We start from the raw sequence: 228,771 nt of genomic DNA on the forward strand, positions 1-228,771 counted from the left end.
AGCAGGACCAGAGCGAGCGCGAAGCCCGTCAGGTTCTGCGCGTACACCGCTACCGCAACGAAGACGAGGAACAGCATGCTGTTCAGCATGGCTCAAGCTCCTCGTCGCGACGGATTGACGTCATGTCGGCGCGCGCCGGTCAAGCGTGAATCTTTTGTGGATGCGCGGCTTCATCGGCTCTGTGCGACGGCCTTTCTACGCATGGCAACGCCAAGGGCGGCGACGGACAGCGCCAGCGGAATGAAGGACACCCACAGCACGGTGTTCCAGCCGAAAGCCGACAGCAGGCCCCCGGATGAAAAGGAGCCGATTGCCATCAGGCCGAAGACGATGAAGTCGTTCAGGGACTGGACGCGTGTCTTCTCCTCGGGCCGATGGCATTCCAGCACCAGCGCGGATGCGCCCAGAAACCCGAAGTTCCACCCCACGCCGAGCAGGACCAGTGACCACCAGAAGTGCATGACGTCGATACCTCCCAGGCCCACCGCAGCCGCCACGCCAATCAACACGAGGCCCATGGTGGCGACCCGTCCTGCACCGAAGCGGGAGATCAGTCTGCCGGTGAAGAAACTTGGCGCGTACATGGCAATGACGTGCCACTGCAGTCCCAGGTTGGCGGACTCCTGGGAGTGGCCGCAGATGTGCATTGCCAGCGGTGCGGCCGTCATGAGGAAGTTCATGAGCATGTATGAGACCGCGCCGGCGATCACTGCGGCGATGAACCGCGGTTGCAGCGCAATCTCGGAAAGCGGGCGTCCGCCCGCGACCTCAGCGGCAGTGGGGGCGGGCAATCTGACGCCGAGAAGAATGAACGCGGAAATCGCTGCAACCGCCGCTTGCGCCAGAAACGTGGCGGCAAACATGTGCGGCGGCCACAGATTCATCGTCCAGGTGACGAGTTGTGGCCCGACGACCCCGGCGGCGACGCCACCCGCCATGACCAGGGATAGCGCGCGCGCCCGTCGCTTGGGCTCCACGCCGTCCGCGGCGGCGAAGCGGAAGGACAGGACCACTGCCGCATAGACACCGCCGAAGAACGTGGCCAGGCTGAACAGCCAGAAACTTCCGATCATGACCGCCAGCATCGCCAGCAGGCCGGTGAGCACCCCAGCGCCGGTGCCCAGCAGAAATGCCGCACGCCGCCCGTGGCGCCTGGCGACGGCGCCCATCGGCAGCGTGCATGTCGCCATGCCGACGACAAAAATGGAAATCGGCAGGGTCGCGAGCATGGGCGTCGGGGCAAGCATGTTGCCAACGATGGAGCCGGTTGCATAAACGACCACCGAATTCGCGCCCGCCAGGGCCTGGGCGGTGGTCAGTCGCCAGATATTGCCTTGTTGAACGCCCTCGGGCAGAACGGCGGGGCGATCGTGCCCTGGGGAGGCGCTACGTTGTGTCATTGCGGTGAAAGGCGTGGGACGGGATAGGTGAGCTGGCATTACAACGCAAAGTTACGTAGGCGATCTATCGACAGATTGCCAAGTTATATAGAATCGGCGACATATGAATGCGCTCATGCAGTGGAAAGCCATTACGGCCCCCGCGGACGTCCGGCCGCCGGCGCCTATGACCATGCGGGTGCAGTCCATTGGCGCGCGGGATTACTTCGCCGCGCATACGCATGAATGGCACCAGGTCGTATATGCCGTCTCTGGCGTCCTCATGGTCACGGCAGACGACCGTTCTTTCGCCATCTCCCCAAACCAGGCCGCCTGGATTCCGTCTGGGACAGTTCATAGCGTCGGTTCTTTTCTCGGCGCCGAGTACCGCAGCCTGTGGCTTGCCGACCATCCCGGGGGCACGCTTTCCGAGGGCGGGGTGGCGGTCTTTGGCGTGTCTGCGTTGTTGAAAGCGTTGATCGTTGAGGCGGCGGCAATTCAAGGGCGCTCGGACGAAGACGAATACTTCGGTCGGGTGTATCGGTTGGTGCTTGACCAACTGTGCCGTGCCATCCCGATTTCATTGGTGCTGGCGTGGCCGACGAGCGGCCCGCTATTGACCATTTGCGAAGCCTTGTACAACCGGCCGGCCGATCAAAGGAGCCCGGACGATTGGGGCAGGGAGTTGGGGATGTCCGGGCGGACGCTGGCCAGAAAATTCCTTGCGGAAACCGGGTTGACGCTGCGCGACTGGCGGCGCCGGCTGAAGTTGTTCAGAGCCATCGAGCTATTGGAAAGTGGTCTCGACGTAACGGGGACTGCTTTGGAACTCGGCTATGGTTCCACGTCGTCGTTCATCTTTGCGTTCCGCACGGAGATGAAGTGCAGCCCGATGGCGTACATGCGAGCGCGGGCGCCATACCGTGAAGTTGCGCCCACATCCGCTCAGAAGGTGGAAGTCAGTGAGCAGCGCGACAACGAGGCGCCTCGCTCGTAGCCGGGGAATTAGGGTTATTCCGGGATTCTTTATGCTTAAACTTTTGTGAAGAATGGGCGGCGGATGCAGGGCCGCCGCTGCGATGAGGCATGAGGGCGGCTCACCGTGGTGCGGCACGAGACGCACCGTGCTCGACATTGCGGGGTGACGCCCCATCTGGAGAATCGCATGCTGCTGCGTAGACGTTGTCTGGCCGTGATGATGCTGGCGCTGACTGGCTGGACGACGGGTAGCCATGCGCAGACGCCGTCTCAGGCCTGGCCCACCAAACCCGTGCGCCTGGTCGTGGGACTGGCGCCGGGCGGGCTGGTCGATGTGCTGGCGCGCACCGTGCAGCCGCACTTGGCCGAGGCCTTCAAGCAGACCGTCATCGTGGAGAACCGTGGCGGTGCGGGCGGCAACGTGGCGGGCGCCGAGGTGGCGCGCAACGGAAAGGACAACCATACCTTCCTGCTCAATCCCTCGACGACCGAGTCGGTCAACCCGCTGATGTTCGCCAACATGCCGTTCGATCCGCAGCAGGATTTGCGGCCGGTTGGCTTGCTGGCCAACAGCCAATTGTTCCTGTTTGTCCGGTCCTCGCTCGGCGTCAATACGCTCGAGGAGTTCGTGGAATACGCGCGCAAGCGGCCCGATCCGCTCAATTACGGTTCGGCCGGCAACGGCACGACGCCGCATCTGGCCGGCGAACTGCTCAAGCAGGCGACGGGCATGCAAGCTACCCATGCGCCGTATCGCGGCGTGGCGCCGGCGATACAAGACCTGGCAGCGGGCCAGATCGACTTCGCGTTTGGCCCTGCGACGGTCTTTCCCATGGTGCAAGCGGGCAAGCTGAAAGTGCTGGCGGTGGCAAGCCGGCAGCGCGCTGCCGTGGCGCCCGACATTCGAACGTTCTCCGAGGTCGGCATCGACGGTGTGTTCGCGGACAGCCTGTTCGGCGTGTATGCCGCCTCGGGCACCCGAGATGATGTGGTCGAGCGCATGAACGCCGAACTCAACAAAGTGCTTGCGCGGCCGGACATCCAGAAGCGCTTTCTGGATGCGGGCGCCGAAGCAATACCGCTGAGCGCGGCCGATTATGCCGCGCGCGTGCAGGAAGAGAAGAAGCTGTTCGCGCCGTTGATGAAATCGTTGGGGTTGAAGGAACAGTAGATCGCACTGGCCCAACCGATCCGTGAGTCACAGCGTTGCGCGGATTTTCGCCAAGCGGGTTGCGGCCATCGCCGACATACCGGGTCAGTAGGCGGCACGGTAGATGTCGAGCGCCTGGGCCTTATCGATAGGCACCGGATTATTCATCAGCAGGCGCTGTTGCGCCATCGCGGCACTCGCCAGCGTGGGCAGGTCGGATTCCACGATGCCGACGGCGCGAAGACCCCGCGGCAGCTCGGCCTGGCGGATGAGGTCTTCCAGAAAGGAGATAAAGGTGGTCGCGCCGCGCGCGGCATCCGCGGCCGGCGGCAGGCCCACCGCTGTACCCAGTTCGGCGTATAGGGGCGCTGCGGCCAGCGCATTGAAACGCAGCACGGCGGGAAGGACCAACGCGTTCGACAGGCCGTGTGGCACATGGAATATGCCGCCGACCGGGTAGGCGAGCGCGTGCACGCCTCCGACGGGGGCGTTGGCGAATGCCTGGCCGGCCAGCATGGCGCCCAGCAGCATGTTGGAGCGCGCCTGCAGGTTGGCACCGTCGCGGCAAACCGTAATTAGGTTGGCAGTGAGCAGCTGCAACGCCAGGATGGCGAGGTGATCGGACAGCGGATTTTTCAGGCGTTTGCTGGTGTAGGCTTCGATGGCATGCACCATGGCGTCGACGCCTGTGGCGGCCGTGGCCGCCGGCGGCAAGCCGACCGTCAGTTCGGCGTCCAGAAAAGCCGCGTCGGCATAGAGCTGCGGCGCGACCACGCCGCTCTTGGTGGTGGCGCCGGTGGTCACGATCGAGATGGGCGTGACCTCCGAGCCCGTGCCGGCCGTGGTCGGCACCTGAATCAGCGGCAATCGCTGGCCTTGCACCTGGTTGACGCCATACATGGCATGCAGCGGCTGATCGCTATTGCACAACAAGGCCACCAGCTTGGCCACGTCCATGGACGAACCGCCGCCAAAACCGATGACCACATCCGCGTCGAACGCGCGGGCGCGTTCGGCTGCTGCTTGGACCACGGCTTCGGGCGGGTCGGCGACCACGTCGTCGATAACCAACGTCTGCCAGCCGCTGGCCGCCAGACTGGTCAGCGCCGGTTGCAGCGCGCCGCTGCGATTGAGAAAGTTGTCGGAGACCAACACCGCACGTGCGCCCGCATGGCGCTCGCGCAGCAGGGCGCCCAGGCGGCGAGCCAGGCCGGGTTCGACGAGAATGTGGGGGACGGTCTGGAAGGAGAAGGCGGACATGGGATCAGGAGAACTCGTTGATGATGGTTTGCGCTACGTCTTCCAGCGATGATCGCGTCGCCATGGCGCGGCTCTGGATACGACGGTGCGCTTCGTTTTCGGTAATGCCTTCACGCGCGATCAATAGCGTCTTGGCCGTGGCAACCTTGCTGACGGCGGCATAACGCCCTTCGAGTTTGCGCATATGGGCCATTGTGGCGGCCTGCTGGCGCCAGGCGGTGCGCGCCAGCAGTAGCTGGGTCAACAGGCCAAAGGGGCGGATCGGCCGTTCGATGACACCGGTGCAGCCGCTATGCAGAACCAGTTGCAGCGTGGCCGGATTCTCGTATTCGACGATGCCGACCAGCGGCGGGCTCAGCGCGTTCAGGCCGTCGGCCAGCTTCTGAATGGCTTCGCGATAGTCTTCTTCGATGGGTAGAACGACTACGTCGGCATCGGAGCAGAGCGTATCGGGCAGCGGCCATTGCTGGGTCGGCACACAGCCGATGCGCTTCAGATGCGACATCAACAGGCGAGATTCGGCGTCCTGCGGGTGCAGGACCAGCACGCGCAGGCCGTTGAGTTCGCGGAGCGCCGTGGTGCTGCGACCCGGCCGGTTCAGGTAGGCAGTCACGGCAGGGTCAGGGCCTGGGGATCCAGCGCATGGTCCACGAGGTACGGCACCGGCCGCACCGCGGCACGCGCGGCGTAGATAATCTGGAACTGCCGTTGGGCATCAATGCGGGCGATGCGCGGCCAGAGCGAAGTGTGTTGCGTGTCGCCGTCGATGGTGACGAGACCTTGGGGCGCCTGGAATTGGGCACCGTCCAGAGCCCTTACCAGATCGGGCACGGCAAGACCGCCCGCGCGGCGCGCGGCGTCGGCGACGAGATGGACCTGGGAATAGGCGGCTTCGGCGCCCGCCGTGATCGGGCTGTCTTCGCCGAAGCGCGCATGGTAGGCCTGGGCGAACCGGCGGCTGGGCGCGGTGTCCAGCGAAGCGAAGTACGGCGCGGCCGTGATGTGGCCTTCGGCCTGTTCGGCAGTGAGCGCCGCCACGTCGGTCTCGTTGGTGGCGAGGCTGACGATGGGCATGCGCGCCGGATCCAACTCCAGCTCGCGGTAGGCCCGATACAGCTTGACGATGTCCCGTCCGACCATGGTCGAGTAGATCGCGTCCGGACGCAACGCCACGGCGCGCTTGAGGACTTCGGCAAGGTGTTCCTGCGGTGCGTTCAGCGGCAGGTAGACCTCGTCGACCACTTCGCCGCCCGCCTGCTCGTATAGCTCGCGCATGATGCGATTCGACTCGCGCGGGTAGACGTACTGGCCGCCGATGAACAGGACCCGATTGCCAAAGTGACGGATCACGTAGCTGGCCAGCTGCACTGAGTTCTGATTGGGAACGGAGCCGCCATAGAAGCAATAGGGCGAATACTCGAATCCCTCGTAGAGCGTGGCGTAGAACAGCAGGGCGCGGCGGCTTTCCACGACCGGCAGCACGGCCTTGCGGGTGCTGGACATATGGGTGCCGAAGATCAGCGGCACGCGTTCGCGATCGCAGAGCCGTTCGGCGGCCTCGCGATAGTCGGCCGGCTGGGCGCCCACGCGGGCGCTGACTGGGACGAGCGGCGCGCCATCAATGCCGCCGGCGGCATTGACCTCGTCGATAGCCAGCAGCGTGGCGTTTTCCTGGGTGATCTCGGTCGCCGCTGTCAGGCTCTCGTGCGAGAACAGCAGGCCGACGCGATGGCCGGTGGTGGTCGTCACAGCGACGTCCAGTCGAGCGAGCGCTCGAAAGCATGGGCCGCACGATACAGCGTCGCTTCGTCGAAATGACGGCCCACCAGCATCATGCCGACCGCCAAGCCGTCTCGCAGGGCGCAGGGCACGGAAATGGCCGGATGGCCGGTGACGTCAAAGGGCGCGGTGTTGGCGTTCATTTCAAGGGCGCGGGTCACAAAGAGGTCCGGCGCCGCGCCGGCATCGATGAGGCGCGGTGCGCGCATGGGCACCGTCGGCATCAACAGCATGTCGACACGATCCAGAGCCTGATCATAGGCCTGGCGCAGGCGGCGCGCGAGGTTTTGCGCCTTGCCATAGTACTGGCCACCGTAGCGTGCGTAGAAGTATTCGCCGGCCAGGAGGCAGGTCTTGACGTCATGCGGGAAGTCGTCGGCATGATCTTGCCAGTGGCGTTGCGCCTGCATCAGGCCGGTGACATACAGGCCTTTCCAGTTGCTACCGTAGTTGAAACCCTTCATTTGTTGGGTCGTGCCTTCGACCGCGATGGGGGTCCAGATGGCATGGCCCTTGCGGTGTAGCGGCACCGACAGCTCGATCACTTCAGCCCCAAGCGCGGCCAGCTTGGCGGCGGCTTGGCGCACTGCATCGTCAACCACGGTTTCGCTGTTGTGCCACCCAAAGCCTTCGGGCACCACGCCGACGCGCAAGCCCTTGAGGGCGAGCCCCAACGCCTCGCAATACGACCCGCGCTCGGCCGGCAGGTTCTGCTGGCGCGGATCCAGCCCGTCGCTGCCGGCGATGGCGTCGAGCAGCAGGGCATTGTCGGCCACCGTTGCCGTCATGATGCCGGCGTGATCCAGCGTCATTTCGATCGGCATGATGCCGGTATAGGGAATGAGGCCATGTGTGGGCTTCATCCCATAGATGCCGGAGTAGGCGGCTGGAATACGCACCGAACCGCCCTGGTCCGTGCCGATGGCCATGTCGGCTTCGCCGGCGCCGACCAGCGCCGCCGCGCCGGACGACGATCCGCCCGCCGAATGCTCGGGCATGCGCGGGTTGCGCACCGGGCCGGTTGCATTGGTATGGCTGCTGCCCGATACGCAGAAATATTCGCAATGGGCTTTGCCGACGATGCGGCCGCCAGCGTCCAGAATGCGGGTGGCAACCGTGGCGTCCTGGTCGGGCACATAACCGCGCAAGGTAGCCGCGCCATTCATCATGGGCACGCCGGCCAGGCAGACATTGTCTTTGAGCACCACCCGCTTGCCGGCCAGCGGACCGCCGGGGCGGCCGTCGATCTCGGTACGCACATACCAGGCATTGAGCGGATTGTCCTCGGGCTGGACGCCCGGTGTGCGCGGATAGCGCACCACCGGCGGCTGATCGATCAGGGCATCCACCTGGTCGTACTCGGCGAAGGTGGCCTCCAGGATGCGTTCGTAGGCACGCAACGTGGCATCGTCCAGATTCAGGCCAATGCGACGCGCGGCCTGGTCCAGTGCTTCCAGAGTGGGACGGGGAAGGGACATCTCGGATTCCGGTTCAGGATTGCAGACCGCCGTAACGCCGGGCGATCTCTTGGGGAGTAGTGGTGGCGGTGGGAATGTCGGCGATCAGCTCGCCCTTTTCCAGCACCAGGATGCGGTCGGAAAGCGCGCACAGGAAATCGATGTCCTGTTCGACCAGCAGGATGGCGATGCCATGCGAGGCGCGCAGGGTCTGCAACGCCTCGACGATTTCGTCGCAGATCGAAGGCTGGATGCCTTCGGTGGGTTCGTCCAGCAGCATCAGCCTGGGTTCGCCGCACAGGCAGCGGGCCAGCGCCAGCAATTGCTGTTCGCCGCCCGACAGGCTGCCACCGGGACGATCAAGCAGACGTTGCAGACGCGGAAACACCTTCAGCACCGTGGCGATCATGGCTTCGGCGCCGCGCAGGTTTTTCACGCAACCCATGCGCAAATTTTCGGCGACGCTCAGTGCCGGGAAGATCTGCCTCCCCTGCGGCACGAACCCGAGGCCCTGGCGGGCGCGGGCATGCGGAGCAAGCGTGCCGATCTTTCGGTCGGCCAGCGTCAGGTCGCCGCCGGTAAGGGGCAGCTCGCCCATCAACGTGCGCAACAACGTTGTCTTGCCCATGCCGTTGCGGCCCAGAATGCCGGTGAATTCGCCGGCGGCCATGCCGAAGCTCACGCCATGCAACACCGGGATGCGGCCGTAGCCGGCTTTCAGGTCATGCGCCTGGAGCATGTTTTTCTCCTTGCTTGCCCAGATAGGCGGCACGCACTTCGGCATGCGCCATGATGTCGTCGAAGCTGCCTTCGGCCAGCACTTCGCCTTGGTTGAAGACGGTGATGCGGCCCGCGATCAGGCGGATGAAGGCCATGTCGTGCTCGACCACGACCACGGTGCTGTGGCGGTTGATGGCGGCTATCAGGTCGGCGGTCTTGCGTGTCTCTTGGTGCGTCATGCCGGCTGCCGGTTCATCCAGCAGCACCAGCTCGGGCCGCGACGCCAGGATCATGCCCAGTTCCACCCATTGGCGTTGGCCGTGAGCGAGCGCATTGACTGGCGTGCGGGCCAGCGCATCCAGGCCGATTTCGGCCAGCACTTGCGCCGCAATGGCGTCCGGCTCGCCGTCGGCGCGCCGCGCCGCGGCCAGCCGCAGGTTCTCGCGCACGTCCAGCCCTTCGAAGACGCTGGGCACCTGAGTCTTGATGCCGATGCCCAGGCGCGCCACCTCGTGCGTGGCCAGACCGCGCAGGGGTTGGCCCTTGAAGCGGATGTCGCCGCGGCTCGGCTGCAACTGGCCGGATAGCATCTTGAAGAAGGTGCTTTTGCCGGCGCCGTTCGGGCCGATCAGGCAGCGCACTTCGCCGCGCTCCAGTCGGAAATCGACATTTCGCACAGCGTGCACGCCGCCAAAACTCACACCCAGGGCCTGGGTTTCCAACAGCGGTGTGCTCATGCTTGCTCCTTGGCCGGGCGCACTGCGCGGCGGCAAGCGTCGAGCACCGTCGGGGCCAGGCCGCGCGGGATCAACAGAACGAAGAAAATCAGGATGAGGCCAAGAACCAGGCCGGTGTCCACGGTGTGCTGCGCACCCAGTTCCGTGACCATGGCTTGCAGCGCCACGCAGGCGATGATGGGGCCGATCAGCGTGCCGCGGCCCCCGACGATCACCCAAATGATGATTTGCGCCGACTGCGACAGACCGAACACGCCGGGGCTGACGAAGGCGCCCCAGTTGGCGTACAGCATGCCGGCCAGGCCGGCCAGCGCGCCGCCCAGCGTGAACGCGGCCAACTTGTACAGGCTGGCGTTGTAGCCCAGCAGCAGGGCGCGCTGTTCGTTTTCACGTACCGCGGCAACCACGCGACCAAAGCGCGAGGCCATGATTGCGCGCAGGCCAAAGTATGCCCCGATGAGGGTAAGGGCGGCCAGTGTGAACGTGCCTTCGGGCGAAAGGGGCTCTGTCGCGCCCGGGAGCGTCAGCGGCGGGATCGACGGAATGCCATTGAATCCGCCCAGCAGCGCTTCGCCGATGCGATAGCTGTCGCCTGAGGTCGAATTCATCAGGTTGAACAGGATCAAGGTCACGGCCAGCGTGATGACGCCAAGATAAACGTCGCTGATCTTGCCGTAGAACATGAAGTAGCCGAGCAGGGCGGCAAAAGCCGCCGGCACGGCGACGGCCAAGGCCATCGCGACCAGGTCCGGTCCGAAGTTGAAGGCGCCGATCGCCCAGGCATAAGCGCCCAGACCAAAGAAGGCGGCCTGCCCGAAACACAGGATGCCGCCGTGACCCCAGACAAAGGCCAGGCTCAGCGCAAGCAAGGCCATGACGAGGTAGACCGTCATGGACAAGAGGCTGAACATGTCGACGACGGTGGGCAACATGATCGCGGCCGCGACGGCCACCACGCCCAGCGCCAGAGAAATCACAGGTACACGCATCAGATCGCTCGCTTGAAAAATCGCCCGGTAATGCCTTGCGGCAAAAGACGGATCAGCACGATGGCGGCCAGCAGCAAGGCCACCTGGCCGTAAACCGGCGTGGCAAGAAATGTCACTCCTTGGCTGATGGCGCCGAAGAAGCCCGACGCGCTGACCGTGCCGGCGATGACGGCGCCCCCGCCGCTGATGACCGTGATGAAGGCCTTGGCGATGTAGGCCGCGCCGATGGTCGGGATGACGCCCGTGAGCGGGGCGAGCACGGCGCCGGCCAGACCGGACAAGGCGGCGCCCAGACCGAAGGTCATCTTGTAGACGCCATTGGGGTTCATGCCCAGCGCGTTGGCCATCGCGGCGTTCTGCATGCAGGCCCGGGCCCGCAGGCCGAAATCGGTAAAACGCAGCAGGCACCACAACGCGAGCATCACGCCGGCGGCCAGCGCGATCAGAAACAAGGTATACCCGCTGGCTTGGCGCGCGCCGATGGCAATGCCGCCCAGAGGCGACGAAATGCCGACGGTGGTGTTTCCGAAGACCATGGTGGCCAGCCCGATGACGGCAAGGGACAAGCCCCAGGTCGCGAGCATGGTGTCGATCATGCGGCCATACAGATGACGCACCAGCAGGTGTTCCACAAGCACGCCGAAGATGCCAACGATCAACGGCGCGAGCACCAGCATGGAGATCCAGATCGGCACGCCCCATTGATTGGTGGCAAGGATGGCGACATAGCCGCCCAACATCATGAATTCGCCGTGGGCGAGATTGATGATCTTCATCATCCCGAACACCACCGCCAACCCGACGCTCAACAGCGCCAGGATGGCGATCGCACCCAGGATATCGATGGCATAAATGGCAACGAGATCCATGGAACGCTCAGAACTTGATGGCGTATTGACGGTTGTCCGCCGGGTTCTTGATCAGGTCGCAGACCGCGGCGGTGTCGCCGGGCTTCTGCTGCGGGAAGCTCTCGATCAGATTGAGCTTGCGGTCACGGACTTCCGCGATGTGCACGTCCAGCGTGCAGTGGTGCGTGGCGGGGTCCAGCGACACGCGGCCGCTCGGCGCATCGATGGCGATGCCCGATTCCAGCGCTTCGATGACCTTGATGCGGTCGATCGAGCCGGCCTTGCGCACGCCTTCGGCCCACAGCATGAAGCCCTGATAAGCACCCATGGCCAGTTCGGTGATGTAGGGATAGTCGGCGCCGTAACGGGCATGGAAGCGCTTGACGAAGTCGGCGTTGGCGGCGCCAGGCAGCTCCTGCAGGTAGTTCTGGCAAACGAGGAAGCCGTTGCATTCTTCGGGCGACAGCACGATGTGTTCATTGCCACCGGCAAAGGTGGTCGAGGCGAGCGGGATTTTTCCTGTCATGCCGGTGGCCTTCCATTGGCGATAGAAGGACATGTGCGCGCCGCCCACCAGACCCGACCAGACGAAGTCCGGCGAGGCAGCCTGGATCTTGGAAATGGCAGCGCCGAAATCGGTCACGTCCAGCGGGAAGAATTCCGTGGCGACGGTCTGGCCGCCGACATCGGCTGCGTACTTGCGCACCCAGTTGGACACGATCTGGCCGTAGTTGTAGTCGGCCGCCACGATGTACACCTTCTTGCCCCATTGCTTGACGGCGTACGGTGCGAGCTTCTGCACTGTCTGCGCTGGCGTCACGCCGGCCGCGAAGTAATTGCGGTCGCAGACGCCGCCTTCATACTGATTGTTGTAGAAGTACAGCGTGCGATAGCGGTTGAGCACCGGCCGCACGACCTCACGCGAAGCCGAGGTAATACCGGCGTGGACCACGGCGGCCTTGTCGCGCAGCGCGGCCTGCTGCGCGAATTGCGCATAAAGTTGCATATTCGATTGCGCGTCGTAGGCGATGAAGTTGATCTGCTTGTCCAGCAGACCGCCCTTGGCGTTGATTTCCTCGGCCGCGAACCGCAGCGCGTCCATCACCGGCTTGCCGTAGATGTCCAGGCCTCCCGACAGATCGTAAATGGCGGCGACATTGATTTTCTCCTCGCCAGCCGCAAAGGCGCGCGAGCCGGTGAGTCCCATCAGGGTGGCGGAGGCGGCGGTGGCAGCGGTGGACGAGAGGAACTGACGGCGGTTCATGCTCATGTTGATGGCCCCTTGAGCGCTTGCGGCGCGTGCGGTCTGGCGCCCCGCGCGAAGTGCAGGGACGTGCAGAGGCCGACGCCGAAAGTCGCGTAGACGTGTGTAGGTGTGTGGGTATGCCGAGAACCCGGCAGGATGTCGACGCCGTTGTCGACGAGAAATACTGAGCGGCCTTGCTGGCAGTTGCGCCTTTGGAACTAACCGGACCGACCTTCAATGCTTGAAGGCAGGGCAAATTCTAGGGGAAGGGCAAGGGCCAGGCTAGCCCCGGGATTTCCCTAGGGCTGGCGCCGAGAACGCCCCGGGCCGCGTCACCACCCTCGACATTGGCGATACCGGCCCGCAATGTCGCTGTCCTTAAAAGTCCCGCACCTCATCCACCGCACGATCCAGCGCATCGCGATCCAGCACGGCCGCGTCTTCACCCGCGTCCTCGATGAGCTTGGCCTGGACGGCGTCCAGGATGCCCATCAGCGCCACGTAGATCTGATCGCGTTCCACCGTTTCGATGAAGCCGGTGCGCCGGTCGAGCGCGTTGAAGCCTTCGGTATATGTCCGAACGATCTCGGACAGGGTCGCCATCAGCGCTTGCGCATCCGCGGCGTGGGTCGCAGCGGCCTTCAGGGCGTCGGCGCGGATCTTGCGGTACAACGCGGCGGCTTTCTTGGCCTGGGCGGCCGTGATGTGCTCGCTGCCGTCCCATTCGCGAAACGGATTGTCCAGGTTCGCGGCCAGCCATTCGGGCTTGCGGGGCTTGCTGACTTCCAGATCCAGACCCGCCGCTGCGGCTTTCTTGTAGTCCTTCTTGGCCTGCGCCAGGATCTCAGCGGGCATGCTCGTGAGCCAGAGCGATTGCAGCTTGGGCCAGGCGTCCGGCCCGGGCAGGCGGCTCTCGGGAGGCGGGAACACGTCGTTGATCAGGATCATCGCCAGCTCGCGCAGGGCCGCCAGATGCTCGATGCCGGTGGCCACGCCTGGGGCGCCCCACACATACAGCGAGTGCAGGTGCGGAAAGATACGCGCGACCTCGGCACAGTCCAGCGTCTTCATGCCGCGCAGCGAGATCGCGCCAAGGCGCGTCAATCCGGCGCCGGACCAGATGGCGTTTTCGCGTTCCAGCCGCAACCACATGCCGTCGTCTTCGGTGTGCACGACCAGGTCGGGATGCACCTCACCGCGCAGCGACAGCGTGTTCAGCCCGTCATTCAAATAGAGTTCGCGCACGCCGGTCACGTCAATCGCGACCCGCCCGAACGAGGTGCCGCGCAGGTCGACGACCGGCTCGCCGAAACTGGCGTATTCCAGTTCGCTGAGAATCGGCTTCGTGCGGGCCCATTCGATCAGCCCGGGCACGGGCGCATCCACGTGCAGCTTGATCAGCAAGGGCATGTCGTCGAACGTCGCGAGCGACGGCGCGGCGAGCAGCGCCGCGCTGTCCAGGCCGCGCATGGCGCGCGTGATCGTGCGGCCCGGTTGCTCCAGCACTACGGCGTTATCGGGCGTATCCGCGTGGGCGGCCGCTTTGAATCGCGCACGGACGCCGGCGTCGATCGCGTTCCAGCGGCGCTGGTTGTAGAGCATGTCGCCACTGGACCAGCCGCCGGAATACGAGCGTGACTCCTCGGTCACGAGCGGATCGCGCCAGCCCACGTGCTTGGCATGCGCGGGCACCGGCCCGCTGATCCACGTATGGTCCACGCGGTCGCGCCAGAAGTAGAAGTCGAAGTGCGCCGGCCGCATCGCGGCGATGTCGGCGTCGCCGGGCAACGCGCTGCCCACCCAGTCCAGGCTCAGCACCGCGATCTCGGCGTCCGCGCCGTCACCCTTCACGTGCGTGATCTGCGAGGCGGTGTAGGCCTGCAGGCGGCGGTTGAACGTGACGTAGATATCGCCGGGCGTGTAAGACATGCGGGGGGCTTCCGATAGGCATTCAAAGAATGCGCAGTATACGGTTGCGATCTGTCCCCGTGGATCGCGCACCTTGGCCCCTGTCGCGCAGGTGCCGCCATCGCAGGCTCGGGGGAACACCTGCCTTTCGCCGCAGGTTAAAAGCATATGTCTGAATCGTATTTGGACTCCTGAGGCCGGGGTGTCCATACTGAGCGGTTTTGGCCGCCGCCGTCGGCCAGCCTTCCTTCATTGCATCGGACGCATCATGAGCACCCTGTCACCCGAAGTACAAGCCGCCCAGGCCTTGGGCCGTGAAGCCGGTGTCGGCACCCCCAACGTGCTGACCACCCCGCTGGATCAAGTGCGCCGGCAGGCGCGCGGCTATCAGATCTGGTTGGCTGGGGAAGTGCCCGAGGTCGGGCGGGTGGTGGAGCATCGGCTGGATCATCTGCCGGTGCCGGCGACGTTGCGGCTTTACTATCCCGCCGGCGCGGAGGGCAAGGCGCTGCCGCTGTATCTGCATCTGCACGGCGGCGGGTTCGCGCACGGGGATCTGGAAACATTGGATCGCTGGAAACGCGAGATTGCCAATGAGGCCGGCATCGTGACGGGCGGGTTGGAGTATGCGCTGGCGCCCGAAGCACGATACCCGGTGGCGGTGGAGCAGGTGTTGGGGGCGGTGCGCTGGCTGCATGGCAATGCGGCATCGCTGGGCCTGGATGCCGGACGCTTGAGTCTGGGCGGAGAGTCCGCTGGCGGCAATCTGACGCTGGCGGCGGCGCAACGGCTGCGGGATGCGGGCGAGCCGCTGCTGCGCGCGATTGCGCTGATCTACGGCATGCTGTCGGCGCGCCGTGATACGCCTGCGCAGCAGGAACTGGGCGATGGCCGCTTTGGGTTGTCGACCGACAAGCTGGATTGGTTCTGGCGCCAGTATGTGGCCGATGAAGCGCAATTGCAGGACCCTGGCGTTGCGCCGCTATTGGGCAGCGTGCAGGGTCTGCCCCCTGCTATTCTGCAAGCCGCCGAACTCGATCCCTTGCTGGACGACACCAAGGACCTGGCGCAGGCGTTGCGCGAGGCGGGCGCGCAGCCGTGGCAGAAAATCTACCCCGGCGTGCCGCACAGCTTCATCAGCATGACCCGCATCCTGCCTCAAGCGCAGGAGGCCCGTTCGGATCTGGTGCGGCAGTTGCGTCTGCTGCTGGCCTGAGCGCCTTGGTTGACCGATCCTGATGCCAAGACCACGGCGTCGCGGCATCAGGCCGGAGAGGGCGGCGTTTGAATCGGGGCGAGGTCCCGCTTAACTCCGAACGGGCTTGTTTCCGTGAGACACGCTGGGCGTATCGCGAAACAGCGACATGTGCGTGTGGGTCGCCACCCACGGATCGCCAACGTTTTCACGCGCGAACGACACGGTGGCGCGGCCCAGGCGGTCGAAGGTCTTGCCGTCCGGGTGATAGCCGATCGAATCCCACACTGCCGCACCGACGGCAAACAGGCGGTCCGGCGACACAAAGGTCTGCACGTCGTCCAGACGCCACAGGAACTTGTCGATGCTGAACCACACGTTGCGCCACTGGTTTTTCTCGGCATGATCGCGGCCATGCACGAAGTTGGTGTACGTGCCGAACGCGACAAAGTCTTCCGCGAACAAATGGCGCGCCGCTGCGTAATCCACGGCTTGGACATGGTCGGACAGTTCCTTGAACCAGGCGCGCACCGCGTCGGCGTCAGCCGGATCGACAGGGGTCAGAGCTTTAACAGACATGGTTTCTCCATGAAAAATTACGAGGAAATCGGGGCGGCGCCGGGAAACCAGCAAGCCACTTTGTGTTCGCCCGCCATGGTCATCAGCGGCGGCGCTTCCTGCCGGCAACGTTCAACCGCCAGGGGACAACGCGGGTGATACCGGCAGCCTGATGGCGGGGACATCGGGCTGGGCGGTTCACCTAGCGCCACCGGAAACGTCCGACGGCCATCGCGATGGCGTTCCGGTTCGGGTACGGCAGCCAGCAAACCGCGCGTATAGGGATGTAGCGGCCGGTCATAGACATCGTCTCGCCGACCGGTCTCGACGATCTGGCCGGCATACATGATGGCGATGCGATGCGAGATATGCCGCACCACGGCCAGGTCGTGCGCGATCAACAGGAAGGATAGTCCCAGCTCCTGCTGCAAGTCCTGGAACAGATTGATGATCTGCGCCCGCACCGACACGTCCAGCGCCGACACGGGTTCATCGGCCACGATCAGCTCGGGCTGGATCGCCAGCGCGCGGGCAATGCCGACGCGCTGACGTTGACCGCCGGAGAACGCATGGGGATAGCGCTTGGCCGTATCGGCCGGCAGACCGACCTGCGTGATCAACTGGGCTACGCGCGCTTCGAGCGCACGCCGTCCGGCTGACCAGCCATGCACGATCAAGGGTTCGGCGATCGCATCAAACACGGTGTGACGAGGATTCAGGCTGGTGGTCGGGTCCTGGAACACGAGCTGCATGTGCCGCCGCAGCTCGCGCAATTGCGCGGCGCCAGCGGTGCTGATGTCTTTCCCCTGAAACCGGATGGACCCCGACGTCAACGGCGTGCGGCGCAGGACCGCGCGGCCCAAGGTGGTCTTGCCCGAACCGGATTCGCCTACCAGGCCCAAGGTTTCACCGCGCGCCAGTTCCAGCGACACCCCATCGACCGCGCGCGCGGTCATGGGCCGGCTGAACCAGCCCGCCGAGCGCACCGGGTAATGCACTCGCAAATCCTCTACCTGCAACAGGGGCGCCGTCATGCCAGCTCCTTCCAGACCGGTGCAAACGGCCGCACACAGGCAGCCAGACGTCCTGGCGACAGCGTTTGCAAAGGCGGCCGCGCGGCGCAGGCCGCATCGGCGCCCGGGCAACGGGGCGCGAAGTCGCAATAGCTGCGGCGCACGCGCGGATCGGGCGGCACGCCGTCGATCGCCGTCATGCGGGGCTGGTTATCCGACAGCCGCGGCGTCGCGCGCAGCAGACCCGCCGTATAGGGATGGGCGGGCTGCTCGAACAAGGCATCGGCATCGCCCACCTCCACCAGACGGCCGGCATACATTACGGCTACGCGGTCGGCTACTTGCGCCACCACGCCCAGATCGTGCGTCACCAGCAGCACCGCCAGTTTCAGGCGGGCTTTCAGCTCGGCCAACAGCTCCAGGATCTGCGCCTGGATCGTGACATCCAACGCGGTGGTCGGCTCGTCGGCAATCAGGATCTGCGGATCGCAGGCCAGCGCCATGGCGATCAGGATGCGTTGCCGCTGGCCGCCAGAAAACTCGTGGGGCAGGCGCCCCAGGCGCTCGGCCGGTTTGGGGATGCCGACCTGCTCCAGCAGACCGATGATGCGCGCACGACGCGCTGCGGCATTCAGCGCAGTGTGGCGCTCCAGCACTTCATCGATCTGTGTGCCGATGGTCAGGAGCGGATTCAGCGCGCTCATGGGATCTTGAAACACCATGGCGATGCGCCGGCCGCGGATGTCTTCCAGTGCGCGCTCCGGCAGGGTCAGGAGATCCTGGCCGTCAAACACCACGCTGCCGCCGGCCACCCGGCCGGGCAGGGTGGTCAGGCCCATCAACGCCAAGGCGCAGGCGCTCTTGCCGGACCCGCTTTCGCCGACCAAAGCCAGCGTTTCGCCGGCATGCAGTTCAAAGGACACGCGATCGACCGCATTCACACTGCCCTGGCGGGTCAGAAATTCAACGCTCAGGTCACGCACGCTCAACAGAGGCTGCGTTGTCATCGCCCCTCCTTGGCCAGCAGTTTGCGGGCAAAGTCTTTTTCGCGTTCCCGCGGGTCCAGCGCCAGGCGCAGGCGGCTGGCCGCCAGGTTGACGCCCAACACGGTCAGCGCGATGGATAGACCCGGAAAGGTCGCCAGCCACCACGCGCTGGTCAGATAGTTGCGGCCGTTGGCCACGTCCAGGCCCCAGGATACGCCCGGCGGTTGCACGCCAACACCCAGAAACGACAGGGCCGCCTCGGCCAGCACGACACGCGCGAACTCCAGCACCATCAAGGTGATCAGCGGCGCGGCCAGATTGGGCAGGACATGGCGCAGCAGGATGCGCGCCGGCCGCGCGCCAGCCATTTCGGCGCTTTCGATATAGGGCAGCTGGCGCACCGACAGGACCACGCTGCGGATCTGGCGCGCGTAGACCATCCAGCCGTTCAGGGCCAGGGCCAGAATCACCGTTCCCGGGCCGGGACCCAGAATCACGAGGATCACCAAAGACAGCAGCAAGCCGGGGAAGGCCACGTGGATATCGACCCAGCGCATCAGCACGGCGTCCACCCGCCCGCCGGCAAAACCGGCAATCAGCCCCACCAGCACGCCCACGCCGGCCGAGATCGCCACCACGGCGGCGCCGATGAATATCGACAGCCGCGCGCCGTGCAGCACCCGGCTCAGCACATCGCGGCCCAGATTGTCCGTGCCCAGCAGATTCGCCAGGCTGCCGCGTTCTTCCCAGGCCGGCGGACGCAGGCGTGCCGACAGCTTGATCGTGGCGGGGTCATAAGGCGCCAGCCACGGCAGGATGATGGCAACGGCCGCCAGTGCCAGCAACAGCACCACGGCCAGAATCCAGCCGCGCTGGCGATCCGACAAGGCACGCCAGCCACGTGCCGCCGGTGCGGACACCGGCACTTCCCACACAGGCGCGCTCATACCGCGATTCTCCGGTCCAGCACCCGGTACACGATGTCCAGGCAGAAATTCAGAATCACGATCAGGAAGGCGATGAAGAAGACCACGGCCTGCAGCAGCACCAGATCCTGGCGCTCGATGGCCTGCACCGCCGTCTGGCCCAGCCCTGGCCAGGCGAACACGGTTTCGACCACGACGGTATGGCCGGCCAGCATGGCGGCAAATTCCCAGCCCAGCAGCGCGACCGTCGGCACGGCGGCATTGCGCAAGGCATGCACCAGCACGACGCGCCGCGAGCGCAATCCCTTGGCGCGCGCCGTGCGCACGTATTGCGAATTGAGTTCATCGATCAGCGCCGAGCGCAACATCATGGCGATGCGGCCCAAGGCCGGCAGCGCCAGCGTCACGATCGGCAGCACGGCGCTGGCCGCGGTGTCCGAACCGGATGAGGGCAGCCAGTTCAAGGTCACGGCAAACAGCAGGATCAGCAGCAAGCCCAGCCAGAACTGCGGCAGGGACAGACCGCTCAGGCTCAGGAATACCGAAATGCGGTCCGCCCATTGCCCGGGCTTCAGGGCGGCGGCAATGGCCAGCGGCACGCCCAGCAGCACGGCGACGGTCAGCGCGCCCAGGCACAAGGTGAGGGTGCCCGACAGGCGTTCCAGCACGATGTCCACGGCCGGCCGGTGTTGCCAAAGCGAGTCGCCGAACTGAAAGCTGGCGATGTCGCGCAGATAGTGCAGGTACTGCAGCCAGATCGGCCCATCCATGCCCAACGCGCGCGCCAGCACGGCGCGGTCTTCGGCCGAGGCATCGACCGGCAGCATCGCCTGCACCGGGTCGCCGATAAGCCGCGTGACGACGAACACGATCGTCGTCACGCCCAACACGACCAGCAAGCCTTGCAGAAAGCGGCCCAGCAAAAAGCGCGGCAAGCCGCGCCCGCCCTGATCAGTCGGTGACACGGAAGTCCTTGAGCGGAATCAGGCCATCGACGCGCGGCGAGAAATCCACGCGCTTGGACAAGCCGAAAATCTCGCCGCCATCGAGCAGGAAGACGAGATAGGCCTGATCGCGGCCGATCTGCAGGGCCTTGGAATACAAGGCCTGACGCTTGGCGGGATCGGCTTCCTGGCGCGCGTCTTCGATCAGCTTTTTCAGCTCGGCGTTGTCGTTGGCGGCTGCGACGCCGCCTTCGGCGTAATAGGCGCTGAGCGTGCGATCCGCGTCCAGCAGCTGGTTCGAATGGCTGCTGCTGATCTGCGCTTCGGTCGGCACGCGGTTCTTGTTCAGCGCGTCCAGGTATTCGGCCCAGGCCAGCACCCGGAAGTTGACCTTCAGGCCCGCGGCCTCCCAGTAGGCGGCAATGGTTTCCGCCAGTTCCTTGTCTTTCAGCCAACGGCCCGAGGGGGCGTAGAGGTCGATGCTTTTGCCATGGGCGCCGGCGGCCTTCAGCAGCTCGGTCGCGCGCTTGGGATCGTACGGATAGGGCTTGATGGAGGCGTCATAGCCAAACCAGCCCGGCGCCAGCAGTTGGCCGTGCGACACAGACGCGTAGCCGCCATAGAGGTCGTTGGCCAGCGCTTCCTTGTCCACCGCGTAGTTCAAGGCCTGGCGCACGCGCACGTCGGCCGTCAGGCCTTTCAGAGCGTTGAGCGACACAAAGGGCAGGTCGGTGCCCTTGAGCGTTACGGCCTTTGCCACGCGCTTGGTGTCTTCCGGCAGCAGATTGGTGATGAAGTCGAAGTCGCCGGCGCGCAGGCCAGACAGGCGCGTGCCGGGTTCGGCGACGAAGCGATAGGTGGCGCGGTCGACATTGCCGACGGCCTTGGGGTTCCAGTAATTCGGGTTCTTGGTGAGGACGATGCGATTGCCCTTGGACCATTCCGTCAGCACATAGGGGCCGCTGCCCACCGGCTTCTGGCTCAGGCTGCCATCGGCAGCCGCGGCCGGCGACACGATGGTCAGCCAGGACAGACGCGCGGGCAGCGCCGGATCGGCGCCGTTGGTGTGCACCTTGACGGTCACGGCGTCCACGGCCTCGGCCTGCTTGATGCCAAGAAAGAACGGACGCTGGCGCGATGCGGTCTTGGGGTCGACGATGCGGTTGATGCTGGCGGCCACGGCAGCGGCATCCAGGGGCTTGCCGTCGCTGAACTTGAGGTCCGGACGCAGCGTGACCTCCCAGGCCGTCGCGTCGATCTGACGCGGCAGGGCCGTCGCCAATTGCGGCACCAGCTCGCCCGCGGGCGTGCGGGTCAGCAGGGTTTCGAAGATGTTGCGCGACACGGCGCGCTCGGAGCCATCCTGCGCCGTCTGCGGATCCAGCGTCGAGGGCTCGGTGCCCAGCGCCAACGTGATATCAGCCGCCTGGGCGGCGCTCAGCACCGACGCAGACAGCAGCAAACCCAATAACTGGTTAAGGCGCATGGCGCACTCCGGATCCATCGTAAATAAGGAAAACGAAGTTTGCCGTCAGAAAATCAAACGTGCCGTTCTAAGGATATGTCGCGGAATTACTTGACTGTCGCGGGGCGGGTTGCGGTACTACGCCGCCCCGGACAGCAACACGGGCAGTTCCCAGGCCCGATGCTGCACCGGCTCGCCCAGATACTTTTCCACCTGCACCAGGGCGGTCTGGGCGCTGGGGCCCTGCGTCAGCCGCGAGGTTCCGATGTCCGCGGTCAGTGCGTTCGGATTGCCATGCCGGTCCATAGGGCCGTCGGGATCCGACCAGGCACCGGTCGCCATGATCACCACGCCGCGCGACAGCCCGTCGTCCAGCACCGCACCCGCCAGACAGGCGCCACGGTCGTTGAACACCCGCAGCACATCGCCTTCGCTGATGCCGCGCTCGGCCGCATCCAGCGGGTTGATCGCAATGGGCTCATGGCCGGACACCTTGCCGGCGCGCGACAGGCTGGCGGGATCCAGTTGGCTGTGCAGCCGCGTGCGCGGTTGATTGGTCAGCAGATGCAGCGGCCATTGCTCGGCGGCCGGCGCGCCCAGCCATTCGGTCGGCGGCAGCCAGGCCGGATACCCGGGGCAATCGTCATAGCCATAACCGGCCACCGCTTCGGAATACAGCTCGATCCGCCCGGACTTTGTGTACAGCGGGTTGGCGGCTGGGTCCTGCCGAAAGCGCTCAAACAGCACGTAGGGCGTTTCGGGCGGCGGCACTTCGGCATGCCCGCGCGCCCAGAAGGTGTCAAAGTCAGGCAGTTCCACGCCCCGCGCCTGGCATCCCGCCCGCATGCCGTCATAGACATGCCGGCACCAGCCGGGCACATCGCGCCCCGCGGTGAATGCCTCGCCAAAGCCGGCGCGGCGCGCGAGTTCCGCGAAGATGTCGAAATCGTTTCGTGCCTCGCCTTGCGGCTCCACGGCGCGATGCATGGCGAACACGTAAGGATCGCGCGACGACCCGCCCACATCTTCGCGCTCGAGCGCCGTCGTGGCGGGCAGCACGATATCGGCGCGCCGTGCCAACGGTGTCCAGAGGGACTCGTGCACGATCACCGTCTCGGGATTGTTCCAGGCCTGCCGTAAGCGATTCTGGTCCTGATGGTGATGGAAGGGATTGCCGCCGGCCCAGAAGATCAGCTTCACGTCCGGGTACACATGGCGCCCACCGTTGAATTCGTATTCCGTGCCCGGCGCCAGCAGCATGTCCGCGATGCGCGCGACAGGAATCGCCAAACCCGACGGGTTCTTGGGCACGGGAATCTCCGGCCCCGGCACCTGGCGGCGCGGCTGGCCGACGCCGTTCAACGAGGCATGGCCAAAGGCAAAGCCGCCGCCGGGCAGGCCGATCTGGCCGAGCATGGCCGCCAGTCCGATCAATGCCCAATACGGCTGCTCGCCATGCTGCGCACGCTGCAAGGCCCACGCAGCCGTCAACAGGCTGCGCTGCTCTGCGGCCTCGCGTGCCAGCGCCGCAATGCGCGCCGCGGGAATGCCGGTGATGGCCGCGGCCCACGCCGCGTCCTTGGGCTGGCCATCAGTATCGCCGCGCAAGTACGCGGCCCAGCGCTCGAACCCGGTGCAATGGCTGGCTAGAAATGCCGCGTCGTGAAGGTCCTGGGTCAGCAGGGTATGCGCCATGCCTAGCATCAACGCCGTGTCGGTGTTGGGCCGTATCGGCAGCCACTCGGCCGCCATTTCGGCGGGAATGTCGGCCCGGGTGGGGCTGACCACCACCAGCTTGATGCCGCGCCGCTGGGCCTCGCCCAACCATCCCGGCAGGTTGTGCAGACCTGCGCCGCCTGACGTCACCTGGCTGTTCTTGACCGGAATGCCGCCAAACGCGATCAGCACCCGGGTGTGTTCCAGCACGCTGTCCCAATCGGTCACATCGCCGCTGACGGGAGAGGTGGTGCCGATGACATACGGCAGCAGAAACTGCGCAGCGCCCCAGCTGTAATTACCGATCTGATCGACGCAGCCGCCGCCCAGGAACAGGAACCGCCGGATCAGGCTGCGCGCATGATGGACCCGCCCGGCCGAGGACCAGCCATACGAGCCGCCAAATATTCCGGCAGCGCCATGCTTGGCGCGCACGCGCGTCAGCTCGCCCGACACGAGATCCAGCGCGCGGTCCCAGGAAATTTCGATGTAGTCGTCGCCCTCGCGGTCGCGGCGGCCTTCAAGCCAGCCGCGCCGCACCGCGGGACGGCGCACGCGCAGTGGCGAATGCACTATCTCTGGTATGGAATCCAGCATGGGCGAGGGCGCCGGATCCGGCTCAAAAGGCTCGCAGCCGACCAGGCGGCCGGCTTCGGTGATTGCCGTGAAGGCGCCCCAATGCGCGAGCGAGGGGTGACGCGTACGTGCCATGCGGAAAACTCAGAGTGCGGTTCGATCCTGGATCAGCCTGACCCGGAATCCGGCGCCATGGCTGATGGCTTGATCGTCGAAATCATACTGCGGCGGGTGCAGGCCCGATGCATCACCTTCGCGGGCATCGCCCGGCAGTGACTTAGAATGGCCGGTCAGGACCGGCCATTTCCGTGCCGATCAGCAGACCGTTCAACAACCGTATGGCAACGACATTCCAGCTGGATACGCTCAAGATTCAAATGAACGAGGCGGCGCTCCAGCGGTTGGATCTGCATCAGCGCATCCAGCGGGCGCTGCGCGCGCTGATCCTGGACGGCGCGCTGGGACCGCGGGTCAAGCTGCCCGCGACGCGCAGCTTGGCCAAGTCGCTGGGCGTGTCGCGCGACACCGTCGAAAACGCCTACGTGCAATTGCATCGCGATGGCTACATCGTGCGTCGCGAGGGCTCGGGCAGCTATGTGTCCGAGACGGTGGGAATCGAACTGCGGGGCGCGACGCGCAAGCGGGCAAGGCTGGAGCGCAAGCCCGGCGCGGCGCAGCCGGGTGCGGGTCTGAGCCGGCGCGGGCGGGCGATCCTGGATAGCGGCGGCGTGTCAGACCAGCAGGTCATCAAGGCGTTCGCCACCGGCCTGCCCGAGACGCGCACGTTTCCCACTGGCGTCTGGGAACGCCTGCAGCGCCAAGTCATGAAGGACAGCCGCAACCACGTGCTGCTGCATGGCGAACCGCAAGGCGCTGAACCGCTGCGCCGCGCCATCGCTGCCTATCTGAATCTGGAGCGTGGCGCCAAGGTCGTGCCCGAGCAGGTCCTGGTGCTCAGCAGCACCCGGCAAGCGCTCTTCCTGTGCGCGCACCTGCTGGCCGACGCCGACAAGCCCATCCTGATGGAGAACCCCGGTTACTTCGGCGCCCGCAAGTCGTTCGAGGCCGCCGAAACGCGGGTCGTGCCGATAGACGTCGACGCGCAGGGCATACGCATGGACCTCCTGCGCGCGGACCGCAGCGGCGCCAATTGCGTGTATGTGACGCCGTCGCACCAGTATCCGACGGGCGTGACGTTGTCGCTGGAACGCAGGCTGGAGCTGATCGGTTGGGCCGCGGACCATGGCAAGTGGATCATCGAGGACGACTACGACAGCGAATTCCATTACGACGGTTTGCCGACTGCTTGCGTGCAGGGTCTGGACCGGCATCAGCGCACCTTGTACCTGGGTACATTCAGCAAGACGCTGTTTCCCGGCCTGAGGATGGGATACATGGCGCTGCCGCCGGAACTGGTCGACGCCTTTTCACGGGCGCGCAGCATCATGGACGGACACACGCCGCAGATACTGCAATTGACACTGGCCCGCTTCATGGAAGACGGTCATTACCATTCGCACGTGCGGGCGATGCGCAAGCTGTACGCGGGGCGCCGCGAGGTTCTGCTGGCGTCGCTGGTCAAGCGGCTGGGCCACGTCGTGCAGGCCGTGCGTCCCCCCGGCGGCCTGCAGATCCCGTGCCTGCTCGAGCCGGGCTGGTCCGAGGAAAGGACCCTGCTTCTGGCGGAGCGCGCCGGCCTGCGCCTGCCCGGCCTCAGCCGGCTGTATGCCGGCCCGTACAAGCAGCCGGGCTGGCTGTTGGGCTATGCGTCGTTGACGGCCTACGAGATCGAGGACGCCGTGCTGCGTCTGGAGAACGCGCTGTCAAGGGCTTGACCGGCCTTGATTGGGCAGCATGGAGTGCCGTCCCTGAGGGCCGCCGTGCATCAGCAGATGCGCGGTCAAGCCGGCCACCAGGCCCCAGAATGCGCCGCCCACGCCTAGCATCGTGACGTTCGCGGCGGTGGCCAGAAAGGTGATGAGCGCCGTCTCACGCGTGCGCGCGTCGGCCATGGCGTTGGCCAGGCTGCCGCCAATCGCGCCAAGCAAGGCAAGGCCGGCCAGCGTGGTGATGAATGCCTTGGGCAGCACCATGAACAGTGTCGCCAACGTAACGCCGAAGGTGCCGACCAGAATGTAGAACGCACCGCAGGCCAGACCCGCGATGTAACGCTTGGCGGGATCTTCATGGGCGTCCTTGCCGGTGCAGATGGCGGCGGTGATCGCCGCGACATTGAATGCGTGCGCGCCGAAAGGCGCCATGACGAGCGAGCCCAGTCCCGTCACGGTCAGGATCGGATTCGCGCTGGTCCGGTAGCCATCGTTGCGCAGCACCAGCATGCCGGGCATGTATTGACCCGTGAGCGTGATGATGAAAAGGGGCAGCGCAACGCCCAGCGCGGCCTGCAGCGAGAAGCCGGGCGTTTCGAACACGGGCGCCGCCAGGCGCAGATGGACCGCCGAGAAGTCGATCCGGCCCTGCGCGATGAGCAATGCGAGGCCGATGGCCAGGATGCCGATCACGGCGAAGCGCGAGGAGAAGCGCTTGAGCAGCGCGTAGGACACCACCAGCACGATCACCAGCAGGGGGTCGGCGCTGGCGCCGCCAAAGGCATTGACGCCAAACTGCAGCAGGATGCCCGCCAGCAGTCCGGCGGCAATGCCAGCCGGGATCCTGCGCACAAGCTTTTCGAATGCACCCGACAGTCCCAGCACGATGAAACCCAGCGCCGACAACATGTACGCGCCGATGACTTCCTGATAAGGCGTGAAAGGCATGACCGTGGCAAGGAACGCGGCGCCGGGCGTGGACCACGCCGTAATGATGGGCGCCTTGTAGCGCCAGCTGAGCAGCACGCCGGTCACGCCCACCCCGATGGATACCGCCCATACCCAGGAGGTGGTCTGCGCCGGCGTCAAGCGGGCCAGCTCTGCCGCCTGAAACACCAGGACAAAGGTGCCGCCATAGTTCACCAACACCGATATCAGGGCCGCGACGGTCGGGGATAGGAAGTCGGCGAGTCGGATACCCGCCCGAGGTGCTGTCATGAATCACTCCGCATTCAAGGGGCGCCCGGCCGCGGGCCGGACTTGAACGGGGAGTCTATGGGGGGCGCGGCAGGTTGATACCTGCCACATCCCGCCGGGCGGGCAGACCGCTTCTGAAGTGGAACCTTTCTTAAAGCTCGTCCAGGCGTGTCAACGTCAACGCCGCGTGCTCACGCAACGCCGTCTGCGCGTCCTCGGGCATGTCCCGCCAGCGTTGGTACACCATGGCCAGGCGCCGGTTGTCCTTGAGCTGCGGTTGATGGCGAGCAAAGAAATCCCAGTACAGCGCGTTGAACGGACAGGCGCGATCGCCTGTCTTCTGTTTCCTGTCGTACGAGCATCCACGGCAGTAATCGCTCATTCGGTCGATGTACGACGCACTGCCGGCATAGGGTTTCGTGCCCAGCAGACCACCGTCGGCAAACTGGCTCATGCCAACCGTGTTGGGCAGTTCGACCCATTCGAACGCATCGATGTACACGCCCAGATACCAACGGTGCACTTCGGCAGGGTCCAGACCGGCCAGCAGCGCGAAGTTGCCGATGACCATCAGGCGTTGGATATGGTGCGCGTAGGCGTTGTCCAGCGAATTGCCGATGGCGTCGCGCATGCAGCGCATGGTGGTCTTTCCGGTCCAGAACCACGTCGGCAGCGGGCGTGTGTGCGCCAAGGCGTTGCGCGTCTCGTAACCCGGCATGTGCGCCCAGTACACGCCACGCACATATTCGCGCCATCCCAGGATCTGCCGGATGAAGCCCTCGACCGCTGCCAAGGGCGCGCGCCCCGTTTCGTAGGCGGCCTGCGCCTGCCGCACCAGCTCGTCTGGGTGCAGCATCTTGGTGTTCAGGGCGAATGACAACTGCGAGTGAAACAGGCGCGGATTGCCCGCGCTCATGGTGTCTTCGTAAGCCCCGAAGTTGGGCAAGGTGTGCTGGATGAAATGATCCAGCCACGCTAACGCCTGCGTGCGATTCAACGGCCAGCGGAAGTGATCGGCTTGCGGATTTCCAAAGCTTCGCACGCCTGCCTGACACACCGTTTCCCACAACGCGCGATGGTCATGCTCGGGCCGCGCGTCCGGCGGCAGCGGCGGCGTTCCAGGCCAGGACTTGCGGTTGTCGTGGTCAAAGTTCCATCGGCCGCCCGCGGGCGCGCCCGATTCGTCCACGAGTACGCCATGGCGCTGGCGCATATGACGGTAAAACGTCTCCATGAGCCAGTTCTTGCGTGGGGCGAAGAACTTGGCCACCTCGTCACGCGTCGTGTAGAAGTGCTCGCTGTCGGCTTCCCGGACAGAGAATGCTTGCGACGCACTCCAGGCGCCAAGGACTTCGCTGACGCGCCACTCATCGGGCTGCTGGTAGTCCAGTTCTCGGGCGCCATAGTGGGCCATCAACGCTGCCAGATTCTGGGTGATGTTCTGCCGGTTGCTGGCATTGTCGATGGCGACATACCGCACGCGATGTCCCGCCTCGCGCAGATGCCGCGCGAAATCGCGCATGGCGGCGAATATCGCCAGGATTTTTTGCGCGTGGTGCAGCACGTAGTCCGTCTCTTGACGCACTTCCATCAGCACATACACGACGTTCGGGTCGGTCCGGGCGAACCAGCTGTGCAACGGGTTCAACTGGTCGCCGAGAATCAGGCGCAGGGTGTGCGCCCTCGCGCGCTCGGATGTCATGGCGCGCGGCTTTGCATCAGGAGGCCGGTTCCAGTGGCGGCTGTTCGCGTTCCTGGCTGACCCAGATGAATGCGTCGGTGTCCAGGCCCAACGCCTTGGCGCGGCGCAGGATGTCGTCGCGCGTATCGCGGCCAAGCGTCTTGTCACGCGCGAGAATCCAGGCGTAGCTGCGATCCGGGCCGACGACCAGGGCCCAGCGATAATCCGGATCCAATGCGGCCACATGGTAGCCGCCATAGAAGGGGCCGAAGAACGACACTTTCAGCGATGCCACCGATGGGTCACCCGTGAAGCGGGCTCGCCCCTGCGCCGAACGCCAATCGCCTTGCGAACCCTTGGCCGGGTCGAACCCGCGGTTGATGACGCGCACGGTGCCGTCGTCTTGCAGCGTGTAGTGGGCGGTGACGTCTGTCATGCCGCGTTCGAAGCTGTGGTCCAGCCGCGCGATTTCGAACCAGCGTCCTTCATAACGATGCACGTCGAAGGAGCCAACGGGTGTCACGCCTTTGGGCGGCGTCGTCGCGGCACAGCCATACAACGTCAAACCCAACAGTCCCAAGGCCAGCCACGGGGCGACGCGCCGCAACGGGTGGATGAAACGACGACCGGCTTCTGCATGGCGCATGAAAAACCTCCGCTGAATTTGAATCTCGGAAATTATATTTGCGGGGGTCTGCGCCCTTGGTTCCAGTTCGGAAAGAAAGGAAACAATTCATGGGCTTCAGGCCGGCTTCAGGTCCCGAGCTTGGGCCGGCGCCGATTCAGGCGGGCCGGCGCTACATCACCTTTACCGCGCGGCCGATGAACTGGATCGGCCCGGTCGGCTTGCCGGTGGGCGACCCGGTGGCCGGTTCCAGCGTCAGCTCAAACAACTGATTCGGTTCCAGCGGCGGCAGCTTGTCCAGCGGGATGCGCACCGGCTCGCCCGGTTTGATCAGGCCCAGCGAGACCGGACCGGCCCAGCCGTCGGCCTTGGTCCAGAATTCCAGCGCACGATCAGCCGGCACCTGCATGGCCGCGATCGGCACCAGTTGCACTTCGCGCTGACCGGCACTGGCCTGCACGACCCAGCCCGGCGTCTGTGATTGGGGCGCGACCAGCACCACCATGTACTGCACGGGACCCGGCGCGGGCGCGGGCCGCAGCGCCAGCGTGCCGGCCAGCACCAGGGCAGCAGCCAGGCCGCTGGCGGCCGCACCGCGCCAGAAGAACAGGCTGTCCCACCAACCCGGGCGCGCCGGCTGCGCGGCTTGCGGGGCCGCGCGTTGGCGATCCAGCGTAACCGCAATGCGAGGCCACAGGCCCGGGGAGGGCTCGATCGGCACGGCCAGGCTGCTGAGCGGCAGCAGGCGTTCTTCCCAGCGGTCGACGGCGGCGCGCAGCGCGGCATCGTGCGGCAGGCGGGCGTTGACGTCGCGCCGGCGCGCAGCGGACAAGGTGCCCAGCACGTATTCGCCGGCCAGTTCATCCAGGTTGTCGGGGGAAGGGGACGGGGCGCTCATGCCAGGCATTCCTTCAGCGCTTTCAAGCTGCGCTTGATCCAGGCTTTGACGGTGCCCAGCGGCGCGCCCAGGCGCTGCGCGATTTCACTGTGCGACAGGCCTTCCACGTAGGCATGCAGCACGCAGTTGCGGCGCACGGGTTCCAGTTGTTCGAGGCACGGGCCGATGCGGCCGGCGCTGTCGCGCCAGTCGAAGGCGTCGCGCGTGTCGTGCCAGGCGTCCATTGCGTCGCGAGCATCCAGCGCGGCGGCGGTGTCGTCGTCGACGGCGGTTTCGTGGCGGCCGTCGCGCACGGCGTTCAGCGCCAGGTTGCGCGCGACGCTGTAGATCCAGCCGCGGGCCGAACCGCGCGTGGCGTCGAAGCTGCCAGCCCGGTTCCAGATATTGACGAAAGCGTCGTGCACGATGTCTTCGGCCCGGGCGCGGTCTCGCACGATGCGCTGCGCGACGCCCAGCAAACGGGGGCCTTCTTGGCGGTACAGGGCCTCCAGCGCCGAGCGGCGTCCCGCGGCGCACTGCTCGAGGGCCGCGGTGTAATCGAAGTCCGGATCAGGTCGGTTCGGCATGCGCGCAGAGCAGGAAGGGGTGGGCACGGACCGGGCTGACAAGCCCCGGGCGGCGGCGGATCCAGGCATGTTACCGGAGTCCCGTTGCCGCCAGGGGCCTGCCTGCCCGGTGTCAGTTGGCCTTCCAGAAGATGTAGTCGGCCTGGTAAGACACCTGGCTGCGTTCGCCGGCCTTCGTGCAAGGCGTCTGCGGCGCCACGCCGCCCTTGAGCGCCGTGCGCTGGATATACGTGACGCCGGTCAGGGCGCCGGCGCCCATGGCGGGATTGGCCTTGACCAATTGATAGGGCAGGTTGCCCGCGCCGGCCGGCGCCACGGCGACCTGCGTGCCGGTCAGCTTGGAGCCGTCTGCGGCTTCCCAGGTGGCGGGCGGGCCATAGTAGGTGCCGACCTGTTTGCCCTGGCGGTCTTTCAGCACCGCCTTGGGACCGGCGAACACCCATTCCATCTGGTCCTTGGCGTCGGCCTTGGCGCGGCATTCATAGGTGATGTCGCCCGTGCCGACGGTTTCCCATGCCACTTTGTGGCCGGCGGGCACCTGAACAGAAGCGGGCAGGGCGTCTTGCGAGGCGGCCAGGGCCGGAGAAGCTTGCAGCATGCCGCAAGCGGCCAGCATTGCGGCCGCGAAAAGGCCGTTGGCGGGGGTGTGGCGAGTCATCATGAGCGGTCTCCTGCGCAGTAAAACGCTGCGGATACGGCGCACGGAATGTGCGCCGTTGCTGGTACTACACGCGGGAGCCGCAGTTGGATGCAGGCCGCGGAAAATATTTCGCGGCCTGGACTTGCCTGTATCATCCGCTGCAAGACATCCGTCCCCCGAGCGCCGTTTTGTCGTCGCGCGGCCTGAATGCCAGTGACCCCGGATAGCCGCCATGCCCGATCCGCTTCGTCTGCAGGCTTTGATACAGGAGTGCGCTCGCGGCCAGGAGTCCGCGCTGGCGGAACTCTATCGTCAGACTTCCCCGCATCTGTTCGCGCTCGCGGTACGTATATTGCGGCGAAGCGACTGGGCAGAGGAAGTCCTCCAGGACAGCTTCATCAATATCTGGCGCAATGCCGCCCGCTATTCATCGGAGCAGAGCCAAGTCATGACCTGGATGACGCGCATCGTGCGCAACCGTTGCATCGACATGCTCCGCCGGCCGGACCTGGAACGCCCCGATGCCGACGGCGCATTGACGCAGGCCTGGGCCGATGACGCGCCCGGCCCGTTCGAACGTTTGCAACGCGACCAGGACGGCCAGCGTCTGGCGGACTGCCTGAAACAGCTCGAAGGTCAGCAACGCGCGGCCATCGCGCTGTCCTTTTTCGACGACCTCAGCCACAGCGAGATCGCCCGCCGCCTCGAGGCCCCGCTGGGCACGATCAAGAGCTGGGTGCGGCGCGGCATGGACCGGCTCAAGAGGTGTCTGTCATGAACTACACCAATCCTCAACTGCGCGAGCGGCTTGCCGCAGACTACGTGGCCGGCGCCATGCGCGGGGGCGCACGCCGCCGTTTCGAGGGCTTGATGGCCGCCGACGCCAACCTGCGCCGCCAGGTGCGCGAATGGGAAAACGACATCTACCCCCTGTTGTGGTCGCTGCCGGCCCGGGTGCCGCCACGCCGCGTGTGGCGCGCCATCGAATCGCGCCTGAAGCCGGGTGGCGGCCGCGGCTGGCAGGGCCTGGCATTCTGGCGCGTGGTCAGCGGCGCGCTGGCGGCCCTGCTGGTGGCAGGGGTGGCGATCTACCCCATGCAGGTTGACCGCGCCGCGCGCACGCAGCTGATGGCGGTGCTGCAAAGCCCCGAGGCGCAGGCCATGCTGGTGGTGCGCGCCGACGAGCGCGGCGGCCTGCACGTGCATGCCTTGCAGGATCTGGCCTCGCGCGCCGACGGCAAGGCCCTGGAGCTCTGGGTGATTCCGCCGGGACAGGCGCCGATATCCGTCGGGGTGGTGGCCCCCGATGGCCAGACGGCGCTGCCGCGCGCGCAAGGCCTGGAAGGCGGGCAGACCCTGGCCATCACGCTCGAACCGCCGGGCGGGTCGCCGTCGGGCAAGCCCACCGGCCCGGTCATCATGAAGGGCGACGTGCTCAAGATCTGAGCCGCTTCTTGAGCGGGGCCGCGCGCTTGCCGCGGCTCGCTTCGCACCAGGGTTTTCACCTACGCATCCGATGCTGTGCCGGGACCGTATATCCCCCTACGTTTCCCACAGGACAGCATGATGCGCTCCATTCTTACCGGCTGGACCGCTTCGATGCGGCGCTGGGTCGATACGCAGGCGCAGGACGCGCCAGGCGGCGATCCCGATCGCATCGACTGGACCCGCGCCTTGCCTTTCGCCTTGCTGCACGCCGGCTGCCTGGGTGTGCTGTGGACCGGCGTCTCGCCGGTTGCGCTGGTGGTGGCGGGGGCGCTCTACGCGGTGCGGATGTTTGCTCTGACCGGCTTCTATCACCGTTATTTCTCGCATCGCACATTCCGCACGTCGCGCGGCATGCAGTGGATGTTCGCCGTGCTGGGGGCATCGTGCGCGCAGCGCGGTCCGCTGTGGTGGGCGGCCCACCATCGGCACCACCATCGCCATGCCGACGATGCGCATGACCTGCATTCTCCGCGCCATCACGGCTTCTGGTGGAGCCACATGGGCTGGTTCCTGACGCGCCGCGCCTTCGCCACCGACCTTGCGCGCGTGCCGGATCTGCGCGGCTTCCCCGAACTGCGCTGGCTCGACCGCTTCGACGCCGCGGTGCCGCTGGCGCTGGCGGTGGGGTGCTACGGATTGGGGGCGCTGCTGGCGCGCGTGGCGCCCGGCCTGGGCACGGACGGGCCGCAGATGCTGGTGTGGGGTTTCTTCATCTCGACCGTGTCCCTGTTCCACGCCACCGTCACCATCAACTCGCTGGCGCACCGCTACGGCAAGCGGCGCTATGACACCGCCGATGACAGCCGCAACAACGTGTGGCTTGCGCTGCTGACGTTCGGTGAGGGCTGGCACAACAACCATCACTTCTATCCGGGATCGGCGCGTCAGGGTTTCCGTCCGCGCGAGATCGACATCACCTGGTACGGCCTGCGCCTGCTGGCCGCCACCGGCCTCATCTGGGACCTGAAGGCCGTGCCGGATTGGGCGCTGGCCGCTGCCAAGGAGTGAGCATGCGCATCGCCATCATCGGTTCGGGCATCGCGGGACTGGTCTGCGCCTGGAGGCTGGGCCGCGACCACGATGTCACGCTGTACGAGGCCAACGACTATCTGGGCGGGCATACGCATACGCACAGGGTCGAACAGGGCGGCCGGCGCTATGCGGTCGATAGCGGATTCATCGTCCACAACCCGCTCAATTACCCGAATTTCACGGCGCTGCTGGAGGAATTGGGCGTGGCGTCGCAGCCCACCAGCATGAGCTTTTCGGTGCACAAGGAAGCGGCCGGTCTTGCCTATAACGCCGCCTCGCTGGACACGCTGTTCTGCCAGCGGCGCAACCTGCTGTCGCCGCGATTTCTGGGCATGGTGCGCGACCTGATCCGCTTCTACCGCGAGGCGCCTGCACTGCTGCGCGCGCCGGAGCCGGGCCCTACGCTGGGCGAATACCTGGCGCAACACCGTTACGGTGAGGCGTTCCGCACCGACCACCTGATTCCGATGGCGTCGGCGCTGTGGTCATCGCCGGCCTCGCGCATCCTGGCGTTTCCGGCGCGATACCTGGTGCGGTTCATGGCGAACCACCAGATGCTGCGCCTGAACGGCCGGCCGCAGTGGCGCGTGGTGCAGGGTGGATCGCGCCGCTATATCGACGCCATGCGCCGGCAATGGGCGGTGCGCGAGCGGCTGAACTGCGCCGTGCGCGCCGTCCGGCGCCTGCCGGGCGGCGTGCAGGTGATGACGCCCGATGGCCAGGACCACCATGACGAGGTGATCTTCGCCTGCCACAGCGACCAGGCGCTGGCGCTGCTGGCCGACCCGACGCCGCAGGAACGCGAGGTCCTCGGCGCCATCGCCTACCAGGACAACGACGTGGTATTGCATACCGACGCGCGCCTGTTGCCGCATCAGCGCAAGGCCTGGGCCGCCTGGAACGCCTACGTGCCGGCCGATCCGGACGCGCCGTGTTCGGTCAGCTATTGCATGAACCTGCTGCAGGGCATCAGGTCGCCGCAGCCCTTCATCGTGACGTTGAATCGCAGCGATGCCATCGATCCGGACGCGGTGCTGGCGCGCATGCGCTATCACCACCCCGTGTACACCCACGAAGCCGTGGCCGCGCAGTCGCGCCGCGCGGAGATATCGGGGCGCCGGCGCAGTTGGTACGCCGGCGCCTATTGGGGCTGGGGCTTTCATGAAGACGGCGTGGCGAGCGCGCTGGACGTGGTGCGCGGCATCCTGGAACAGCCGCGGGTGCGGGAGAGGGAGGCGGCATGATCCAGCAGAGCGCCGTCTACGAGGGCCGGGTGATTCACCGGCGCCACCATCCGCACGCGCATGGCTTCGGCTACCGCATGGCGCAGCTTTACCTGGACCTGGATGAGATCGACCGCGTGTTTCAGGATCGCTGGCTGTGGTCGGTAGAGCGCCCGAATCTGGCGCAGTGGCGCAGGGCCGATTATCTCGACGCCGGCGAAGGCCTGCCGCTGGCGCAGGCGGTTCGGCAGCGCCTGCGGGAGCATCTGGGAGACGTGCCGGACGGACCCATCCGACTGCTGGCGCACCCGCGCTACGCCGGCTACGTCTTCAATCCGGTGAGCTTCTATTACTGCTTTGACGCGGATGGCCAGACGCTGGCGGCCATCGTGGCCGAGATCACCAATACGCCGTGGAAGCAGCGCCATTGCGTGGTGCTGCCGGCCACCGCCGCCGAGCGCGAGGGCGACGCGCTGGCCTGGCGCTTCGACAAGCGCTTCCACGTATCGCCATTCCTGCCGATGGATTGCGCTTATGACTGGCGATTCAACCTGCCCGCCGACGACCTGCGGGTGCACATGCGGGTCAGCCGGGCAGGCGTGGCGCAGTTTGACGCGCGTCTGGATCTGCAACGCCGCATGCTGGACGGCGCCGCGCTGGCGCGCCTGCTGTGGCGCTACCCGTTGATGACGCTGCAAGTCGTCGGCGCCATTCATTGGCAGGCGCTGCGTCTGTGGCTCAAGCGCAATCCCGTCTACGACCATCCCCGCACGCCCAACGGAGAACCGCGATGAAACCCATGACGCCCTCGGAACATGCCTCGGTCGCGGCCAGCCGCCGTGCCAGTCCGCTGGAGCGGCTGTTGCGCCAGCGCCTGTTTGCCAGTCTGTCGGCACTGGACCATGGCCGGCTGCTGATCGAAGACGGGCTGGGCAGCGTCACGCTGGGCCGCGGCGAGCCGTGCGTGCGCCTGACGGTCAGTGACCTGGGCTTTTACCGGCTGGTGGCCGCGCAAGGCAGCGTCGGCGCGGGCGAGGCCTACGGCGACGGCCTGTGGCGCTGCGACGATCTGGTCGGATTGGTGCGCCTGTTGGTGCGCAACCGCGACACGCTGGACGCCATGGAGTCGGGGCTGGCGCGGCTGGCGGGATGGGCGCTGCGGCGCTGGCATGCCGGCAACCGCAATACCCGCGACGGCAGCCGCCGCAACATCGCTGCCCACTACGACCTGGGCAATCCGTTCTTTGCGTTGTTCTTGTCCGACGACCTGATGTATTCGTCCGCGCTGTGGGCTGACGGCGATGACACGCTGGAGGCGGCGTCCCATCGCAAGCTGGCGACGATCTGCCGCAAGCTGGCGCTGCGTCCCACGGACCGCGTGGTGGAGATCGGCAGCGGCTGGGGCGGCTTGGCCATCCACGCGGCGCGTCACTACGGCTGCCACGTCACCACCGCCACGCTCTCGCGCGAGCAGCATGACCTGGCGGTCGAGCGCGTGCGCGCCGCCGGCCTGCAGGATCGGGTCAGCGTCGTGCTGTGGGACTATCGCGATCTGCAAGGCCAGTACGACAAGGTGGTGTCGGTGGAGATGATCGAAGCCGTTGGCGCGAATTTCCTGGAAGCCTATTTCGCCAAGGTCGCCAGCCTGCTCAGCCCGCATGGCCGCGCGCTGATTCAAGCCATCACCATCGAGGACCACCGCTATGCGCAGGCGCTGGCCTCGGTGGACTTCATCAAGCGCCACATATTCCCGGGCAGCTTCATTCCGTCCATCGATGCCATGCTGCGCGCCAAGACCCGCGCCTGCGATCTGGCGTTGGTGCACCTGGAGGATTTCGGTCTGTCGTACGCGCGCACGCTGCAGGTCTGGCGCGAACGCTTCCTGGCGCGGCAGCCCGAGGTGCGGGCGCAAGGCTTCGACGCGCGCTTCAGCCGCTTGTGGGAGTTCTACCTGGCGTACTGCGAAGGCGGCTTTCGCGAACGTTCCATCGGCGTTGCGCACCTGCTGCTGACGCATCCGCAGGCGCGCCCTGAGGGCGAGCGCTGGGTGCGGGAGGCGCCATGACGGTCTGGCAACAATGGTTCTGCATTGCGCTGGGCATGATTGGTGCCATGACGTTGGCTTGGCGCTGGCAGCGCCGCCGCGCCAACGCCGGCATCGTCGACGTGGTGTGGGCGCTGGGCATGGGCGCGGCGGCATTGCTGATCGCCGCCACTGGCGCGGGCAGTCTTGCCGCCAGGCTCGCGCTGGCATTGATGGCTGGGGTGTGGTCGTTGCGGTTGGCTTGGCATCTGTGGCGGCGCGTGCGCGCAGGCGAGGACGGCCGCTATCGTGCGCTGCGCGAGCATTGGCAAGGTCACCAGGGCAAGTTCTTCGGCTTGTTCATGTTCCAGGCCGGGCTGGTGATGCTGTTCTGCCTGCCCTTCCTGGCGGCAGGCGCCAGCCCGGCGCAGGGCTGGCCCGTGGCGCTGGCCCTGCTGATCTGGCTGGCGGCCCTGTCGGGCGAGGTAATTGCCGACCGCCAGCTCGACCACTTCCGCGACAACCCCACCCACCGCGGCCTGACCTGCCGGGTCGGCCTGTGGCGCTATTCGCGCCACCCCAACTATTTCTTCGAGTGGTGCCATTGGTTCGCCTACGTCGCCCTGGGGTGGGGATCACCGCTGGCGTGGCTGTCCTGGCTGGGGCCGGTGCTGATGTATGTGTTCCTGCGCTGGATCAGCGGCATTCCGTTCACCGAGCAACAGGCGCTGCGCACGCGCGGCGACGACTATCGCGACTACCAACGCCGCACGCCGGCGTTCTTTCCCTGGTTCCCGAAATCCTGACGAGGCATGCCATGACGACCGCGACGCTGCACGACACTCCGTTGCCCACCGACCGCCCCGCGCCCGGTCTGCTCGGCCTGGCCGAGCTCGGCCTGTTGCCCGATGGGTTGCTGCGCCTGGGCATGCGGCGCCTCTGCGCCGAGCGTCTGTCGCAGGAATACGCCGGCGGCATCGAGGCCTGGAGCGAGCGCGACCGCCAGCTTATCGCCGGCCTGCGCACCAGCGCCGTCGCCATCCACACCGATGCCGCGAACGCCCAGCACTACGAATTGCCGACCGCGTTCTTTCAGCTTTGCCTGGGCGCGCGCATGAAATATTCAAGTTGCCTTTACCCGACGGGCAGCGAAACGCTGGACCAGGCCGAAACCGCCATGCTGCGCCTGTATGGCGAGCGCGCCGAGCTGGCTGACGGCCAGGACATCCTGGAGCTAGGTTGCGGCTGGGGGTCGCTGACGCTGTGGATGGCCGAGCGCTTTCCCAACGCACGCATCACCGCGGTGTCGAACTCGGCCACCCAGCGCCAGCACATCGAGGCGCGTTGCCGGGAGCGCGGCTGGTCGCACGTGCGCGTCGTGACCTGCGATGTCAACGTGCTGGCGCTGCCTGCCGCCGCCTTCGACCGCTGCGTTTCGGTGGAAATGTTCGAGCACATGCGCAACTACCAGGACCTGATGGCACGCATTGCGCAGTGGCTGCGGCCCGGCGGCAAGCTGTTCGTGCACATCTTCGCGCACCGCGAGCGCGCCTACCCGTTCGAGACCGACGGCGCCGGCAACTGGATGGGACGGCACTTTTTCACTGGCGGCATCATGCCGTCGGCGCAGACGTTGCTGCACTTCCAGCAAGACCTGCGACTTGAGGAGCGCTGGTTTCTCGACGGCACGCATTACGCCCGCACCGCCAACCACTGGCTGGCCAACCAGGACGCGCGCCGGGAAACGGCGCGGGCGGCGTTGGCAGACGCTTACGGCCCGTCCTTGGCCCGCTTGTGGCACCAGCGCTGGCGCATGTTCTGGATGGCCTGCGCCGAACTCTTTGGCTATGACGACGGCCAGCAGTGGGGCGTGGCGCACTACCGCTACACGCGGCCTTGAGGAGAACCATCATGTTGCGAAACCTGTGTATTGGCGTCACGGCCCTGCTGGCCGGCTGCGCATCGCCGCCGCCCATGCCGCCGGTGGCTCACGTGGACCTGAACCGTTTCATGGGCGACTGGTATGTAATCGCCCACATTCCGAGTTGGCCCGAGCGCAACGCGTACGACGCCGTGGAAAGCTATCGGCTGCTGCCGGACGGCCGGGTGCAGACGGACTTCCGCTACCGCGATGGCAGCTTCGAGGCGCCCATCGACACCATGCACCCGGTGGCCACCGTGCGGCCCGGCACCGGCAATGCTGTGTGGGGCATGCAGTTCATCTGGCCCATCAAGGCCGAGTACGTCATCGCCTATCTCGACGAGTCGTACCAGATCACCATCGTTGGCCGCTCCAAGCGCGATTACGTCTGGATCATGGCCCGGGTGCCGTGCCTGGACGATGCGGTCTATGCCGATCTGCTGAGCAGGGTGACGGCGTTGGGTTACACGGAAGCGCCGCGCAAGGTGCCGCAGCGTTGCGAGCGGTGATGGCGGACGGGCAGGCGCGGCGGCCATCCCGCCTGCGCTATCCTTCGCTCCATTGCCCATGTCGTGGCGAATAGGAACGAAGACAATGAGACGCGTGGCGCTGATCTGCATGCTGTCTGCCTCGGTGGCAAGCCAGGCGCAGGAAGTCCGGACCTGGCATTTTTCCGGCGCCGACCTGATCGCCGCCATGGAAGGAAAAATGCCGTCGGAGATTCGCGATGCCTCGCTGGGCCGCCAGTTCTCGTCGGCGTATGCGCAGGCCTATGTGAGCGGGATTGCCGATCAGACGCAAGGAACGGTCTGGTGCACCCGAACGGGTGTCCTGCCGCATGAGTTGAAGGACAGGGTGCACAGCTATCTGACTGCGCTGCCAGACAGCCGCCTGAAAACGAACGCCGGACCGCTGGTTGGCGAGGCGCTGGCGCGTTCGTTTCCTTGCCGTTAAGGCCACCGTTGTTGGCGCGCACCAATGCGTTGGCGCCGCCCCGGCAGCATCCTGACCGAAGTGCAACATTGCTGTGCAAAGGCAGGCGTCCCTGGTAAAAATCCCGAAGCCGAAAAAATCAGAAAACTTATGCGGCCCGTTGTTACGGGTTTGCGCCGAGGGGATGACGATGGGCAAGCCGACTGCAAAGCGACCTTTGCGAGCCAGAGCCGCTGCATTGGGGGGCCTCGAACCGCGCCGTTCGCTGCTGCGTCCGCCAGATTGGCGCGAGATGCTCTCCGTCACGGCCGTGGGACTTGTCATGGTGCAACCGGCGGCCGCGGCGCTGAGTTGCCCATCGGTCGACACCAACCCCTCCAATTCCACCACCTGCACCATTTCGTCCAGCCAGGGCGGGGCCGGCGCGCAGGTCAGCGTGGTCAATACCGCCAGCGCCGGCACCGGCGACAACGTCGGCGGCTATGGCGGCAACTACACGGTGATCAACAACGGCGCGGTGTTGCAGCCCAGCGCGCCGCAGGGTGGCATCTTTGTTCGCCTGACGGGCGGCGCGGGGTCCAGCGACACCAGCAACAACGGCACGAACGGCGGCAATGGCGGCACGATCACCCTCAACAACAACGGCGGGACGATTACCGTCCAGAACTCGCCGACCTCCAGCGCGCAGGGCAGCGGGCCGGGCATCTGGGCGGATTCGGGCGCGCAGTTCGGAATCTATGGCGCGTCGGTCGGTGGCATTGGCGCGAATGCCAACGAGACCGTGATTGGCGGGGGCAACGGGGGGCGGGGAGGTGATGGCTCTGCCGTCACCATCACGAATAGCGGCAACGTCAGCGTCGTGAATCTGCCTTACGGCGGCGTAGGCCTTTACGGCGCCACGATCGGCGGGACGGGCGGGAACCAGGACAATGCGGCCACCGGCGACCAGGTCGGCGGCACCGGCGGCGGTAGCAATATCGTCAACATTGCGAATTCCGGGGTGGTTTCGGTCACCGGTTCTACGTCGCGTTACGCCTGGGGCATCGGCGCGGAATCCATCAGCGGCAATGGCGGGCAATACAACGGCAATGGCTCCAGCGGCGGCTCGGTCAATTACTCGAATCCGACGATCATCACCAATACGGGCTCGGTCACCGTGAATGTCAGCGGGACGGCCCTGAGCAGCGTGCGCGGCCTGTATGTCCTGAGCCAGGGCGGCAACGGCATGACGTCCGAGGACGGCAGCGACAACGGCGGCACCGGCGGCCAGTTCGGCGCGATGAGCGTGGTGAACTCGGGCCAGGTGTCCGTGTCCAGCACCTCGACTGTGCAGCCCGCAAGCCTGTCAAAAGTGTCCGGCGGGATCGTCGTCATCGGGCTGGGCGGCAACGGAGGCATGGGACCGCAGACGATCACCAACACCAGCGGCGAGATCGGTGGATACGGCGGCGGTAATGGCGGCACCACCACGGCCGTCACGCTGAACAGCGGATCGTCGGTCACGACCTCCGGCAATTACGTGCCCGGTGTCAACGTGATCACGCAGGGCGGCAACGGCGGCGCGGGCCGGGAAGACAGCAACGGCGCGGTTGGCGGCAATGGCGGCACGGTCAATATCGTCATGAACGGCAGTGCCAGCATCAGCACCAATGGGCTGCAATCCACCGGCATCTCGGCGAGCAGCCTGGGTGGCACGGGCGGCGGTGTCGAAACCAGCAGCGGGATCATTGACTTCACGCCGGAGAATGCAGGCGCGGGCGGCGCGGGCGGCGCGGTCACGGTCACGACCAGCGGCGGCTCCATAAAGACGTTGAACGATTACTCCATTGGCATTCTCGGCCAGTCGATGGGCGGCATCGGTGGCGCCACCACGGCCAACTTCGAACTGTTCGGCAATGCGGGCGCGAATGCCGGCATCGGCGGAGCCAGCGGCTCGGTCACGATCAACAGCCAGTCGTCCATCTCGACGACCGGGCAGTCGTCGCACGGGATTTCGGCGCAGGCCATCGGCGGCGGCGGCGGAACGGCGGGCGTCAGCAGCGGCATCGTCGCGTTGGGCGGCGCGGGCGGCACCGCGGTGTCCGGCGGCACGGTCAACGTCAGCCAGTCAGGTGCGCTGAGCACCAGCGGGGCGGGCTCGATCGGGATGCTGGGTCAGTCCATCGGTGGCGGCGGTGGGGACGGCGGTGCGGCAAGCGGGGTCGCCGTCATCGGCGGCCAGGGCGGCGGCGGCGGTAACGGCGGCGCGTCCACCGTGGGGCTGAACGGCTACACCTTGAACACGAGCGGCGACCATGCGTACGGCATCGTGTCGCAATCCATCGGCGGCGGCGGCGGGACCGGCGGCGCAGCGTCTTCCTACGACGCCAGCGTCGGGTTTGCCATGTCGGTCGCAGTGGGTGGCACCGGCGGAAGCGGGGGGGCGGGCGGCACCGCAGCGGGCAATGTATCCAACGCAAGCCTGACGACCGGATCGTCGGGCACCGCCAATGGCGACGCGCACGGCGTGGTCGTGCAGTCCATCGGCGGCGGGGGCGGAGCGGGCGGCGCCTCCGTGGCGAAAGCCTTGGCGATCGCCGTGCCGGACGAGGATGCGTCGTTCGGCGTTGCGGTGACCTTTGCGATGGGCGGATCCGGGGCAAGCGGCGGCGCGGGCGGCACGGCGTCCTCGGCCATCAACAACTCAATTTTGACGACCTACGGCGCCAACTCGCAGGGCGTCCTGGTGCAATCCATCGGCGGCGGCGGCGGCCTGGGCGGCAGCGCCTCGGCGCTGTCGACGCTGGTCGGCACGGGCGACTCCGTGGGCGGCACCGTGCAATCGACGGTGGGCGGCAGCGGCGGGTCCGGCAGTTACGGCGGCAATGCCACGCTCAGCCTGGCGGGCAGCACTATCACTACGTGGGGCGACTCCGCGAATGCGCTGGTGGTGCAAAGCATCGGCGGCGGCGGGGGCGCGGGCGGCGTGGGCTCGGCCACAGGCCGCAGTCCCAATGTGGACGCCAACGTATCCATCACGGCGAACGTGGGCGGCAGCGGCGGCGCGGGCGGGCAGGGCGGCACGGCGGCGCTCACCATCGATCCTGCCAGCACGATCGTCACGCACGGCGACGGCGCGCGCGCGGTGTTGGTGCAGTCCATCGGTGGCGGTGGCGGCGCATCGCAAGGCGGTCAGGTGGGCCTTGCCGTCAATAGCGAAAGCGAAGACGGCTCGACCGATGTCAGAGGCACCGTGTCCGTCGGTCGTGGCGGTTCCGGCGGCGGCTACGGTGGTTCGATCAACCTGAACAGCGATGGCAACGTCACCACGCATGGCGCGGATGCGGACGGGCTGCTGGTGCAAAGCATTGGCGGCTCGGGAGGCCTGGGCGGTGTGGTCGGCGGAACCAGCGAGAACAATTCGTCGGAATCGCTGGGCGATTCCGGCACGACGTATCAGTTCAACGTGTCAGTGGGCGGCAACGGCGGCGCCGGGGGCAATGGCGGCGCGATTGGAACCACTTCCAACGCCGCGAGCATCGGCGCTTCCACGAACACGTTCGGCGACTACGCCGACGCTGCGGTGCTGCAATCCATCGGTGGCGGAGGCGGGGCGGGCGGCGCATCGACCGCGTCTTCAAGCATCTCTTCGTCCAACGTGTCGATTTCCGTGGGCGGTTCGGGCGGAAGCGGCGGGGCGGGCAACAGCATCGTGGCGTTCCTGAACGGCAACGGCACCAACAGCTTCAACACGGCCGGCTATGGCGCCATGGGCATCGTCATGCAGTCCATCGGCGGCGGCGGCGGCATGGGCGCCACCGGATCGCCGTTGGCGCATGGTTCGCTGCGCGTCGGGGCCACGGGTGGCGGTGGAGGATCGGGCGGCGGCATCACGGTGACCAGCGGCAGCTATGCCTCCATCCAGACCACCGGCGACAGCGCGCACGGACTGGTGTTGCAGTCGATCGGGGGCGGCGGCGGCATTGCGATGGCCGGCAGCACGGCATCGGCCGCCAATCCCGGCAGCCAGCAGTTCAGCCTGCACGCGGGCAGCAACGGCCTTGGCGGTGCGGGCGGTTCGATCAACGCGTCCACCGGCCTGAACGTGAACACCTATGGCGACCGGGCCATCGGCGTCATCGCGCAGTCGATCGGCGGCGGCGGCGGGATCGTGTCGTCCGGCACGGCGACCGGCGTGGGCGCGACGGTGCTGGGCGGCGGCAATGCCAACAGCGGCGCGGTAACCCTGGACCTGCAATACACCCTGAACACGCATGGCGCCGGCGCGCACGGCGTCGTGGCGCAGTCCATCGCAGATGGCGGCGGCATCCTGGGCGACACGACGAAACTCATCACCACGAACTCGGCCGGGTTCCTGCCCACCGCATTCAGTTCCGGTACCGCCGGCAACGTGTCGGTGTCCTACAACGGACGGCTTTCGACGTCGGGCGCCAATTCCTACGGCATCATCGCGCAGTCGATCGGTGGCGGCGGCGGGCTGGCCGGCGGACCGCAAGGCGGCTTTGCCGGGTCGGTGGGCGGCAGCACGGGCAATGCAGGCAGCGTGACCGTCAACCAGAGCGGGACACTGAGCGCGACGGGGTCGGACTCGACCGGCATCATGGCGCAGAGCCAGGGCGGGCAAAGCGAACAGAGCGTCACGGTCAATATCAACGGCAGCGTGGCGGGCGGCACGAACAGCGGCAAAGGCGTGTGGATATTGGGCGGGCGCAACAACGTGGTGAACGTCAATGCGGGCGGTTCGCTCAGTGCGTTGTCCAACACGGCGTTGACGTTCAATGGCGATTCCTCCACGGCGGCCGGATCCTTCCTCACCTTCAACGTCTACGGCACCGTCTCCGGCAACGTGTATTGCGGCAACACGGATTCCTATGACGCCTGCAACTACATCGTGCAGTCGGGCGGTGTGGTCGACGCGGCGGTGGCCTACCAGGCCAACGTCACCAACTCGGGGCTGGTCGTGATCGGCTCGCCGGGCCAGTTCCAGACCCTGACCGTCAGCGGCGATTTCAAGCAGTCGCAAAGCGGCGTCCTGCGCGCCGACGTGGATTTCGACCAGATGCGCGCGTCGCAGATGGTGGTGCAGGGCAACGGCGATCTGAACGGCAAGGTCGACGTGCTTGCCGCCGCGCTGCTGCCGGACCGCGAGTTGACGGTGCTGACGGTGCAAGGCGAATCCCAAGGCAGCGTGGATGCCGTGGACAGTCCGGTCTTCGATTACGCCACCCGCCAGGTCGGCCAGACCACGCGCATCCGCGTGGCGGGGGCGGACTTCAATGCGCCGTCGATGGGCCTGAAGTCCAACCAGCGGCAGGTCGCGGCTCAGCTTCAGCGCATCTGGGATGCCGGCGGCAATGCTGCGCTGGCGCCGCTGTTCGGGCAGTTGGACCAGATATCGCGCCAGGGCGCGGGCGCTTACCGGGACAGCGTGGCCAGCCTGTCTCCGGGCGTGACGGCCGCCCCGGCGGTGCAGTCGGCCGCCAACCTGGGGCAATTCACCGGCGCGATGATGTCGTGCCCCACGTTCACCGGCGTCGATGCCTTTACCGGCGAGCAGAACTGCTTCTGGGGCCAGGTCACGGGCCGCTACACCAACCAGGACGGCAGCAAGGGCACGGCGGGCTTTGACTACGACACGGTGACCTATCAGTTCGGCGGCCAGCGTGAAGTCAGCCCGGGCTGGTTCGTCGGCGGCTCGATGGCCTACGAAAACAGCAAGGTGCGCGCTTCTGACGGCGGAGTGCGAGGCAATGGCGACAGCGGCTACGTCGGCGCGGTGGTCAAGCGCGAGCAAGGCCAGTGGGTGTTCTCGGCGGCGGTGGGCGGCGGCTACGGCGGCTATCGCATGGATCGCAACATCGGCATCGCGGGATACCAGGACACGCTGACCAGCCGTCCCGATGTCTATGGCTTCAACGCCCGTCTGCGCGCCGCGCGCACGTTCGCGTTCGACAAGATGTATGTGAAGCCCTACCTGGACTTCGATGCCAGCTATACCCGCATGCCGGGATACAAGGAGTCCGGCTCGAATCCGCTGGCCCTGTCGGTCGACAGCAGCGACCAGTTCATCCTGGGGCTGTCGCCGATGATCGAATTCGGCGGCCGCGCCGAGCTGCCCAACGGCGCCATCCTGCGGCCGTTCGTGTACGCGGGTGTGTCTTTCCTGTCCAAGGACGATTGGACGTCGACCGCCCGCCTGCGCGGCGCGCCGGCCGGCACGGGATCGTTCGACACGTCGCTGCCCATTGACAACGTCGTGGGTAAGGTGGGCGCGGGCCTGCATGTGGCACGGGCAGGGGGCGTGGATTTCCGGCTGCAGTACGACGGCCAGTTTTCGGAGCGGGTGCGCAGCAACAGCGGGACGTTGAAGGTCATGGTGCCGTTTTGACGCGCGGGGCGCCGGGCTTGTCTGCATGCAGCCCGCCTCTGCGCGTCAAACTGCCCGCTTCAGATCAGGTACCCTGTGACGCTCGCAAATCCGGGAAGTCTTGATATGTGGCGCGCGATTTTCAAAATGTCGTTGGCGGTGGGTTGGGGGCTTTGGCTGGCCGCCACGGTGTGGTTTGCATTTGGTATGGGGCGTTACATACCGTCCGCCGACGCGACGCTGACGCCCATCATGCTGATGGCCGGCCAGACGGCGCGGGCCGAGGTTTACCGCATCCGCGAAGCGCCGCTGTGGATGGAGGCGCGATTCGGTGGTCCGATGGGCCGGGACCGACCTGAACTGGGAGAACCCGCGACGCGCGTCGGTGCGCCGGACGCGAAGCCGCGCAACGTCAATCCCGGAGAGCCGGTGCGAATCCGTGTGCGCGATGGCAAGGGGCTGGACATCGTGGTGAGCGCGGCGCCGCGCAGTGGCGCCAGCGCTACGCATTTCTATCGCAAGCTCTGGCCTGAAAGCCATGCCGACGGCACGCAGCTTGAGACCGCGCCGGGCTTTCCGATGCTGGCAAAGGGGGCGTCGGATCTGACCTTCACGGTGGAAGAGGCCGGACCAGCGCTTCAAGGCGAGCAGATCGAACTGGAGATCAGCGCGCCCATCGGGTTGAAGCGTACGGCGCCGGGGTGGGATGACGTTTCCACCTTCATTTTCTGGCCGTTCTATGCCGCGATTTTGGGCGCGTGGGCGCTGATATGGGCAGGGCTGACGTGGTGGTATCGCCGACGGAGCCGGCGGACGGCGAAGCGGGAATTTGCCTGAGTTCAAAGCAACAAGGCCCACGCGATTGCGTGGGCCTTGTTGCTTGCCGGGGCGGCTGAAATCCCGAATGCCGCCGCGCTTTAGAACCGGTACGACGCTTGCAACTGGAACGTCTGTCCCGACACGTTGCCGGTGTCGAACAGGCGGTCGTAGCTGGCGGTCAGGTCCATGGCCTTGCTGACGGGCAGCGTCAGGCCCAGGCCCGCAGAGAACATGCCGCGCGAAGGCGCCACGCCGGGCAGCGTGAAGCCGGTGCCGTCGCTCGCCGTAGCACGGAACTCGCGGTTGGTGTCGAGGGTTTCGTAGGCGTAACCGACGCGGGCCTCGACGACGGCAGGCTTGTCCGACTTCATGCTGAAGGGCAGGCCCACGACGAGTTGCGCATAGGGCTGCAGGCTGTTGAAGTCCTGGGCGCCGACATCCAGGTTCTGGCTGGTCGAACCAGTTTCGCTGAAGCGTTCGGTGTGCAGGTATTGATAGCGCAGGCCGAGACGCGGCGTGATCGAGAGCGGGCCGGCAGCCAGGGGCAGGCTGGCTTGCAGGCCGGCCGTGATCTCCTGGCCGTCCGAGTCGCCCCGGGCCTTGCCCGGGCCGGGGAAGGACCGGCGCGTCTGGAGAAAGTCGTAGGCGGCGCCGACCGTCGCGGCGATGGTGACCGCACCCAGGCGGCGGCTACCGTAGCCTGCGATGCGCAGGGTGTCGATCTTGCCGCTTGCCTCGTCTTCGGTCACATCGACGTGGCTATAGCCGCCCGCGACGCCCAGCGTCCACGCGCCAACCTGCTGATCCAGGCCGGCCAGAAAGCCGTAATGGCGATCCTTGTAGCTGGGCGCGTCGTCGTTGCCGCGCACGTTGACGCTGTTGGAGACGATCTGGGCCCAGGCTTGGCGGCCGGGGCGCGCGCAATTGGCGGGCGTCGCGGCGTCGGCGCAATCCTGGCCCAGGCGCGCGAGCAGCGTGTCGTTCACGCGCTGGCCTTCGCGGATGGCGGCCGAGGCGACCGCGCCGAAGATCGTGGCGTTGGTGGGGGCAATGACGACGGTCCCGCCGCCAGTGTCCGTGCCGCCGCCGGTGTCGGCGCCGCCGCCGGTGTCCGTACCGCCGCCGGTATCCGTGCCACCGCCAGTATCCGTGCCGCTGGCGGCCAGCGTGAGGGTGCTGCCGTCGGCCAGGTTCTGCACGCTTTGCGCCAGTTCGGCCGGCGCGTTGCTGGTCACGGACGCGAAACGGCCGGTGACGCTGGCCGCGTCGACGATGCGGAAGGACGTCGCGCTGTAGGTGCCCGGGCCGTACAGCACGTTCAGCGTGCCGGCCAGGGTGGCGGTGCCGCTCACCTTCAGTTGCGAAGCCGTGGTGGGGCTGACGTCGATGAACAGCGTACCGGTCGGGGACTGCGTGTAATTGCCCAGGATCGTCAGTGTGCCGATGGAGCCGCCCGGACGCACGACGCCGTCGTTGGTCACATTGCCGCCGATGGAGCCGTGTCCGCGCAGCGTGCCTGCGCTGCCGACGGCCACGTCGCCCAGGATGCTGGCGGTGGGATGCGCGGCATCACCGATCTCCAGCGTACCCGCGGTCACCGAGGTGCCGCCCGAGTAGGTGTTCACGCCGTTCAGGATCAGCATGCCGCTGCCGGTCTTGGCCAGCGCGCCGCTGCCGGTCAGCTTGGAATCGATGATGGCAGTGGCGTTGGCATCGACCTCGATGGCCGAGGTGGCCGCCGTCAGCCCGATGGCGTCGCCGGTGACGCGGTAGCCATCGGTGGAGAACTGCATGCCGTTCACGGCGATTGCGCCGTGGCTGGCGTCGACCGTCACGGTGCCCGCCGCGCCGCTGAACACGGGCCGCACGTCGGTCAGGTCGAGCTGGCCGTTGGCGGCGCCATCGGTCGAGGTCCAGTTCTTGCCGTTGGCCGTCCAGGTGCCGGAGCCGCCGGCAATCGTGCCGTCGGCCACGGTGTTGGCGCCGTCCCAGTAGTGGGTCTGGGCGTCAGGCGCGATGGTCACGGTCAGCGCGCCGTTCACGTCGCTCAGTTGGGCGAGCAGGCCGTTGTTGGTGGAGACGAAAGCCGTGTTGTTGGCATAGGTGCCGGACCCGGTCGGGCGCACGACCGTGTAGGACTGGCCATTGGCCAAACCCGTGCCGTCCAGGCTGATCGCCGCGCTGCTGATGGCCGCCGAGCCGTTCACGTCCAGGTAGCCATAGCTGCTGGTGTCGACGACATTGAAGGCCAGTCCGCCGCCGGTCTGCGAATAGTCGCCCGTGACGGTGATGGGGTTGTTGATCTGAAGGGTCGCGCCGGTGTTGATGACGGAACGGCCCACCGCAGCGATGTCGTTGTTCAGCAGCAGGTTTCCGCGCGAAAACACCAGGTTTGCACCCGTTACCTTGATGAGGCCTTTGTCGGCCACGCCGAGGCCGCCGCTCACGCCGGTAAGGGTGCCGAAGACGTTGCCGCTGCCGCCTGCGATGACGAGGGGGATGGCGCTGGCGGAGGTCAGGTCGCCCGCGATGAGGCCGCTGTTGGTGATCGTACTGATATAGCTGTTGCTATCGAGCTGGATCGCCGCATTCCGGCCGGTGATGGTGCCGCTATTGGCGAGCAGGCTTACGCTGCTGGCTCGGGACAGGTAGATGCCGGTATCGAACGACCCGCCCATGGCGCTGCCGGGCGCACCCACGATCAGGCCCGTGTTGGTGATGGTGCCCGCCGTGCTGGCATCCATGAAGATGCCTGCGATGTCGCCAGAGATGGTCCCGGAATTCGTGAGCGTGCCTAACCGGGCGTTGTCCTGGGCCAGGATGCCTAGCTGACCTACGATGGTCCCATCGTTTTGCAGCGTTTCGATGGCGCCATTTTCGGTGACCACACCGAACCCCGAGAGGAAACCGCCGATCTTGGCGCTTTGCAAGGCGCCGGTGTTGGTCAGGTTGGTGATCGTTCCGCCGTCGTTCCAGATGGCTGCAATCGTCCCTCCGAAGGAACTGTTGCTGCTGATCATCCCGTCATTGCTGATCGTGGCGATGCTGCCCTCATTGAAGATCCCCGCACGTGCGCCGGCGATGGAGCCGCCCGTGTTGTTGACCACGCTGGTGATGCTTCCGGACCCTGTATTCCGAATGCCGGCCACGGTGACGCCCGTTCCGGTGGACCAGATCAAGCCATTGTTTTGCACCTGATCCAGAACGCCGTCGTTCTGCAGGCCCGCCAGTGTGCCAACGATGGTGCCGGAGTTCGTCAGTAAGGAGCCAGGGGTGGTGTTGGCGGCGTGCAGACCGATGTCGGTGCCGGAAAGGCTTCCAAAACCCGTGATCGTAATGTTGCCTTTCGTCCAATCGATGCAATCAACGGCGCCTACAACGGTCGAGTTGCCCGAGTAGTTAAGCGCGACGCACCCCGCGGCATGGACCATGCCGGGAAGCAGGCTGGCGGCCACGAGGGAAACACCCGACAGAATTTGCGTCGACCGGGCAGGCGCCGCCCTCGAGCCGGCTCGCGCGGATGCCACGGGAAAAGAAGGTGTACGTTTTTTTCGGTGTTTCAGCTTCAAGGCAAGCTCCCGCCTGGGGCGATTTCGGTTGGAATGTGCGGCAACCGTTGGAGCTATGGACTATCCGCGCGGCCGGTGCCAGGGTATGAGGCTAGACAGGCGGCCTTTTGCTGGGGCGTACTATCTCACCCCGCACATTACTGGCGATGCCGCGGTCTCAAAGGCCGCAATAATGCCGAAATTCAGGCCTTTTTCCGGTTGATACTTCGGGCGCGCCGGCTTGGGCGCCGGTTGCGCCCGCATGTTCATGCCTGGCCGCGGTGAAACCGGGTGGCCAGCGCCTGCCCCACGTCGTGCATGACCCGCTTCCAATCGCCCGGCGCGGGCTGGCGAAACAATTGCAGCGACGGATACCAGGGGGAGTCGGACCGCTGCAACAGCCAGCGCCAGTCGGGCAGGAAAGGCAGCAGCACCCAGGCGGGCCGATTCAATGCGCCGGCCAGATGCACGGGCGAGGAGTCGACCGAGACGAGCAGATCGGCCAGGGACAGGATCGCGGCGGTGTCCTCGAAGTCGGCGATCTCGGCATCCAGCGGCACGATGTTCATGCCGGCCGGGGCCGTGGCGGCCTGGGCCGCGGCAGGGCCTTTCTGGATGGCCAGGTACGTGATGCCGGGCACGGCGAGGGGCACCATATCCGCCAAGGCAAGAGACCGGTTGGCGTCGTTCGAATGCGTGGGTCTGCCTGCCCAGGCCAGCGCCACCCATGGCCGTGGCAAGCCGGCCAGCCGCTTGCGCCATTTCTCGACGCGGGCCGCATCGGCCGACAGGTAGCCGACCTGGCCCGGCAGGTCGGCCATGCGCAGGCCGATCGCCATGGGCAGGGACATCAGTTCGCAGTGCTGGTCGAACGGCGGGGGTATCTGTCCGCGCGGGAAGGCGTCCGGGCCGACGAGGCGCCGGGCAAAGGACAGCAGGTCGGGATGGACTTCCAGCACGACGCGCGCGCCGCTGCGGGTCCGGGCCGCGTCGATCAGGCGCATGAATTGCAGCGTGTCGCCGTACCCCTGCTCGTCATGAATGAGCAGCGTCTGGCCATCGATGCGGCTGCCGTCCCAGCGCGGCCGCTGCACCTTGCGGTCCATCGCCGCGGTATGGGAAAGGCTGTAGCGCCAACGGTATTCCGTCCAGCCGCGCTCGAAATCCCCTTGCAGCAAGCGCGTTTCGGCCAGGTCGAATCGGGCGGACAGGTTGCCGGGCATGGCTGTCGCGAGCATGGCCTGAATGTCAGCGGCTTCCTGAACGCGCCCTTGAAATTTCACTGCCAGACCGAGAAGGCGCCAAAGTACGGCGGGCGCGCCGCGCGGGTCCATGTTCTCGCGCAGTAGCCGCTCGGCTTCGGCGCTCTGTCGCTCAGTCAGCAGATCGCGGACGCGGCGTGCCAAGTCATCCAAGTCTTGCGCCAGCGCAGCGCCTGGGGCGGCTGCTGCGCCCGGTGCGCCCGGTGCGCCCGGGTGTGCCCCAACTGGCGCCGCGTCCGTTGACGCCGCCAGCACTTCGGCTGTTGCAGCCTGCAAGCCGCATGCCGTCCGCAAACGCGTGCGCAGTTCAAGCGCCTGCGGGTGGCTGGGTGCGAAGGTCAGCAGCGCTTCGGTCCATTGCATCGCTGTCGCGGGCCGCGACCGCGCCGCTTCGATTTCCGCCAGATTGATGTACGCGTTCGCCAGGCGCGGGTTGCATTCGATGGCGCGCTGCCCGGCGTTTGCCGCGGCGTCGTAATCGCCTAGTTCGCGCAGCACGAAGGCTAGATTGCTGTGCGCCTCGGCGTAGTCGCCGCGCAATGCGAGCGCCTGGGTGTAGCGCTGGCGCGCTTCGTCCAGGCGATTCACGCCCGTGTATGCGTTGCCGAGGTTGTTGAGGGCTTCCGGACTGTGCGGTTGAAGTTCCGCCACCCGCTCAAGGCAATCGACGCTGTCGGCGTGGCGCCCGGACTCCTGCAGGATGATGCCCAGGTTGTTCCACGCCATGACCAGCCCGGGTTCTCGTTGCGTGGCATGGCGCGCGGCGGCCTCGCCTTCAGCGAGCAGGCCTTGCTGCCGGCAGATTTCGGCCAGGTTGCCGAAGTAGACCGCGGGCGCGGCGTCTGTCTTGCAAGCGTGCCGCAGCAGGTCGAGCGCCAGCGCGGGCTGGCCGTGCGTATGCGCGATCAGGCCCAGCAGATGGGAGGCATCGGCCTGTCCGGGCGACGCGGCCAGAATGCGCCGGCAGAGGATTTCCGCCTGGGCCGCCTGCCCGGCGCTCCAGTGGGCATGGGCCTGTCGCAGGGCTTCAGGCAGGGAAAGCAGCTCGCCTGTCGTCGGCGTGGGCGGTGCGGGCTTGGGGGCCATGGTGAGACCGGCGGCCGCCGCTCAGGGCGGCCTGAAGGGGAATGTGAAGCGCAGATTCTAGTGCCTTCGCGCGGGCTTGCCATCTACGCGCCGCGGCGTATCGTGACCCGCAAGCCCGGGCCGAAGTCGCTTTCCGCATCGCGCATGGCAAAGGCAATGCGCATCCCGTGCGCGTGGGCGATGCGGCGGGCAATGGAGACGCCCAGGCCGCTGCCGGCTTCCTCGTTGCCGGCGGCGCGCAGAAACCGGTCGCCCAGCCGCGGCAACACTTCGGGCGCGACGCCCGGCCCCTGGTCGTCGACCGAGATCTCCGAGGGAGAAAAGGCCAGGCGCACCCGGCCATGGCGCGGGCCGTACCGGATGGCGTTGTCCAGGATGTTCTTCAGCATGATGACCAGGGCGTCGGCATCGCCCGCCATGGGCAGCGGCAGGACGCCCGGCTCGGGCCATTCCACCGCGATGTCCACGTCCCGCCGGTTGGCGATCCAGAGGCAGTCGCTGACGGCCTGCTTGGCCACGGTGCGCCAGTCAACGGAGCCGCCGAAGTCGGTGTGACTGGCATTGTCCAATCGCGCCATCGTCAGCAACTGCGATACCAGCCGGTCCAGCCGCTCCATCCCGCGCGTCACGCTGGTTTGCGCCTCGCGCAGCGCGTCCGGGTCTCGCGTGCGCTGCATCACATCCCATTGCGCCCGCACCGCGGCCAGCGGCGTGCGCAGCTCGTGCGCGGCATCCGCGGTCAGCCGGCGCTCTTGCTCGATCAGCGTACCGACCCGCGCAAGCAAGCCGTTCATGGAAGTCACCAGCGGCGTGAGTTCGCCCGGCACGCCGGACAGCGGCAGGGGCTTGGCGTCGTCCGGGCTGCGTCGTTCCAGTTCGGACGATAGCCTGCGCACGGGGGACATCGCCTGGCGCACCGCGTAGATCAGCAGCCCGATCAGCACCGGCAGGCCCAACAGCCAGGGCAGGATCTGGCCCGCCACGTAGGCGATCACCAGGTCGTCGCGTTCTCCGATGCGCTGTCCCACGGCGACCCGCGTCGGGCCGGATGGATCGTCCAGGTAAAAGAGCCGCCAGGGTTCCCCGTTGACGATGCTTTCCGCAAACCCTTCGCGGTCTTCGTTGCGGGGAAACTGCATGGCTTCGGGATCCAGCACCAGAGGGGCCTGCGCGCCGCGCCATATGGCCACCGAAAGATCGCCAAGACCAGCATCGCCCGCTGTGCCCGATGCGGGCAATTGGGCGCGCGCAGGCTGTGTCTGGGTGGAGGGCGGGATCAGCGCCGATATCGCGATCGTCTGTTGCGCCAGGCGCACCATGTCGGTGTCATAGAGCTCGTTGATCTCGTGGGCGGCGCGCCAGTACGTGCCTGCGATGGTGACGAGCCACGCGAATGGCGCCGCAAGCAGTACGGCAATGATCAGGCGGCGTTGCAATGTCATGACTCGGCTTCCACCTGGCCCAGCGCGTAACCCGAACCCCGCACGGTGCGCACGATTTTCGGGTGAATCTTCTTGCGCAGATGGTGCACGAACACCTCAAGCGCATTGCTTTCGAGCTCGGCATCCCAGTCGTAAAGCTTGTCGCGGATGAAATCGCGCGTCAGCACGCGATTGGGATGCGTGAGGAACAATTCCAGCAGCAGGGCTTCGCGCGTCGTGAGGTCCACCTTCTGGCCTTTCCAATGCACTTCATGCAGGGCAGGGTGGTAGTCAAGATCGCCATGACGCCAGACGGGCTCGGGCTTGCCGGCGACGCGCCGCGTCACCGCGCGCAGGCGTGCCGCCAGTTCATCCAGAGTGATGGGTTTGATGAGGTAATCGTCCGCGCCGGCATCCAGGCCCGCGATGCGGCTTGAAACCGCCTCGCGCGCCGTCAGGATGACAACTGGCATGGTGCGGCCATCGCGGCGCCAGCGGTTGAGCAGAGACACGCCGTCTTCTCCCGGCAGCCCGAGATCGAGAACGACGGCGTCGTAATGCACGACGCTGATCGCCTGATCTGCTTCCCGGCTGCTCGAGAACCAGTCGACCGCATAGCCCAGAAGCCGTAAGCCGGACTTCAGGCCATCACCAATGAGGGGGTCATCTTCGATGATGAGAATTCTCATTTGTCGTCTCTCGCCGTGCAGCGCTGAGATTAGCACCGCGCGGCGGTTAATTTCTCATTAAGGTTCCATGCCTAAGCTGCGCTCCATCGTATCGGGAAAATCAGTTCCTAAGCATGGAATACCGCATGCCCCACAACAAATGTTTCGCCCCGTCCGCCTGGACGGCGATGGCCGCGCAGCCCCGGCCCATGCCCGCAACGCTGCACGTCCACCCCCTCGAGGATCCGATGCGCGCGCGGATCGAGACCTACATTCACCAACGTTATCAACAGCGCTTCGGCGCCCGGCTGACCGAGTGGCTGCCCACGCTGGTCAGCGTGCAGCGCGACGGCGAGATCCTGGCGGCGGCGGGCTATCGCAGCGCGAGCGATCCGCTTTTTCTGGAGCGCTATCTGTCCGCGCCCATCGAGCAATACCTGCGCGATCAAGGCGCGCCTGTTGCGCGCCGTCTCATCGTTGAAGCCGGGCAGTTCGCCGCTGTGCGTCCCGGCGGCGGCAGATTGCTGGTGCCGCTCCTGGCAAGGCATCTGCACGCCGAGGGCTTTGATTGGGCGGTCAGCACGCTCACCATCGAATTGCACCATCTGTTCCGGCGGATGGGGCTGGCGCATCAGCCGATCTCGGCGGCAACTTCGGACCATCTGAACGAAGCCGAGCGCAAGGACTGGGGCAATTACTACGCGCATGCGCCGACGGTGTTCGCGGGGCGGCTCAAAGCCATTCTTGGCCGGCTTCCGGAGATGGACGTATGAACGTGTCCGATTTCTTTGCACTGTTGAAAGACCCCGCGCGTGCTCGTGCATTGGCGGTCCAGACGCCGGCCGAGGGGCCGGATTACGCCGCGCTCACCGCCCGTGTGGACAAGCTTGCCGAAAGCCTCGCGGCGCGGGAAGCGACGGTCGTTGCCTCGCTGATGGACAACGGCCTTGAGTGGATCGTGCTGGATCTGGCCTGCCTTCAGGCGGGCGTGGTGCACGTGCCCCTGCCGCTGTTCTTCACGCCGGGCCAGTGGCGCGAGACCCTGGATGCCGCAGGGGTGAACGCCGTCGTCGGACCTGCGTCATTGCAGCCCATGTTGCAGGCGTTCGGCTTTGAGATTGCCGCGCAATGGCAGGGTCACACGGCGCTGTTCCGGCGCGCTTTCGCCAAGGTGCCGTTGCCCGCTGGCACGGCCAAGATCACCTTTACGTCCGGGTCGACCGGCAGTCCGAAAGGCGTATGCCTGGGCGCGGCCGAGATGCTGGCGGTGGCGAGCGGTCTGGCGGCCGCCACCCAGCCGCTTGGCATTCGCCGCCATTTCACCGCATTGCCCTTGCCGGTTTTGCTGGAGAACATCGCTGGCGTCTACGCGCCACTGATCGAGGGCGCGGCGATCTGCGTCAACCCGCTGAAGGACGTCGGGCTTCAGGGATCGTCGCGCTTCGACCCCGCCGTGTTTCATCAAGGCCTCGTGGCGGGCCGCGCACAAAGCGTCATCGTGTTGCCGCAGATGCTGCGCGCTTACGCGGGCTGGCTAGGGTCGGCAGAAATCCTCGGCCCCGAGACGCTGCGATTTGTCGCGGTGGGCGGCGCGGCAGTCGGAAGGGATCTGCTGGAAAGCGCTCGTACGCTGGGAATTCCCGCCTATGAAGGCTACGGTCTTTCGGAGGCCTGCTCGGTACAGACCCTGAATCTGCCCGGCGCGGATTGTCCCGGATCGGCGGGCCGCCCCTTGCCGCATGCGCGTGTGCGCGTGGCCGCCGACGGTGAAATCGAAGTGGCCGGCGCGCTTGCGCTCGGATACCTGGGGCAGCCCGCGATGCCCTCGGCATGGCTGCCGACAGGCGACCTGGGCCGCATCGACGACGCCGGATTTCTGCATATCCGGGGTCGCAAGAAGAATGTGCTGATCACCGGATACGGACGCAACGTGTCGCCCGAATGGGTCGAGCTGCGCCTGGCGAACCAGCGCGTCATCGCCCATTGCGTCGTGCTGGGCGAAGGCCAGGCGGCGCTGGGCGCCGTGATCTGGCCGCTGGGCAATCCCAGCGACAGCGCCATTCAGGCGTGTGTCGACGAGGTCAACCAGAGGCTGCCGGACTATGCCCGCATCGGGTCCTGGATGCGCGCGCGGGCCGAGTTCTCTGCCACCAGCGGCCTGGCGACGGTGAATGGGCGTCCGCGCCGGCAGGCCGTCGCCGAACTGCATGCCGATCTCTTTTCCGCGGGTTACCGCTCAACCGTTGATGTAGACCCATCATGACCTTTTTCGAACAGTTGCTTGATCAGACGCGCGAGGCCCGCGAGGCCCTGGTGGCCACGCCCATCATCCAGGATTGCCTGCGCGGCCAGGTCGCGCGGCCCGCCTATGCGGCGTTTCTGCGCGAGGCCTATCACCACGTCAGCCACACCGTGCCCTTGATGCACGCGTGCCGCGCGCGCATGCCGGCACGCCTGGCGTGGATGCTGCCCGCAATCGATGAATACATCGAGGAGGAGACCGGCCACGATGCCTGGATCCTTAATGACCTGCGTGCGCTGGGGCACGATGCGGACGAGGTTCGCCGCGGCGGGCCAGGGCCGGCCACCGAAATCATGGTGGCCTACGCCTACGACACCATCGCGCGAAAGAATCCGGTGGGATTCTTCGGCATGGTGCACGTGCTGGAGGGCACCAGCGTCACGCTGGCCTTGAACGCCGCCGACCAGATCCAGCGCGCGCTGGCGCTGCCGCCAAGCGCCTTCAGCTATCTGCGGTCCCACGGCACGCTGGACCAGGAGCACACCGCGCACTTCGCCGATCTGGTCAACCGCCTGGACGATGATGCCGACCGGGCCGCCGTGGTCCACGCCGCCAACATGTTCTACGGGCTTTATGGGGCGATCTTCCGTTCCCTGCCGCGCTCGTCTTCGCAAGGACAAGGCGCATGAGCCCGCGCGATGCCTCCGTCGTGTTGACGGGCGCCGCGGGCGGCCTCGGAAGCGCGATTGCGCGCCGGCTCTTCGACGAAGGCGCGAGCCTGCTGCTGGTCGGGCGCAGCGAAGCGCCGTTGTTGGCGCTGGCGCAGTCGCTGAGCGCCGGCGCGCGCGATCGGGCACGCGTGGACGCGCTGGTGGTGGATGTGACCACCGACGCCGGCCGCAATGCGGTCATCGATGCAGCCGGCGCCCGCAATGCCAACGTGCTCATCAACAATGCGGCGCTAGCCGCGTTCGGGCCGGCGCAGTCCCTGCAGACCGAAGCGCTGCGCCAGCTTATGGACACGAATGTCGTCGCGCCCATGATGCTGACTGCCGGCATGCTGCCGCTCTTGCTGGCGCAGCCGCGCGCACAGGTGCTGAACATCGGATCGACGCTGGGCAGCCTGGGCGTGCCGGGGTTTTCCGCCTATGCGGCAAGCAAGGCCGCGCTTCGGATGTACTCCGAAGCCTTGCGCCGCGAACTGGCCGACTCGTCCGTCCGGGTGCAGTACTACGCGCCGCGGGCGATCGACACGCCGTTCAACTCGGCCGAGGTCCTGGCGTTCAACAAGGAGACCGATTCGGCCAGTGATAGCCCGGAAGAGATCGCGCAAGCCGTATCGCGCATGCTGCAACGCGAATCGCGCCAAGGCTTTGCGGGCGGAATCGAATCTGTCGCGGCGCGGTTGAATGGTCTTTGTCCTGAATGGTTCGATGGCGCGTTTGCAAAGCATCGTCGCGCATTGATGTCGTTGAAATTTCCTACTGGAGCCCAGTCATGAACTTGAATTCTGGCTTGCACAATGCGGCCGCCGGCGTGCTGGCGGGCATGGCGTGTCTGTTTTCCACCCTTGCCGTGGCGGCTCCTGCCGAAATGGACCAGGGCATCCGCGAGCTTCAAAGTGGCTGGGCGGACATTCAATACAAGACCCCGCCCGATGATCGCGCCAAGCGCTTCGAGGCATTGTCCAAGCAGGCCCACGACCTGACGCAGCGTTACGTCAACAAGGCCGAACCGCATATCTGGGAGGGCATCATCCTGAGCTCGTGGGCTGGCGCCAAAGGCGGCATGGGCGCGCTTAGCCTGGCGAAACAGGCCAAGGCCGAATACGAAACCGCGATTCAGATCGACAGCAAGGCATTGGACGGGTCTGCGCTGAACAGCCTGGGCGTGCTGTATTACAAGGTGCCCGGCTGGCCGGTGGGCTTTGGCGACAACAAGCGTGCAGAGGCGTTGTTGCAGCAGGCGTTGGTCATCAACCCGGACGGCATAGACCCGAACTACTTCTATGCGGATTACCTGGTGTACCGGAACCGCAAGTCGGAGGCGGTTCCTTACCTGGAAAAGGCGTTGAAAGCGCCGCCCCGGCCCGGTCGCGAAGTGGCTGACGAGGGCCGGCGGGAGGAAGTGCGCACGCTGCTGAAGGCGGCCCGCTGAATCAATACTGATACCGCACCGTCAGCATCACGCTGCGCGGCTGGCCGTAGTAGTTTTGCCGCGAGGCGCCGCCAAGCTTTTCGTAATACTTGCGGTCAAACAGATTGTCGACGGTGAGCGTGCCTTCGACGTGGCGGTTGTATCGATAGCCGATCTGGGCCGAGACGAGCGCGTAGCTTCCCTGATCCCAACGCACGTTGCCGCTTTGCAGGTAGTTGCCGCTGTTCCAGCGTACGCCCGTGCCCACGCTGAAGCCTTCCAGCGCCGGCTGGGTGAAGCGGTAGCGGGTCCAGAGGTTGATGGCGTGACGCGGGGTGATTGTGCTGTACGACAGTCCCTGCTGGGCTTGGTTTGCCTCCAGGTATTTGGTCTGCGTGTAGGCGTAGCCGGCCACGATGTCCCAGTTCGGCAACGGCGATCCGCTGATCTCGGTCTCGAAGCCCTGGCTGCGCACCTTGCCCGCGGCCACCGAGTACATCGGGTTGTTCAGGTCGCTCATCGCCCGGTTGCGGTCCACGATCTGGAACAGGGCGGCATGCGCGTTGAGCGCGCCGTCCATGAATGCGCCTTTGACGCCCGTTTCGATCTGGCGTCCCACGCGCGGCGACAGCGTGCTGCCTTGCGCATCGATTTCGGTCTGCGGCTGGAAGATGCTGGTGTAGCTGGCGTAGGCGGAGAGCTGCGGCGTCAGTTCGTACACCAATCCGGCATACGGAGAGGGGCGCGCGTCGATGCGCGTCGTCGCCTGGCTGAAGTCGCCGAAGTACTGGTTGGCGTTGCGTGCGTCGTTCTTCCACCACGACAGGCGTGCGCCCGCGATGACCTTCAGGTGATCGGTCGCTTGAATGTTCGCGCGCGTGTACAGGCCGAATTCGCTGGTGCGGCCGTCGTTGCCGTTGACCTGTTCCATCTCGGGCTGTGGCATGTCGATGACCGGGTCATTTACGTTGGTCGGGAAGATCGTGCCGCCGCCGTAGTTGAATTGCTTGCGCGTATAGCTGTAGTCGGCGCCCACGAGCACGCTGTGCTCGCGGCCGAAAGCCTCGAACGGCAGGTTCACGTGCGCATCCGCGCCCGTGGTTTTCCAGTGGTTGCGGTACGACCACGCGATGAGGTTGGTGTCTCCGGTGACCGGATCGACGGCGCGGTTGGGCCAGGTGGTCACGCGCGTCGGGGTGTCGGTGTCGCGATGAAAGACGCTTGCCTTCATGGAGCCGCCGCCATCCAGCCGGTGTTCCAGGTCGGCAAAGACCTCGGTGGTTTCTTCTTCGATGCGGTTCCATTCGGCACTGAGATTGGTGCCGCGGCGCACGTCGAGCAGCGAGCCGTCGGCGTACGCGGGCAAGCCGAATGCCGGCGTAACGCGGGAGCGCTGATGCGTGATGCCCGCCGCCAGCGTCGTGGCGGATGTCAGGTCGGCCTCGACGATGCCGTAGAGCGTGGGCCGCTCGGAACTGACGCGGTCGACGAAGGACCCGCGGTCTTCGTAGGCGGCAATGAAGCGGCCGCGGACCTTGCCTTCGCTATCAAACGGCGTGCTCAGGTCGGCCACGGCACGGTAGTAGTCCCACGACCCGACGCTGGCCTGGGCGCCAAAGGCGAATTCCTGCATGGGGCGCTTGCGCACCAGATTCACGCTGCCGCCGGGCTCGCCGGTCCCTTGGTAGAGCCCGGAGGGGCCGCGCAGCACTTCGATGCGATCGTAGATGGCAAGGTCGAAGCCCGCCGACAGGTTGCCCGCGCCGGCCGGGGCGCGCATGCCGTCCACCTGGATCGAATCGAGCGAGTAGCCGCGAGAGATGAACCCGGAAATATTGCCGCCGCTGGATAGCGTCTCGACGGTCATGCCGGTGACGTTGCGCATCGCGTCCGAGAGGCTGTTCAGGTTCTGGTCGTCGAGCTGCTGGCGCGTGACGACGGACACCGACTGCGGAATTTCCTTGAGCGTCTGCGTGCCCTTGCCGATGGTGACGGCATTGCTGGTGTACGAGCCCGTGCCTTCGCTGGTGGCGCGCTCGGCCGCCCCGGTGACGGTGACGGGCGCCAGTTGCGTGACGCCGCCTTGCGGCACGGCCTGCAGCGCGTAGGTGCCGGCAGCGCTGGGCACGGCACGGTAGCCCGTGCCCACGAGCAGGCGGTCGAAGCCTTGCTGGACGTTCATCTCGCCAGAGATGCCCGGGCTTTGGCGGCCGGCGAGCCAGGCGGGGTCGTAGACGATCTGCACCCCGGCGGCGGCCGCGTAGCGCGCCAGCACGGCGTCGAGCGAGCCCGCGCCGATTGCGACGGTGCGCACTTGGGAGGCCGGCGCCGCGCCGGTCTGGGCCGCGGACTGTGCGCCCGCGGTGGCGCTTGCCATGGCCGTGCACCAGAGCGCCGTCCAGATCATTGCCTTGCGGGATCCTCTGCCCCGCGCTGCGCGTACACGTGCCATCACTCTTTCATCCTTTCATCGTCAAGCAAGAAGCGCCCGCATCCCCTTGATGCGGTCTTACTTCCTACTCCGCACGACAACGAAAAAGTGATCACCTCGACGCAAAATATTTTTCCCGCGCGGCCGTTCAAGCGCCGGCCGGACCGACCGATACCCAGTAGCGGGTGACGCGTTGCACCGCGATGGGCAGGCGTTCGGCCAAGGCTTGCAGCGCCGCATCGGTATCCCGCAGCGACAGCGCGCCGGACACCCGCAGGTCGGCGACCTCGGGGGCGCAGCGCAAAAACCCCGGGCGATGGCGCGCCAGCTCGGCCACCACATCGGCCAGGCGCTGGTCGCGCACGACCAGCATGCCTTGCTCCCAGAGCGCCGCGCCATCGTCCACCGGCGCCAGCGCGCCGGTCTGGGCAAGGGTGAAGCTGCCACGTTGCCCGGCGTCGATGCGCAGGGGCGTGCCATGGATCGGGCGTGCCAGCACCGCATGCTCGAACACCATGACCTCGGTGTGGTCCTCGACGACGCGTACCGAAAAGCGCGTGCCCAGCGCCTGCACCTCGCCCTGCGGGGTCTGCACCACGAAGGGCCGGTAGGTGGGCAGGGGCTCCTGGCCGGTGGTCACCAGCACCTCGCCGGCCACCAGCACCAGACGGCGCTCGCTGCTGCCGTAGCGCAGGTCGACGGCGCTGCCGCTGTTCAACACCAGCCGCGTGCCGTCGTCGAGCTGGCGTGTCAGTTGTTCGCCTGCGGCGGTGCGCAGGTCGGCGCGCCAGGCGGGCGCCTCGCGCCATGCCATCCAGCCTGCCGGGGCGAGCACGCCCAGTCCCAGCGCCGCGCGCAGCAGGGCTCGGCGACCCTGGCGTTTGCGGGTGGCGCGCAGCACGCGATGTCCGATGGGGGCGGGCAGGCCTTCGAATGCGCCCAGCACCTGTTCGGCGCGGGCCCACGCCTGCGTGTGGGCCTCGCCCTGCGCCAGCCAGCGTTCGAACGCGCGCCGCGTGTCCGCGTCGGCGGTCTCGTAGCGCAGCCGGATGACCCAGTCGGCGGCTTCCTCCAGCAATAGATCGCCCGGCGCGCTCATGCGGCGGCCGTCATGCACGCCATCAAGGCCTTGCGCAGATGGCGCCGGACCGTGATCACGGGTTTGCCAGTTTGTTGGGAGATTTCCTGCAGCGTCAGTCCGTCCAGTTGCGCCAGCAGGAACATCTCGCGCGTGGCAGCGGGCAGGCGCTGCAGCATGGCGTCGATCGCCACCAGCGTCTGCACGATCATGAGGCCCGTTTCTGGAGACGGCACCTGCGGCTCGGGCAGGTGCGCGATGGCGTCCAGATAGGCCTGCTGCACCGCGCGGCGGCGCCAATGGTCGACGAGCAGGCCCTTGGCAATATGCGTGATCAGCGCGCGCGGCTCCTCGCGCAGCACGGGCGGCCGGCGCGCGGCCATCAGCCGCACGAACGTGTCCTGCGCCAGATCGGCCGCGTCGCCGCTGTCGCCCAGCTTGCGATGCAGCCAGCCTTGCAGCCAGCCATGGTGATGGCGATAGAGCTGCTCGACCGCGGGGAGGGAAAGGGAGTCGGTAGATTGCAAGATGTCCAGCAGTCTACCGAATGCGAATAAGAAATACTATTAATTGGGTTGAGGGGACGGGCGCAGCGCGGCTTGCGCGCAACAGGCGTCTGTTGTGCGGGCCGCATTCCTGCAATCGAGATGCAGCACCTGCCGACAGACCGCACCTCAGTCCATCTTCAACCCCGCGGTTTTGGCGACCGTTGCCCATTTCTGGATCTCGCCGGTAATGAACGCGGTGAAATCCTGCGGGCTGCGCAAGGTGACGGCGTTGCCGGTGGCCTTCAACGGCTTGACCACTTCCGGGTCGGTCAGTGCGGCCCGGGTGGCCTGCGCCAGCCGGTCGCGTATGGCATCCGGCAGGCCTGCAGGCGCGGACAGCCCCGTCCACGACACGGCGTCGAAATCCGGAAAGCCGGATTCGGCGACCGTCGGCAGATCCGGAAAGAGCAGGCTTCTTGAGGCGCCGGTCGAGGCCAGCACGCGCAGCTTGCCCGCGCGGACATGCGGCTCCAGGGTGTCAGCGACCATGACCAGGATGGGGACCTGCCCGCCGATGACATCGGTCACCGCCTGCGAGGCGCCCTTGTAGGGGATGTGCTGCACCTTCAGGTCGGACCGTTGTTTCAGGAGTTCGAAGGCGAGGTTGCCGGAAGATCCGGCGCCCGGGCTGGCGTAGTTGTATTTGTCCGGCGATTGGCGAAGCAGGCTAACCAGTTCCGCGAGCGTCTTGGCCGGAAACTCGGGGTTCACGGCAATGACGTTCGGACTGGAGGTAATGCTGCTGATGTGGGTGAAGTCCTTGAGCGGGTCGTACGGCATGGACGCGTACAGGGCAGCGTTGGCCGCGTGGGTGCCCACGCCGGACATCAACAAGGTATAGCCGTCCGGCTTGGCGCGTGCGACGAATGCCGAACCGATATTGCCGCTGGCGCCCGCGCGGTTTTCCACGATGACCGATTGGCCGAGCTGCGTGGACAGCGCGCGAGCCAGGATCCGCCCCGTGACGTCGGTGGTGCCGCCTGGTGGAAATGGCACGATCAGCGTGATCGGCTGGCTGGGCCAGGCATCAGCGGCATGTACGGGGGGCGCGAACGCGGCTGGCAGGGCCAGCGCCGCAAGCATTGCGGAAAAGCGGCGGCGCGACAGCCGTGCGCGGTTGCCATTGAGGTTGTGCATGTTGTCTCCTGTTCTGGTTTTGATTGGGGGCGTGCAGGCGGCGCGTCAGGGTTCGATGCGCCAGTGCCGCACCGTCCAAGGTTCGAACTGGTCTGGCGTGAAGTCCATGCCGAGGCCAGGACCGTCGGGTAGCGCCGCACATCCGTTGGACTGAATCGCCGGGCCGGCCAGCGCGATGAGCGGATTGCCGGTCACGTCGTACTCCACGAACGGATAGCTGGCCCACGCGCCGCCGCGCGACGGCATCTGTGTCGCCGCGATCTGCAGCGAGGCCAGAAAGTTGATGGCGGTGCCGAAGGCATGCGGCATGACGGCGATGTCCCGGCTTTCCGCCAGGGCCGCGACCTTGCGATAGCCCGTGAAGCCGCCGCATACGCCTAAGTCCGGTTGCAGCACGCCGACGGCGCCGGCGCGCAGGAAGGCGTCGAAGCCGGCCAGGCTGCCGATGGCTTCTCCGCCGGCGATGGCGCAGGCAGTTGCCTGGGCGGTGGCGGCGTAGCCGTCCAGGTTCTCCGGCGCGACGGGCTCTTCGATCCACAGCGGGCGCGCCGGTTCAATCAGCGAAGCGGCCAGGCGCGCCGCCGCCGTGCCGTAGCCCTGGTTCATGTCGAGCATGAAGTCAGCGTCGGGGCCGATCAGCGCGCGCACGTGCTGCGCCATGACGGCATCCGCCTGCGGAGAGACACCCGCGCGCGGCTTGACCGCCTTGAATCCCTGGCTGAGTAGCGATTCGATCTCACGGGGATAGTTGCCATAGGGATCATCGCCCTCGGCAATGAAGGGGCCGCTGGCGTAGCACGGCAGTTCACGCCTCACCGCGCCGCCCAGCATCTGCGCGATGCTCACGCCGTGTGCGCGGGCCGCGATGTCATGCAACGCCATGTCCAACGCGGAGATCGCCATCATGGCCGGCCCGCGCTTGTCATAGCCGATGCGCGGCACCAGGTCGGCGTAGATCGCGCCGTGATCGAGCGCAGACCGGCCGCACACCAGCGGGCCAAGCTGCTGCTGGATCAAGGCCGCCGCGGCCCACGGCGAGGAGAAGACTTCCCCCCATCCACGAAGCCCGTTGTCGGTGCGGATCTCCAGGGCGAGAAACTCGCGTTTGCGCATGAACGTGCGCGCGTTGCCGAGCGGCACCCGGGGTGTATAAGCCAGGTGGTAGCCGTTGATCTGAGTGACTTTCAAAATGGATGCCGAGCTGAATGGGATCGGTCCAGTTTGGAGCTCGAGTAGCATACGGTCAAATACATAGCCAATGCTGTTTCATATGAAATCCCTTATACGTCCGCGCGAGATGGAGCTGGTGGCCGCGATCTGCCGTACGGGTTCGGTGACCCAGGCCGCGGAGGCGTGCAGCCTCACGCAGCCGGGCGCCAGCGCCATGCTCAAAGAGCTGGAAGTCCGGTTGGGGGCGACGTTGTTTTCGCGGCGCCACCGACGGCTGGAGCTGACGGCGGCGGGGCAAGCCTTGCTGCCGGAGATCACGCATGCGCTAGCGGCGCTGGATGCCGTCGACAAGCTTGCGCAAAGCCTGGGGAACCGCCGGCGCGAACAACTGATCATCGGCACGGTGTCCGCCACGGGCGCCAGCGTGCTGCCTGCAGTGCTTAAACAGCTGCAGGACGCGGATCCGCTACTGTCGGTGGTGCTGCGCGTGGGAACGGCTGCCGAAGTCGTCGAGATGGCCATCGCGCAGCGCATTGACCTTGGCGTCATCCTCGGGGCGGGGGCGCATCAGCACGCCAACTTTGAAAAGATCGCGGACCTGGGCCTGGTTTGCGTCGTGCGTCCGGACCACGCGTGGGCGTCGCTGCCGGAGGTCACCGTGGATATGCTGGCGTCGGAGCGGTTCATCGGTCACAGCCGGCACCTTCCGGTCGGCGCGCTGACGGCGCAGGTGCTGGAGGAGGCTGGGCTGTCCTGCCGCCCCGCGATTGAAGTGATGCAGTTCTCCGCGGCGTGCGCGCTGACGGATGCAGGGTGCGGTCCGGCGGTGCTTGAGAGCGTGACGGGGGAATATGCCCGCCGTTTGGGTTTGGTCCCGGTTCCCCTGAATGCAGGAAGAACGCTTTCGCTCAGCCTGGTATGGCCGCAGGGAAAAGGCATGAGCGGCGGCGCGCGCTTCGTGAAGCATGCGCTGTCGCAAGCGCTGGTGGCATAAGTCTTAAACGCAATCTCAAGGAGACGTACGTGCTGGGTTCTGAACTGATCATTCGCTCGCTGCGGCGGCGGGGCGTCACCACCATCTTCAGCCTGTCCGGCAATCAGATCATGCCGCTCTACGACGCGTGCATCGACGCCGGCATTCGCATCGTCCACGTGCGGCACGAAGCGGCCGCCGTCTTCATGGCCGATGCGTGGTCGCAGATCACCGGCGAGCTCGGCGTAGCGATGGTTACGGCGGCGCCGGGCCTGACCAATGGCCTCGCGCCGCTGTACTCGGCCTCGCAGGCGGAAAGCCCGGTGCTGCTTATCTCAGGCGATTCGTCGGTGTCGGAGGACGGCTCGGGTGCGTTCCAGGAGCTGGACCAGGTCGCCATCACGCGGCCGTTGACCAAGTTGTCGGTGCGTCCGCAGTCCGCGGCAGAACTGTGCCCCGCGCTTGAAGATGCCATCACGCAGGCGCTTGCACCGCGTCGAGGCCCCGTCCACGTGGCGCTTCCGTTTGATCTGCTGACGGCCGAATCGGGCATCGCTGATCTGCCGCAGGCGCCGGCAGATCAGCCGGCTGTCGCGCTGGATGCGGCGTATGTGGATCAACTGGCTGAACTGCTAAATGCCGCACGCCGCCCGCTGGTATTGGCGGGGCCGACGAGCGCGCGATCGCACGGTCGTTCCGCCCGCGCGGCTGCGCAAGCCATGCTTGGCCTGCGCATCATTCCGATGGAAAGCCCCCGCGGGCTGAAGGATCCTTCGCTGGGCGCGTTGGCCGGCATCATGCCAAGCGCGGATCTGATCGTGCTGGCGGGAAAGTGCCTGGACTTCACGCTGGGATTCGGCGGCACGGGCGCGCTTGGCGACAACGCACGCCTCGCGGTGATCGACCCGGATCCCGCGATGCTGGAACGCGCGGGCCGTCTTCTTGGCGAGCGTCTGGTGCTGGCGTTCCAAGCTGACCCGGTTGCGGCGCTAGCCGCGATACGGGCGGCGCGAGCTTCGGCCGAACGTCTGGCGTGGCAGGAACAGGTAGATGACGCGCTGCGCAGCCGGACGATCAAGGCGCCGTCCGCGCCTGTCGAGGGAGCGCTGGGCCCGCGCGCGCTGTGCGAGACCGTGCAGGCATTCCTGGCGTCCGCGCCTCACCCGATCCTGATCTGCGACGGCGGCGAGTTCGGCCAGTGGGCGCAGGCATTCTGCCAGGCGCCGGTACGCATCATCAACGGCATGTCCGGCGCGATCGGGGCAGGTGTCTGCTACGCGATCGCCGCGAAGATCGCACGGCCCAAAGCCACGGTGGTCGTCATGATGGGCGACGGCACCGCCGGTTTTCACTTGATGGAGCTGGATACGGCGGTGCGCGAAGGCGCGGCGGTCATTGCAGTGATCGGCAACGACCTGCGCTGGAACGCCGAACATCTGATCCAGATGCGCACCTATGGTCCGCAGCGGTTGATCGGCTGCGAGCTTTCACCGACGGCGCGGTATCACGACGTCGCGTCTGCGCTGGGCGGCGCGGGGTTTGCGGCCCACGACGTGGATGGTCTGGCCAACGCGTTGAAGGGGGCCGCCGACAGCGGGCTGCCAGCCTGCATCAACGTATCCCTGGCGGGCGAGGCCGCCCCGGTTTTCAACGCGGCATCGATGGCGTCAACGAGCGGACATTGAACGGGAAGCTGGTCAGCGTCCGCAATGATCGCGCGCCCACGGCGGCTGGCGGACCAGCACGTTTTGCCGTCCCAGGCGGGCGCTATGCCGACGCCCGCCGGGGCAGCCACCGCCAGAACACCCCGGCTGCCACCAGCCCCAACGTTCCCACGCCAAACGATGCGCCACCCAGCGACAACAACGCCGTCAGCGCCGACAGCGCTACCGGCCCGCCGCTCGCACCCAGATCGGCCATGAAGCGCCAGATGCCAAGGAACTGCGTGCGCGCACCGGGCGGCGCAGCGTCCGCGCCCAGCGTCATCACGATGCCCGACCCGATGCCGTTGCCAAAGCCCAGCAGCAGCGACACCAGGATGAAGCTCGTCACGCCGCCAGTCAGCGGGATCGCCATCAAGCTCAAGCCCATCAGCAGCGTGCACGGCAGCGCCACCCACAACCGGCCCCGCTGATCCATCACCTTGCCGGCGGGATAGAACACCGACATGTCGACGGCCGCGACGAGGCCGTAGACAAGCGACGTGGTGGTGGCGTCCAGCCCAAGATGGTCTGCCCACAGCGGTATCACGACCTGGCGCGACGCGCGCAGCGCGCTGATCAGCATCACGCCGACGCCCAGCGTGGCGTACACGCCGCGATGGTCGCGCGCGACTTCGCCGATGCGTGCGCGCGGCGCGCCGGCGGCCTTGGCGTGCGAGGGTTCGATGTCGGGCGCCTTGATGGCGATGAAGCCCGCGCCGAGCATGGCGCAGACGGCGATCCAGTACGCGCCGTCCAGCCCCATGAAGTGAATCAGCGCCGCGCCCGCGAAGGGGCCGATGAAGGTGCCGATGCGCGTCGTGCCGCCCAGCGTGGACAGCGCGCGCGCACGGTACGTCAGCGGCACGACCTCGATCATGTAGCTTTGGCGAGCCAGCTGGAACACCGATTGCGCGCAGCCCTGCATCAGCATGGCCAGCGCCAGCACCCAGAGATGCGGCACGCCGATCACCAGCAGCAGACCCGCCACGCTCAACAGCGCGGCGCCGGCCATCGCGCGCTTTTCGCCGAAGCGTTCAGTGATCAGCGCGGACGGGATGTTGGAGAGCAGCGAGCCGACGCCGATGAGCGCGGCGATGAGACCGGCGGCCGCGAACGACGCGCCTTGTTCCCGCGCGGTGAGCGCGATCACGGGAAGAATGGCGCCGTTGCTGATGCCGTATAGCAGCGACGGGCCGAACGCCGGCACGGCGATCTGCTTCAGATTGAACGATTCGGGATGCGACATGAGGGGAGGGCGTGAGCACGGCCGCTTGCCGTCCGCCTCGCGTTTGCGCGTGGGCCGGCCCGGCGGTCATCGATGCGGAATCCCGTGAGTGTAGCGAAAGCGCTCGGCGCCCGGCTGTCAGCAGCCTGACAGCGCATTCGCGGTGGCGCCGCGATCCGGCGCGAGTGGAAGTGAAGGTCGGCGTGCGCGCAATCTCCGGGTTTCTCCCTATTTGCATACGTATGCAAGGCTTTGAAAGTCCCCTCCATCGATGAACTTCTCAACGCTTGCAGGACCCGAAACCATGATCCGTTATCTGAAGCGCGGCCGGACCGCCGCCGTCAAGACCGACGACGACGCCAAGGTGCGCGCCACCGTCGAAGACATCATCCGCGACATCGAAACCCGTGGCGACGACGCCGTGCGCGATTACAGCCGCAAGTTCGACAACTGGGACCCGGCGGACTTCCGCCTGTCGCGTGCCGAGATCGAGGCGGCGCGCAAGCAGTTGTCGGCGCGCGAGATCGAGGACATCGCATTCGCCCAGAGCCAGGTCCGCAACTTTGCGCAGATCCAGCGCGACTCGATGCGTGACGTCGAAGTCGAAACGTATCCTGGCGTGGTCCTGGGCCACAAGCACGTGCCGATGAACGCGGTGGGCTGCTACATCCCGGGCGGCAAGTATCCGCTGCTGGCCTCGGCGCATATGAGCGTCCTGACCGCCAAGGTGGCGGGCGTTAAGCGCATCGTGTCCACGGCGCCGCCGTATCAGGGCAAGCCGCATCCGGCCATCGTGACCGCGATGGACATGGCGGGCGCCGACGAGATCCTGGTGCTGGGCGGCGTGCAGGCCGTGGTGGCGATGGCGGTGGGCACGCCCAGCGTGGCGCCGGTGGACATGCTGGTCGGCCCGGGCAATATGTTTGTGGCAGAGGCCAAGCGGCAGTTGTACGGCCGGGTGGGCATCGACCTGTTTGCGGGACCGACCGAGACGCTGGTGATCGCCGACGACAGCGTGGATGGCGAGCTGTGCGCCGTCGACCTGCTGGGCCAGGCGGAACACGGCCCTACGTCTCCTGCGGTGCTGCTGACCACCAGCGAACAACTGGCGCGCGCCACGCTGGCCGAAGTCGAGCGCCAGCTGTCGATCCTGCCGACGGCGGGCATCGCGGCTAAGGCGTGGGCCGATTGCGGCGAGGTCATCGTCTGCGACAGCGACGAGGAAATGCTGCAGGTGGCCGATGACCTGGCGTTCGAGCACGTGCAGGTCATGACGCGCGATCCCGATTACTTCCTGAACCGGATGACGAACTACGGCGCGCTGTTTTTGGGTCCGCGCACCAACGTCAGCTTTGGCGACAAGGTGATCGGCACCAACCACACGCTGCCGACGAACCGCAACGCGCGCTACACCGGCGGCCTGTGGGTGGGCAAGTTCCTCAAGACCTGCACCTATCAGCGCGTGCTGACGGACGAGGCCAGCGCGGCGATGGGCGAGTATTGCTCGCGCCTGTGCCACATGGAGAATTTTGCGGGCCACGGCGAGCAGGCCAACATCCGCGTGCGCCGCTATGGCAATCGCCCCGACCTGCCGTGGTATCGGCCGGTGGAGGCCCAGGCATGATTGCGCTGCCCAAAGGACCGGACTTCCGCCTGGACGGACGCCGCGCCCTGGTGACGGGCGGCAGCGGCGGCATCGGGCTGGCGGCGGCCGCCGCGCTGGGCCGCGCGGGCGCGCATGTGACGGTGGCGGCCCGGCGCGAGCCGGAACTGGCGCAAGTGTGCGAAGCCTTGCGGGCCGAAGGCATCGGCTGTGCGCCGCTGGTGCTGGACGTGACGGACTCGGCCGCCGTAGATCAGGCGGTCGCGCACGCCGAGCCCTTTGACATTCTGGTCAACAACGCGGGCATGAATCGTCCCAAGCCGCTGGTCGAGCAGTCCGACGAGGACATCGACGCCGTGCTGGATCTGAACGTGAAGGCAGCTTTCTACACCAGCCGGGCCGTGGCGCGCCGCCTGCTGCAGGAAGGCCGTGCGGGGTCCATCGTGAATGTGTCGTCGCAGATGGGGCACGTGGGCAGTCCACGGCGCACGCTGTATTGCGCCAGCAAGCACGCGCTCGAAGGCATGACGCGTGCCTTGGCGTGGGAGTTGGGCGCGGCCAACATTCGCGTGAACACCGTGTGCCCGACCTTCATCGAAACGCCCATGACGGCGGGCATGCTGGGGCAGCCCGGCTTCCGGGACTGGGTCTGCGCGCGCAACGCGCTGGGCCGCGTCGGCCGTCTGGACGAAGTGATGGGCGCCATTGTGTTCCTGGCCAGTGATGCGTCCAGTCTGATGACGGGCAGCGCGCTGATGCTGGATGCGGGATGGACCGCGGCATGAGGACCGCGCCCCGCGCGCAGGACGTGGCGGATCTGGCGCAGGTGTCGCAGTCCGCCGTCAGCCGCACGTTCACGCCCGGCGCCAGCGTGTCCGAAGAGACGCGGCGCAAGGTGCTGGCGGCCGCGCAGAAACTGGGCTATCGGCCCAACGCGCTGGCGCGCAGCCTGATCACCCGCCGCAGCCGCATCGTGGCGCTGGTGATGAGCTATCTGGAAAACCAGTTCTACCCGCTGGTGATCGAGCGTCTGTCGCAGAAGCTGCAGAAAGAGGGCTATCACGTGCTGATGTTCATCGCCGAGGTGGACGAGGCGGCCGACGGCGTGCTGGCCGAGATCCTGCAATACCAGGTCGACGGCATCGTCATGGCGTCCGCCATGCTGTCGTCCAACGTGGCGCGCAGTTGCGCAGAAGTCGGCGTGCCGGTGGTGCAGTTCAATCGGGTGTCCATCCTGGGCGGCCTGGCACGTCACGCCAGCAGCTCGGTCACGTCCGACAACTATGCGGGCGGCCAACTGGTGGCGCGCCTGCTGGTGGACCGCGGCTACCGGCGCTTTGGATTTCTGGCGGGGCTGGAGGATTCGTCGACCAGCATCGAACGCGAACGGGGCTACCGGGACGCGTTGACCGAACTCGGCCACGACATCGCCTGCCGCGAAGTGGGCCACTACGACTTCGATCTGGCGCAGGCTGCGGTTCGCCGAATGTTTGCCGCCGACCCGCCGGACGCGCTGTTTGCCGGCAACGATCACATGGCGATTGCGGCGCTTGACGTGCTGCGTCAGGAACTTAGCCTGCGCGTGCCGGAGGACGTGGCCGTCGTGGGCTTTGACGACGTGCCGCAGGCGGCCTGGGGCGCGTATCGCCTGACCACCGTGCGTCAGCAGGTCGAACCCATGGTGGACGCTACCGTCGCGCTGCTGCGCGAACAGATGCAGGCCGAGCTGCGGCCGCGCGACATCGTCATTCCCTGCAGCCTGGTTGAACGCGCGACGGTCCGGGCGGGGCCCTGAAGATTCGCTATTCCCCTTTTTCCGGCACTACCCAATGAAAGCGCGCACAGACCGCGCTCATCGACTCCAGGAGACAAACGCATGCGCAGCATTTTTGTACGCACCCTGACCGCCGTCGCGGCCATCGGGTTGACCGCCGGCTTGGCCCACGCCCAAGGCGGCGCGCCCGCCTGGCCGACCAAGAACATCCGATACATCGTGCCGTTCTCGCCGGGCGGCGTGTCCGACGGCGTCGCGCGCCTGATGGCCGAGCAGTTGAGCGCTCGTCTCGGGCAGTCAGTCATCGTCGAGAACAAGCCGGGCGTGTCCGGCATTGTGGGCACGCAACAGGTGGCGCGCGCCGAGCCCGACGGCTACACCATCGTGGGCGGCACCATCACCACGCATGCCGTCAATCCGTTCTTCATCAAGTCGCTGGGCTATGACCCGGTCAAGGACTTCACGCCCGTCAGCCTGGTGGGCATGGTCAGCAACGCATTGGTGGTGCGGGCAGACAGCCCATTCAACACGGTGCAGCAGGTGATCGACGCCGCGCGGGCGGATCCGGACGGGCTGACGTACGGCACGGCCGGCGCGGGCACGTCGCAGCATCTGTCGGGGCAGCTCTTTCAATCGATTTCGGATACGCGCCTGCGCCAGATCGTCTACAAGGGAGGATCGCAGTCGATGGTGGACCTGATCGGCGGACAGATCGACATGGTGTTTGAAACGGTCGCGGCCGCGCGTCCGATGATCGATGCCAAGCGGGTGAAAGTGCTGGGCGTTACATCGGCCGCGCCGCTGGCGGATCTGCCGGGTGTCAAGCCGCTGGCCGAACTGGGCTTGCCGGGCTTTGCGATGCAGTCTTGGCAAGGCATCTTTGCGCCGGCGGGCACGCCCGCGCCGGTGGTGGAACGCCTGGGACGCGAGATCGCGGCCATCGTCAACACCCCCGACGTGCGCGCCAAGCTGCTGACACTGGGCGTGGCGCCCGACGGCCGCGGCTCGGCAGAATTCTCGCAGTTCCAACGCAGCGAAATCGAAAAATGGGGCAAGGTGATCAAGGACGCCGGCATCCAGGCCGACTGACCCCGCCCCGACACAGGAGACTTGCATGACCGATCCCCGCTTCCCGCTGGACGGCCGCCTGCCGGACATGCTGCGCAGTGGCAAGCCGCTGCGCGGCCTGTTCAACGGATTGCCCAGCCCGGCCATCGTCGAGATGTGCGCGTACGCCGGCTTTGATTTCATCATCCTCGACAACGAGCACGGCAGTGCCGATTTCGGCATGACCGAGCACATGCTGCGCGCCGCACGCGCCACGGGCATCGTGCCCATCGTCCGCTGCTTCGAGCAGGACTTGCCGCGCATCCTGGACATGGGCGCAAGCGCCGTGCAGGTGCCCATGGTGGAAAGCGCCGAGCAGGCACGGCGTCTCGCCGGCATGATCCACTATCCGCCAGTGGGCCGCCGCGGCAGCGCCTTCAGCACGCGCGCGGCCGGTTACGGGGCCTTCGGCGGCGCCGGGCACACGCAGCGCAGCAATGAGGGCATCGGCTTCATCGCCATGATCGAAACGCCCGAGGCCATTGCGGCGGCGGGCGAAATTGCGGCGGTGGACGGCGTGGATGCGGTGTTCATCGGACCCAATGATCTGGCGCATGCGATGGGCCACGGCAGCGACTGGAATGCCGAACCCGTGCAACGCGCCATCGCGGCCGGACTGCGCGCGATCGCCGGGGCGGGCAAGTGTTCCGGCATCATCGCGCTGACGCCGCAGGACGAGGAGAAGTACGGGGCCATGGGCGCGCGCTATTTTGCCAACGTGTCGACCAGCATCATCACCCGCGCGCTGGCGCAGGCGGCCTCGGCCGGGCGCGAGGCGAAGCCGCCCGCCTATTGACGCTATCCGCCCATCGCCCGGCAAAACGCCTGCGCATCGCCGTCGATGATGACGCCGGACGGCAGATAGCCTTCGCGCTGTTTCGTGGCGCGCAATTGCTGCGCCAGCGCCGCATCGCCGCCCACCGCGTACACGAAGACGCGCACGGATTGCGCGGCGGCGTCGCGCAGCAGTTGCGGGTTGGCAGACAGCGTCAGGGCGTCCACATGCACGCCCACGGGCGCGCCGACGGTGGCGGCCAGATTGGCCAGCCACTGGCGCGTCAGCTTGGGCGCGGTGGCGCGCTGCGACACATACTTGCCGAGCGGGCTTGCGCCCAGGGAATCCGCGTGGCGCGGGTCGAAAACGATCAGGCCCAGATAGCCCTGCCGGTCGGTGCCGCGCACGCAGCGCAGCGCCTCGGGGAAGGCGGACGTGATCATCCAGTTGCCGTGCGGCAGCGCGGTCTTCATGCCGGCGACCAGCTTGGACACCGGCGCGCAGTCGCGGTAGACGACCTTCAGTTCCGCATTGAAGGTCTTGGCGGGCTGAGCGGCGGCGACGCGCAGCGCATCAGTCAGGAAGGGCGGGGGCGCTCCGCCGCCGGCGCCCGTCAACTTGGCGTCGCGCCATTGGTCGCTGGACAGTTGCAGCACGGCGCGGCGTCCGACGCCGCTTACCGTCCTGCCGGTCAGCAGGTCGTGGTGCAGCACCCAGACGCCGTCCTTCAGGCGCTGCATGTCGATTTCGACGCCATCCCATGCGCCGGCATAAGCCGCGCGAATCGAGGCCAACGAGTTCTCGGGCAGCGCGGGCGCGCCGCGATGCGCATGCACCTGCATGCCCAGGCACGCGGCGCTGGCGCCGGACCAGGGCAGGGCGGCGGCCAGCAGCGCGGCTATCAGACGGCTAGCCCGCATCGCCGTGGTATCCGAACCGGAAGCCACCCAGCACCGTCGTGCGCACGGCTTCATTGAAAGGATAGGTGTAGGCCTGGCCCACGACAATCACGTGCGCCACGTTGGCCAGCACGCGGCGCCGCAGCGCCTGACCGATCGATTCGTCATCGCGGCCGCCTTCCACGCGCGACATCTGCTGGAAGAGTTCACTTTGCGTCACGCCGTTCTGCATGAACGAGAACGCCGTCCAGACGCATGCCAGCGTCAGCACCAGCGCCAGACCCGCCGCGCGCGTGGCGGTGCGCCCCGGCTGCTGGCCGGCGGGCGTGCGCAGCCAGACGACGAGTTTGACGATCAGGTAAAGCAGCTTGCCGAAGTGGCCCACCGCACCCAGCAGCGAGAACAGCAGCGCAACCGGCGGCACGATGGCCGCGCGCGCGGCGTCTTCGCCCAACTGTTGATGCTGGCCGCCGCGCGCAAAGTCCGCGCTGCTGGCGGAAAAGCGCGGCATGGCTTCGTCCACGGCCCGGTCCAGCATGCCGTCGTACAGCCGCTTGAAGCTGGCGGCGTCGGTGTAGTTGGGCGCGACGTTCATGGTGGCGGGCACCATCAATGTCTGGCGCAGCAGCTTCTGCACGCCGGGGCGCGCCACGAAGTCTTCGTACGACAGACCGGGCGGAATGGCATCGCCCTCGACATGCACCGTGCGGCTGCGCATGGTCTTCCAGTATTGCTGCGCGACCGCTTCATTGAAGGTGGCGCGGTCGTGCGGCTGCCAGCCGGCCGGCACGGGAATGCGCTTGCGCACGTCCTGCACCACACGGCCTTGGTAGCGGGCCGGCACGCTGTCGGGCGTCCAGCCCCGGCGCGACAGGTTGCGGCGGTAGTCGCCCCACGCGCGATCCTGTTCGCGCGCCAGGCCGATGTCCGACGGGACGGGCACGCCGGCGTATTTCTTCCAGCGTTCGGCGACGGACTGCATCACGCTGGTGTAGACCTGGTGATAGCCGCGGATGCCCGGGGACGTCATGCGGACTTCGTGGTCATCGAAGGTGAAGGTCTTCATCTGGCGCTGCAGGTCGGTGCGGATGACCTGGCGCTTCTTGGGTTCGACCTTTTCATCCAGATTGTCGATGTTGGTCAGCAGCACCTGGAACACCGCCAGGAACGCCTTGCCCTCGGGCCGCGCGTAGATGCCGTCGTCCACCAGCCCGTCCAGATGCAGGTCGCCCTGCACCAGCGAGCGTTGCAGCAGCCCGGCGTTGGTGGCAATGCGGCGGAACTCGCCGTCGCGCGAGTCGACCAGCACGTTCACCATCATCTTGATGGCGCTGAAGACCAGCAGCGCGGTCACGGCGCAGGCCACGGCAATCTTCAGGTAAGACGGCCGGCCGCCGGTGGCAAGCCGCCGGGTCAGCATGAGCTGCAGCACCACCAGCGCGGCGGCGATGCCGGACAGGGTGCGGCCGAAGAACTCCAGTTCCTCGATATCGTGCGGCGTGGCGCGGCTGCCCACCACATCGAGCAACCGGGCGTTGAAGCCGAGTTCAAAACTGAGGTAGATGACCGTCAGGACGATCAGGAACAAAATCTGGCGAATCTGGGCCTGGCGCACGATCAATCCCTCAGGTCCAGACGGGTCGAGGTGATTTCCTCTTCGGGCAGGTCCAGCTTGGCGGGTGTGCGCGATGCGGCGCCCGAGCGGGGTGTTGCGGGCGCGTCGCCCGTGGACACGCGCTGCGGGGGCGGCGGCACCACGCGGCCCGCGGATGTGTCGCTGCCGGCCGTCTGCGTCTGCACTGCGGCGGGGGCATTGGGTGGCGAACGGCGGCCGCCGCTGGCCGGCTTGGCCGCCTTGCCCGATCGCGCGGCCGGCGCGGCGGGCGGCGGATAGACGCCATGCAGCCGGATCGAATCCATGTACCCGGGCGGATACAGCGACTCGTCGGCAAACGGCTTGGCGCGCGGATTCAAGCCCGCGACGCTCTTGACGTTGCCGCGGCGCATCCGGCCATCCTGCGTGTAGACAAAGCGCTCGATTGCCGAGCCCTTGGGAAAGTCGAAAGTCAGCGCGCTGCGGTCGTCCTGGACCAGCACGACGGGCCGGTCATGGCAGTTGCCCACGTCCCACGACAACACGTCGGACCCCTCGATGGCCAGCACGGTATAGCGGTAATCGCAGTTGCGGCGCTGGGTCTCGATGACGACCACGGTGCGCGGGCCAATGTTTTCGGTCCGGGCGATGCGCGCGGACTCGACATTGTTCAGGGGCACCACGCGCTGGTTGCCTGATAGCTTCACCGAGAAGTTCTTGCCTTCACGGCGCAGGGTGCCCAGTCCGCCGTCCTGCAGCGGGAACTGGCCGATCTCGGTGCCGAACAGGGCGGCGGTGTCCACGCCGAACACGTAGTTGCCCCGCGAATTGGTCTTGACGGCGCAGGCGGACAGGCCAGCCAGCAAGAGGACGCTGGCCGCAAGGCGAAGGATCAACGAACGGGATACGTGCAGGCGCAATGACATCATGGGAAGGCGGAAAACCGGGCGCCACACGGGCGCCTTTTTCGTCAAAGCCCTGCAATGTATCGCAAAGTTACAGCGCAGGACCAGACTTGTTTCAATTGCGCCGGGCGCGTCGCGCCGTGCGTCGTCGCAAACCAGGCGCGGGTTTGGCGCGTCAGTTGGCGGCCTGCTTCAGTTCCATCGACAGTTTCACCAGTTCGTGCACGCCATTGCGAATGGCGGACACGGTGCGGGCCACGGTGGCGCGCAGCAGAGCGATGTCGGGCAGCGTGTCGGGCGCGGCCACGAAGCTTTCCACCGAGGCCGACACGCGCGCCGGGCGATCGGCGTCCTCTTGCGGCAGCGTCAGCTTGATGGCCTTGCACCGGTTGTTCACGACGTTGATGACTTCAAGGAACTGGCCGCGCGTCAGGTTCAGTTCGTCAGCCTGCACGAAGGCGGGGTAGACCAGACGCAGGAATTCCGGGTCCGAATCGCTCAGGCTGAAATACATGATGCCCATGTCGGGATGCTTGAAGACCACATCGCCTTGCTCGTCAAAGCTGGCGACGAGGCCCAGTTCTTCTTGCACCACGGTCTGGTACAGGGTGGACAGCGGGGTGGGGGTGGACATGATTCAACGCTCCGTTGGTGGTAAGTGGGAAAAAAGACGAGCCCATGACCCTTGCTACGCGCCGTCTTGAAAAAGGTTCGAAAAATTTAGCGTCGAAGGATAAACCGAACCCGGCAAATCAATTGGCCGAAAAAAGGGCGAAAAAAAAATCGAACCTTTTGCGCCGCTGCGCGTAGCGATCAGTACCGGCATCCATACCGGCATCCGCCTCACGCAAAAAAGGAAACACCATGCAGGACAAAGCACAAGACGTATTGATGCAGGCAAAAACCCACGCCGCCCGGTGGGCAGCCATTGCGGTTCAGCGCGTCAACCGGGGCGACGCGGCGGGCGCGTTGCTGTTTCTTCTGGGCACCACGCTCTTCGCGGTGGTCTCCGTGCGCATGATGGGATCGGGCGTCAGTCTGAGCTTCTACGACCTCCTGCGCTTGCAGAACGGCGGCAGCGTGCAGGGCGCGATGGCAGGGCAGGGGGCCGGCGCGGGATTCTATGCCGTGTTGTGGCTGCTGGCCGTTGTGGGGCCGTTGCTGCCTTCGCTGCTGGACCAGCGCGCGGCGCGCCTGGGCTACTTTGCGCCGCTGGCGTTGTGGATCATCGCGTTGGCAGGCGTGGTCTCGCAGGTGCAGGAGTTCATGAATGCGACGCGCCAATTGTCGGGTTTCATGGGCAGTTCGCGCGCCGGCCGCAGCCTGGCGGGCGACATGGCGTCCAACCTGTGGAGCGGCCTGTCGTTCGGGTTCGGCTTCTATCTGTCTGTCGCCATCGCGCTGGCCTTCACTGTCCGCGGGGTCGCCGCGCTGCGCCGCCGCGCTTGATTTTCCGCCCCTGCGCAGCTAAGGTGCCGCAGCCCCAAGAACCTGAATCATGAACACGCTCGAATCCAAGCGCTACGTCATCGACAACGTCGACGCGCTGTTGCGCATCATGCACGCCGACCCGCGCTACGCGCTGGCGTTCCGGAACAAAGCCGAGCAGCACATCACGCTGAAACTGCGCAGAAAGTTCTTCAACGCGCCGCCCGAAGGCGTGGTGGACGCGTTCAATAACGCGCTCATGAAGTTTCTGCAGACGCGCAGTTTCAAGGACGAGGTCCTGCTGCACGGCCAGCCCGAGGGCGGATGGACGGCGCATGAACTGGCCGTCAGCAAGCTGGGCGGCTACCTGTACCGCGGATCGCTGCACGAGCTGATCCAGTATCACCGCCGCACGCGGCACGAGGTGCAGTGGGCGGGTCCCGACGACGGCGGGGATCGGGACGACACGGCGTTTGACGACGCCCGGGATGTGGCGGATGACTCGCTCTTTGCCGACCCCGCGCAGGCGTACGAGCACCTGTCGGTCGTCAAGCGAATGCGCGACTGCCTGAACAAACTCAGCGACACGCTGAAAACCACCATGTTCCTGTACCTGGACGACATGCCGATGGAACAGATCGCCCGGCAGCAGGACCTGCACGTGCCCACCGTGAAGAGCCGCCTGCACGCCGCGCGCAAGCTGGTGACGGAATGCACCCGCAAGGGGATGGACTGATGATGGCTGAAGACCGAGTGCTGTCGTATTTGTCCGGCGCGCTGGACGCCGATGCCCGCCGGGCCTTCGAAGCCGATCTCGCGAGGGATCCCGCATTGCGGGAGGAACTGGAGGCGTGGCGCAATCTTGCCGAGGCACGCCAGCTTGCGCATAACGAGATCGGGCAGGGCGAGCGCGATGCGGCTTTCTTGCGTGCGCTGGCGCAGGGCGTGGAGGCGGCGCCTGCGCCCGCGTCTGCCGAATCTGCGTCCGCATCTGCGCCTGCTTCTGCCGAATCTGCGCGTGCGTCATCGTCGGAACCTGCATCTGCGCGCGCGCCGGTGTCTTCGCACGCGCCGGTATCGCGCGGGCGGCGCTTGTGGCAATGGCTGTGGCCTACGCCCGCCAGCCCGTTGATGCCGCTGGGCTGGGCGCTCGCAATCATGCTGTCCGTCGTGGTGATGCAGCAGGCGCCGGTGCAAGGTCCCGCGGTTGTTCTGTCCGACGACGTCCTGACGCGCGGCGGTGCATCTTGCCCGCGGTTGGTGGTCGATCTTCCCGACGCCCTGACGGCGCGGCAGTTGCGCAATACCTTGTCCCAGTACGCGGTGTCCATCGTCGACGGGCCTGATGCGGACGGGCGATACGTCCTGGCCGCTGCGCGTGAGTCGTCGCTGCGCGATGCCGCGACGGCGCTGGGCGCGCTGTCAATCACGGCGGCGCCAGCGGGCGCGTGCCCCAAACGGTGAGGCCCGGCGCAAGCCCGAGATAACGTCCAGTCCCTCCCGAACAAAAGTCAGACCGCGAATGTTTCTATGAAGCCCACCAAAGAACCTGCCCTTTCCAGCATGCCGGACGCGCGGTCGCAACCCCTGATGCGGCGGCGCCTGCTGGCCGCGCTGGTCGGCGCGGGGCTCTGCGGCGGGCACGCTGGCGCCGTGCTCGCGGCGGGTGCGAATGCGCGGGGGCTGAACAACCGGAACATGATGGACGAGGAGCCGGCCCGCTCGGGCGCGCCGGCACCCCAGCCGACCACGCCTGCGCCAGCGCCGGACGACGGGCCTTCCGCAGCTGCGAAGGATTCCAAGGCAGCATCGGATGCCAAGGCGCAAGCTGACCTTCAAGCCGACCTCCAAGCCGACTCCCAAGCCACGCCCGCCAAGCGCCGCTACGCGCTGGTGATCGGCAACGCGCGCTACGCCGTTCCCGCAAACGCGCTGGTCAACCCGGTCAACGACGCCCGCCTCATCGCCGACTCACTGCGCCAGCGCCAGGTCGATGTGACCCTGCTCACGGACCTGACCACGGCGCAGATGGAAGCCGCCGTCGACGATTTCGCCCTTCGGGCCGCCGGCGGGGACCTGGCGCTGATGTACTTCGCCGGACATGCTGTCGCGGTGGACGACGTGAACTATCTGTTCGGCGTGGACCTGCCGCTGCCGCTGGGCGAGGTGCGCATCCGCACGGCCCAGCAAAGCTCGTTGAGCCTCAAGCGCGTGTCGCAAGCGCTGCGGCGTGCCAATGTCCGCGCGCGCCTGATGGTGCTGGACGCCTGCCGCACCAACCTGACGCGCGGCACCCCCGGCGCGGGACTGGTGCATGCCGTTCCCGCGGGCGGTGAACTTATCGCCTTCTCCACACAGCCCGGCGCCACGGCCGAAGACGGCTTTGGCAACGACGGCCCCCGCCACAGCCCCTACGCGTACTACTTCGCGCAAGGGCTGCGCGCGCTGCCCGGTTCCGCGCCGGTGGAGACCTTCTTCAAGCAACTGACCGCCGACGTGCAGGTGGCCACCGCCTACCGGCAGATTCCGCACTACGCCAGCAGCCTGGTCGGCACCGTTACGTTCACCACGCTGGCGGACGGACAGACGCCCGCGACGCCGGGGGCGTCCGGCGGTCAGACGGCGCAGGGCCGAGGCCCGTCCCCCACGCTGGGCCGCGATCTGATCAAAGCCCGCATGAGCGCCTGGGAATACGAAATCGAACGCGGCGCGCAGTATGTGGACGAGCCCCGGCTGGCGTCGTTGCAGGCGCGCGCCAAGGCGGGCGACGTGGTCGCCATGACCACTTTGGGGCTGATCGCCGAAAAGGGCGCGCACGTGCAACAGAACTACCCCGTCGCCGCCCGCTGGTATCAACGCGCCGCGGATCAAGGCTTCGCGCCCGCGCAGACCTATCTGGGCGAGCTGACCGGCATGGGCCGGGGCGTACCCAAGAACTACGCCGTGGCCGAACGCCTGTTTCGCGATGCGGCCGAGGCGGGACATCGGCGCGCGGCGATGGACCTGCTGGACGTGCGCGCGCGCATGGGCGAACCGATCGACCCGCGCGAGTGGGCCAAGGTGCTGCAGGACGCCGCCCTTAATCCGGTCGGTTTTCCGATGCCCGGCATGGCGCCCATTCAGGGCCTGCCGGACAACCCGTGGCTGCGCGCGCTGGGTGTGCGCCCGCCCGGCCAGCCCTGAAGCCGGTGGCGGCGCGCTTATGACGTCGCAGGCGCGTCAGGCAGGACGGTGATACACCGCCTCGACGTTGTAGCCGTCGGGATCCAGGATGAAGGCGCCGTAGTAGTTCGGATGATATTTCGGGCGTAACCCCGGCGCGCCGTTGTCGCGCCCGCCGGCCGCCAGCGCCGCGCGATGAAAGGCGTCGACCTCGTCACGGCTGCGCGCGCGGAACGCCACATGCACGCGCGGCGTGCTGGGCGTGCCCTGGTGAATCCAGAACTCGCCGCCGGGATCGCCCGCGTCGTCGGGCTCGCCAACGCCAAAACCCATGCCCGTCGGGAGCGCCTTGCGCGGCACATACCCCACCGCCGCGAGCGCGCTCAGGTAGAAAGCCCGGCTGCGCGCGAAGTCGCTGACGTGAATCTCGATGTGGTCCAACATACGCTGCTCCTCGAAAAGGCGGCCGCGTGGGCCGGAGAGGTCAGCATAGGTGAGGGGGCGGGGCGGGATGGCTTCGATTTGCAACGTGGGGATACGCGCTCTGGCATTGCGAATTCACGCTGGTGCCTGGTGAACGCGCAGGCGGCTTGCAGCGATCCTGCGCGCGGTGTCACCGCCTACCGATCAGAAACTCTCCCAATCATCATTCGACTGCGCGGGCTTGCTGTCGCCCGGCACGCGCAGCGGCGCTTTCACTTGCGGCGCGGGCTTGGCGTCGGCGCGGCGAGTGTCCGCCGGCTTGCCAGCGGCCGCACGTGAAGATGCCGGCTTGGCCAAGACGCGCTGCGGCTTTGCAGGCTGGCTAACTACAGGCTGCACCTCCCGCACCTGAGCAACCTGCGGCTGCGCTACAAAACGCGGCGCATCATCCTCGGCAAGACGGAACACACTGACCAACTTCACCAGCGTCGCCGCCTGCGAATTCAAGCTATGCGCAGCGGCGGCCGATTCTTCCACCAGGGCGGCGTTCTGCTGCGTCGTCTGGTCGAGCTGGTTGATGGCATCGCCCACTTGCGAGATGCCTTGTCCCTGCTCGTGCGCGGCGGCGCCGATCTCGGCGATCAGGTCGGCAACGCGGCGCACCTGCGTCACGATGTCGTTCATGGTGCTGCCGGCTTCGCCGACCAGGTTCGAGCCGGCTTCAACGTTGCCGACGCTGTCGCTGATCAGCTGCTTGATTTCCTTGGCGGCGCTGGCGCTGCGTTGGGCCAGGGCGCGCACTTCGCTCGCCACGACCGCAAAGCCGCGGCCTTGTTCGCCCGCGCGGGCCGCTTCAACGGCGGCGTTCAGCGCGAGGATGTTGGTCTGGAATGCAATGGAGTCGATGACGGCGATGATGTCGACGATCTTGCGCGAGCTGGCGGAGATGGCGTCCATGGTGCTGACCACGTTGCCGACCACTTCGCCGCCGCGCGCAGCGGCTTCGCTGGCCGAGCCGGCCAAACTGCTGGCCATTTGCACGGATTCCAGGTTCTGCTTCACCGCGGCATTCATCTCTTCCATCGAGGCCGCGGTCTCTTCGACGTTGGCGGCCTGTTCCTCGGTGCGCTGGCTGAGGTCGGCGTTGCCGGACGAGATCTGCGTGGCGCCCGTGGCGATGGATTCGCTGGACTGGCGCACCTGGCTCACCAGTTGCGCCAGGTTGGCGCGCATGGCGTCCATGTTGGCCAGCACGCTAGTCTGGTCGCCTTCGCGGCGTTGCACGCGCACGGCCAGGTTGCCCTTGGCGACTTCCTGGGCGATCTGCGCGGCGTAGGCCGGCTCGCCGCCCAGACGGCGCATGACTGAGCGCACCAGACCCAGACCCAGGATGCTGCCGATCAACGCGCACAGCACGATCAGCGCGGTCAGCGTCCAGAACGTGCGTTCGACTGCGGCGGCGGCGTCTTCGGTGTCGAGGCGGGCCAGTTCTTCCTGGCGCTTGGCGGCTTCCATCAGGATGTTGCGCGCGGCGACATGCAGCGCGGCCGAGTCCTTGTGCAGGACGGTCATCGCGGTCGGATCGTTGCGGTCGGCAAGGCCCTTCACGTCGTTGACGGCCGCCTTGTAACGGGTCCAGGTGTCGGCCAGCTTGCCGCCGAGGTCGCGCAGGGCGGGGTCCTGCTCCTGCTGCAGACGGTCACGCGCCTGCAACACGGATTTTTCGGATTCTTCGTTCAGGCGCAGTTCGTTCTGGCGGCCTTGCGGATCGGTGTTCCAGATGTAGACATACATGCGCCGGAAATGCGTGGCGCCTTGGCGGGCGGCGTCGACGACGACGCGCAGCGGCATGACGGTTTCCGTGTACATGGCGCGCTGCTTCTGGCTGATGCTCCAGAGCTGCTGCATGGCGATGGCGCCAACGGCCACCAGCATCACGATGAAGAACAGCACCAGTGCGGTGAGGCTGCTCCGAAGAGAGAGATTTCTGAGTTTGGACATGATGGGCACGCGACGGGGGCGCGGAATGCGCCCTCTACCCGGGCACTACAGCACATCATGTTGCGGCGCAATACGGGGAATTGCAGGGGAAAAACGCGAGTTGAGCGCTGTCTGCGGGTTGCTGTTCCGATATGCGGGAATTGAGCGCATCGCGATGCTCCTGCCGGTTCCACTATCTGAGATTTCTACGGGAGCCGGACGGTTTTGGTCTGTTCCAGCGCCTTGCCTGCGCCGTGCCGGACAACCCAGAATGGACACGTGTTCACCCGTTCAAGCATCGACCGACCTTGGAGTCCTCATGTACATCAGCGAGCAACTGCTCAACCCGGACGAACGCCGGCTGCGCCTGTCAACGCAACTGGGGGTGCAAAGCGTCGTTCTCGATAACCGCGGCACGGAGCTGGTCTCGGCGGAAAATGGCGTCGGCGCTTGGGATGCTGTGAAGCTGGGCGAGTATCGGAAATGGGTCGAAGGATTCGGACTGAAGCTGGATGTCTTTGCGTTGGATGTCGGCTCCATTCTTCTTGATTCCCTGGTCGACCTGGACAGCGCGCGGCGTCAACGGAATACGTTGGCCGACAACATCCAGAAGGCCGCAGATGCGGGCATCAGCTGCCTCAAGTACAACGTGCAAATGGTAGGCATAACGCGCACCGGGTTGAAGCCCGGGCGCGGCGGCGCAATGAATTCAGGCTTCACGTACGCGGAATACTCGTCTGAAGACGATTGCAAGCACTCGTACTGGGGGGTGGGCTATCCAGGACACCAGGAAGAGGGCGGATCTGCGTCGGTGATGTTGTGCGGCCAAAAGATGGCGCGTGACGTTCCTCCTGTGACCGAGCAAGCGGGTTGGGATGCCATCGAGTTCCTTGTCGAAGGATTGGTGCAAGCTGCCGACAAGGCCGGTGTCAGGCTGGCATGCCATCCGCACGATCCGGCATATCCGATTGGCGGGCTCAACGGAATCGAGCATGTAGTGGGTTCGGTTGACGGGCTGCGGCGGTTTCTGGCGTTGTCTTCAAGCCGGAACCACGGGCTCAACTTCTGCCAGGGGACGGTCGCAGAGATGTTTGCGCGGCCGGCTGAGCACATGATCTCCGTCATTGAGGAGTTCGCGGCGACCGGGCGGATCTTCATGGTGCATTTCAGGAACATCCGCGGCGGTTATCTCGATTTTCAGGAAGTATTTCCGGACGAGGGCGACGTGGATATGCTCGAGGCCATCAGGGCGTATCAGCGGGGCGGGTATTCGGGACCGCTATGCCCGGATCATGTGCCGGTTTCCGAGATCGACGAAGGGCGCGAGCGCTTCATGGCGTTCGCGCTTGGCTATACGCGTGGGCTATTGCAGGCGGCCGGCGTGTGGTCGGCGCCGGGGCGTTGAACGGCGATGACGGACACGATCAAGCTGCGTAGCCAGCGGTGGCTGGCGAACGACGATTTCCGGACCGCGAATCACCGCAGCCGGTTCATGCAGATGGGCTTCGAGCGAAAAGATTGGGAAGGCAAGCCTGTCGTGGCCATCATCAACAGTTGGTCGGAGTTCAATCCCTGCCATTCGCATTTCCGCCAGCGGGTCGAGGACGTCAGGCGCGGGATCTTGCAGGAAGGAGGTTTTGCGCTGGAGATGCCCTCGATGTCGCTGAACGACGCGCTCGTCAAGCCGTCGGCGCTGCTCTATCGCAACATGATGGCGATGGAGATCGAGGAAATGATCCGCTGCTATCCGATTGACGCCGTGGTGCTGATGGGCGGGTGCGACAAGACCACGCCAGCGATGCTGCTTGGCGCGATCAGCGCAGGCGTTCCCGCGATCTTCCTGCCGGCCGGACCGATGCAACGCGGCCATTTCGGCGGCAGGACACTGGGATCGGGGTCTGATGCCTTCAAGTTCTGGGACGAACACCGCGCCGGCCGAATTTCCGATGCGCAGTGGGAAGGAATAATTGGCGGCATTGCGCGTGGCCCCGGGACGTGCATGACGATGGGCACTGCAAGCACCATGACCGCAATCGTCGAAGCGTTGGGGATGTCGTTGCCAGGCGCCTCCAGCATCCCGGCGGTGGACGCGGCGCACCAACGCCTGGCGGCGCAGACGGGACGACGCATCGTGGGAATGGTGCTTGAGAACCTGCGTCCGGCCAGGATCCTCACCCGCTGCGCATTTTTGAACGCCATCACGGTCGCGATGGCGATGGGATGTTCGACCAACGCCATCATCCACATCATCGCCCTCGCGCGTCGCGCGGGACACGCGGACGTGGGCCTGGAAGACTTCGATCGAGCAAGCCGTCGCGTGCCCGTGGTCGCCAACATTCGGCCCAATGGTGATAGTGGGTATCTGATGGAGGACTTCTTTTTGGCGGGCGGCTTGCCTGCGTTGATGTCGCGTCTGGGGGCGCTGCTGCATCTGGACGAAATCTGCGTGACCGGGGAAAGCCTTCGTGTCCACGTGTCGCCGGCGCAGGTGTTGAACGAGGATGTCATTCGTCCGCTGGCGCGACCGGTATATGGGGAGGGGGCGTTGGCGGTGCTTCGGGGCAATCTTGCGCCCGATGGATGTGTCATCAAGCCCAGTGCGATGAGTCCGAAGTTCATGAATCACCGAGGTCCCGCGCTGGTGTTTGACGACTATCCAAGCCTGAAGCGCATGCTGGACGATCCGGATGCGGAGGTGACGGAGGACCACGTGATCCTGCTGCGCAATGCTGGTCCCAAGGGCGGCCCCGGCATGCCGGAGTGGGGAATGATCCCCCTGCCTTTGAAACTGATCAGGCAGGGCGTGCGCGACATGCTGCGCGTCAGCGACGCACGCATGAGCGGAACCAGTTATGGCGCTTGCGTCCTGCACGTCGCACCCGAGGCTTGGGTCGGCGGCCCGTTGGCCTTGGTGCAAACTGGCGACCTCATCGTGGTTGACGTGCCGGCGCGACGCATACGGCTGGATGTCGAGGACGCCGAGCTGGACCGCAGGCGGGCTGCGTGGGTTGCGCCACCCGCTCGCTTCGGCAGAGGCTATGGCCGGATGTTTGCCGAGCACATCTTGCAGGCTGACCAAGGCTGCGACATGGACTTTCTATTGACGCAGACTGGGGCGTCCGCAGGCGAACCAGACATTTTCTGAATTCCGTTTCATCAGTTCCAAAGTCTGAGACGAAACGGCCCGTTGGCGAAGGCGGGTTATGGCGGGGCTGCCGTCACGTGCTTTTCCTCTCGATGATCTCGAACCCGAGATCCACGCTTTTCGCGTCGATTGTGGCGTTGCCCAGGCGAGCCAGCAACATCCTTCCGGCCTGTTCGCCCATCTCGGCGCGCCGGATGCGAACGGTGGACAGGGAAGGAAACGCTGCACGGGAGATGGGCAGGTCGCCAAAGCCCATGATGGCCAGGCGGCCTGGAACGCTCATCGCCTTTTGCGCGCACGCGAACAACACGCCTGCCGCCAGCAGGTCGTTATTGCAGAACACCGCCGAGATGTCGGAGCGGCGTGCCAACATGCGGTCCAGGCAAGGCCCGGCCGCGTCGATCTGAACCGGCGGGGGGACAAACTCGGCTTCGACATCGGACAGGCCGGCAGCCCGTGCTTCTGCCTGAAAGCCTCGAAGCCGTTGCCGAGCGCGCGTTTCGTCGGCGCCAAGAAAGGCTAGCGTCCGATGGCCTCGGGAGATGAGGTGACGTGCTGCAGCGCGGCCTGCCTCCACATTCGAGAAACCGACTGCCATGTCGATGAGGGTGGATGGACCGGCGCCGGGCAGTCCCCAGGTTTGCACGACCGGAATCCTTGCGCGCTGCAATTTCAGTCGTAAGGCCTTGGGTTGAGAAAGGCCGGTCAGCACCAGACCGTCCACGCGGCGGCCCAGAAAGGTGTCCACCAGTGCCGCCTCAACGTCCTTGCTGTAGCCGCTTTGGCCCAACAACAACTGATACCCATCCTTGGATAGCGTCTGCGCCAAGGCGTCCACCGTCTCGGCGAAAACCAGGTTGGAAATCGTCGGCACGATGGCGGCGATGATGCGGGACCGATTGGATGCCAGACCGCCAGCCATCAGGTTGGGCACATAGCCCAAATGGTCGATGGCGCTGCGCACGGTGGCCAGCGTGTCGGGCGACACCTTGTCGGGTGTGTTCAACGCCCGCGAAACCGTGACCAGGGAGACGCCCGCCTGCCGGGCGACGTCGCTCATTCGTGCATTTCCGGGCGCCTGCGGGACTTGATGGGACTTTGAAACGGTGGACATGATTCAACGGCGGAAAGAGAAACGCGCGGAAATTCCAAAGTGTGGGACGCACGAGCAAATGGAAATGGGGGGTGGATTGCCAATTCCCGGAAGGCGTTCAAAATGAAAGCGCTTCCATGATTCTATACAGAACAAATCCATAAATGGCGGCTACGACCGCATAGGAGACAACCAAATGAGCCGTAGATCCCTGCTTGTTGCCTTGGGCTTGGTGGCCAGCCTGGCCGCCCTGCCTGCCGTGGTCCAGGCGCAATCCGACTATCCGTCGCGTCCCGTCAAGATCGTTGTTCCGTTTCCCGCTGGCGGCACCAGCGACCTGATGGGCCGCCTGATCGCCGATGTGCTGGGACGCGAACTGAAGCAGCCGTTCGTGGTCGAGAACAAGGGAGGCGCTGGTGGCGCCATCGGCACTGAGCAGGTGGCGAGGGCGCAGCCCGACGGCTATACGTTGCTGCTATCGGGAATTGGCAGCAACGCCATTATCCACGGCTTCATGCCCAAGCCGCCGTACGACTCGAACACTGATTTTGTCCACATCTCGCAGTTGGCCGCCGGGCCGAACGTGCTGGTCGTCAACCCCACTTTTCCCGCGAAGACCCTGCAGGAGTTTGTCGCCTGGGTCAAGGCGAACCCCGGAAAGTTCGACTATGGCCAGGTCAACGCCTCGTCGGGCCACGTGACCACCGAATACATGAAGCAGGTGGCGGGACTGGACATGGTGGGCATCCCCTACAAGGGTGGCGCTCCCGCGTTGAACGATGTCCTGGCGGGCCAGATCCCCGGGATGTTCACCAACCAGGATGCGGTGCTGCCGCACGTTCAAGCGGGCAAGTTGCGAGCCTTGGCGGTGACCAGCCTTGAACGCAATCCGCTCTATCCGGACGTGCCTACCGTCGCCGAGTCCGGATATCCAGGGTTCAGCGCGGTGTCATGGACGGGACTGTCCGCGCCCAAGGGAACGCCCGCTGCCGTCGTCGCAAAGCTCGAGGCCGCGATGGTCAAGGGCTTCTCGGACCCCGCCGCACGTGCCAAGTTGGAAGCAAGCGGTTTCGTGGTGGTCGCGTCGCGGTCCGCCGATTACACCCGCTTCGTCAAGGATGAAATTGCTCGTTGGGAACAGGTGGTTCAGAAAGCTGGCATCAAGCTCAACTGAATAGCCTTTTTTGTTGATATCTATCCGGAATTGTTCAAATGAAAGCTGTCCAATCAAACATTGTTTCTTACGCCAAGACCGACGCAAACGCGCGTACTGCGGCTGAAAGCGGCGATCGCATCGAATGGGTAAAGGTGTCGCTGGTGTTCTTGCCGCTTGCCACGCCAGTGAGCGATGCCAAGGTGTTGACCGGCAGGCAGAAGCCGTTGACCGAGATCGCCTTCATCTTTGCCGAGATCCGGACCCGCGACGGACATGAAGGCATCGGCTTTGGGTACTCCAAGCGCGCTGGCGGTCCGGGCATGTACGCACACGCCAAGGAAATCGCTCCGAATCTGCTGGGCGAAGACCCCAGCGACATCTCCAAGCTATTCACCAAGCTGCTTTGGGCCGGCGCTTCGATGGGCCGCAGCGGTCTGACGACACAGGCGATCGCGCCCTTCGACATTGCCCTGTGGGACCTGAAAGCCAAGCGCGCAGGGCTGCCGCTTGCGAAGCTGCTGGGCGCGCACCGCGACTCCGTGCAGTGCTACAACACGTCGGGCGGATATCTGCACACGCCGCTGGATCAGGTGCTGAAGAACGTCCAGATATCCCGTGAGAGCGGCATCGGCGGCATCAAGCTCAAGGTCGGTCAGCCCGACCTGGCGATCGATGTCCAGCGCGTGGGCGAGGTGCGCAAGCTGTTGGGCGGCGACTTCCCCCTGATGGTGGACGCCAATCAGCAGTGGGATCGGCAGAAGGCAACGCGCGCCTGCCGTGCCTTTGAAGATTTCGATCTCACCTGGATCGAAGAGCCTTTGGACGCCTACGATTTTGAAGGCCATGCGCAATTGGCTGAGCGCTTTGATACCGCCATTGCGACGGGAGAAATGCTGACCAGCGCGGGCGAGCATGCGCAGTTGATCATGGCTGAAGGCAGTGACTTCATTCAACCGGACGCGCCGCGTGTGGGCGGAATTACTCCGTTCCTGGAGATCATGGCGCTGGGCGCATTCAAGGGCCGCAAGCTCGCACCCCACTTCGCAATGGAAATTCACCTGCACCTGGCGGCCGCGTATCCGATCGAGCCATGGCTCGAACACTTCGAGTGGCTCGGGCCGATGTTCAACGAGCAGATGCACTTGCGGGATGGCCGTATGTATGTGTCGGATCGGCCCGGGCTGGGTTTCTCGCTGAGCGAGCAGGCCATTGCGTGGCGCGCTGACTCTGAAGAGTTCGGCAAGCGTCCCTGAAGGGGATGAGGGCGAGGCGGCGTTGGCCGCCGCCGCTTTTTTGTCGGCAGGCTGACAAGAACCGTTCAGAAAGGAAACGCGCCAGCCGAAAGGCCGGCGCGTTATCCTGCGGAACTTGTCTGAGGGCTGTATTCGGCCTACACCGTGTAATCGACCGCGGCCCAGTCGAAGTAAGGTTTCAAGTCGGCCACCAGCGCAACGTGCAGCGGGTGGAACAGGTAGGCATCGAGCTCGGCCGCATTGTCGACTTCGGACTCCAGAACGTAATCCCAACTGATGGGGCGCGTCAGCTCGTTGGCGGCGACACGCCAGAATCGGATTGCCGGAATCTGGGCGCCCAGGTCGCGCATGCGCGCGGCTAGTCTGGTTTCAAGGCCGGCGTCGCGATCAACGCCGGGACGCCTGCGAAAGAGGACGATGTGCCGGATCATGCGCCTGCCTTCGTTGCGCTTTCCAGGTGATATCGCCGGCCGGCGTAGTCGAAGTCAACCAGTTCATTGATGCGCACGGATGGATCGGCGGGCGAGGCGTAGTACGCGCGGATCTCGGCGATCTTTCCCGTCGTTGGATCGAAGTCGTACCATTCCGCGCCGCGCAGGGCGGTGCCGCTCTTGTTCTTCCAGTGCGTCCATTCGATCATGGCCTCGGGCGAGTCGTGGCTGACGATGATGCGTTCGATGGTCCACTGCGAACCCAGCGTCTCGACGCACCACACCCACTTCTTTGCGATGGTATCGGCGGAGCGCCAGGGAACTTCCGGCAGGCCCGCCGGGAAGTAGTGGACGGCATCGGGCGTGAAGCAATCGACCAGCGCGTCATAGTCGCCGGCATTGCAGGCGTCGAAGTACCGGCGGATCAACGCGGCGTAATCGTCGGGGGTGAAGGTGGCGTTCATGGATGCTCCTGAATACAGTTGGAATCAACGGCTGCCCGCGGGTTTGGCGGCCGGAATCGCGGGGCGGCCGTCGGCGACCCATTGCTTGAACTGCGCGCGCGTGGCGTCGCCGGGCGGGTAAAGGCCCCACAGCGGCTCCCCGGCTTGCACGCGCAGCGCAAGATAAGCTTCGATGTCGTCACGCTTTTCACATAGGTCGGCCATCTCTTCGGCCATGTGGGCGGGGATGACGGTGATGTTGTCGCCGTCGCCGTGGATCACGTCGCCAGGGTAGACCGCCACGCCGGCACAACCGATCGGCACCTGCAGGTCCGCGACGTGGTGATAGCTCAGCCGAGTGGTTGCGGTGACGCCAGTGCTCCAGATCGGAAAATCCATCTGGCTCAATTCCGTGCCGTCGCGGAATGTACCGTCCGTGATGACGCCTCGCGCGCCACGCATCATCATGCGCGTGATCAGCATGTTGCCCATGGACGCGGCGCGGCCATCCTTGTTGCTGTCAATGACCAGCACGTGGCCCGGCTCGATCTGCTCGACGCCGACCCATTGCAGGTTGTCCGCGGAGGGCGACGTCGTCAGGTTGCCGTAGACGTCCACATCCTCGCGCGCGGGGATGAAGCGCATGGTGTAGGCCCGGCCGGCAAAGGGCTTGATCTTCTTGTTCAGCGGTTTGAGTCCATGCAGGACGGGCTGGCGCAGACCCTTGATATAGAGCTGGGTCGTCAGCGAGCCGCTGGTCGCGCGGGCCAGACGATCCAGGACAGAGTCGGGGACGTAAGGCGCCGGTTCGCGCTGCGGAATTTCGGCGAGGGGAGGGGGATTGGAGACGCTCATGATGGCTGGCTGTCAGTGTGAAGTGGGCGGGAAAGCTGCGGTTTGTCCCAAATGGTGAGACGTGCCGGGATGATTATTTACGCCACCGCGGCGCGGCATCCGTTCATGGAATGGTATTGAAGTTGTCTCGAACTTAATATGCTGGGGAGCCGGCGTGAACCGCCGAACTCGGCGCTTTTTTCCACATACTGAGACTTCATGCGATGACGGCGAATACTGGTGATGGAACTGGATCTCTGGAGAAGGCCATCGATATGCTGGAGGCAGTGGGAGCGGCGACGGACGGGCTCAGCCAGACCGAGCTGGCCACGCAGCTTTCGTTGCCCCGGACAACCACCTACCGCCTGCTCGCAACGTTGGTGGCGCGCGGCATGCTGCGCCGCGATCCGCTACGCAAGGTCTACCGTCTTGGTTTTCGTTGTTTCGAAATGGCAAGGCAGGCTTACACGATGCCGGATCTGGCGGCGGCAGCGGCCTTGGAGATGCGGGGTCTGCGCGACTTGACCGGAGAGACCTGCTATCTCGCCACTTTGGACGGGCTCGAGGTCATTTCGCTTGAACGGTGCGATGGCGCGCACAGTGTGAGATCCGCGGCGGTTCTGGGACAGCGAAAGCCGGTTCATTGCACAAGCCAGGGAAAGGCCATCCTGTCCGTGATGCAAGCCGCATCGCGCGAGGAAATCGTCCGCGATATGACGCTGAAATCTTTCACGCCGCATACCATCACTGATCGCAGACGCCTCAATGCGGAACTAAAGATCACCGCCGCCCGGGGCTATGCCATCGATGACGAGGAAATCGTGGAGGGCGTGCGCTGCGTGGGGGCGCCTATCGTGGACGCAGCGGGCGTCGTGCGCGGAGCAATCAGCGTGGCGGGGCCGGCCTATCGGCTGACGCGCGCCAGGGTTGAATTGCTGGGGCCCGAAGTGGCGCAGGCGGCGCGACGGGTAGGGGCACAGCTCGAGACGGTAAAGCCGCCCGCGGACGAGACCGCGGCTGTTGCGATTCCCGGCCCCTGGGCCTTTCAAGGCGCACATCCGCAATGGAGCGAGGACCGCACGGTGCTGTATTGGGCCGATGTGCTCGCGCCGTCGGTGCGGCGGCTTGATATGACCAGCAAACCGCCGCGCGACGAACTGATCTACCGCTTGGAAAGCCCGATAAAGGGGTTGTTGATTGAACCGGAGGGGATGCTCGTTGCCGGCGGGACCAGCGCGGTGCAGATCACCTCGGACGGCTCCATTACGCCGCGCGCGGCATGGCCGCGTGGGACGTTGCTGGCATTGTGTCCCGGGATCCGCGCCGGCGAGGCCTGGGCTGCCTTGGAGCAAGAGGATGGCATCGGCTGCGTAGTCGGCGTGATCACGCTGGCCAACGGGAAGTTTGAGCCAAAGTGGACGATCGCCGAGCCCGTGCAGGCGTTGCGATGGGGCGCCAAGGATAGCGAACTCTACGCCGTCTCACCGGAATCTGGCGCGGTCCTTATCCTGCAACCGGGTCATGAGGGCGTGAGGCGCCTGGCCAGCATGCCAAAAGGGTCGGGCCTGCTCAGCGGACTTGCGCTGGACGACGATGGCGGTATCTGGACGGCGCTTTGCGACGGCTGGAGCGTGGTTCGTTTCACGCGGGATGGGGTGCTGGACCGAGTGGTCGGTTTGCCGGTGCCATGTCCGACGGACCTGGCGACGGACGGCGCGCGCATGATCGTGACAACGTCGAGGCATCAGGTCGCGCTCGATACTCTGGCAAAGGCGCCCATGTCGGGATGCCTGTTTGAATTTTCAATTTAGACGGCCCGAAGGCGCTCCCGTTTGAAGGGGAGCGCTTTGCGTCGTATCAGGCTGCGGCGAGTGCGCGGGCCCTGCTCAAGGCAAACTGAGCTGCGCCGTCCGCCCGCCATCCACCGTCCACACCTGTCCGGTCACGAACGCCGCTTCGTCAGAAGCCAGCCACGCCACCAGGCCAGCGACCTCATCCGGCGTGCCGGTCCGCCTGACCGGATGGATGCGCTGCACCGATTCCCGGAAGCGCGCGGGGTCTGGCAGCGTGTTGATGAAGTCATCGTTGAGCGCCGTGTCGATCCATCCCGGCGCCACCGCGTTGCAGCGGATGCCGTCCTGGCCGTGGTCGATGGCGACCGCGCGGGTCAGGCCGTGCAGGCCGGCCTTGGTCGTGGCGTAGGCGGCATGCATGGGGTTGGCGCCCAGGCCCTCGATGGAACTGATGTTGACGATATTGCCGCGCGTCGTCTTCAAGTACGGCAGCGCCGCCTTGATCAGCACGAAGGGCGTGGTCAGGTTGACGTTCAGGGTCCGCTTCCAGTCGGCCAGCGAGGTGTCTTCGACCAGCGCTTCCTGCATGACGCCGGCGTTGTTCACCAGCACGTCCAGCTTGCCGGTCCGGCGGATGACTTCCTCGATCACGGCGGCGGCGCGCACGGGATCGGACAGATCGGCTGCGATGGCTTCGAACTCGTCGTCGGCCGAGCGTTGGGCGGTCAACACCCGGGCGCCTTCATCGCGAAAGCGTCTTGCGATGGCCTGTCCGATGCCGCTTCTGCCGCCGGTCACCAGGACGACCTTGTCTTCAAATCTATTCACTGCGTTGCGTGGTTCAGGAGTCTTCAACGCCTGGCAGGATAGCAGGCGTCTGCTCGGCCGATTCCCACTGCACGTGTTCGATGCGGTTGCGGCCGTTGGCCTTGGCCAGATACAACTGCTGGTCGACGGCCTTGATGAAGTCCGCGCGCGTGGCCTGGTCTTGCGGCACCACCGTGCCCGCGCCGACGCTGACCGTGATACGTCTGCCGTGCGGCGACAGCGCATGCACGATGGCTTTTTTCTGCAATTGGCGCTGGCAGCGTTCAGCGACCTTCCGCGCGACCTCGGCATCGGCCTCGGGCAGCAGCACGACGAATTCTTCACCGCCGTAGCGCGCAACGAAATCGCGCGGACCGTCCAGCGCCAGGCTCAGCGTTTCGGCGATTTCGATCAGGCACTTGTCGCCCTGGGTGTGGCCATACAGGTCGTTGTATTGCTTGAAGAAGTCGACGTCGAAAAGCAGTACCGACAAGGGCTGGCCCTCGCTGCGGGCGCGCTCCCATTCCAGCTCGAAACTGCTGTCAAAGCGCCGCCGGTTGGCGATGTTGGTCAGGCCGTCCTTGAAGGACAGCACCTCAAGTTCCTTCTGCAGGCTGAGCAGTTTCTCTTCGGTCTTCTTGCGCTCGGTGATATCGAACATGAAGCCGATCAGCGCCTCGGGCTCGCCGCTTTCCGTGCGCACGACGTGAACCACATCGCGGATCCACACGTAGCCGTTGTCCTTGGTCAGCGCGCGGTAGTCGGCCTCGTGGTCGACGCCGGCCTGGGATTGCGAGACGCAGAAGTTCACCACGTACTCGCGATCCTCGGGATGCATGCGCATGGCCCAGTCCTCGACGGTGACCCAGCTGTCGGTGCGCCAGCCCAGCAGCGCCTCGATCTGGGGGCCGATGTAGGCGAATTTCATCGTGGCCCAGTCGATCTTCCAGGGAATCGCCTTGGTCGATTCCAGCAACGTCCTGTAGACCGCGCTGTCGTTGAGAAGCGTACTGTCGTCAGCCATGCTCGATCCTTCCGGGATTCCGAGGAACGAGCACTGTAGCCCGAACCGGGGACTGATGGAAATCTGCTGACGGCCGCTATTTGCGGTTCCAGTGCCCCAGCCCGCTGTCGTCGTAGTACTTGATGTCAAAGCCTTGTGCCTGCCCGTTTGCCATCTTGAAGACGATGGACGCCCGCGAGGCCAGCATCTCGGCTTCGCCGGCCGGCGCAAAGGCGAACGTGTCGCCGTCCCAGTGGCGCACGGGAAAGCGCATGTCCTTTGGTCCCAGCACCAGGGTCAGCGCGCCGTACGCTTCTTCGATCCGCGCGGGGCCGTAGTACGGGTTGTCGAACGTGCCGGTGTACTGCGACAACGCTTTGGGCGCCGCGGGCTTGGCGGGATCGGGCTTGCCGGTCAGGTCCGCCTGCGGTTCGAACAGCTTCTTCATGGCGCCGTTGTATGCCGCATACCAGTCGCGTGTGGACTTGCCGTACAGCGCCGTGTCGGTGAACGTGGCCACCACGGCTTCCGCCGCGCCGACCGGCGCGCCATTGGTCAGCACGACGATGCCGATGCCGGCGGAGGGCACGATGCGGAAGGTGGTGCCCGTGCCCACCAGGAAGGCGCCGGAATGCCCCATGGCAGGGCGTCCGCCGGTTTCCGTGTTGACGTTGAAACCAAAGCCATAGAAGCCGGACCGCGTATTCAGGTCGGGCGCGGGGGCGCTGAAGGCCTGCGGCGACAGGGCGGGCAGCAGCGCGCCGGGGGCGGCCAGTGGCTTGCCCTGGTGTCGGCCATCCGCCAGCAGCAGTTTCAGCCACTGCGCCAGATCCACCACCGTGGAGGACACGCCGCCCGCGGGCGCCTGCGCATCGGCGTTGCGCTTGCCGACCTGCACGAAGCGGCCCTTCTGGTAGGCGTGCAGCAAGGCGCGGTTGCCGTGCGACTCGAAGTCGGCGTAGCGGTAACTGGTCGATGCCATGCCCAGCGGCTTGAAAAGCTGTTCGTCGGCCAGTTGCTCCCACGGGCGCCCCGCGACCTTGGCGATGGCCTCTGCGCCGATCGTCGTGCTGAAGTTGGCGTAGTGATACGACGTGCGGAAGGGGGTGAGCGGCAACAGGCGCAGGCGGGCGATGACCTCGTTGCGGGAAAAGCCCAGGTCTTCCAGATCGTCGCCGGCCGTGGGCGGCAGCCCGGTGCGGTGCGCAAAGAAATCGCCGACGGTCGCGTGCTCGGACACATAGGCGTTGCTGAGCGCAAAGCCCGGAAGATGACGCGACACGGGGTCGTCCCACGTGGCCTTGCGCTGCGTGATCTCGATGGCGGTCACTGTCGCCGACAGCGACTTGGAGATGGACGCGATCTGGAACACGGTATTGGCATCCACCGGCGCGTCCTTGCCGACCTCGCGTGTGCCGAAGCCTTGCGTCAGCACGGTCTTGCCGTCGATGACGACCGCGACGGCCAGGCCCGGCACCTGGCTGCGTTGCATGATGTCCTTGATGATGCCGGGCAGGTCCTGCACGGCGCGTTCGCGGCTGCCGGCCGGAATCGTGACGGCGTCCGCCGGCGGGTAGTCGGCGGGGGTGATCGGCACGGGTTGCGACCAGGCTGACGTGACGCCGCCCAGGGCAAGAACGATCGTTGCGGTGATGCGCGTGGTTGTGCTGTGCATGTTGGCCTCAGAATCCTGCTTGGTAAGCGATGCGAAAGACGCCCTGGTTGAGGCGCAGGGCCTGGTCGCGCTGATGCGTGATCCCGGCCTGCACGATCAACCCCACGGGCGTGACGTAGGTGACTGCGCCCGATACTCCCCAATCCGTACTGTCCAGCAGGCCATGCCGGGCCAGCGTCTGGCCGCCGCCGGTCAGCTTGCGCACGGCGGCCGTCGCGGTGACCTGCCAGCGGTCTCGAGACAACGACACCGAGGTTACGCCATTGCCGTTGGAAACCGGCGCGCCGCGAAAGGCGCTGGAATAGGTAGCCTCGTTGAACCAGTTCAGGTGCCATCCGTCATCCAGCGGCGTGTCGTAGCTCAGCCGGGCCGATACCGTGTTGGCACTTTCGCCCTGGTTCGGATCCAGGTGCAGCCGGCCCGCGTCCACGCCGCCCGATATGCCCGCCAGTCCGGGTAGATCGCGGAAGTCGTACGAAAGGATGAACGACTTGAGCTGGTCGCTGAACAGCGGCGGCTCGTCGGGGCCGAGCAGGCCGCCGTCCAGGCTGAACCTGCGGTTCATGGCGGTGTTGTCGCGCTTGAACAGCAGGGCGGCCACGGAATGCGTGCCGCGGCCCGACGTATCCAGCGTGTAGCGTCCGCCCACGCCGATCGAGCCGCGGAATTCCGAGTTCTCGTTAAAGCCCGAATACAGGCCGTCCACGACGTGCCAGGCGTCGCCAAAGCCCAGGTCCATCTTGCCGCCGTACAGCGCGTAGTTGTCGGCGGTGTAGGCGGCGAACAGGTTGTCCAGGTTCACGCCCAGGTCGGAAAACGCGTTGTCCTTGGTGTCGTTGGTGGACGAGTTGAACGTGGCCTTGGTGCGGATCGAAAACTCGCGCGTCAGTTGCAGCACCAGCGCGGCCTCGGCGGTGGGCTGCACACTGCTCCAGTGCGAGCGCGGAAGCTGGCCGTTGTCGTCGTGCACACCAAAAAAGCCGGTGTAGCCGGTCATCAGGAGGAACCTGCCGTTCAGGCGCGGATACGATTCGTCGCCATCGGCCAGGTCGCTATAGGGCGTGAGAAAGATCTCGGTCTTGAAAATGTCTCTTGCCTCTTGCGCCGACGCGCCGTGCGCGGCCACGGCAAGCAGCGCCGCCGCCGCGGTCTGGCGCAACGCACGATGCAGACGCTTCACCGCGCCAGCTCAGCCGCCAGTTCGCGCACCTGCGCATGGATGTTGTTGAACATCCCGAAATTCACGCGGCTGGCGACGACGAACACGCCCAGGTCGCGGTTGGGCGACAGCACCACGTACGACATGAAGCCGCCAATGCCGCCGCTCTTGCCCAGCAGGAACGGCGAGCCGTTGCGCGGCAGCGTCGCCACCCAGCCCAGCCCCATGCCGTCGGCGTCCGTGACCTCCGTGCCCACGACGGATTTGAGTCCGTCGTAGGGCAGCCACATCGTGTGCGCCAGCAGGGCGTTCTCGCGGGCCTGCCTGGCGCCATCCAGATGCCAGCGCATCCAGCGCACCATGTCGTCGGCCGTGGCGTAGACGCCGGCGCTGGCATACATGATGTCGGGCGCCACTGCATTGGGATCGGGTTTGTCGAAGGGATCGAGGCCCGTCATCAGGCGCTTTTTCTGTGCGTCGCTCAGCACGTTGGTGGCGTCGGTCATGCCGGCGGGCTTGAAGACCTCGTTGGCAAGCACGGTCGAATAGTCCGCGCCGCCGGCCTTGGCCAGCGCGTCGCCCAGCAGGCCATAGCCCAGGTTGGAATACAGCGTGGTGGTGCCGGGCACGTAGGCGGGCTTGTGGCTGCCCATCCACTTCCAGTAATAGGCCCGGTCGAAGACGGCGAACGGATTGTCGGAGGGCTTGGCGTCGGGGTCGGGCAGTTCGCGCGGCAGGCCGGCGGAATGCGTCGCCAGGTCGAGCAGCGTGATCGGGCGGCCGTTGGCATCGACCTTGGCATTGCCGGGCGCGTACTTCGACAGGGGATCGGTCAGCTTGAGCTTGCCCTTGGCGGCCAGCGACGCCAGCACGTCGCCCGCAAACACCTTGGACACCGACGCGATCCGGAAGATCGATTTGCCGTCGGGTTCGACGCCGCTGCCCGGCGCGGTTTCGCCATAGCCCTGGACCACCACGTCATTGCCGCGGACCGCCGCGATGATCAGGCCCGGCGCGCCGCCGTTCAGATACATCTGCATGCCGGCCATGGACACGGCATCCTGCAAGGCCAGGTCGGCGGCCTGGGCGTGGCCTGCGCCCAGCGCGCAGGCGGCGCTCAAGGCAAGTACGGGGATGCGCGGGAGAAGGCGGGAGGTCAGCATGCGGTTCTCACTGAAGGGGCGAGGAACGGGTGTCCCTGCGCATGCCGCGATGATCCCAAAATCCCGGTGCGTAGCCACCAGCGTCAGGACGAAACAACATCCCGGCGTGATGAATGGCATATTGGCCGGCTTGGCCCGGGCAGCCCCGGCTCAGATCCCCATGCGTTCGCGCAGCGGCTTGCGGTACGAGCGCGACACCGGCCACGTGTCATCCACGGCCCGCATCCGGATCTGCCATCGGTCAACGCTTCTGCGGTCCACGTCCATGACATGCAACGCGTTTGCAATCGCCGTGCGGTGCACGCGAAAGAACGTCTTCTCGGGCAGGAGGGTCGACCAGACGCCGAGCGCGCGCGAGTCCAGCACCATCGAGCCGTCGTCCAGCCAGATCTCGCTGTAGTTGCCGGCCGAGCGCACGCCGACGATGGCTTCCGGCTGAACGCCCCGGACCACGCCGCGCATGCTCAGGTAGACGACCGATGCGGCGGGATTGCCCAGCGGCGCCCGCGGGCGGCCGCTGCCGTACTTGGCCTGGCCGATCAGGTTGGCGCATTGGTACAGCGCGCCGACCTCGCCGGCAGTCCAGTGCCGATGCCGGACGGTGGTGTCGAAACCGATGATGCCTTGCAGCTTGCCGTCAAGGCACACCGGCACGCTGAGCACGCTTTTGTTGCCCTGGCGCTGGAATTCGGCCTGGATGGCGCGCGCGGTGCGGGGCAGGTCGTTGACGTCGTGGATGGCGACCGCCTGCCCTTTGACCATGAACCGGTGCAGCCAGGCGATCAGCGTGGTCGGCACGTCCTGCAGTTCGGCGACGAAGGGCTCGGTCTGGCCGCGGCACCATTCGTGGGTATTGCGCAGCCGCAGCATGTCGGGGCGGTACTCGATCATCCAGGCGCGGTCGATGTCCGAGGTTTCGCCCATGTAGGCAAGCTGCTCCGAGATCGCATCGTCCGCGGGCAGCTTGAGCAGGCTCATGGCGCAGTGATAGAGCCAGTCCGATGACGGGTTGGGTTGGAGGAGGGTGACGGGGTGAGTCTGGTATTGGCCAACATCATCCTTCACGGGCGGTTCCTTCTGAGGCGGCAGGGCGCTTCGGGGGCGCGCTGTCGGACGCGCGCGGCTCGGCGGGATTTTCCTACCGGCGGCGCGGTCTGACAACCGCCCGTGGCGGCCAGCGTTCAGCCAGGTGTCTGGCTACGTTGCCGCACAGGCGCCCGTCGATTCGCGCTCGACGATCCGGAATCCCACGTCAATGACAGGCTCTGGCGGGGTCTCGCCCCGGCATCGCGCCATCAGCACGCGCGCGGCCTGGGCGCCGATGTCCGCGCCGTCGATCTGCACGGTGGTCAGCGACGGCGCCAGGTGCGCGGCGAAGTCGGCCCCGCCGAAGCCACAGACCGCCAGATCCTGCGGCACGCGCAGGCCACGCACGCGCGCCTCGGTCAGCACGCCTTCTGCCAGCGCGTCGGCGCTACAGAAGATCGCCTGCAGGCCGGGCGACTTGTCGAACAGTTCGGCCGCCGCGCGCCGGCCCGACGCCACGTTGCTGGGCGCCGGAACGACCGCCGTGGGCACGTCATGGCCCAAGGTTTCCAGGAAGCCCGCGCGGCGCACCGCAGCGCGCTGGTCGTCGCCGGTGGCCAGGCCCACGTTGCGCCATCCCTTGGACAGGAAGAATTCGGCGACGGCGCTGCCCACCTGCCGATGTGAAAAGCCGACCAGCATGTCGAGCGGGCGTTCGGTCAGATCCCAGGTTTCGACCACCGGAATGCCGATCTCCCGCAAGCGGTGCGCGGCGGGGATGTCGCTCAACAGGCCGGCAACGACCACGCCGTCGACGCGCCGGCCCGCCATGGCGTTGAGCAACGCTTCTTCGCGGCCGCGGTCATAGCCCATCTGTCCGAGGATGAGCTGGTAGCCCTCGCGATCGAGTTCGGCGGTCAGGGCTTCGATGGTGGGCAGGAACTGCGGGACCGAGATGATGGGCACCAGCGCCGCCACGGTGCGGCTGCGCCGGGACTTCAGGCCGCCCGCCAGCAAATTGGGGATGTATCCCGTTTCCGTAACGGCCTGCTGGACGCGTGCGATGGTGGCCTCGGACACGCGGCCCGGATTGCCGAGCGCGCGCGAGGCGGTAATGAGCGACACGCCAGCCGCGCGGGCGACGTCATGCAGGGTGATGGATTTGGGTTTCATGGAACGGGAAGTACGGGTTTGTACGGATCGCGCGCTGGCTTGCCGCGTATTTTGGACAACGTTATCATGAACGTCAGCTGCAACGTTTTGATCCTGCCGCCAGCCAGGCTCCGCACATCGGCGCTTTTTATTTGGCCGCAAATGACAACGTTGTCCATGCGCCATCGTCGTCCTCGCAGGACCGTCCCAGACACCCGGAGAATTCTCATGACCGCCACTTCCAACGCCGACCGTATCGCCTGGTTGCGCATCTCGTCGTGCTACCTGCCGCTGGCCACCCCGATCAGCGACGCCAAGGTGCTGACCGGCCGCCAGAAGCCCATGACCGAAGTCGCCATGCTGTTTGTCGAAGTGCAGACCGAAAACGGCAACGAGGGCATTGGCCTGAGCTACTCCAAGCGCGCCGGCGGTCCCGGGCAGTTTGCCCACGCCAAGGAAATCGCACCGGTCCTGATCGGCGAAGACCCCAGCGACATCGGCCGGCTCTGGACCAAGCTGTGCTGGGCCGGCGCGTCCGTGGGCCGCAGCGGCCTGTCGACCCAGGCCATCGCCGCCTTCGACGTGGCGCTGTACGACCTGAAGGCCCGCCGCGCGAACCTGCCGCTGGCTAAGCTGCTGGGCGCCTATCGCGATTCGGTTGCTTGCTACAACACGTCGGGCGGGTTCCTGCACACGCCGCTCGAACAACTGCTGGTCAACGCCAGCGCGTCGCGCGAACGCGGCATTGGCGGCATCAAGCTGAAGGTCGGTCAGCCCGACCGGCAGCTGGACATCCGCCGCGTCGAAGCCGTGCGCAAGCATCTGGGCGACGACGTGCCGCTGATGGTCGACGCGAATCAGCAGTGGGACCGCCCGACCGCGCAGCGCATGTGCCGCATCTTTGAACAGTTCAACCTGGTGTGGATCGAAGAGCCGCTGGACGCCTACGACCACGAAGGCCACGCCGCGCTTGCCGCGCAGTTCGACACGCCGATCGCCACCGGCGAAATGCTGACCAGCGCGGCCGAACACAGCGAGCTGATCCGCCACCGCGCCGCCGATTACGTGCAGCCCGACGCCCCGCGCGTGGGCGGCATCACGCCGTTCCTGAAGATCCTGTCGCAGGCGGAACAGGCCGGCGCGATGCTGGCGCCGCACTTCGCGATGGAACTGCACGTGCACCTGGCCGCCGCGTATCCGACCGAACCGTGGGTCGAGCATTTCGACTGGCTGGAACCGCTGTTCAACGAGCGGCTCGAGATCCGCGACGGCCGCATGCTGGTGCCGACCCGGCCGGGCCTGGGCATCTCGCTCAGCGATCAGGCGCGCGCGTGGACGCGCGACACGGTCGAAGTCGGCAAGCGGGCCTGAACCCTTTCCGGTCCCGCCGTCTTGCGGCGGGACGCCATGCACGACCAACGGCGCGACAGACGCCAACCCAGAGGAGACTCGCATGAAAAAATGGTTCACCACGCTCGCGCTTGGCCTGGCCGTCTCGGCGTCGGCCCAGGCGCAGAACTGGCCCGCCAAACCCGTCACGATGCTCGTGCCGTTTCCGCCGGGCGGTTCAACCGACCTGATCGCCCGGACGGTTGCGCCCAAGCTGCAGGACAAGTTCGGGGGCACCTTCGTGATCGAGAACAAGCCGGGTGCGGGCGGCACGCTGGGCGCGGGCCAGGCCAAGCGCGCCGCGCCCGACGGCTACACGGTGCTGGTGTCGTCGCTGGGTCCCTTCGTGATCGGCCCGCATCTGGTCAAGGAGCCGGGCTACAACGCACTCAAGGATTTTGAATACATCACGGTGGCCGTGCAGGCGCCGAACGTGCTGGTGGTCAACGCGAATTCGCAGCTTCGCGACATGAAGGGCGTGCTGGATTACCTGAAGTCCAACCCGGGCCGCATGACGTTCGCGTCGGCCGGCAACGGCACCTCGGATCACCTGACCGCCGAACTGTTCTGGCAGGAGACCGGCACGCAGGCCACGCACGTGCCGTACAAGGGCGGCGCGCCGGCCATCGTGGATCTGCTGGGCGGGCAGGTCGACGCCAGCTTCAGCAACATCAACACCTGCCTCACGCATATCCAGTCGGGCAAACTGCGCGCCATCGCGGTGACGAGCGCGAAGCGATCACCGCTGCTGCCCGACGTGCCCACGATGGAAGAGCTGGGCCTGAAGGGCGTGACGGTGACGTCGTGGCAGGCGTTCGCAGGTCCCAAGGGCATGCCCGCCGACATCCGCGACAAGCTGCGCGCCGGCATTGTCGACGCGCTGAACGACCCGTCGGTCAAACCGCGCCTGCTGGAACTGGGCTTTGAAGTCGTCGGCAACACGCCGGCCGAATTCACCAAGTTCCAGGCCGAGGAATTTGCCCGCTGGAAGAAAGTGATCGAAGTGGGCAAGATCACGGCGAATTGATTGCACGCCCCCAGGAGCCAAGGTAACGTCGCACCGCGGGCATTCGCCCGCGGATCGACGTTCAGGGGTTTGCATTGGGGACTTTCACCGTAGTCATGGCGATGCTGGTCGCCGTCCTGTTCAGCGGCGTGCTGGTCCGGATGCTGCCGTTGGCCGTTCCGCTACCTTTCGTGCAGATCGGTCTGGGTTTCGTGATCGCGGCCGTGTTCCAGCGTGGCGTGCTGATCGAACCCGAGATCTTCTTCCTGTTGTTCCTTCCGCCTCTGCTTTTCCTGGACGGATGGCGCATATCGAAGCTGGCGGTCCTGCGCGAATCCTCTTCCATCATCCAGCTCGCGTTTGGTCTGGTGATCCTGACGGTGATCGGCGTGGGATACCTGATCCACTGGATGATTCCCGACGTCCCGTTGCCCGTGGCGTTCGCCATCGCGGCCATCGTGTCGCCGACGGACCCGGTGGCGGTCGAAGCGATTTCCCGGCGCGTCCACATCCCGCGCCGCATGATGGCCATCCTGGAAGGCGAGGCGCTGTTCAACGACGCCAGTGGCCTGGTGGCGTTTCGCTTTGCCGTTGCGGCGGCGGCGACCGGCACGTTCTCGCTGGCGCAGGCCACGATGTCGTTCTTCTGGGTTGCCATTGCCGGCCTGTCGATCGGGGCCGGGCTGACGTGGCTGATCATGCAATTGCGGACCATCTACACGCGCCGGGTCGGCGAAGAGCCAGGGTCCGAGGTGCTGCTCAGCCTGCTGACGCCTTTCTTCGTCTATTTCGTGGCCGAGCACGCCAATGCCTCGGGCATCCTGGCCGCGGTATCCGCCGGCGTCATGATGAGCTATTCCGAACTGTCGGGCCGCGCCCTCGCAGCCACTCGCATGGAGCGCAGGGCCGTGTGGAACACGGTGCAGTTCACGCTGAACGGCATGATCTTCGTGTTGCTGGGTGAGCAGTTCCCCACGATCTTCGCCGGCCTGGCAAGCGCCGCGAAAGAGGCAGGCGGCCAATCCCTATGGTGGTTGCCCGTCTATGGACTGGCCGTCTGCCTGGGCCTGGTGCTGTGCCGGCTGCTGTGGGTGACCGTGTCGCTGAAGCTGAGCGCGATGGCGGCCCGCCGCCGTGGCGCCGAGCCGCCCGAGGTCGGCGCGCGCGTGATCCTGGCCGTCTCCGTGGCGGGCGTGCGCGGCGCGGTGACGCTGGCCGGGGTGATGACGCTTCCCTTTGCGCTGGACAGCGGCGCGCCGTTTCCGGCGCGCGATCTGGCGGTGTCGCTGGCGGCCATGGTCATCGTGTTTTCGCTATTGCTGGCCAGCGTGGCCTTGCCCCCCTTGATGCGCGGGTTGCACTTTGCGCCGAACAGCCGCACCGAGCGCGAGGCATCGCTGGCGCAGGACGCCATGCTGCGCGCGGCGCTCGACAGCGTTGCGGCCGGCGCAAGGCGCCGGGGCGTGGAAAATCCGGAAAACGCCGCGCTGTATCTGGAGGTGGCGGAGAACCTGAGTGGCGCGTTGCGGCGGCAGTCCGGCGAGGCGGCGGACGTGGCCGATACGGAACGCCTGGGCAGACAGATCGCCATCGAGCGCGAACTGAGGCTGGAAGCCATTGCCGCTTCCCGCGAGGCGGTTTTCCATCTGGCTCGTACGCACCGCATCTCGGATTCGTTGGCGCGCGAGCAGGGGCGGCTGCTGGATCTGCACGAAGCGCATCTGCGGTAGCGGCGTGTGCGCGCCCAGACCCTTAAGGTATTGAGAATTCCGGGCAGCCCTCAACGCATTCGCAGATTATTTATGCTTCAAAGGTATCAATTCGGATTCCCAAAGTATTGGACGCGAAAAGTCGCCGGGTTCTATAAACGCCTCGTGACCATCCCTTATCCAACGCCGTCCATGTCTGCAGCCACCATCGAACGCATCGAAACCTGTCTCGTCGACCTTCCCACCATCCGTCCGCACAAGCTGTCGGTGGCCACGATGTATGGCCAGACGCTGATGCTGGTGAAGGTGTATTGCAGCGACGGCGTGGTGGGCATTGGCGAGGGCACCACCATCGCCGGCATGGCGTACGGTCCGGAAAGCCCCGAGGCCATGAAGCTGTCGATCGACGCGTATTTCGCGCCCGCCATGATCGGCCAGGACGCCACCCGCGTGCAGGCACTGATGGCGCACGTGGGCAAGCTGGTCAAGGTGAACCACTTTGCCAAGAGCGCGCTGGAAACCGCGCTGCTGGATGCGCACGGCAAGCGCCTGGGCGTGCCGGTCAGCGAACTGCTGGGCGGCCGGCGGCGGGATCGCGTGCCCGTGGCGTGGACGCTGGCGTCGGGCGACACGGATCGGGACATTGCCGAGGCCGAGCAGATGCTGCAAGAGCGCCGCCACCGCATCTTCAAGCTGAAAATCGGCGCCCGTGATCCGAAGGTCGATATCGCCCACGTGGCCGCCATCAAGCGCGCGGTGGGCGACCGCGGCGCGGTGCGCGTCGACGTGAACATGGCGTGGAGTGAAACGCAGGCGGCGTGGGCGATTCCCGCATTGGCAGAGGCCGGTTGCGAGCTGGTGGAGCAGCCCGTGGCCAGCGCCGCGGCGCTGGCGCGGTTGATGCACCGGTTCCCGGTGGCGTTGATGGCCGACGAGGTATTGCAAGGCCCGGACACCGCGTTCGAGATCGCGCGCCAGCACGGTGCGGATGTCTTCGCCATCAAGATCGAGCAGAACGGCGGCCTTTTTGCGGCGCAGCGCGTGGCGGCGATCGCGGACGCGGCGGGCATCGAACTCTACGGCGGCACGATGCTGGAAGCTGCGGTCAGCACGGTCGCGTCGGCCCACCTGTTTGCCAGCTTTGCGCATCTGCAATGGGGCACGGAGCTGTTCGGCCCCTTGCTGATCACCGAGGAAATCCTTGCGCAGCCGCTGGACTACAGCGACTTCGAATTGACCGTGCCTGCCGGACCGGGGCTCGGCATCGAGCTGGACGACGCCCGCGTCAAGCGCTTCACGCGCGACGGGCTGGTCAAGGTCACGAACAAAAGCCATTGAGAAAACCTGGCGATGCGGCGGCATGCAACGCCGCATTTCCCGACCCATACCAATAGACAAACCCTGGAGACAGACATGAGCCTCGACGTATTCAACACCCCGGAAGTGCAGGACCTGCTGAAGGCCGCGACCAACATTGCAGGCAGCGAGGGCAACCCGCGCTTCAAGCAGATCCTGAACCGCCTGTTGAGCGATCTTTTCAAGGCCATCGACGACCTGGACATCACGCCCGACGAGGTGTGGGCCGGCGTCAACTACCTGAATCGGCTGGGCCGCGACGGCGAGGCCGCGCTGCTGGCCGCCGGGCTGGGCCTGGAGAAATTTCTGGACGTGCGCATGGACCACGAGGACAAGCTTGCCGGCCTGGACGGCGGCACGCCGCGCACCATCGAAGGCCCGCTGTATGTCGCAGGCGCGCCCGTGCAGGACGGCGTTGCCCGCATCGATCTCGATCCGGATGCGGACGCCGGCCCCCTGGTGATCCGTGGCGTCGTGCGCGATACCAACGGCGCGCCGCTGGCCAATGCGGTGGTGGAGTGCTGGCACGCGAACTCCAAGGGTTTCTATTCGCACTTCGACCCGACGGGCGCGCAGACCGACTTCAACCTGCGCGGCGCGGTCCGTACCGACTCGGATGGCAAATATGAGTTCCGCACGCTGATGCCCGTCGGCTATGGCTGTCCGCCGCAGGGCGCCACCCAGCAGCTGCTGGACGCGCTGGGCCGCCACGGCAACCGCCCGGCGCACGTGCACCTTTTTGTCAGCGCTGACCAGCACCGCAAGCTGACGACGCAATTCAACATCGAGGGCGATCCCCTCATCTGGGACGATTTCGCTTACGCCACCCGCGAAGCGCTGATCCCGCCGGTGACCGACAAGACGGGCGGCGCCGAACTGGGCCTGAAAGCCGACGCGTACAAGGAAATCGAATTCGACGTCGTGCTGACGGGCCTGCTGCAAGGCAAGGACAACCAGATCGTCAATCGCCTGCGCGCCTCCGCCCAGGCCTGAACCCGGCAGGCATCGCCACTGCGCGATGCCGCCATTCGACACTCATACCCATACCGATAACGGGCTCCGCGCGAGCCCGGGGAGACTCTCATGGCCTCAACAATCTCCATTCCGAGCCTGATCGATCAGGAACGGATGGGCGCCTTTCAATGGCGCGTCCTGATCCTGTGCTTTCTGATCGCTTTGTTTGATGGCTTCGACACGCAGGCAATGGCGTTCACCGGGCCCGCGATCCTGACGGCATTCAAACTGCAGGCCGGCGAACTGGCGCCGATCCTGACCGCCGGCATCGTCGGCATGACGGTGGGCGCCATGACGCTGGGCCTGGTGGGCGACCGTATCGGCCGCCGTCCCGCCGCGCTGATCGGTGTGGCCGTCTTCGGGCTGGCGACGCTGTTGACGGCCGCCGCCACGGAGACGTGGCAGATTCTGGCGCTCCGGTTCATCGCTGGGCTGGGCATGGGCGGTTGCACGCCCATCGTGCTGGCGCTGGCCGCGGAATACGCGCCGGCACGCCATCGTGGCGTGGTGATCACCGGCGTTTTGCTGGGTCTGCCCGCGGGCGCCATGCTGGGCGGCCTGTTGGCCGCGCGCATGCTGCCCGTGATCGGATGGCAAGGCATCTTCATCGTGGGCGGCGTCGCGCCGCTGTTGCTGTTGGCGGCGCTGATGGTGCTGCTGCCCGAGTCCCTGCAATTCAAGGCGATGCGCGGTGACACGGCGGGCCAGGGGTATGTCGCTCGCATCCTCGCGAAGATCTCGCGCCAGCCGTTGCCGGCCGGCGTGCGGTTCACGGTGCCGGAAGACGCGACCATCCGCGCCAGCGTCAAGGCGCTGTTCACCGATGGTTATGCCCGCAAGACGCTGGCGATCTGGTCCGTGTATCTGCTGAACTGGGTGGCGTGGTTCATGCTGCTGTCGTGGCTGCCTACGGTGCTGAAGGCCGCGGGTCTGCCGGCCGACCAGGCGCCGATGGGCACGTTCACCGTGAATCTCGTGTTCATCGTGTGCGCCTTTCCGCTGTCGTACCTGATGCCGCGCGTGTCGACCCGCACGCTGCTGATCGCCATGTTCGCGCTGGGCATCGCGGTGTCGTTGGGGCTGGGGTACGCGGGAACGGACTGGACGCTCGTGTTCATCCTGATCGGCGCGGCGGGCCTGGGCATCGGCGGCCAGCAGCTGGCGCTGAACTACCTGGTCATCGGCGCGTATCCGACCGCACTGCGTGCCACGGCGACGGGCTGGTCCATCGGCGTGGGCCGCGCCGGCGCCATCATCGGCTCGGCCATCGGCGGCAGCTTCCTCGGCTGGTTCGGCCCGTCGGGCTTCTTCATGGTGCTGGCGGTTCCGCTGGCGGGGGCGCTGCTCGCCGTGCTGGCTGTGGACAACAAGTCGTCGCAACCCGTGCCGGGCGAGCTGTCGCGCGCACATTGACCGGGAGCTTGCATGAATCGCTTTGAAAATCAGATCGCGCTGGTCACCGGCGCGGCCCAGGGCGTCGGACGCGCTACCGCCAAACGCCTGGCATCCGAAGGCGCTGCGGTCGTGCTGGTCGACCGCGCCGCCGAACTGGGCGAGGCCGTGGCCCGCGAGATCCGCGAGGAGGGCGGACAGGCGTCGTTCATCGACGCCGACCTCGAAACCCACGCCGGTGCCCAGCGGATGGTGCAGTACACGCTGGACTCGCACGGCCGAATCGACGTGTCCGTGCACAACGTGGGCGGCACGATCTGGATGAAACCGTTCTGGGAGTACACGCCGGACGAGATGCAGCGGGAGGTCACCCGTTCGCTCTGGCCGACGCTGTGGTCGTGCCGGGAGGTGATCCCGGTAGTGAAAAAGCAAGGCCGGGGCGCCATCGTCAACGTCGGCTCAAACGCCACGCGCGGCATCTACCGCGTGCCGTATTCGGCATCCAAGGGCGGCGTTCACGCGGCCACCGTCTGCATGGCGCTGGAACTGGCCGAATCCGGCGTGCGCGTCAATTGCGTGGCGCCGGGCGCGCTGGACAACGGCGTGCGCGCCATTCCGCGCAACACCGAAGCCCCCTCGGATCAGGACCGCATCTGGCAGGGCGAGATGTACACGGACTGCCTGGCCGGCACGCCCATGCATCGCATGGGCAGCATGGAAGAGGTCGCGTCAGCGATCTGCTTCATGGCGGCGCCGGAGGCGTCGTACATCACGGGGCAGGTGATGTACGTGGCTGGGGGGCATGTGGGGTGAGGTCATGCTCTCGCCGTCGGTATGGGCGGCTGTGCGGCTTGGACCTTCAGTACTCGACAAGCCGCGTACCAGGACAGCGCGCAGAACATGTTGTAAGGAAAGAGCAACAGCCACAGAGGCAATAGCCAGTTGTTTTTTCCTTGCGCTTCATTCGGCTGGCCATTGCGCCAAGGTACGTAACGGCGCCAGGCTTCGGTGGGAGTCAAATAAATACAGTGGTCGGGAGCAAGCCACCAGTTGGATTCTGCGGGTTTGGGTAATTTGTTGGGACCTTCATCCATGAATAATCGGATGAACTCCCATACTTGAGCGACATATAACACGCGCGGGTCGACCGGTTGGTTACTTTCGGTGGATACGAATAGTGATTCCAGTCTTTTCCCTTTCATCTCGGGCTTAATTGATTCAACCGGCATTTTAATTATTAGCGAATGCGTCACGATCACTCCTGCTCCCGTGAATTCTGATTTCGACACCATGCCTCCAATGGCAGAGTTCCATGCGCCAGATATTACCCTCCTGCGATCTCTATAGCTGACGCGCTTGTCGAGTCTGGAAAATATTATGTCTGATCTTGTTTTAATAAAGCTTACGCTCAGCGCGAGCATCAAGAAAAAGAATAGTGAGATCAGAAATAAACAGAAGAGCAGCACATAACTTAAAATGGCAGATCCAAGGAGTACGGCGAGAAAATAGCCTAAAAATCCGGAAATTGTCACGACCAATGCAGCAGCATATTGCTTTCCCGACGATGCGGATTCCACGGTCCAGGGGTTCCGTATACGCAAACAAGCTTCATCGATACTGACAAGCTGGTCGCCAATTGCTGGCGAAACGCCAGCGCTGTCGTTGCTCGACCAAATCCAATCTGTTGCCATAATTACTGCTCAATCCGTTAATAGGAACGAGGCTTGGACGACCGCCGTTTCGTCCAGCCCCTGGTTGGGTTTAAAGTCGACGGTCATCAGCATGCTGACGAAGTTTTCACTTTTAACTTGGTGACGCAACACCAAACCGGCAGGAGTTACGATGCATTCTGGCTTTTGTCCGTGCACCGAGATCCTGGGTTTTCCAACGCTCGACGTCGGTCCATTTCTCTCACCGGGGCTCGCACTCGCAAGCGCCCCTTTCCAGGTGCTCTGTCCCAGGATAAAGCCGGGTAGGAGCACAACGAACTCGATCTCATCCTCAGCAAACCAGCCATCACGCCAAGCGCTATCCATCCCTTCCAAACCGATCGACTCGGCTTGATCGGAGTTAAGCAGGATCGGAGCGAAGGAGGCTTGATACCATTCCCTTGTTTCCGATATCAGTTCTGAAAATCTCGAGAGTCTGCGGTTTTTATCAAGCGGAATCGCCGCTCGCTCTTCGCCGTCACCTATTAAGTTGCCAAACTGGCACCGTGCTGCCCAAAGCTCTATGGGAGAGAAGATTTGTGCGGCGGCTTGAGAATGGAGCCAGATACCGCCGAAGACAAAGGCCGATCCGGTGAGAATGACTGCCGCTGCAATCCAGCCAGCAATTGGAATCGTCGCCAGCGTTCCCGCGACGCCAGTCCCGGTAGAGACCGTAGCGGCAATCGCATTGGCTTTCACCATCACCACGGCCCCCAGCGCTATAGATGTTCCACCAGCGAAGGTATAGTTCCCGCCTATCGTGTTGCCGTCTTTGTAAAGCCGATAGCCCTTCTGCATGTCCGTGATAAAGCCTAGCAATATGCCAGGAATTACGATAAGCCTCCCGTATAGCTTCGACGATATGAAGTTATTGAGGGCGATAGAAAAGCCGAGTCCAGGAACTCTGTATCCCATTCTCAACATCAGGGTGGTGTACGTGGTGCCAGTACTCAGCACCGCTACATTTAATGAGCCTATTACCCCCAATATTGCCGATGCAAAATTGGTCGCGTTTTCATGTGAGAATTCGCGTGCAAGCGTTTTAAGTGCATATCCTAGGTTGATAATATTGAAGTAGACCATGCCGAGGTTAAAGCCGGCTCCTGTGGTCGTGGCGCTTAAAGACCTGAGTGTTGGTATTGCCGTGGCAGTCTGAGTCCTCTCAATAACTACTCTCCTGTTACCCTTGATGCTGACGCTGCGGGTGCGGTCGACCTCAGCCATCCCCTTTTTCAAGAGATCATCTACATCCTGGGAAAGCAGATATTCTGCGTTTTTTGTATTGGTAGCTTCATAGCGACCAGCCAGTAGCCCCAATATCTTTTCCATATTGGCCTCCCGCGCTGCCGCGTGAACTTGCTCGCGAAGGTTGCGGCTCGCATCCCAACGGGTTTTCCCCTTGAGCCGCTTAAGCACGACCGTGGTAACCGTTTGGGCTGTCAGATCGGTAACGCCCTTGATCGCTGGAAATTTAAGGGCAAGTTCGGAGATGATGGAGTCTGCGGCTCCGAGTATGGTTCCAACTGCATCTGCCTTTTCTTTAAAAGGGTTGTATGCGGCCAGAGATACATGGAGGGGGCTTCCTGGGTCATCACACCATTTTTCTAGCCGTTCGTACCTGGCGTCTCCATCGTCGCTGATAGAGAGCGATTGCGTCATGCTCTGCATCATCAACGTAATGGACAGTTCTAACGCTGCCGCAGATTGACGGTTGTCCCGATCGAAGGCGCTAAAGGCGGCCGCCAAACTCCTAGGGTCCGACATATTTATGGATTCCGCCGTCGATAGCCAACAGTCATGATCCGCACACGCCTTGTTCAATTCATGCATCATCACCTTTAGCTGCGCATCAGCCTCTTTTCGTTGCCTCAAAAAGTCGAAGTACAACGTGGTGTCGATTCTTTGGGCCAGCCGCGCACCGGACGGGGAAATGCGCTCGTCCGTCAAAACTTCGTATTCGAGTTGTTCTAGCGATGGTATGGGGCGATGGGTTCGCTGATTGCGATGCCACTCGTGTCTTGCTGATGCGATCTTCGCGGCGTCTTGTCCAGAAGCGCGGAACATGGACTTCAGGGACTCGGTCAGCAAGAATGCGGTCAGATTCTTGTGATGAAACTCTGAACTTGCCAAGTGGATTTGGTCGACGTCCAAGCTTAGACAGTCGGGCAAGTGATGGGGACTTACACCTTCAGCACGCTGATCAGGCCTGCGTTTCAGATCCGTAATCTGATGCTGGTACGCAGCGGCGATCAAACCCAAATCGAGGCTGATCCCCTCGGCGTCATTCAGTGCGACCACCGCAGGCACGCGCGGCTGCGTGAAACGGTAATGGCTGCCTTGGGCGATAAATGTGGCGACCGACAGTTCATCTTCGCTCGCATGACAACTCCATTTCAGCGGCAGGCGCTGCTCGAGGGGCTTGAAGTCTTCCACCCATTCAGTCAGGGCGTTGGCCGGAAGTAAGTGGGCCTGGCCAGAGGGTGATTTGACGCCGGAGGTCAGTTCCACCATATCCAAAGCGCGCATGTGAAGCTGGCGCGCTTCAGGATCCTTGGTAATTCGGGCCGTCATGGCATTGGTCCACAGATGTGTGCTGTAGCCGATCCATACCTCCTTGGCGGTGTCGGGGCTGGTGTCTGCCCACACCCATCCCATGCGCGCACCTGTTTTGTACTTGTTCTTCTTGTCGTAGTCCTCCAGACCCGTGTATGTCAGCTCCTGATAATGGCCCTCACCATCGTATTCATGGATGACGAGCGTTTCGCCCTTGGGGCCTTTCATGAACACGTAGACGTATCCCGGGCGAAGCGCGCGCAGGGTATAGGAGGAAAGCTGCAGCCGCTGGAAGGTTGCCTCCAGCCTGAAGCCGGACTCGGCATACCGATATAGCGGTGCCCCATCCGCATTCGGCACAATCGCATATCGGATCGGAAGGATTGGGATGCGTGGGCAGCAGGCCGGCGCCGAGGTCGCGCCGCCGGCCGTTGACTTTGACATGGATGGATTCCTCTGCGCTGATTCAAGGCCGCCAATAGGAACGCGTCCATCGCGAACAGGAATAGCGACGGACGCGCATGAAATGCGCCTCCATTACTCCACATGTCCCTGCCGCTGGATATCAGACAAAAACTATTCTTCGGGGTGAACGATCTGATTGTTCAAAGGTTTGGGGGGCTGCCATCGATGGCACTTGTCCGATCGGACGCGAGATAATGCCGGCTTTGGCTCGTTCGAAGTATGGAGGCAGCCCGGTCTTTGCCCGCTTTCTGCGTGGCATTCAGTCTGTCACCCCGGAGTAACATCAACGCGCATGACAAAGCGACGAGTTCTAGAGTCGATGGTGATGGCAGACGCTGCGCGCATGTGTGCGCTGGAGGCAGTGCGCGATCTTGATTTGACCGATTGCTGGATCGGCGCCGGGTTCGTGCGCAATCTGGTGTGGGATTCGTTGGCCGGGTTTGCGTCGCCGACACCGCTAAACGACGTTGACGTCGTATGGTTTGGCGACGGTGCCGAAAGCTACGCCGATGATATTCAGCTTGAAAGACGGCTGGGAAGCATTGCGCCGGGTTATCCGTGGTCCGTAAAGAACCAGGCGCATATGCACCGCCGCGATCACGACCGTCCCTACCTTTCGACAATCGACGCGCTGACGCAGTGGCCGGAAACTGCAACGGCCGTGGCAGTTCGCCTTGACAGTGACGGGCGTATCCAGGTCCTGGCGCCATACGGCCTGGATGATCTGTTTGCGGGAGTGATTCGGATGACGCCGCGCTTCAAGATTGAAAAGCGGTCAATACTGGACGAGCGTTGGCAAGCGAAGCAATGGCATCTGCGGTGGCCTTTTCTGCGCTACGCGTAAGGCTGCACAAATCGGCCGGGGCGTGAGGGTGGATTGTTCGACACGCCGCCCCGGAGAACGCTACGCTGCGTGAGCCAGGCATTCCTGGCCCGCGCCGCCCAAGCGGCTGAGCGACGCCGGCATTGCGCCAGTGTTCGAACGATGACGCGGCTGCGGCTGGGATTTCTGGGTCAGGCGGCGAACGGCCTTCAGTACTTCCTCCGGGCTGGCCGGTTTGCGCATCAACACGGCGCGGCCCGCGCAGGCTTCCAGGATCTCGTGTTCCGGACGGCCGCTCAGCACCAGCACCGGCGTTTCATGCAGATAGGCGTTGTCCCGCATGGCGGTCAGGAGGGCGGCGCCGTCCATGCCGGGCATGGACAGATCGGTGATGACCAGGTCGGGGCGCAGGGCGATCATCTGCTGCAGCGCGGTCAGGCCATCGGTGTGCGTCGTGACGTCATAGCCTTCGCTGGTCAGGAACTCGCTCATCAGGGCGACCAACGTGGGTTGGTCGTCCACCAAAAGAATCTTCGTCATTTTTTTCGGTGCCACGGTGGGCAGGAATTCGGTTGTCTGCGCGGCCGGCTGTCCCCAGGTTCAGGCGGGGGGGGCCGAGGGCGTGCCAGCAAAGGCGGCAGGCGCACGGAAAGGCGGCCGGCAGATCGGGAAGCCGAATCCTAGGGCATGGCAGGGCCGCGTTGGTGTAGTAGTTGTATCCATACGCAACCCAGCTGCGCACATACCTGTATAGTTCGCCAGTGCGCAGGATGGTCTGCAGACGTCTCCGTCCCTATAATTCTTCGCACTCTGCCTTAGCGCAATCCGCGCGCTTTCCCTGAATTGGTAAATCGATCTCATGCTGAAATCGCCGCAGCCGGCCAGTCGCCTGGCCTTTCCCCGCACTTTGATGGCCGGATTCATCCTGGCCGCAGTGGCCACGCTGGTCATCGCCTTCGTCAACGTACGCTCGGCGGACACCCGCGCGCGTGCCGTCCAGTCCATGGACCGCGCGACCGAGTCGCTGCGTCAGCTCAGCCTGTTCAATTCGGCCCTGAAAGACGCCGAGATCGGCCAGAGGGGTTACCTGCTGACGGGCGACCCGGCCTACCTGGAACCGTATGTGCGCTCCGTGCCGCTCATCGAGCAGCGCCTGGCCGTCGTGCAGGAGTTCTCGCAACAGGACGCCACGCAGCGCCGGATTGCCAATGACATCGCGGGCATCACGAAGCAAAAGCTTACCGAGTTGAACAACACCGTCGAGATGCGCCGAGCGGGCGACGTCGAAGGCGCGCTGGCGGTGGTGCGGACCGATTCGGGCAAGGAGGCGATGGACCGGCTGCGCGATCTTGTCGGCGACCTCTATACGTCACAGATGCGCCGGGTCGAGCAGGAGCGCGACGCCTGGAGCGATGCGGCCACGATTTCCACCTACTATTCCTGGGGCGGCGCTCTGGTGCTGCTGGTCCTGATCTTTGCCTCGGCGCTCATGACCATCCGCGAGTATCGCGTCAAGGCGCGCCAGGCCTGGGTGACGACGGGCCTGTCGGGTCTGAGCATGCGGCTGCGGGGCGACCAGCGGCTGGACGAGATCGGCCGGCGCGCCCTGGACTATCTGGCCGAATACCTGAACGCCAGCGTCGGCGCGGGTTATGTGGTCAACGGTGACGACCTCGAGCTGTTCGGCGGCTACGCGGTGCCGCCGGAAAGGCTGCCCCAGAAGATTTCCACGGCGCAGGGCCTGGTCGGCCAGGCGGCCGTATCGCGCAAGCTGCTGCACGTGCGCAACGTGCCCGCCGGCCACCTTGAAGTCTCGTCCGCCACGGGCCGCTCGAATCCGGTCGAACTGGTGGTCGCGCCCGCCATGCAGTACGAGCGCGTATACGCCGTGATCGAGCTGGGCTTCAACCATCCGGTCAGCGAGGGCGAACGCAGCCTGCTGGAAGGCGCGTCCGAAATGCTGGCGTCCGCCATCCGTGCCGGCATGGACCGATCGCGGCTGGAATCGCTGCTGGCGGAAACGCAGCGCCAGTCCGAAGAGCTGCAGACCCAGCAGGAAGAACTGCGTGTCAGCAATGAAGAACTGGAGCAGCAGAGCCGCATCCTGCAGGAATCGCAGGCGCGCATGGAACTGCAGCAGACCGAGCTGGAGCAGACCAACCTCAATCTGGAATCGCAGACCGAGCAGTTGCTGCGGGTGCAGAGCGCGCTAACCGACAAGGCCCGCCTGCTGACGCAGGCCAGCCAATACAAGAGCGAATTCCTGGCCAACATGAGCCACGAGCTGCGCACGCCGCTCAATTCCACGTTGATCCTGGCCAAGCTGCTGTCCGACAACAAGACGGGCAACCTGACGGCAGAACAGGTGAAGTACGCGCAGACCATCAACGCGGCGGGGCGCGATCTGCTGGCGCTGATCAACGACATCCTGGACCTGGCCAAGATCGAGGCGGGCCAGGCGACGGTCGAGATCGAAGACCTGGCGGTGACCCCGGCGCTGCAGCGGTTGCTGGAACCGCTGCGGCCGCTGGCCCAGGAAAAGGGCCTGGCGCTGGAGCTGGACATTGCGCGCGACGTGCCGGACACCCTGCGGACCGATCCGCAGCGGCTGGGCCAGGTGCTCAAGAACCTGCTGTCCAACGCCATCAAGTTCACCGAGCAGGGGTTCGTCGCGCTGCGCGTGACGCGGGCGCCGGGGCGCATGCTGTCATTTGCGGTGCACGACACCGGCATCGGCGTGGCTCCCGACCAGCACGAACTGATTTTCGAGGCATTCCGTCAGGCCGACGGCAGCACGCACCGCAAGCATGGCGGCACGGGGCTGGGTCTGTCGATTTCGCGGGATCTGGCCAAGCTGCTGGGCGGCTCGCTGTCGCTGGTCAGCACGCCGGGGCAGGGCAGCGTGTTCACGCTGTTGCTGCCGATGAACATGCTGGTCGTGTCGACCGCCCCGGCGCCGCGCGAGGGCGCGGAGGCGCCTACCACGCTGGCAGGCCCGGCTGGCGCCATCGCCGCCCCGCCCGCCGCGCGCACCGAGCCTGCCCAACCGGCGGCGCTGGCCCAGTCAGCCGAGCCAATTGAGCAGGAGCCGGGCGAGACCTTTGCCCGAACCATCCTCGTCATCGAGGACGACGAACGCTTTGCGGGCATCCTCGCCGATCTGGCGCACGAGATGGGCTTTGGCTGCCTGGCCGCGCACACCGCGACGGAAGGCCTGGCGCTGGCGTCGCAGCGGCGCCCCGATGCCATCGTGCTGGACGTCAACCTGCCCGACTTTTCCGGTCTGGGCGTGCTGGATCAGCTCAAGCGCAACCCGAACACCCGCCACATTCCGGTGCACATCGTGTCGGTGGCCGATTACGCGCAGGAGGCGCTGGTGCGCGGGGCGGTGGGTTATGCGCTCAAGCCGGTCAAGCGCGAGGAACTGGTTCACGCGCTGCACCGCCTGGAAGCCAAGTTCACGCAGAACGTGCGCCGCGTGCTGGTCGTCGAGGACGACGACCGCCAGCGCGACAGCGTGCGCGAACTGCTGGCGCGCGACGACGTCGAGATCGTGCTGGCGGCCAATGCCGGCGACGCGCTGGCGCTGCTGCGCGACACCACCTATGACTGCGTGGTGATGGACCTGAACCTGCCCGACATGAGCGGCTACGAACTCCTGCGCGAAATGGCCGAGCAGGAAAGCGTGTCGTTCCCGCCCGTGATCGTGTACACCGGCCGCGCGCTGTCGCGCGACGAAGAGCAGCAGCTGCGCCGCTTCTCCAAGTCGATCATCATCAAGGACGCGCGTTCGCCCGAGCGCCTGCTGGACGAAGTGACGCTGTTCCTGCACCAGGTGGAAGCCGAGTTGCCGCCGCAGCAGCGCCAGATGCTGGAGCTGGCGCGCAGCCGCGACACGACGCTGGAAGGCCGCACGGTGCTGGTGGTGGAAGACGACGTGCGCAACGTGTTTGCGCTGTCCAGCATCCTGGAACCCACCGGCCTGCACGTCGAGATTGCGCGCAACGGTCGCGAGGCGCTGGATGCGCTGGGCCGCGCCGGCGTCAACGGCCACCGTGCGGTGGACCTGGTGCTGATGGACATCATGATGCCGGAGATGGACGGCTATACGGCCATGCGCGAGATCCGCGCGCGGCCCGAGTGGCGCCGTCTGCCCATCATTGCCCTGACGGCCAAGGCCATGAAGGACGACCAGGAAAAATGCCTGGCCGCCGGCGCCAACGACTACATCGCCAAGCCGCTGGACGTCGAGCGCCTGCTGTCGCTGGTGCGCGTCTGGATGCGCAAGTAAGCCCGACCCGGCCACGACACAGCGATCACGCCCATGCCTAATCAAAACAAGGCGAACATCGAAGACATCGAGCAGCGATTGCTGCTCGATGCGATCTATCACCGCTACCACTACGACTTCCGGGAGTATGCGCAGGCTTCGCTGAAACGCCGACTGCGCACCGCGCTGGGCGAGTTCGACTGCAAGACGCTGTCGCAGCTTCAGGACCGCGTGCTGCACGAGCCCGCCGTGTTCACGGGCCTGCTGCAATACCTGACGGTGCAGGTCAGCGACATGTTCCGTGACCCCAGTTATTTCCTGGCGCTGCGCAACGAGGTGGTGCCGATCCTGCGCACCTATCCCTCGATCAAGGTGTGGGTGGCCGGGTGCAGCACGGGCGAGGAAGTCTATTCGCTGGCCATCCTGCTGCACGAGGAAGGGCTGCTGGACCGTACGCTGATCTACGCCACCGACATCAATCCGCACGCACTGCGCGCGGCCGAGCAGGGCGTGTTCGACCTGGAGCGCGCGGCGGCCTTCACGGCCAACCATGCGCAGGCCGGCGGCCGCAATTCGTTGTCGCACTATTACACGGCGCGGTATGGCCGGGTGGTGTTCGACAAGACGCTGCGCGAGCACATGGTGTTCTCCGACCACAGCCTGTCGACCGACAGCGTGTTTGCGGAAGTGCATCTGGTGTCGTGCCGCAACGTGCTCATCTACTTCGAGCGCGATCTGCAGGACCGGGCGCTGGGCCTGTTTCACGATGCACTGGTTCATCGCGGATTCCTGGGCCTGGGGTCCAAGGAGTCGGTGCGATTCACGGCGCAGGCCGACGGCTTTGACGAATTCGTGATGGCCGACCGCATCTACCGTAAAAGGGCCGACCTGTGACCACGCGCGGGCCGGATCTGTCCGTGGACGCTTCGGACGCCTGGGACGCAATCGTCATCGGCGGCTCGTCGGGCGCTATCGACGCCCTGAGCGTTCTGCTGCCGGCGCTTCCCGCAGGCCTTCAGGCGAGCGTGATCGTGGTCCTGCACCTGCCGTCCGACCGCCGTAGCCTGTTGAGCGACATCTTCAGCTATCGCTGCGCCTTGCCCGTGCAGGAAGCGCAGGACCAGCAACCGATACAGCCTGGGCACGTGTATTTCGGGCCGCCCGGCTACCACCTGCTGGTGGACCGGGGGCCGCGCCTGGCGCTGTCGATCGACCCGCCGGTGCATTTTTCACGGCCGTCCATCGACGTGCTGTTCCAGTCCGCCGCCGATTGCTATGGCGAGCGGCTGCTTGGCGTGCTGCTGTCCGGCGCGAATGAGGATGGGGCCGAAGGCCTGGCCGCCATCCATGCCGCCGGCGGCCACGCGCTGGTGCAGGCGCCGGCGTCGGCAGCGGCACCCACGATGCCCGACGCCGCCCTGGCGCTGGTTCCGGCGGCAAGGGCGCTGACGCCCGACGAGATTGCCGCCGTGTTCGCGCAGTTGCCCACAAGACGGCTGCCCTGAAACCCAAACGCATTGACACCATGATCCCGACATCAGCCCCATCCCGCGACGACCGCATCAAGTGCCTGCTGGTTGACGACGTTCCGGAGAATCTGATTGCGCTCGAGGCGCTGCTGGCCAGCGACCGTGTCGAGGTGCTGAAGGCCCAGTCCGGCCCGCAGGCGCTGGAACTGCTGCTGCGCCACGGCGACGTCGCGCTGGCGCTGCTGGACGTGCAGATGCCCGACATGAACGGCTTCGAACTGGCCGAACTGATCCGCGGCAGCGAGCGCACGCGCCACATTCCGCTGATCTTCATCACCGCCGGTTCGCGCGAACAGAACTGGCAGTTTCGCGGCTACGAGAGCGGCGCGGTGGACTTTCTGTACAAGCCCGTCGACCCGTACATGCTGCGCACGAAGGCCAACGTGTTCTTCGAATTGCACGAGCGCAAGCGTGCGCTGGCGCAGCAACTCGAAGAGCGCACCGAAGCGCTGCGGGTCAACGAAATGTTCATGGCCGTGCTGAGCCACGATCTGCGCACGCCCTTGCAGGCCATCATCATGGGCGCCACCGTGCTGCAGCGCCAGGGCGACGACGAACGTGTGTCGAGCCTGGCGCGGCGCATGCTGCAAAGCAGTGAGCGCATGTCGTGCCTGATCGAAGACCTGCTGGATGTGACGCGCATTCGCCAGGCGGGCGGGCTGACGCTGGCGCCCTCGGAACTGAACATGGGAGCGCTGGTCGAGCGCACGCTGGACGAGGTGCGCACGGGCTTTCCCGATCGCCAGGTGGCGTCGCACTGCCGTGGCGACGCGGCCGGCGCGTGGGACGGCCAGCGCATTTCGCAGGTGATCGCCAACCTGGTGGGCAACGCCTTGCACCATGGCAGCAAGACCGCCCCGGTGCGGGTCGAGGTCAATGGCGAGGACGCCAACGAGGTGGTCGTTACCGTTTCCAATGGCGGCACCATTCCGCCGGAGCTGCTGCCCCATCTCTTCAACCCATTCCGCAGCGGCGCGCGGCGGCCCGGCGGTCACCACGGATTGGGCTTGGGCCTTTTCATTGCGCAGCAGATCGTGGTGTCGCATGGCGGCTGCATCAGCGCGGACTCGCGCGACGACGTGACGAGTTTCCGCGTGGCTCTGCCGCGGCGGGCGGCGTCGGCCGGCGCGGCGGTGATCGCGCGGCCGCGCGGCGACGCGACGCCCGCCTAGGGCGGCGCAGACTGTCCACCGCAGTCGGCGGTGGACAGGTCATCCGGTGTATCCACATCGGCGCATACGCCCGCATCATCGACCGCCAGCTCGGTCACACCATGACGGGCCAATACGGAACGTGCGCCCACATCTCCCGCCAGCGCCGCAAGCGCCGGCCAGATCGATCGCTGAAACGCGACCGGGTGGCCGCGCTGGCCCTGCCATGCCGGCGCGACGATGGGATGCTCCTTTGCCGCTTCTGCAACGCGCAGGAAGGTATCCGCGCGGATCCAGGGCATGTCGCCAAGCGCGACAAGGCAGGATTGCACGTCCGGGCTTGCGGTGCGCATGACGTGCCGTGCGGCCGCAGCAAGACTGTCGCCCATGCCACCGTTCGTGCCATCGGTGTAAGGGCCTATCGTGACCACCTCGCATCCGGCTTGCGCCAGGAGTGCCGCGACGCGGTCGTTGCCCGCGCGGACGACCGCCACGACGCCGGCCGCCGCGGCCAGCAGGGACGACGCGGCCGTCATGACGACAGGTGTGCCGTCTGCAAGGGGCGCCAGCAGCTTGTCCTGGCCCGCGGCCGCGCTGGCAAAGCGCCGGCCGTGTCCGGCAGCTAGCAGGATGCCCACGCAGCGAATGCACGCGGGGCTGTCCGGATTGGTTTCGAGATCGAACATTTTCTTGTCAAACGGGCGTGGCGGCCGGGCGGTTCCCGTCGCTATCATCGATTGACGACGATCTTATCGGGAAATCCGCCCCGTTTTCACGCAAGACGCAGCGCGGCACCGGCATGCCGGGGGCGGCGCCGCCAGGAACACGGTTTGCTGATAGCGCGCGCTGATGGCGAGCTGCGGCCCGCCGAATGCTCAAAGGAGTTCCAGCCTTGGAAAATTCCATCGATATCAAGATTTCGCGGCGCAACCTGCTCAAGGCGGGCGCCGCTTCAGCCACCGCACTCGGGACAACAACCATGTCCGCAGCCCAAAGCGCCGCGCCGGCGCACAACCTGACCACCACGGTCACGCTGCAGGTGAACGGCCGCACGCATGAGTTGGCGCTGGATGTGCGCACCAGCCTGCTGGACGCGCTGCGCGAGCACCTGCACATGACCGGCACCAAGAAGGGCTGCGATCATGGCCAGTGCGGCGCCTGTACGGTGCTGCTGGATGGCAGGCGGATCAATGCCTGTCTGACGCTGGCCGTCATGCACGACGGCCAGCAGATCACGACTATCGAAGGGTTGGGCACGCCGGGCGCGCTGCATCCGCTGCAGGCCGCGTTCGTCAAGCATGACGGTTACCAGTGCGGTTACTGCACGCCGGGGCAGATCTGCTCTGCGGTCGGCATGCTGGACGAGGCCGCAAGCGGGATGCCCAGCCATGTCACCGGCTCGTTGACCGAGCGCCCGTTGCTGACGCCCGAGGAGATCCGCGAACGCATGAGCGGCAACATCTGCCGTTGCGGGGCGTATTCCAACATCCTGGACGCCATCGAAGACGTCGCGGAGGGCAAGGCATGAGATCGTTCACGTACGAGCGTCCCGGCACCGATGCCGAAGCTGCTGCCAGCGCGGCACGCGAGCCGCGGACGCGGTTCATTGCAGGCGGCACCAATCTGCTTGACCTGATGAAGATTGAGGTCGAAACGCCCGTCCACCTGGTCGATGTCAACGGCCTGGGCCTGGACCGCATCGAACCCACGGACGACGGCGGGTTACGCATCGGCGCCGTGGTGCGCAATGCGGACCTTGCCGCCCACGACGTGGTGCGGCGTGATTATGCGGTGCTGGCGCGCGCGCTGCTGGCTGGCGCGTCGGGGCAGATCCGCAACCGCGCCACGACCGCCGGCAATCTGCTGCAACGCACGCGCTGCCCGTATTTCTACGACACCAACCAACCCTGCAACAAGCGCGTGCCCGGCAGCGGCTGTTCCGCAATCGGCGGCGTGTCGCGCCAGTTGGCGGTGATCGGCGCCAGCGACGCCTGCATCGCCACGCATCCCAGCGACATGGCTGTGGCCATGCGCCTGCTGGATGCGAAGATCGAGACGGTGCGTCCCGACGCCACGCGGCGGGTGATTCCCATCGCCGATTTCTATCGCCCGCCGGATGGCACGCCGCATATCGAGACCCATCTGGCGGCTGGCGAACTGATCACCGCGGTGGTGCTGCCCAAACCGCTGGGCGGCAAACACCTCTACCGCAAGGTGCGCGACCGCGCGTCGTTCGCCTTCGCGCTGGTGGCGGTGGCCGCCGTCGTGCAAGACGATGGCACCGGCAGAGTGGCGCTGGGCGGCGTGGCGCCGCAGCCCTGGCGCAGCGAAGCGGCAGAAGCGTATTTGCCGGACGGCGCGGCGCGCGTGACCGATGCGCTGCTGTCCGGCGCCAAGCCGACGCCGGATAACGGTTTCAAGCTGACGCTGGCGCGCCGCGCGCTCGGTTCGGTCTTGATGGAAGCGAGGGCGTGAACTCATGAAATTCGATACTCCCGCGACACAGAACCCGATCGATCAGCTCAAGGTCGTGGGCCAGCCCGTCGATCGCATCGATGGACCGCTCAAGACCAGCGGCCAGGCCCCTTACGCGTACGAGCACCACGACATCGCGCCGAATCCCGCGGTCGGCTACGTGGTGGGCGCGGGGATAGCCAAGGGCGCCATCACGGCCATCGATACCGAGCTTGCGAGCCGGGCGCCGGGTGTACTGGCCATCGTGACCGCGCAGAATGCCGGCAAGCTGGGCAAGGGCAAGATGAACACGGCCACGCTGCTGGGCGGTCCGGACATCCAGCACTATCACCAGGCGATTGCGTTGGTGGTGGCCAACACGTTCGAGCAGGCCCGCGCGGCCGCCAAACTGGTTCGCGTGCAGTACGTTCGGCGCGAGGGCGCCTTCGACCTGGCGGCGCAGAAGCGGGACCACGGCGACGCCGCAAAGCACATCCCGAAAACGGACGCGGGCGACTTCGACGCTGCGTTCGCCGCGGCGCCGGTCACGGTCGATCACACCTACACCACGCCCGACCAATCGCACGCGATGATGGAGCCGCACGCCTCGCTTGCAGTCTGGAAAGGCGACAAGCTCACGATATGGACTTCCAATCAGATGATCGCCTGGGGACGGTCCGATGTGGCCCGGACGCTGGGCATTCCGAAGGAGAATGTGCGCCTGATCTCGCCCTACATCGGCGGCGGCTTCGGCGGCAAGCTGTTCGTGCGGGCGGACGCCTTGCTGGCGGCGCTGGGCGCCCGAGCGGCCGGCAGGCCGGTCAAGGTGGCGTTGCCGCGTCCGCTGATCATCAACAACACGACGCACCGGCCCGCCACGATCCAGCGCATCCGGCTGGGCGCGGGGCGCGACGGGAAGCTGACGGCGATCTCTCACGAGAGCTGGTCCGGCGACCTGCCGGACGGCCAGCCCGAAGAAGCCGTGCAGCAGACCAAGCTGCTGTACGCCGGCGCCAACCAGCGCACCGCGCTGAACCTGATGACGCTGGATCTGCCCGAAGGCAATGCAATGCGCGCACCCGGCGAGGCGCCCGGCATGATGGCGCTGGAGATCGCGATCGACGAGATGGCGCAGGCGCTGGACATGGACCCCGTGCATTTTCGGGTGCTCAACGATACGCAGGTGGATCCCACCGATCCATCGCGGCCGTTCTCCCAGCGGCGTTTCGTCGAATGCCTGCAGACCGGCGCCCGGCATTTCGGCTGGGATAAACGCGATCCCAAGCCCGGCGCGCGGCGCGAAGGACGTTGGCTCATCGGGCTGGGCGTGGCCAGCGCCTTTCGCAACAACCTGGTGACCAAGTCGGCCGCGCGCGTGCGGCTGGACGCGGCGGGGCGCGTCATCGTCGAGACCGACATGACCGACATCGGAACGGGCAGCTACACCATCATTGCGCAGACCGCCGCCGAGATGCTGGGCGTGCCGCTGTCCCGCGTGGTGGTGCGGCTTGGCGATTCGGCCTTTCCCGTATCCGCGGGCTCGGGCGGTCAGTGGGGCGCGAACAGTTCCACGGCCGGCGTGTATGCCGCCTGCGAAAAACTGCGGACGCTGGTCTTGGAGCGATTGGGATTCGACGCGCAGGGCGTGGTGTTCGCCAACGGCGCGGTCACGGATGCCAGCGGGCGCAGTGCGCCCCTGACGCGCGCGGTGTCGGGCGGCGAGCTCATCGCTGAAGATGCCATCGAGTTCGGCGACCTGGACAAGAAATTCCAGCAATCCACGTTCGGCGCGCACTTCGTGGAAGTGGCCGTGGACGCCGCCACCGGCGAGACGCGCGTGCGCCGCATGCTGGCGGTCTGCGCCGCAGGCCGCATCCTCAATCCCAAAACGGCGCGCAGCCAAGTCATTGGCGCGATGACCATGGGCGTGGGCGCGGCGTTGATGGAGGAGCTGGCGGTTGACCATCGCGCGGGATTCTTCGTGAATCACGACCTGGCAAGCTATGAGGTCCCCGTCCATGCCGACATTCCGCGCCAGGAGGTCATCTTTTTAAACGAAGACGATCCGGTGTCATCGCCAATGAAGGCCAAGGGCGTCGGAGAACTGGGCCTGTGCGGCGTGGCGGCGGCGATTGCCAATGCGGTGTACAACGCGACCGGCGTGCGCGTGCGGGATTATCCCGTGACACTGGACAAGCTGTTGGCGCAGATGCCGTCCGACGCGTGATGCGATGCCGCCGTGCGCTATGCTGGCGCGATGACAAAACACGACTATCAAGACGCGCTGCGCCGCATCCTGGACGCGCACACGGCGGCCGCTTTGCGCACGCTGGCCGGCATGTTTGCGCGGTTGCCCGAGAAGGCGCGCGAAATCCAGTTCGGCATCTTTCCCGACCAGGGCGGCGAGGGGACTTTTTCGGTGGTGATCGGCCTGGAAGGGCCGGATCTGTATGTGCTGAACAAGGCCATCGAAGGGTACCGCGATCTCTTTGACGTCGTGCACGGCGAAACGGGGTTGGAGCCGCCGGTGCCCATGTTCTCCAGCGAGCCGGCGTTCTGCGTGCAAGACGCGATCGCCGACGTCGCGGCCGATTGGGTTGAATCGCTATGGGAGCAAGGCGGCCGCCTCGTATCGCCTTTGCCGGCAATGGTGTATGCCCAAGACGATTACGGAACCGACCTGCCGCGCGCATTGCCGGGGACATAAGCGGGTTTCGTTCAACACAGATCAAACAGTCCGGCCGTTTTTCGCCGGCGTGACATCAAGCCTATTTAGAATGCCGGCGGGCGCCGACCGCCCGGTGCGCGGCCATGCCGCGCGTCTCGAATCATTAAAAGGCTTGATCACTCATGTACCGTCACTCCCGCTTGCGCAGCCGCATCGCGCAATCGCTCCATCGTCTTTGCGCGGTGTTGACTGTTCTTCTGCTGGCGGCGCTGCTTGCGCCGGCCGCGCACGCGCAGTCTTCGGCGCCGCTTCAGTGCGGACTGTACGAGTACGACGGCGGAAGGGGCCAGATGCGGGTGCTGAGTTCCAACCTCATCCGCAAGAGTGCGCTGAACGGTCCCGAGCTGCTTTACTACAAAATCGAAAACGGCAAGCTGGGCTTCTATAACCTGGACCTTGGCCTGGACGATGAATACAAGCTTTCCCCGGATGGCAAGTCGATCGACGTGGGCTTTGAAATGGTCTACGCGCTGAAGACCTCCGCGCCGTGCGCCGCGCCCACGGAACTGCCGCAGACCAAGGTCTGGCCGCTGTGCTGGAAGGCGGGCATGATGGAATGCCTGGACGCGTACAACGAGACGTCCGTCAAGGAACTGGAAAGCATGTGCGCAAGCGGCCTGCCGTTCGTGTGCAAGAAACTGCCGGACGCCTGGCGCGAAGCCGGCGGGCTGGAACCCGGCGAAGGCGGCCAGCCCGCGCCGCTGGGCGAGGCGGCGCACAAGACGCTGCAGGCCGCGTGCCTGAAGGGCATCTCCGCCAGCACGTGCACGCTGGCGGCCGAAGAAGCCTGGACCGCGGGCCGATACCTGGATGCCCGGCCCATGCTGGAACATGCGTGCGCGGCGCCGATCGCCAGTCCCGATGCGTGCACGCTGGCCGACAGCCTGGCGCCGCTGACCACCGAGGCGTTGGCGCAGGCCGCGCCGGCACAACTGCCGCAGGGCACCTTCAAGCGTCCGATCGGCACGTTGCGCAAACTGGTCTTCGGGGCGGATGGCGTGGTCAAGGACGACGGATCGCTGACCATGAAGGCGCGCCGGGAAGGCGGCCTGATCAAGATGCAGCACAACCAGCGCGGGGACTTCGTCCTCAAGCCGCTGGGTGACCGCTTGCTGCTCGGGGTTGATTACTGGAATCGCCTGGCGCTATTCGTGCGCGCTGACAACTAAAGCCTGTCGTCATCCCGCCGGCAGGCGGCGTAGCTGCAGCTTGCCGGTGGCGAAGGCGAATTCGTACGCGTACACGGCGTCGATGGCGTAGGCATCGGGGCCGTGCGGTGCATCTTCCGCGACGATGCCGCGCAGCACAGTGCGCCCGTCGACGCGGTCCAGCACGGCGTAGGCCGTGTGGCCTTGGCGCAGACCGGCGTCGCGCAACCGGTCTGCGATGCGATACGTCTGCAACACGTTCATGCGCGGCTGCACATAGATGCCGTGGCGCGCCTTGAAGTGATTGTCGGCGCGCAGCGTGGCGATGGCCGTATAGCAGGCCTCGCGCAGGCTCGGTTGCCGCTCAGTCACGATATGCGGCGCGGGCAGGGCGGCGGCATCGACCATCCACCATGCGTCGGCCCCGTCTTCCAGGCTTTGCAGGACGGTTGCCGGCTCGCCGCCGATGAACTCGATCCGCCCGTGATAGCTCTTGTCGAGCACTGCCCGATACTCGGCGCGTTGCGTTGCGGGGAGCAGGCTGATCGTCGGTTCCGGGGCAAGACCGGCGTGCGCAATGCGGCCCAACGCCCGCCACGCCGCGTCGTCCAGCATGGCGCTGTCCTGGCGCAACGCATCCATATCCGCAAAGACCGCCACCCTCCAGCGTGCGCTGCCGTAGATGGACGTCGCCTGCAACGAGAACGCATCGCCCTGCAAGCCCAGCGCCTGCAATTGCGCCAACGCCGCCTTTTGCCGCGCCACGTGCCGGTCTTTTTCCTGACGCGCGGCGTCGATGCGGCCGGTCAGCGTGGCCAGCCCCTCGTCCGGTCCCAGCCGCACCATGAATTGCTCGGTGTCGATGCGGTCCTGCAGATAGATGCCGTATACGCCGTTCCAGCGGGCCAGCGGCGCCGAGGGCCGCAGCGGACGCATGCTGACGATGTGCAGGTCGGCGCCGTAGTGGTCCGTGATCGTGCGTTCGACGTCGCGTATCGGGCCTTTGCCGGTGCAGGCGCCCAGCAATGCGGTGAACAGGCACGCAATTGCCGTCAGCCGCTTTCTTGTGTTTGTCATCGGGACTTTCGTGGCCGGCGCCCGGGCGGGCGCCGCTCGGCTGCAAAGAGCGCGAGTGTAACGAACCGGGCGACGGTGGCACGGCTTTCGCCGCAGTACGCATTGATGGCGGACAAGCCGGTGGGGTATCCAGTCCCCGCCCAGGGGAGCGAAACATTCGCAACAACGTTTTACGGCGTGCGGGGCACGCACGCCCCGTAGTCTCGCCAAGATGCATCGTCTGGCCTGCCACCATGTGTTTCAGCTGCCAAACCGGATGTTGCGATCCGTATGCAACCCGGTAGGATGCGCGCACATTGCTCCAGTCCATTTCCACCGAGGATCGATCCCATGTCCCTGCCGCGCCCGCGACTTGCTCTTTGTGCCCTGATGCTCGCCCTGACCCTGTCGGGCTGCGTCACGATCCCGGATTCGAACGGCGCGGGCACCGCAGACGACAAGCGTTATGGGCAACTGGTCGATCTGATCGGCGAGGCGATGAAGGACGGCATGGCGGTGGTGTTGGTTGCGGACCTGATGCCGCACGCCACGTTGAAGGACGCCATGAAGATGACGACGTGGACCGGCAATACCGTCTGGATGTTCGAGCCCGATCCGCGCATCACGTTCGGGCGCAAGTTCCAGAACAACTCGCTGCAACGCGACAAGGACACGACGTACCTGTTCAAGGCCTTCGAGGTCCACATCCTGCCGCCTGGCAAGTACCTGCTGACGGGCGGGGACGACTACAAACTCAATGCCAAGCTGGACGACATCGGCGCGCGCGCCGGCGCGGTGGGCTCGGGCCGTGGCGCCAACGGCACCACCTATCTGTCGCCGGAGCTGTATCGCGAGTTCTACAAAGAGACCAACTGGCACGAAGGCACGACGGGCAGCCAGACGCGAACCGAAAAGGTCTGCACGGCCGTGCACCGCGCATCCGGCGCCTGCGTGGCCTGGGGCGAACAGCAGGTCACCGAGACCACGCCCGGATCGCGTGCCGGCTACTACGAAGACACCACTTCGCGCGACATCCCCGCCATCAAGGTGCAGTCGCGCGTGGTGCCCAAGCTGGCGCTGGCCAGCTTCACGCTCAAGGGCGGCGACCTGGTGCTGAGCCAGCGCATGCACATGAGGACGCCCAGCTACAAGTTCAAGCAGTCCGCGTGCCGCGCAGTCGATCCGAAGATGATCGAATGCCCGCTGGAGGACTTCACGGTGTACACGTGGCCGGCGCCGATGGACTTCGCGCAGAAGTACTTCGCGCAGCGCACGAACCTGACCGACGCGCAGCGTGAGCTGCTGGCCAAGCTCAAGCCGATGCAGATCACGCCGTTGGGCAAGCAGGGCATGCAGGATCCGGTGTGGGGCGTGCCGCTGTCGCTGGGCAACCGGAAGTAGGCCGGATCGGTCCACAAGCTGCGGGCCGCTGGCCAAGTGCCGTGGCACCGCAGGGCATCCGTTTTCGCGCATAAGCGAATCGCGAAAATTTCATATTGAATGAGTTTGATTCTTAGTTATACTCGGACACATCTGTGCGGGCGGTCACGCCGTTCGTGCGGATCTCCGGTCTACGTACCAATGCAGCGGGCGTTTCGGCTTCGGCGGAATGTTTCGGTACGCCGGCGGGCCGGCGCATAAAGACAATAAAAACCAGCGTTGACAGCATCACCCAAGCGCATTCCTCGAGCGACGACGCATCGACAGGTCGACCCGACGAACGTCCGCCGCGCCCGCCGTCCTTCGTACAGAACCTGGAGCACTGCATGCCTGTCCCCACCCGTCGCCGCAAGCTTGCGATCGCCTTGTCCGCCGCCCTGGGCGCGCCCACCGCTTTCGGCCCCTCCGCCTTCGCGCAGTCGTCCGGCGCCAATCCGCCGGTGCCCCAATTGCCCGCCGTCACCGTGACGGGCGCCAGCGAGAACAAGCCGGATGAAATGCCGCCGGTCTACGCGGGCGGCCAGATCGCGCGCGGCGCGCGGTTGGGCATGCTGGGCAATGTGGACATGATGAGCACGCCATTCAACGTGACGGCGTACACGTCGGAACTGGTGTTGAACCAGCAGGCGCGCAGCCTGGCGGACGTGATGGCGAACGATCCCGGCGTCGTCAGTGCGGGGCCATGGTTCTTCGACAACTTCAATATCCGCGGCTTTGTCGTCAACCGCGCGGAGATCGGTTTCAACGGCCTGTACGGCATCGCCAATTCCGAAGGCGTGCAGCTTGAAGGCTTGGAGCGCATCGAAGTTCTCAAGGGGCCGAGCACGCTGCTCAACGGCAGCGCGCCGCGCGGCACGGCGGGCGGCGCGATCAACCTGGTGCCCAAGCGGGCGGACGACACGCCGCTGACGCGTTTTACGACCAGCTATGTGGGCGACGCCAACCTGGGCGCCAACGTGGACATCGGCCGGCGCTTCGGCCAGGACAACAAGTTTGGCGTGCGGCTGAACGCGGCCTATCGCGACGGAGTAGGGTCGGTCGACAACGAGAAGCCGCGCGCCTCGAACGTGACGCTGGGGCTGGACTACCGTGGTGACCGGCTGCGCGCCAGCGCGGATCTGGGCGCCAGCAACCAGAAGGTCAGCGGCGCGCGGAACAATTATTTCGTCACGACCGCGTTTCCGCCGTCGGCGCCGCGCGGCGACATCAATCCGTATCCGTCGTGGTCGTACCAGGACAAGGATTATGCGTTCGCCATGGTGCGCGCCGAGTACGACCTGACCCGCAACTGGAGCATCGGCGGCGCGTTCGGTCTGGCCGAGACGACGCGCAAGGCCAATTCGCCGTGGGGCGTCATCATCAACGACGCCGGCGACCTGGATTTCACGGCGTTCGGGCTGAAGGAACGCAACAAGACGCGCAGCGGCGAGTTGAACACGCGCATCCAGTTCGACACCGGCCCCATCAAGCATAGCGCCGTGCTGGCCGTGACCGACTACGACTCGAAGGTCAGCGGCTATCAGCCGCAGTCGTCGTGGAACGAGTTCAGCAACATCTATCACCCGACCAGCCTGTCGGAGCCCGACAACTTCAGCCTGAACGGCACGATGGTGCCGCAGAACGACATGACGTTGCGCAGCTACGCCATCACCGACACGCTGTCGATGCTGGACGAGCGCGTGCTGCTGACGCTGGGCATGCGCCATCAGAAGATCGACGTGAATTCCTATGTCTGGAATACCGGCGCGTGGCAGTCCAACTACACCCGCAGCGCCAACACGCCGGCGGTAGGCCTGGTCGTCAAGCCGACCGACAAGCTTTCCCTCTACACCAACTACGTCGAGGCGCTGGCGCAGGGCGCCGTGGCGCCGGCCACCGCGGTGAACGCGGGAGAGGTGTTCGAACCGTTCGTATCCAAGCAGTTTGAAGTGGGCGCCAAGATGGACTGGGGCACGTTCTTCACGTCGCTGAGCGCCTTCCAGATCAAGCGGCCCAGCGGGTTCCTGGGCGCGGACAACGTGTATCGCCTGGCGGGCGAGCAGCGCAATCGCGGGCTGGAATTGTCCGTCGCTGGCGAGGCTGCGCGCGGCCTGCGGCTGCTGGGCGGCGTGGCGTGGACGCGTGCCATTCTGACCGAAACCCCGGGCGGTGAATTCAACGGCGCCAAGGCGTCGGGCGTGCCGACGTGGTCGGTCAAGCTGGGCGCGGAATACGACATCGCGCAGGTCCCCGGGCTGACCGCGACAGCGCGCATGATCTACACCTCTTCCATCCCGTGGGATGCGGACAACAACGCAACCGTGCCGGCCTGGACGCGCTTTGATGTGGGCGCACGCTATGCAACCCGCATCGCCGACCGCAACGTGGTGTTCCGGGCGGCTGTGGAGAACGTGTTCAACCGCCGCTACTGGGATTCGTCGCCCGCGTACCAGATGGTCACGTCCGCCGCACCGCGCACGTACATGCTGTCGGCCAGCGTCGACTTCTGATGGCCGCAGGCCGGCATTGGCTGGGAGAGCGCCAGACCTGGGTCTGGCTGCACCGCTACGCCGGTCTGCTGACCGCGCTGTTCCTGACGGTGGCGGGGCTGACCGGCAGCATCCTGGCGTTTGGCCACGACATCGACGCGTGGCTCAATCCCGGTTTTCACCAGGCGCGTTCCACTGCGCCGCCGCTGGGCTTTGATGCGCTGGCGGCGCGCATCGAGGCATCGGATCCCGCGCTGCGTGTCGACTACGTGACGCACGATGGCACGCCCGGCCGCACGGCGCTGGCGTTCGTGTCGGCGCGGGCCGGACGTCCGCCGCTGAGCTATGACGAGGTGTACGTCGACCCGGGCACCGGTGAGATCCAGGGCAAGCGTTCGCGCCGGGCCTGTTGCCTGCAGGCCGAAAGCTTCGTCCCGTTCATGCTGCAGATCCATCACAGCCTGTATGTGCCGGGCTTGTGGGGGTGGTGGTTCATGGGCGGCATCGCGCTGATCTGGCTGGTGGACAGCTTTGTGGGCGTTTACCTGACGTTGCCGCGCGGCGGGCTGCGCATGGCGAAATGGAAGCCCGCATGGCTTATCAAGCGCGGCGCGGGAGCGTACCGGCTGAACCTGGACCTGCATCGCGCCTTTGGATTGTGGCTATGGCTGGCGCTGGTGCTGCTGGCGCTGAGCAGCGCCTACCTGAACCTGCGCGAAGAATTGTTCCGGCCGGCCTTGTCGGCCGTGTCGACGCTGACGCCGATTCCCACGGCCAGCACGCCGGCCGCGGGGCGCGATGCGCTGTCCGTAGTGGGCTTTGACGCCGTTCGCGCCCGCGCCAACGCGTATGCTGAGGCGCAGGGGTGGCCGCAGCGCGTAAGCGGCGTCAGCCACTTCAGCGAACTGGGCTTGTACCTGGCGCTGCTGTGGCCGTCGCATCACGACCGGGGGCAAGGCCTGGGATCGCCCATGCTGTACTACGACGCGCACACCGGCGCGCGGGTGGGGGTGACGCAACCCGGCCACGGCACCGCGGCCGACGTCTTCACGCAGATGCAGTTTCCGCTGCACAGCGGCCAGATCGGCGGGCTTGCCGGTCGGATCGTGGTCTGCGCGCTGGGGCTGGTCGTTGCGATGCTGAGCGTAACCGGCGGGGTGATCTGGTGGAAGAAGCGGCGGTCGCGGGAAGTCTCGGACCAGCGTGCGGGGCGCGGCTGACCAGGGCGACGCCCCAGCTGGCCGGATTGCTACCAATGTCGGATGGTCGTAGTCATTCCGGCTACTTGAGTGGCTGAAAAACTGCGCATAGATTGACCAAGGCCGATTTGCCGTTGTGCGAGTCGGCCGTATGGATGGTCCGCAGCAGAAAGTGTTCAGTGGTGCGTTTTCTCTGTCTTTGTCAGGGAGCCCATTCTTGGACGTCCACCTCCTTCGTGCAGGCCGGTGCGCCTCACGCACACGCCGTCTATCCCCGTTCGCGCCGCTCCATACCGCCGCCTCGTTTTGCGGCGGCGCACTGTCGTCCCTTTCCCCTCGTTTCCACTGACCTTGATCCACGGAGCGTGCCCGCCACATCGACACCGAACGCGCATTAGCTAGAAAAAACATCGTCGTGCATGTTGGAAGTCCCCTCAGTGAACTTCGCCAAACACATCCATTAGGAGCGACAACAATGAAGCTAACTCGCCGCAAACTGAACGCAGGGGGATTGGCCCTGCTGGCTGCAGGATCGCTGGGGCCGGCCTTCCGGGCCTCGGCCGCCGCCTCGGAAGGGCTGGTCGCCAATCTGCCTGAAGCCGATGACCGTTTCGTCCTGGCCACCGACGCCTACATCTACGCCTACCCGCTGGTGACCATGGAGATGACCCGCCGGGTGATCACCAACGTCGCCGAACCCAAGGGCACGCGCGCGCCGATGGGCCAACTCATCAAGTTGCGTCAGTACCCGGACGCCAAGTTCCGCGACGTGACGGCGCCAAACGCCGACACGCTGTACACCACGGCGTTTTTTGATGTGGGCGACGAACCCTGGGTCGTCAGCCTGCCCGACCTGAACGGCCGCTACGCGCTGTTTCCGCTGCTGGACGGCTGGACGACCGTGTTCGACGTGCCCGGCAAGCGCACGACTGGCACGGGCGCGCAGACCTTCATCGTGACGGGGCCGGGCTGGGAAGGAACGGTGCCGCAGGGCATGAAGCAGTACAAGTCGCCGACTAGCATCGTCTGGCTGCTGGGCCGCATCTATTGCACGGGCACGCCCGAAGACTACGCTGAAGTGCACAAGCTGCAGGACCAGGTGAAGATCGCGCCGCTGAGCGGCTGGGGCAAGGACTGGAAGGCGCCGCAGGGCAAGGTCGATTCGGCCATCGACATGAAAACGCCGGTGCGCGACCAGGTCAACAACATGGATGCGGCCGAGTATTTCTCGCTGTTCGCGCAACTGCTCAAGCGCAATCCGCCGACGGTGGCCGACGCGCCCATGGTCGAGAAACTGGCGACGATCGGCATCGTGCCGGGCCAGGATTTCGACAAGTCCAAATTGCCCGCCGATTTTGCCAAGCGTGTGCCGGAAACCGGCTTCGCACGCATCATGGCGCACTTCCGGTCCAACGATGGCGACATCCAGCACATCGATGGATGGGGCTTCACGACCAAGACCGGCATCTACGGCACCAACTATCTGCAGCGTGCGCTTATCACCGCGATCGGGCTGGGCGCGAACCGCCCGCAGGACTCGGTCTATCCGACCTCGTTGCGCTCGGCCAATGGCGCCATCCAGCGCGAATACAACGGCTCGGAAAAGTACGTGCTGACCTTCCGCAAGGGGCTGACGCCGCCGGTGTCGGGGTTCTGGTCGCTGACCATGTATGACCAGAATTACTTCTTCGTCGATAACCCGCTGAACCGCTATTCCATCAGCGAGCGCCAGCCGCTCAAGCGCAAGCCCGATGGGTCGATTGATCTGCTGATCCAGAACGAATCGCCGGGTCCGGAGATGGAGTCGAACTGGCTGCCGGCTCCCAAGGGCCGGTTCATTCTGATGATGCGTCTGTATTGGCCGAACGAAAGCGATCCTTCCATCATCAATGGCTCGTGGACGGTGCCGCCGGTGCGGCGCGTGAGCTGACGCGGTCATGGCGGCAGGGCGCGCCCAGGACCTTCCGGGGTGCGGCCCGCCTGTCTGCATACGCCTTCGGGCCGGAGGACACGCGATGAAAATGTACGTCTTTGCCTGTGCGGCATGCACCGCGCTGCATGCCGGAACCGCGTTCGCGGCCGAGCCGCAGACGGCACCCGCCGTCGACGCAGCAGTTTCCGACGAATGGAAGTTTTCGGTGTCGCCGTATTTATGGGCGCCGGCGCTATCCGGGAAGATCACGCATCGGCGGCTACCGCCCGTCGACGTCGATGCGAGCTTCGACAAGATCTTCGACAACCTGGATTTCGCGGCCATGCTGATGGGCGATGCGCGCAAAGGCCGGTACAGCATCTTTGGCGACCTGCTGTACGTGAAGGTCGGCGCGCAAGGCGACACGCCGCGGGGAATTCTGGCCGACAGCGCGGACGTGAAGAACGAGTCGTTCACGGGCATGATCGGCGCGGGCTATTCCGTGCTGGACAGGTCAGAGCACAGCCTGGACGTGGTAGGCGGCCTGCGGGTCTGGTCGGTGGACAACAGCATCAGGTTCAATGGTCCGCTGACACGGGGCACAAAGCACAGCGACAGCGCGACGTGGGTGGACGCCATGGTGGGCGTTCGCGGCACCTACAACTTTCATTCCAGGGCCTATCTGACGGGCTGGGGCATGATCGGGGCAGGGGGCGCGCAGGCGGACTGGGACCTGGGGCTTGGCGTGGGCTACAACTTCAACAAGTCGGTGTCGGCCACAGTGGGATACCGCGCGATGGGCGTGGACTACGAACGCAACGGCTTCAAGTACGACGTGGTGTTGCAGGGGCCGATCGCGGGGGTGACGATCCGTTTTTGAACGACGTGTTCCGCAGTGGGTTCAGCGCAGGTCGGCCACGTTGACGGTGGTGGCGCCGCAGGCCTGCACCAGTTCAGGGTCGTGGCTGGCAAACAGCACGACGCGGTCTTGCGCCCAGCGCTTGAACACCTCAGCCAGCACGCCGCGCGCCTGGGCGTCCAGCCCGTTGCTGGGGCCGTCGGCCACGACGACCGCCGGATTGCCCAGCGCGGCGGCGGTCAGGTAGATCTTGCGACGCGTGCCGGTGGACATCTGCTCGAAACGCTTGTCCAGATGCGGCTCAAGACCAAGCTGGCGGGCCAGTTCCCATATCGAGTCGTCCAGCGTCACGCCTTTGGCTTGGGCCGCCTGTTCCAGCAGGCCGCGTCCCGTCTGCTCGGGAAACGCCATGCAATTGTCCGGCACCCAGGCCAGGCGGGACTGCGCAACTTGCGGCGCGTCGCGCAGCGAGTGGCCGTCGATGTGCACGTCGCCGCCGTCCGGCGCGAGGGCGCCGGCGATGATGTTCAGCAGGCTGGACTTGCCGGTGCTGTCTTCTTCGCACAGCGCCACGCAGCCTGGCGCAAAGGTATGCGTCAGTCCCTGGAACACGATGTAGTCGCCGTAGCGCTTGCTGAGATTGTCGATGCGTAGCATGCGGCAAGTGTACGAGAGGAACGCGTTCCGCGGCCACTGGAAGGCGAGGCCGTATTCGATCGGGTCGAGCAGGCCATGGGTTGTCGTGTCCGGACCCGGCCGTTAGCATCGGCGGCTACCCGCCAAAAAACCGGAGACTTCATGACTGCGCCCATTCCTGAATTCACCCATGCCGTCGTAACGCGCGACGCACGCGGCGTCTATACCCTGCAGATCCACGATGCCAAGAGCCTGAACATCCTGGCGTCGGCCGTCACACTGAGCCTGACCGAGGCGGCGCGCTGGATCGCGGCGCAGGATGACGCGCGCGCCGTGGTGATCCGCGGGACGGGCGAGAAGGCCTTCGTGGGTGGGGCAAATATTCATGAAATGGCCGAGCTGGACCCGCCCGGCGCACGTGCCTTCATCACGCGGCTGCGCGACCTCTGCGATGCGGTGGCGGACATTCCCGTGCCGACCATTGCCCGGTTGCCGGGCTTTTGCCTGGGCGCCGGTATGGAGCTGGCGGCTGCCTGCGACATCCGGCTGGGATCGGCGGACGGCGTGTTTGGCATGCCGGAGGTGCGCGTCGGGATTCCCTCGGTGATCCATGCGCTGTTGTTGCCTGCGCTGATCGGCCAGGGCCGGACCAATTGGCTGCTGCTTACCGGCGAGACGGTGGATGCGGTGCAGGCGCGAGATTGGGGGTTTCTGGAGTTCCTATGCGAGCCCGGAGGGCTGGACGCGCTGGTTGAACGGACCGTGGCGCCGATTGCCGCCAGCGGCCCGCGCGCCGTGCGGTCGCAGAAGGCCTTGCTGCGTTACTGGGCGGAATCGTCGATCCAGGCCGGTTTGGACCGTAGCGTCGAGGCCTTTGGTGAAGCCTTCACCACCGACGAGCCGCGCCGGTGCATGGCGCCGTTTCTGGCGCGCAAACGGCATCGCTAGGCAAGAAGACGGTGCGCTGCAACCGGCCCCGCAGGACGCGCGCCGCGGTGCGTGCGCAAGAGGGTTTCGCGCATTCAGACAGGAACGCCATGTGCTGACGTTCAAGGATGTCACGGCACAAGGAGCCGACATGATTGCCGAAACGAACGAAATGGAATGCTGTATCGATAGCTGTCTGACCTGCTATCGCACGTGCGTAAAGACCGCAATGACTCATTGCCTGGAGGTGGGGGGCGAGCACGTTGAAATGGCGTCTTCAGCGATCGGGAAGACGGGTACGCAATGACAAGCCCCGCAAACGGGGCCTGCCTCAGATCACTTCCGGAGATGCTCGCGCACGGCCGTGGCGGATGGCCCGACCGCTTTCACGGCGTCGCGCAATTGGGCTTCGCTGACGCCGAGCGCCTGGGTCCAGTAGCGCAGTTCATGCGTTTCGTTGACATTGATTCGGGAACGGTCCTGGGGACCGCGTTTGCTCAGGTCGTCTGACATGTTTCTATCCTCCGGGTTGAGACGCCCCGGAGGTCAGCAAGCGTCATGCCCGCGCCCAGCGGGCTTTTTTGTCATTGCACGCGGGTCGGCGTCGCCACGCGCGAGGTCTGGGCGGGCATGCGCTCGACCGTCAGCGCAGCCGGTTCAGCCGTGGATGGCCGGACCACGACGGCCTTGTTTGCGCTGGCGGCGCCCAGATTGGGCAGGTCGGCCGGCCGCGCGGCCACGGCCGTGAACGGACCGCCGCCGCTGGCCGGAACGCCGTCCAGCGTCAGGTTGGCAGCCCAGACGCCACGTTGGCGCGACAGCACCTGATAGCGCTGCGGTGCGCCGGCGGCGCGTGCAACCAGATACAGCGTGCCGTCGACCAGGCTGATGGCGGGTGGCGATGCGGCTTCGGCGTCCAGCTTGCCGAGCTTGCCGTGTTCAAGCAGCCAGAGCTGTCCGCCCGCGCGCTCCAGTATCGCGAGCACGACGTTGCCGGCGTTGTCGGCGTGGATGGCGGGGCGGCCGATGTAGGGCACGCCCAAGTCGGCCGGCGCGCTCCAGTCCATGTTCAGGTCGGTGGTGTCGCCGGCTTCGACCAGCTTGGTCAGGTGGTTGTTGGCGCGCTGGCGGAAGTAAAGCTCGACGCGGTCTTCGTGGTTGCGGATGGCGGCCAGTCCGCCGGCCGCTTCCGGCGCGGCGACGCGGCGCCAGCCTTGCCATTCCGACCGTTGGCCCTTGGCGGCCGGGAGCTGGCGGGTATAGAAGAGTTCGCCTTTGGCGGCGATCGCAAACACGACGTAACGTCCATCCGAACCGCGCGCCGCGGCCGGTGAGCCCGAGGCGCCTTCCAGCGGCGGCAGCGCCTGCCAGGTGCTCCAGCTGCCATCGATGCCGGACGGCGTGATCCAGTGCAGCACGCCGTCATAACCCAGCGCGACGGCGGCGGCCTCGCCGCGCGGCGCGACGGCGGGGATCTGCGTGACGCGCAGGCCGCCGAGCGCCTGCCACCCCTGCCAGGTGCCGTCATGGCGCTGTTTGTTGGCCCAGACGCCGCCCAGCGGGTCGCGCGCCATCAGGCCGGCCGTGCCGTCGGCGTGGGCAAACGACACCACGGGGCCGGTGGTCCGGCCGCCCAGGCTGTGCCAGCGCTTTTCGCCGGAATCCCAGCTGTTCACGGCGGCGTTGGTCTCGCCCGCGGCAAACACGACGAGTCCGCCGCGTCCGTCGGGGTAAACCTGCGGGGCAACGTCGTGCCGGGATACGTAGTAGGCGCGCTGCACCCACGCGGCTGCAGGCCCGGCGGGTTCCTGGCAGCCCTTGGGGCCGGCGCAATAGTGGTAGTCGTTCCAGGCGTAGTGCTGGAAGATCACCGACTTGCTGGCGATTTCCGACTCGGCCAGATTGGTGGCGCGTTCCTGGCTGGGGTAATCGATATAGCCGGTCTCGGCATAGTTGCCGGGCGCCCGCAGCATGGCTTCGCGCGCCAGCCGGGCGCTGGCGATGTGGTCGGGGTGGCCGTGGCCCGCGCAGCGCCAGCACAGCTGGGTGTACGGCACGCTGATCGTGTCGTCCAGGTGCCGTACGGTGGTGGGGCCGTACTGGCGGATCATTTCGGCCAGCGTGTCCACAAGCTGCTCGCGCGTGTAGACCTCGGCGTGCGGGCCCAGCGTGTCCACGCTTTGGTTGGGTTCGGACTCCGTGCGGCTCAGCGGCGTCAGGCTGCCCCAGCCTTTGCCCAGCCAGGGATCCTTCAGGCGCATGTGCCACAGCTGCACGCGCGGGTTGCCGGTCAGCGTGAAGCGCGCAATCTGGCGGCCCGCGACGATGCCGGTGTCTTCCTTCCATGCGTCGGGCTGATGCGCCATGTAGGCGTAAGCGGCGCGCACGCCCCGCTCGCGACCCAGCATGTAACCTTCGCCTTCGCCAGCGTCGCTGGCGGTCAGGTAGACCAGGCGCACGCAGCCGCCGGCCTCGATGTTCGAGGCGACGTCCGGATTCATGAAGAGCAGGTCATCATCCAGATGGGCAACGAAGGCCAGATCCTTGATGCCGTGGCATTCGGCCAGCGTCGGTGGCGCGGCCAAGGCGTGGGTGGAGAAGAGGGCCGCGGCCAGGCAGCAAAGCGCCTGGCACAGCGGGCGCAGCAGGGCAGTAAAAACGGGCATAAAAAAAGCGCTGCATGTTGGAGGTGCAGCGCGTCTTGTGGGTGGTAAAGAGTGCGGAAAGTATAGCTGCGGCGCGGCTGCGGGCTGCAATAGGCGCTTGCCCGGTGTGGCGTGGGGCCGACGTTTTGCAATGCGATAAATGGGGACGTCCGAATGGCGTCCCCCATTCATTCAACGCGCCGATTCGGTGCTGACCACCAGCTTGTCCGCCCGCGCCGAGCGCGTCCGGCGTTCCAGCATCACCGCCCACAGCCACAACGGCATGCTGGCGATGGCGAGCAGGCTGCCGACCCAGCCGGTCGACGTCCATCCGAACCCGGCGGCAATCGCGAGTCCGCCCAGGAACGGCCCGAGCGCGTTGGCGGTGTTGAACGCGGAATGGTTGAGTGCCGCGGCCAGCCCCTGCGCGTCGCCCGACACGTCCATCAGGCGCGTCTGCAACACGGTGCCCAGCGCGCCGCCCACGCCCACGAGAAACACGTTCAGCGTGATCAGCCACACGTTGTGCGCCATGAACGGAAACAGGGCCAGCACCACGGCAGACCACAGCAGCAACAGGCCGGCCGTGCGCATGACGGCGCGATCGGCAAACACGGGCACGACCATGTTGCCCACCGTCAGGCCGACGCCGAAGGCGCTCAGCACCAGCGGCACCGTGGCGGGAGAGACCTGCGTGACGGCGGTCAGCGTGTCCGCCAGGTAGGTGTAAATGGAGAACAGCCCGCCGAACCCGACCGCGCCGATGGCCAGTGTGATCCACACCTGGCCGCGGCCCAGCGCGCTCAGTTCGCGCAGCGGGCTGGCGTGCGGATCGGCGGCCGTGTCCGGGGCATAGGCGCGCACGCTCAGCATGGTCAGCACCGCCAGCAGCGACACCAGGCCGAAGCTCCAGCGCCAGCCGATGACCTGACCCAGCCAGTTGGCCAGCGGCACGCCGACGATGGTGGCGACGGTCAGGCCCAGGAACACGCGGCCCACGGCCACGGTCCGCCGGTTGGCGGGCACCATGGAACTGGCCACCAGCGAGGCGATGCCGAAGTAGGCGCCATGCGGCAAGCCGCTCAGGAAGCGGAAGAACAGCATCCAGTGGTAGTTGGGGGCGATGGCGCTCAGACCATTGCCGATGGCGAACAGGCCCATCAGTGCGATCAGCAGCCGGCGGCGCGGCATGCGGGCGCCCAGCACAGCAAGGATGGGCGCGCCCACCACCACACCCAGCGCGTACGCGCTGATCACATGGCCGGCGGTGGGGGCGTCAATGCCCAGCGACTGCGAGAAGTAGGGAAGCAGGCTCATCGTCGCGAATTCGGTGGTGCCGATCGCGAAGCTGCCGATGGCTAGCGCCAGCAGCACCAGGGCGGGCCGGTGCTGCGCGGAAATGGGATGGGACATGAAGACTGGAAGGAGAGGATTGCGGAATGCTGCGATGCAACAGGGGCATTGTAGAGGGCCGAACCTGTCATTTGCATGTCGGGTTGTCTTGCCGTCGTCACTGGATGTGAGCCGCGGCAGGGCGCAACGTGCCGTGGCGCCCGCGCGATGACCTTCGCGCTTCTTGATATTTGTTCGTTTGCAGGCCCCAACAATAAAAAAGCTTCGATGGTTACGTGGTCGGACGGTCGGTAGTTTGAGAGAGAAAACCTCTCCCTCAATCAATCAGGTGAATTGCTTGAACGGACCTTTTTCGACAACGAACGCGCATCGGCGCGAGGTGGACACGCTATGGACCTCATCATTTCAACCGTTCGCAACGTAAAGGCAACCGTCTGCAAGGCAGAAAGAAACGCAAGCAACGCAACCTTGAATAGATGCACGGCAACGGCACCTGCCGAGTCCGCAGTTGGCCGAATTCTCCGCAAGCCGCGAAAGGAGCGCCTGGCCGCATCCGCCGCGGCTTTTCTACTAGGCGGCGTGGGCAATCTCGGTCTGGTCTCGGTTGCCCACGCGCTAGGCGGAGAGCTACAGCTGTGCAACGTAACCACTTCGACGGGGTATGAATACGACTTCAACGCCGGACCCGCGACGTGGGTATCCTGTGCCTCCCAGGAGGCATTCTCGCTGAACAACGACCAGAGCAATAACGGGGGGACGGGACTTGCCGGTTCGACGGCCCGAATCACTGGCTACGGCGATGGCACGCTGGAACTGAAGGGCGAAAACGGCATCTCGATGCTGAACGGCGTCAACATGAACGGCAACCGGATCACCCAGGTCGGCGTGGGTGTACTGTCGTCCACCAGTCAGGAGGCGGTGAATGGATCGCAGCTTTACGCCACCAACCAGCAAGTGCAGTCCAACAGCGCGGCCATCACAACCTTGGGCGGGTCGGTGGCGCAGAACACGGCAACCCTGAACACGCTGACCACCAACCTCAACAACGGCGCCGTCGGCCTGGTCCGGCAGGATGCGGTCACGGGCGCCATTACCGTGGCTGCCTCCTCGGGCGGCAATGTCATCGACATGACGGGCACTGACGGCACGCGCACCGTCACCGGCGTCGCCAACGGCGTCATCTCGGCAACCAGTACGGACGCCGTCAATGGCAGCCAGCTCTACGCCCTTACGCAACAGGTCGGCCAACTGAATGCCGCCAATGCGTACGTCAGCGTCGACGGCGCGGGCGATGGCAGCGACAACGCGGCAGCGGGCGCAGGCACGATGGGCGCGGCGGTCGGGGCCAACGCGACGGTCACCGCGTCCAACGGCGTGGCCGTCGGCGCCAATGCATCGGCGGCAGCGGCCAACAGTGTGGCGCTGGGCGCGGGTTCGGTGGCCGACCGCGCCAACACCGTGTCTGTCGGCGCGCAAGGCGCCGAACGCCAGGTCACCAATGTGGCGGCCGGCACGCAAAGCACCGATGCCGTGAATGTGGGTCAACTGAACCCCGTGGTGGCCGGCCTGGGCGGCGGTGCGCACATCGACACGGCCACGGGCGCCGTCACCGGCCCGGCGTATCAGCTTAATGGCCAGACGTACTACAACGTCGGCGACGCGCTCGGTTCGCTGGACACCACCGTGCAACGCAACCGCGAAGGCCTGGCCCGTCTGGACAACCGCATCGACCAGACCAACCGCGCCATCGACGACGTTGCGCGCAACGCCTATTCGGGCATCGCGGCCACCACGGCGCTGACCATGGTGCCGGAAGTCGATCCGGGCAAGCGGTTTGCGCTGGGCGTCGGTGCGGCCACGTATCGCGGCTACCAGGCCGTTGCAGTGGGCGCGTCGGCGCGTGTGAACGACCGCGTCAAGCTCAAGGCCGGCGTGGGCATGGCCTCCGGCGGGCCCACGGCCGGGATCGGCGCGTCGATGCAGTGGTGATGGCCGCGGGATCACACCGTCACGACATTCAACCCGCCGTTCGCCAGCACTTCCGGATTCGCGCCTGACACAAACAACCGGAAATCGTTGTGCGCGAAGTTGCCGATCACCTTGGCCTGCGTGGCGATGAGGGCGCCCGCGTCGCCGTTGGTCAAGAGGTTGTTGCCGGTGACGGCGGCGTCGAATGCCGGGAAGTGGCTGTAGGCCTCCAGCGCGTTGTCGGCGGCGCGCAGGCAGCGCCACGCGGCGAACTCGCCGCCCGTCTGGATGATGGTCAGCATGGCGCGCGCCGCTTCGGCGCCGAGCCGCAGGCTGGAAAGGTGGTTGCTTTGCAGCGTCAGCGTTCCGTCGCCTTCCGGCACCATCTTGCCCGTGCGGATGCCGCCGCCCAACAGCTTCAACTGATCCGTCGTCAGTTCCGGAAAATCTCCTGATTCCGCAAAGAGCGCGATGCCGCCGCGCAGTCGGTTGTCGCGCACAGTGGTGTCGGCGTCGTTGTCCAGCAGCGCCAGCGCGCAGGACATCGGATCGGCCAGCAGCGCGGCGGCAAGCGCGGCGATGGCGGGGCGCAAGCGCTTGGCCGCTGGCGTTTCGCGGCCCAGCTGTGTGGCCAGCGTCGTCAGGGCCGACTGGATGCGCGGCGTCATCGTCAACGCGTTGCCGGCGGCGCCGGCGCGCAGCAGCGCGGCGATCTCGGTGGTCATCGCCTTGCGCGCGTCCAGGGGCTGGCGCGATAGTGCCGAGGCGGCGCGATCGTTGTCATCGTCCAGCACTGCATCGGAGGAAAGCGCGCGCTTTAACGCGGCCAGCGTCGGGGCGCGCGTGAAGAGCTGGTCGAGGCGTTCGGCGTTGCCGCGGCCGGCGGCATAAAGACGGCAGGTCTCGATGTGCACGCGCCGGCTGCCGTCGACCCGCACCAGGCTGTTGCCGGGCCCGGTCGGCCCCGCGCAGTCGACGCGCGACAGCCGCAGGTCGGCGCATTGGTTGAAAGCGATCGCCGCCGGCTGGCCGCGCCGCGTGATCACCAGGTCGGCGATGGACACGCTGGCAAAGCCGTCCAGGCTGAACATGCGTTCATCCAGCATCAGCCGGCTGGCCGGGCCGCACCCATGGAGCATCAGGCGCACGCGCGGCCCCTTGAGGATGAGGTCATCGTCCAGCTTGTGTTCGCCGGGCGTCAGGCACAGGCAGATGTCCATGCGGTCCTGTCCGATGAGCGTGCGCAGCGCGTTGTCCAGCGTCGGGAAATCGCCCGCCGGGCCAACGGTAAGGCAGCAGCCGCCGCCGTGCGTGCGCCGGCACAGCGCATCCAGGGCTTCTTGCACCGAATAGGCTTGTTCCGCGAGCAGGTCCGCGCAGTTGCGCGGGTCATAGGCCACCTCGGACGCCAGCGCCAGGGTTGCCGTGTAGCGCAGCGGCAGGTAGCGATCAGGCGCGGGCTGGCCCGCGCGCAGCAGTTGCGCCGTGGCGCGTTGCACGGGGCGGGCGGCATCGCAGGCAAGGGACCAGGCGATGGACGCCACGCCGTCGGCGCCGGTCGCCACGTCCTGCGTGGCCGTGCCATTGGGCAGGCGGCCGGCGTCCACCGTAAAGCGCACGACGGCGCCCGCCACCGGCAGGCTGCCGTTGGCCACACCCGCGCGCAACTCGGAAGGCAGCGGCACGACATCCGGCGTCATGGCGGGATTGGGCTTGACGCTCTGCCCGTCGCCGCCCGCGTAGTAAAGCTGAGTCAGTTCCGTCAACGCGGGAAAGAGCGGGCGGCAGTCGCTGATGGCGGTCCACGCGCCGCCCTGCCAGCGCAGCAAGGCCAGCCGCGCAAACGCCCGCAGGATCCCGGCGGGCGCGTTGAAGGCGGGCTTGCCGTCGGGCATCTGCGGCCATTCGATGGAGGCGGTGGCGGTGCGCGCGGGAATCAGCCAATAGTCGCCCACGCGCAGGCGGCCTGGGGAAAACTTGATTTCGACGCCGTCCTGCTCCAGCTCCACCCAGCCGGCGTTGGCGCTGTTGATGGGCGCGGGCGTGATTTCCGCGACGCCGTCCCAACGGCGCACGCGCGGATTGGACGGAAAGCGCGCCGCATCCAGCGCGTGGCCGATCAGGCTGGCCGGATCGATGGTGACCGTGTTGCCGTCGGTGCGCACCACCTGCGCCAGCGGGCCCGGCTGTCCCAGCAGTTCGTGCGTGTCATCCAGAAATTCGACCCAGCAGCCCGCGGTGATGGCCAGCACGTCGTCGCGGCCGATGCTGGCAACTTCAAATTCGTTGGCCACGGGGTCGTCCAGCCAGCGCACCACACGCGACAGGATGCTGCCGTTTTCGCGCGACCACTTGTAGCGCGCCTTGCCCGCGCCCGCGCCGTCCTGGTGGATCTCGATGCGGTAGAGATGGTTTTCCAGCAGACGGTAGCCGGCGTCGGGCGGCAACTGGCACGGCGTCTTGGGCGGCACGCTGGCTTCGGCGCGCGCGGCCATGCGCGCATCGGGCGGGGCGATCAGCGCATCCCACGCCGGCAGCGCCGACAGGCAGGTGAGGGCGGCGTCGGGCGCGCCGACCTGCATCAGCTTGACCTGCCACACCGTCTTTTCGCGGGTGGCGGTGTCGGGGCCGCCCAGCGCGACCTCGCGCATGCTGGTGTCGCCGGCAGGCAGGTCGAGCGTGCACAGGTGGCGCTGCCACGCTTCCAGGTAGGCCAGGTACATGCCCTCGGGCGGCGGCGCGGCTTGCCCGCTCGATCCGAAGACAACCACGCCATCGATGTCGGCCGGCGTGAGGGCGGGCGGCGGCAGCGGCAGGACGGACGCGCCAGCCGGCAACACGGGCGATGCGGTCGGCGGCATGTCGGGCTGTTTGGCCACGGTGGCGGGCTGCGGGTTTTCGCACAACAGGCCGTCCAGATACAGGCGGCCTGCCGACAGCGACAGGTCTTTGCCGGCAGGCGCCAACGCAAAGCCCGGCGCGGCCAGCGGCACGCCCACCCGGCCGACCGTGTCTGCCGTCTCGGTTTCGATGCGGCGGTTCAGGATGTCCTGCTGCTCGTTCCAGTCCGAATCCATCTGCACGCGGCCCTGCTGCATGCGGACAGCCCGGTAGCGCCGGGCGGGGTCGAATGTGAGGCGGCTGAGATCGGCTTTCATGGTGTTGTTCCCGAAGACAGGGGGCTCAGTTCACGGGGATCAATCCCGCTTCGAGTCCGAAGCGCAGATACTCGTCCAGCGCCTGCCGCAGGTTGGCTTCGCGCTGGGCTTGCAGCAGGAAATTCCAGGCGCCCATTTCGGCGCCGTTGTCCGCGCCTTCGCGGATCTCGAGCGCGCAGCCGCGCGCCAGTTGGCCGTAGGACGGCGATCCGAACTGCGTGGAGGTAAACGAGGGGGCCACGCGCGCCGCCGCGCGCTTGGCGGCTGCGGCGCCCAGGTCCTGCATGGCCAGGTCCGGCTGGCAGCGGTAGCGTCGGGGCGTGACGGACGGCATGGGCACGTGGCAATAGCGCACGCAGCCTTCCTGGCGGCGGTTGATGGCGAGCGGGCCGCCGAACAGCGTGTTGGACGCGTCGAGCCGCCCGGCCGCCACGCGCCCGAACAACGTGCTGGCCACGACGCGCAGGGCGCTGTCGTCCACGTCGACCGCGGCAGCCGCGCTGCCTTGCGCATCGATCAGGCACGCGTCGATCTCGACGGCGGCAAGCGGTGTCGCGCAGCGCACCGGCCCGCTGATGCAGCGCGTAAGGCTCAATTCAAGTTCCGGCGCTGCGCCGCTGTGGCGCACGCCGCCGCGCGCGGGCGCCAGCGTGCAGTGGCGCAGCGCCACGGCACGCAACGTGCCTTCCAGCCGCAGGCGGCCATCCACCAGCAGCCCGTCGAGCCGCACGCGCGTGCTGGCGTTGCCGCGCAGCCGCCAGTCGCCCCGCAGCACGGGCCGGCGCAGCGGGGCCGCCTCGATCAACAGATGCGTGTCGGGCAGCACCAGATCGGGGGCGATGGCTTCGGTGCCGTCGTGGTCCAGAACGATGCGCACTCGCTGGCCCGCCTGCACCGCGGCCAGTGCGGCCGCCAGCGTGGGCGTTGCCGCCGAGGGAACGCGCAGTTCGATGTCGAAGGCGTCTTCGGATGATGCGTCTGCGTCATCGCCAGCCGGGACGCTGCGGTCGTAGGGGCCCGCGCCGATGTCGCCGGGAAAGCCATACGCGTAGCGCACCTGTACCGATTGCGCCGTGACCCCGGGCGGTAGCGCGAGGCGTCCACGGCGCGGGTCCAGGCCCACCAGCACGCCGCCCGCAGCGGGAAAGCTGCGGTCCGGCCGTCCGGGCTTGCGCGCCTTGACCAGAAGGGACGCGTCGGGCCGGCGCCAGTCCTCGGGTGCGACGCCAGGAATGGGCGCCAGATTGCAGATGACCAGATGCTCGGGCGGCACGGCCTGTCCGTCCAGCCACACCTGCACGACCGGGCCGCCGCCGCTCTCGGCAAACCCCCCTTGCGGCGGCGCGTCGCCGTCGGTCAGCGCCTGGCGGCGCGCTTGCAGTTCGGCGTGCAGATCGCGCCAGGACAGCGGTTCGGGCACGTTGACCGGCTCGGCCAGGTGGTCGATGTCGGTCTCCGTGCGTGGCCGGTTGAACAGCGGCTGGTCGCGGCCTAGCGGATCGATGGTGTAGAAGCCATCGCGCGTCGTGGCGGGGGCGGCGTCGCCGCGCTGGACGGTGTAAGACTGCAGCCGCCACAGGAACAGCGCGACGTTGGGCAGGTTGTAGCGCCCGGCTGGCAGTGCGCGCACATCGGCCGTGTGCAGCTCGGCGCCAAAAGGACCGTCAACGCGTTCCATTGCGCGGGAATCGCGCAGATCCGGTGTGCGCAGCGCGTGCGGGCGCGGATGGTTGACGTGCTGGGTGGTGGCGACGCGTTCAAAGCACTCGGACACGCGGCTGCGCCAGCCCGTGGCGTCGGCGGCCAGTTCTTCCAGCACCAGTGCGGTGCCCTTGCGCCGGCGCAGCCGCAGCGTGTTGGCGACCAGCGCGCGGGGTGAGAACGCGGCGCCGACAGGGTATAGCGCGCGCACGCCCAGCAGATCGCCCAGGTACGGCACCACCCAGTCGTCGCAGGTCTCGATGAACCAGTTGTCGTAGAGCCGGTCCACGTCGGCGTCCACCAGCGCGCCCTGGCGCGCCAGCACGTCCAGCAGCGCGCGCAGCGGGCCGCCGGCCGCGGCGTCGCGTTCACGGTAGAAGGCCGGCAGCAGGGCCATCAGCGCATCGGCATCCAGGCGGGTGTTCATGTGCGCTCCGTGAGCAAGATGTTTGCCGGGTCAGGGCGCAGCAGTTCGGCCGGTTGCAGGCTGCCTTGCTGCCACCGCGCGGTGCGCGCCGGCAGCGTGGCGCCGGGCCCGTTGCTGCGCCGCGTGGTGACGGGGGACAACCCCGCGCTCAGTCCCGCACCCGGTCCAGAGCCCAGCCCCGGGTTCAGTCCAGTATTCAGCCCCCCCTCCAGCACCAGCGAATCCAGATCCACCCACTGCACGCCCGGCACGCCTTGCAGCACGGTCAAGACTTCCGCGCCGTGCACCGGCTGACCGAATGCGCGCGCGGCAAAGCCAAAGGCCTCCAGCACGCGGGCGCGGGCCGCCTGCAATACCTTGGGCGTCTCGTAGCGGGGATCGATGCCCAGACCGGCCCGCAGGCCGAAACCCAGATAGCGGCACGGCGCTACCCGCAGCGGCTGGTAGGGCGGCCGCGCCCCATCGATGGCCGAGAGCAGATTGCGATACAGCGCGCCGGCAGGATCCAGCGCGGCGCCATCCTCGCCGGCGACGGTCAGATGCACGAGCCGTTGTTCCCCGTCCCACAGCCACACCGCCTGCGACTTGCCGATGCCGGTGAACGCGGCAGAAAAATCCTCGAAGTCGCGGAGCGAGACGATGCGGTCCAGCGTGCGCACGCGCAGCGGCGCATTGCGGCGGGCGGCGTCGCCGGCTTCGGGATCCACGCCGCCGGTGGCGGCTGCCGGATTGACGACCGCCTTGACGCCGGGCGCGCGCGTAAGCAGCACGTTCAGTTGACCGCGCGCGACATTGCCTTCGCGGCCCAGGCCGACGCGATAGCGCGCCTCTACATTGCCCGACCCCGACGGCAGCCGCGCGCCGTGCAGGCCGTCGCCGAACTGCACCGTGGCGCCGCCGCTGTCGTCCAGCCGCAGCAGATAGGCGCGACCGTCCGGCGCCAGCTCCGTGATGCGTGGCGCTTCGGTCCACAGCAGGCCATCCACGCGAACTTCCAAGCTGCTCGCTGCGCCGCTCGCCGTGGGCGCGGGCACGAAGGTCAGCGGCTTTTGCTGCAGCGTGAAAAGCTGGAACGCCCGGTTGCCGGCGCCGCTGCCGAGCACCTCGGGCTGGATGCGCATCTGCCGGCTGTCGCCGTGGCTGGCCGGCGCGACGTTGGCGTTGATGCGCACCGTGGCGGGCAGATAGGCGTGCGCCAGATCGGCGTCCAAGTGCAGCGACGTGCGGCCGCCAGCGCTGTCGTTGCGCTGGATGCGGACGATGTCGCTGGCTTCAGCCAGCGTGACCGTGGCGCGCGCGCCGTCCTCGAATTCCAGATCCGCGCTGGCGCGGTCGCGCGCCACGCGCACGTTGGCCAGCGCGTCGCCGCGCAACAGCCGGTCGCGTGGCGCGATGTTCGCGGCGTCGGCCTCGTCCAGGATCAGCCCCGACACCGCCAGCACGCGGTCTTGGGGCAGGTCGGGTTCGTACGACGCCAGCACCAGCGCGTGGCCCTGCGTGAGGCCGGACGCGGGGCGCACGCCCCAGTCCAGCGCATCGGATTCGCCATACGCGGTGGTCTCGCGCACGGCGTCGTTGAACTGTTCGCGCAGGCGTTCGCCCCGCAAGGTCAGCCGGGTGGTCGGCCCGGCCAGCGCAAAGCCGGTGCGCGCGTCGGGGCCGGCGTCGGCAACGCGGTAGAGCTCTTCATACCCTGGCATGGACAGCACGGCCCAGCCGCCGGCCACCCATTTCGGATAGACGGCGTCCAGGTGCACGCCGTGCACGTCGGCGGGGAACAGGCTGGCGGCGGGTATCGTCTGGCGCGCCAGGCCCGGTCCGGCCCACGCGAGCGCAAGGGTGGCGTCGCCGCTGGCCTCGTAGTAGTCGATGCGGATGTCGTGCTTGCGGCCTGCCGTGAGCCTGGCGCTGGCGCTGTACTCGGTAGGCGATTGCTCGCGCCACTGGTCGATGAGCAGGTTGCCGTCCACCCACAGCCGCACGCCGTCGTCGGCCGTGACGTGGAAGGTGTAGCTGCCGCTGCCCGGCGCGCGCACCCAGCCGGTCCAGCGCACGCAGAAGTTGTCCGCGGGCATGCCGTCGCCGGGGCCGCCCGCCGCCCACCGGAAATCCAGTTGCGGATCGGTGCGCGTCATCACCCGCTCGCTGAAGGTGCGGCCGCGGTAATACTCGCCGTACAGGCCGGACCCCGCGCCGCTGGCGCCCGGCGGATCGGAGATGTCGGCCAGCGTATAGCCCGGCCATTGGGGGAACTGGCTGAAGGACGGCTTGGCGTCGTCGGCCATGCCCAGATAGGCCGCGCGCAGTGTGGCGGGCATGGCGCGCCAGTCGGGCGCGTTGTAGCCGAACAGCCGCGCCTGCGCGCGCAGCGCGTAGCAGCGCGGATTGCGGCGGGCGGGCTGCACGTGCGGGGCCGCGCTGCCCAGGCCGCGTTCCAGCGAGATCAGCGTGTAGGCGGGCGCGCCGTCTTCGCCGGGGCCCGGCACATACTCGCGAACCTGTGTCAGACGGCGGAAATCCCAATTTTCGTTGCCTGGGTCGCGCACACGTTCGTCGCCGACGATCAGCACGGCGTCGCCGGCTTTGAGGCGCGTGGCCGCCCCGGCCAGGCACAGCGTGCGCGCGCCAAAGCGCGGCGGCGCCGGTTCCAGCCACGCCAGTTCCAGCGCGTTCCAGGCGGCGCGGGCCTCGACCGCCTGCAAGGTTTCAAACGTCTGCGCGCGTTCATCCTGCGCAGGCACGCTTTGCGCGCGCGTCCACGGCTCGATGCGCGCGCGCAGTGGCGCGCCGGGCGCGGTTTCCATCGTGAACGCCAGCCACGTCGTTGCCGCCACACCGGGCCGCAGTTCGTAGCCGATGGCCCGTGCCAGCGATTGCACGGACCGGCGCTCGGTCGCCGTCCGCAGATAGCCCTCGTTGCCGATGCGTTCCTGATAGAACGCCAGCACGTCCAGCACCGCAGCCCACGCGTCGAACAGGGCGATGACCGGGTCGTCACGGTCGCGTGTGGTCAGCGCGGCCAGCGCCGGCGATCGCGCCAGGTTGGCTGTCAGGCTGGCCAGAAACCGGCCATGCGTGCCGATGCGCAAGCGCAAGGCGGGCTGGCCCGGCGGGTTGTCCAGGTCTGATGGCGTCAGCGCAGGCTGGCCGGCGCAGCAGCCGCAATCGGCGGGGGTTGTCATGATCCGCCCTCCACGATGAAGTCGATGCGGCCGTTCTCGGGAAAGTTCGGGTCGCCGTCGGCGCGCAGCACTTCCAGCGGCGCAATCAGCAGGCGGCCGGTGTCCAGTTCGCCCGCGGGGTCGCGGCCCCAGCGCTGGAAGCGTTCTGCCCGCGCAGATGCCACGCCCGGCACCGCCATGACGGCGCGCATCAGTGCCGACAGCGCCAGCGGCGTGCCGAAGGTGTAGCGGTCGGGATGAAAGAAGCCCGGCCGGCCCGCGCGGTCCAGGCCCGCGGTGAAGGCATCGCGCAGCGCCGCTTTGACGTCCGCGGCAAAGTGGCCCGGCGCGGCGCAGACGCGCACCAGGATGTCGAGCGGCACGTGTACGGGATCGGAGAAGTCCAGGTCCTGTCCGGCCAGCCGGAAGCGCTCCATGAAGGCGCGCAGCGTGGCGCGAAAGGGCGCGTCCACCTCCCGCCCGCCGCGCCGGTCGACGGTCAGAAAGACCGTGTGCCAACTGCCCGTCCAGCGCAGCCGGGCCGCCGCGCGCTGCACCTGCGGATGGCGTTCGGCCAGGCGCGCGTAGTCGTCGGCCGTGACCGCGCGTTCCTGCACGCGGAAAGCCTCGGGTGCGTTGAGCTTGATGGCGTCGGCCGGTTCCGGCGCCGCGCCGCCCTGCGCGGGCAGCGGATTGCGCACGCGCGCCACGCCCACCATCAGGTCCGCATCGTCGGTGACAAGCGCGCCGATGGCCTCGGCGCCCACGTTGCCCTCCGCTCCGCCGCCCAGCCGGTAGCGCGCCAGCAGGCGTTCGCCGGCCACGGGAGCGGCGCCGTAGCGGTTGTCGCCAAAGCGCAGCCAGGCTGCGCCATCGGTTTCCGTTTCGACCACGAACTCGCGCGCGTCACGGGCGCTGGCCAGCAGGCTGCGCTGGGGCGACCACGCCGGGCTGGCGGGGGCGGGCACGTCGCCGGGCTGATCGGCGTCGTCCGCCTGCAGCGACATGCCGCTGGGCAGGGCGCGGCGCGGGTCCTGCGCCAGCGCCGCACCGGCGGGCAGCAGGGCGGCCACGGCGAGGTCATGCCGGTAGGGTTCGGCGCAGGCCAGGCCCGCGTCCGGCAGGCGGGGGCGGTAGGGCCGCGACGCGGGCGCGTCGCGCGCGGTGGCCGTGTCCGGCAGTAGCGGCGTCCAGTCGCGCTGCATGCCGTGGTCGGCCAGGACGACGTTGCCGCGCGCCACGGAAACGGCCCGCTTGACCAGCGCACCGCCGTCGTCGAACTCGCGGCTGACGCACAGCGGAAACGGCAGCGCGTCGTCCGGATGCCAGGCGATCAGCAGCAGGTCGGTGCCGGTCAGGTCGTCGCGGCCGGCGCGGGTTTCAGTCAGGCGCACGGCCACGCGATGCGTGCGGTCGGCGTCGGCCTTGCGGCCCGTCAACGGGTCGATGGTTTCCTCAAACACCAGCACGTCGCCGGCGCCAAGCGTCAGCGGTGGATCGTTGACCAGCGCCGCCTGCGTCTGGCCGCGTGGCAGGCAGTAGGCGGGATCGGCGAAGTCATGCAGCAGGATGCGGCTGTGCGCGGCGTGCAGCGTCAGGTCGTGCAGGGTCTCGAACACTTCAATGCCGGCCGCGGGCAGCCCGTCTAGCACGTCACGGCGGCGCACGGGCTCGGCAAGCGCGGCTTCGGGCGTGCTAGTCAACAGCGGCGTGCCGGCCGGGATGACCTTACCGTCGCCCTGCGTGTTCGCTTCAAGAGCGACGAACACGCGAGCGTTGCAGCCGTCGTGCAGGGGATAGTCCAGGAGGCGCGCGTGGCGGCGCAATGAGGTCCGGCGGCGCGCGGTGTCCAGATAGGCCTCGGTGGCGGCGGCGTCCTGCGCGTAGGAAAGATGGTCGGCCACGTAGGCCAGCGTTTCCACGAGCGCCACGGTGAAATCGGCGGGATTGCGCTCGGTGAAGTCGGGCATGCTCTGCGACAGGCGGTCCAGCATCAAACGCCGGAAGCTCTCGTAATCCTTGGCCAGGTAGTCCAGCAGCGGCTCGGGCGGCGCCGGCGCATCGCACGCGTGCGTGTCGGCGCAGTCGAACTCCGACGGGCAGCCCGCCTTGAAGTTGATCTCGATGGTAGACAGGCACAGGTCAAAGCCCGGCGCGGGCGCGTCGGGGTCGGCCGGGTTGACGAGCGCGAGCGTGTACCACGAGAAGTCGCCTGCCTTGTCCACGGTCAGCCGGATCTCGTTGCCGGACAGCACCGGGTCCGCGGCCAGCGCGATGCCGCGAATGCGCGCGCCGCCTTCGATGCGCACGTGGGCGCGGCCGATGCCGGACACCGGATGCGCGCAGACCACACGCACCGTGCGCTGATCGGCCGCGTCAATTTCCACGAAGGCGATGCCGTTGTCGCCGGGCGGCTGCTGGGCGCGCAGCAGTTGCAGCCGGCGCGGGTTGGCGCTGCGGAACTGGCGGTTCATGGCACGTCGCGCGTAAAGCGCGCCAGACGCCGTTGCTGGCCTTGGCGCAGCACGTACTGCACGTCGACCTGCAATGTTGCGTCGCGGTGCGCGACGTTGACGGATTCCACCGCGATGCGCTCGCCCAGCCATTGCTGCAATGCGCCTTGCACGCTCATCTGCACGGCGGCGGCCAGCGTGTCGCTGTTGGGCGCAAACACCAGTTGCAGCAGTCCGCAGCCGAAGTCCGGCCGGTTCACGCGCTCGCCCGGTACGGTGAACAGCACTTGCTCGATCATGTCGCGCACATGAGTGGCGTCGTCGGCATTACGGCTGCGGCCGCGCGCGTCGGGTTCGAATGGAAAGCGCAGGAGGGCCATGGCGATGCGTCCTTACATGCCCACGACGCGGGCCTGCGCCTGCAGGGCCAGCATCGGCGTGCCGGTGGGCATGCAGATCGACGAGCCCGCCTGCAGCGCGGCCGGCATCCCGCCGATCAGCACGCGCGTCGCGCCGGCGAGCCACATGCCGGTGACACACGGGCCGTTGCCTGACAGCGGCGGCGGAAACGCGCAGCCCGCGATGGAATACGTCGACAGGATGGTCACGGCCGGCTGGCCCGACAGCAGCACGCGCGGATTGGGCGCCGTCGGAATGGCCTGGCCGCCGTGCGAACACTGCACGGTGGCGCCGAAATGCAGCAGGGGTCCGGGCATGCTCTTGGCCTCCTCAGGTCACCGTCAGGGCGCCCTGGTTGATGTTGACGGCCGGACCGGCAAGCATCACCGTCGCGCCCTGGCCGTTGGACAGCGTGATGCCCACATCGCTGATCGAGATCATCGCGCCCGTTTTGGTCTTGAGCAGGATGCCGCCGGTGGGGCCCGGCAGATCGGAAATCATCAAGGTGTTCTGCCCGCCGGTCTGCAGCACGATGCTGGGCGACACGGGCAGCCCGGCCAGCGCCAGCGCTGGGACTTCGGCGGCCGATCCCCAGAATCCGCCGACCCAGATCGGGTAGTCGGGCTTGCCCTGTTCAAACTCCACCCATACGCCCGCACTGACCTGCGGCACGACGAACACGCCGCTCTGCTGGCCGGCGAACGGCACGCACGGCATCGCCCAGCTTGAGACGCCCAGGCCCAGCACGTCGGGCACCTGCACCTGGATGCGGCCCATCTGCATGGGATCGACGTTGTTGATCACCACGCCGCGGAATTTGCCGTAGTGGCGTTGGGGTTCTGTCATGGCGGCACCAGGGGCAGGGTGGAGATCAGACCGTTGCGGGCCAGCGAGAATTGCTGCCGGAATTCGCCCGCCTTGAGCGAGCTGTCGACGCGCTTGACGTAGTACAGGCCATCGAACGCCAGCCCCGCGCCGCGCACGCCGACCAGTTGGCGCGACTTGAGCACATGGCCGTAGCGCAGCACGTTGAGCGATCCATCGGCGGTCACGGCGTCGGCAGTGGTGCCGGCGGCCATGGCCAGACCTTTGCCCAGCGCGGCGGCCGGCGACAGCTTGGCGGTGTCTTTCAGCAGCGTCAGCCCCTTGGCCAGCGGCGGCAGCAGGCCCAGCGGCGGGCTGGTCAGGCTGACGTCGGGAACGGGCAGCGGAATCGGAAACTTGGTCAGCGGATTCTGGATGAAGATGACCGGCAGCGCGGCGTCCGACTGGTTCACCGCGAACGACAGCGACTCGACATTGCTGTGCACGTCCATGCCCAGGTTGAGCGCGGGCTGCACCGGTCCCAGCCGGATTTCCGGTCCCCAGTACGCCACGTTGGCGCCGGGCAGCGGGCCGGGCTCGATGTAGAACACGTGGCCCACTTCCCGCGCCAACTGGCGTACATAGGCGAGGTCCGTGCCTTCGTGCAGCGGAATGCGTTCCACCGGAATCGGCACGTCGGTGAAGGGCGACGGCACGACCAGCGGCAGCATCCCGTACAGCGCGTAGCGGCCAATGATGGCGGCGACGCGGGCGGGCGGCGGCATGGCCGGGTAGGGCAGGCCGCTCATGTCCTGCTTGTCCATCGCCACCGTCAGGTCCTCGCCGGTGACGGTCAGGCGCGACTGGCCGGGCGCGTTGCCGTCCGTGATCTCCTGGCGCGTCACCAGCCCGTCCATCAGCACGGTGGGCAGCCCGTTCAGCGTGGCGATCAGGATGACGCGCAGCCACGGCACCTGGCCGCCCGCGATCACCAGCAGCGTATGCAGCGGCGAGCGGTTGCTGACGGAGAACGTGAGCTGGAATCCGCCCGGCCCGTCCGCGGACGACGACACCTCGACGCGCTCCAGGCCGTCCATGATGGGGCGGGGCGCAGGCACCGGCAGGCCAGGGCCGACCAGCAGCGTCAGGTGCACGCCGCTAAGCATCGCTGCCTCCGAAGGGCGCACCACCGAAGGGAGAACCCAACGCGGCGGGCAGCGTCACGCGCAGGCTGCGCCCGGGCACTTCCAGCGCGGCCGGACGCGGCGCGTCGTTGCCGTCCGCCAGGCGCCAGAACTGCAGCGGATCGCCCAGCGCCGCAGCGGCAATCCGGTCCAGCCGGTCGCCTGGGGCGACCGCGACCTCGCCCACTGCGGTCAGCGCCGCCGGATCTGGCAGAAAGCGCCGGCGGAGGTACACGAGCGGCCGGCCGTCCGGCCCGGCCAATTCGGCCGTTGGCACGTCGTGGTACCGGCTGTTGGCAGGAAAGCGCTGCACGCTCATGGCAGGGACTCCAATCCGACGGAACCCAGGTCGCCCAGACCGGCCAGCGCGGCCAGCCGTTCCTTGCGCTGCTGATACACCAGGTACAGATGGCCGCCCTTGTCGCCAAAGCCCAGATCGCCCACGTGCAGCACGCGCAGGCCCAGCGACACCTTGGCGCGGATGGGATTGAGGCGCGCGTCGAAGGCCTCTTCGGTAATCGAAAAATCCGTCACGCGCACCGGCACCACGCGCTCGCGGCTCCACACGAACAGGCTTAGCGGCGCGACTGTGGGCGCGATTTCCAGCGTGCCCAGGTTGGCGATCTGGTTGTTGCGGATGAGCGCGGCGCTGTCCGGGTAGACGATGGTCTCCAGCGCGGCCAGCTGCGCATGGATGCCCGTGTCGCGCGCCTGCGGATGATCGTCGGGAAATTCGAGCTGATCGGTGGCGTCCAGCTCGGCGTCCAGCCGGATCGTCTCGGACGGCGGACCTTTCAGACGCAGCGGTTCGCCTGCCGCGCCGCCGTCGTCCACGCTCTGCGGCTGCAGCGAGCGCGTCAGGGTCTCGGGGTTGTATTGCAGCGATATCACGCGCTGCACCGCCCCGCTGGCCGGATCGATCAGGATGATGCCGCCGCGCAGCAGGCGGGGCGAAAGCGGTCCGCTCATGGATAGGCCTGCGGTTCCGCGGCGTTGCGTACGGCGGTGATGCGCTGCGCGCCCACCAGCGCTTCCGGCCAGTGGCGCGCGGCGCTGAAGAGGTCGGGGCGGTAGTCGAACTCCAGCACGAAGCGCGACACCGGCACCCGCGCCGCGCAGTCCAGTTCGACGGCGCGCAACTTGCCCGGCGGCTCGTCGACCATCGTGACGTCGGCGTAGCGCGTCTGGCACAGTTCCAGCACCTCGCCCACGGTCTTGCCAATCCAGTCTTCCATGGCGGCTCCTAGATCAGGTTCATGTTCTTGGGCACGGCGCTGGCGTCGTCCGGCCGGCAGGCGCGATAAAAGCAGATGCCGCAGCCGTCGACCGAGGCCCGCACGGCGGTCTCGACCTTGGCCTGGAACGTGCCGGTGGCGGCGGCGAACGCGTCGTTCCAGCGGGTCTTGAAGTCGACATTGCGCTTGCGGCAGTCGTACACGGCCTCGTAGTCCTGGATGTTCAGCGCGTAGTTGCAGCTGCCGGCGCCGATGTACTTCACCCAGCCCTGGCTGCCCGCTATGAAGTTGGCCACGTCGGCGCCGGAGAACGCGACGCCCAGCTTGGATCCTTCCGAGCTGCTGTACGGGTGCGTGTGATAGGTGCCGAGCGTGTAGTCGCCCTTTTTCTCGGCGGGCAGGCTGATGCTGCCGCCGCCGCCCGATCCGGTGCGGATCACCCGCTTGCCGTCCTTGTCGGACACGATGCGCCCGCCATGTTCCTGCACGGTGTCGCCGCCGTGGCCGGACTTGGACCAGGCTTCGTTGACCGCGTCATACACGTCGTCCGGCATGGTGTGCGTGGTGGGGCACTTGCGCGCCTCGGCTTCGGCCACGCGCAGATCGCCCATGCCGGCGCGCTGCACGGTCTGCGCCAGGCCCGGCGCCGCAGCGGGCCGTGACAGGCTGTGCGCGGCGCGGTCGGCTTCCGCTTCCTGCGGCGAGTGCGACGGGCCCAGTTCCAGCGGCAGCCCGGGACGGTAGCGCCCCTGCTGCTGCACGACGTGCGCCAGCTCGTGCGCCAGCAGGTCGCGGCCCTGGCGTGTGCCCGGCGCGTAGCGGCCCGCGCCAAAGGCGACATGCGCGCCGACGGTCCAGGCCTGCGCATCCAGCGCGCGCGCCGATTCCGCGGCCCGCGCATCCGCGTGGATGCGCACGCGCCCGAAATCGTGGCCGTAGCGCCGCTCGAATTCCATCCGGTCGGCGGAGGCCAGGGGCTGACCCGCGCTGCGCAGCACGTCCTCGACCTGCTCGGGCACCGCTGATTTTGCACGACCCGAAGTCGACGAGGAGGCGCACGTCGACTTGCCGCCGCAACCGCAGGCGCATCGCCGCATCACCAGGCGCGAGCGCGGCGGTGCTGTGTCCGGCCGCGGCGCGAACAAGGACGTTCTCATGGCTCTGCTCAATGCTTCAGATGAAACGTGTCCGCGATCGCGCGGCCCGCCTGCGTGCCCGTCTGCGCCGGTTGCGCGCCGTCCGCCACGGTGCGTACCGCTTCTGCATGGGCATCGGCGGCCGCGCCGCCGTTCTGCGCCGCCCGCCGGACCAGCTCGTGGACCAGGGCGGCAACGAACGCATTGCGTTGGGCCGCGTCATGGCTCGGCAGGCTGAGCGCGCGGATATGCAGGTGAATTGCGGATTTCATGGCCATCCCCTCGTTTCGGCATCGGCCAGCGGCCGTTCCCGTTTGGCGGCTTCGGCGTGCGCGGCTTGCAGCACGTGAGCCATGGTGACTTCGGAGCCGGCGTCGGCGGCCAGAAAGGCCGCGTTCAGCGCGACGTTGCGGATGCTGCCGCCCGTCAGGTTCAGGCGCGCCAGTTGGCGCGGATCAAGATCGCGGGTAGGCGTGGCGGCCGGGAACACGCCGCGCCAGATCCGCGCGCGCTGCTCCAGGTCAGGAAACGGAAACTGCACGACAAAGCGCAGCCGCCGCAGAAAGGCGCTGTCCAGGTTGGACTTCAGGTTGGTGGTCAGCACCGCGAGGCCCCGGTACGACTCCATGCGTTGCAACAGGTAGCTGATTTCGATGTTGGCGTAGCGGTCGTGGCTGTCCTTAACCTCCGAGCGCTTGCCAAAGAGCGCGTCTGCCTCGTCGAACAGCAGGATCGCGCCGCCGTCTTCCGCGGCTTCGAAGAGGCGCCGCAGATTCTTTTCGGTCTCGCCGATGTACTTGCTGACGACGGCGGACAGGTCGATGCGGTACAGGTCCAGCCTGGTTTCGCGCGCCAGGACCTCCGCGGCCAGCGTCTTGCCCGTGCCGCTTTCGCCGGTGAACAGGGTGGCAAGACCCAGACCTCGCGACTGCGCGGCCGCGAACCCCCAGTCTTGATGGACCCGATAGCGCTGGCGCAGATGCGCGGCGATCTGGCGCAGCACGGCGCGTTGCGGCTCGGGCAGCACCAGGTCGTCCCAGCCTGCGGCCGGCGTCAGACGTTGCGCCAAGCCGTCCAGCTTGCGGCGGCTGGCCTGCGCGCAGCCCTGCCACAGCACGGCGGCCGGATCGGCGCCGGGTTCCTGCAAGGCGGGGGCGAGCGCGGCGGCGGTGCGCTGCAGGGTCCGCGAGTCCAGCCCGAACTGGCTGGCCGCCTGGTCCACGGCATCGCCGACTTGCGCGGCGGCTTGCGGCCCCAACGCCTGCCGCCACAGCGTTCTGCGGTCGGCCTCTTGCGGCCGGGAGACGGCGCACGGGCGCGAGGCCGCGCGCAACGTGACGGGTTCGCGCACGCCCACGAGGCACAGCCCGCCGGCCTGTTCCACCAGATGCCGCGCCGCCGGCGTCAGGCCCTCCGAGGCGTCGATGAACAGGGCGGCCCCCAGCAGCACGGCCTCGCGCTGCCAGAGCGTCAGCATGACGTTGCGCTCGGCGGCGTCCGCCGGCACGTCTTCTACCTGCAGCGCCAGGCACGCGAGGCCCGCAGCATGCGCGGCGCGCGCCGCCACGTCTTCCTGCGCACCGGGGTCATCGCCTTCCAGCACAAACACCGGCAGCGGCGTGCCTTGCGCGGCGGTGACCTGCGCGGCGATCTGTTTCGCCGCCGCTTCGTGCGCGGTCGCCGTGTGGGGCAGGGGCAGCGCCGGCCGCAGTAGCGGGCGCAGTCGCGCGTCCGGCTCGTTCAGGCCGGCCAGGTAATGCAGCACGCGTTCGTCGATGCGCAGGCGCGCGGTGCTCAGGTCGGCCGTGTCGTCCACGTCCAGCAGGCGCCAGCGGCGCAGCGGACGCTGCGGCGACAGGGCGCTCCAATGCGCGCCTTCCAGCTCGGCCAGCGCCAGCGCGAAGCTGGCATGACGCTGGCTGCCCGATCGGCCGTTCGCGTGGGCGCACAGATCGGCCAGCACCGCGTCCATCTCGATGCCGGCGCACAGCAGCAGCAGATCACGCTCGAACGCCGACAGGACGAAGGTGGCCGTCAACTGATCGATGGCCGAGTCGCCGTGGAGCGCGGCGCGCGCCTGCGCAAGCTGCTGCGCGCCGTGGCGCGGCGGCCGGCTGCCGGGCTTGCGCAGCCTTGTGCGCAGCCGCGTGAACTCGGCGGCCAGCAGTTGTTGGTTGGCTTCGATCCAGTCGGTGGGCGCGCGCGCGTTCATGGCAGCTCGATCTGGCGGTCAAGATAGCGGACGGGGACCGCCTCGCGGTCCACCAGCGGGCTTTCAATGCCGTCCACCCGCAGCCGCACCAGAAATCGCGTGCCGGCGGGCGGCGCGTCGCGCCATTCGAAGATGAGCGCGCTGGCGGGTGCGGTGGCGGGTTCAGCGGGCAGCTCGCGGTCGCCCAGCAGCAGGCTGGCCGCCTGGCTGGGCAAGAGCGGCGGCGCGATGCCCAACGTGATGCGCACCGTGCCCGCGTTGCGCGTGGCGGCGGCCGGCGGCAGCACGGGCTCGGGCGCCAGCACCAGCGCCAACTGATTGCTGTCGCGGCGCAGGCCGGTATCGCTGGCCTGCACCGTGGCATGCACGCGATAGACGCCGACCGGCAGGTCCGACGGCATCGTCAGCCGCAGCCATGCGTCCGTGCCGGCCTCGACGGGCACGTTGCGTTCGGCATCCAGCGTTGAATGGCGCAGCGTCACCGTGCGCGCCAGGCCATCCAGATGATGACCCTGCAACGTCACGGCGCCGCCGGGCACGGCAACCGGCTGCCTGCCCGCGGGTTGCACCGATAGCAGCGTGGGCAGCGGCGGCGTCAGGCCGGGGAACACCAGCACACCCCGGTCGCGCGGCGTGCCGGGAATGGCTTCCCCGCGTGTCAGCACGGGCAGGGCGCCGCGCGCGGGCCGCCTGGACTCGATCAGCACCACCGACACCTGAAACGCGGCGGTCGGGCGGTAGTGCGCCTGCAGGGCGGACCACAGGCGCGACATCTCTTCCGCGCCCAGCGCTGCCGGGGTGATCTTCAACAGTTCGATCTGACTGGCCAGGTCTGCGCTGCGCAGGCTCTGGTAAACCGTCGGCAGAATGGCGCCATCGACCACGTCCGGATCCAGCGCGCGGCGCACGGCCTCGCGCGGCAGCACGGCCGATTCGTGCAGCAATTGCAGCGCATAGCCCAGCAGCACTTCCGCCTGCAGCTCGGCGCGGCCATACGCGGTCAGCAGATAGTGCAGGTCCAGGGCCAGCGGCGGATTCGCGATGCGATCGCCTGCCGGATCGCGCGACGGCAGCGCGGCATTGCGCCACGCAGCGTTGGGCGTGACCTGATGCAGGAAGAGGTTCAGTTGCGGATCTTCCTGGTTGTCCAGCGACACCGCGTCGGGCGCCAGCGCGGATACCTTGACGCCCGCGCCCAGCGCGTCCGTGACCGCGTGGTCGATCATGCCCGAGTCGAGCAGGTCCTTGATGACGGCGGTGACCGCCGCGATCGCCAGCGCGTTGCTCATGGCAGCCCCGCGCGTCTGGCGGTCAGGTAGGCGCGCAGCGACAGCGCAGACGATCGCGGGGCGGCGGGCGCCGCGCGTTGGGGCGGGGGGGCGACTTCCAGGCGGTCAATGGTGATGTGGACGTCGGGCGGAGAGGGCGGCAGCGCGGGAAGGCGGGAGGCGGACGCCGCATCGGCGGCGTGGCTTCTTGCGTTGCGTGCGTTGGGGCCGGCAAGTTCACGTGTCTCGGCGGACAAGGCCGCGTCGCGTGGGGCAGCAGGGCGGGTACTGTCAGTGACGTCGTGCGCGCCTGACTTTTTCGCCGGTAAGGGCGATGTGATTGGCGATACGGCCGCGGGGCGGGTCTGCCGGTCGTCGGCCGCGTGTTTGTCTGCCTCGATGGACCGAAGCGCGCGCGATTGGCGAACCGGCGAGGGCGCATCTTGATCACCGCGCGCCGGGTTGCGTGGGGGCACGTCCGCGTCGGCGATCGGCGCTGTCACGCTGAAATGCGTGCGATGCCGGCGTGTGTCATGCGCCGCGTCAGGCCCATTCGCGCCCGCCGCATCAACGTTCCATTCTGTCTGGCCAATCCCCCCGGAATCCGCAGCGTGCAACGGCGTCTGCGCGAAGCTGACCACGCTGGATCGCGCGTCCGACGCCACCTGCGCAGCCCCCAGCCCCTGCGTCTCTCCCCGCCAGTCATCACGCGGCACGGTCCCGGCAAGCGCCACGGCCCGCGGCGACGGCGCGCTGCGCAGGCGCGGTGCGGAACCCACGCTGCGGCTCGCAAGCTGGCGCAGGAAGCCGCTCATGGCAGCGCCTCGCTGTCGGCCAGTTCCAGATACGCGGCGCGCCGGGCAGGTCCCAGCGCCAGCACCTGCGGTTCGGTCCAGCCGTAGGCGCGCGCCAGACGATGCACATCCCGCAGCAGTCCCCGCGCGCAAAGACTGATGTCGTCCCACACGCAGGCGTCGGCGTCCAGCGCCACGGTCCACGCGTGCGCGCAGTCCGCGCAGCGCAACGACAGCTCGATGTTGGCGGCGGGGTCCAGCGCTTCCATGCGCGCTTCGATGTCGTCCAGCGCCGCACCCTGCGGCAGGTCGGCGCCGGGCGGTGCGTCAACCCGGCACGCACGCAGCAGCAGCGCAAGCGCCGCGTCGCTGTCGGCGGCCACCGCGGCCTGCGCCTGGTCGCGGCTGCTGGGCAGACGCCATGCCGCTCCATGCGCGTCGAACATCGGCTCGGCCGATGCGCGTTCCGGCGGCGGGGACACCGATTCCAGCAGCGTGGCCACATCCAGGTCGAACGCCATCGCCGCGCCGCATGCCGGACAATCGGCGCAAGCGGCCAGCTGCGGCCCGAACGTGGCTTGCCGCAGGCGCAGCAGCGCCAGGTTCCGCCATCCGACCGGCCGTGACGCGACATCCACGTCGGGCATTGCCTCGGCAAGCGCAAGCAGGCCGCGGTCTATCGGATGACAGTCACGGCCCGCCTCCCACAGCGCAAGAATCTGCGATTCGATCAGGGCGTTCATCGCGGCGCTCCATCAGGCCGGCTCGACGAAACTCGGTTCGGATGGCTCGGCGACTTCGTAGTCGCGTTCCCATCCTTCGTTTTCCAGCTTGATGGTCTGAATGGCGACCGCGTTGGCGTTCGCATCCAGATCGGGAATCGCCTGGTATTCCGACACCCAGCAGCGGAACACCTTGTAGGCCAGGACGAGCTGCCCGGCTTCGTTGTAGACCTCGATAATGAGGTCCTTGCGGAAGTTCTTCAGCGACACCTCGCTGCCCAGGCCCGATCCAAAGTTCCACACCTTGTTGGCCCACTGCTCAAATTCGCGGTCGTGCGTGACGCCGCGTTCCAGCGTCACCGCCTCGAATTTGCTGCGGCCTGGCGATTTGCGTCCGCTGGACGGGTCGCCGCCTTCGCGGTGCTCGACCACTTCGGTGCTGCGCTTGAGCGCCGACACCTTGCTGACGCCGGCCACGTAGCGGCCATCCCACTTCACCCGGAATTTGAAGTTCTTGTACGGGTCGAAGCGCTGCGGATTGACGGTGAACTGCGCCATGGCAATCTCCTGGTAACCGTGGTCGGCAAACGCGCCGGGCCGCGTGCGGCCCCGGCGCGTGCCGGGCTCAGGCCTGTATCTGGCCGGCCAGTTGCTGGATGCTGATGACGACGAACTCGGCGGGCTTGAGCGGCGCAAACCCCACCAGGATGTTGACCACGCCGCGATTGATGTCGTCCTGCGTGGTGGTTTCCCGGTCGCACTTGACCAGATAGGCCTCGCGCGGCGAACTGCCCTGGAACGCGCCCTGACGGAACAGCGTGTTCATGAACGCGCCGATGTTCAGGCGGATCTGCGCCCACAGCGGCTCGTCGTTGGGCTCGAACACCACCCACTGCGTGCCGCGATACAGCGATTCTTCCAGGTAGAGGGCCAGGCGCCGCACGGGTACGTACTTGTATTCCGAGGTGAGTTGGTCTGCCCCGCGCAGCGTGCGCGCGCCCCAGCACACCGCGCCATACACCGGGAACGTGCGCAGGCAGTTGACCCCCAGCGGATTCAGGCTGCCGTTCTCGCCGTCCGTCAGCGTCGCGGCCAGCGAGATGACGCCGGTCAGGTTGGCGTCGGTGCCCGCGGGCGCCTTCCATACGCCCCGGTTGCCGTCGGTGCGCGCATACACGCCGGCGACGGTGCCACACGGCGGCGCCAGACGCGGCTTGCCGTTCTTGAGCGGGTCGGACACGTACGTCCACGGGTAGTAGACGGCGGCGTGATCCGACTTGGGCAGCGCCGTGCCGTTGGCCACCGCCACCATCGCCGCCGGATCGGTGGCGGTGGGCGGGGCATCCACGATCATGAAGGCGCGCCGCTCTTCGCAGTACGACGCGGCATCGGCCAGCACGCCGCTGTGCGTGATGGCCGGCAGGCAGAGCAGATTGAAGATGTCGGCGTCTTCCAGGGCGTACAGCCCTTGCCGCAGCGCGCGGCTGCCGATGAACGCGGCATAGACGTCGTCCGGCCCGTACGGCGTTTCGGTGCCGCCTTCCAGCAATGCATCAACCGGCGGCGGCGAGGCGACGGCGCCGGTCAGCAGATGCAGCGAGGCGGCCAGGTCGTTGGCCGGCGCGGCCGCGACCGCGATGGTCGAGCCCAAGCCGCGCGAGCCGCTTGCCAGCACCAGCGTGCTGCCCTGCACCCGCGCCGTGAAGTCGCGGAAGGCCGGCGTGCCCGGCCGCAGCGCGCGCACGGCGGCCTGCAGGCGCGCCGCCACGTCTTCCAGTTTGGCGGCCAGCGAACCGCCCGCGGCGGTGGCGTCACCCAGGCTCACGAGTTCGGGCCCCAGGCCATCCAGCGTGATGCGCAGGCTGGTGTGCGTGGCGTCGGGCAGCGCGTCCAGGTCGGTTGCGCCGAAGGCGTCGCTGGTCAGCGTTGCCGCGTCGGGCGTGGGCGCGGGGCGGATGATGGCCGCGCCGTCGGTTTCGACGCCACCGGCCAGCGACCCCAGCATCAGCACGCCCGCGGCGTTGTTGCGCGCGCCCGGCAGCACGCGGACGCTGGCGTTCTCGCCGCCCGCGCCGGACGTCATCACCAGCGTGTTGCCGTTGCGCGCGGCGGTGAAGTTCGCCAGCGCCGGCCGGCCCTGCGCCTGCGCCCGCACCTTGGCCTGGATCGCCGAAGCCAGCGCGGTTAGACGCTGCGTCGCGGTGCCGCCGGCTATGTCGCCAGGCAACGCGATGCTGACGCTCACGGGTTCCAGCCCGTTCACGGCCACGCGGAAATCGGTGTGCGTCGCGTCCAGCAGCGTCTGCACGTCGCCCAGCGTGCCGCTGACGCTGGTGCCCGCCGGCAGCGCATCCAGCGCGCCCTGCGACAGCATCCGCTCCAGGCGAACGAGCTGCGATACGCCCTGCACCAGATCCAGCAGATAGCGCGGATCCTTGGCGTTCAATGAGACGTTGGCGTAGCTTTCCGCCCGCCCGTCGCTGCCGCGGATGAACTGGATGTTGAAGGTGCTGGAGGGCACCGCGGTGGCGTGGTCGACGCGGACCTGGATGCTGTTGCCGGATACGCCGGGGTCCAGCGCGCGCACCGTCAGCACGTCCACCGCGGTTGCGCTGCGCAAGGTGCGCTGCGCGGGCGACGCTTCCTTGACCACGCGCACGACCCAGGCGTCCGTGCCGCCGTTCACGAAGAACTGGCGCACGGCATAGCCCAGTTCGGAATCGTCGGCCAGTCCGCCGAAGGCGCGTTCATAGTCGGAGAAACTGAATATCCGGACCGCCTTGTTGACGGGACCGCGCGGGGCCGCGCCCAGAAAGGCGGCGACCGAGGTCGCGACCCCGGCAATCGTGCGAACGCCGCTGGGAATTTCCTGGATATAAACCCCGGGATGGGACAGGGTAAGGGCCATGAGCTGCTCCTTCACACGGCTGTCAGGATCAATGTCCTGGCCGCAGGAGAGGCTTAGAGAGCCGCCAGCGCGCCAGGGGAGACGGGCAGGAGAAGGCTGGCGATTCGCGCGAGGCTTGCGCGGGATGGCGGGCGTTGCGCCGCTCTAGTTGGATTGCAGCGGAAAGGCAATCGGGCAAAAGCAGCAAGCCCTGGTAGGAACGAGTTATAGAAGTTCTGATTGATGCGATCAATAGCTTTTTAACGGCGTTAACCATCTGTTTCTTATTCAGGGGGCGGTCAGCTCCGGTCTTGCCGCAATTGAACCCCGGGGCGCGCTGGCGTATAACCCGAAGCGGCGTCGCCCGCGATCATCCGGGCGGCGGAACGCCCCAGCCGGTTTGGCAGGCGGCCAGAACCTCAAGGAGCGTGAGATGAATTGCGTGTCCCGAATGCTGCATTTGCATGACTGGTTTTCCCGCTTGCCTGCCACCTCCGGCGATGCCGCCCGACGCCTGCGCATGACGCGCGTTGTCCTGGGCGTGGCGGCCGGAACGTCGCTGGCGTTTGGTGCCGCGGCGCAGCCGCAGAATGCCGGCCAGCCTCCGTCAGCCCCCACGACCCAGACTGCTGCCGCGCAACCGGGCGCCGGCCAACAAGACTCGTCCGCCGCGCGCGCGCTGCAATGGCCGCGTAGCTTCACCGCACCCGACGGCAAGCGGGTCGAGCTGTACCAACCGCAGATCGACACCTGGACCGCCGACCGCCTCACCGGCCGCATGGCGGTGGCGGTGGGACCGGCCAAGGGCAGCCCGACCTACGGCGTCGCCGAGTTTTCCGCCCGCGCCGACGTGAACAAGCCGGCCGGGCTGGTGCGCCTGTCAGACATCCGCGTCGAACGCGTGCAGGTGCCCACCGCGCCGCAGGAGGCCGCGCGCCTGCGCAGCGAACTCGAAGCCCGCATCCCCGCCAACGGCGTGGTCACGCCATTGGATGCGCTGCAACTGAGCTATGCGCTGTCGCAGAACAACCCGCCCGCCAAGACCGTGCCGGTGAACAACACGCCGCCGCGCATCATCTACCGCACGGTGCCGGCGATCCTGGGGCTGGTTGATGGCGCACCCGCGTGGACCCAACTGCCCGACACGCAGGGATGGCGCCGCGTCATCAACACCCGCGCGCTGATCCTGGGCGACAACGCCGGCCGGTTGTACCTGCAGGCCGCGGGCCACTGGTACGAAGCCGGCGACATCAACGGGCCGTGGCGCACCGTGGCGCAACCGTCGCCCGCGCTGCTTGCGGCGGCAGACGCCGCGCGACGCGGTCCGGCGGCGGACCCGTTGATGCCGCACGACGGCAAGGCGCCGCACCGCGCGCCCGATGTCGAAGTGTCGACCGTGCCCGCTGAACTGCTGATCACGATTGGCCAGGCCGAGCTGCGGCCGGTGCCGGGGACTTCGCTGCTGTCGGTCACCAACGCCGACCACGCCGTGTTCATGAACCCGGGCGACAACCGCTACTACCTGCTGGTGTCCGGCCGCTGGTTCCGAGGCGCGCGGCTGGAAGGGCCATGGTCGTATGTGCCGGGCAAGGACCTGCCGCGCGATTTCGCGCGCATTCCGCCGCGGGATCCGCAAGGCGGGGTGCTGGTGTCGGTGCCCGGCACGCCGCAGGCGCGGGAAGCCGTCATTGCGTCGACCATTCCGCAGACCGCCACCGTGTCGCGCAGCGCCGCCAAGCTGCAGGTCGAATACGCCGGCGGCGCGCCGGTGCTGCGGCCCATCGACGGCACGACCCTGCACTACGCGACGAACTCGCCGGTGCCGGTCATCCAGGCGGAAGGCCGCTATTACGCGCTGTCGAACGCGGTGTGGTTCGTGTCGGACTCGCCAACCGGACCGTGGCGCGTGGCCGACCATGTGCCGCCGGCCATCTACGCCATTCCCGCCAGCTCGCCGCTGCATTACGTGACCTATGTGCAGGTCTACGGCGCCACGCCGCAAAGCGTGGTGTTCGGCTATTCACCCGGCTACATGGGCGTGGTGGTGGCGCCAGACGGCACCGTCGTCTACGGCACGGGCTATTCCTATCCGCCCACGATCGTACAGAACACCTGGGTCGGCTATCCGCCCAGCTATGGCTACAACGCCGCCTTCGATTCGGCCGCGGGCTTTGCCTTCGGGTTTGCCGCCGCCGAGGCCTGGGGCGGCGCCGCGCCGTACTGGGGACCGTACTATGGCGCGCCCTATTGGGGCGGCGTGGACGTCAACAAGGTCGACGTCTACGGCGCCTGGGGCGGTTCCGGCACGGTCACGCACGCGGCCGGCTGGAACGGCTGGACGGGCACCGAGTGGCAGGGCGCCCACGCCGAAGGCTACAACCCGCAAACCGGCGCCGCGTTTGAAGGCACGCGCGGCGCGGCTTACAACGAGTACACGGGCAACGCCGCCGCCGGACGCCGGGGCGCCTACACCGATCCGGTCACGGGCGCATCGGGCGCGGGCCGCGCGGGCGCGGTCGAGAACGACGACGGCCAGTGGGCCGCGGGCCGGCAGAACGTGCGCACCAATGCCGACACCGGCCGCACCACGTACTCCGCCGCCAGCGCGACCGGCACGGCGGGCCAAGGCGCCGACAGCGTCGACCGGCGCGGCGCCACCTACAACCGCAACACCGGCAGCGGCGCGGCGTGGAACAACGGCAACGTGTATGCGGACCACAACGGCAACGTCTACGAGCACAACGACAACGGCTGGCAGCAGCACACGTCGTCGGGGTGGCAGCCCGTTCAGCCGAACACGCAGTCCAATTACCTGAACGCACAGCGCCAGGCGCGCGATTATTCGACGCAACCGGGCGGCATGGATGGCGGAGGCTGGCAGAACCGCATGAACGAGTCCGCGGGCGGCTGGCAAGGCCGCAGCGACGGCGGCTGGCAGGGTCGCGCGGAGGGCGGCTGGCAAGGGCGCGGGGAGGGCGGCTGGCAGGGCCGCGGGATGGAGGGGCGCAGCTTTGGCGGGTTTGGCGGGTTCCGGGGCGGCGGCTTCCGGCGTTGAGCCGGTAGGGGCAACGCGCTCACCTGGCGCGCAACGCGTGCCGGCTCGGCGGCCGGCACGCATGTTGTCTGTGGTCAGTCCTGCACCAGGTACGCCTGTCCGCCCGGCTTCAGATACGCCGCCAGATCGCTGAACGGCACCTGCGCCAGCGTGCCAAGACACACGCCCGACGCGTGCCCCACGCCCGACACCGACAGGCTCAGCGCACCCGGGGCGGTCGCGCCCAGCGCAAGATACGTGGGCCAAAGATCCCAGCAGCCTTCCTTGGAGCGGTCTTCCGTCAGGCCCGCCTCGTCGCGCGCCGCCAGGGTTTTCTGTACCTGGCCGGCAAGTTCCTTCAGCGCGGGGCGCGGTTCGCGGTTGTTCGGCTCGTAGGCGTCGAACACGCGGTTCCAATCCAGGGTTTCGCCGCGCAGCAGGTCCAGCGTGTAGGGATCGAAGTGATTGTTGGGATGCGCGCCGCCACAGTCCAGGCTGCCGGACTCGGTCACGGTCATCATCGCGCTGGACAGCCACGGCACCTTCACGACCTCTTCCTCGTAGTTGCCCAGCGTTCCCGCGGACGGGCCGTCGCTGGTGTAGGCCGTGGCCTTGCAGGCCAGTGCTGCGTGGCTCATGCGCCAGTGGCGCTGTTCGAGCAGATGGTTGACGCGTGCCATGACCGCTTTGTCCGGATGCCGCGACAGGCGCGGATAGCTGAATTGCGTGCGCGGATCGCGCCACATGCGATAGGCCACGGTGGCGCTGCCGATGTCGTCGCCCACGGGCTCGGCATGACCCGCTAGTTTGAGCGTGTCGTAAGGCACGCGGGCCGCGTCGATCTCTACGCCGAACTCGATGCCGCCATCGGGCGTCAGCGCGCTGGCGTCGTACTGCGCGGCACGCTTGAGCGTGAAGCTGCGTTGCTCGCCCGTACGCGTGTCGATCCAGACCCCCCGATAGCCCTGCGCGTCGAGCGTGCCTTGCCAGGTGGCGGCAGGCTTTGCGCCCGGCTGTTTGGCGGCCTGGTACGTCAGCGGCTCGGCCAGCGATTTGACGGTGCCTTTGAGCGGAATGTCGACGCCGTTCTTGGGATAGAAGTAGCGTCCGGTCAGCTCGCCGTCGGCGGCCGCGCTGTCCAGCTCCATCACGATGTCGCCCACGCCTTGCAGCGTGCCCGTGTAGACGGTGCGCTCGGCGGCGCTGGCCTCGCCGGGCGCCTGCAGCAGCAGGGCCAGCGCCAAGGCGCCAATCGGAATCGAAAGCGGGCGTGCAATGGGAAAGGGCATCTGCGTGGTGGACCCTGAGACGTGGGCCGGTCAATATACTCGACGCATCAGGGCTTCAATCTGCTGACCGCCACTGTCCAACGCTGGGGTCCACGCCAACGCGCCGGCCATCTGCCCAGACCTGTTCCTCATCCAGCCGCGACGCCGCTGCGGTGTCGATGTCGAAGACAATGCCAAGCGCCAGTGCGACCGCCGGATCTTCGATCGGCAGCTCCCAGGTCAGAAAGAGTTGCGACAGATCTTGGTCATCGGCAAAGTCCGCATCGTCGTACCCGCTTTGATGCCGGCGAATCACGGCGTGCGGCTGGCAGGTGTCGAAGACGATGGCCACGCCGCGTGTGAGCGCAATGCGGTGGCCGGTGCCGGGAAAATGCACGTCCAGGCCCTTGTCGTCGGACAGGAACAGATTGCAGAACGCCGCGCTGCCGTATTGACCGCCGTCGTGGTGATAGCGCGCGCCGCGGCAGGCCATCAGCGCCATGTCGCTGGCGCCCAGCACATCGCCCAGCCCTTGCGCGCGCGTCCAGTCGCGCATGGCTTGCACGCACTCGCCGAATGCCGGCCAGCGCGCGCGGGTGCGGGACAGCGGCATCTGCTCGACGTCGCCGGGTTCGAGCAGCAGCCGCGTGCGGATCTCGCGATCCCAATCGGCCAGCAGACGCGCCGGCGGCGCGGGCACGTCAAGGTGGCCAGCAAGCAGCCGGCTGCTGACGCTGCGGCTGCGCAACACGTCATCGTGCGCGTAAAAGAACGACGTCAATCGGTCCTGCATTGGGTGATTCATGACTGCAATGGGTGATTCATGAGCTGCGCCTGCCGCGCCTAACCTCCGCGTCCTTCATAGGCGCCTTCGTCGCCGTCCTCGTCTTCCATCGCGGCCTGCGCGCGTTCCAGCAGATAGCGCTTCAGGCCTTCAAGGCCATCCGGCGTCCAGTCCGTTACGCCGGTCACCGCGACCCACGCATCCACATAGTGCTGCGGCGCGTAGACGTGTCCATACCCCATGGGCGTTGCCGTGCCCACCGCCATGTCCAGCGCCAGCTGCAACATCGTCACCACGGGATACCAGCGCAGCTCGGGCGACACGTCCGGTCCCATCGGTGCGTTCATCCACGCGGGCGGACGGTACAGATCGCGGTAGTCGAAGAACGTGACCGGGTCGCTGGCGTATTGCAGGTAGACGACACGCATCGGCCCCCACGGCGCGTCGGACGGCACGGGCGAGCCATGCTGGTTCATGAAGCGCACGAAGGCGCCATCGCGCAGCTCGGGCAGCCAGGCGGGCGAGCCGGGATTGCGGGCGTCCGTGATCTTGCGCCAGACCCGGCTCTCAAAGGGCGGGCCGCTCCAGAGCGCGCCCTGGATCGGATCGCCGATCATCTCGAACAGTTCGGCCGAGCCGGCGGAGTTCATGGCGCCCAGGCTCAGGCCATGCAGATACAGCCGGGGCCGCCGGTCCTTGGGCAGCGTGGTCCAGTGGCCATACACCGCCTGGAACAGGGCGCGCGCCGCCTCGGCGCCGTATTCAGGCTGCGCCAGCAGCGATAGTGGGCTGGACAGGTACGAATACTGCATTGCCACGCTGGCCACGTCGCCATTGAGCAGGTATTCCAGCGAGTCGGCGGCGGCGGGGTCGACCCACCCCGTGCCGGTTGGCGTGATGACGACCAGCACCGAGCGGTCGAAGGCGCCGACGCGTTTCATCTCGTCCAGCGCAAGCTGCGCGCGGGCCTGCGGCGTGGCCGCGCCGCGCAGGCCGACATAGACGCGGATGGGTTCCAGCGCCTCGCGTCCCGACTGCGTGGTGATCTCGCTGGCTGTCGGGCCCGACGCGATGTATTCGCGGCCCGCACGGCCCAGTTCATTCCAGCGGATCAGCGACGCCGGACCGCCGGTCTTGTTATCGGCGGTCGGCTGCGGGCGTTCGGGTTCCAGCAGCGCGTCGAATTCTTTGAACGACGCATCCAGCACATGCAGCGCGCCGCGGAAGAACACGTCGGTCGCCAGCAGCCAGAAGATCAAAAGGGCGATGGCCGCGCCCGTGACGTTGGCCACACGCCGCGGTACGACACGCCGCACCTGCCGGGTCAGATAGCGCGCGATCAACTTGAACAGCCGCGCCAGCGCCAGCAGCACGGCAAACGTCGCGAGGGCGATCAGGCTGACCTTGATGGGATGTGCGCTGGTCACGGGTTCCATCTGCATCAGCGCGCGGATGGTGTTCTGCCATTCGGCTGCGCGGCCCAGGAATACGATCGCCACGGACACGCACAGCAGGCCGATGACGGCATTGATGATGCGCGCGGTCCGGCCGCGGGGCTCGGGCAGTTCCATGTAGGCCCACAGCCAATGCCAGAGCACGCCCAGGCCATATCCCGCGGCAAGGCAAGTGCCGGCCAGCACGCCCTGCGTGACGTGGGTGCGGGGGATGAGGGTGGGCGTCAGCGCCGCGGCAAAGAACAGCGTGCCGAGCATGAGGCCGACGCCGGATAGGGACTCCAGGTGCGAGCGCAGGAAGGTAGGCAGGTGGCGGGGCAAGGTCTGCTGCACGGTGGGCGTCCTCATCCGGGAGGGAATGGCGGGGATTCTCGCACGTTGCCGCGCGATGGTCGCGGGTGACGATGTTTGCGGGTGCCGATACGGACGGTGCTGTCAGTCGCGGTCGGGCGCGCCCAGCGGAAAGAGCGTCCGGTAGGGCCGGGCCTCGTCGACCGCCCGCGCGAACGACGGCCGCGCCAGCAGCCGCGCGCGATAGGCCCGCAGATGCGGATAAGCGTCGGCGATCGGGTGGGTCCAGTCGGCGTAGAACAAGGCGGGCGCGGCGGCGCAGTCGGCCAGCGTGAAGTCCCCGCCCGCCGCCCATGTGCGCGTCGCAAGCTGCGCGTCGATCCAGGCGTAGGCCCGTTCCAGCTTCTCCGCGGCCAGCGCCCGCGCTTCGTCACGCCTGGCGGGATCGCCGGTCAGCGCGCCGTTCACCGCGTGCTGCATCCAGTACATGACGTGCAGGTCGAAATAGCGGTCCAGAAAGCGCACGTCCAGCGCGGCCATCGGGTCGGCGGGAATCAGCCGGACCGGGCCGGGGTGGGTCAGTTGCAGGTATTCGATGATGATGCTGGACTCGGCGACGTTGCGTTCGCCGTCGACCAGCAGCGGAAACTTGCGCAGCGGCCAGCGCTCGATCCAATCGGCGGCATGCTGGGGCGTGTCGGGCCCGATGCTGCGGAACTCGAACGGCGTGGCGTTTTCGTACAGCGCGATCAGTGTCTTCTGCGTGTACGACGAAAAGGGATGACCGTAAAGTGCAGGCAGCATTCTCGGAGTCTCCTCGGACGTGGCTCACAGGTTAATGGGTCTCGGGCTGTTTCACCAGACGGACGCCGCCGCGACGCCGCCGTGCGCGCCGGGCGCGAAAAGGAATACAGTGCATGACGGATCCCGGCGCAACGGCGCGGGGCCGACACCAACAATACGGAGACAGGATGGATACGGCAGGCAAGCAGGGCGCCAGCGTGCGCGAACAGGTCGGCGAAACGGAATGGCAGGTCCGCAAGGACCTGGCGGCGTTGTACCGGCTGGTGGCGCTGTTCGGGTGGGACGATCTGATCTTCACGCACATCACCGCCAAGGTGCCGGGCACAGAGCATTTCCTCATCAACCCCTACGGGATGATGTTCGACGAGATCACCGCGTCCAGCCTGGTCAAGATCGACCTGCACGGCAACAAGGTGATGGACTCGGAATACGACATCAATCCCGCCGGCTTCACCATCCACAGCTGTATCCATGCGGCGCGCAAGGATGCGATGTGCGTGCTGCACACGCATTCGATCAACGGCGTGGCGGTCTCGGCGCAGAAGGCGGGCCTCTTGCCGCTGTCGCAGTTCGCGTTCATCGTGCTGCGCTCGCTCAGCTACCACGACTACGAAGGTCTGGCGCTCAATCTCGACGAGCAGCCGCGCCTGGTGCGCGACCTGGGCGCCAACAACTACCTCATCCTGCGCAACCACGGCCTCTTGACCGTGGGTCAGAGCATGGCCGAGGCCTTTCAGGCCATGCACCGGATGGAAGCCGCCTGCATGGTGCAGGTGCGCGCCCAGGCCGGCGGCGAACTGACCCACATTCCCGCGGACATCCTGGCCCGCGCGGCGGTGGAGTCGCCGGCTGACCGCGCCCACAAGGCCCAGCTGGCGTGGCCGGGCCTGCTGCGCCGGCTGGACCGGCGCAATCCGGGCTACGCGGAATAAGCGTGAAGGCCGGTGCCCGACACCGGCCAGCAGCACGTCGCCGACTACTTCTTCGCAGCCGGATCCGCCGACAGGAACTCGGCGCAATCCGGCAGCGGCGTGGCCGGCTGGTATGTCGCGTCGCCGGCATTCCATGTGTAGGTGACGGTGTAGCTGCACTGCTTGTCCACCTGCGGCGCGAGCTGCGCCTTGGTCAGCGCGGGCCGCGCGCTTGAGTCCGCGAGACGACTGGCCCCTGACGGCGAGCGGGTGGCCTGCGTCTTCACCAGCAGATCCGGCAATTCCTTGCCCGGCAGGGCCTTCAACGATGCCGTGAACTGATAGACATCGCTGCATTGCCCGGCGCGCTTTTCCTGGTCCGCCTCGTTGAAGCACGCCCGGATGGAGGCATCGGCCGAGTACGGCATGACGAGCACCAGGCTCGCGCCGGCCTGCTCGCCCAGATTGACGTCGTACAGATACAGATCCCGGCGTTCGAATCCGCCGCCGGAGAACGGGGTCGACGCCTTGAAATCCGGCTCCGCCGGGCCGATCACGCCGACCAGCGCCCGCTCTTCGCTCAAGCGGATCAGTTCCGGCCAGACCTTGAAATCCTTGAAGTCGGGAATGTCGGGCGAGTCCCAGAACCGGTAGTCGGCGCGCAGGGTCCTGCTGGTCGCGAATGGCCCGTTTTCGCTGAATGCGCCGTCCGTCTTGATGCCCACGCACCAGTCGGTCTGGGCGTTGCAATACAGCTTGTTGTCCGCGTTCAGCTTCAGGGGCTCGGTATCGGGGGCGGCCGATGCCGCGGCGGGCAGGGCGGCGCAGAGCAGCAGGGCAAACACTTTTGACACGATTCTTCCTTCTTGTGGGATGCGCGCGGGCCGATATGTTACGGCCCGCGCAGCGCCGCTGGGGCGCGCCACATTTTGTAGGGAGTCGGGCCATTGCGCGCGACCCGATGGTGTCAAAAGATGAACAAACGTATCGGAGTCGATGCCGTTCGCGCCGGCGGCCTCAGTCGCGCACCGGGCCGTCGGGCGTATCGGTTTCCACCAGCCGGGCCAGTTGCAGCAGTGATTCCTGCCAGCCCAGGTAGCACATCTCGGTCGGGATGACCTCGGGAATGCCCTCCTGGACGATGGTCAGTTCCGTGCCGCACGAGACCTGCCGCAGGTTGATGGTCGTCGTCATCTCGCCCGGCAGGGCGGGATCGTTGAAGCGGTCCGTGTAGCGAATCTTCTCGCCTTCCACCAGCTCCAGGTATTCGCCGCCGAACGGCTCCAGGTGGCCGGTGGCGAAGTTGCGAAAGGCCATCCGGTGCTTGCCGCCCACGCGCGCGTCCAGTTCCTGGACCGAGCAGGTGTAGCCATAGGGCGGAAGCCACTTGGCGACCGCGTCCGGTTCGAGAAAGGCGCGATAGACGCGGTCGGGGGAGGCGCGCAGGACGCGCAGGTGTCGTACGGTTCCGGTAGTCATGGTGTAGTCCGCCTTGAATTGAGGGTGGGTGCATGACTACGACGAACGGCCGGCACCCGGATCGACACGGATTTACCTGGGGATTTCCCTAGGTCATGGCGTCTGCCCGGATTGGCGCAGCCGTTCAATGTACGCCGACAGCGTCTCGGCGTGCCGCTGCTCGGCGCGCAGGCCGACGTGCCCGTCCGCCCGCACCGCCAGCAGCATCATGTCGCCCACGCCCATCCGGGCCGCGGTGGCGGGCTCCAGGTAGGCGTCCACGTCGGTCACGCCATCGCTGGCGGTCAGGGAAACCACCACCTCGATGATGTAGCCGTCAGCCAGCGCCATCAGCTGGCGGCGCAGGTCCGACAGCGGCTGCTGCGGTGTGCCGGGGCCGCCAATCAACAAAACGGTATGCCCGCGCCGCCTGGCGTACTCGTGCAGCTTGCCCCGGCCGCCGGTGGAAAACCGCACGTCGATATGGTCCGGCAGCCGCTGGCCCGGCCAGATGGCCTCGTGCCGGTCACCCATGACGATGGGCGACCTCGCGTAGTCGATGTCGAGTTCGGCTTCCGACACGGCCTCGCGGTGCCGCGCCTCGGGGTTGCCGAAGGCCGCGCGGATCGCCAGATCGCGCGCGCGCCGCTCTGCGTTGCCCTGCGCCATCTGCGCGCTTTCGGCGGCATCGCCCGACGCCATCACCATGTCGGCCACGGGCCGGCGTTCGGCGTGATAGCTGTCCAGCAGCGCGGGCGAACAATGTCCCTGGCAGACAAGTGCCAGCTTCCAGCCCAGGTTGTAGGCATCCTGCAGGCCGGTGTTCATGCCATGTCCCTGCGCCGGGCTGCACGTGTGCGCGGCGTCGCCCGCCAGCAGCACGCGGCCGGACCGGAACGCGCGCGCCACCTTGGTGTGGCATTCGAAGCGCGCCGGGTGCGAGACGTTGTAAAAGCCGGCGTCAGGCAGGTAGCGCCGCAGCGTGGACAGCGCGTCCTCGACCAGGTCCGACTCCGCGGAGCTGGGACGCAGGTAGACGCGCCAGCGCTCGCCGGGAAGCGCGGTCAGAATCACGGGAATCTGATCGAGGTAGGCGTAGTTCGCCTCGAACGCCTCCGGCCAGTCGGGGATGGTGGCGTCGAACACGGCCCACGGCTGGTTGATGTCGTGGCCGTCCTGCTCGATGCCGGTCAGCATCCGCACGGTGCTGTGATGCCCGTCGCAGCCGACGACCCACTGCGCCAGCACCTGCGACAGCTTGCCGCCGCGCTCCACGGTGGCCAGCACGCCGTCTTCCTGTTCCTGCAATCCCACCAGCTTCGTGGCGCGCGTGACCTTGCCGCCCAGCCGCGCCAGATGGTCGGCCAGCACCGTCTCCGTGACTTCTTCCGAGATGCCGATGTTGAAGGGATAGCGGCTGCCAGCAAGTTCCAGGTCGATGATGCCCAGTTCGCTGCCGCCCGCGTGAATGCGGGCGCGCCGCTGCTTCACGCCCGCGGCCAGCAGGGGTTCGATGATGCCCAGCGCATCCAGGATTTCAAGTGAACGCGGATGCACGACGGTCGCGCGGTCCCAATCCAGCGGGCGTTCGTGCGCATCGATCAGCAGGCAGTCAACGCCGCGGCGCTGCAATTCGGCGGCGGTCAACAGGCCGGCCGGGCCCGCGCCCACGACCAGGACGGAAATCGAGATCACCATGTCTTGCCCTCAGCAATGTGGTCATCAAGTCCTGCCGCAAGGGATGCAGCCTGCCCGGCAGTCGGAAGCAGCGCGGTCGCGCCGATGCTGCCGGCAGCACGACAAAGGCGGCGCATTGCGCCGCCCCTGCCGTTTCGCGTGTTGCGAAATTAAAGCAGCGCCGGGGCGCCGTCAACGGCAATGCGCGGCGCCGCGCGCGAGTGGGGGTGGCACCTCGTTCCGCGGTATGGATGCATCAGTGCGCGCGGTCTCATGCGATGGGATGAGGCGCCGCTCGCCCGGTTGGCCACGCCCGCGAAGGCATCCGCCGTCCGGTCCATTACTATTTCAGCCATGAGCCAGCGCAAGAATCCTTCGAAGCCGGGCCCCGATGCCTGCATCCGCGTGCGAGGCGCGCGGGAACACAACCTGAAGAACGTGGACGTCAGCATCCCGCGCGATGCGCTGGTGGTGTTCGCCGGCGTGTCCGGGTCGGGCAAATCGTCGCTCGCATTTGGCACGCTGTACGCCGAAGCGCAGCGCCGCTACCTGGAATCGCTGTCGCCGTACGCCCGCCGCCTGATCGATCAGGTGGGCGTGCCCGACGTCGACGCCATCGACGGTCTGCCGCCCGCCGTGGCCTTGCAGCAGCAGCGCGGCACGCCGAACGTGCGTTCCACGGTCGGCAGCGTCACGACGTTGTCGAGCATGCTGCGGATGCTGTATTCGCGCGCCGGCACCTATCCGGCGCGCCAGCCCATGCTGTACGCCGAGGACTTCTCGCCCAACACGCCGCAGGGCGCTTGCCCGCATTGCCACGGCCTGGGCTACGTGTACGACGTGACCGAGGCATCCATGGTGCCGGACCCGTCGCTGTCCATCCGCGAGCGCGCAATCGCATCGTGGCCGCCGGCCTGGCATGGCCAGAACCTGCGCGACATCCTGGTGACGCTGGGCTACGACGTGGACAAGCCGTGGCGCGACCTGCCCAAGAAGGACCGCGACTGGATCCTCTACACGGACGAGCAGCCCACGGTGCCGGTCTACGCCGGTTTCACGCCTGCCGAAACGCGCGCGGCGCTGCGCCGCAAGACCGAACCCAGCTACATGGGCACCTACACCGGCGCGCGCCGGTACGTCATGCACACGTTCGCCACCACGCAGAGCGCCATGATGAAAAAGCGCGTGGCGCGATTCATGACCGGCGCGCCGTGCCCGGAATGCGGCGGCCGGCGCCTGAAGCGCGAGGCGCTGTCCGTGACGTTCGCGGGCCTGGACATCGGCAGCCTGTCGCAACTGCCGCTTGCCCGCATCGCAGAGGTTCTGGCGCCCGCCGCCGAAGGCCGGTTCGACGAACACGCGGCGCAGTCTGGATCGACGCGCAGCAAGGCTGCGGGCGTGCGCGCCAACGCCAAACGCGTGGCGGCCGGCGGGCTGTCGCATGCCGGCAGCAGCGACGTGCGCCGCACGCCGGACCTGTCGCCCGAGAAGCGCATCGCCGCGCAGCGCATTGCACATGATCTGGTCGAGCGCATCGGCACGCTGCAGGCGCTGGGCCTGGGCTATCTGGCGATGGACCGGTCCACGCCCACGCTGTCGCCCGGCGAGTTGCAGCGCCTTCGGCTGGCCACGCAGATCCGCTCCAACCTGTTCGGCGTGGTGTATGTGCTGGACGAACCGTCGGCCGGTCTGCACCCCGCGGACGGCCAGGCGCTGCACCGCGCGCTGGACCAGTTGAAGGCCGGCGGCAACACACTCTTTGTCGTGGAGCACGACCTGGACACGCTGCGCCGCGCCGACTGGCTGGTCGACGTGGGACCGGGCGCGGGCCAGCACGGCGGCCAGGTGCTGTACAGCGGCCCGCCCGAAGGCCTGCGCAGGGTAAAGGATTCCATCACCGCCCAATACCTCTTCGACACGCGCCCCGCCAGCCGGCGCACCCCGCGCGAACCTGCCGGGTGGCTGGAGCTGCGCGGCATTCACCGCAACAACCTGCATGGCGTGGACGCGCGCTTTCCGCTGGGGGCGTTCACAGCGGTGACGGGCGTTTCCGGATCGGGCAAATCCAGTCTGGTCAGCCAGGCGCTGGTCGAACTGGTGGGCGAACACCTGGGCCAGGAACTGCCGGCCGACGAACCCGACAGCGACCTGCCGCAGCCCGGCAACCTGCCGCGCACCACGGGCCGGCTGCACGCGGGCGGGCAGGCCATCAAGCGGCTGGTCAACGTGGACCAGAAGCCAATCGGCCGCACGCCGCGCTCCAATCTGGCCACCTACACCGGCCTGTTCGATCACGTGCGCAAGCTGTTTGCCGGCACCAAGGCCGCGCGCGCCCGGCGCTACAGCGCCGGACGCTTCTCCTTCAACGTCGCCCAGGGCCGCTGCGAGACCTGCGAGGGCGAAGGCTTCGTCCACGTCGAACTGCTGTTCATGCCCAGTGTGTACGCGCCTTGCCCCACGTGTCACGGCAGCCGCTACAACGCCAAGACGCTCGAAGTCGAGTGGAATGGCCGCAACATCGCCCAGGTGCTGGACATGACCGTCGACGAGGCACGCGATTTCTTCAACGACGAAGCCGTGGTGGCTCGCCCGTTGACGCTGCTGGCAGAGATCGGCCTGGGCTATCTGCGCCTGGGCCAGCCCGCCACGGAACTGTCCGGCGGCGAAGCGCAGCGCATCAAGCTGGCCACCGAACTGCAGCGCAGCCAGCGCGGCAACACGCTGTACGTGCTGGACGAACCCACCACCGGCCTGCATGCGGCGGATGTGGACAAGCTGATGACGCAGCTGCATGGCCTGGTCGATGCCGGCAATACCGTGGTCGTGGTCGAACACGACCTGCGCGTGGTCGCTGGCAGCGATTGGATGCTGGACGTGGGGCCGGGCGCTGGCGAAGAAGGCGGCGCGATCGTCGCGGCCGGCACGCCGGAGACCGTCAGCCGCGGCAATGCGGGCGTCACCGCCCCGTTCCTGCGGCGTTTTTTTGACTGAGGAAACATGGAATTCATCTACCGTCCCGCGCGCGGCGAGGACGTGGCGGCCTGTATCGACATCCGCGGCAAGACTCGCGAGAACGCATTTTCCGCGGCGGACCTCGCCGAGGCCGGCGTCACGCTCGAATCATGGACGGCGGCGGTGCAGGACGGATCGCTGCCCGGTTATGTGGCAACCGTCGACGGCAAGGTTGCCGGATACTGTTTTGGCGACACCGAGGCCGGTGAAATCGTGGTGCTGGCGCTGCTGCCCGACTTCGAGGGGCATGGCGCGGGCAAAACGCTCTTGAATCTGGTCGTGCGCGATCTGAAGGCGCTGGGGTTTGGGCGGTTGTTCCTGGGATGCGCGAGCGACCCCGCCGTCCGCTCGTATGGCTTTTACCGGCACCTGGGCTGGACATCCACGGGCAAGTTCGACGACCGGGGCGACGAGGTGCTGGAGCTGCTTGCCTGAAACTCGTGCCGTGAACGCCCGCACTCCTACTGCTGCATTTCCTGCGCAAGCGTGGCCTGCATGCGCTCCATGCTTTCCTGGCCCACCTGGATCAAGCCGCTGCCCGGCTGATCGATGTCCAGAATGAAAGTCAGCACCAGGGCAATCAGCGCGGCAAACATCCCCGTGGAAATCGGCCGGCGCCGTCCGTACAGGCCCGTGCCGTACGCGATATAGCCCATCGAACCGCCCGCCACGATGAACAGCAGGTAGTACACAGGCTCGGGCACGTGGTTTTCCAGCGCGACGCGGCGCTTTTCGTTGATCTGCGCCATCTCGTTGATGGCCTGGATGAACATGATCGTGGAGATGGAGGGCGGATTCTCGGCCCGCGCCGCCACCGCCGCCCGGATCTGGCGTTCGATGCGGCGCGCCGTGGCGTTGGCGGCGGCGAAACGCGGCGAATCCTGGTCGGCCAAGTGGTAGTCCAGCGACGCCGACGTGTATTCATGCAACATCTTTGCCACCACCGGCCGGTGCTCGGCGGGGATGAGCTGCGACCGCCAGTAGGCGTTGCCGATCGCGTTGGCCTCTTCCAGCACCAGGTTCTTGCGCGTTTCGAATCGTGTGACCGACATGGCGAACGTAAACCCCAGCAGCAGGGCCAGCAGGCCGAGCAGGGCGGTCTGCAGCGCGGTGATGTGCGTCTTGGCGGCCTCGTCGGCCGGCTTGCGCAGCCGGCGGCCAAGGCGATAGCCGACCTCGATGACGCCCAGGAAAATGATGAGCACAACGAAAAAGAGGATGACCTCGTCGACTTCCCGCAGCATGCCGTTTTCCCCCCGGATCGGATTTGCGGATCAGCGTATGCCGATTGCGCGGCGGCGGCAAGCGTGGCCGAACGCCGGGCCATCCTGTCAGCGAAACGCCAACATCTTGGAGTAAGGTGTCGCTTCTTAACCCCAAGACCCGCACGGAGCAGAACTTGAAATACCGCAAACTCGGCCGTACCGACCTGGATGTCAGCCTGATCGGGCTGGGCACCATGACCTGGGGCGAGCAGAACACCGAAGCCGACGCGCATCAGCAACTGGACTACGCGCTGGAGCGCGGCGTCAACCTGGTCGACGTGGCCGAGATGTATCCCGTGCCGCCCAAGCCCGAAACCCAGGGGCTGACCGAAACCTACATCGGCACGTGGCTGGCCAAGACCGGCCGCCGCCAGGACATCGTGCTGGCCAGCAAGGTGGCCGGCCCCGTGCGCGATGCCAAGCGCCCCGGCCACATCCGCGACGGCAAGACCTTCCTGGACCGCAAGAATCTGACCGCGGCCCTGGACGCCAGCCTGAAGCGCCTGCAGACGGATTATCTGGACCTGTATCAGCTGCATTGGCCCGATCGCACCACCGCGACGTTCGGCCAGCTCAACTACCCCTGGGTTGAAGACGAGCACACCGTGCCGATCGAAGAAACCCTGTCGGTGCTGCAGGACTTCGTGCGCGCCGGCAAGGTGCGCCACGTGGGCGTATCCAACGAAACCCCGTGGGGCGTCAGCCAATTCCTGCGCCACGCGCAGAACGCCGACCGGCCGCGCATCGCGTCGATCCAGAACGCGTACAGCCTGCTGAACCGCGTGTACGAGATCGGCCTGTCGGAATTCACGCACCACGAAGGCGTAGGCCTGCTGGCGTATTCGCCGCTGGCGATGGGCATGCTGTGCGGCAAGTACCTGGACGGCGCCAAGCCGGCCGGCGCCCGCCTGACGGTGTACACGCGCTTCACCCGCTACAGCAACCCCCAGGCCGAAGCCGCCACGCGCGAATATGTGGAACTGGCGCGCAAGCATGGCATCTCGCCGACGCATCTGGCGCTGGCTTGGGTGAATCAACGCCCGTTTGTCACCAGCAATCTGATCGGCGCAACGTCGCTGGAGCAGTTGAAGGAAAACATCGACAGTGTTGATGTGACGTTGTCGGCTGAGGTGCTGGACGCGATCAACCAGATTCACGTGCGGCACCCGAATCCGGCGCCTTGAGGCGTGCGGGGCGGGACGGGAAGCCGTTCATGCCCTGATGGAAAGCGGTTGATCTCCTTGGAGGTCGGCTTCCGAAAAGCTCACTTGCGAAAGCGGTGGGCTTTTTTTCATTTCCGATGGCGAGTTCTGTAATGCAGTCATTGGCACGCATGTTTGAAGCAGGGGGGCTTCAAGTCGCGCGTCGCATCACGGGAGAAAAGTGAATCAGGCAATTTTCGCGTTTATCTGATTCAAGTCGGCTTCTGCGACGCTCAGACTTTCGCGCATCAGTAATTGCCTGGAGCAATGATGACAGCGCGCCCGATCATTCGTGTTGGTGACAAGACAACCCATGGCGGAACGGTGTTGGAGGGGTTTTCGTCCTACGACATCGACGGCAGGGCGGCAGCAGGGCTTGGTCACAAGGTGGACTGCCCAAAATGCAAGGGAATCTATCCCATCGTTGAGGGGGTTGGCAGCTTCGCTATCGACGACGGATACGTAGCCATTGAGGGAATGAGGACGGCCTGCGGCGCTACGTTGATCGCCAGTCAAAATATTGCATTGGTGATTCCGGATGAGGGTGGCACCGCTCGAGCGTCCGGCAATGCGGGCGCCTTTTCAAAGGGCATTTGGGAGGGCGGAGAAGGCGCAGATCGGTTGCTGTCCAATAAAGTGCGGCAGATTGGTTGTGAACACGCAGACACGGCATTGATCCCTGCCGAGTACATCGTTCGAGAGATGAAGACCAATCCCTTCTCAATCCGGGGGCGCCAAATCCATGACTCGAATTATTTCGACCTTGCGGCGTATCAAAAGCATTGGCGCGACTCGCCCTGGTACGCAAAGCTATCGACGCGCCCTACTTACTTGGAGGCGCTGGCCGAGGAGAAACTTCGCGCATATGCACTTTGGGCCGATATTGTCGGACCTGGGCAGCCGTGGGATCACAAGCCGGTGCTGCAAAAGATGCTGAAAGACGTTTGGAATTCAGGCTGGCATAAATTGGGCGCGTATGACTATTTCTACGACATCTGGTCCAACATTCATTATGGCTATGTCGGTGTGGCGGTCGGATTCACCCCAGATGAACTGATCAACGGAGCAGGGATCGCTCAGGCATTGCATGACACTTTGGGCGCCTTGGCAAAACGGCGAATGCCGACCATGCAGAATCATCCGGAAAACGGCGGATGGCCTGCTAGCGCAGACGATAGGCCGGACCATATTTCAATTCAGTTGGGGTGTGACCTGTACGCAAACGTCAGACCTCATGCACTGACCCCGGACATCCTGCTTGGAACAGTCGAAGCTGTACCGTTGCCTTGGGGAAACAGCAGGGGAAGTTCGAAAGAATTGCACGTCTGCGAACGCTAGCTAGGGCAAATATGCGGATTCTCGGAAGGTCAATTTGCATCCTGCTGGCTTTGCTAGGAGGGTTGTGTGGAAGTCTGGTAATTTGGGGTTCGCTGACGCCTACGGTGGTACTCCACTATGCGCAAGACGCTGCAGCGCCCGTGTTGGTTTACTTCAACGATAATCATCGCCTCACAAGGGAAACCATTCATCCCGGGGAGTCAGTCAGATTTTCGACCACGATGTTTGCGTCGCCGGCGTCGTGGATTGAGGTCAGCACGCCATTCGTCAATCGCCGAAGCGTAGAGATTACGGGCAAGTTCAGTCGGGTGGATGTGTGCATCAGTGCACAAGCGCGGTTTAGCTCGCACACAAGGCATCAGTATTTCTCGCGCTTCACGTCGCCAAGTGAGCCATGCGGGGTTGCCGATCACGGGCGGTAGGAGGCCGACTGCTGTTCGCCAAATCGGAGCGCGACGGAATCGATTTCGATCCCGCAATCCAGGGATCCGTCCACCGCCATCACAGCAGGTCCCGCATTCATGTCTGCCGACGCACCGGAACCTCCCACAACTTCTCCGGCGCAAAATCCGCCTGTTCCCCCTTCTTCGCATACCCCAGCGGATTCGCAATCACCCGGCAGCCGTCCTTCACGTAATCCTGCGCGCAGTGCAGATGCCCGTGAATCCACACGTCGGCCAGCGGCAGCAATCCATCCAGCGCGTTGCAAAACCCCGCCGTGCCCGGCGTGACGCCGTAACGGGGATCAGCACTGGCCAATGTCGGTGCAAAGTGTGTGACGGCCACCGTCGTGCCGTCGAAGGGCACACGCAGGGCGGCGTCCAGCCACGCCTGACAGGCCAGCCCCTGCTCGCGCATCTGTTCAGCCATGAAGGGCGCGCCATGGCGGCGCATCTCGGCCTTTTCCAGATAGAAGTCCGCCGCGCGGAAGGCCTTCGCTCGCTTCTTCAGCGCTTCACCCAGCGTGTCGTCCGGCGCCGCGAGCGCGTCGAAGTCCGTCCACAGGGTCGTGCCGACAAAGCGCACGCCGCCGATGACGGTGGTCTCGCGTTCCAGCCACTGGATGTCCAGCGCGCGGCACAGGTCTTGCAGGCGCGCGTGCGTCTCGTCGAAATCCACGTTGTCGTATTCGTGGTTGCCCGGCACGTAGAGGACGGGCGTGGGCCAGCCGTGGCGCGGCGAATAGTCGCCCAGGCCGAAGTCGTCCCGTTCCAGCCGTGAGCCCTGGCGGTACGATCCGATGTCGCCGGCCAGCACGAGCAGGTCGGCGCCCGGCAACGGTTGTGCCACAAAGGTGGGATCGGTTTCAAGATGCAAGTCGGAAAGCAGTTGGATCTTCATGGGGGCTATCTTAGGCGACGGATAGCCGCGCTGCGCCTCGCCGGCATCCATGCGACACTTTCCCCCATGCGTTGACCACCCCAATCCCACCCCAAAAGGAGGAATTCCCATGCGTATCGTGTTTGCCGCCGCCGCGCTCCTGCTTGCAGCGGGGGCGCAGGCCCAAGTGCTCAAGTGTGACCAGGCGTCCACCCAGACCGACATGAACCTGTGCGCGGATCAGGCGTATCGCCAGTCCGACGCCGAGTTGAACGCTGCGTACAAGGAAGCGACGGAGCGCCTGAAGGACAGCAAGGACGCCTTGACGCAACTGCAGGCGGCGCAGAAAGCGTGGCTGTTCTTTCGCGATGCCGAATGCGCGTTTTCGTCGACAGGCGTGACGGGCGGCAGCGCCTATCCGATGGTGTTGAGCATGTGCCTGGATAAGCTCACGAAGGTCCGGACCAAGGAATTGCGCGCGTATCTGGCGTGCGAGGAAGGCGACACGAGCTGCCCGGTGCCGCGCAAGCCATGAGTGCTGCCGCGCAGAATGCCGGACATCATGCCAGCCCGGAAGTCGGCACTCCGGACGTCAGCACTCCGAACACCAGCAACCCGGACATCGCCGACCCGGCCGCCGGCATCCCCGACACCGGCCTGATCATTGACGAGCATGGCAAGCCGCGTTGCTTCTGGCAGCCGTCCATGCCGGACTATCACGATCATGAATGGGGCCGGCCCGTCGTGGACGACCGGCGCCTGTTCGAGAAGATCTGTCTGGAAGGTTTTCAGGCCGGCATGGCGTGGATCACGATCCTGCGCAAGCGCGAGGCGTTTCGCGAGGCCTTTGACGATTTCGACATGGAACGGGTGGCACGTTATACCGAGCGCGACGTGGAGCGCCTGATGGGCAACGCCGACATTGTGCGCAACCGCGCCAAGATCGCGTCGGCCATCAACAACGCGCAGCGCGCGCGCGAACTGGCCGACGAGACCGGCTCGCTGGCCGGCTGGCTCTGGTCGCATGAACCGCCGCCGCAGGACCGACCGGTGGCGGTGGATCGGCATTATTGGGACAGCAATCCCACGTCCAAGGCGTCGATCGAACTCTCTCGCGCGCTGAAGCGGCGCGGCTGGACGTTCGTGGGCCCGACGACCATGCATGCCTTCATGCAGGCCGTGGGCATGGTGAACGAGCACATGAGCGGTTGCGTCTGCCATGGGCAGATCGAGGCGGCGCGCGCGTACTTCCGGCGTCCGGGCTGAACCAATGCGCGGCAATGCAGGCGCTGGCGGCATCGCCGGCCTGCAAGTCCGCAAAGACGGGCCGCGTCAGAACCGTGTCAAACCACGCTGATGCGCAACTCGGCCAGCAACGCCGCCGCCTGCGTCTTGGAAATCGTCGCGCCGGCCAGCCGGGCGGCCGCCGTCAAGTCCAATCCGCCAAGGTCTGCTTCCCGCAGGTCCGCGCCTTCGAAGTGGACGTTTTTCAACGTGGCATTGCGCAGGCTGCCGCCGTGAAACACCGTCTCGCGGAAGTCGCTTCCCGACAGGTCCGCGTCCGAGAAATCCAGCTGCAGCAGATTGCACTTGCGAAACGACACGCCGCGCAGCAGCGCGCCGACCAGCAGGCATTCCTCGAGCGACCAGCCCAGGCACGCAATGCCATCGAAATCCGATCCGGTCAGCTTGCACGACCGGAATTTGGCGCTGGCCAGCCGCGCGCGGCGCCAATTGGCGTTGTTCAGGTCGCAGTTCTGGAAGTGGGCCTCGCTGGCGTCCGCCGACGCAAAGTTGGCCGACCCGCCGCGGCAGCGTAGCCATTGGCTATCAGTCAGATCCGCGCCCTGGAACGAGGCGCCCGCAATCGCGCAGCCGCTGAACTGGAAGCCGCGCAGTTCCAGGCGCGAAAAATCTGCGTCCTGGAAGTCGCAGTCCACGAACGACAGCGCCTTGCCTGCCGCCGTCTCGATGAGGGCCTGCATTGCCTTGCGGTCGATGTCCTGTCCCTCGATCGGCGCAGTAACGGGTTGCGTCATGCGGATCAGGCCGAGGCGTCGGACTGCAAACGGCCCAGGATGAACCCGTCGACGGCGCTCGTGCGGCCGCGCCACAGCGTCGGCTGGCCGGCGATGGGCGTGCCGTCGGCGGTGAAGAACAGGGCGTCCGCCAGGTGAATGTAGTTGGGCAGCGGATCGACGGGCTGGGGCAGGCGGAACACGTCGCCCAGTTCGGCCAGCGAGGCGTGCACGGTCTGGCGCGTGTCGGGGTCCAGCGATTCCAGCGAGCCCGAGAAGCTGGCCGCGAAGGTGTCGAAGTACTCGGCGCCCGAGACGATCGAGCCGGAGACCAGCATGCCGCCCATCTGCAACGTCACGCCAATGCTTTCGATCTGGCTGCCGTTGTTGACGAGGTTGACCAGGAACTGCAGGAAGGCGTCTGCGGCGGGCGTGGCGGCAGCGGGCTGGCTCGAAGGGGTGTCAATGCTCATGAGAAGGGTCTCTGGAAGATTTGCGAGAGGCACAAGATACTCGAAGGGCGCTAAAAATGGTCGGACCGCAATCCGTAGAGAAACGGGCGGTTCGGGCGGCTGACCCGGTTTTCCGGCAGCGCGGTCGGGGAGTATGTTGGCACCCTGACCGCCAATCCCTCCGGAGCATCCATGAGCAGCGTGAATTTCCTGGGTATCAATGCCGCCGCCGGCCAGTCCGCGCCGGCCGCCAAAAATGCCAACGCCAACGCCGGCGAAAGCTTCCGCGCGGCGTTTGCCGATGCCACCGAGCGCAATCGTTCTGCCATGGGCCAAGGCGTGTCCGGCGCCTCGCAGGCCGCGGCGTCGCAGGCCGAAAAGGAATTCCTGGACTACGCCGGGATGTCGATCGAGGACAAGATGTTCTACGCGGCGCTGGCGAGCCTGGGCATTTCCAAGGAAGAATACGACGCCATGTCGGCCGCCGAACGCCTGGAAGTCGCCAAGAAGGTCGCCCTGGCGATGCAGCAATTGGCGAAGGCCGAGAACACGCAGGAAGTGCTCTGACGCGTTGACCGCCCGATGTGAAAAGGCCCGCTTGTGCGGGCCTTTTTCACCTTACCAGCCCCAGCAGGTGCCGGCCGCAGGCTTGCCGCAGGTGCGGTAGTTCACCGCGAACCACAGCTTGCCCGCGCCGCGCGGCGTGCCGTCGGACGTCTTGACGTCGTTGCGCGGCAATTCTTCCAGCGTGTCGCGCGCCGTCTTGGTGGCCGAGCCGCTGGCGGCATTGGCTTCCAGGACGATGCGGCCCAGGCTGGCGGCGTCGCGGTCTTCGAACACGATAGCCGTGTCAGCCAATGCGCTGATCTTCACCGACGCATCGCGCACGGCGGCGGCGTAGCTGTCATTGGCCCCGGTGGGCAGGATGTCCTTGTTCAGCGTACTGACCGCCAGGATTTCCGCGGGCGTTGCCGGCGCCTGCATCTTGTATTGGTCCAGGCCCTGCAGCTGCCCGGCCGCGGCCTGGCGGCGCAGCCAGTCGCCCCACAGGAATTCCGCGAATTCAGGCAGGTTGCCGTTGCTGTAGGCGATGTCGCGCGTGAAATACACCAGGGAGCGGTAGCGGTCTTCCTGCATACCGCCGGGCTCCTGCGCATTGGCGAGGCCGACGCGCGTGGGCAGCTGGTCGACGGTGATCGGCTGGTTCTGGCCGTCACGCAACCATGCCCGGCGCTCGTCGACCAGACGCTGCCAGAAGGCCGCCGCGGTCGGGAGGTCGCTGTAGTTGGCGTCGACCTTCACCCACACGGGGAGCTTCGGGCCGCCATCAGATATCTCGCGCAGGGACGAGAACGTGTGGTGGCCGTCGGTCAGGTACAGGTTGCCGTCCCAACCCACGATCACCGTCTTCAGGTTGGCCGTATTCGTGCCCGGCGCGTCCAGGCAGGTGAACGTTTCGGGCTGGTCCAGGCGCGCGGCGCGCGCCTCGGCGATGCTCTGGAACTTCTGCGCGCGCTCGGCGCCGCCCACGTCCTCGCAATAGTCGTCGAACTTCTTGCCGACGGTGCGGTTCAGGTAATCCAGTTGCAGAACTGGGTCGGCCGCCCAGGTGGCGCGGTCGAAGTCGCCTTGCCAGCGGCCGAGCTTGTAATAGATCTGGTCGTAGCCGATCGCGGCCTGGGTCGGATGCAGTTCCTCGATGCGGACCTGGATGACGTCGCCCGCCTTCTTCTGCAGATAGGCCGTGTTGCGCGGAGGCGTTTGGGGTTCGGGTTCCGGTTCCGGTTGCGGCTGCGGGGTGGGCTGCGGCGCCGGGGTTTCAGCGACGGGCGGCTGGACGTCGTCATCGTCATCATCGCCGCCGCCATTGCAGGCAGCCAGGGCCAGCGGCAACAAAGCCACGGCCAGGGCGCGCATCAGGCGCGACGGACGGAAAAGGGGAGAAAGCGCGGATTCGGTACGGGAGGGCATGGCAGTTCTTGGGGGCTGCGATCAGTAAGGGAGGCCGATCATGCCGGACGCGTGTTTCCTGCGCATTGCACGTCACCGAGAAACTGACCGAGCATAGGCCGCGCGCACGGCCGGGGGCAAGGAGATAATGGCAGCGCGTCCGGCACCGGACCGGGCGTCAAGCAGACACATACCAAGGAGGCTGCCGGCAATGGCTTACATCACATTCTGGCGCGTCTGCGTCGTACTGACGCTGAGCGCGATCGGCTTTGGCGCCGCCGCGGAAGACCGCGCCGATAGCGCGCGCGGCGCCCAACTGCTGGAGGCATCCGGCAAGGGCGATGCGGCGCGCGTGCGCCAATTGCTGGCAGAGGGCGCGCCGCTCGAGGCGCGGGACGGGCAGGGCAATACGCCGCTGCTGCGCGCCACGCAAGGCAACCACGCGCAGGCCGCGGCGGCGCTGATCGACGCCGGCGCAAACGTGAACGCCCAGAACGGCATGCAGGACAGCGCATACCTGCTGGCGGGCGCGCAGGGCTATCGAGAGATATTGGAGCTGACGCTGTCGCATGGCGCCGACCTGAAAAGCACCAACCGCTATGGCGGCACGGCCCTGATTCCGGCGTGCGAGCGCGGTCACGTCGAGGTCGTGAAGCGGCTGCTGCAGGCGGGCGTGGATCCCAACCACGTCAACCGGCTGGGCTGGACGGGGCTGCTCGAGGCCATCATCCTGAGCGACGGCGGACCGCGCCATCAGGCTATCGTGGCGCTGCTGATAGAGGGGGGAGCGGACGTGAATCTGCCCGACAGGGACGGGCTCACGCCATTGCAGCACGCGCGTCAGCGCGGCCAGACGGAAATCGTGCAGATGCTGGAGCGCGCCCGGGCGCGGTAGCGACCCGGGCGGCAAGATGGGCCGGCGCCGCGGGGCGGCCGGCCCGGCACACGCTTAGAACTGGTGGCGGATGCCCACGCCGGCGGCGGTGCTCTTCAGACCGTCGATGAACGCGTAGTCCGTGCCGTACGAACCGTAGGCGTACAGGTTGGTGCGCTTGGACAGGTCGTAGGTGTAGCCCACGCTGTACACGTTCATGTTGGCATCGCCGCCCGTCAGCTTGTCGTTGGACGGAGCCACGTGCTGCCACGAGGTGAACAGGCTGCCCGAGGCGCCCACCGGGAACGTCGCGCCCAGCATGTAGGAATTGGCCTTGAAGCCGTCCACGAAGCGGTTGGTGCCGAACTCATCGCTGAACGGCGTGCCCGACGGCAGGTCCTGGCCGACGAACCAGCCGTCGGTGGTGCGGCCGTAAGCGGCAGCCAGCTTGACCACTTCCAGGTCGTACGAAGCGCCGACGGCGTATTGGCGCGGCGTGGCGCCGTTGTCGACGGTGCTGCGGTTGGCGCCGTTCAGCTGGTCGTACGTCAGCGTCACGTTCAGGGGACCCTGCACATAGCGCAGGCCGGTGGTGATGCCGCGCGTGTTGTCGGCGGTCTGGAAGCCGGTCTGGTCCGAGGTGGTGTCGTCCACGCTGAACGAGTAGCCCACGGCGAATTCAAAGCCGTTCACCGACGGGGTGCGGTACATGACCATGTTGTCCCAGCGCATGGTGTTGGCCGCGCTGAAACCCAGGCCCAGGTTGGATTGGGTGTAGCTGGTGTAGAAGGGGTCGATGTCGGCCAGGTAGTTCGAACCGACCGTGGCCTGACGGCCGAATTCCAGCGAGCCCCAGGCGTCGTTGGCCAGACCGATGGTGGCTTGGCGGCCGAACAGGCGGCCGGATTGGCCGCGCTGGCCGTTGGCCGAATCAAAGCCGCTTTCCAGCTTGAAGACGGCGCGCAGGCCGTCGCCCAGATCTTCGGATCCGCGCAGGCCCCAGCGGGAGCCGGCCTGGATGCCGTTGATCATGCCGACTTTGGAACCACTGTAGCCATCGCCCTTGATCTTGTTGTAGCCGAGGCCGGTGTCGATGACACCGTAGAGGGTGACTGACGGTTCTGCCTGGGCAACGCCTGCGAAAGAGGCCAGCATTGCCGCGGCGAGCAGCGTCTTTTTCATCCGGAAAACTCCTGAGTTGCAGTTGAAGAAAAAGCAAAAGGAACACGACGCCAAGCATCGACCCGACGGTGTTCCTCGGCGCATAGTGTAGAACAATGCGTTAATTGTCGTTATCCACCGTCAATTCTTGCCAAAATTCGAACACTTTCTAGTGGGACGTTCGGGTGCTTTTTCTGGGACGAAGCCGAGCGAATTGACCTTGCGGCGTCATAGTGGCATCTTGCCCAAAACCTCAATCACGGAACCCGCTCCTTGAACTTTCCCCAACCGCTCGTCACCGTCGACGCTGTCCTTCTTACCCTGCGCGAATCCGGCCTGGAAGTCGCGTTGCATCAGCGCGACCGCGAGCCGCTTCAGAGCGCCATGGCGCTGCCGGGTGGCGTGGTGCACGCCAACGAAGACACGTCCACCGAAGACAGCATCCGGCGTGTATTGCGCGACAAGACCGGCTTCGAGCCGCGCTACCTGGAGCAATTGCAGGTGTTTTCCGGTCGGGATCGGGATCCCCGGGGATGGTCGATGTCGGTCGCCTATGTGGCGCTGGTGCCCGCCGCCGAACTGGAAGCCGCCACCCGCGCGGAATTCCGTTTTGTCAGTGTGGACGCCTTGCCGCCGCTGGCGTTCGACCATGCGGACATCATCACTGCCGCCGTGGACCGCCTTCGCAGCAAATCCACGTACTCCACGCTGCCGTTTTTTCTGCTGCCCGAGCGCTTCACGCTGACCCAACTGCAGCACACCTACGAGGCGATCCTGCAGACCCGGCTCGAGAAGTCGAACTTCCGCAGGAAGATGGAAGCGTGGGGGGCGCTGGAGGCAACCGACGAAGTTGTCGGGGGCGCGCAGCGTCCGGCGCGTCTTTACCGGTTGAAGGATTTCACCTTTTTCGACCGTAGCGTCGGCTGATTCGACGGGACGAGCCTTTTGCAACGCAAAGATAGTTGCAAAACAACAATAAGTAGGCATATACTGGCCTCGCTTAGTTTTGAAATGCCACTAAGGGGCCATCATGTTCACCATCACTGCGGTAATCGAAGGACAGCGCAAGACCGATACGCCAGCCGCGTTCCGGTTTCCCGGCGGCGAAATGCAGGTCACCATTCCCGCCGGCTTGCGTGAACATGCCGACGCCGCCCGCGAATTCCGCATCCACGCCTTGCTGAAGTCGGCCGACGACGTCATGCAGTTGCTGCTGCTGACTGACGCGCTGCGCCGCCTGAACCCGGCCGCGCCCGTGCACCTGGACATGCCCTACGTGCCGTATGCGCGCCAGGACCGCGTCTGCAATCCCGGCGAGGCGCTGGGCGCCGCCGTGTTCTGCAAGCTCATCAATGACCAGCAGTACGCCACGGTCACCATCGTGGAACCGCATAGCGACGTCACGCCAGCGCTGTTGCAGCGGGTGCGGGTGATCGACGCCGCCGCCTTCCTGAAGAAAGCGCTGGCCGCCCCGGCCTTTGCCCAGGGCGTCACACTGATGGCCCCGGACGCCGGCGCCCGCAAACGGGTGCAGTCGCTGGCCAAAACGCTGGGCGTGGCGGACGTGCGCTACGCGGAAAAGGTCCGCGACCCGCAGACCGGCCGCATCACGGAAACCCGCGTGCCCGACGATATCCCCGCCCAGCCGGTGCTGGTGGTCGACGACATCTGCGACGGCGGACGCACGTTTCTGGAACTGGCCGCCGCCCTGGCCGACAAGACCCGCCAGCCGCTCTATCTGTATGTGACGCACGGCATCTTCAGCAAGGGCTTGAGCGAACTGAAGGCGCGATACGCCGGGATTTTCACCGCCTACGACTGGACCCGCACGGAAGAGGGCGCCGCGACCGCCGCCGGTGCGGTGCTGGTCAACTAAGCATGCAGATCAACCAAGAACACAGATCAACCAAGAAGGAACCTGCCATGAATGCCCCCGACACCCTGGCCCCCCAGCTCAAGAATGGCCTGAATCCCTTCCTGCAGGCGGACTTCTACAAGACCGGCCACCCGTTCCAGTACCCCAAGGGAACGAACAAGATCCTGGCCAACTTCACGCCGCGCTCGGCCCGCCTGGCGCCGGTGCTGCCCGAATTGTTCGACGAGAAGATCGTCTGGTTCGGCCTGCAAGGATTCATCAAGGAAATCCTGATCGGCCTGTTCAACCGCGAGTTCTTCGGCAAGCCCGCCAGCACCGCCGTGCGCCAGTACCAGCGCCGTGTGGACAACGCGCTGGGCAAGGGCGCGGTCACGGTCGATCACCTGCAGGCGCTGCACGACCTGGGTTATCTGCCGCTGGAGATCCGCTCGGTGCCGGAAGGCGCGCGCGTCGACATCCGCGTGCCGCCGGTCACCTTCATCAACACCCAGCCGGAATTCGCCTGGCTGGTGACCTACATCGAAACCCTGTTCAGCTGCGAGTCCTGGAAGCCGTCCACGGTTGCCACCATCGCCTTCGAATACCGCAAGCTGCTGACGTACTTTGCGCAATTGACCGGCAGCCCGATGGCGTTCGTGGACTGGCAGGGCCACGACTTCTCGATGCGCGGCATGGCCGGCCTGTACGACGCGCGCAAGTGCGGCGCGGGTCACCTGCTGTCCTTTACCGGCACGGACACGATCCCGGCCATCGACTACCTGGAAGACCTCTACAACGCGGATTCGGACCGCGAACTGATCGGCGGCTCGGTGCCGGCGACGGAGCACTCCGTGATGTGCCTGGGCAGCAAGGAAGGCGAGATCGAGACCATCCGCCGCCTGGTCAAGCAGGTGTATCCGGCCGGCATCGTGTCGGTGGTGTCTGACACCTGGGACTTCTGGCAGGTGGTGACGGACTTCGCCGCGGCGCTCAAGTCCGAGATCATGAGCCGCCAGCCGGATGCGCTGGGCAACGCGAAGGTGGTGTTCCGTCCGGACTCCGGCGACCCCGTGAAGATCCTGACCGGCTATTTCTGCACCGACGTGCCGGACGTGCAGGACCGCGCCGCCCTGCAAGCGGCGCAGGCCGCCGGCTTTGAGGCCGTGCGGGATGCGGCCACGGGCACGTACTGGCTCCTGGGCGAAGACGCGAGCGCGCAGCAGACGCTGCGCGCGCCGGAGGTGAAGGGCGCCGTGCAATGCCTGTGGGACACGTTCGGCGGCGTTCAGACCGATCGCGGCTACAAGCTGCTGGATCCGCACGTGGGCCTGATCTACGGCGACTCCATCACGCTGACCCGGGCGCGCGACATCCTGGTGCGCCTGGAACGCAAGGGCTTTGCGTCGGGCAACGTCGTGCTGGGCATCGGGTCGTACACCTATCAGTACCTGACTCGCGACACCTTCGGCTGGGCGCTGAAGGCCACGTATGCCGAGGTTAATGGCGAACCGCAGGAACTCGTGAAGGACCCGGTCACCGATTCCGGCGTGAAGAAGTCCGCCAAGGGTTTGCTGCGTGTGGACAAGACGCCGGACGGCTATGTGCTGCACGACCAGCAGACCCCCGAGCAGGCGGCGGGTGGCGCGCTGGTGCCTGTGTTCCGCGACGGCGAACTGCTGGTCGAACAAAGCCTGGCCGAGATCCGGACGCGGCTGCAGGGATCGTGGACCTGCCCCGAAGCGGGCAGCATCCGCTGGCCGGCCTGCTGATCCCGCCGGCATTCGCCAGTATTTGCCGGCAGATCAGACGACAACGGCGCCCTTGCGGGCGCCGTTTCTCATACGTGGCGGCGAATCAGTCCGGCCGGCGTGCGCGCTTTTCCTCGCGCACGAAGATCACCACGCCCACGATCACCATCAGCGCCAGCGCATACCAGGTGATGGCGTACGTCAGATGGTTGTTGGGGAAGTTGATCATCGTAAGTCCACCCACCGGTTCGCGGGCGGCATCCTTGCCGGGGCTGGACGCGGCGTCGGCGTCGATGAAGTAGGGCGCCACGTCGGCAAGTCCGCGCGCCGCCGCGATGCCGGGCAGATCGCGCGAATACCAGAGGTTGGCGGCCGGATCGTTGTTGCGCAGAAAGCCGCTGGCCGGTTCGCCCATGCGCAGCAGGCCCGTGACCTGGCCCGGCGCCGGCGGCTGGGCGCTGTTGGCTGCGTCCTTGCGCCATGCCGGCAGCACGAAGCCCCGGTTCACCAGCACGATGCCGCCGTCCGCCAGCTGCAGCGGCGTCATGACCCAATAGCCGCTGCCCAGTTCCGTGGCGGCCTGCACCAGCGTCTGCTTGTCGAAGTGGTAGGTGCCGGAGGCGGTGACGTGGCGGTATTCGGCGTTGTCCTGCGTCAACTGCGCCCATTCGTTCTTGCCGGGGGCGGGCGTGGCGGGCGCGTGGGCCCGCTGATCCACCTGCGCGATCAGCGCGCGCTTCCAGGCCAGCCGGTGTACCTGCCAGGTTCCCAGGGCGCAAAGCCCGGCGAAGATGGCAACAGCCAGCAACCCCAGGATGACCAGGGTTGCCTTGCTGCGCGGATTACGGGAGGTGTCGCGTGAAGAAATGTCTTTGACTACAGCCATCAGGGCATCTTGCGCATGTCATGCGGGGACATGGGCATCATGTTGGAGTTCAAGTGGTACATGATCCAGATGGATCCGCTGAGCGTGATGACGACCAGCACGAGCGTGAATATTAACGCCAACATGTTCCACCCGCTTTCGGACTTGGTGTCCAGGTGCAGGAAATAGATGATGTGGACCACGATCTGCACGACGGCAAAGGCCAGGATCACCAGGCCGGTGACCCGCGAGCTGTCGATGACGCGGTCCATAACCAGCCAGAACGGAATCGCCGTCAGGATGGCGGCCAGCACGAAGCCGGTCATGTAGCTCTTGAAGGTGCCGTGGCCGGCGCCGTCGTCATCGTCATGGTGGCCATCGTGATGATCGTGGCCGCTATGGCCACCGTGGCCGCCGTGGCCGGTGTCGGCCAGGTTATCCATGTGCGACGTCATGGCAGCACTCCCATCAGATACACGAACGTGAACACGCCCACCCAGATCAGGTCCAGGAAGTGCCAGAACATCGACAGGCACATCAGGCGGCGGCGGTTTTCAGGGATCAGGCCGTGCATGCGCACCTGCAGCATCAACGTCACCAGCCACACGATGCCGAACGTGACGTGCAGCCCGTGCGTGCCGACCAGCGTGAAGAACGCCGACAGGAAGGCGCTGCGCTGGGGACCCGCGCCCTGGTGGATCAGGTGCCAGAACTCGTAGATTTCCAGCGACAGAAAGCCCAGGCCCAGGATGCCGGTGACGGCAAGCCACAACTGCGTGGCGCCGATGCGGTTGCGCCGCATCTCCAGCATCGCGAACCCGTAGGTGATGGACGACAGCAGCAGCAGCGACGTGTTCACCGCCACCAGCGGCAGGTCGAACAGGTCCGCGCCGGATGGGCCGGCCGCGAAGCTTCGGCCCAGCACGCCGTAGACCGCGAACAGGCACGCAAAGATGAGGCAGTCGCTCATCAGGTAGACCCAGAACCCAAGCAGCGTGCCGTTCTTGGGGTGGTGTTCGCCAGGAACGTAAAAGACGGGTTCCTGGGAAGACGGCGCGGCGCCGCCGGGCATGGGGTGGGCGAGGGTATCAGACATGTTGCGCTAGCAGCCTTGTGCGGGCGTCTTCCGTGGCGACGACCTCAGCGGCCGGCACGTAGTAGTCGCGCTTGTAGTTGAAGGTATGGATGATCGACACGAGGATCAGCGCCGCAAACGACAGCACCACCAGCGGCCACATGTGCCAGATCAGCGCAAAACCCAGCACCACGCTGATCCCCGCCAGGACGATGCCCGCCCAGGTGTTCTTCGGCATGTGGATCGGAATGAAACCCTGTTGCGGTCGCTGGTAGCCGTGCTGCTTCATCTGCCACCAGGCGTCCAGGTCGTGCACGCGCGGCGTGAACGCAAAGTTGTACACGGGCGGCGGCGACGACGTAGACCATTCGAGCGTGCGGCCATCCCACGGGTCGCCCGTGGTGTCGCGCAACTGGTCGCGGCGGCGGTAGCTGACCACGAGCTGGATGATGAAGCTGGCGATGCCGCATGCGATCAGCAGCGCGCCGAAGGCCGCGATCTGGAACCAGATCTGCAGCGACATGTCTTCAAAGTGGTTCACGCGGCGCGTCACGCCCATCAGGCCCAGCACGTACAGCGGCATGAAGGCCACGTAGAAGCCCACCAGCCAGAACCAGAACGAGCACTTGCCCCAGAACGGATCGAGCTTGTAGCCGAACGCCTTCGGGAACCAGTACGTGATGCCGGCCATCAGCCCGAACAGCACGCCGCCGATGATCACGTTGTGAAAGTGCGCGATCAGGAACAGGCTGTTGTGCAGCGCGAAGTCGGCGGGCGGCACGGCCAGCAGCACGCCTGTCATGCCGCCGATCACGAACGTGACCATGAACCCCAGCGTCCAGAGCATCGGGACTTCAAAGCGGATGCGCCCGCGATACATCGTGAACAGCCAGTTGAAGATCTTGGCGCCTGTCGGGATCGAAATGATCATTGTCGTGATCCCGAAGAACGAGTTCACGCTGGCCCCGGACCCCATGGTGAAGAAGTGGTGCAGCCACACCAGGTACGACAGCACGGTAATCACGACCGTGGCGTACACCATGGACGCATAACCGAACAGGCGCTTGCGGCAGTAGGTGGACACCACTTCGGAAAAGATGCCGAAGGCCGGCAGGATCAGGATGTAGACCTCCGGGTGGCCCCAGATCCAGATCAGGTTCACGTACATCATGGCGTTGCCGCCGAAGTCCGCCGTGAAGAAGTTGGTGCCTACGTAGCGGTCCATGGACAGCAGCGCCAGCACCGCCGTCAGCACCGGGAAGGCCGCCACGATCAGGACGTTGGTGCACAGCGCGGTCCACGTGAAGATGGGCATGCGCATCATCTTCATGCCGGGCGCGCGCATCTTCACGATGGTGACCAGCAGGTTCACTCCCGATAGCAGTGTCCCCACGCCCGCTATCTGCAAGGCCCATATGTAGTAATCGACGCCCACGTCCGGACTGTGCAGGATGCCCGATAAGGGTGGATACGCCAGCCAGCCGGTGCGGGCGAATTCCCCCACGAACAGCGACATCATCACCAGGATCACGCCGCCCGCGGTCATCCAGAAGCTGAAGTTGTTCAGGAACGGAAACGCCACGTCGCGCGCGCCGATCTGCAGCGGCACGATGAAATTCATCAGCCCCGTGACCAGCGGCATGGCCACGAAGAAGATCATGATGACGCCGTGCGCCGTGAAGATCTGATCGTAGTGGTGCGGGGGCAGAAAGCCGGTGGAGTCGCCGAAGGCCACGGCTTGCTGCGAACGCATCATGATGGCGTCGGCAAAGCCGCGCAGCAGCATGACGATGCCCAGGATCACGTACATGATCCCGATCTTCTTGTGGTCGATGCTGGTGAACCACTCGCGCCACAGATAGCCCCACTTCTTGTAGTACGTGACGGACCCCAGCAGCACGATGCCGCCAGCCGCCACCACGAAGAAGGTGCCTAGCAGGATGGGGTCGTGAAAAGGAATGGCGTCCCAGGTAAGCCGGCCGAAGATCAGCTTGGTGAGGTCAGGTTGATCAGGCATCTCGATTCCAGCAAAAAAACCGCGTTTACATGGAGCACGTCGCGTGCCGAAAAACCTGCCGCGCTAGAGCACCAGTCCTTCAGAGGCCGTGCACATGGCGCCGACATACTTGCGCGGCGGCGTTTCCGTAAGGCCCAGCTTCTCGCGCACTTGCGGGTCCAGGGTGGTGAGGTTGTGCGCGCCCGGTATGCCGGCGCCGCCCTGCTCGTCGATGGCCATCGCATCACGCATGCACATGCGGTTGGGTTCGACGCAGCGGTTCACGATGGCGTCGAAAAGGCCGGGCGCAACGGTGGCGTAAAGCTGCACCGGGTTGCGCTCGCTGGGTTGTTCAAGCTTCAGGTAAGCGGCGCGGTCCAGCGTGGCCTGCGATTTCTGGGCCTGTGCAACCCACTCGTCAAAACCCTTCTGGTCCAGGCCATGAAAGCGGAAGCGCATGCCGGAAAAGCCCGAGCCGCTGTAGTTGGCGGACAGGCCTTCGTATTCGCCGGGGTGGTTGATGACGGCGTGAAGCGTGGTCTGCATGCCGGGCATGGCGTAGATCTGACCGGCCAGCGCGGGCACGAAGAACGAGTTCATGACCGACGACGACGTGATCTTGAACTGGATGGGGCGGTCCACCGGCGCGGCCATTTCGTTGACGGCGGCCACGCCTTGCTCGGGATAGAGGAACAGCCACTTCCAGTCCAGCGCGACCACTTCGACGACCAGCGGCTTGGTGTTGGGCGGCACTTCGCGGCCTTCGGACAGGCGCGCCAGCGGCCGGTAGGGATCAAGCTGGTGCGTGCTGACCCACGTGAGCGCGCCAAGCGCGATGATGATGAGCAGCGGGGCCGCCCAGATCAAAAGCTCCAGCATCGTGGAGTGGTTCCAGTCGGGGTCGTAGGCGGCTTCCTTGTTGCTGGCGCGATAGCGCCATGCGAACAGCAGCGTGAGGATGATGACCGGCACGATGATGATGAGCATCAAGCCGGTGGAGATGATGATCAAGTTGCGTTGTTGCACGGCCACGTCGCCCGATGGCGACAGCAGGACCGCATTGCACCCGGCGAGCAGCGGCAGGGCGGCAAACAGGATCAATCCGCGGAGCCTTGCGAAGGACGACATGGTCATACCCCGAAACGTAACCGTGCGAAGTAAACGAAACACTACGCTGGAAGCCGCGAAAAATCTAGGGTAAAAAGAGCAAAAGTATGCACGGGAACGCGTGCGGGGCAGTCATGGGCCAAAACGCTTGCGGCTTCCGGCATGATGCGCGTACCGTGGTGCTGGTGTGTTGCAAGATCGTAGACAAGGCGTATTCAGAACCTTCTTTTGCGAGCGAACCCATGTCGACCACCACGCAGTATCCTGGTCATCCCTCTCCCGGTTCCGGACCCGGGGCGATCAGCGGCGGCACCAGCCACGCCAAGGTGGCGCCCGGTGAAATCGCCGTGGGGGTGGTCGTTGGACGCGCCTCTGAATACTTCGATTTCTTCGTCTTCGGCATCGCGTGCGTGCTGGTTTTTCCGAAGGTGTTCTTTCCCTTCGAAGGCCAGCTGGAAGGCACGCTGTCAGCCTTCATCATCTTCTCCTTCGCCTTCATCATGCGTCCCATCGGCACCGCGCTGTCGATGGCGATCCAGCGCCGATGGGGCCGCGCAACCAAGCTGACCGTCGCCTTGTTCGTGCTGGGCACCGCGACCGTCGGCATGGCGTTTTTGCCCAGCTATGAATCGATCGGCGTGCATGCCATCACCTTGCTTGCCGTGTTCCGATGCCTGCAGGGGCTGGCGTTTGGCGGCTCGTGGGACGGCCTGCCGTCGCTACTGGCGCTGAACGCGCCGCCCAACCGGCGCGGCTGGTATTCGATGATGGGTCAGCTGGGCGCGCCTGTTGGATTTCTGGTGGCCAGTGCGCTGTTTCTCTATCTGCACATCACGCTGACGGAGGCGGACTTCATTGAATGGGGCTGGCGCTATCCGTTCTTCGTGGCGTTCGCCATCAACGTGGTGGCGCTGTTTGCGCGGCTCCGGCTCGTGGTGACCGAGGAATACACGCAGCTGCTCGAAGAAGGTGAACTCGAGCCCATCGGCATCCGCGAGATCATCAGCCAGCAAGGCTACAACCTCTTCATCGGCGCCTTCGCCGCGCTGGCCAGCTATGCGCTGTTTCACCTCGTCACGGTTTTTCCGCTGTCGTGGATCGCTGTCAGCGGCACGCAACAGATTTCGGATGTGCTGATCGTTCAGATCATCGGCGCGGTGATCGGCATCCTGGGTACGATCGCTTCCGGGTGGCTGGCTGATCGCATCGGGCGGCGCACCACGCTGGGTTTGCTTGCCATGCTGATCGGTGTGTTTGCGGTGGTGTCGCCCTGGCTGCTGGGCGGCGGGCCGAAGGCGCAGGATGCATTCATCCTGATCGGCTTTGCGCTGCTGGGTCTGTCTTACGGGCAGGCGTCTGGTACGGTCACTGCCAACTTCACGCGGCGGTTCCGTTATACCGGTGCAGCCTTGACCTCTGATATGGCGTGGCTGGTCGGCGCGGCGTTCGCACCGGTGGTGGCGCTGGGGCTGTCGGCGCGATTCGGGCTGGTGGCAGTCAGCGTGTACCTGCTGTCTGGCGTGGCGTGCACGTTGATTGCGCTGCGCATCAACAAGGTGCTTGAAACGCGCGATTGAATACGGGGCAGTGGGTTGCTGCCCCGGTGTCTGACGTTCAGCCCACAAACCCCTCCAGCACGTTTGCGACGTTGATGCCCACGTCGGCGACCGCATAGCCGCCCTCCATCGTGAACACCGTCGGCAAGCCAAGGTCGGCCAGCATGCGGCCGACCTGCAGATAATCGGCGCTCTTCAATTTGAACTTGGATATCGGATCGCCTTCGTATGTGTCCACGCCAAGTGCAACGACCAGCGCGTCGGCCTTGAACGCACGCACCGCATCCAGGCCCTGCTGCAATGCCGCCGTCCATGCCGCAAAGTCGCTGCCGGCGGGCAACGGCAGGTTCAGGTTGCAGCCCTGGCCCGCGCCTTCGCCACGTTCGTCGGCGTAACCCAGATAGAAGGGGTACTCGGTGATCGGATCACCATGGACCGACACGGTCAGCACGTCCCCGCGGTCGTAGAAGATGCTCTGCGTGCCGTTGCCATGGTGATAGTCCACGTCCAGCACGGCAACGCGCTGTGCACCCGCGTCGCGCAGGGCCTGCGCGGCCAGCGCAGCATTGTTCAGAAAGCAGTAGCCGCCAAAGAAGTCCGCGCCGGCGTGATGGCCTGGCGGCCGGGTCAGCGCCATCGCCGCGCGCAGGCCCTGGCCTTGGGATACGGCGCGTGCGGCGTCGATGGCGCAGGCGGCGCCCGCGGTGGCCGCTTCCCATGTGCCGGCCGTCAGCGGACAGCCGCTATCGAACGAGAACAGCCCGACGCGCGCCGCGAAATTGGTGGGTTCGACGTCGTGCCGAAATCCGCGCACGGGCCAGATCGACGGCAGCACGTCGAGATTGGCGTTGGCCGGATCCAGCGCAATCCATTCGTTCCAGGCGCTTGCCAGAAAGTCCACATAGCGGGGGGTGTGCACGCGCTTGATCAGATCCATGTCGGGCGCGGACGGCACGCGCAATTCACCGATGCCGCGCTGGCGCAGCGCGTCCAGCACGTATTCCAGCCTTGCCGGCGTTTCGTGGCAGGGCACCAGCTTGCCGCGGAACATCTCCTGGCGGCCGCTGTGTTTGTCGTGAACGGGATTGTGGAAGATCAGCACGATGGAAAGTCCTGGAAGGGTAGGGCAGGCGGATGCGCCGCTACAGTGGCCGGAAAATATACAGCGCCACGGCGGGCAGCTCGCGCAAAACGGAATAGACGTCGCGTAATTCGAAAAATGCAGGGTATGCGCCGCTTACGTCCGCGACGCCCTGGCGCTTGAGCGCGAGCATCGTGCGCGGCAAATGAAAGTACTGCGTCACGGCCATCGCGCTCGTGTAGCCGTGCTGGCGCATGTAGGCGCTGGCGTGGCGGGCCGTGGCCCAGGTGTCGACGCCGGCGCTGTCCACGACGATACGGTCGGCGGGCACGCCGCGCGCCAGCAGGTAGTCGCGCATGGCGGCGGCCTCGTCCGTGCCCGCCGGATCCACGCCGCCGCTGACGAACAGGATGCGGCAGATTGATGCGGCGTAGCAGTCGAACGCACTGTCCAGCCGCGCGGCCAGGCGCGGCGAAGGCTGGCCGCCGGGTTCAACTTTGTTGCCCAGCACGACGGCCACGTCGGCGTGGCGCGCGCTGGTCAGCAATCCGGTCGCGGCCAGTGCCGCCGCGGCCAGCAGCACGAGCGCCGCCAACGCCATCAAGGTACGGGCCGCAAATCGGTAGGTCGAAACGGTCATGGGGGGAGCCAGGATTCAGGGCAAGGGCAGGAGCTTACGGCAAAAGGCGTTCGGGGCAATCTCACCCCTGAACGATGACTGGTAGCGGGCCAGGGGGAGGGCCGCCCCGCGCTTGCGGGTAAACGCGCAGTGCGCGTCGGCGGGTGGTCATCCTGGTTAGAATCGGGAAGATATCGTCCCGCGCCGTTGTGGCTGGTGCACCGTCCCCATGAACCTGCCGTTTCCCATCCGCCAAGAATGTCCTCCCGGCGCCTGTGTGTGCGACCGGGAGCAGTTGCTGGCCAATCCAACGACGGACATGCGGGTCCTGCGGCTGACGCGCGAGGAAGAGAAGCGTCTGGTGGCGCGGCTGGAAAACATCACCAGCCTCGAGGACCTGCGTGCGATGCAAGGGCGCATTCACGCGCAGCTAGGCATCGTCATCCACATCACGCCCAGCGAAAACGAGGTGCGGACGTCGCGCGGCATTTCGATCCAGCTTGAAGAACTGCCGGGTCTGTGCCGCAAGACGCGGGCGTCGCTGCCTGCCGCGATCCGTCGCGGTTTCGACAGCCGGCCCGAGATCGTCTATGCGCTGCTGAACGAGCGGGATCTGCTGAGCGGCACGTGATAGGAAAGCGTAGGGGTCGTGGGACGGCAATCTCGCCGTAGCAACGCGGTCCGGCGTCAGCAAATGAACGCGATCAATGTTTGCGAGGCGTGGCGCAGGAAAGCAGCGGCACCACGTCCGCAGGCGCGCGCCCGGCATCGGGCCGCGTGACGTCACGCTTCTTTCCGGTGCGGGCGGGATAGATAAGGAGCACGGCGCTGCCGGGTTCCAGCTTGGGACTCTGCGCCGTGCCATAGGCCACGGTCCAGCCGCGCAAAGCCAGCGGCGCCACCGTGTACTGCAACGCCGAGCCGGGCGCCACGTGGGCGACTTTGCCCGCGTAGAGCTCCTGTTGCGGCGTGTCGACGCCGTTGACGGTCTGGTAGGTGGCGATGCTGACCAGCGCCGCCGATTCGCCGTGGCGCGCCAGGACGGCGGTCTTGTACTTGCCGGGCGGTACGTCCTGCAGGTTGACGGTGACGGTGTTGCCGCCCTGACCGGCGGCGTTCAGATGCACGCCCACGACGTCCGCGTGCGAAAGCGTCTTGTCCGTGGTGTTGCGCACCCGCACGCTGTATTGCCCCGACGTCCCCGTCACCGTGCACACGTCGATGCCGTGGGGGGAGGCGGCCTGCGTTGTTGCGGCATGCGTTGTTGCGGCATGCGTTGGTGCGGCCTGCGTTGGTGCGGTTTGCGAAGGCGCCGCCTGCCCGGACGTCGCGGCGGCGCTGGCCAGCAGCGCCGCAAACGGCAGGATCAGACGGCGGGTAGATCGAGAGGGCACGGCACGCTCCGGTTGAGGGCAGCGTGCCGGGCGGCGCGTTGCCTGCCCCTTTTTACACCACTTGACGGCCTGGGGCCGTCTGCTGCTCGCGCTTGCCGGCCAGCCAGTGCAGGATCAGCGCAAGCACCAGCAGTCCCGCCATGATGAAGCCCCAGCAGATCCAGCCCAGCACGGTGATCAGCGTACCCAGGCTGCCGGCAAAAGGCAGGACCTGGTTCAGGCCTTGCGCGGCCCAGACCAGGCCCCCTTGCAGCGATGCCAGCCATGCCGGGTCGACCCACGGCGCCGCCCAGGCCGGCGCCACCCACTGCGAGGTGTCGATCGCGGTGCCTGGCACCTGCGCCGTGGCGATGGTGGCCAGCACCCAGTCGGTCAGTTGCAGGGTCAGCGCCACCAGCCCGGTCCAGAGCGCCGCCAGGACGGCAAAAACGAGCCAGATGATTTTCTTCATTTGTTCAGGTACTCCGATGACTCAAAAAGAACGGCCACGATACCGGGGATTCTATTTCTGAAAAACCAGAGTGGATGTGACAAACATTAAGATAAAACCGAAGTTTTCGCCTGCTCGAGGATCTGCCGGACGAGGGGGTGATGCTGGCCGCGGCGGTTGCGGATGGCGTGGATTTCCTCGTGCACGTCGTCGCAGCGCGCCAACGGCCGCAGGCCGCGCAGCAGCGCAACGTCGTCCCCGCCCAGCCGGCTGAGCGGAAAGACGCCCAGGCCCCGCGCCGCGAACACGGACATGAGGGCGCTGTCCTCGAACTCGCCCACGACGTTCGGGTAGACGCCCTGTTCGGCAAACCAGCGATCCAGCGTCTGGCGCAGCACCGAATGGCCCGTGGGCAGCAGCACGGGCAGGCGCTCCAGACAGCCCGGAAAATCCAGCGTGTCCGGCTTGCGCACCAGCTTGGCCGGGCCGTACCAGTCCACCGGAGACGACACGAGGCGGTCGCTGGTCAGCCGCAGGTTGGGATTGGCGGGGGCGCCTTGGCCGGCCAGCACGAGGTCCAGGTGATGCCGCGCCAGCTCGCCCAACAGTTCCTCGACTTCACCTTCATGACAGGTCAGATGCAGATCGGGCGTGTGCAGCACGGGCCCCAGCAAGGCGTGTGCCGCCAGCTTGGAAATGCCGTCCGACAGGCCCACTGACAGGCGCACGACGGGCTTGGTGGCGGCGGCACGCACTTCCTGCGGCAACACCTGCCCGATCTGGAAGATTTCTTCGGCGCGGGCGAAGGCGGCTTCGCCGGCGTCGGTCAGCGCCACGCCGCGGCCGGCCGGCTTGAGCAGCTGATGGCCCAGGTTCTTTTCCAGTTCGCGGACCTGCGCGCTGATGGTCTGGATGGCCATGTCCAGGCGCTCGGCGGCGCGGGAAAACCCGCCCTCCTTGGCGACCATCCAGAAGTAGTACAGGTGGCGGTAGTTCAGCATGGGTGTTGGCTCGGTCAGTCGGATCACTTCGGTTTTTTCGAACCTTAACTCACTTTCAGGCTGATTTCTCCATCCCCGGCGGATCCGGATCATGGGCACCTTCGAATCTAGCGGGGCAATCATGGACACTTTGATCACCTTCTTCAATGCCGATTTTCTCGGCACGCCAACCTGGAGCTGGCTGCTCTTCATCAGCATCGTGGTCAGCCTGCTGGCCTTTGACCTGGGCGTGCTGCACAAGGAAGACCGCGAGATCGGCGTGCGTGAAAGCCTGCTGCTTTCCGCCGGCTACATCACCGCCGCCGTGCTGTTCGGTGGCTGGGTCTGGTGGAACATGGGCGCCGAAAGCGGCATGGCCTATTACACGGGCTTCATGATCGAGAAATCGCTGTCCATGGACAACGTGTTCGTGATCGCGCTGATCTTCAGTTTCTTTGCGATCCCGCGCCAGTACCAGCACCGTGTGCTGTTCTGGGGCATCCTGGGCGTGATCGTGCTGCGCGCCACGATGATCGGCCTGGGCGCCGCGCTGGTCAGCAACTTCGGCTGGCTGCTGTATCTGTTCGGCGCGTTCCTGGTGTTCACGGGCATCAAGATGTGGATGATCGCGGACCAGACGCCTGACATCGCGACCAACCCGATCCTGAAGTTCCTGAAGCGTCACATGCGTGTCACGGACGGCCTGCGCGGCAACGCGTTCATGGTGACCGAAACCGATCCGGCGACGTCCAAGAAGGTGCGTTATGCGACGCCGCTGCTGCTGGCCCTGGTGCTGATCGAGTTCGTCGACCTGGTGTTTGCCGTGGACTCGGTGCCCGCAATCTTCGCCATCACGACCGACCCGTTCATCGTGTACACCAGCAACATCTTCGCGATCCTGGGCCTGCGTGCGTTGTACTTTGCCCTGGCGGCGATGATCCACCGCTTCCATTACCTGAAGTACGCGTTGGCCCTGGTCCTGGTGTTCATCGGCACGAAGATCTTCCTGGTCGGCTTCATCGGCAAGGTGCCTCCCGCGATTTCGCTGGGCGTGACCTTCAGCCTGATCCTTGGCGGCGTGCTGTTCTCGCTGTGGAAAACCCGCACGGATGAGCTGAAGCCTCAGTAATCCGGCTTACCGCCCCACGAACCCGCCCGCCGGCAACGCTCGGCGGGCGGTTTTTTTTGTGGCAAGCCATATGCGCCGGATATGGCAGGCGGGTGTTTTGTGGATTTGTCATTGGAAAGGGCCAGGCGTAGAGTCGGCGGCTGACAAACCGCTATTTCCGACGCGCGCTACCGAGTCTCACCACCGGGTCTCACCATCCGGCCGCCAAACAAGGAACGATCATGAATACCTGGTCCGCCAAGCAGTATTCCGCTTTTGAAAACGAACGCACGCGTCCGGTGCGGGACCTGGTGGCGGCGCTGCCCAACCTGGTGGTCAAGCACGCCGTAGACCTGGGTTGCGGGCCGGGCAATTCCACCGAGGTGCTGGCCAGCCGCTATCCGGACGCGGAGATTTCAGGCATGGACAGTTCGCAGGACATGATTGACGCCGCGCGCAAGCGCATGCCTGCACTGTCGTTCGAACTGGCCGACATCGCCAGCTGGAATCCGCCGCAGGCGTACGACGTGATCCTGGCCAATGCCGCGCTGCAGTGGGTGCCCGACCACGCCACGCTGTATCCGGCGCTGGTGGCCAAGCTGGCGCCCGGCGGCAGCCTGGCGGTGCAGACGCCGGACAACCTGGAAGAGCCCGCGCACCGTCTTGCCCGGCAGGTGGCCGGTGAGGCGCCCTGGGCCGCCAAGACGGGCGGCGTGAAGCATCCGCCGCGGCACAGCGCGGCCTGGTACTACGAATTGCTCAAGCCGCATTGCGGCACGCTGGATGTGTGGCGCACGACGTATCACCATCCGCTGGCGGGCGCCGCGGCGGTGGTGGAATGGTTCAAGGGCACGGCCCTGCGGCCGTATCTGGACAAGCTGGATGCCGATGAGCAGGCCAGCTTTCTGGCGCGCTATCAGTCGCTGATCGAAGCGGCCTATCCCGCGCTGGCGGACGGCACCGTGCTGTTGCCGTTTCCGCGGCTGTTCATCGTGGCGAGCGCGAAGCAGGCGTAGGGCGGGCAATCCCGCGGCCACACCGAACCCGGTTCTCCGCGCGAGGCCAAGCCCTTGGCCGGGCATCATTGCACGGCCGTCTGCCCGTCGGTCTTGTCCGCAAAGTAACGCGCGGGCGTCTTGCCCAGCGTCTTCTTGAACATCGTGATGAAGGCGCTGACCGATTCGTACCCCAGGTCGTCCGCCGTGCGTTGCACCGACACGCCCGCCGACAGCCGCTGCAAGGCCAGGATGATGTGCAGTTGCTGGCGCCAGTGGCCGAAACTCATGCCGACCTCCTGCTGCACCAGCCGCGCCAGCGTGCGTTCGCTCATGGCGACGCGCTTGCCCCACTGCGCGACGGTGCTGCGGTCGGCGGGGTCCGCGTTCAGCGCGCCGGCGATTTCGCGCAGACGCGGGTGGTCGGAGATGGGAAGGTGCAGCTGCTCGGTGGGCATGTGCGACAGCTGGTCCAGCAGCACGTCGGCCAGCTTGCGGTTGGCGTCGGCCGCGGCCTCGGCGGGCGTCAGGTTGGCCAGGTGCACGACCAGCTCGCGCACCAGCGGGGTGATCGACAGCGTGCAGCAGGCCGTGGGCAAACGCGGCGTGTCGGCCGGCACGAACAGGAAGCACATGCGCCCATTGGCGGTGACACGATTGCTGTGGGGTTGGCCGCCGGGAATCCAGACCGCGCACTGCGGCGGCACCATCCACAGGCCCTGCGCCACCGAGCACGTGACCCCGCCGCGCAGCGCCAGAACAAGCTGGCCCATGTGATGCTGATGCGTGGGCGATTCGTTGTCCCGCTCGGCCGCATGCACGGGCATGGCGAAGGCCCATTGCGTGGGGCTGTCGGGATCGAACGGAGCGGTGGGCGTATCGGGCGTGCGCATGGGCGTCGGCCGGGCAGAAGGGCGCGTTTTGGCCGGATTGCGAGAGAGTTTGTCATTATCTCGAAATTCGGTAAAGCGGACGATGCGTAAGCTGGCGGGATCGAATAGGGCCTCCATGCCTGAAGAATTTCCAAGCTGACTCCATGCAAGCCTCCCGCCACCCGATGCCAAGCCACCGCACACCCGGCCACCCCGCACCCGGCCAACCTATGTCCAGCCACGCCTCATCCAGCCACCCCATACCCAGCCGCCCCGCGCTGCTGATCTTGGGCATCCTGTTCATCGCCATGGCCCTGCGCGCGCCGTTCACCGGCGTGCCGCCGCTTATCGGCCTGATCCGCGCCGAGTTGAATCTGTCGTCGGCGGCGGCGGGGATGCTCATCACGCTGCCGCTGCTGGCCTTCGCGGTGGTGTCGCTGTTTGCCGCGGGGCTGGCGCGCCGCTTTGGACTGGAACGCACGCTGTTCGCGGCGCTTCTGCTCATCGCCGGCGGAATCGGGATCCGCGTGCTGGGCGATGCCGTGGGACTCTACGCGGGCACGGCCATCATCGGCGCGGGAATCGCGCTGGGCAACGTGCTGCTGCCCAGTCTGCTCAAGCGCGATTTCCCGCAGCGCCTGGCAGGCCTGACGTCGGCCTACGTGCTGACGATGGGCCTTGCAGCCGGGCTGGCCTCGGCCGTCGCGATTCCCCTGGCCGAATTGCCGTTGGCCAACCTTCAACTGGGTGGCTGGCGGTTTTCCACGCTGTGCATGCTGGCGCTGCCGCTGCTCAGCCTCTTGCTGTGGCTGCCGCAGCTGGCCAACCATACGCCGCCCGCCGCGACCACCGCGCACGCGCCGCACGGCGTGCGTCTGTGGCGCTCGCCGCTGGCCTGGCAGGTCACGGCGTACCTGGGCATCAACTCGTTCGTGTTTTATGTCGCAGTGAGCTGGCTGCCCGCCATCCTGCAGGACGCGGGCTTTTCGGCCGAGCGCGCGGGCTCGCTGCACGGCTTCATGCAGCTGGCGTCCGCAGCGCCCGCGCTTTTTCTGGCGCCGCTGCTGCGCCGCTTGAAGGACCAGCGCGCGGCGGCGTTCTGCGCGGCGGGCGCGTCGTTCGTGGCGTTCACGGGCCTGATCGCGGCGCCCGCATGGGGTGTGGTGTGGATCGCGTTTCTGGGATTGGGCACCGGCGCGGGCATCATCCTGGGCCTGGCGTTTGTCGGGCTGCGCGCCAGCCACGCGCAACAGGCGGCGGCCCTGTCTGGCATGGCGCAATGCGTGGGGTACTTGTTCGCCGCGACGGGCCCCACCCTGGTGGGCAGTGTGCACGACGCGCTGGGCGGCTGGGGCGTTGCGCTGGGCGTGTGCGCGGCATTGTGCGCGCTGATGGCGCTGGCCGGGCTGTACGCCGGGCGCGCTATCCAGATTGGCCGGCCTGGCGCTTCCACAACTGCACCAGCGTCGGCGGCGCATCCGCCTCGGGCACGTCAAAAGTGATCCGCGGCGCGTCTGCGCCTTCGAACTCCACTTCAACGTGGAAGTAGCGCTGATCGCCGCGCGCATCCGGCCCGCAGGACACGGCCTTGGGCGCGGCATGCAGCAGCGCCTCGCACACTTCCTGCCGCACGCCGGGCGGGCAGGCGGTCATGTCGATGTGACGCGGCTGCGCCAGTCCGGGCAGGTAGGCAAGACCGCCCTCGCGCGTCAAGCGCACCAGTTGGGCGAGATCCAGCGAGGGCAGTTCGATCATGGCAGCACTCCCACGGCCTTCCAGGCGTCGTCGATGGCGCGGCGCACGGCCGCATCGTGCTTCTCGCCGGCGATCTGGATCGTCAGGCCCGCAAAGTCCTTGAAGCCGGCGTCGTGGCGCAGGCGCTTGTCGCACAGCGTGTCGTACCAGACCTGGCCCGCGCCTTGCCACGCATTGCCATTCAACGCGGTGGCGGCCAGATAGAACGCGCGGTTCGGAATGCCCGAATTGATGTGCACGCCGCCGTTGTCGCGCGGCGTATCGACGTAGTCGCGCATGTGCGCGGGCTGCGGGTCCTTGCCCAGCACCGGATCGTCGTACGCGGTGCCCGGCTCGGCCATGGAGCGCAGCGCGCGCGCCCGCACCTTTTCCGTGAAGAGGCCCTGGCCCACCAGCCAGTCCGCCTGGCGGGCGGTTTGCCCCAGCGAATACTGTTTGACCAGCGCACCGAACACGTCGCACAGCGATTCGTTCAGTGCACCCGACTGGCCCTGATAGAGCAGGGCCGCTTCGGTGTCGATGACGCCGTGCGTGAGTTCGTGGCCGATGATGTCGACGGCGATGGTGAAGCGGTTGAAGATTTCGCCGTCGCCATCGCCGAACACCATCTGCGCGCCGTTCCAGAAGGCGTTTTCGTAGTCTTCGCCGTAATGCACCGTGCCGATCAGCGGCAGGCCGTGCGCGTCGATGGAGTGGCGCTTGTACACGTTCCAGAACAGCTTGTAGGTCGAACCCAGGTGCGCGTAGGCCTCGTCGACCGCGGCGTCGCCGCTGGGCCGCGCGCCTTCGGCCCGCACCAGTTTGCCGGGCAGCGTGGTGCTGTTGCCCGCGTCATGCACGGCGCGGTCGGGCGTGCCGGCCGGCGCCACCTGGCGTGCCGGCGCCAGCGTTGCGCGCGGCGGCTGCTCGGCCATCTCGCGCAGGCTGCGTTGCTGCTGATCGATGATCATCGTCTTGACGGCGGGCATGCTGACGCGCGCATCGGTATGCTGCGCAAGCCGGTCCAGCATGTACGGCGGGACCACTCCGATCAATGGAGCGGACTCGGAAGGGCGGGGCATGGTAGGTCTCCGGCAAAGGCGCCGGAGGACACCCCGGCGCATGCCTGGTTAACGTAGCAGATGGGTGAACAGCGCGCCGTAACAGGATGCGGCGCGATGCGCAGCGGCAACGCACGCGCCTCGACAGCGCTGCGCCGATCCGGTAGCGTCTTGCGCTTTCCCGTTTTTCCGGACCCTTGCATGACCACGCCTGACTACCGCATCGCTTCCTTGTCGCTCACCGATACGCACGTGCTGTTGACGCTTGCCGACGGCCGCGAGGTCAAGGAGCCGATCCGCCGGCACATCCGCCTGCACGAGGCGACACCCGAGGCGCGCACGCATTGGCAACTGGTGGACGATGGGCATGGCGTCGTGTGGCCCGCGCTGGCCGCACCTGTGCCGGAAGGGATGCTGAACGTGCACGATCTGCTGTGGGATCTGCGCTACGAGCAAGCCATGGCGACGCTGCAAGCCGCGCAATGGAAGCTCGACCGGCTGTCGGTAACCGACCAGGAACTGGTGGCCTTGTGGCGCATGGAGGCCGACATCAACAATGGCGGCTTCATGCAGTTTCTGTGCAATTGGGGCGACCAGACCTGCCAACTGGCGTTGCAGGCGCTGCGCAAGATCGGCGCGGTGCACATGCTGGATGTGCTGTCGCGCATGCGCGGACTGATCGACCGTTTCGAGGCCTCGCCCGAGGTGGTGCAGCTCAACGACATCTACGGCGCGATGACCGAGCAGGAGCAGGAAGAAATGGAGTCGCTGGATCACGCATTCTGGGACTACCCGGACTCGATAGCGCGGCTGGGATTGCGCTGGTACGGCGCCTGAAACCGGCAGAATCACTGCAGCAGAAACGTTCAGAAACGTATCGCCACATTACGTCGATACACGCCGGCGGCGGGTCGGCCGCTGCGGGATAGAATCCCGTCCTTCTTTCCCGGGGGGGACGCTCGATGCGGTATTTCCTTATCTTGGTGGGGGCGGCGGTAGTCGCCTATCTGCTCGCGCGCGGCATCGCGGCGGTGCTCTCGGACCGTAAACGCAAAAGAACAGACAGGGATTGGAAGTGAAGATGAAGCCGACAGATATCCAGATGGTCAAGACGATCGGCGCGGTCAAGCCGCGCAACGTGAAGTTCGCCATTGGAACCGCACTCATCTTCCTGCTGATCCTGTTCATCGCCTTCGGATCGTGGTTCCAGGTCGATCAGGGCGAACGCGGCGTGGTGCTGCGCAACGGCAAGCTCGTGCGCGTGGCCGAACCCGGACTGGATTTCAAGACGCCGTTCATCGACAACGTGATGACGGTGTCCGTGCGCGACCACACCTTCGTGTTCGAAAAGCTCGAGGCCTACAGCTACGACCAGCAGCCCGCGACGCTGCGCGTGTCGGTCACGTACCGTGTGCCGTCCGAGCACGTGGCCGAGCTCTACTCCGAGTACGGCACCATCGCCAACCTGCAGATGCGCGTGCTGGAACGCAAGACGCCGGACGCGGTGAAGAACGTGTTTGGCCAGTACACTGCCGTGCGCGCCATCCAGGAACGCCAGAAGCTCGGCCTGGACGTGAACAACGCCGTGCTCAAGACGATGGAAGGCGCGCCGGTCCAGGTGGTGGGCGTGCAGATCGAAGAGGTAGGTTTTTCGCAGGCCTACGAGCATTCGATCGAACAGCGCATGCTGGCGCAGGTGCAGATCGAGACGACCCGCCAGCAGAAGGAAACGGCGATGATCACCGCCGAGATCCAGGTGGTGAAGGCCAAGGCCGAAGCCGATGCGCGCCGTCAGCAGTTCACCGCGGAAGCCGACGGCATCCGCATGCGCGGCGAGGCCGAAGCGGCGTCGATCCGCGCCAAGGCCGAGGCGCTGGCCGCCAACACCAATCTGGTGAGCCTGAACGCCGTTGAAAAGTGGGATGGCGTGCTGCCGTCCACGCAGGTGCCGGGCGCCGCGCTGCCCTTCATCGGCATCAAGTAGCGGCCGCGCTGGCAGGATGCGCCGGCAGGGCGGAGAGCTCCCGCCGCCGGCGCGCGAAGTCCACGATGTGTTCGCCGGACACCGCCTTGCTGTAGTACCAGCCCTGCACGACGATCTCCGCGCTGGACGCCAGCGCGGACAACTGCCCCTCCGTTTCCACGCCCTCGACGATGATCTGCAGGTTCAGCGCTTCGCAGAATCGCAGCAGGCCGCTCATCACCAGCGCGCCCCGGTCGTGGCTTTGCGCCGTCACGAAGCTGCGGTCGATCTTGACCGCGTCGATCTGAAACTGGTGCAGGTAGCTCAGCGCCGAATACCCCGTACCGAAGTCGTCGATATAGACGCGTGCGCCGCTGCCATGCAGGCGGTCAAAAGCCGTGTGCAGCGCGTCGGCGTCTTCGACCAGCGCGTCTTCCGTGAGCTCGACCGAGACCTGGCCCTGCGCCTGCGCCAGCACTTTGATCAACCGGTCCAGAAAGGCCGGCGCCGTCAACGTGCCGCTTGTGACGTTGATGGTCATGGGCATCGTGAAGCCCTGCGCCCGCCACGCCAGGCATTGCAGCACCGCCTGCCGCGCCACCCAGAGATCGACTTCGCGCATCAGGTCCGCGCGCGCCAGCCAGCGCAGGAATTCCAGCGGCGCCTGTTGGGTGCCTTCGGGGCCGGTGGCGCGCAGCAGGGCCTCGCAGCCGGTGCATAGGCCCGTGCGCATCGATACCTGCGGCTGGAACTCCAGATAGAAGTCGTATTCGCTGATGGCGCGGATGCGCGCGACCTCGGCCTGGCGGCGCGCGCGCGTGGCGTAGGTGGACGCGACCGGGTCATGGGCATACAGCAGGGATTCTTCCTGCAACTGCGGAAAGGTGGTGTCCAGCGACTTGAAGTACACCGTGGCATCGGCCTGACGCTGCCGCTCCAGCGCGAGCAGAAAGGGCACGTAGATGCAGGCGCCCAGCGCGACCAGCGCGCATTGCAGCACGATTCCCGCCAGGCTTTCGCCCGCGCCCAGGTAGGCGTTGAACAGCACGGGCGATGTCAGCGGCAGCGCCACGGTGGCGGGGGCCAGCCAGCCCAGTTGCACGACCGCCACGGCAACCAGCACGTTGACCACGGGCGTCAGCACGAAGGGCAGCAGCAGACGGGGATTCAGGATGAGCGGCAGGCCGAACAGCAGGATCTCGTTGATGTTCAGCAGCGACACCGGAATGCTGGCCACGGCCAGCACCCGCAGCGAATCGCTGCGCGAAAACAGCAGGATCGCCACCACCAGCGACAAGGTTGCGCCGGAGCCGCCAATGAAGACGAACGCGCCCAGCAGAGTGCCGTTCAGCGCATAGACGCCTTCGTACCCCGCGGCCACGCTGGTGGCGTTGAGCCGGGTAGCCTGGTCCAGCACGTCCATGATGGGCGCCATGGCCTGCGCGCCGTGGATGCCGAAGAACCAGAACAGGGAATTGAGCGCCCCGACCAGCGCGCCGGACGTGTAGGGGCTGTCCAGGGACGCAAGGCTCAGCGGAATGTCGACCTGTGCCACGGCGGGGATGCTCAACGCCGCCGACAGCGCCGCCATCACCAGGCCCGCCGTCAGCAATCCCGGCACGATCATGTTCAATGAGTCGCGGACGTTTTCGCCGATCAGTCCGTCCGGCGCCAGTTGGGTCCAGCGGCGCCGGTGCAGCCAGGCCATCGCCGGCACGGCCGCGATCGGCGTGACGATCGCGATGAACAAGGTGAGCGTGGCGGCTGCGCGAGGGTAGGGCGCCAGCAGGTTTTCGGCGATGGCGACAAAGCACAGGCACAGCAGCGCGGTGGGCAGGTGCGGAAGCCGGTGGCGGATCGACAGCATGTAGCCGATGGCCGTGCCGGCCAGCAGCGGGATGACGCCCGACAGCGCGCGGTGCAGACCCGCCAGCAGATCGGCAATGCTGTCGGGCAGGCCGAACAGGCGTGCGCAAACGGACAGCACCAGGAACAAGGCGGAGACCAGCAGGCAGGGCATGGCCCACAACAGGCCTTCGCGGATGGCGCGCAGGGAGTTGGCGCTTGCCAGGGCGGCCAGCCGATCTCTTGGGTACTGCGGAAAGATCGATTTCGGCATGGCCGTCTTGTGGCGCGAGGGGCCCGGGCGATGCATGTCCGCCGGGGGTAAAAATCCGTTGCCGCATGCTAGCGCCTGTGTTCGGGCTTTAGCAATGCAAAAACGTGCGGGCCGCCTAGGGATTCCCCTCTGTCAATAATTGGAAATTCAGTCTTTTTGATAGGGGACAAGCCGGTCCGGACGCTATACGATCGGTGGAATCCGCCTTGCAAGGACCGCGCGTCCTTGCACATAAGCTTCACCCGGAGGAGACCTGGATGTCTCAATTGGATTGGACGCCCGGCGACACCATGCCGGATCGTCAGGGTTATTACGAGACGCGGCTCGATACCGGCGGCACCGCGATTTCGCTGTACAGCGTGTTGGGCTGGATGCCCTTGAAGACGCCGGGCAATCTGGTGAGCTGGCGCGCGCTGCCGCCCGCCGTCGAACGCCAGGAAGCCGAACGCCATATACAAGAGATACGCGCTGCACAGAGCCACGTGCCGATGGACTACTAGCGGCGTCACGCCACCATACGGCGGGCGCGTGGGGCGGCGCCTTGCAAAGACGAAAACCGCATCTATAATTGCGAATCATTTTCATCTCGTCTTGCTCTCAGGCGGCGACGCCGGGCCGCACCGCCATGCCATCCTCCTCATTTGCCTCTCGTGCAGAGGTGCAGTCCGTTTATCAGGCCCATCACCAATGGCTGCGGGGCGTGTTGCAACGCAAGCTGGGCAATGCGTCGGACGCGGCCGACCTGGCGCACGATACGTTCGAGCGCCTGATCCGCGCCAATCTCCGCGAACCGCTCAATGAACCGCGCGCCTACCTGCGCACCATCGCCACCCGTTTGCTGATCGGCCGGGCGCGCCGCGCCGCGCTGGAAGCGGCCTACGCCGAGACGCTGGCGCTGCAGCCCGTGGCCGTCGAACCCTCGGTCGAGGCCCGCGCACTGATCCTGGAGGCGCTGGCGGAAGTCTGCGAACTGCTCGACGCCTTGCCGATGACCAGCCGCCGGATTTTCCTGATGGCGCAGATCGACGGCCTGTCGTATGCCGAGATCGGCCAGCAGCTGGGACTGACGCCCCACGCCGTGCAGAAGTCGCTGGCGCGCGCGTTGGTGCACTGCTACACGGCCGTATACGGCTGACCCCAGAATTCATGGACAACGCCAAGCTGCTGCGGCCCCACGCGCCCGAGGCCGGCGCCATCGATCCCAAAGTGATCCGGCAGGCGGCGGACTGGTGGGCGCGTCTGCGTGAAGACGCCAGCCCCGCCGAACGCGATCGCTTCGAGCGCTGGCGGCGGGCGGAATCTTCCCACGAGCTGGCCTGGCAGCGGTTGGGCGCCTTGACGCGCGACGTCGCGGCGGGCGTGGCGCAGGCGGGGCCGTCGGTGGCATCGCGCACCTTGCTGCAGGCGCCGCTGATCCAGTCCCGCCGTACCGCATTGCGCCTGATGTTCGCGGCCGTGGGCGTCGGACTGGGCGCCTGGGCCGTGGGTGAGCGTGACGCGATCCGCCGGTTGTCGGCGGACCTGCGCACCGGCACCGGCGAACGCCGGTCAGTGACGCTGCCCGACGGCACGCAGGTGGAACTGAACGCCGGCACCGCGGTGGATCTGCGCTATACCGCAAGCCACCGCGAACTGGTGCTGCTGCAGGGCGAAATCCTGATCGCGACCGCGCCCGATGCGAACGGCCGGCCGTTCAGCGTGCGCACGCGCGGCGGCGTGGTGACGCCGGTGGGCACGCGCTTTCTAGTGCGCGATCTGGAGGCTGGCCGCATGCGGGTGGCGGTGCTGGAAGGCGCGGTTGACGTGCGCGGCCTGTCGACGGACGCAGGCCCGCGGCGCGTGCGGGCCGGCGAACAGGCCGAGTTCACGGCGGGCGGCAGCTTTGCGCCGGGGACGCTGGAACCCGGCGTGTCGGCCTGGCTTGACGGCATGCTGATCGCGGACGAAATGCCCTTGTCGGCGTTCCTGAACGAACTGGGCCGCTACCGTCCGGGCCTGCTGCATTGCACGGACGCGGCCGGCGGGCTGCGCGTGGTGGGGGCGTTCCCGCTGGCCGACACCGACAAGGTCCTGGCCATGCTTGAAGAAATCCTCCCGGTGCAGGTGCGCCGCTATACGCGTTACTGGGTGACGGTGAGCCACGTGTGAATCGCGTGACCTTGTGATTCTCATCCTTCGGTGAGCCGCGTTTCCCTCATTGCCGGCTTTTTTGTAACAGCAACGGCGGATATCCCGATCTCGCGCTTCATGTCAGGAAAGCAGCCCGTGTCTCGTGGCTGCGCCGACCTTTCATGAGCCTGGGAACCCTTACATGTCACCTCGTCCTGTCCGCGCCGTAAGCGCCGCGGCGCTTGTCCGACTTCCCCTGCGCCGCACGGCGCTGAGCGCCGCGCTGCGGCGTTTCACGCCCCTTGCGGCGGCTGCCGTCCTGGCGCCGGTGGCGGTGCATGCCCAGGCTCAGGCGCCGCGCGCCATCGCGTTCAGCATTCCGGCCGGGCCGCTGAGCGCGGCGCTGGGCACGTTTGGCGTGCAGGCGGGCGTGATGGTGGCGTCCGATCCCGGCCTGACCGCCGGCGCCACGACGCGGGGATTGACGGGCACGTACGCCGTGGGTGCCGCGCTCGAGCGCCTGCTGGCCGGCACGGGCCTGCAAGCGGTGGCGCGCGCCGAGGGCGGCTATCGCCTGCGGCAGGCGCCGGCCGAGGCGGCCACGACGCTGGCGCCCGTGACGGTGACGGGCACCTACAACACCACGACAGACGGCACGGGTTCGTACACGTCGCCGGCGGTCACCATCGGCAGGACGCCGCAGGCGCTCAAAGACATTCCGCAATCCATCACCGTGCTGACGCGGCAGCGGATGGACGACCAGGACATGACCAGCCTGCCGGACGCCGTCAACAACACCGCCGGCATGGTGGGCGTGCAGGGCGTGGGCGCCGGCGTCGCGATCAATTCGCGCGGCTTCCCCGTGGACCTGCTGCAATACGATGGCGTGTCCCTGCTGCGCAACAGCTACAGCCTGGGCAACTGGGAGCAGGATTCGCTGGTGTTCTATGACCGCGTAGAGATCCTGCGCGGCGCGGCGGGCCTCTTGCAAGGCGCGGGCAGTCCCGGCGGTGCGATCAACTTGGTGCGCAAGCGGGGCGGCGCAGAGCCCTCGGTGGTGGTGACGGGCAAGGTGGGATCGTGGGATCACTACGGCCTGACGCTGGATGCGGGCGGTCCGCTCAATGAATCGGGCACGCTGCGCGGGCGCGTGGTGCTGGACGAAGACCGCAGCCATTCGTACATCGACTACGTGTGGGACAGGACGCGCAACCTGTACGCCGCGCTGGACTACGACATCACCGAGAACACGACAGTGGGACTGGGCGTCAGCAATCGGTACAGCAAGTCGCGGCCCATGTTCGTCGGCTATCCCCGTTATGACGATGGCGGCAGCATCGATCTGCCGCGCTCGACGTTCACCGGCTCGACCTGGAACCGCGCCACCAACGACCAGACCATCTTCAATGCGGACATCACACATCGCTTCAACTCGTCGTGGCGCTTCCGGCTGGCCGGCGTGGCGATGGACGAAGACAACACGACCGTGCACCAGCGCGTCACCGGACCCGTGCAGCGTGACGGCAGCGGCCTGGACTATGGCAATTTCGGCGTGGACTTCACGAGCCGCCAGCGCGGCATGGACATGTCGGTGGCCGGTGACTTCAACGCCTGGGGCATGGCACAAGAGGTGGTGATCGGCGCCAACTACTCCAAGCTCACGACGAATGACCGGTTCACCCGCTCGTGGGAAAGCGGCGGCAATATCTTCGATTTGGACCATCACCGTCCGTGGCAGGACATCGATTCCATCGTCGCCGCCAGCGGCTACGATTCGCGCAGCGCCTACGACATCCGGCAGAAGGGCATCTACGGCACGTGGCGCGTCAAACCCACGCAATCGCTGGCGCTGATCGGCGGCGGCCGCGTCGGCTGGTTCGACTACCGCTACAGCGGCGGGGGCGAAGCCACGACGTCATCGACCTCGGGCGAGTTCATTCCGTACGCCGGCATCGTGTATTCGCTGACCGACAACTGGTCGGTCTACGGCAGCTACACCACGGTCTTCGAACCGCAGACCGAGCGCACGGTGTCGGGCAGCCTGCTCAAGCCGATCGAGGGCAACAACTATGAAGTCGGCTTGAAGGGCGAACTGGCGGATGGCCGGGTCAATACCCTGCTTGCCTTGTACCGCTACGACCACAAGAATCGTGCGGTCAATGATTACGACGCCGGGTTTGACTGCAACGGCTGGTACTGCTCGCGCGCCGCCGGCAAGGTCCGCAGCCAGGGCGTTGAAGCCGAGATTTCCGGCGAGGTGGTCAGGGGCCTGGAGCTGTATGCCGGCTATGCCTACAACACCACCAAGTTCCTGGAGGACCCGGACAACCAGGGCAAGGTCTTCAGCACCTGGACGCCCAAGCACATGCTGCGCCTGTGGGCCAACTACAAGCTGCCGGGCACGTGGAACCGCCTGAGCGTGGGCGCCGGCGTGAACACGCAGACGTCGACGATCAGTTCGGACCGCGAATTCAAGCTGGCGGGATTCACGATCTGGAACGCGCGCGTGGGTTACCAGGCCACGCCGGAGCTGAGTTTCGGGCTGAACGTGAACAACGTGTTCGACAAGAAATACTACGTGCCGTCGTACAACACGCTGTCCAGCAACAACTACTACGGCGAGCCCCGCAATGTGATGCTGACCGTGCGCTACGCGCCCAAGCTCTAAGGACGTCCGCGGCGCCTCGTGTATAACGTCCGGGACGGCGCCACCCGTGCGCGCCGTGCAAGGAGCCGATTTTGCGCGAGTTCGTGGCGACGTTCCTGGATGCCGGCCTGCTGGTGCTGGCGGTGCTGGCCTTTGTGCTGCCGGCGCTGTCGGCGCTGGCTTTGCTGCTGCGCGCCCGCCCGCATCGATTTCCGCGTTTGAACACCCCCGGCTGGCGCCGCGCCGGCGTGGCGGTGCTGTGGCTGCCGTTCATCGTCATGGCGGTGTATGGCGGGGTTGCGTGGTGGGCGGCCAGTGTTTACGACCGCTACTATTTCTTCGGCCTGCTGATCTGTTTTGTGTACCTGCTGTTCGCCATGCTGCTGTCGGGGGCGGGGCTGTTCTGGATCCGCACGACGCGGCGCCTGCCGTCCGCTTGAGCACCCGCCCGGCCGCGTTTTTCAGCGCATCAGCGCATGCACCTGGCTTGCCAGATCTTCAAGGGTGAATGGCTTCAGCAACACGGGCGCACCCGTCGCCGGTGCGTTGTTCCCCTCGGCGGTTTCGCCGTAGCCCGTGATGAACAGCACTTTCATTTCCGGCCGCAATGTCTTGCCGGTCTCCGCCACCCGCCGCCCGTTCACGCCGCCCGGCAAGGCCAGGTCGCAGACCAATAGGTCGATCCGGGCCTGCGTGGTCAGGTGCTTGAGCGCGCTGGCGCCGTCCGTCGCTTCGATCACATCGAAGCCGATTTCCTTCAGCACTTCGGCGGTGATTTCGCGCACGGCCGGATCGTCCTCGGCCAGCAAAATCGTCCTGCCCTGCAAGACCCGCGACGGCGAGACCGATGCCGTGTCCGCGGCGACCTGGATGCGGGCCCCGCCATGGCGCGGAAAGTAGAGGTCGATATCCGTGCCCAGGTCCGGTTGCGAGCGCACCTGGATGTGACCGCCGGACTGACGGACAAAGTCGTGAACCAGCGCAAGTCCCAGGCCGGTGCCGCGCTCGGCCGGCTTGGTGGTGTAGAAGGGTTCGAACATGCGTCGCATCGTCTCGGGCGTCATGCCGCACCCCGTGTCGGACACGCGCAACCGCACGTGGTCGCCCGGTTCCAGATTGCGCTCGCGCGCGTCCTCGGCGCCCAGGGTCACGTTGGATGTCTCGATGCGCAGCGTGCCGCTCGCGTACAGGGCGTCGCGCGCATTCAGGCACAGATTCAGCAGCGCATTTTCAAGCTGGTGCGCGTCCACCCAGACCGGCCACAACCCGGCGGCGCAGTCCACGTCCAGCGTGATCGCCGCTCCGGCGCTGCGCGTGATCAGCGCCTCCATGTCGGCGATGACGTGGTTGATGTCCACCGCCGTGCGCTCAAGCGGGTGGCGGCGCGAAAAATTAAGCAGGCGGCGCGTCAGGATGGCCGCCTTGTCGGCGCCGCCTTTTGCCACCGCGATGTGACGGGCGAGGTCATCGGTCCGCCCCTGCGCAAGGCGCTGGGACAGAAAATCCAGACTGCCGGAGATTCCCGTCAGCAGATTGTTGAAGTCATGCGCGACGCCACCCGTCAACTGGCCGATGGCTTCCATCTTCTGGCTTTGGCGCAGGGCCTCTTCGGTCAGGCGCAGCGCGTCGGCCTGGGCCTTTTCGGCGCCGACCCGCGCGGTGGTTTCAATGACGGTGTCGATCATGCCGGCGACATTGCCGTTTTCATCGCGCACGGGGCTGTAGCAGAACGTGAAGTTGGCCATCTCGGCGCGGCCGTATCGGTGGACGACGAGTGGGTAATCCTCGATGAAGGTGGCCTCGCCGGCGTAGGCGCGTTCGGCGATCGGGCCGATCAGCGACCAGGCTTCGCGCCAGATCTCATCGAACGGGCAGCCCAGCGCGTCGGGCTTGGCGCCCAGGATGGGGACGAACGCGTCGTTGTAGATCGAGATGAGCTCGGGGCCCCAGACCAGGCAGGACGGAAACCGGGACGACAGCACCATGCTCGCGGCAATGCGCAACGAGGCGGGCCAGGAAGCGATGGGACCGAGCGGCGTGGCAGACCAGTCGTGGCGGCTGACTCGTGCGCCCATTTCCCCGCCGCTGGCAAGGAATAGAGGCTTGGACGGGTCGTTCTGCATGGCACTCGATAGGGTGGCGGGGTAGGTGACCGATTCTATCCCAGCACTCGGGCGCGCGTGCGCGGACAGGAGGCTCGTATAGAATAAGAACAATTCCTATTTGCACATATGCCGAGGTGCGCCTTGCCTGCGCCGCTATCCCCATCCGCCGACAACGTCACCCAGCTTTATCGCGAACACCACGGCTGGCTCTCGATGTGGCTGCGCAAGAAGCTGGGCAGTTCCTTCGACGCCGCGGACCTGGCGCACGACACCTTCGTGCGGCTGATGGCGGGCCGGCGCCGCGACGACACCGGCGCCGAGCCGCGCGCGCTGCTGACCCACATCGCCAAGGGCCTGGTGGCGGACCATTGGCGCCGCCGCGCGGTGGAAGACGCCTATTTGGCCGCCGTGGCGCACGTGCCCGAGGCCGAGGCCCCATCGCCCGAGGCGCGCGCCCTGATCCTGGAAACGCTGCACGCCATCGACGCCGCCCTGCGTTCGCTGCCCGCCCGCACGCGGGAAGTCTTTCTGCTGTCGCAGTTCGACGGCATGGCTTATGACGAGATCGCGCGCAAGCAGCGCGTGTCGCTGTCGACGGTCAAGCGCCATATGCAGGCCGCCTTTGCCGCGTGCCTGATCGCGTATCAGGCGGACGCGGCGTGAACGCGGTCATCGACCCCGCCATCCTCAACGAAGCGGCCGGCTGGCTGGTGCGTTTGCAGTCCGAGACACTCTCAGCGGCGGATCGCGCGGCGCTGGCGCGCTGGCGGGCGCGCAGCGCCGACCATGAAGCCGCCTGGCAACGCGCCGAGGCGATGCTGCGCGGGTTTGGCCAGGTGCCGCCGCGGATCGGCGGGCAAGCGCTGCGGCAGGCGGACCGCGCCGGACGCCGCCAG

Annotated in this window: 195 protein-coding genes and 2 pseudogenes (1 of these 197 only partly in view); 89 read left to right on the top strand and 108 right to left on the bottom strand. The window is 66.4% G+C overall.

Features of this window, described 5'->3' with window-relative positions; genetic code table 11:
- Positions 1–89, bottom strand: partial view of a TSUP family transporter gene (locus tag HV681_RS08215; RefSeq protein ID WP_175122596.1) — the 5' end (the start) only. Its footprint begins 670 nt before the window's first position; the window shows 89 of its 759 coding nt (coding positions 1–89); its start codon is at positions 87–89; its stop codon lies beyond the left edge, outside the window.
- 81 nt (positions 90–170) lie between these two features.
- Positions 171–1,400, bottom strand: a complete 1,230-nt coding sequence (locus tag HV681_RS08220) for an MFS transporter (RefSeq protein ID WP_175122597.1) — start codon at positions 1,398–1,400, stop codon at positions 171–173.
- A gap of 115 nt (positions 1,401–1,515) precedes the next feature.
- Here HV681_RS08220 and HV681_RS08225 point away from each other — a divergent pair, with 115 nt between their 5' ends.
- Positions 1,516–2,376 carry an AraC family transcriptional regulator gene (locus tag HV681_RS08225; RefSeq protein WP_175122598.1) on the top strand — a complete coding sequence of 287 codons (861 nt, stop codon included), beginning with the start codon at positions 1,516–1,518 and terminating at the stop codon, positions 2,374–2,376.
- Positions 2,377–2,544: 168 nt separating this feature from the next.
- Positions 2,545–3,528 (top strand): Bug family tripartite tricarboxylate transporter substrate binding protein, encoded by a 984-nt coding sequence (locus HV681_RS08230; protein WP_175122599.1) that lies wholly within the window; start codon positions 2,545–2,547, stop codon positions 3,526–3,528.
- An 84-nt stretch (positions 3,529–3,612) separates the two neighbouring features.
- Here HV681_RS08230 and HV681_RS08235 read toward each other — a convergent pair whose 3' ends face one another.
- From HV681_RS08235 to HV681_RS08280, 10 genes are all read right to left on the bottom strand, one after another.
- Positions 3,613–4,767, bottom strand: coding sequence for an iron-containing alcohol dehydrogenase (locus HV681_RS08235; protein WP_175122600.1), 1,155 nt, complete (start codon positions 4,765–4,767; stop codon positions 3,613–3,615).
- 4 nt (positions 4,768–4,771) lie between these two features.
- Positions 4,772–5,380: an ANTAR domain-containing response regulator gene (locus HV681_RS08240; protein WP_175122601.1), complete on the bottom strand. Its 609-nt coding sequence runs from the start codon at positions 5,378–5,380 to the stop codon at positions 4,772–4,774.
- A complete protein-coding gene (locus HV681_RS08245; RefSeq protein WP_175122602.1) occupies positions 5,377–6,516 on the bottom strand; it encodes a transporter substrate-binding domain-containing protein in 1,140 nt (379 codons plus the stop codon). Before HV681_RS08245 ends, HV681_RS08240 begins: the two co-directional genes overlap by 4 nt.
- A complete protein-coding gene (locus HV681_RS08250; protein WP_175122603.1) occupies positions 6,513–8,024 on the bottom strand; it encodes an amidase in 1,512 nt (503 codons plus the stop codon). Before HV681_RS08250 ends, HV681_RS08245 begins: the two co-directional genes overlap by 4 nt.
- 13 nt (positions 8,025–8,037) lie before the next feature.
- Positions 8,038–8,742: an ABC transporter ATP-binding protein gene (locus HV681_RS08255; protein ID WP_175122604.1), complete on the bottom strand. Its 705-nt coding sequence runs from the start codon at positions 8,740–8,742 to the stop codon at positions 8,038–8,040.
- Complete coding sequence (locus HV681_RS08260; RefSeq protein WP_175122605.1) at positions 8,726–9,460, bottom strand: ATP-binding cassette domain-containing protein; 735 nt, start codon at positions 9,458–9,460, stop codon at positions 8,726–8,728. Before HV681_RS08260 ends, HV681_RS08255 begins: the two co-directional genes overlap by 17 nt.
- Entirely contained in the window at positions 9,457–10,449 is a 993-nt protein-coding gene (locus HV681_RS08265) for an ABC transporter permease subunit (RefSeq protein ID WP_175122606.1), read from the bottom strand. The genes HV681_RS08260 and HV681_RS08265 overlap by 4 nt, the downstream gene beginning before the upstream one ends.
- Positions 10,449–11,318 (bottom strand): ABC transporter permease subunit, encoded by an 870-nt coding sequence (locus HV681_RS08270; RefSeq protein ID WP_175122607.1) that lies wholly within the window; start codon positions 11,316–11,318, stop codon positions 10,449–10,451. The genes HV681_RS08265 and HV681_RS08270 overlap by 1 nt, the downstream gene beginning before the upstream one ends.
- A 7-nt stretch (positions 11,319–11,325) precedes the next feature.
- The gene (locus tag HV681_RS08275) at positions 11,326–12,567 is read right to left on the bottom strand and encodes an urea ABC transporter substrate-binding protein (RefSeq protein WP_175122608.1); all 1,242 of its coding nucleotides are present in this window, start codon (positions 12,565–12,567) and stop codon (positions 11,326–11,328) included.
- Between the two features lie 354 nt (positions 12,568–12,921).
- A complete protein-coding gene (locus tag HV681_RS08280) occupies positions 12,922–14,472 on the bottom strand; it encodes a gliding motility protein (RefSeq protein ID WP_175122609.1) in 1,551 nt (516 codons plus the stop codon).
- 247 nt (positions 14,473–14,719) lie between these two features.
- Between HV681_RS08280 and HV681_RS08285 the strand changes: the two genes are divergently transcribed.
- Complete coding sequence (locus HV681_RS08285; RefSeq protein WP_175122610.1) at positions 14,720–15,667, top strand: alpha/beta hydrolase; 948 nt, start codon at positions 14,720–14,722, stop codon at positions 15,665–15,667.
- A gap of 90 nt (positions 15,668–15,757) precedes the next feature.
- On the opposite strand, the gene HV681_RS08290 is transcribed toward HV681_RS08285, so the two are convergent.
- The 7 genes from HV681_RS08290 to HV681_RS08320 all read right to left on the bottom strand — a co-directional run bounded on the left by HV681_RS08290 (position 15,758) and on the right by HV681_RS08320 (position 23,965).
- A complete protein-coding gene (locus HV681_RS08290) occupies positions 15,758–16,225 on the bottom strand; it encodes a YybH family protein (RefSeq protein WP_175122611.1) in 468 nt (155 codons plus the stop codon).
- 17 nt (positions 16,226–16,242) lie between these two features.
- Positions 16,243–17,238 (bottom strand): ABC transporter ATP-binding protein, encoded by a 996-nt coding sequence (locus HV681_RS08295; RefSeq protein WP_175122612.1) that lies wholly within the window; start codon positions 17,236–17,238, stop codon positions 16,243–16,245.
- Positions 17,235–18,224, bottom strand: coding sequence for an ABC transporter ATP-binding protein (locus tag HV681_RS08300; protein WP_175122613.1), 990 nt, complete (start codon positions 18,222–18,224; stop codon positions 17,235–17,237). Before HV681_RS08300 ends, HV681_RS08295 begins: the two co-directional genes overlap by 4 nt.
- Positions 18,221–19,150 (bottom strand): ABC transporter permease, encoded by a 930-nt coding sequence (locus HV681_RS08305; protein WP_175122614.1) that lies wholly within the window; start codon positions 19,148–19,150, stop codon positions 18,221–18,223. The genes HV681_RS08300 and HV681_RS08305 overlap by 4 nt, the downstream gene beginning before the upstream one ends.
- Positions 19,147–20,094, bottom strand: a complete 948-nt coding sequence (locus tag HV681_RS08310) for an ABC transporter permease (RefSeq protein ID WP_254594919.1) — start codon at positions 20,092–20,094, stop codon at positions 19,147–19,149. The genes HV681_RS08305 and HV681_RS08310 overlap by 4 nt, the downstream gene beginning before the upstream one ends.
- Positions 20,081–21,559 (bottom strand): ABC transporter substrate-binding protein, encoded by a 1,479-nt coding sequence (locus HV681_RS08315; protein WP_175122615.1) that lies wholly within the window; start codon positions 21,557–21,559, stop codon positions 20,081–20,083. Before HV681_RS08315 ends, HV681_RS08310 begins: the two co-directional genes overlap by 14 nt.
- Positions 21,560–21,676: 117 nt before the next feature.
- Positions 21,677–23,965, bottom strand: coding sequence for a molybdopterin-dependent oxidoreductase (locus HV681_RS08320; RefSeq protein ID WP_175122616.1), 2,289 nt, complete (start codon positions 23,963–23,965; stop codon positions 21,677–21,679).
- 203 nt (positions 23,966–24,168) lie between these two features.
- Here HV681_RS08320 and pdxR point away from each other — a divergent pair, with 203 nt between their 5' ends.
- Positions 24,169–25,665 (top strand): MocR-like pyridoxine biosynthesis transcription factor PdxR, encoded by a 1,497-nt coding sequence (pdxR, locus tag HV681_RS08325; RefSeq protein ID WP_175122812.1) that lies wholly within the window; start codon positions 24,169–24,171, stop codon positions 25,663–25,665.
- Here pdxR and HV681_RS08330 read toward each other — a convergent pair.
- From HV681_RS08330 to HV681_RS08355, 6 genes are all read right to left on the bottom strand, one after another.
- Positions 25,654–26,877, bottom strand: coding sequence for a benzoate/H(+) symporter BenE family transporter (locus HV681_RS08330; protein ID WP_175122617.1), 1,224 nt, complete (start codon positions 26,875–26,877; stop codon positions 25,654–25,656). The genes pdxR and HV681_RS08330 overlap by 12 nt on opposite strands.
- 130 nt (positions 26,878–27,007) lie before the next feature.
- Positions 27,008–28,558: a cryptochrome/photolyase family protein gene (locus HV681_RS08335; protein ID WP_175122618.1), complete on the bottom strand. Its 1,551-nt coding sequence runs from the start codon at positions 28,556–28,558 to the stop codon at positions 27,008–27,010.
- A 16-nt stretch (positions 28,559–28,574) separates the two neighbouring features.
- The gene (locus tag HV681_RS08340) at positions 28,575–29,183 is read right to left on the bottom strand and encodes a lipocalin family protein (protein ID WP_175122619.1); all 609 of its coding nucleotides are present in this window, start codon (positions 29,181–29,183) and stop codon (positions 28,575–28,577) included.
- Between the two features lie 151 nt (positions 29,184–29,334).
- Positions 29,335–30,060: an anti-sigma factor gene (locus HV681_RS08345; protein ID WP_175122620.1), complete on the bottom strand. Its 726-nt coding sequence runs from the start codon at positions 30,058–30,060 to the stop codon at positions 29,335–29,337.
- Positions 30,057–30,626 carry a sigma-70 family RNA polymerase sigma factor gene (locus tag HV681_RS08350; RefSeq protein WP_175122621.1) on the bottom strand — a complete coding sequence of 190 codons (570 nt, stop codon included), beginning with the start codon at positions 30,624–30,626 and terminating at the stop codon, positions 30,057–30,059. Before HV681_RS08350 ends, HV681_RS08345 begins: the two co-directional genes overlap by 4 nt.
- 112 nt (positions 30,627–30,738) lie before the next feature.
- Complete coding sequence (locus HV681_RS08355; RefSeq protein ID WP_437340378.1) at positions 30,739–31,284, bottom strand: DUF3455 domain-containing protein; 546 nt, start codon at positions 31,282–31,284, stop codon at positions 30,739–30,741.
- 214 nt (positions 31,285–31,498) lie between these two features.
- On the opposite strand from HV681_RS08355, the gene HV681_RS08360 reads away from it, so the two are divergent.
- The 12 genes from HV681_RS08360 (at position 31,499) to HV681_RS08415 (ending at position 47,090) form a co-directional block, all read left to right on the top strand.
- Positions 31,499–32,044: an RNA polymerase sigma factor gene (locus HV681_RS08360; protein WP_175122623.1), complete on the top strand. Its 546-nt coding sequence runs from the start codon at positions 31,499–31,501 to the stop codon at positions 32,042–32,044.
- Positions 32,041–32,712, top strand: a complete 672-nt coding sequence (locus tag HV681_RS08365) for an anti-sigma factor (protein ID WP_175122624.1) — start codon at positions 32,041–32,043, stop codon at positions 32,710–32,712. Before HV681_RS08360 ends, HV681_RS08365 begins: the two co-directional genes overlap by 4 nt.
- 117 nt (positions 32,713–32,829) lie before the next feature.
- Complete coding sequence (locus tag HV681_RS08370; RefSeq protein ID WP_175122625.1) at positions 32,830–33,762, top strand: acyl-CoA desaturase; 933 nt, start codon at positions 32,830–32,832, stop codon at positions 33,760–33,762.
- A gap of 2 nt (positions 33,763–33,764) precedes the next feature.
- Positions 33,765–35,030 (top strand): NAD(P)/FAD-dependent oxidoreductase, encoded by a 1,266-nt coding sequence (locus HV681_RS08375; protein ID WP_175122626.1) that lies wholly within the window; start codon positions 33,765–33,767, stop codon positions 35,028–35,030.
- Entirely contained in the window at positions 35,027–35,803 is a 777-nt protein-coding gene (locus HV681_RS08380; protein WP_217467833.1) for a DUF1365 domain-containing protein, read from the top strand. The genes HV681_RS08375 and HV681_RS08380 overlap by 4 nt, the downstream gene beginning before the upstream one ends.
- Entirely contained in the window at positions 35,800–37,074 is a 1,275-nt protein-coding gene (locus HV681_RS08385) for an SAM-dependent methyltransferase (RefSeq protein WP_175122627.1), read from the top strand. The genes HV681_RS08380 and HV681_RS08385 overlap by 4 nt, the downstream gene beginning before the upstream one ends.
- On the top strand, positions 37,071–37,838 hold the full coding sequence (locus HV681_RS08390; RefSeq protein ID WP_175122628.1) for a DUF1295 domain-containing protein: 768 nt from the start codon (positions 37,071–37,073) through the stop codon (positions 37,836–37,838). The genes HV681_RS08385 and HV681_RS08390 overlap by 4 nt, the downstream gene beginning before the upstream one ends.
- Positions 37,839–37,849: 11 nt before the next feature.
- Positions 37,850–38,932 (top strand): SAM-dependent methyltransferase, encoded by a 1,083-nt coding sequence (locus tag HV681_RS08395; protein ID WP_175122629.1) that lies wholly within the window; start codon positions 37,850–37,852, stop codon positions 38,930–38,932.
- An 11-nt stretch (positions 38,933–38,943) separates the two neighbouring features.
- Positions 38,944–39,462, top strand: coding sequence for a lipocalin family protein (locus HV681_RS08400; RefSeq protein ID WP_175122630.1), 519 nt, complete (start codon positions 38,944–38,946; stop codon positions 39,460–39,462).
- Between the two features lie 85 nt (positions 39,463–39,547).
- Positions 39,548–39,907 carry a Rap1a/Tai family immunity protein gene (locus HV681_RS08405; RefSeq protein WP_175122631.1) on the top strand — a complete coding sequence of 120 codons (360 nt, stop codon included), beginning with the start codon at positions 39,548–39,550 and terminating at the stop codon, positions 39,905–39,907.
- Positions 39,908–40,178: 271 nt separating this feature from the next.
- On the top strand, positions 40,179–46,274 hold the full coding sequence (locus HV681_RS08410) for an autotransporter outer membrane beta-barrel domain-containing protein (RefSeq protein ID WP_175122632.1): 6,096 nt from the start codon (positions 40,179–40,181) through the stop codon (positions 46,272–46,274).
- A 75-nt stretch (positions 46,275–46,349) separates the two neighbouring features.
- A complete protein-coding gene (locus tag HV681_RS08415; protein ID WP_254594920.1) occupies positions 46,350–47,090 on the top strand; it encodes a hypothetical protein in 741 nt (246 codons plus the stop codon).
- Between the two features lie 80 nt (positions 47,091–47,170).
- Here HV681_RS08415 and HV681_RS08420 read toward each other — a convergent pair whose 3' ends face one another.
- The 4 genes from HV681_RS08420 to HV681_RS08435 all read right to left on the bottom strand — a co-directional run bounded on the left by HV681_RS08420 (position 47,171) and on the right by HV681_RS08435 (position 55,078).
- The gene (locus tag HV681_RS08420) at positions 47,171–50,527 is read right to left on the bottom strand and encodes an autotransporter outer membrane beta-barrel domain-containing protein (protein WP_175122633.1); all 3,357 of its coding nucleotides are present in this window, start codon (positions 50,525–50,527) and stop codon (positions 47,171–47,173) included.
- 359 nt (positions 50,528–50,886) lie between these two features.
- Entirely contained in the window at positions 50,887–52,968 is a 2,082-nt protein-coding gene (locus HV681_RS28160) for a tetratricopeptide repeat protein (protein ID WP_175122634.1), read from the bottom strand.
- 83 nt (positions 52,969–53,051) lie between these two features.
- A complete protein-coding gene (locus HV681_RS08430) occupies positions 53,052–54,410 on the bottom strand; it encodes an ATP-binding protein (RefSeq protein WP_175122635.1) in 1,359 nt (452 codons plus the stop codon).
- Entirely contained in the window at positions 54,407–55,078 is a 672-nt protein-coding gene (locus HV681_RS08435) for a response regulator (RefSeq protein WP_175122636.1), read from the bottom strand. Before HV681_RS08435 ends, HV681_RS08430 begins: the two co-directional genes overlap by 4 nt.
- Before the next feature lie 125 nt (positions 55,079–55,203).
- Here HV681_RS08435 and HV681_RS08440 point away from each other — a divergent pair, with 125 nt between their 5' ends.
- The 5 genes from HV681_RS08440 to HV681_RS08460 are packed head-to-tail and all read left to right on the top strand — an operon-like array spanning position 55,204 to position 59,456.
- Positions 55,204–55,830: a thermostable hemolysin gene (locus HV681_RS08440; protein ID WP_175122637.1), complete on the top strand. Its 627-nt coding sequence runs from the start codon at positions 55,204–55,206 to the stop codon at positions 55,828–55,830.
- Positions 55,827–57,320 (top strand): AMP-binding protein, encoded by a 1,494-nt coding sequence (locus HV681_RS08445; RefSeq protein WP_175122638.1) that lies wholly within the window; start codon positions 55,827–55,829, stop codon positions 57,318–57,320. Before HV681_RS08440 ends, HV681_RS08445 begins: the two co-directional genes overlap by 4 nt.
- Positions 57,317–57,988, top strand: coding sequence for an iron-containing redox enzyme family protein (locus HV681_RS08450; protein WP_175122639.1), 672 nt, complete (start codon positions 57,317–57,319; stop codon positions 57,986–57,988). The genes HV681_RS08445 and HV681_RS08450 overlap by 4 nt, the downstream gene beginning before the upstream one ends.
- Positions 57,985–58,800, top strand: a complete 816-nt coding sequence (locus HV681_RS08455; protein WP_175122640.1) for an SDR family oxidoreductase — start codon at positions 57,985–57,987, stop codon at positions 58,798–58,800. The genes HV681_RS08450 and HV681_RS08455 overlap by 4 nt, the downstream gene beginning before the upstream one ends.
- Positions 58,797–59,456: a tetratricopeptide repeat protein gene (locus HV681_RS08460; RefSeq protein WP_437340375.1), complete on the top strand. Its 660-nt coding sequence runs from the start codon at positions 58,797–58,799 to the stop codon at positions 59,454–59,456. The genes HV681_RS08455 and HV681_RS08460 overlap by 4 nt, the downstream gene beginning before the upstream one ends.
- Position 59,457: 1 nt before the next feature.
- Here HV681_RS08460 and HV681_RS08465 read toward each other — a convergent pair whose 3' ends face one another.
- From HV681_RS08465 to HV681_RS08485, 5 genes are all read right to left on the bottom strand, one after another.
- Positions 59,458–61,812, bottom strand: coding sequence for a TonB-dependent siderophore receptor (locus HV681_RS08465; protein ID WP_175122641.1), 2,355 nt, complete (start codon positions 61,810–61,812; stop codon positions 59,458–59,460).
- Between the two features lie 202 nt (positions 61,813–62,014).
- The gene (locus HV681_RS08470) at positions 62,015–62,983 is read right to left on the bottom strand and encodes a FecR domain-containing protein (protein ID WP_254594921.1); all 969 of its coding nucleotides are present in this window, start codon (positions 62,981–62,983) and stop codon (positions 62,015–62,017) included.
- Complete coding sequence (locus tag HV681_RS08475; protein ID WP_175122642.1) at positions 62,962–63,471, bottom strand: sigma-70 family RNA polymerase sigma factor; 510 nt, start codon at positions 63,469–63,471, stop codon at positions 62,962–62,964. Before HV681_RS08475 ends, HV681_RS08470 begins: the two co-directional genes overlap by 22 nt.
- A gap of 147 nt (positions 63,472–63,618) precedes the next feature.
- Positions 63,619–64,629 carry a Bug family tripartite tricarboxylate transporter substrate binding protein gene (locus HV681_RS08480; RefSeq protein WP_175122643.1) on the bottom strand — a complete coding sequence of 337 codons (1,011 nt, stop codon included), beginning with the start codon at positions 64,627–64,629 and terminating at the stop codon, positions 63,619–63,621.
- Positions 64,630–64,674: 45 nt separating this feature from the next.
- Positions 64,675–65,817, bottom strand: a complete 1,143-nt coding sequence (locus HV681_RS08485) for a mandelate racemase/muconate lactonizing enzyme family protein (RefSeq protein WP_175122644.1) — start codon at positions 65,815–65,817, stop codon at positions 64,675–64,677.
- Between the two features lie 109 nt (positions 65,818–65,926).
- On the opposite strand from HV681_RS08485, the gene HV681_RS08490 reads away from it, so the two are divergent.
- Together HV681_RS08490 and HV681_RS08495 are read left to right on the top strand one after the other, a co-directional pair.
- Complete coding sequence (locus HV681_RS08490) at positions 65,927–66,793, top strand: LysR family transcriptional regulator (protein WP_175122645.1); 867 nt, start codon at positions 65,927–65,929, stop codon at positions 66,791–66,793.
- A 29-nt stretch (positions 66,794–66,822) separates the two neighbouring features.
- On the top strand, positions 66,823–68,457 hold the full coding sequence (locus HV681_RS08495; RefSeq protein WP_175122646.1) for a thiamine pyrophosphate-binding protein: 1,635 nt from the start codon (positions 66,823–66,825) through the stop codon (positions 68,455–68,457).
- 82 nt (positions 68,458–68,539) lie between these two features.
- Here HV681_RS08495 and HV681_RS08500 read toward each other — a convergent pair whose 3' ends face one another.
- On the bottom strand, positions 68,540–69,721 hold the full coding sequence (locus tag HV681_RS08500) for an MFS transporter (RefSeq protein WP_175122647.1): 1,182 nt from the start codon (positions 69,719–69,721) through the stop codon (positions 68,540–68,542).
- 283 nt (positions 69,722–70,004) lie between these two features.
- Here HV681_RS08500 and hisD point away from each other — a divergent pair, with 283 nt between their 5' ends.
- From hisD to HV681_RS08525, 5 genes are all read left to right on the top strand, one after another.
- Positions 70,005–71,324, top strand: a complete 1,320-nt coding sequence (gene hisD / locus HV681_RS08505; RefSeq protein ID WP_175122648.1) for a histidinol dehydrogenase — start codon at positions 70,005–70,007, stop codon at positions 71,322–71,324.
- On the top strand, positions 71,321–72,088 hold the full coding sequence (locus HV681_RS08510; RefSeq protein ID WP_175122649.1) for an SDR family NAD(P)-dependent oxidoreductase: 768 nt from the start codon (positions 71,321–71,323) through the stop codon (positions 72,086–72,088). Before hisD ends, HV681_RS08510 begins: the two co-directional genes overlap by 4 nt.
- Positions 72,085–73,098 carry a LacI family DNA-binding transcriptional regulator gene (locus tag HV681_RS08515; RefSeq protein WP_175122650.1) on the top strand — a complete coding sequence of 338 codons (1,014 nt, stop codon included), beginning with the start codon at positions 72,085–72,087 and terminating at the stop codon, positions 73,096–73,098. Before HV681_RS08510 ends, HV681_RS08515 begins: the two co-directional genes overlap by 4 nt.
- Positions 73,099–73,179: 81 nt before the next feature.
- The gene (locus tag HV681_RS08520; protein ID WP_175122651.1) at positions 73,180–74,166 is read left to right on the top strand and encodes a Bug family tripartite tricarboxylate transporter substrate binding protein; all 987 of its coding nucleotides are present in this window, start codon (positions 73,180–73,182) and stop codon (positions 74,164–74,166) included.
- Positions 74,167–74,191: 25 nt separating this feature from the next.
- Positions 74,192–74,980: an HpcH/HpaI aldolase family protein gene (locus HV681_RS08525; protein WP_175122652.1), complete on the top strand. Its 789-nt coding sequence runs from the start codon at positions 74,192–74,194 to the stop codon at positions 74,978–74,980.
- A gap of 2 nt (positions 74,981–74,982) precedes the next feature.
- On the opposite strand, the gene HV681_RS08530 is transcribed toward HV681_RS08525, so the two are convergent.
- The 4 genes from HV681_RS08530 to HV681_RS08545 form a co-directional block, all read right to left on the bottom strand.
- Positions 74,983–75,879: a glycerophosphodiester phosphodiesterase gene (locus HV681_RS08530; RefSeq protein ID WP_254594922.1), complete on the bottom strand. Its 897-nt coding sequence runs from the start codon at positions 75,877–75,879 to the stop codon at positions 74,983–74,985.
- The gene (locus HV681_RS08535) at positions 75,869–77,473 is read right to left on the bottom strand and encodes a hypothetical protein (RefSeq protein ID WP_175122653.1); all 1,605 of its coding nucleotides are present in this window, start codon (positions 77,471–77,473) and stop codon (positions 75,869–75,871) included. The genes HV681_RS08530 and HV681_RS08535 overlap by 11 nt, the downstream gene beginning before the upstream one ends.
- Before the next feature lie 2 nt (positions 77,474–77,475).
- Positions 77,476–78,348 carry a hypothetical protein gene (locus HV681_RS08540; protein WP_254594923.1) on the bottom strand — a complete coding sequence of 291 codons (873 nt, stop codon included), beginning with the start codon at positions 78,346–78,348 and terminating at the stop codon, positions 77,476–77,478.
- Positions 78,349–78,532: 184 nt separating this feature from the next.
- Positions 78,533–78,991: a hypothetical protein gene (locus tag HV681_RS08545; RefSeq protein WP_175122654.1), complete on the bottom strand. Its 459-nt coding sequence runs from the start codon at positions 78,989–78,991 to the stop codon at positions 78,533–78,535.
- A gap of 230 nt (positions 78,992–79,221) precedes the next feature.
- Between HV681_RS08545 and HV681_RS08550 the strand changes: the two genes are divergently transcribed.
- From HV681_RS08550 to HV681_RS08565, 4 genes are all read left to right on the top strand, one after another.
- On the top strand, positions 79,222–79,806 hold the full coding sequence (locus tag HV681_RS08550) for a hypothetical protein (RefSeq protein WP_175122655.1): 585 nt from the start codon (positions 79,222–79,224) through the stop codon (positions 79,804–79,806).
- Between the two features lie 49 nt (positions 79,807–79,855).
- Entirely contained in the window at positions 79,856–80,521 is a 666-nt protein-coding gene (locus tag HV681_RS08555; protein WP_175122656.1) for an RNA polymerase sigma factor, read from the top strand.
- The gene (locus HV681_RS08560) at positions 80,521–81,249 is read left to right on the top strand and encodes a hypothetical protein (RefSeq protein ID WP_254594924.1); all 729 of its coding nucleotides are present in this window, start codon (positions 80,521–80,523) and stop codon (positions 81,247–81,249) included. Before HV681_RS08555 ends, HV681_RS08560 begins: the two co-directional genes overlap by 1 nt.
- Positions 81,250–81,315: 66 nt before the next feature.
- A complete protein-coding gene (locus HV681_RS08565) occupies positions 81,316–82,968 on the top strand; it encodes a caspase family protein (RefSeq protein ID WP_254594925.1) in 1,653 nt (550 codons plus the stop codon).
- Positions 82,969–83,004: 36 nt separating this feature from the next.
- On the opposite strand, the gene HV681_RS08570 is transcribed toward HV681_RS08565, so the two are convergent.
- Entirely contained in the window at positions 83,005–83,391 is a 387-nt protein-coding gene (locus HV681_RS08570) for a VOC family protein (RefSeq protein WP_175122657.1), read from the bottom strand.
- Positions 83,392–83,574: 183 nt separating this feature from the next.
- Entirely contained in the window at positions 83,575–85,371 is a 1,797-nt protein-coding gene (locus HV681_RS08575) for a methyl-accepting chemotaxis protein (protein ID WP_175122658.1), read from the bottom strand.
- Between the two features lie 298 nt (positions 85,372–85,669).
- On the opposite strand from HV681_RS08575, the gene HV681_RS08580 reads away from it, so the two are divergent.
- Both HV681_RS08580 and araD read left to right on the top strand, forming a co-directional pair.
- Entirely contained in the window at positions 85,670–86,755 is a 1,086-nt protein-coding gene (locus tag HV681_RS08580; protein WP_175122659.1) for a mannonate dehydratase, read from the top strand.
- Between the two features lie 6 nt (positions 86,756–86,761).
- Positions 86,762–88,495: an L-arabinonate dehydratase gene (gene araD, locus HV681_RS08585; protein WP_175122660.1), complete on the top strand. Its 1,734-nt coding sequence runs from the start codon at positions 86,762–86,764 to the stop codon at positions 88,493–88,495.
- Between the two features lie 73 nt (positions 88,496–88,568).
- Here araD and HV681_RS08590 read toward each other — a convergent pair whose 3' ends face one another.
- Complete coding sequence (locus tag HV681_RS08590; protein WP_254594926.1) at positions 88,569–89,555, bottom strand: LacI family DNA-binding transcriptional regulator; 987 nt, start codon at positions 89,553–89,555, stop codon at positions 88,569–88,571.
- 229 nt (positions 89,556–89,784) lie between these two features.
- Here HV681_RS08590 and HV681_RS08595 point away from each other — a divergent pair, with 229 nt between their 5' ends.
- Both HV681_RS08595 and HV681_RS08600 read left to right on the top strand, forming a co-directional pair.
- Entirely contained in the window at positions 89,785–90,762 is a 978-nt protein-coding gene (locus HV681_RS08595; protein ID WP_175122662.1) for a Bug family tripartite tricarboxylate transporter substrate binding protein, read from the top strand.
- A gap of 38 nt (positions 90,763–90,800) precedes the next feature.
- Entirely contained in the window at positions 90,801–91,997 is a 1,197-nt protein-coding gene (locus HV681_RS08600) for an L-talarate/galactarate dehydratase (protein WP_175122663.1), read from the top strand.
- Positions 91,998–92,134: 137 nt separating this feature from the next.
- Here the strand turns inward: HV681_RS08600 and HV681_RS08605 are convergent, their stop codons facing one another.
- The 3 genes from HV681_RS08605 to HV681_RS08615 are packed head-to-tail and all read right to left on the bottom strand — an operon-like array spanning position 92,135 to position 93,726.
- Complete coding sequence (locus HV681_RS08605) at positions 92,135–92,428, bottom strand: Dabb family protein (RefSeq protein ID WP_175122664.1); 294 nt, start codon at positions 92,426–92,428, stop codon at positions 92,135–92,137.
- Positions 92,425–92,892, bottom strand: a complete 468-nt coding sequence (locus tag HV681_RS08610) for a nuclear transport factor 2 family protein (protein WP_175122665.1) — start codon at positions 92,890–92,892, stop codon at positions 92,425–92,427. The genes HV681_RS08605 and HV681_RS08610 overlap by 4 nt, the downstream gene beginning before the upstream one ends.
- A gap of 24 nt (positions 92,893–92,916) precedes the next feature.
- Positions 92,917–93,726, bottom strand: coding sequence for an RraA family protein (locus HV681_RS08615; RefSeq protein WP_175122666.1), 810 nt, complete (start codon positions 93,724–93,726; stop codon positions 92,917–92,919).
- A 203-nt stretch (positions 93,727–93,929) separates the two neighbouring features.
- Between HV681_RS08615 and HV681_RS08620 the strand changes: the two genes are divergently transcribed.
- On the top strand, positions 93,930–95,516 hold the full coding sequence (locus tag HV681_RS08620; RefSeq protein ID WP_175122667.1) for an IclR family transcriptional regulator domain-containing protein: 1,587 nt from the start codon (positions 93,930–93,932) through the stop codon (positions 95,514–95,516).
- A 75-nt stretch (positions 95,517–95,591) separates the two neighbouring features.
- Here the strand turns inward: HV681_RS08620 and HV681_RS08625 are convergent, their stop codons facing one another.
- From HV681_RS08625 to HV681_RS08655, 7 genes are all read right to left on the bottom strand, one after another.
- Positions 95,592–96,326: an SDR family NAD(P)-dependent oxidoreductase gene (locus tag HV681_RS08625; RefSeq protein ID WP_175122668.1), complete on the bottom strand. Its 735-nt coding sequence runs from the start codon at positions 96,324–96,326 to the stop codon at positions 95,592–95,594.
- Between the two features lie 13 nt (positions 96,327–96,339).
- Positions 96,340–97,329 carry a sensor domain-containing diguanylate cyclase gene (locus tag HV681_RS08630; RefSeq protein WP_175122669.1) on the bottom strand — a complete coding sequence of 330 codons (990 nt, stop codon included), beginning with the start codon at positions 97,327–97,329 and terminating at the stop codon, positions 96,340–96,342.
- 76 nt (positions 97,330–97,405) lie between these two features.
- Positions 97,406–98,983 carry a serine hydrolase gene (locus HV681_RS08635; RefSeq protein ID WP_175122670.1) on the bottom strand — a complete coding sequence of 526 codons (1,578 nt, stop codon included), beginning with the start codon at positions 98,981–98,983 and terminating at the stop codon, positions 97,406–97,408.
- Positions 98,984–98,990: 7 nt separating this feature from the next.
- The gene (locus tag HV681_RS08640) at positions 98,991–100,163 is read right to left on the bottom strand and encodes a hypothetical protein (protein WP_254594927.1); all 1,173 of its coding nucleotides are present in this window, start codon (positions 100,161–100,163) and stop codon (positions 98,991–98,993) included.
- Positions 100,160–101,305, bottom strand: coding sequence for a D-alanyl-D-alanine-carboxypeptidase/endopeptidase AmpH (gene ampH, locus HV681_RS08645; protein WP_175122671.1), 1,146 nt, complete (start codon positions 101,303–101,305; stop codon positions 100,160–100,162). Before ampH ends, HV681_RS08640 begins: the two co-directional genes overlap by 4 nt.
- A 150-nt stretch (positions 101,306–101,455) precedes the next feature.
- Positions 101,456–102,370: a GAF domain-containing DNA-binding protein gene (locus HV681_RS08650; RefSeq protein WP_254594928.1), complete on the bottom strand. Its 915-nt coding sequence runs from the start codon at positions 102,368–102,370 to the stop codon at positions 101,456–101,458.
- A gap of 132 nt (positions 102,371–102,502) precedes the next feature.
- On the bottom strand, positions 102,503–103,504 hold the full coding sequence (locus HV681_RS08655; RefSeq protein ID WP_175122672.1) for a LacI family DNA-binding transcriptional regulator: 1,002 nt from the start codon (positions 103,502–103,504) through the stop codon (positions 102,503–102,505).
- 207 nt (positions 103,505–103,711) lie between these two features.
- Here HV681_RS08655 and HV681_RS08660 point away from each other — a divergent pair, with 207 nt between their 5' ends.
- The 7 genes from HV681_RS08660 to HV681_RS08690 all read left to right on the top strand — a co-directional run bounded on the left by HV681_RS08660 (position 103,712) and on the right by HV681_RS08690 (position 112,162).
- Positions 103,712–104,854, top strand: coding sequence for an L-talarate/galactarate dehydratase (locus tag HV681_RS08660; protein WP_175122673.1), 1,143 nt, complete (start codon positions 103,712–103,714; stop codon positions 104,852–104,854).
- A gap of 82 nt (positions 104,855–104,936) precedes the next feature.
- Positions 104,937–105,899: a Bug family tripartite tricarboxylate transporter substrate binding protein gene (locus HV681_RS08665; RefSeq protein WP_175122674.1), complete on the top strand. Its 963-nt coding sequence runs from the start codon at positions 104,937–104,939 to the stop codon at positions 105,897–105,899.
- 74 nt (positions 105,900–105,973) lie between these two features.
- Entirely contained in the window at positions 105,974–107,608 is a 1,635-nt protein-coding gene (locus HV681_RS08670) for a Na+/H+ antiporter (protein WP_175122675.1), read from the top strand.
- Positions 107,609–107,779: 171 nt separating this feature from the next.
- Complete coding sequence (locus tag HV681_RS08675) at positions 107,780–108,925, top strand: muconate/chloromuconate family cycloisomerase (RefSeq protein WP_175122676.1); 1,146 nt, start codon at positions 107,780–107,782, stop codon at positions 108,923–108,925.
- 75 nt (positions 108,926–109,000) lie between these two features.
- Entirely contained in the window at positions 109,001–109,936 is a 936-nt protein-coding gene (gene catA / locus HV681_RS08680; RefSeq protein ID WP_175122677.1) for a catechol 1,2-dioxygenase, read from the top strand.
- Positions 109,937–110,026: 90 nt separating this feature from the next.
- Complete coding sequence (locus HV681_RS08685) at positions 110,027–111,370, top strand: MFS transporter (RefSeq protein ID WP_437340376.1); 1,344 nt, start codon at positions 110,027–110,029, stop codon at positions 111,368–111,370.
- Positions 111,371–111,382: 12 nt separating this feature from the next.
- A complete protein-coding gene (locus HV681_RS08690) occupies positions 111,383–112,162 on the top strand; it encodes a 1,6-dihydroxycyclohexa-2,4-diene-1-carboxylate dehydrogenase (RefSeq protein ID WP_175122678.1) in 780 nt (259 codons plus the stop codon).
- A 2-nt stretch (positions 112,163–112,164) separates the two neighbouring features.
- Here the strand turns inward: HV681_RS08690 and HV681_RS08695 are convergent, their stop codons facing one another.
- Both HV681_RS08695 and HV681_RS08700 read right to left on the bottom strand, forming a co-directional pair.
- Complete coding sequence (locus HV681_RS08695; RefSeq protein ID WP_175122679.1) at positions 112,165–113,040, bottom strand: hypothetical protein; 876 nt, start codon at positions 113,038–113,040, stop codon at positions 112,165–112,167.
- Between the two features lie 9 nt (positions 113,041–113,049).
- Positions 113,050–116,055, bottom strand: a complete 3,006-nt coding sequence (locus HV681_RS08700; protein ID WP_175122680.1) for a T6SS effector BTH_I2691 family protein — start codon at positions 116,053–116,055, stop codon at positions 113,050–113,052.
- A 340-nt stretch (positions 116,056–116,395) separates the two neighbouring features.
- Here HV681_RS08700 and HV681_RS08705 point away from each other — a divergent pair, with 340 nt between their 5' ends.
- Positions 116,396–116,920, top strand: coding sequence for a nucleotidyltransferase family protein (locus HV681_RS08705; RefSeq protein ID WP_217467834.1), 525 nt, complete (start codon positions 116,396–116,398; stop codon positions 116,918–116,920).
- A 60-nt stretch (positions 116,921–116,980) separates the two neighbouring features.
- Here HV681_RS08705 and HV681_RS08710 read toward each other — a convergent pair whose 3' ends face one another.
- On the bottom strand, positions 116,981–117,439 hold the full coding sequence (locus HV681_RS08710) for a response regulator (protein ID WP_239214730.1): 459 nt from the start codon (positions 117,437–117,439) through the stop codon (positions 116,981–116,983).
- 319 nt (positions 117,440–117,758) lie between these two features.
- Here HV681_RS08710 and HV681_RS08715 point away from each other — a divergent pair, with 319 nt between their 5' ends.
- Genes HV681_RS08715 through HV681_RS08730 form a run of 4 tightly spaced genes read left to right on the top strand, consistent with a single transcriptional unit; the run spans position 117,759 to position 123,870 of the window.
- Entirely contained in the window at positions 117,759–121,190 is a 3,432-nt protein-coding gene (locus HV681_RS08715; RefSeq protein WP_175122682.1) for a response regulator, read from the top strand.
- 33 nt (positions 121,191–121,223) lie between these two features.
- A complete protein-coding gene (locus tag HV681_RS08720; protein WP_175122683.1) occupies positions 121,224–122,063 on the top strand; it encodes a CheR family methyltransferase in 840 nt (279 codons plus the stop codon).
- A 23-nt stretch (positions 122,064–122,086) separates the two neighbouring features.
- Positions 122,087–122,674, top strand: a complete 588-nt coding sequence (locus HV681_RS08725; protein ID WP_224776870.1) for a chemotaxis protein CheB — start codon at positions 122,087–122,089, stop codon at positions 122,672–122,674.
- A gap of 20 nt (positions 122,675–122,694) precedes the next feature.
- On the top strand, positions 122,695–123,870 hold the full coding sequence (locus HV681_RS08730) for a hybrid sensor histidine kinase/response regulator (RefSeq protein WP_175122685.1): 1,176 nt from the start codon (positions 122,695–122,697) through the stop codon (positions 123,868–123,870).
- On the opposite strand, the gene HV681_RS08735 is transcribed toward HV681_RS08730, so the two are convergent.
- Complete coding sequence (locus HV681_RS08735; protein ID WP_175122686.1) at positions 123,867–124,535, bottom strand: nucleotidyltransferase family protein; 669 nt, start codon at positions 124,533–124,535, stop codon at positions 123,867–123,869. The genes HV681_RS08730 and HV681_RS08735 overlap by 4 nt on opposite strands.
- A gap of 185 nt (positions 124,536–124,720) precedes the next feature.
- On the opposite strand from HV681_RS08735, the gene paoA reads away from it, so the two are divergent.
- From paoA to HV681_RS08760, 5 genes are all read left to right on the top strand, one after another.
- Positions 124,721–125,377, top strand: a complete 657-nt coding sequence (paoA, locus tag HV681_RS08740; RefSeq protein ID WP_217467835.1) for an aldehyde dehydrogenase iron-sulfur subunit PaoA — start codon at positions 124,721–124,723, stop codon at positions 125,375–125,377.
- The gene (locus HV681_RS08745; protein ID WP_175122688.1) at positions 125,374–126,324 is read left to right on the top strand and encodes an FAD binding domain-containing protein; all 951 of its coding nucleotides are present in this window, start codon (positions 125,374–125,376) and stop codon (positions 126,322–126,324) included. Before paoA ends, HV681_RS08745 begins: the two co-directional genes overlap by 4 nt.
- A 4-nt stretch (positions 126,325–126,328) precedes the next feature.
- A complete protein-coding gene (gene paoC, locus HV681_RS08750; RefSeq protein ID WP_175122689.1) occupies positions 126,329–128,530 on the top strand; it encodes an aldehyde oxidoreductase molybdenum-binding subunit PaoC in 2,202 nt (733 codons plus the stop codon).
- Positions 128,531–128,560: 30 nt separating this feature from the next.
- The gene (locus HV681_RS08755; RefSeq protein ID WP_175122690.1) at positions 128,561–129,010 is read left to right on the top strand and encodes a DUF6389 family protein; all 450 of its coding nucleotides are present in this window, start codon (positions 128,561–128,563) and stop codon (positions 129,008–129,010) included.
- A 143-nt stretch (positions 129,011–129,153) separates the two neighbouring features.
- Positions 129,154–130,200, top strand: a complete 1,047-nt coding sequence (locus HV681_RS08760) for a hypothetical protein (protein WP_175122691.1) — start codon at positions 129,154–129,156, stop codon at positions 130,198–130,200.
- A 9-nt stretch (positions 130,201–130,209) separates the two neighbouring features.
- On the opposite strand, the gene HV681_RS08765 is transcribed toward HV681_RS08760, so the two are convergent.
- Complete coding sequence (locus tag HV681_RS08765; protein ID WP_175122692.1) at positions 130,210–131,256, bottom strand: hypothetical protein; 1,047 nt, start codon at positions 131,254–131,256, stop codon at positions 130,210–130,212.
- 330 nt (positions 131,257–131,586) lie between these two features.
- Here HV681_RS08765 and HV681_RS08770 point away from each other — a divergent pair, with 330 nt between their 5' ends.
- The 5 genes from HV681_RS08770 (at position 131,587) to HV681_RS08790 (ending at position 139,134) form a co-directional block, all read left to right on the top strand.
- On the top strand, positions 131,587–132,636 hold the full coding sequence (locus HV681_RS08770; RefSeq protein ID WP_175122693.1) for a hypothetical protein: 1,050 nt from the start codon (positions 131,587–131,589) through the stop codon (positions 132,634–132,636).
- Between the two features lie 365 nt (positions 132,637–133,001).
- Positions 133,002–135,164, top strand: a complete 2,163-nt coding sequence (locus HV681_RS08775; protein ID WP_175122694.1) for a TonB-dependent receptor — start codon at positions 133,002–133,004, stop codon at positions 135,162–135,164.
- Positions 135,164–136,363, top strand: coding sequence for a PepSY-associated TM helix domain-containing protein (locus HV681_RS08780; protein WP_175122695.1), 1,200 nt, complete (start codon positions 135,164–135,166; stop codon positions 136,361–136,363). The genes HV681_RS08775 and HV681_RS08780 overlap by 1 nt, the downstream gene beginning before the upstream one ends.
- A gap of 454 nt (positions 136,364–136,817) precedes the next feature.
- Positions 136,818–138,272, top strand: coding sequence for a DUF1254 domain-containing protein (locus HV681_RS08785; RefSeq protein WP_175122696.1), 1,455 nt, complete (start codon positions 136,818–136,820; stop codon positions 138,270–138,272).
- Positions 138,273–138,357: 85 nt separating this feature from the next.
- The gene (locus HV681_RS08790) at positions 138,358–139,134 is read left to right on the top strand and encodes a hypothetical protein (protein ID WP_175122697.1); all 777 of its coding nucleotides are present in this window, start codon (positions 138,358–138,360) and stop codon (positions 139,132–139,134) included.
- 21 nt (positions 139,135–139,155) lie between these two features.
- Here HV681_RS08790 and HV681_RS08795 read toward each other — a convergent pair whose 3' ends face one another.
- A complete protein-coding gene (locus tag HV681_RS08795; protein WP_175122698.1) occupies positions 139,156–139,770 on the bottom strand; it encodes an ABC transporter ATP-binding protein in 615 nt (204 codons plus the stop codon).
- A gap of 141 nt (positions 139,771–139,911) precedes the next feature.
- Here HV681_RS08795 and HV681_RS08800 point away from each other — a divergent pair, with 141 nt between their 5' ends.
- Positions 139,912–140,697 carry an enoyl-CoA hydratase gene (locus tag HV681_RS08800; RefSeq protein WP_175122699.1) on the top strand — a complete coding sequence of 262 codons (786 nt, stop codon included), beginning with the start codon at positions 139,912–139,914 and terminating at the stop codon, positions 140,695–140,697.
- A gap of 315 nt (positions 140,698–141,012) precedes the next feature.
- Here HV681_RS08800 and HV681_RS08805 read toward each other — a convergent pair whose 3' ends face one another.
- From HV681_RS08805 to HV681_RS08815, 3 genes are all read right to left on the bottom strand, one after another.
- Complete coding sequence (locus HV681_RS08805; protein ID WP_175122700.1) at positions 141,013–141,189, bottom strand: DUF3606 domain-containing protein; 177 nt, start codon at positions 141,187–141,189, stop codon at positions 141,013–141,015.
- Positions 141,190–141,260: 71 nt separating this feature from the next.
- Positions 141,261–143,342 (bottom strand): DUF8189 domain-containing protein, encoded by a 2,082-nt coding sequence (locus tag HV681_RS08810; RefSeq protein WP_175122701.1) that lies wholly within the window; start codon positions 143,340–143,342, stop codon positions 141,261–141,263.
- 171 nt (positions 143,343–143,513) lie between these two features.
- A complete protein-coding gene (locus tag HV681_RS08815) occupies positions 143,514–144,734 on the bottom strand; it encodes an MFS transporter (RefSeq protein ID WP_175122702.1) in 1,221 nt (406 codons plus the stop codon).
- A 795-nt stretch (positions 144,735–145,529) separates the two neighbouring features.
- On the opposite strand from HV681_RS08815, the pseudogene HV681_RS28165 reads away from it, so the two are divergent.
- Positions 145,530–145,934: pseudogene (locus HV681_RS28165) on the top strand (hypothetical protein); the annotation flags it as partial.
- 225 nt (positions 145,935–146,159) lie between these two features.
- Positions 146,160–146,663, top strand: a pseudogene (locus HV681_RS28170) (YadA C-terminal domain-containing protein); the annotation flags it as partial.
- An 11-nt stretch (positions 146,664–146,674) separates the two neighbouring features.
- Here HV681_RS28170 and HV681_RS08825 read toward each other — a convergent pair.
- From HV681_RS08825 to HV681_RS08915, 19 genes are all read right to left on the bottom strand, one after another.
- Complete coding sequence (locus HV681_RS08825; RefSeq protein ID WP_175122704.1) at positions 146,675–149,800, bottom strand: DUF6519 domain-containing protein; 3,126 nt, start codon at positions 149,798–149,800, stop codon at positions 146,675–146,677.
- 25 nt (positions 149,801–149,825) lie between these two features.
- Complete coding sequence (locus HV681_RS08830) at positions 149,826–151,928, bottom strand: phage tail protein (RefSeq protein ID WP_175122705.1); 2,103 nt, start codon at positions 151,926–151,928, stop codon at positions 149,826–149,828.
- A complete protein-coding gene (locus tag HV681_RS08835; protein ID WP_175122706.1) occupies positions 151,925–155,110 on the bottom strand; it encodes a putative baseplate assembly protein in 3,186 nt (1,061 codons plus the stop codon). The genes HV681_RS08830 and HV681_RS08835 overlap by 4 nt, the downstream gene beginning before the upstream one ends.
- Positions 155,107–157,563, bottom strand: coding sequence for a baseplate J/gp47 family protein (locus tag HV681_RS08840; RefSeq protein WP_175122707.1), 2,457 nt, complete (start codon positions 157,561–157,563; stop codon positions 155,107–155,109). The genes HV681_RS08835 and HV681_RS08840 overlap by 4 nt, the downstream gene beginning before the upstream one ends.
- The gene (locus HV681_RS08845; RefSeq protein WP_175122708.1) at positions 157,560–157,922 is read right to left on the bottom strand and encodes a GPW/gp25 family protein; all 363 of its coding nucleotides are present in this window, start codon (positions 157,920–157,922) and stop codon (positions 157,560–157,562) included. The genes HV681_RS08840 and HV681_RS08845 overlap by 4 nt, the downstream gene beginning before the upstream one ends.
- Positions 157,923–157,934: 12 nt before the next feature.
- Positions 157,935–158,258 carry a hypothetical protein gene (locus HV681_RS08850; protein ID WP_175122709.1) on the bottom strand — a complete coding sequence of 108 codons (324 nt, stop codon included), beginning with the start codon at positions 158,256–158,258 and terminating at the stop codon, positions 157,935–157,937.
- Positions 158,259–158,271: 13 nt separating this feature from the next.
- A complete protein-coding gene (locus HV681_RS08855; protein WP_175122710.1) occupies positions 158,272–158,787 on the bottom strand; it encodes a phage baseplate assembly protein V in 516 nt (171 codons plus the stop codon).
- Positions 158,784–159,911 (bottom strand): hypothetical protein, encoded by a 1,128-nt coding sequence (locus tag HV681_RS08860; protein ID WP_175122711.1) that lies wholly within the window; start codon positions 159,909–159,911, stop codon positions 158,784–158,786. The genes HV681_RS08855 and HV681_RS08860 overlap by 4 nt, the downstream gene beginning before the upstream one ends.
- Positions 159,904–160,248, bottom strand: coding sequence for a LysM domain-containing protein (locus HV681_RS08865; protein WP_175122712.1), 345 nt, complete (start codon positions 160,246–160,248; stop codon positions 159,904–159,906). Before HV681_RS08865 ends, HV681_RS08860 begins: the two co-directional genes overlap by 8 nt.
- A complete protein-coding gene (locus tag HV681_RS08870) occupies positions 160,245–160,898 on the bottom strand; it encodes a hypothetical protein (RefSeq protein ID WP_175122713.1) in 654 nt (217 codons plus the stop codon). The genes HV681_RS08865 and HV681_RS08870 overlap by 4 nt, the downstream gene beginning before the upstream one ends.
- Positions 160,895–161,164, bottom strand: a complete 270-nt coding sequence (locus HV681_RS08875) for a hypothetical protein (protein WP_175122714.1) — start codon at positions 161,162–161,164, stop codon at positions 160,895–160,897. The genes HV681_RS08870 and HV681_RS08875 overlap by 4 nt, the downstream gene beginning before the upstream one ends.
- An 8-nt stretch (positions 161,165–161,172) precedes the next feature.
- The gene (locus tag HV681_RS08880; protein ID WP_254594929.1) at positions 161,173–162,183 is read right to left on the bottom strand and encodes an eCIS core domain-containing protein; all 1,011 of its coding nucleotides are present in this window, start codon (positions 162,181–162,183) and stop codon (positions 161,173–161,175) included.
- Between the two features lie 146 nt (positions 162,184–162,329).
- On the bottom strand, positions 162,330–162,572 hold the full coding sequence (locus HV681_RS08885; protein WP_175122716.1) for a hypothetical protein: 243 nt from the start codon (positions 162,570–162,572) through the stop codon (positions 162,330–162,332).
- A complete protein-coding gene (locus HV681_RS08890) occupies positions 162,569–164,512 on the bottom strand; it encodes an ATP-binding protein (protein WP_175122717.1) in 1,944 nt (647 codons plus the stop codon). Before HV681_RS08890 ends, HV681_RS08885 begins: the two co-directional genes overlap by 4 nt.
- Positions 164,509–165,801 carry a Pvc16 family protein gene (locus tag HV681_RS08895; protein ID WP_175122718.1) on the bottom strand — a complete coding sequence of 431 codons (1,293 nt, stop codon included), beginning with the start codon at positions 165,799–165,801 and terminating at the stop codon, positions 164,509–164,511. The genes HV681_RS08890 and HV681_RS08895 overlap by 4 nt, the downstream gene beginning before the upstream one ends.
- The gene (locus HV681_RS08900) at positions 165,798–166,595 is read right to left on the bottom strand and encodes a hypothetical protein (RefSeq protein WP_175122719.1); all 798 of its coding nucleotides are present in this window, start codon (positions 166,593–166,595) and stop codon (positions 165,798–165,800) included. The genes HV681_RS08895 and HV681_RS08900 overlap by 4 nt, the downstream gene beginning before the upstream one ends.
- A complete protein-coding gene (locus HV681_RS08905) occupies positions 166,592–167,317 on the bottom strand; it encodes a hypothetical protein (RefSeq protein WP_175122720.1) in 726 nt (241 codons plus the stop codon). Before HV681_RS08905 ends, HV681_RS08900 begins: the two co-directional genes overlap by 4 nt.
- A 12-nt stretch (positions 167,318–167,329) precedes the next feature.
- The gene (locus tag HV681_RS08910; RefSeq protein WP_056566211.1) at positions 167,330–167,854 is read right to left on the bottom strand and encodes a phage tail protein; all 525 of its coding nucleotides are present in this window, start codon (positions 167,852–167,854) and stop codon (positions 167,330–167,332) included.
- A 67-nt stretch (positions 167,855–167,921) separates the two neighbouring features.
- Positions 167,922–170,204 (bottom strand): phage tail sheath subtilisin-like domain-containing protein, encoded by a 2,283-nt coding sequence (locus tag HV681_RS08915; RefSeq protein WP_175122721.1) that lies wholly within the window; start codon positions 170,202–170,204, stop codon positions 167,922–167,924.
- A 412-nt stretch (positions 170,205–170,616) separates the two neighbouring features.
- Between HV681_RS08915 and HV681_RS08920 the strand changes: the two genes are divergently transcribed.
- Positions 170,617–173,238, top strand: coding sequence for a carbohydrate-binding family V/XII (locus HV681_RS08920; protein WP_254594930.1), 2,622 nt, complete (start codon positions 170,617–170,619; stop codon positions 173,236–173,238).
- 74 nt (positions 173,239–173,312) lie between these two features.
- Here the strand turns inward: HV681_RS08920 and HV681_RS08925 are convergent, their stop codons facing one another.
- The 4 genes from HV681_RS08925 to HV681_RS08940 all read right to left on the bottom strand — a co-directional run bounded on the left by HV681_RS08925 (position 173,313) and on the right by HV681_RS08940 (position 177,818).
- Entirely contained in the window at positions 173,313–174,506 is a 1,194-nt protein-coding gene (locus HV681_RS08925; protein WP_175122722.1) for a hypothetical protein, read from the bottom strand.
- Positions 174,507–174,561: 55 nt separating this feature from the next.
- Positions 174,562–175,278, bottom strand: coding sequence for a hypothetical protein (locus HV681_RS08930; RefSeq protein WP_254594931.1), 717 nt, complete (start codon positions 175,276–175,278; stop codon positions 174,562–174,564).
- Positions 175,279–175,328: 50 nt separating this feature from the next.
- On the bottom strand, positions 175,329–177,056 hold the full coding sequence (locus HV681_RS08935) for an alpha/beta hydrolase (protein WP_254594932.1): 1,728 nt from the start codon (positions 177,054–177,056) through the stop codon (positions 175,329–175,331).
- 102 nt (positions 177,057–177,158) lie between these two features.
- Positions 177,159–177,818, bottom strand: coding sequence for a glutathione S-transferase family protein (locus HV681_RS08940; protein ID WP_175122725.1), 660 nt, complete (start codon positions 177,816–177,818; stop codon positions 177,159–177,161).
- Positions 177,819–177,985: 167 nt separating this feature from the next.
- On the opposite strand from HV681_RS08940, the gene HV681_RS08945 reads away from it, so the two are divergent.
- Positions 177,986–178,750: a class II aldolase/adducin family protein gene (locus HV681_RS08945; protein WP_175122726.1), complete on the top strand. Its 765-nt coding sequence runs from the start codon at positions 177,986–177,988 to the stop codon at positions 178,748–178,750.
- Between the two features lie 44 nt (positions 178,751–178,794).
- Here the strand turns inward: HV681_RS08945 and HV681_RS08950 are convergent, their stop codons facing one another.
- From HV681_RS08950 to HV681_RS08960, 3 genes are all read right to left on the bottom strand, one after another.
- Positions 178,795–179,583: a hypothetical protein gene (locus HV681_RS08950; RefSeq protein ID WP_175122727.1), complete on the bottom strand. Its 789-nt coding sequence runs from the start codon at positions 179,581–179,583 to the stop codon at positions 178,795–178,797.
- Between the two features lie 163 nt (positions 179,584–179,746).
- On the bottom strand, positions 179,747–180,208 hold the full coding sequence (locus HV681_RS08955) for an SRPBCC family protein (protein ID WP_175122728.1): 462 nt from the start codon (positions 180,206–180,208) through the stop codon (positions 179,747–179,749).
- Positions 180,209–180,301: 93 nt separating this feature from the next.
- Complete coding sequence (locus HV681_RS08960) at positions 180,302–181,885, bottom strand: FAD-dependent monooxygenase (protein WP_175122729.1); 1,584 nt, start codon at positions 181,883–181,885, stop codon at positions 180,302–180,304.
- Between the two features lie 333 nt (positions 181,886–182,218).
- Between HV681_RS08960 and uvrA the strand changes: the two genes are divergently transcribed.
- Positions 182,219–184,855 (top strand): excinuclease ABC subunit UvrA, encoded by a 2,637-nt coding sequence (gene uvrA / locus HV681_RS08965; RefSeq protein ID WP_175122730.1) that lies wholly within the window; start codon positions 182,219–182,221, stop codon positions 184,853–184,855.
- 6 nt (positions 184,856–184,861) lie between these two features.
- On the top strand, positions 184,862–185,311 hold the full coding sequence (locus HV681_RS08970; RefSeq protein WP_056558459.1) for a GNAT family N-acetyltransferase: 450 nt from the start codon (positions 184,862–184,864) through the stop codon (positions 185,309–185,311).
- Between the two features lie 26 nt (positions 185,312–185,337).
- Here HV681_RS08970 and HV681_RS08975 read toward each other — a convergent pair whose 3' ends face one another.
- Entirely contained in the window at positions 185,338–186,120 is a 783-nt protein-coding gene (locus HV681_RS08975) for a bestrophin-like domain (RefSeq protein WP_175122731.1), read from the bottom strand.
- 155 nt (positions 186,121–186,275) lie between these two features.
- On the opposite strand from HV681_RS08975, the gene HV681_RS08980 reads away from it, so the two are divergent.
- Positions 186,276–187,325 carry an NADP(H)-dependent aldo-keto reductase gene (locus HV681_RS08980; RefSeq protein WP_175122732.1) on the top strand — a complete coding sequence of 350 codons (1,050 nt, stop codon included), beginning with the start codon at positions 186,276–186,278 and terminating at the stop codon, positions 187,323–187,325.
- Positions 187,326–187,610: 285 nt separating this feature from the next.
- A complete protein-coding gene (locus tag HV681_RS08985) occupies positions 187,611–188,681 on the top strand; it encodes a polymorphic toxin type 44 domain-containing protein (RefSeq protein ID WP_175122733.1) in 1,071 nt (356 codons plus the stop codon).
- A gap of 519 nt (positions 188,682–189,200) precedes the next feature.
- On the opposite strand, the gene HV681_RS08990 is transcribed toward HV681_RS08985, so the two are convergent.
- Positions 189,201–190,022 (bottom strand): metallophosphoesterase, encoded by an 822-nt coding sequence (locus HV681_RS08990; RefSeq protein ID WP_175122734.1) that lies wholly within the window; start codon positions 190,020–190,022, stop codon positions 189,201–189,203.
- Between the two features lie 109 nt (positions 190,023–190,131).
- Between HV681_RS08990 and HV681_RS08995 the strand changes: the two genes are divergently transcribed.
- Together HV681_RS08995 and HV681_RS09000 are read left to right on the top strand one after the other, a co-directional pair.
- Complete coding sequence (locus HV681_RS08995; protein ID WP_175122735.1) at positions 190,132–190,536, top strand: lysozyme inhibitor LprI family protein; 405 nt, start codon at positions 190,132–190,134, stop codon at positions 190,534–190,536.
- Between the two features lie 170 nt (positions 190,537–190,706).
- Positions 190,707–191,267, top strand: coding sequence for a DNA-3-methyladenine glycosylase I (locus HV681_RS09000; RefSeq protein ID WP_254594940.1), 561 nt, complete (start codon positions 190,707–190,709; stop codon positions 191,265–191,267).
- Between the two features lie 77 nt (positions 191,268–191,344).
- On the opposite strand, the gene HV681_RS09005 is transcribed toward HV681_RS09000, so the two are convergent.
- Both HV681_RS09005 and gvpU read right to left on the bottom strand, forming a co-directional pair.
- The gene (locus tag HV681_RS09005; protein WP_175122737.1) at positions 191,345–192,040 is read right to left on the bottom strand and encodes a pentapeptide repeat-containing protein; all 696 of its coding nucleotides are present in this window, start codon (positions 192,038–192,040) and stop codon (positions 191,345–191,347) included.
- Positions 192,041–192,045: 5 nt separating this feature from the next.
- The gene (gene gvpU / locus HV681_RS09010; protein WP_175122738.1) at positions 192,046–192,492 is read right to left on the bottom strand and encodes a gas vesicle accessory protein GvpU; all 447 of its coding nucleotides are present in this window, start codon (positions 192,490–192,492) and stop codon (positions 192,046–192,048) included.
- Positions 192,493–192,663: 171 nt separating this feature from the next.
- Between gvpU and HV681_RS09015 the strand changes: the two genes are divergently transcribed.
- Complete coding sequence (locus tag HV681_RS09015; protein WP_175122739.1) at positions 192,664–193,038, top strand: hypothetical protein; 375 nt, start codon at positions 192,664–192,666, stop codon at positions 193,036–193,038.
- Between the two features lie 51 nt (positions 193,039–193,089).
- Here HV681_RS09015 and HV681_RS09020 read toward each other — a convergent pair whose 3' ends face one another.
- Positions 193,090–194,442, bottom strand: coding sequence for a ParB/Srx family N-terminal domain-containing protein (locus HV681_RS09020; protein WP_175122740.1), 1,353 nt, complete (start codon positions 194,440–194,442; stop codon positions 193,090–193,092).
- Between the two features lie 190 nt (positions 194,443–194,632).
- Between HV681_RS09020 and HV681_RS09025 the strand changes: the two genes are divergently transcribed.
- Entirely contained in the window at positions 194,633–195,316 is a 684-nt protein-coding gene (locus tag HV681_RS09025; RefSeq protein WP_175122741.1) for an ankyrin repeat domain-containing protein, read from the top strand.
- 54 nt (positions 195,317–195,370) lie between these two features.
- Here the strand turns inward: HV681_RS09025 and HV681_RS09030 are convergent, their stop codons facing one another.
- Positions 195,371–196,477, bottom strand: coding sequence for a porin (locus tag HV681_RS09030; RefSeq protein WP_175122742.1), 1,107 nt, complete (start codon positions 196,475–196,477; stop codon positions 195,371–195,373).
- 252 nt (positions 196,478–196,729) lie between these two features.
- Between HV681_RS09030 and HV681_RS09035 the strand changes: the two genes are divergently transcribed.
- The 3 genes from HV681_RS09035 to HV681_RS09045 all read left to right on the top strand — a co-directional run bounded on the left by HV681_RS09035 (position 196,730) and on the right by HV681_RS09045 (position 200,080).
- Positions 196,730–197,383: an NUDIX hydrolase gene (locus tag HV681_RS09035; RefSeq protein ID WP_175122743.1), complete on the top strand. Its 654-nt coding sequence runs from the start codon at positions 196,730–196,732 to the stop codon at positions 197,381–197,383.
- Positions 197,384–197,486: 103 nt separating this feature from the next.
- Complete coding sequence (prs, locus tag HV681_RS09040; protein WP_175122744.1) at positions 197,487–198,332, top strand: ribose-phosphate diphosphokinase; 846 nt, start codon at positions 197,487–197,489, stop codon at positions 198,330–198,332.
- Between the two features lie 47 nt (positions 198,333–198,379).
- Positions 198,380–200,080, top strand: a complete 1,701-nt coding sequence (locus tag HV681_RS09045; protein WP_175122745.1) for a nicotinate phosphoribosyltransferase — start codon at positions 198,380–198,382, stop codon at positions 200,078–200,080.
- 85 nt (positions 200,081–200,165) lie between these two features.
- On the opposite strand, the gene HV681_RS09050 is transcribed toward HV681_RS09045, so the two are convergent.
- The 5 genes from HV681_RS09050 to cyoA form a co-directional block, all read right to left on the bottom strand.
- Positions 200,166–200,945 (bottom strand): SURF1 family protein, encoded by a 780-nt coding sequence (locus tag HV681_RS09050; protein WP_175122746.1) that lies wholly within the window; start codon positions 200,943–200,945, stop codon positions 200,166–200,168.
- Positions 200,945–201,367 (bottom strand): cytochrome o ubiquinol oxidase subunit IV, encoded by a 423-nt coding sequence (cyoD, locus tag HV681_RS09055; RefSeq protein ID WP_370647789.1) that lies wholly within the window; start codon positions 201,365–201,367, stop codon positions 200,945–200,947. The genes HV681_RS09050 and cyoD overlap by 1 nt, the downstream gene beginning before the upstream one ends.
- A gap of 8 nt (positions 201,368–201,375) precedes the next feature.
- Positions 201,376–202,020, bottom strand: a complete 645-nt coding sequence (cyoC, locus tag HV681_RS09060) for a cytochrome o ubiquinol oxidase subunit III (protein ID WP_105240366.1) — start codon at positions 202,018–202,020, stop codon at positions 201,376–201,378.
- The gene (gene cyoB, locus HV681_RS09065; RefSeq protein ID WP_105240365.1) at positions 202,013–204,016 is read right to left on the bottom strand and encodes a cytochrome o ubiquinol oxidase subunit I; all 2,004 of its coding nucleotides are present in this window, start codon (positions 204,014–204,016) and stop codon (positions 202,013–202,015) included. Before cyoB ends, cyoC begins: the two co-directional genes overlap by 8 nt.
- 63 nt (positions 204,017–204,079) lie before the next feature.
- The gene (cyoA, locus tag HV681_RS09070; protein ID WP_175122747.1) at positions 204,080–205,123 is read right to left on the bottom strand and encodes a ubiquinol oxidase subunit II; all 1,044 of its coding nucleotides are present in this window, start codon (positions 205,121–205,123) and stop codon (positions 204,080–204,082) included.
- A gap of 221 nt (positions 205,124–205,344) precedes the next feature.
- On the opposite strand from cyoA, the gene HV681_RS09075 reads away from it, so the two are divergent.
- Positions 205,345–206,679, top strand: a complete 1,335-nt coding sequence (locus HV681_RS09075; protein ID WP_175122748.1) for an MFS transporter — start codon at positions 205,345–205,347, stop codon at positions 206,677–206,679.
- A 37-nt stretch (positions 206,680–206,716) separates the two neighbouring features.
- On the opposite strand, the gene HV681_RS09080 is transcribed toward HV681_RS09075, so the two are convergent.
- Both HV681_RS09080 and HV681_RS09085 read right to left on the bottom strand, forming a co-directional pair.
- Complete coding sequence (locus HV681_RS09080) at positions 206,717–207,760, bottom strand: histone deacetylase family protein (protein ID WP_175122749.1); 1,044 nt, start codon at positions 207,758–207,760, stop codon at positions 206,717–206,719.
- Positions 207,761–207,800: 40 nt separating this feature from the next.
- Positions 207,801–208,379, bottom strand: a complete 579-nt coding sequence (locus tag HV681_RS09085; RefSeq protein WP_175122750.1) for a YdcF family protein — start codon at positions 208,377–208,379, stop codon at positions 207,801–207,803.
- Between the two features lie 208 nt (positions 208,380–208,587).
- Between HV681_RS09085 and HV681_RS09090 the strand changes: the two genes are divergently transcribed.
- Positions 208,588–208,989, top strand: a complete 402-nt coding sequence (locus HV681_RS09090) for a hypothetical protein (RefSeq protein ID WP_175122751.1) — start codon at positions 208,588–208,590, stop codon at positions 208,987–208,989.
- Positions 208,990–209,062: 73 nt separating this feature from the next.
- On the opposite strand, the gene HV681_RS09095 is transcribed toward HV681_RS09090, so the two are convergent.
- From HV681_RS09095 to HV681_RS09105, 3 genes are all read right to left on the bottom strand, one after another.
- On the bottom strand, positions 209,063–209,752 hold the full coding sequence (locus tag HV681_RS09095; protein WP_175122752.1) for a hypothetical protein: 690 nt from the start codon (positions 209,750–209,752) through the stop codon (positions 209,063–209,065).
- 52 nt (positions 209,753–209,804) lie between these two features.
- Positions 209,805–210,203 (bottom strand): hypothetical protein, encoded by a 399-nt coding sequence (locus tag HV681_RS09100; protein WP_175122753.1) that lies wholly within the window; start codon positions 210,201–210,203, stop codon positions 209,805–209,807.
- A gap of 86 nt (positions 210,204–210,289) precedes the next feature.
- A complete protein-coding gene (locus HV681_RS09105) occupies positions 210,290–211,183 on the bottom strand; it encodes a LysR family transcriptional regulator (protein WP_175122754.1) in 894 nt (297 codons plus the stop codon).
- 121 nt (positions 211,184–211,304) lie between these two features.
- Here HV681_RS09105 and HV681_RS09110 point away from each other — a divergent pair, with 121 nt between their 5' ends.
- Both HV681_RS09110 and tam read left to right on the top strand, forming a co-directional pair.
- Complete coding sequence (locus HV681_RS09110) at positions 211,305–212,291, top strand: TerC family protein (protein ID WP_175122755.1); 987 nt, start codon at positions 211,305–211,307, stop codon at positions 212,289–212,291.
- A gap of 221 nt (positions 212,292–212,512) precedes the next feature.
- Positions 212,513–213,286, top strand: a complete 774-nt coding sequence (gene tam, locus HV681_RS09115; RefSeq protein WP_175122756.1) for a trans-aconitate 2-methyltransferase — start codon at positions 212,513–212,515, stop codon at positions 213,284–213,286.
- Between the two features lie 65 nt (positions 213,287–213,351).
- Here tam and HV681_RS09120 read toward each other — a convergent pair whose 3' ends face one another.
- Positions 213,352–214,158, bottom strand: a complete 807-nt coding sequence (locus HV681_RS09120) for an AraC family transcriptional regulator (protein WP_175122757.1) — start codon at positions 214,156–214,158, stop codon at positions 213,352–213,354.
- A 209-nt stretch (positions 214,159–214,367) separates the two neighbouring features.
- On the opposite strand from HV681_RS09120, the gene HV681_RS09125 reads away from it, so the two are divergent.
- Positions 214,368–215,639 carry an MFS transporter gene (locus HV681_RS09125; RefSeq protein ID WP_175122758.1) on the top strand — a complete coding sequence of 424 codons (1,272 nt, stop codon included), beginning with the start codon at positions 214,368–214,370 and terminating at the stop codon, positions 215,637–215,639.
- On the opposite strand, the gene HV681_RS09130 is transcribed toward HV681_RS09125, so the two are convergent.
- Together HV681_RS09130 and HV681_RS09135 are read right to left on the bottom strand one after the other, a co-directional pair.
- Complete coding sequence (locus HV681_RS09130; protein WP_175122759.1) at positions 215,560–215,892, bottom strand: protealysin inhibitor emfourin; 333 nt, start codon at positions 215,890–215,892, stop codon at positions 215,560–215,562. The genes HV681_RS09125 and HV681_RS09130 overlap by 80 nt on opposite strands.
- Positions 215,889–216,953: a M4 family metallopeptidase gene (locus tag HV681_RS09135; RefSeq protein WP_175122760.1), complete on the bottom strand. Its 1,065-nt coding sequence runs from the start codon at positions 216,951–216,953 to the stop codon at positions 215,889–215,891. The genes HV681_RS09130 and HV681_RS09135 overlap by 4 nt, the downstream gene beginning before the upstream one ends.
- Before the next feature lie 180 nt (positions 216,954–217,133).
- Between HV681_RS09135 and HV681_RS09140 the strand changes: the two genes are divergently transcribed.
- Both HV681_RS09140 and HV681_RS09145 read left to right on the top strand, forming a co-directional pair.
- Positions 217,134–217,769, top strand: a complete 636-nt coding sequence (locus HV681_RS09140) for a DMP19 family protein (protein ID WP_175122761.1) — start codon at positions 217,134–217,136, stop codon at positions 217,767–217,769.
- A 244-nt stretch (positions 217,770–218,013) separates the two neighbouring features.
- Positions 218,014–218,916 carry a prohibitin family protein gene (locus HV681_RS09145; protein ID WP_370632992.1) on the top strand — a complete coding sequence of 301 codons (903 nt, stop codon included), beginning with the start codon at positions 218,014–218,016 and terminating at the stop codon, positions 218,914–218,916.
- On the opposite strand, the gene HV681_RS09150 is transcribed toward HV681_RS09145, so the two are convergent.
- Complete coding sequence (locus tag HV681_RS09150) at positions 218,909–221,014, bottom strand: PTS sugar transporter subunit IIC/EAL domain-containing protein (RefSeq protein ID WP_175122762.1); 2,106 nt, start codon at positions 221,012–221,014, stop codon at positions 218,909–218,911. The two genes, HV681_RS09145 and HV681_RS09150, sit on opposite strands and share 8 nt — an antisense overlap.
- Before the next feature lie 257 nt (positions 221,015–221,271).
- On the opposite strand from HV681_RS09150, the gene HV681_RS09155 reads away from it, so the two are divergent.
- The 5 genes from HV681_RS09155 to HV681_RS09175 all read left to right on the top strand — a co-directional run bounded on the left by HV681_RS09155 (position 221,272) and on the right by HV681_RS09175 (position 226,210).
- Entirely contained in the window at positions 221,272–221,514 is a 243-nt protein-coding gene (locus HV681_RS09155) for a hypothetical protein (protein ID WP_175122763.1), read from the top strand.
- Between the two features lie 125 nt (positions 221,515–221,639).
- Entirely contained in the window at positions 221,640–222,149 is a 510-nt protein-coding gene (locus HV681_RS09160) for a sigma-70 family RNA polymerase sigma factor (RefSeq protein ID WP_175122764.1), read from the top strand.
- An 11-nt stretch (positions 222,150–222,160) separates the two neighbouring features.
- Positions 222,161–223,162, top strand: coding sequence for a FecR domain-containing protein (locus HV681_RS09165; RefSeq protein ID WP_175122765.1), 1,002 nt, complete (start codon positions 222,161–222,163; stop codon positions 223,160–223,162).
- Between the two features lie 163 nt (positions 223,163–223,325).
- Positions 223,326–225,791, top strand: a complete 2,466-nt coding sequence (locus tag HV681_RS09170) for a TonB-dependent siderophore receptor (RefSeq protein ID WP_175122766.1) — start codon at positions 223,326–223,328, stop codon at positions 225,789–225,791.
- Between the two features lie 71 nt (positions 225,792–225,862).
- On the top strand, positions 225,863–226,210 hold the full coding sequence (locus HV681_RS09175; RefSeq protein WP_175122767.1) for a hypothetical protein: 348 nt from the start codon (positions 225,863–225,865) through the stop codon (positions 226,208–226,210).
- A 21-nt stretch (positions 226,211–226,231) separates the two neighbouring features.
- On the opposite strand, the gene HV681_RS09180 is transcribed toward HV681_RS09175, so the two are convergent.
- Positions 226,232–227,893, bottom strand: coding sequence for an ATP-binding protein (locus HV681_RS09180; RefSeq protein ID WP_254594934.1), 1,662 nt, complete (start codon positions 227,891–227,893; stop codon positions 226,232–226,234).
- 123 nt (positions 227,894–228,016) lie between these two features.
- Here HV681_RS09180 and HV681_RS09185 point away from each other — a divergent pair, with 123 nt between their 5' ends.
- Together HV681_RS09185 and HV681_RS09190 are read left to right on the top strand one after the other, a co-directional pair.
- Positions 228,017–228,538, top strand: a complete 522-nt coding sequence (locus HV681_RS09185; RefSeq protein WP_175184463.1) for a sigma-70 family RNA polymerase sigma factor — start codon at positions 228,017–228,019, stop codon at positions 228,536–228,538.
- On the top strand, positions 228,535–228,771 hold a 237-nt coding region (locus HV681_RS09190), incomplete at its 3' end, for a DUF4880 domain-containing protein (protein WP_175122769.1). The genes HV681_RS09185 and HV681_RS09190, both read left to right, overlap by 4 nt.

Source organism: Achromobacter animicus (assembly GCF_902859585.1).
Lineage (GTDB): Bacteria > Pseudomonadota > Gammaproteobacteria > Burkholderiales > Burkholderiaceae_B > Achromobacter > Achromobacter animicus.

Excerpts from the sequence above, each read along its gene's own strand:
- HV681_RS08290 (WP_175122611.1), bottom strand. The coding sequence starts at position 16,225 with ATGTCTGTTAAAGCTCTGACCCCTGTCGATCCGGCTGACGCCGACGCG.
- HV681_RS08300 (WP_175122613.1), bottom strand. The coding sequence starts at position 18,224 with ATGACAACGCAGCCTCTGTTGAGCGTGCGTGACCTGAGCGTTGAATTT.
- HV681_RS08975 (WP_175122731.1), bottom strand. The coding sequence starts at position 186,120 with ATGCTGCGGGAAGTCGACGAGGTCATCCTCTTTTTCGTTGTGCTCATC.
- HV681_RS09150 (WP_175122762.1), bottom strand. The coding sequence starts at position 221,014 with ATGCCGAAATCGATCTTTCCGCAGTACCCAAGAGATCGGCTGGCCGCC.
- HV681_RS08850 (WP_175122709.1), bottom strand. The coding sequence starts at position 158,258 with ATGCCCGGACCCCTGCTGCATTTCGGCGCCACCGTGCAGTGTTCGCAC.
- HV681_RS08330 (WP_175122617.1), bottom strand. The coding sequence starts at position 26,877 with ATGACAGCACCTCGGGCGGGTATCCGACTCGCCGACTTCCTATCCCCG.
- HV681_RS09020 (WP_175122740.1), bottom strand. The coding sequence starts at position 194,442 with ATGCCCTCCCGTACCGAATCCGCGCTTTCTCCCCTTTTCCGTCCGTCG.
- HV681_RS08280 (WP_175122609.1), bottom strand. The coding sequence starts at position 14,472 with ATGTCTTACACGCCCGGCGATATCTACGTCACGTTCAACCGCCGCCTG.
- HV681_RS08320 (WP_175122616.1), bottom strand. The coding sequence starts at position 23,965 with ATGGCACGTACGCGTCACCCCTCGCTCGCGCATTGGGGCGCCTTCACG.
- prs (WP_175122744.1), top strand. The coding sequence starts at position 197,487 with ATGTTCACCATCACTGCGGTAATCGAAGGACAGCGCAAGACCGATACG.
- HV681_RS08295 (WP_175122612.1), bottom strand. The coding sequence starts at position 17,238 with ATGACGGCGCCCCTGTTGCAGGTAGAGGATTTGCGAGTGCATTACCCG.
- HV681_RS08685 (WP_437340376.1), top strand. The coding sequence starts at position 110,027 with ATGGCCTCAACAATCTCCATTCCGAGCCTGATCGATCAGGAACGGATG.
- HV681_RS08810 (WP_175122701.1), bottom strand. The coding sequence starts at position 143,342 with ATGCCCGTTTTTACTGCCCTGCTGCGCCCGCTGTGCCAGGCGCTTTGC.
- HV681_RS09025 (WP_175122741.1), top strand. The coding sequence starts at position 194,633 with ATGGCTTACATCACATTCTGGCGCGTCTGCGTCGTACTGACGCTGAGC.
- HV681_RS08455 (WP_175122640.1), top strand. The coding sequence starts at position 57,985 with ATGAGCCCGCGCGATGCCTCCGTCGTGTTGACGGGCGCCGCGGGCGGC.
- HV681_RS09005 (WP_175122737.1), bottom strand. The coding sequence starts at position 192,040 with ATGACGCAACCCGTTACTGCGCCGATCGAGGGACAGGACATCGACCGC.
- HV681_RS09180 (WP_254594934.1), bottom strand. The coding sequence starts at position 227,893 with ATGCAGAACGACCCGTCCAAGCCTCTATTCCTTGCCAGCGGCGGGGAA.
- paoC (WP_175122689.1), top strand. The coding sequence starts at position 126,329 with ATGAAATTCGATACTCCCGCGACACAGAACCCGATCGATCAGCTCAAG.
- HV681_RS09140 (WP_175122761.1), top strand. The coding sequence starts at position 217,134 with ATGACCACGCCTGACTACCGCATCGCTTCCTTGTCGCTCACCGATACG.
- HV681_RS08845 (WP_175122708.1), bottom strand. The coding sequence starts at position 157,922 with ATGGCCCTCCTGCGCTTTCCATTCGAACCCGACGCGCGCGGCCGCAGC.
- HV681_RS08390 (WP_175122628.1), top strand. The coding sequence starts at position 37,071 with ATGACGGTCTGGCAACAATGGTTCTGCATTGCGCTGGGCATGATTGGT.
- cyoA (WP_175122747.1), bottom strand. The coding sequence starts at position 205,123 with ATGTCGTCCTTCGCAAGGCTCCGCGGATTGATCCTGTTTGCCGCCCTG.
- HV681_RS08940 (WP_175122725.1), bottom strand. The coding sequence starts at position 177,818 with ATGCTGCCTGCACTTTACGGTCATCCCTTTTCGTCGTACACGCAGAAG.
- HV681_RS08840 (WP_175122707.1), bottom strand. The coding sequence starts at position 157,563 with ATGAACCGCCAGTTCCGCAGCGCCAACCCGCGCCGGCTGCAACTGCTG.
- HV681_RS08510 (WP_175122649.1), top strand. The coding sequence starts at position 71,321 with ATGATTGCGCTGCCCAAAGGACCGGACTTCCGCCTGGACGGACGCCGC.
- HV681_RS08775 (WP_175122694.1), top strand. The coding sequence starts at position 133,002 with ATGCCTGTCCCCACCCGTCGCCGCAAGCTTGCGATCGCCTTGTCCGCC.
- HV681_RS08930 (WP_254594931.1), bottom strand. The coding sequence starts at position 175,278 with ATGCAGGACCGATTGACGTCGTTCTTTTACGCGCACGATGACGTGTTG.
- cyoC (WP_105240366.1), bottom strand. The coding sequence starts at position 202,020 with ATGTCTGATACCCTCGCCCACCCCATGCCCGGCGGCGCCGCGCCGTCT.
- HV681_RS08900 (WP_175122719.1), bottom strand. The coding sequence starts at position 166,595 with ATGAGCGGCTTCCTGCGCCAGCTTGCGAGCCGCAGCGTGGGTTCCGCA.
- HV681_RS08985 (WP_175122733.1), top strand. The coding sequence starts at position 187,611 with ATGATGACAGCGCGCCCGATCATTCGTGTTGGTGACAAGACAACCCAT.
- HV681_RS08250 (WP_175122603.1), bottom strand. The coding sequence starts at position 8,024 with ATGTCCCTTCCCCGTCCCACTCTGGAAGCACTGGACCAGGCCGCGCGT.
- HV681_RS08780 (WP_175122695.1), top strand. The coding sequence starts at position 135,164 with ATGGCCGCAGGCCGGCATTGGCTGGGAGAGCGCCAGACCTGGGTCTGG.
- HV681_RS08700 (WP_175122680.1), bottom strand. The coding sequence starts at position 116,055 with ATGTCAAAGTCAACGGCCGGCGGCGCGACCTCGGCGCCGGCCTGCTGC.
- HV681_RS08825 (WP_175122704.1), bottom strand. The coding sequence starts at position 149,800 with ATGAAAGCCGATCTCAGCCGCCTCACATTCGACCCCGCCCGGCGCTAC.
- HV681_RS08735 (WP_175122686.1), bottom strand. The coding sequence starts at position 124,535 with ATGTTCGATCTCGAAACCAATCCGGACAGCCCCGCGTGCATTCGCTGC.
- HV681_RS08440 (WP_175122637.1), top strand. The coding sequence starts at position 55,204 with ATGCCCCACAACAAATGTTTCGCCCCGTCCGCCTGGACGGCGATGGCC.
- HV681_RS08770 (WP_175122693.1), top strand. The coding sequence starts at position 131,587 with ATGTCCCTGCCGCGCCCGCGACTTGCTCTTTGTGCCCTGATGCTCGCC.
- HV681_RS08490 (WP_175122645.1), top strand. The coding sequence starts at position 65,927 with ATGGAGCTGGTGGCCGCGATCTGCCGTACGGGTTCGGTGACCCAGGCC.
- HV681_RS08525 (WP_175122652.1), top strand. The coding sequence starts at position 74,192 with ATGACCGATCCCCGCTTCCCGCTGGACGGCCGCCTGCCGGACATGCTG.
- HV681_RS08795 (WP_175122698.1), bottom strand. The coding sequence starts at position 139,770 with ATGCTACGCATCGACAATCTCAGCAAGCGCTACGGCGACTACATCGTG.
- ampH (WP_175122671.1), bottom strand. The coding sequence starts at position 101,305 with ATGCTGACCTCCCGCCTTCTCCCGCGCATCCCCGTACTTGCCTTGAGC.
- HV681_RS08675 (WP_175122676.1), top strand. The coding sequence starts at position 107,780 with ATGTCTGCAGCCACCATCGAACGCATCGAAACCTGTCTCGTCGACCTT.
- HV681_RS08765 (WP_175122692.1), bottom strand. The coding sequence starts at position 131,256 with ATGACAAACACAAGAAAGCGGCTGACGGCAATTGCGTGCCTGTTCACC.
- HV681_RS08520 (WP_175122651.1), top strand. The coding sequence starts at position 73,180 with ATGCGCAGCATTTTTGTACGCACCCTGACCGCCGTCGCGGCCATCGGG.
- HV681_RS09170 (WP_175122766.1), top strand. The coding sequence starts at position 223,326 with ATGTCACCTCGTCCTGTCCGCGCCGTAAGCGCCGCGGCGCTTGTCCGA.
- HV681_RS08335 (WP_175122618.1), bottom strand. The coding sequence starts at position 28,558 with ATGACATCCGAGCGCGCGAGGGCGCACACCCTGCGCCTGATTCTCGGC.
- HV681_RS08465 (WP_175122641.1), bottom strand. The coding sequence starts at position 61,812 with ATGGCAAGCGCCACCGCGGGCGCACAGTCCGCGGCCCAGACCGGCGCG.
- HV681_RS08805 (WP_175122700.1), bottom strand. The coding sequence starts at position 141,189 with ATGTCAGACGACCTGAGCAAACGCGGTCCCCAGGACCGTTCCCGAATC.
- HV681_RS09135 (WP_175122760.1), bottom strand. The coding sequence starts at position 216,953 with ATGCCCCGCCCTTCCGAGTCCGCTCCATTGATCGGAGTGGTCCCGCCG.
- HV681_RS08260 (WP_175122605.1), bottom strand. The coding sequence starts at position 9,460 with ATGAGCACACCGCTGTTGGAAACCCAGGCCCTGGGTGTGAGTTTTGGC.
- HV681_RS08575 (WP_175122658.1), bottom strand. The coding sequence starts at position 85,371 with ATGTCCAAACTCAGAAATCTCTCTCTTCGGAGCAGCCTCACCGCACTG.
- HV681_RS08565 (WP_254594925.1), top strand. The coding sequence starts at position 81,316 with ATGAAGCCCACCAAAGAACCTGCCCTTTCCAGCATGCCGGACGCGCGG.
- HV681_RS08960 (WP_175122729.1), bottom strand. The coding sequence starts at position 181,885 with ATGGTGATCTCGATTTCCGTCCTGGTCGTGGGCGCGGGCCCGGCCGGC.
- HV681_RS09000 (WP_254594940.1), top strand. The coding sequence starts at position 190,707 with ATGCCGGACTATCACGATCATGAATGGGGCCGGCCCGTCGTGGACGAC.
- HV681_RS08385 (WP_175122627.1), top strand. The coding sequence starts at position 35,800 with ATGAAACCCATGACGCCCTCGGAACATGCCTCGGTCGCGGCCAGCCGC.
- HV681_RS09120 (WP_175122757.1), bottom strand. The coding sequence starts at position 214,158 with ATGCGCACGCCCGATACGCCCACCGCTCCGTTCGATCCCGACAGCCCC.
- HV681_RS09085 (WP_175122750.1), bottom strand. The coding sequence starts at position 208,379 with ATGACCGTTTCGACCTACCGATTTGCGGCCCGTACCTTGATGGCGTTG.
- HV681_RS09165 (WP_175122765.1), top strand. The coding sequence starts at position 222,161 with ATGGACAACGCCAAGCTGCTGCGGCCCCACGCGCCCGAGGCCGGCGCC.
- HV681_RS08445 (WP_175122638.1), top strand. The coding sequence starts at position 55,827 with ATGAACGTGTCCGATTTCTTTGCACTGTTGAAAGACCCCGCGCGTGCT.
- HV681_RS08375 (WP_175122626.1), top strand. The coding sequence starts at position 33,765 with ATGCGCATCGCCATCATCGGTTCGGGCATCGCGGGACTGGTCTGCGCC.
- HV681_RS08270 (WP_175122607.1), bottom strand. The coding sequence starts at position 11,318 with ATGGATCTCGTTGCCATTTATGCCATCGATATCCTGGGTGCGATCGCC.
- HV681_RS09105 (WP_175122754.1), bottom strand. The coding sequence starts at position 211,183 with ATGCTGAACTACCGCCACCTGTACTACTTCTGGATGGTCGCCAAGGAG.
- HV681_RS08755 (WP_175122690.1), top strand. The coding sequence starts at position 128,561 with ATGACAAAACACGACTATCAAGACGCGCTGCGCCGCATCCTGGACGCG.
- HV681_RS08410 (WP_175122632.1), top strand. The coding sequence starts at position 40,179 with ATGCTCTCCGTCACGGCCGTGGGACTTGTCATGGTGCAACCGGCGGCC.
- HV681_RS08285 (WP_175122610.1), top strand. The coding sequence starts at position 14,720 with ATGAGCACCCTGTCACCCGAAGTACAAGCCGCCCAGGCCTTGGGCCGT.
- HV681_RS08560 (WP_254594924.1), top strand. The coding sequence starts at position 80,521 with ATGATGGCTGAAGACCGAGTGCTGTCGTATTTGTCCGGCGCGCTGGAC.
- HV681_RS08435 (WP_175122636.1), bottom strand. The coding sequence starts at position 55,078 with ATGAGAATTCTCATCATCGAAGATGACCCCCTCATTGGTGATGGCCTG.
- HV681_RS09045 (WP_175122745.1), top strand. The coding sequence starts at position 198,380 with ATGAATGCCCCCGACACCCTGGCCCCCCAGCTCAAGAATGGCCTGAAT.
- HV681_RS08600 (WP_175122663.1), top strand. The coding sequence starts at position 90,801 with ATGAAAGCTGTCCAATCAAACATTGTTTCTTACGCCAAGACCGACGCA.
- HV681_RS08340 (WP_175122619.1), bottom strand. The coding sequence starts at position 29,183 with ATGCGCCATGCAGAAGCCGGTCGTCGTTTCATCCACCCGTTGCGGCGC.
- HV681_RS08720 (WP_175122683.1), top strand. The coding sequence starts at position 121,224 with ATGCCTAATCAAAACAAGGCGAACATCGAAGACATCGAGCAGCGATTG.
- HV681_RS08315 (WP_175122615.1), bottom strand. The coding sequence starts at position 21,559 with ATGCGCCTTAACCAGTTATTGGGTTTGCTGCTGTCTGCGTCGGTGCTG.
- araD (WP_175122660.1), top strand. The coding sequence starts at position 86,762 with ATGACGGACACGATCAAGCTGCGTAGCCAGCGGTGGCTGGCGAACGAC.
- HV681_RS08605 (WP_175122664.1), bottom strand. The coding sequence starts at position 92,428 with ATGATCCGGCACATCGTCCTCTTTCGCAGGCGTCCCGGCGTTGATCGC.
- HV681_RS09160 (WP_175122764.1), top strand. The coding sequence starts at position 221,640 with ATGCCATCCTCCTCATTTGCCTCTCGTGCAGAGGTGCAGTCCGTTTAT.
- HV681_RS08790 (WP_175122697.1), top strand. The coding sequence starts at position 138,358 with ATGAAAATGTACGTCTTTGCCTGTGCGGCATGCACCGCGCTGCATGCC.
- HV681_RS08355 (WP_437340378.1), bottom strand. The coding sequence starts at position 31,284 with ATGACTCGCCACACCCCCGCCAACGGCCTTTTCGCGGCCGCAATGCTG.
- HV681_RS08695 (WP_175122679.1), bottom strand. The coding sequence starts at position 113,040 with ATGGCAACAGATTGGATTTGGTCGAGCAACGACAGCGCTGGCGTTTCG.
- HV681_RS08875 (WP_175122714.1), bottom strand. The coding sequence starts at position 161,164 with ATGGAAGACTGGATTGGCAAGACCGTGGGCGAGGTGCTGGAACTGTGC.
- HV681_RS08550 (WP_175122655.1), top strand. The coding sequence starts at position 79,222 with ATGCAGGACAAAGCACAAGACGTATTGATGCAGGCAAAAACCCACGCC.
- HV681_RS08230 (WP_175122599.1), top strand. The coding sequence starts at position 2,545 with ATGCTGCTGCGTAGACGTTGTCTGGCCGTGATGATGCTGGCGCTGACT.
- HV681_RS08405 (WP_175122631.1), top strand. The coding sequence starts at position 39,548 with ATGAGACGCGTGGCGCTGATCTGCATGCTGTCTGCCTCGGTGGCAAGC.
- HV681_RS08610 (WP_175122665.1), bottom strand. The coding sequence starts at position 92,892 with ATGAACGCCACCTTCACCCCCGACGATTACGCCGCGTTGATCCGCCGG.
- HV681_RS08275 (WP_175122608.1), bottom strand. The coding sequence starts at position 12,567 with ATGAGCATGAACCGCCGTCAGTTCCTCTCGTCCACCGCTGCCACCGCC.
- HV681_RS08460 (WP_437340375.1), top strand. The coding sequence starts at position 58,797 with ATGAACTTGAATTCTGGCTTGCACAATGCGGCCGCCGGCGTGCTGGCG.
- HV681_RS08905 (WP_175122720.1), bottom strand. The coding sequence starts at position 167,317 with ATGAACGCCCTGATCGAATCGCAGATTCTTGCGCTGTGGGAGGCGGGC.
- HV681_RS08925 (WP_175122722.1), bottom strand. The coding sequence starts at position 174,506 with ATGCCCTTTCCCATTGCACGCCCGCTTTCGATTCCGATTGGCGCCTTG.
- HV681_RS09015 (WP_175122739.1), top strand. The coding sequence starts at position 192,664 with ATGAGCAGCGTGAATTTCCTGGGTATCAATGCCGCCGCCGGCCAGTCC.
- HV681_RS28160 (WP_175122634.1), bottom strand. The coding sequence starts at position 52,968 with ATGGCCCCCAAGCCCGCACCGCCCACGCCGACGACAGGCGAGCTGCTT.
- HV681_RS08345 (WP_175122620.1), bottom strand. The coding sequence starts at position 30,060 with ATGAGCGCCCCGTCCCCTTCCCCCGACAACCTGGATGAACTGGCCGGC.
- HV681_RS08995 (WP_175122735.1), top strand. The coding sequence starts at position 190,132 with ATGCGTATCGTGTTTGCCGCCGCCGCGCTCCTGCTTGCAGCGGGGGCG.
- HV681_RS08570 (WP_175122657.1), bottom strand. The coding sequence starts at position 83,391 with ATGTTGGACCACATCGAGATTCACGTCAGCGACTTCGCGCGCAGCCGG.
- HV681_RS08915 (WP_175122721.1), bottom strand. The coding sequence starts at position 170,204 with ATGGCCCTTACCCTGTCCCATCCCGGGGTTTATATCCAGGAAATTCCC.
- HV681_RS08800 (WP_175122699.1), top strand. The coding sequence starts at position 139,912 with ATGACTGCGCCCATTCCTGAATTCACCCATGCCGTCGTAACGCGCGAC.
- HV681_RS08380 (WP_217467833.1), top strand. The coding sequence starts at position 35,027 with ATGATCCAGCAGAGCGCCGTCTACGAGGGCCGGGTGATTCACCGGCGC.
- HV681_RS08395 (WP_175122629.1), top strand. The coding sequence starts at position 37,850 with ATGACGACCGCGACGCTGCACGACACTCCGTTGCCCACCGACCGCCCC.
- HV681_RS08255 (WP_175122604.1), bottom strand. The coding sequence starts at position 8,742 with ATGCTCCAGGCGCATGACCTGAAAGCCGGCTACGGCCGCATCCCGGTG.
- HV681_RS08530 (WP_254594922.1), bottom strand. The coding sequence starts at position 75,879 with ATGCGGGCTAGCCGTCTGATAGCCGCGCTGCTGGCCGCCGCCCTGCCC.
- cyoB (WP_105240365.1), bottom strand. The coding sequence starts at position 204,016 with ATGCCTGATCAACCTGACCTCACCAAGCTGATCTTCGGCCGGCTTACC.
- HV681_RS08945 (WP_175122726.1), top strand. The coding sequence starts at position 177,986 with ATGGATACGGCAGGCAAGCAGGGCGCCAGCGTGCGCGAACAGGTCGGC.
- gvpU (WP_175122738.1), bottom strand. The coding sequence starts at position 192,492 with ATGAGCATTGACACCCCTTCGAGCCAGCCCGCTGCCGCCACGCCCGCC.
- HV681_RS09155 (WP_175122763.1), top strand. The coding sequence starts at position 221,272 with ATGTCTCAATTGGATTGGACGCCCGGCGACACCATGCCGGATCGTCAG.
- HV681_RS08860 (WP_175122711.1), bottom strand. The coding sequence starts at position 159,911 with ATGCTTAGCGGCGTGCACCTGACGCTGCTGGTCGGCCCTGGCCTGCCG.
- HV681_RS08615 (WP_175122666.1), bottom strand. The coding sequence starts at position 93,726 with ATGAGCGTCTCCAATCCCCCTCCCCTCGCCGAAATTCCGCAGCGCGAA.
- HV681_RS08690 (WP_175122678.1), top strand. The coding sequence starts at position 111,383 with ATGAATCGCTTTGAAAATCAGATCGCGCTGGTCACCGGCGCGGCCCAG.
- HV681_RS08480 (WP_175122643.1), bottom strand. The coding sequence starts at position 64,629 with ATGCACAACCTCAATGGCAACCGCGCACGGCTGTCGCGCCGCCGCTTT.
- HV681_RS08555 (WP_175122656.1), top strand. The coding sequence starts at position 79,856 with ATGAACACGCTCGAATCCAAGCGCTACGTCATCGACAACGTCGACGCG.
- HV681_RS08830 (WP_175122705.1), bottom strand. The coding sequence starts at position 151,928 with ATGAACACCCGCCTGGATGCCGATGCGCTGATGGCCCTGCTGCCGGCC.
- HV681_RS08630 (WP_175122669.1), bottom strand. The coding sequence starts at position 97,329 with ATGGCTGACGACAGTACGCTTCTCAACGACAGCGCGGTCTACAGGACG.
- HV681_RS08705 (WP_217467834.1), top strand. The coding sequence starts at position 116,396 with ATGGTGATGGCAGACGCTGCGCGCATGTGTGCGCTGGAGGCAGTGCGC.
- HV681_RS08500 (WP_175122647.1), bottom strand. The coding sequence starts at position 69,721 with ATGTCGCATCCCGAATCGTTCAATCTGAAGCAGATCGCCGTGCCGGCG.
- cyoD (WP_370647789.1), bottom strand. The coding sequence starts at position 201,367 with ATGGATAACCTGGCCGACACCGGCCACGGCGGCCACGGTGGCCATAGC.
- HV681_RS08890 (WP_175122717.1), bottom strand. The coding sequence starts at position 164,512 with ATGAACGCGCGCGCGCCCACCGACTGGATCGAAGCCAACCAACAACTG.
- HV681_RS08910 (WP_056566211.1), bottom strand. The coding sequence starts at position 167,854 with ATGGCGCAGTTCACCGTCAATCCGCAGCGCTTCGACCCGTACAAGAAC.
- HV681_RS08580 (WP_175122659.1), top strand. The coding sequence starts at position 85,670 with ATGTACATCAGCGAGCAACTGCTCAACCCGGACGAACGCCGGCTGCGC.
- HV681_RS08450 (WP_175122639.1), top strand. The coding sequence starts at position 57,317 with ATGACCTTTTTCGAACAGTTGCTTGATCAGACGCGCGAGGCCCGCGAG.
- HV681_RS08545 (WP_175122654.1), bottom strand. The coding sequence starts at position 78,991 with ATGTCCACCCCCACCCCGCTGTCCACCCTGTACCAGACCGTGGTGCAA.
- paoA (WP_217467835.1), top strand. The coding sequence starts at position 124,721 with ATGCTCAAAGGAGTTCCAGCCTTGGAAAATTCCATCGATATCAAGATT.
- hisD (WP_175122648.1), top strand. The coding sequence starts at position 70,005 with ATGATCCGTTATCTGAAGCGCGGCCGGACCGCCGCCGTCAAGACCGAC.
- HV681_RS08835 (WP_175122706.1), bottom strand. The coding sequence starts at position 155,110 with ATGACAACCCCCGCCGATTGCGGCTGCTGCGCCGGCCAGCCTGCGCTG.
- HV681_RS09100 (WP_175122753.1), bottom strand. The coding sequence starts at position 210,203 with ATGAAGAAAATCATCTGGCTCGTTTTTGCCGTCCTGGCGGCGCTCTGG.
- HV681_RS09145 (WP_370632992.1), top strand. The coding sequence starts at position 218,014 with ATGAAGCCGACAGATATCCAGATGGTCAAGACGATCGGCGCGGTCAAG.
- HV681_RS08760 (WP_175122691.1), top strand. The coding sequence starts at position 129,154 with ATGTACCGTCACTCCCGCTTGCGCAGCCGCATCGCGCAATCGCTCCAT.
- HV681_RS08715 (WP_175122682.1), top strand. The coding sequence starts at position 117,759 with ATGCTGAAATCGCCGCAGCCGGCCAGTCGCCTGGCCTTTCCCCGCACT.
- HV681_RS08745 (WP_175122688.1), top strand. The coding sequence starts at position 125,374 with ATGAGATCGTTCACGTACGAGCGTCCCGGCACCGATGCCGAAGCTGCT.
- HV681_RS08990 (WP_175122734.1), bottom strand. The coding sequence starts at position 190,022 with ATGAAGATCCAACTGCTTTCCGACTTGCATCTTGAAACCGATCCCACC.
- HV681_RS08710 (WP_239214730.1), bottom strand. The coding sequence starts at position 117,439 with ATGACGAAGATTCTTTTGGTGGACGACCAACCCACGTTGGTCGCCCTG.
- HV681_RS08515 (WP_175122650.1), top strand. The coding sequence starts at position 72,085 with ATGAGGACCGCGCCCCGCGCGCAGGACGTGGCGGATCTGGCGCAGGTG.
- HV681_RS09130 (WP_175122759.1), bottom strand. The coding sequence starts at position 215,892 with ATGATCGAACTGCCCTCGCTGGATCTCGCCCAACTGGTGCGCTTGACG.
- HV681_RS08265 (WP_175122606.1), bottom strand. The coding sequence starts at position 10,449 with ATGCGTGTACCTGTGATTTCTCTGGCGCTGGGCGTGGTGGCCGTCGCG.
- HV681_RS08360 (WP_175122623.1), top strand. The coding sequence starts at position 31,499 with ATGCCCGATCCGCTTCGTCTGCAGGCTTTGATACAGGAGTGCGCTCGC.
- HV681_RS08655 (WP_175122672.1), bottom strand. The coding sequence starts at position 103,504 with ATGAAACCCAAATCCATCACCCTGCATGACGTCGCCCGCGCGGCTGGC.
- HV681_RS08590 (WP_254594926.1), bottom strand. The coding sequence starts at position 89,555 with ATGAGCGACGTCGCCCGGCAGGCGGGCGTCTCCCTGGTCACGGTTTCG.
- HV681_RS08815 (WP_175122702.1), bottom strand. The coding sequence starts at position 144,734 with ATGTCCCATCCCATTTCCGCGCAGCACCGGCCCGCCCTGGTGCTGCTG.
- HV681_RS09075 (WP_175122748.1), top strand. The coding sequence starts at position 205,345 with ATGTCGACCACCACGCAGTATCCTGGTCATCCCTCTCCCGGTTCCGGA.
- HV681_RS08430 (WP_175122635.1), bottom strand. The coding sequence starts at position 54,410 with ATGACATTGCAACGCCGCCTGATCATTGCCGTACTGCTTGCGGCGCCA.
- HV681_RS08660 (WP_175122673.1), top strand. The coding sequence starts at position 103,712 with ATGACCGCCACTTCCAACGCCGACCGTATCGCCTGGTTGCGCATCTCG.
- HV681_RS09110 (WP_175122755.1), top strand. The coding sequence starts at position 211,305 with ATGGACACTTTGATCACCTTCTTCAATGCCGATTTTCTCGGCACGCCA.
- HV681_RS08955 (WP_175122728.1), bottom strand. The coding sequence starts at position 180,208 with ATGACTACCGGAACCGTACGACACCTGCGCGTCCTGCGCGCCTCCCCC.
- HV681_RS08885 (WP_175122716.1), bottom strand. The coding sequence starts at position 162,572 with ATGAAATCCGCAATTCACCTGCATATCCGCGCGCTCAGCCTGCCGAGC.
- tam (WP_175122756.1), top strand. The coding sequence starts at position 212,513 with ATGAATACCTGGTCCGCCAAGCAGTATTCCGCTTTTGAAAACGAACGC.
- HV681_RS08895 (WP_175122718.1), bottom strand. The coding sequence starts at position 165,801 with ATGAGCAACGCGCTGGCGATCGCGGCGGTCACCGCCGTCATCAAGGAC.
- HV681_RS08635 (WP_175122670.1), bottom strand. The coding sequence starts at position 98,983 with ATGCACAGCACAACCACGCGCATCACCGCAACGATCGTTCTTGCCCTG.
- HV681_RS08350 (WP_175122621.1), bottom strand. The coding sequence starts at position 30,626 with ATGCCGAACCGACCTGATCCGGACTTCGATTACACCGCGGCCCTCGAG.
- HV681_RS08920 (WP_254594930.1), top strand. The coding sequence starts at position 170,617 with ATGAATTGCGTGTCCCGAATGCTGCATTTGCATGACTGGTTTTCCCGC.
- HV681_RS08665 (WP_175122674.1), top strand. The coding sequence starts at position 104,937 with ATGAAAAAATGGTTCACCACGCTCGCGCTTGGCCTGGCCGTCTCGGCG.
- HV681_RS08865 (WP_175122712.1), bottom strand. The coding sequence starts at position 160,248 with ATGAGCGTGCAGCGCTTTCCTGCCAACAGCCGGTACCACGACGTGCCA.
- HV681_RS09125 (WP_175122758.1), top strand. The coding sequence starts at position 214,368 with ATGTCCAGCCACGCCTCATCCAGCCACCCCATACCCAGCCGCCCCGCG.
- pdxR (WP_175122812.1), top strand. The coding sequence starts at position 24,169 with ATGGCAACGACATTCCAGCTGGATACGCTCAAGATTCAAATGAACGAG.
- HV681_RS08220 (WP_175122597.1), bottom strand. The coding sequence starts at position 1,400 with ATGACACAACGTAGCGCCTCCCCAGGGCACGATCGCCCCGCCGTTCTG.
- HV681_RS08365 (WP_175122624.1), top strand. The coding sequence starts at position 32,041 with ATGAACTACACCAATCCTCAACTGCGCGAGCGGCTTGCCGCAGACTAC.
- catA (WP_175122677.1), top strand. The coding sequence starts at position 109,001 with ATGAGCCTCGACGTATTCAACACCCCGGAAGTGCAGGACCTGCTGAAG.
- HV681_RS09090 (WP_175122751.1), top strand. The coding sequence starts at position 208,588 with ATGAACCTGCCGTTTCCCATCCGCCAAGAATGTCCTCCCGGCGCCTGT.
- HV681_RS08235 (WP_175122600.1), bottom strand. The coding sequence starts at position 4,767 with ATGTCCGCCTTCTCCTTCCAGACCGTCCCCCACATTCTCGTCGAACCC.
- HV681_RS09050 (WP_175122746.1), bottom strand. The coding sequence starts at position 200,945 with ATGGCTGTAGTCAAAGACATTTCTTCACGCGACACCTCCCGTAATCCG.
- HV681_RS08400 (WP_175122630.1), top strand. The coding sequence starts at position 38,944 with ATGTTGCGAAACCTGTGTATTGGCGTCACGGCCCTGCTGGCCGGCTGC.
- HV681_RS08970 (WP_056558459.1), top strand. The coding sequence starts at position 184,862 with ATGGAATTCATCTACCGTCCCGCGCGCGGCGAGGACGTGGCGGCCTGT.
- HV681_RS08370 (WP_175122625.1), top strand. The coding sequence starts at position 32,830 with ATGATGCGCTCCATTCTTACCGGCTGGACCGCTTCGATGCGGCGCTGG.
- HV681_RS08855 (WP_175122710.1), bottom strand. The coding sequence starts at position 158,787 with ATGACAGAACCCCAACGCCACTACGGCAAATTCCGCGGCGTGGTGATC.
- HV681_RS08595 (WP_175122662.1), top strand. The coding sequence starts at position 89,785 with ATGAGCCGTAGATCCCTGCTTGTTGCCTTGGGCTTGGTGGCCAGCCTG.
- HV681_RS08870 (WP_175122713.1), bottom strand. The coding sequence starts at position 160,898 with ATGAGCGGACCGCTTTCGCCCCGCCTGCTGCGCGGCGGCATCATCCTG.
- HV681_RS08785 (WP_175122696.1), top strand. The coding sequence starts at position 136,818 with ATGAAGCTAACTCGCCGCAAACTGAACGCAGGGGGATTGGCCCTGCTG.
- uvrA (WP_175122730.1), top strand. The coding sequence starts at position 182,219 with ATGAGCCAGCGCAAGAATCCTTCGAAGCCGGGCCCCGATGCCTGCATC.
- HV681_RS08225 (WP_175122598.1), top strand. The coding sequence starts at position 1,516 with ATGCAGTGGAAAGCCATTACGGCCCCCGCGGACGTCCGGCCGCCGGCG.
- HV681_RS08730 (WP_175122685.1), top strand. The coding sequence starts at position 122,695 with ATGATCCCGACATCAGCCCCATCCCGCGACGACCGCATCAAGTGCCTG.
- HV681_RS08305 (WP_175122614.1), bottom strand. The coding sequence starts at position 19,150 with ATGAGCGCGCCTGTGTGGGAAGTGCCGGTGTCCGCACCGGCGGCACGT.
- HV681_RS08620 (WP_175122667.1), top strand. The coding sequence starts at position 93,930 with ATGACGGCGAATACTGGTGATGGAACTGGATCTCTGGAGAAGGCCATC.
- HV681_RS09030 (WP_175122742.1), bottom strand. The coding sequence starts at position 196,477 with ATGAAAAAGACGCTGCTCGCCGCGGCAATGCTGGCCTCTTTCGCAGGC.